Below are 229,345 nucleotides of genomic sequence, written 5' to 3' on the forward strand. Positions count from 1 at the left end.
CGAGGGGCTGCCGGAGGAGGAACTCGCCGATCTCCGCAACTGGCTGCCCACCGGACGGTGCGACCAGAAGCGGGAGGATGCGCTGGACCTTCTCCAGACCATGCGCCGCTGGGCCGCGGGCGGCGGGCGTGCGCCGGAGGCGCGTTTCCATTTCGAGCACACCGCCCTGTGGGACCGCGCCCTGCGGGACGGCGGGCGGTGCCAGACGGGGAATCCGCTGGACTGATCGCCCGCCGGGTGCCATCAACGGTTCGACGGCACTCAACCGGGACCGCGAACGCCATGGCCTTACTGAAGGACGTCGCCGGCATCCTGAGGCGCAACCGAATGTTGGGCGTTCTCGACGACGCCCGGATGCAGGAGCTGGTCGCGCTGGGCCGGGTGTCGCGGTTCAGCGAAAACCAGACCGTGTTCAGCAAGGGCGATCCCGGGGATTGCCTGTACGCCATCATGAAGGGGCAGATCGCCGTCTCGACCTCATCCGAGGACGGCAAGACGATGCTGCTCAACATCCTGAACCCCGGTGACGTGCTGGGGGAAATCGCGTTGATCGACGGCAAGGACCGCACCGCCGGGGCCACCGCGCTCCGCCCGGCGGAACTGTTCCGCATCGACCGCCCTGAATTCATCTCCTTCCTGGAACGGCATCCTTCCTTGTGCATCCGGATGATGGGCGTGCTGTGCGAACGGCTGCGCTGGGTATCGGAGAACATCGAGGATGCGGTTTTTCACGACGTGCCGCGCCGGCTGGCCCGACGTATCCTGTTGCTCGGCGACACCTATGGGCAGAAGACCCCTGCGGGCTTGCGGATCAACCAACCCGTGTCACAAGAAGCCCTGGCGGCAATGTTGGGTGTTACCCGCGAGATGGTGAACAAAAGCCTGCGTGCACTGCGCAACTCAGGCGCTATTACCTATAACAAAGGTTTTATCGTCGTCACCAATCTGTACATGCTGAAGGATATGGCGGGAGAGTCGGGTGACGTGCCGTAAGGCCACTCTGCACGTCTGGGGAGTTTTATCGTCGCAAATTTTTTCAATCGCGCTATATTGGCTGCGTGACTTAAAACACGGCTGACATTCAAGGAATACAGGGCTATGTCGGGTCAGGATTCACGGGCGTCCAACGCACCATCGCCGCTGAGCGCCATCCCGCTGGTGGCGCGCACCGTCAAGCTGTTCGGACATCCGACGCAGCTTCGCCTGGAGCCCTCCTACTGGGAAGCGTTGGACGACATCTGCCACCGGGAAGACCTGACCGTGGATGAGTTGTGCAGCGATCTCAAGGACCGCCTTGATTCTCAGTCCCGACGGTCGCGCGGGGTTGCCGTGTCGCTGGCCAACGCGGTCCGTGTGTTCATCGTCGGCTACTACCGCAAGGCGGCGACCGAGAAAGGTCACGACCGCGCCGGCCATGGCCGCGGCGACCCCTTTGTCAGCACCCCCTTCGACCTGCCTCCCGCCCAGCCGGCCAAGGAAGGCTGATTTCCTGGCGGCATCCCACCGAACCGCGCGTGTGCCGACAACGGGACGGTTTCAACCACTCGCCTGTGAGGAATCGCCGCGTCGGATTGAACGACGCAACGTCCGGCTTGCACCGCGACGGGATTTGGTGTGTTGATCGGTCCAGCGGCATAGCCATGGTCGGCTGACCGGGCCATCCGTGGGCCGCCCCTCCCGTCCACCGCGGAGCCGACCGTTCATGAGCGGGACCCAGCCGTCCGCCATCAGATCGACGTTCACCCGCTGGCTCCGGGACCGTTCCTTCCTGTCCGGCCTGACCGCCCTGCTGATCCTGATGGCGGTTCTGGGCACGGTGATGCGCCACAACTACCTGCTGTTCCATCTCTGCGCAGAGTTGTTCGCCGTCGCCGTCGCCATGACGATCTTCACGATCGCCTGGAACACGCGGGACACGAACCAATCGCCCTTCCTCGCCTTCGTCGGCCTGTCCATGCCGGGCATCGCGCTGCTGGACCTGCTGCACGCCATCGCCTTTCCCGGTATGAACGTCATCGGCGAGGCCGGCGCCAACCAATCCACCCAGCTCTGGATCGCCGCCCGCGGCCTTCAGGCCGCGGTCTTCCTGGCTGCGCCGCTGCTGACCGAGAAGCGGCTGCGCACGGGCGACGTGCTGCTGATCCAGGCCGCGGTCGTGGCCTGCACCCTGCTGTCGATCTTCACCTTCGACATCATGCCGGACAGCTTCGTTCCGGACGTCGGGTTGACCCCCTTCAAGGTGGGCGCCGAATACGCGTTCAGCGCCGCGGCGGTCGTCGCCTGCCTGCTGCTGTGCCGCAAGCGTCGGCAGTTCGAGCCCAGGGTGTTCGGCCTGACCTTCGCCGGCATCGCCCTGCTGGCCCCGCAGGAGCTGATCTTCACGCTCTACACCGATCCCCACGGGGCGATGAACGCGCTGGGGCATTTCATCAAGATCCTGTCCTTCTACCTGCTGTACCGGGCGATCATCGTCACCGCCCTGCAGAATCCCTACGATCTCGCCTTCTACCGGATGCGCCGCAGCGAGGAGGCCCTGCGCGATCATCTGAGCGGGCTCGAATCGCTGATCGCCACCCGCACCGCCGAGCTGCGCGAGAGCGAGGCGCGCTGGCGGGCGCTTCTGGAATGCTCCAACGACTGGTTCTGGGAGACCGACGAGCGCGGGCGCTTCACCGCCCTGTCGCCGCGCGCCCAGGAATCCACCGGGCGCGGCGGGGCAGAGCTTCTGGGCTTCACCCACGCCGACCTTCTGGACCGCAACCGTCCCGAGGAGGATTTCCCCGCCCTGACGGAAGCCCTGCACCGGCGGGAACCCTTCCGCCGCCTGTCCTTCCCGCTGGCCTCGCCGGGGGGGAGCGCGCGCTGGGTGATGGTCAGCGGCACGCCGCGCTATGACGGCAACGGCGCCTTCCTCGGCTACCGCGGCACCACCAGCGACATCAGCGCGCGGCGCCAGTCGGCGGAAGCGGCGCGGCAGAAGCAGACCATGGCGGCGCTCGGCAGCCTCGTCGGCGGCCTCGCCCACGAGATCAACAACCTGCTGCAACCGGTCATCAGCCTGTCCGATCTGGCGCGCGGCCGCGCCGGAGAGGATCGCAAGCTCCACACCTATCTGAACGCCATCCACGACAGCGGGGTGAAAGCCCGCACGATCATGCGCGACGTCCTTCAGTTCGCCCGTGTCGAGGTGGCCGAGTCGCCGCCGGGCAACCTGGAGGAGGCCGTGCATTCCGCCCTGGAACTCGCCGCCCCCTCGATGCCGGCGTCCATCGAGACGCGCGCGCGGCTGGAGCCCGGCCTGAACGCGGTGACCATCACCGCGACCGAACTGACCCAGGTCCTTCTCAACCTGATCCAGAACGCCCGCGATGCCATGCCGCAGGGCGGCACCCTGACCATCGGCGCCCGTTCCCTGAGCCTGAGGGAACGGGACGCATCCCGCCGCCAGCTCGGCGAGGGCGACTATGTGCGGCTGACCGTCGCCGACACCGGCACGGGTATGGACGAGGCGACGCGCCAGCGCGTGTTCGACCCCTTCTTCACCACCAAGCCGGTCGGCACCGGGACTGGGCTTGGGCTTTCGGTGGTATATGGTATCGTACGGAACGGGGGAGGCGACATCCTGGTGGAGAGCGCCCCCGGACGCGGAACGTCCTTCATCATCGACCTGCCCACCGCCCCGACCGGTGGACCGGGCCAAACGACACATGGGATGCTGGTTCATGGCGAAGGTGCTGGTCGTTGAGGATTCGGCCGCCGTGCGGCTGGCGGTCACCGAAGTGATCGAACAGGCCGGCCACGAGGTCGTCGAGGCGGAAAACGGACGCGTCGCCATCGGCCTGCTGGACGGCGGCGCGGTCTTCGACCTGATCGTCACCGATGTCTTGATGCCCGAGGCCGACGGGGTGGAGGTCATCAAGGCCGCGCGCACCCGCAACCCCGGCGGCAAGGTGCTCGCCATGTCCGGAGGGGCGCCGAACCTGCCCGCCGGTTACGCCCTGAAGATGGCCGAGATGTTCGCGGCGGACGCCGTGCTCTACAAGCCCTTCCTGAACGAAGAGCTGCGCAAGGCCGTGGCCCGCCTGCTGTCCATGGCGGGCGAGTCGGAAACCGGCTGAAAGGGAGCCGACTGAAAGGGAGCCGACGGACAGCCGGGCCGTGCCTCCGCTGTTGCTCCGGACACACGGCGGCATCCCTTCCGCTTCCCGGCAGCCATCGGTCCCCTTGACCGAAGTTATCCACAAAAAAGTGCATAAGATGGTGGATAAGGCTGTTGAACCTTCGGTTCCGCCTGCCCGCCGCGGGGGTGGCGGAAAAGGCCTCTGAAACGGCGCCGATTCGGGATGTGCCACCCCGAACGGCCAGGAACGGCGCACCCCTTGCGCCCTTCGCTACCCCTAAGATGGGCTGGTCCACCCCGCCCCGCCTCGCCACTATGACACCATGCATTGCGAAGGTGGAAAGGACGGCGCATGGCCCATTTTCTCGTGACCGGCGGCTGCGGATTCATCGGATCGCATCTGGCCGACCGGCTGATCGGCGACGGGCACCGGGTCACCATCCTGGACGACATGAGCACCGGCCGGCTGGAGAACAAACCGCTTCTGGCGAAGCTGGTGGTCGGCGACGTCGCCGACCCCGACGCGGTCCATCAGGCGATGCAGGGGGTGGACGGCGTGTTCCATCTGGCCGCGGTCGCCTCCGTTCAGCGCTCACGAGAGTTGTGGGCGGAAACCCACCGCACCAACCTGTCGGGCACCGTCACCGTCTTCGAGGCGGCGCGCAGCGCCCGCAACGGCAACCCGGTGCCGGTGGTCTACGCCTCCTCCGCCGCGGTCTATGGCGACAACACGGCCACCCCGCTGCGCGAGGACGCCGCGACGCGCCCGCTGTCCGCCTACGGCGTGGACAAGCTGGGCTGCGAGCTGCACGCCAACGTCGCCTGGGCCATCCATGGGGTGCCGACGACGGGCTTCCGCTTTTTCAACGTCTACGGGCCGCGGCAGGACCCGTCCTCCCCCTATTCCGGGGTGATCTCGATCTTCGCCCGCCGGGTGGCGCAGGGCGAGGACGTGACGATCTTCGGCGACGGCGAGCAGGTCCGCGACTTCGTGTTCGTCGGCGACGTCGTGCGCTTCCTCGTCAAGGCGATGGAGCGCCAGTCCCAGGGGGCGGAGGTCTTCAACCTGTGCACCGGCCGCCCGACCTCGCTGCTGATGCTGCTTGAGGTGTTGCAGGAGCTGTGCGCCAGCCGGGTGCGCCGTCTTCACCAGCCGGCGCGGGCGGGCGACATCCGCGTGTCCATCGGCGACCCGGCCCGGCTGCGCGCCACCTTCGGCGAAGGCTGCCGGTTCGGCCTGCTGCAGGGGCTGAGCGCGACCCTGACCGGGGAAATGCCGCGGTAAACCCGCGGGCGTCCCTCCCCTACACGTCGCGGCTTTCCAGCCTGGGCAGCCCGACGACCTTCAGGCGGCTTTCGCTGAGTTCCCCCACCTGATCGAGGATCGGCAGGGCGACCGCGGCGACATGGGCGTTGATCCGCTTCAGGTCGCGCAGGATGTCGAGCACCAGGGCGCTGGTCTCGATGCTGGCGGCGTCACCGCGGCGCACGCGGTCGAGGTGGCGGGCGGTGGCGGTGCGCTCCAGCGCCCGCACCGCGTCCTTGCCGGCAATGAGCTGCCGGGCCAGCCGCCGGTCCTCGCCGATCAGGATGCCGAGCGCCGTGCGCAGGTTCTCCACCGTGCGGCGGTGCAGCTCCTCGACCTCCCGGAAATCCTCCGGCGCGAAATGCAGATGGTGGCGGATGCGCTTGGCGGCGAGTTCCATCAGGCTCTTGTCGATGATGTCGCCGATGTGCTCCAGGTTGATGGCGAAGGCCATCAGGTCGTCGACGCGCCGTGTCTCCTCGGCATCGAGATGATGGCGGCCGAGCTTGGCGAGGTAGAGCTTGAGGGCGGTGTGCAGCCGGTCCACCCGGTCGTCGGCGCGGCTGACCTCGGCGATCGGGCGCTCGTCGTTCTGGCGCAGGGCGGTCAGGCTGCGGCACAGCATGTCCTCCACCAGATCGCCCAGCCGCAGGGTCTCGCGCACCGCACCCGCGATGGCGACGGATGGTGTCTCCAGCGCCGACTCGTCGAGATGCCGGGGCGTCGCCGCGTCCTCGCCCGCGTCCTCCGGTTGGGGCAGTAGCCCTTCGGTCAGCCGGGCGAGCGGCGTCACCAGAGGCAGAAAGAGCAACGCCAGCGCCACGTTGAAGGCGACGTGCGCGCTGACCACCGCCGTCAGCGGGGCCATGCCGGCCAGGAACGAGGCGGCCATCGGCACCAGCGGCAGGGCCAGCAGCGACCCGGTCACCCGGACCAGCAGATTGCCCAGCGGCACCCGCCGCGCCATCGCTCCGTCCGCCGACGTCGCCAACACCGCCGGCACCGCACCGCCCAGATTGGCGCCCAGGACCAGCGCCACCGCCGTCTCGGTCCCGATCACCCCCGCCCCGGCCAGCGACCCCGCCAGCATCACCGTGGCGAGGCTGGAATGCACCGCCGCGGTCAGGGCCGCCGCGACGATCAGGGCGAACAGCGGCTCGCCGCCCAGCGCCTCCAGCATCGCCTGGACCAGCGCCGACTCCCGGACCGGCAGGGTGGCCGCACCCAGCAGCTTCAGGGCGAGCAGCATCAGCCCGATGCCGACCAGGATGCGGGCCAGCGCCCGCCGGCCGCGATGCTCGCCGCCCAGCGCGTGCAGCGCCCCGCCGAGCAGCAGCAGGCTGGGCGACAGCCAGTGCAGGTCGACGGCGAGCAGCCGGGCGACGAGGCTGGTCCCGACGTCGGCGCCCAGCATCACCGCCAGCGCCATGGGGGTGGTCATGAAGCCCTGCCCGGCCATCGAGGCGGTCATCAGGGCGGTGGCCGTGCTGCTCTGCACCGCGATGGTGGCGGCGACGCCGGCCAGGAAGGCGGCCAGCCGGTTGCGCGTGCCGTAGCCGACCCAGCGGCGGACCGCCGCCCCGCCCCACCGGAAGACACCCGTCCGCACCAGCCGCAGCGCCCACAGCAGCAGCGCCACGGCGCCGAGGATGTCGATCAGGACCAGGGTGGGCGAGATGGCGGCGGTCGTGATGGCGGGCCTCCCGGCGTGTGGGCCTCAACAGCAGGACGATGGAGCGGGACGAGTCATGAAAACGTAACAATCGTAGGGCGCAACCTGATCCCCCGCGAAAGGCGTATCCCTTTTTGCCAGGACGCGGCCCTTACCCCCGCGTCACCAACCGGATGCCCAAGGCCACCGGCAGGATGCCGAGCAGGTCCCAGGGCTGCACCGTCTCGCCCAGCAGCGCCCAGCCGAACAGCATGCCCAGAGGCGGCATCAGGAAGTGATAGGCGCTGGCCTCCGTGGCGCTCGTCCGCTGCAGCAGGCGGAACCACAGCAGGTAACCGCCGATCGACACCACCAGCGCCTGATAGACCAGCGACCCGGCGAAACCGGCGGTCAGCCGGATCGACCCGGCGTCCTCCAGCAGCAACCCAAGGGGCAGCAGCGCCAGCCCCGCCGCCAGCACCTGCACCCCGGTGCCGGCGAGCAGCCCCGCCCGCGGCGCCAGCCGTTTGAACAGCAACGTCCCCACCGACAGCGCCACCAGCGCGCCGATCGCCAGGACGATGCCCAGCGGCGCGTCCGTCCCGCTGCCCAGCCGCCCGCGGACCACCAGCGCCACCCCGGCCACCCCCAGCGCCAGCCCCACCGCCTTGCGCCGGTTCATCGCCTCGCCCAGCAGCAGGGCGGCCAGCGCCGCGGTCAGCACCGGGTTGGCGCTGACGATCAGCGCCGTCAGGCCGGAGGACACGTAGGTCATGCCGCTGTAGCTCAGCCCCAGATAGAGCGCGTGGTTGAGCAAACCGAGCAGCGCCAGCAGGGCGAGGGTCCGCCCGGCCATCCCCCGATACTCGCCACGCCACGCCGCGACGGCGGCGAGCAGCGCCCCGGCCATCAGAAAGCGGAAGGCCAGCAGCAGCAGCGGCGGGCAGTCGGCCAAGCCGATCTTCCCCGCGGCGAAGGCCGAACTCCAGGCGAGGCAGAAGGGCACGACCAGGGCGAGCGGCGCCGCCCGGGGGTCGGTCAGGGGTAAGGAATGTGTGGCGGCGTGCGTCATGGCCGGTCCTCTCCCATGCGGAAGGCTGTGCGTTGGAGAGAGGATGGCGCGGGACCTTTCCATTTGGAAATTGGATGGTATCATCCATTGCATTCGAAATTTGAATGGTCGGTCCGATGCGCGAGATGGATCTGGGACTGCTGCGCACCTTCGTCTCGGTGGTGGATGCCGGCGGCTTCACGCGGGCCGGGGAGCGGGTTCACAAAACGCAATCGACGGTCAGCCAACAGATCCGCCGGCTGGAGGAGCAGGTCGGCCTGCCTCTTCTCGACCGCAACAGCCGCACCGTCGCGCTGACCGACGACGGCGAGCGGCTGCTCGGCTACGCCCGCCGGCTGCTGGCTCTGAACGACGAGGCGAACGCCGTGCTGTCCGGGCGCCCGGCGGCGGAGGTGGTGCGGCTCGGCGTGCCGGAGGATTACGCGGTGGAGCGGCTGCCCCGCCTGCTCGCCGACTTCGCGCGGGCGAACCGGCGGCTGCGGCTGGACGTCCGCTGCGACCTGTCGGTGCGGCTGCGCGCCGATGTGGAGTGCGGGGACCTCGACATCGTCCTGGTCAAGCAGGAACCCAGCCGCCCCGGCGCGCTGCGCGCGTGGCGGGAGCCGCTCTGCTGGGTCGGCCCGGCGGCGGAGGACCTGCACCGCGAGGACCCGCTGCCGCTGGTGCTCTTCCCGCAGGGCTGCGTCTACCGCAACCGCGCGGTGCATGAGCTGGAGCGCGCCGGGCGGCGCTGGCGGGTCGCCTATTCCAGCCCCAACCACGCCGGGGTGCGCGCCGCGGTGTCCGGCGGACTGGGCGTCAGCGTGCTTCCCCACAGCGCCCTGCCGCCCGGCGGCCGCTTCCTCGGCGTGGCGGACGGTCTGCCGGCCCTGCCGGAGACGGAACTGGCGCTGCTGACCGGAAGCACGGCGCGGGGTGCCGGGGTGGAAATGGTCACCGGCCTGCTGATGGAGAGCCTTCCGGAGCCGGTGTGGGCGTGACGGGGCTGCCCGGCCCGACCACTCCTCTCGCACCGTTGCGCCACATCCCCAAAGCGCCATAGAACAGCCCAGGAACCATATCCAGGTATGGCGAAGAACAGGGTTGAGGGACCAGGGGCATGGCGCGACGGAGGAGCGGAGCACCGCGGGGCGGCCGGAGAGGCCGTCCGCTGACGCTGGGCGGGCTGGTCGCCGTTCTGCTGGTGCTGGCCGCGGTCTATGCGACGGAGCGGTTCCACCTCGTCCCGCCCGGCACCTTGGATTCCATCCTGGGGGAGGAGAAGACCCAGCGCCAACGGCCCATCCCCCGCCCCGTCCCCGACGCCAGCATCGACTACGCCGCGGTCGCCGCCCAGCTCGACCGCATCCGGGTGGAGGAGGAGCGCCGCCGCGGCTATGTGCGGGATGAGTGGCCGCACTGGCTGACCATCGACTCCAAATGCCTGAACACGCGGGAGCAGGTGCTGATCCGCGATTCCGCGAAGCCGGCCAAGCTGTCGGCCAACGGTTGTTCGGTGCTGTCCGGCGTGTGGAACGACCCCTACACCGGCGAAACCTTCACCGAGCCGAAGCAGGTCGACATCGACCACCGCGTGCCGCTGGAGGAGACCTACGCCAGCGGTGGCTACGACTGGCCGCGGGAGAAGCGCGCGGCCTACGCCAACGACCTGAGCGACCCGCTGACCCTCGTCACCGTCTCGGCGGCGGCCAACCGCGCCAAGGGCTCGAAGGGACCGGAGGACTGGCTGCCGCCGCGCGAGGAGTACATCTGCGCCTATGTGGCGGGCTGGATCGCCGTGAAGGCGCGCTGGGAGCTGACCATGGACGAGCGGGAGCGCGTCACCGTCGGCAACATCCTGTCCGACTGCCGACGCACCGCCGTGGGGAACCGGCCGGCCCGCTGACCGGCCTTTCCAACAATTCCATGCGCCGGTATGCGCGGCGTCCCCTGATGTCGCTTTTGAAACCTAGCCAAAGTTGATAGAACATTCGTAAGCGGTCTTCCTGACGGAACGGCGGCGGGGTGTTGAAGGGAGCGGCCGGGCGTCATGGCGAGGGAACGCGGTCTGCGGACGACGGTGGCTCTGACCGGTGCCGTTCTGGTCCTTGGCGTCTCCGTCGTGCTGGCGGCACTGACCGGCCTGCGCTCCCGCGAGCGGATCGAGAGCGAGATCGGGCACTCGCTCGCGGAGGCCGCCCACAACATGGCCGACCGGCTGGACCGCTCCATGTGGTCGCGCGCCAGCGAGATCGGCATGCTGGCCAAGCTCGGCATCACCCCCGCCATCGACGATCCGGTCCGGCTGCGCTGGCTGCTGGAGCAGTTCCAGGAGTTCTTCCCGACCGTCTCCTGGATGGGCGTGACCGACACCAAGGGCAAGGTACTCGCCGCCACCGGCGGCCTGCTGGACGGCGTGGACATTTCCAAGCGCCCGGTCTTCCAGAACGGACAGAAATCGCAGTTCGTCGGCGACGTGCACGACGCGGTGATGCTGGCCTTCCTGCTGCCGAACCCGACCGGCGAGGCCATGAAGTTCGTGGACATCTCCACCCCCGTGCACAACGAGCGGGGCGAGGTCGTCGGCGTGCTGGCCACGCATCTGAGCTGGGAATGGACGCGCGAGATCCGCCGTTCCCTGATGGACACCATGCGGGGCCGTGCGGAGCTGGAGCTGATCGTGGTCGCGGCCGACCGCACGGTGCTGCTCGGCCCCCGCGAGCTGCTCGGCACTCCCCTCGACATCGAGGCGGTGCGCAGCGCGCAGAAGAACGAGAGCGGCTGGATCGTCGAACGCTGGCCGGACGGGGAGCGCTACCTGACCGGCTACGCCTACGGCAACGGCTATCTGAGCTATCCGGGTCTGGGCTGGAGCGTGGTGGCCCGCCAGCCTCTGGCCGTCGCCTACGCCCCGGCCACCGCCCAGATGGTCGAGACGGTGCTGGCCGGCGGCGCCATGGTGCTGCTGTTCAGCGTGCTCGGCTGGATGGCCGCCGGGCGGGTCACCCGGCCGCTGCGCCGCATCGCCCAGGCGGCGGAGCGTATCCGCAGCGGCGAACGCGGGGCGGAAATGCCGGTGCTGGCCGGCAGCGCCGAGATCACCTCGCTGTCGGCGACTCTGCGCGATCTGGTGGACGGGCTGACCCACCGCGACGCCGCCCTGGTCCGGCTGGAGGACATCGCCTATCAGGACCGGCTCACCGGCCTGCCGAACCGCCGCTATTTCGAGCAGTATGTGGAGGCCACGACCGCCGGCAACGGCTCCGCCGCCTTCCTCTACATCGATCTGGACGGCTTCAAGCCGGTGAACGACCGGCTGGGCCACGATGCGGGCGACCTCGTGCTGCGTCAGGTGGGGGAGCGGCTGGCCGCATGCTTCCGCGGCGACGACGTGGTGGCCCGGTTGGGCGGCGACGAGTTCGCCGCCGTGCTGCCGCAGCGCGCCGGCGCCGAACCGCCGGACCTCGACGGGCTGGCCCGCCGCATCATCGACGCGGTGAACGAACCCGTCAGCATCCAGGGCGAAGCGGTACGGGTCGGCTGCTCCCTGGGCATCGCGCTGTGGCCCGAGGATTCGCCCGACGTGGCGCAAGCCCTGCGCCGCGCCGATCAGGCGCTCTATCAGGCCAAGCGCGCAGGCCGCAACCGCGGCGTCCGCTGGTCGGCCGACCTGCCGCCCGCCCCCGCCGAGAGCCAGGGCATAGCCGGCGAGGCGGCGAAGAACCCGGCGTCCTAGGCCCCGCGGCCAAGCCTCCGCCAAGCGGGGAACCGCGTCCGGCGGGCATCCGGCCAGCGGTGGGTAAGGCCGTTGCACGCTGGAGCCTTGGCCCTTTTCTGCCGTTTCATGTCCATCGGAGCACGACTCGGACGGCCATGGCGGGAGATTGGAAGATGAGCCTCGACACCAAGGGACAGCGGGCCCGCATGCTGCGTCTGCTCGCCGTCGTCGAGCATTACGAGCGCAACAGCGCGGCCGGCGCGCAGCTGATGCGGGGCACGCGCTACGAACTGGCCGTGCAGGCCACCGACGTGAACGGCGACCGCTGCCTGTTTCCCGCCTGCAACTGCGCCCAGGCCGACTGCTCGCGCCAGCCGCCCGCCGGCCCGCAGCTCAGCTGGTGCGGCCCCCGCGGCGGCTGGAAAATGCGGTAACCATCCGCAAGCGATGATCAGTAGTGGGGCGGGGGCGGCTCGTCCTGCGGCGCGCGGGGCACGCCGGACTCAAGCTCCGCGATCCGGTCGCGCAGGCGGCGCATCTGCGCCGTCATGAGATCAATGGTCCGCCCCTGCTCGAACAGGACAGCGGACATCTCCTCGGCCATGCGCTCGTGATGGGCAAGGCGGGATTCCAGCTCGGTCAGGCGGCGTTCGGCGTTGGCGTCCATGGATGGCCCTGCGGTGTCGCGGAAGGGACAGAGCTTTAGAACCGCTCCGCCGGGCAAGGCAAGATCAATGAGCCGTCGATGCGGCCGGTATCGATGCAGCCGCCATCAATGCAGCCGGCCTTGGGCGATCACCCAGCGCTCGACGATCTGAAGCGCCTGCGGCACGTCCAGTTCCGGATGATGCCAGCGCAGAACCACCGTTGCCGCCTCCAGCGCATGGCGGTCGGGGCGCCCGCAATCGACCAGTTCGCGGTAGGCGCGCTCCACCACCGGGCGGCAGCCGCACACCGCCGCCTCGCAGGCGGCGAATCGCTCCGCCGGATCGTGCTCCGGCCCGCTTCTCCGCTCCGCCGCCATCAGGCCGTCTCCGGGCCTTTGCGCTGGATGCGGCGCCCGAAGATCTCCAACCGCTGCCCGATCATGTCGAAGCCGAGATGCCGGGCGATGCGGGTGACGGCGGCCTCCAGCTCGGGATCCTGGAACTCCACCACCTCGCCGGTCTCGATGTCGATCAGGTGGTGGTGGTGGTCGCCGCGCGCCTCCTCGTAGCGGGCCCGCCCGTCGCCGAAATCGTGGCGCTGGATGATCCCGATCTCCTCGAACAGCCGCATGGACCGGTAGACGGTCGCAAGGCTGATCCCGGCGTCGATCGCCGCCGCGCGGCGGTAGACCTCCTCCACATCGGGATGATCGGCGGCTTCCGACAGGACGCGGGCGATGATCCGGCGCTGGCCGGTCATCTTCAACCCCCGCTCGGCGCAGGCGCGTTCCAGCCGCGACGGCAGGGCTTCTTCGGGCGTGGTCACGGGGCCGGTCCTTTCCGATGCCTAACCCATGGACTCCAAGAGATGGAGAGGAAAGTCCGCAAGGACAACGGTCTTCGGCAAGAGCGGCCGTAAGACCTGTCTTTAGACCTGGACCAATGGCCAGCACCCTGGCCCATGGCATCGGGCGGAAAGTCATCCGGGGGCAGACGGACACATCCATTGCGCCGCCGCATCACCGCCCGATACCCCGGATGACCCGGACGGGTTCCCCCACCGGGACGCCGCAACCCACCTTCCGCCACCGCGTTTTTTGTCACAGTCGTCCGTACATGATGCAGATGCGGAAGCACAGGATAGATCGGATGAGATCAAAGTTTTCGAGACGTCGATCCAATCCCATCTTTTTTACGTAGACATTCGAAGCCGGCCCTTCATCAACATCCCCCAGGGAAGACCGAGCCCATGGACATGAGGACTCTTGTTGAGGACGACGGCGACACCATCGACATCACGTTGCAGCCTGTAGAAAATCCCAGCAAACTTGAAGAGCTTTGGACCGATCTGGAGCGGCGCGCCGACGGGTCCTTCTTCCTCGGCTGGCAGTGGATCGGCAACTGGCTGGCCTCCCTGCCCAGCGGCACACGCCCCCATGCCCTGGTGGCGCGGCGCGGCGGACAGGTCGTCGGGCTGGCGCTCCTCTGCCCGCGCACACAGTGGCGCTTCGGTCTGCTGCGCACGCGCTGCTGGCTGCTGCACGAGACGGGGGAGCGGACCTTCGACCGGCTGTTCGTGGAGTACAACGGCATCCTTGCGGACCGGAACTGCGCGGACGCGGTGCTGGCCGCCTGCTTCGACTGGCTGGGGCAGCGCCTGACCAATTGGGACGAGCTGGTGCTGGGTGGGCTGGAGCCCGAGGCGGAAGCGGCGGTGCGGCTCGCCGCGGCGCGGCAGGGCCACGCGCTGCAGGTCCGGGTGGCCGACAGCTGCCAGTGGGTCGATCTGGAGGGCGTGCGCCGGCAGGGTACCGGCTATCTCGCCAGCCTTGGCAAGAACACCCGCGCCGCGGTGCGCCGGGCCATGCGGCTCTACACGGAGCGCGGCCCGCTGACCTACCGCGTCGCCGCGACGGCGGCGGAGGCGCTGGAGGATTTCCACGCCATGGAGATTCTGCATCAGGCGAGCTGGAACGCCCGCGGCCAGTCCGGCGCCTTCTCCAACCCGGCCTTCCGCCCCTTCCACGAGCGGCTGATCGCCGACGGCGTGCCAGCGGGGACGGTGCGGCTGTGCCGGGTCAGCGCCGGCGACACGGTCATCGGCTATCTCTACAACTTCGTCCATCGCGGGCGGGTGATGAACTACCAGGGCGGCTTCGCCTACGAGGCCGACAACCGGCTGAAGCCCGGTCTGGTCGCCCATGTCCTGGCCATTGAGGACACGCTGGCCCGCGGCGAGGACTGCTACGACTTCATGTCCACCCCGGCGGGGCACAAGCCGCTGCTCTCCAACACCGAACAGCCGATGAACTGGATCGCGCTCGGCCCCGACCGGCTGAGCCGCCAGATTGACACCCGCCTGCGCCGCGTCAAGGCTGGGCTGACCGACCGGATGAGACGGCTGATCCGCAGCCCGCTTCCCCTGATGAACCGCTGACGCCGCCGGAACCGAAGCCGCAACTGCAGGGCCGCCGACCGGGCGGTTGGAGGATGCCGAGAATGAAGAACACCCCCGCCGCCGCTGAAACCGCCGCCGCCAACGCCGCCTTGGCCTGCGTGATGGGCGACATGGACATGGTGCGCCCGCTGGGGCTGGCCGGGCTGCGCTGCGCCGTGGTCACCCATCCCGGCGCCCCCGCCCTGCATTCCCGCTTCACCAGGGACGCCATCCTGTGGGACGACCCGGCGCGCAACCCGGACGGGCTGGTCGAGGTGATGATGGCCTTCGCCAAGGGCCAGCCGGAAAAGCCGATCCTCTATTATCAGGACGACACCCAGCTCCTGCTCGTCTCGCGCAACCGCGACCGGTTGGCCGAGGGGTTCCGCTTCGCCATCGCCGACGCCGAGCTGGTCGAGGATCTGGTGGACAAGGGCCGCTTCCAGGCGCTGGCCGAGCGGCTGAACCTGCCCGTCCCGGCGACCCGCCGCCTTTATCCGACCCGCGAGGCCGCCCCCGACGTGGTGGACCTGCGCTTTCCCCTGATCGTCAAGCCGCTGACCCGCCGCCGGGTGTGGGACGAGGCGGACGGCTTCGCCAAGGCCATCCAGGTCGATTCCGCCGAGGAGCTGCGCGCCGTGTGGCCGCGGCTGGCGGCGGTCGGGCTGGACCTGCTGGTCCAGGAGATGATCCCCGGCCCGGAGACCCGGATCGAGAGCTACCACGTCTATGTCGACGAGCGCGGCGGCGTGGCCGGCGAGTTCACGGGGGCCAAGATCCGCACCTACCCGCTCGCCTACGGGCACAGCACGGCCCTGACCATCACCGACGCGCCGGACGTGGCGGCGCTCGGCCGCTCGCTGACCGAACGGCTGAGCCTGCGCGGGGTCGCCAAGTTCGACTTCAAGCGCGCCCCCGACGGCGCGCTGCACCTGCTGGAGGTCAACCCGCGCTTCAACCTGTGGCACCATCTGGGGGCGGTGGCCGGGGTCAACCTGCCGGCGCTGGTCCACGCCGACCGGCTCGGCCTGCCGCGCCCGGCGGTCGGCAAGGCGCGGGCCGGGGCGCGCTGGTGCCACATCACCAAGGACCGGCTGGCCGCCAAGGACAGCGGCCTGTCGATGGCGGCTTGGCTGCCTTGGGTGCTGGGCTGCGAGGCCAAGGCCATCGCGCTCGACGACCCGATGCCCTTCCTGCACAACCAGCTCGCCCGTTTCCTGCCGTCGCGCGCGCACCACGACGCGCCCGGCGGCGCGATGAAGGCGCAGTGAGGATGCCGCGGCGATGAGGATCGGCATCCTGTCGGACATCCACGCCAACCGTGAGGCGCTGGAGGCCACGCTGGCCGACATGAGCGGCGCCGGGGTGGAGCGCGTCGTCTGCCTGGGCGACGTGGTGGGCTACAACACCGACCCGTCGCCCTGCATCAGGCTGCTGCGCGAAGCCGGGGCGGTCTGCGTCGCCGGCAACCACGACCGCGCGGTGACCCGCCAGATCCCCACCGACGGCTTCAGCGTCCGCGCCATCCGGGCCATCGCCTGGACGCGCAAGCGCCTGCCACCGGAGGACGTCGCGTGGCTGTCCGCCCTGCCGCTGAAGACCAATGTCGGAGAGCATCTCGTCGCCGTCCATGGAGCGCTTCATGTGGACCGGGGCTGCGAGCTGGTCCGGCTGAACAGCGAGGACCGGATGCGGCGCACGGCGCAGGCCCTGCTCGCCCACCCCTCCGGCGCCCGCGTTTGCGCCTATGGGCACACGCACCGGCTCGGCATCCACGAATACCGCAACGGGGAGCTGTGGGAGCACGATCCCGGTAGCGAGCTCGCCCTGCGCGGCGGTTCCTGCTACCTGCTCAACCCCGGCACGGTGGGGGAACCGCGGACGGAGGAGCGGCGGGCAACCTGGATGCTGTTCGACACCGGCCGACGGACGGTGAGCGTGCGGCGTGTCGCCTACGACGACCGCGCGGCTTTCGAGAAGACGCGCCGGGCGGGGATCGAGCCGCGGCGCCTGCTGTCCATTCCGGCGCCGCTGCGCGCCGCCCTTCAGGGTGGGCTGCGGCGGATGGGGATTTACGAGATGGTGCGGCGGGTCATCAACTCGTGATCCGCGCCTTTACTGAACCGTTGCCAACATCAGCAGCGACGCGCCGAGCGGCAACAGGGCGAGCAACAGCTTGAGCATGGGTCCGGCCATCGGGGTCTCGTAAGAGGGGGCTTCCAACGCGCGCGACTGTAGCCGGACGGGCGGCGATTTTCTGTGACAAATCCCACAACCCAGCCATCCCTTCCCGCCTCCTGAAAAATTTTCCTTTTGATCCAAACTCTCGGAAAATCCGTATCAACTCTTTGGTGCTATCGTCGGTTCCGCCGCAGGATGGGTCACCCCAAAGGGGGCCATTGGCGACCGGCGGCATCCAACGAGTCTTCGACGACACGGACCGGCGGGAGTGTGGACAATGAATTGGTTCCGAAACGCCAAGGTCGGCCTTCGGCTGATGCTGAGCTTTTCCAGCATCCTGGTGCTGATGGTCGCCCTGGCGGCCATCGCCATCTACAAGGTCAACAGCATCAACGACAGCCTTTCGACCATCAACGACGTCAACAACGTCAAGCAGCGCTACGCCATCAACTTCCGCGGCAGCGTGCATGACCGGGCGATCAGCCTGCGCGACGTCACGCTCCTGTCCGACGCCGCGGCGCTGAAGGCCGAACTCGCCACCATCGACCGGCTGGCCGCCGACTACGCGCGCTCGGCCGAGCAGATGGACCGCATGTTCGCCGTCGGCACCCACATCACCCCCAGGGAACGGGACATCCTCGCCTCCATCAAGGAAACGGAAGCCAAGACCCTGCCGCTGGCCCGCGGCGTCATCGAGGCGCGCCAGGCCGGCGACGCCGACCGCGCCGTCAAGATCCTGGTCGAGCAGGCCCGCCCCGGCTTCACCGAGTGGCTGGCCCGCATCAACGCCTTCATCGACCTCCAGGAGGCCGAGAGCCAGGCGGTGGCCAAGCACGCCCGGACGGTGTCCGAGAGCTTCCAGGTGCTGATGATCTCGCTGTGCGCGGTGACCGTCCTGCTCGGCGCCGGGCTCGCCTGGTGGTCGATCCTGACGGTGCGGCCGCTGCGCCGCCTGACCGACACCACGCTGAAGCTGGCCGAGGGCGACCTGACCATCGCGGTTCCGCAGGCGACCAGCCGCGACGAGGTCGGCGAGATCATCCGCGCCGTGCAGGTCTTCAAGGACAACATGGTCCGCGCCCGCCGCATGGAGTCGGAAAAGGAGGAGACGGAACGCCGCGCCGAGGCCGAGAAGCGCGAGGCGATGAACGGGCTGGCCGACCAGTTCGAGCGCAGCGTCGGCTCCATCGTCGAGCTGGTGTCCCACGCCGCCGCCGAGCTGGAGGGCGCCGCCCAGACGCTGAACGCCACCATGGAACGCGCCAACGATCAGGCCGGCACCGTCGCCACCGCTGCGACCCAGGCGACGGCCAACGTGGAATCGGTGGCCACCGCCTGCGGGGAACTCGCCGGGTCGGTCAGCAGCATCGGCCAGCAGGTCCGCCAGTCCGCCGACATCGCCAACCGCGCCGTCCGCAACGCCGAGGACACCCAGGCGACCGCGGAAGGTCTGGTCAGCACGTCGCAGAAGATCGGCGAGGTGGTGCAGCTCATCAACTCGATCGCCCAGCAGACCAACCTGCTGGCGCTAAACGCGACCATCGAGGCCGCCCGCGCCGGTGAGGCCGGCAAGGGCTTCGCGGTGGTGGCAAGCGAGGTGAAGAATCTCGCCAACCAGACCGCCAAGGCGACGGAGGACATCACCGCCCAGATCGCCGGGGTCCAGGACGTGACCCTGCGCACCGTGCAGTCGATCCGGGAGATCGCCCAGGTCATCGGAGAGAGCAGCCGGATCGCCGACGACATCGCCCAGGCTGTGGAACAGCAGGGCATCGCCACCCAGGAGATCGCCCGCAACGTCCAGCAGGCCTCGGCGGGCACCGCGGAGGTGTCGGGCGCCATTGTGCAGGTCAGCGGCGCCGCCTCGCAGGGCGGGACCGCGGCGGGCCGCGTGCTGGGCAGCGCGCAGGAGTTGAGCCGTTCCGCCGCGCGTCTGCGGACGGAGGTCAGCGGCTTCCTGGCGAAGGTCCGCGCGGCGTAATGAGGCGAATATTCCCTCTCCCCTCCGGGGAGAGGGTTAGGGTGAGGGGGTTGCGCGTGGCGCCACGTCCGGCACAAGCGCAACCCCCTCACCGGCCCTTCGGGCCACCCTCTCCCCGGAGGGGAGAGGGCTAAAACGGGCCCAAGACAGGAAGCACCCCGGCCTCACGCCGGATAACGGTCCTTGTACTTCACGATGACGTACAGCGCGTGGATCATACCCGGAATGTAGCCGAGCAGGGTCAGCAGCACGTTGATCCAGAACTGGGCGCCAAACCCCACCTGGAGGAAGACGCCGACGGGCGGCAGCAGAAGCGCCAGGATGATGCGTATGATGTCCATGCCGCGATAACGCTCCCGCCCCGCCCCAGGTTCCCTTTGCTCGTCGCGATCCTCAGCCCAGCAGGCCGATCTGGTCGAAGGGCAGAGGATCGAACCCGTGCTGGTACACCGCGGAGCCGGCGGCCGGCGCGAAGTTGTCGTGCGCGGCGTCGGTGAACTGCGGGTCGAAGGTGAAGGACCCCTTGTCGTAGCCGGCGGCCTGCCACTGCGCCAGCGTGCCCGTGGCGCCGTTCGCCATCACCTGCGGCCAAGCCTGGAACAGCGCCTCGTTCGGGTCGAGGTCGGCGTAGAAGTTGCCGGTGAAGGTCCCCGCCGTCTTCGGCCCGTCAAGGGCCACCGCCCGCCCATCGCCGGCGTCCACGATGTTCTGGGTGATGGTGTTGTTCGCCATCGGCGTGCCCTTCCAGCCGCCCCAGCCGACGCTCTGCTGCAGGCCGATCTGGGTTCCCAGATTGTCGGCCAGGATGTTGTCGGTGACCGTGTTGTTCCAGCCGCCGTGCAGGAAGATGCCGCCGACGTTGTCGTGGACGACGTTGCCCTTCACCGTGGTGCCGCTGGTCCAGTCGTCCAGATAGATGCCCCAGCTCACCAGCTTCGTCGGGTCGAGGAAGGTGGGGGAGACCTTGCCGTCCCAGGTCACGTTGCCGAAGGCGGTGGTGCCCGACACCTCGTTGTAGGCCACGGTGTGCCCGGCCAGATCCTGCTGGCGGTTGATCAGGTAGATGCCGCCGCCGTCGCTGGTCTCCTGGTTGGCGCCGACGATCTTGTTGTGGGTGATCGTCGCCCGGTAGGTGGCGTCGCCCGAGGCCTGGACGGAGCCGACCGCGATGGCCTTGCCCGGCGTGTCCTCGATCTGGTTGTGGGTGATGGAGACGTCGTTGCTGCCGTTCACCCACAGCGCGTCGCCGCCGTGGTCGACGGCGCTGGCGTGCTGGATCAGGTTGTCCGACACCTTGGTGAAGTTGGACCCCGCCTTGACGTAGACGGCCTCGCGCCCGGTCTCGGCGAAGTGGTTGCCGGTGACGGTGCTGTTGGCGCTGCCCTCCACCGTGATGCCGTAGCCGGTGTTGGTGACGGTGTTGTTCTTGAAGGTCAGGCCGGCGGCGTTGTTGGCATAGACCGCGTGGCCGTCCGGCGCGCCGTCGGTCAGGGTCAGCCCCTCGATCGTCACGTTCTTGGCACCGCCCAGCCCGACCAGCACGGGAAGCTGCGCCGCGACCACCTTATGCCCGGCGACCGCCCCGCCTTCCGGCCTGAACAGCACCTGGTTGGACGCCTTGTCGAAGAACCACTCCCGTGCGGTGTCGAGCTGGTCCTTGCCGTTGAACAGGTAGAAGCGGCTGCCGGCGCCGAGCGCGTCGTAGGTGCTCTGGGCCAGCGTGATGGTGTTGCTGCCGTAGTCGATGCTCTTCACCGGCACGGTCATGTTGTCGTAGCCGTGCTGGCTGAAGACGCTGACCATCAGCCCGTCCGTGCTCGAATAGGTCGGGATCGCCCCCGCCTTGAAGCCGAACTGGGTGTAGGCGTTGGCCCCGGCCTTGGTGGCGATCAGCCAGCCGCCGTCGATGGGGTGGCTGGGGTCGGCGTTGGGCGTGCGGGCCACCGTCTGCCGGTCACCGTCCATCGACAGGTCGAGCACCGCCTTGGACCCGCCGGGAAGCTGCGCGCTGTAGAGGCCGTTGCCGCGCGACACCCAGTTCTCCACCAGCGAACCGCCGTGGAAGACCGGCTTCTCGCTGCCGTAGGCGGCGAAGCGGACCCCGCTGTCCTGGCCGTCCAGCCAGAGCATGTCCTTCATGTAGTAGTCGCCGCCACGGACATAGGTCACGTCGATGTTCGGGTCGGCGCGCATGGCGTCGCGGGCGGCGGTCAGCGTCGCCTTCGGCCCGTCGGTGCCGTTGGCGTTGGGAGCGGCCAGCTTGCCCGACCAGCTGTCCTTGCCGTTGGTCGCCACGAAGATCGCCGGCCCGGTCGGGGCGGGGGACGGCGTGGGAGTCGGGGTGGGCGTGGGGGACGGCGTGGACCCGCCGGTCGCGAAGAAGCTCTTGTCGGCGTCCACCACCAGCGTGCCGTTCCACCACATCCCGGACTGGCCCTTGACCACGTCCCTCCCGTCGAGCGCGCCCTTGTCGTAGGTGACGATGCTGTCGGTGGCGGAGACGGACTTGCCGTTGATGGTGACCTTGTTGACGATCAGCGAGCGGTCCTGGCCATTCACCACGGCGTCGTTGTCGTACTGGATCTGCACCTTGTGCGCCTGATCCGGCGCCACGTTGGCGGTGAAGCTGTAGTCCTTGGCCGCGGTGCCGACCGTGCCCTCCCCCACCTTCTTGCCGTCGACCATCAGATTGAAATGCGCGTTGGTGCCGCCCGCCGCGATACCCTGCGCGTTCACCACGAAGGTCGAGGTTCCGGCGACCGGCGCCGCCGGGGCGGCGGGGAAGTCGGAGGCCGGGGTGTCCACCACCAGCGTGCCGTTCCACCACATGCCGGACTGACCCTTCACCACGTCCTTGCCGTCGAGCGCGCCCTTGTCGTAGGTGACGTTGGCGTCGGTCGGCTTGTGGGTCTTGCCGTTGATGGAGATCCCGCTGACGATCAGCGAGCGGTCCTGGCCGTTCACAAGGGCGTCGTTGTCGTATTGGATCTGCACCTTGTGCGCCTGCGCCGCGGTGACCGGCACCGTGAAGCTGTAGGCGGTCGGGCTGGTGGCGTTGACGGTTGCCTGGCCCACCTCGACGCCGTCGATCAACAGGCGGAAATGCGGCCAGATGCCTCCGGCGGACTGCCCATAGGCACTCACGACAATCTTGGCGTCGGTCTTGCCCGTGGTGGTCGAAGCCATTGGATGGTTCCCTCGCTCTTATGCTCAACGGCCGCGAGCATGGCGGGGCCGGCCGGACATTTGTGCGCCATTTTGATAACAGGCGAGGGCCGCCGGGTCCGTGCTTGTATCCGCCACCGCCTATCACGGGAGAGGCGGTTGAACGGGAGTCATACGCACCAAAGCGCAGGCTCCCCCGGATTAAAGCGAAGCCTTACGTGTTGATGGCTTATACGGAACCAAGAGGCAGAGACCCCATGAAGAAGATCGCTGTAACCGCCTTTGTCGCCCTGTCGCTCGCCGCCTGCCAGAGCGGCGGCAGCGGCATCGGGACCAAGCAGACGGTCGGCGCGCTCGGCGGCGCGGCGGCCGGCGGCGTGATCGGCTCGCAGTTCGGCGGCGGCACCGGCAAGCTGATCACCACCGGTGTGGGCACGCTGCTCGGCGCCTATCTCGGCAGCGAGCTTGGCCAGTCGCTCGACCGCGCGGACGAGGGCTACGCCCAGCGCGCCGCCACCCAGGCCTATGCGGCGCCGATGGGCTCGACCATCCAGTGGAACAACCCGGAATCGGGCAACCGCGGCACCATCACCCCGATCCGCGACGGCCGCGACAATTCCGGCAACTACTGCCGCGAGTACCAGCAGACCGTCTATGTCGGCGGCAAGGCCGAGCGGGCCAACGGCACCGCCTGCCAGCAGCCGGACGGCAGCTGGCGCATCGTGTCCTAACACCCGGCATGCCCCCTGCTCCGGCCGCCGTTCCCGCTCTCGCGCGGAAACGGCGGCCGGGGCGGGAGCCCACGTCATGACGCCGGAATCATGACACCGGAAGCGCGGTCAGCCGGATCGCCACCTGCTTGGTGTGCGGGCTGACGGCGATGATCTCCCAGGCCGCGCCGGACTCGGCGGCGTATTCCATGAAGGCGCGGTACTCGTCCTCGCGCCACGTCCGGTTCCCGATGAACTCGTCGAAGACCAGCACCGTCCCCGCCCGGAAGCGTGGCGCCAGGGCGGTCAGCACCGTCCGCGCCGACGAGTAGATGTCGCTGTCCACATTGACGAAGCGCACCGCGCCGCCGTGGGCCGCCAGGAAGGGCGGCAGCGTGTCCTCGAACCAGCCCGCGTGCAGCACCGCGTTGTCGCGCACCGGCGGCAGGCTCTTGCCCGTGCTGAGCACGCCGCGCGGCGCGTTGACCCAGCCTTCCGGCAGCCCTTCGAACGAATCGAAGCCGTGCACGGCCTGCCCGGCCACAGCGGCGATCTGGTTCAGCGAGGTGCCGCGGCGCACGCCGAACTCCAGCACCAGACCGGGCAACTCCGCCCGCTCCAGCGCGAAACGCAACAGCTCCGCCCCCACGCCGAACAGCCGCACGTCCGGGGCGAGGTGCGGGCGAATCGCCGTCACCGCCTCCACCAGCGCCAAGCGTTTCGGCTGACCGGCCAGCTTCTCGCCATACAGCGCCCCGGCGTCCGCGTCGCGGCCCAGCAGCAGCAGGTAGGCGCACAGGAAGCCCCAGTATTTGCCCGCCGCCCCCGGACAGTCCGCGGCCCGGCGCAGGCGGCGCAGCGCGTCCTCCACCCCGTTCAGGCCGAGTGCTACGGCGTGGCTGCCGAACCACGCGGCGGCATGCTCCGGATCGTCGGCCAGCCGCTCGTCGAACACGGCCAGCGCGCCCGCGGCGTCGCCGAGATGGGCGAGGCTGACCGCCCGCTCATAGAGGATGTCCGCCGACCGGTTCCCGGCGGCCAGCGCCCCCTCCGTCACCCGCAGCGCCTCTTCATAGAGGGCGTCGCGGCGGTAGACGCCGGCCAGCGCCTCAGGGAGGCCGGGGAAGGCGGGGTCGGCCAAAGCCACCCGCTCCAGCCAGCGCACCGCCTGCAGGCGATCCCCAGCGGCCAGCACGGCCTGCGCCATATGATAGAGGGTTTCCGAGTGTCCCGGATCGCGCGACAGGGCACGGCGCAGCGCGGCGGTGGCGGCCGCGGCGTCGCGCCGGCCGAGAGCGGCCATGCCGGTCAGCCGGTCGCGTTCGGCCCGGTCGTGCTCGGCCCGGTCGTGTTCGGCGGAGCCGCCGAACTCCGGCGCGGTGTCCCGCAGCAGGCGCACCGCCTGCCGGTAATGCCGCGCCGCGATCAGGCGGCGCGCCTCGGTCAGAACCTCATCCACGGGGAAAACCTGTCGGTCGGGCATGGTCGGTATGGGGCATGAGATGCCCCGCGTCGGCAGCGGGATGCAAGCGCCGCCTGCGGGCTCCGCCGGGGTGAAAAGAAAGAAATGCCCCCTTCGATATTTTTCCCTTTGACAGGGGGCCGCCTGGATTGCTATTCACCCGCTCCCGCCGGACGCTGCCGTAGCTCAGTGGTAGAGCACTCCCTTGGTAAGGGAGAGGTCGAGAGTTCAATCCTCTCTGGCAGCACCATGGGGCCGTAGCTCAGATGGGAGAGCGCCTCGTTCGCAATGAGGAGGTCAGGGGTTCGATCCCCCTCGGCTCCACCAACTTCTTCGGCGGTTGGTTGGTTGACTTGAGTAAGTTGGGTAAGGTTGAATTTAGTGCTTGCTTCGGCGGTCTTTGTTCTTTAGAAGGTCGCCTACGACGCGGGTGTAGCTCAGTTGGTTAGAGCGCCGGCCTGTCACGCCGGAGGCCGCGGGTTCAAGTCCCGTCACTCGCGCCACGTTTCTTGTGGTTAGGTTAAGCATCTCGCGGTTTGGTCCTGTAGCTCAGCGGGAGAGCACTACGTTGACATCGTAGGGGTCACTGGTTCAATCCCAGTCGGGACCACCATTGGGGGATCGTCTAGCGGTAGGACTCCAGACTCTGACTCTGGCTACCTAGGTTCGAATCCTAGTCCCCCAACCAAACTGCCTTTCTCTCTTCTCTCCCCCCGCCACACATCAGTCCCGTCATCGCGGCTCGCCGCCCCATTCCGATGCCTCTTTTTGTTGCTCGTCCGTTGACGGCAACCCGGGGTAAGGTTTCGTTAACGAAACACGGGATGCGGGGGTTGAAGCCATGCTGCGACTGGGCACGAAGGTCCGGCATCATGGGCAGGACGCCATGGTGATCGCACGGACCCTGGGTGGGCACCCATCCTATGATCTGCGGCTGGCCGACGGCAGCATCGTGAAGTACGCCCAGGAGGCGGACTGCGAGGCCACGCTGTCCGATGGCGGATTCCGGCCGGCTGCCGGCACCGGGTCGGCGGAAGGCCGCCCCGGCTGAACTCCGGGCGGGAGCACCGCGAAACAGCGCCGTTGCCGAATCCCCTCCGCCCGCGCAATATCGCGCGATGGAACGGCTGGAAGACGATGGCGGCTGCCCACGGCGGCGCTGGCGGGTGATCGAAGGTGGCGGGACGCCGGTCGAGGTGTCCGGCACGCCCCGGAATGGCGACGCGCCCCCGGACGGCGCCGCGGCGGCGGCGGCGCGGCCGGTCCCCGAAGATTACGGCCTGACCCGGGACGACTTGCGGATCTGGTACGCGCCGGGCCGTGTCGGGGTCCTGCTCGCGCTGGCGGCCACGCTGGGGATGGCGGGCCTGCAGGCCTACGACGCCGGGCGGCTGTCCGATCCCTGGATCCTGGGCGCCCTGCCCGGCCTGCTCTCGGGCACGCTGATCGGTGGCTTCGCCGGGATGGGGCTGATGGTGCTGGTGCACTGGTGCGACCCGCTGGTCGGCATGGCATGGCCGACCTACGCGCGGCTGCGCCGCTACCGCGACGCCTTGGCCGCCGCGGTCGCCGCCGAACGGAGCGTCAACGAGCGGATGCCTTGAGCGCCGGAAGGACGCCACCGTCGCTGCCACCAACGGTGGAAATGCAGGGCCTATCCCATTCGAACGATGGTGCAGCGGCGCGTCGACCCAATCTGCTTAAGAGCAGACAGGAGAAACGCAGTGAACCGATTCGACGAAAAAGTCTATCGCGTGACGAAGCGCCGCGACGGGCCGAGCCTCCCGGAACAGAAGAATCAGCTGCTCCGCCTGAAGCAGGATCTCGAACAGTTCAAGTCCCGTCAGGCGGGTGCTGCGGTCGTCGGCAGCCTGCAGGCGCGCATCCGCGAACTCGAATCCTCGATCTCCCGCGCCGAGGCGGCCCGGGTTACGGACCGCGATTCCCGCCGCCACCGCGGCGACGAGGAGGACGCCGAGTCCGGGGCCATGCCGATGGCGGACGGCACCATGCGCGCCACCTCCAGCCGCTTCCCGCCGCGCGGACGGCCCGGCCGGTCCCTCTGAACCGCAGCGAAACCATGCCTCACGGCCCGGATCACCCTCCGGGCCGTTGCCTTGTCCGGTCGCCCCATCGCCCCATCGCCCCATCGATGCCGGGTCCGGTTGATCCAGATCAGGGCGGGTCCTGGTTATAACTCATACCTTTGGCTCGGTTCCAAGACCTAAGTCTGGCGCTTTGGTCTGGACCGGACGTCCGAAGCGAGCGCGCCGTTCCGTGGCGCCGAAGCGAGACAGCCCAGGGGTACAGCCATGACCTTCTCCGTCGCCGCCACCACCGCAGCCATTGTCCCGCCGCCGATTCCCGCTCCGCCGACGCGGGCGGCGGAGACGGTGACCGGCCGCTGCGCCGGCTGCTCGGCGCGGAGCAAGGGGCTGTGTGGCGCCCTGACCGCCGGAGACCTGCCGGACCTGTCGACGACGTCGCGTCCGCTGGACTTGCTGTCGGCGACCCCGGTGGTGATGGAGGGGGAAGAGGCCGAGGCCGTCTTCACCGTCATGTCGGGCATGCTGAAGCTCTACAAGACCCTGCCGGACGGACGGCAGCAGATCACCGGCTTCGCCACCGCGGGCGACGTGATCGGGCTGGCCGTGGGCAGCGGCTACGCCTACACCGCCGAGACCGTCACCGCCTCCACCGTCTGCCGGATGTCGCGGACGGCGCTGCGCCGCCTGATGGACCGGCACCCGGCGGTTCAGGGGCGGCTGCTCGCCATGACCTCGGTCGAGCTGTCGGCGGCGCAGGACCAGATCCTGCTGCTCGGCTGCAAGACGGCGGTGGAGCGGGTGTCCAGCTTCCTCCTCGCCTTGTCGCGGCGGTCGCGGCCGCTGGCCGACGGCACGCCCAGCGTCTTCCTTCCCATGCCGAAGGTGGACATCGGCGCCTACCTCGGCCTGCGCCCCGAAACGCTGTCGCGCGTGCTGCGCAAGCTGGAAGTCGCCGGGGCGATCACCCGCCTGACCAACGACCGCATCCGCATCGAGAATCCGGCGGTGCTCGAAGCCGCCGCCTGATCCCCCGCTCCAGTCCGTTTCAGGCCCGGCCCGCCACCGGATAGCCCTCGCCGCCGAACCCCGCCGCCACGTCCTTCACGAAGGCCTGCCCGACCCGGCGGTAGCCCAGCCGGCCGAACAGGCCCGCGGCGTCGAGCTTCGGCGCGGTCGCCGCGACGACGCAGCCGCGCTCGTCCACCACCACCGACGAGCAGCCCAGCTTGCGCGCCAGCAGGTCGATGCCGTCGGCCTGCGCCGCCGAGGTCACCGCGGCGTCGAACAGCCCCACCGCGATGAAGATCGGCACCGTCAGCACGCGGATCATCCCTTCGGCGCTGACGCGGTAGCAGAACAGGCCGCGGATGTGGCCGTCGCTCATCTCGCAGGCCATCACCCCGCCGTCGCCGCCGTCCTGCAGGAACAGGGCGGCCACCTGCCGCCACTCGTCCAGCGTCATGTCACGGTGCAGGGTCTGGACGACGGGCAGCGCCTGATCGGCCTGTGTCTTGGCAAGCGGAGCGAGAATGAAGCTTCTGGGCATGGGCGGGCGATCCTTTCGCGGGCATTGTCCGCGATGCCCCGGTCCGCCGCTTTGATTTTGGTCATGCGCCGCACCGGTAGAAGAACCAAGGGAGCGATTGCGCGAAGGCGGTGTTTCCACAGGACGGCCCCACCCCCATCACCGGAGACCGGACATGAGCCCCTACCCGCCGCCCCGGCAGGAACCCGATGTGCCGATCCCCATGCCGCTGCCGCCCGACGCCCCGCCGGACGAGCCGGTGGAGGCCCCGCCGATGCCCGGCGAGCCGCAGGAACCGGTGTAGAAACCTCTCGCTTTGGACCGCGACGGCGGTCCCGGCCGCACGTGCGGCCGAAGCCCGCCGGCGAGTGAGGCGATGTGAGTCCAATGCGAACGGACGTTCGCTTTGGACTCAGGGCTTGCGGCGGTAGAGCGCCATGGCGCGTTCCAGGATGCCCGGCGACGAATAGTCGCCAAGGAACAGGTCGCCCAGCGCGCGGCGCATCCGCGCCCGGATGCGGGAGCGGATTGCGTTGCGCAGCGCCTCCTCCTGCATGTGGCAGCGGCGGCAGAGATTCTTCGGGCGGGCCTCCGGGTTGCCGGAGGGGCGGACCGGGCGCACCACCACCTGCACGTCGCGGGTCTCGGCATACTCCACCACGTCGGGCCAGGCCGCCCGCCGCCCGCGCCCGTCGCGCCAGGTCTGGTCGGCGGCGTCGTACCAGCGGCCGTCCGGCAGGCAGCGCACGACGGCGCCGCCGGGCCGCCCGCAGCAGCGGCAGCGGTTCTCCCCGCTGGCGCCCTTGCGGTGGGCCGGATCGAGGTCGGGACGGAGAATCTTTGCGCGGAGCGGTCTGGTCATGGCTTGATGCCTGCCTCGGGGCCGGGACTGCCCCTGCGGGACGTGGCTCATGACATGGATGGCCGCGGACCGCCAGTGCGAATTTGTGAAAAGTTCTCCAGAGACCGCGCCCTATGGACATGACCTCTCCCGACGTTCCCGGCACCGGCGAGCCCGCCGACCCGCATCTGGTGCACGAACTGGCCAGCGCCCACCCCGACGTGGTCACCGCCGCCGCCGCTGGCGTGGCGCGGGTGGCCCATGGCGAGGGGCTGGGTCTGGTGCCGCTCGGCCTGCCCCTGCCCAAGGGCAAGCGCGACCTGCTCGTCCCGGCGGAGCGCCGCGAGGCGGTGCTTCTGGAAATCCAGGGCACGCTCGACCGCGCGCGGCGGCGCAACGCCCTGCTCGCCCAGGGGCGCCGCGCGCTGGAAGGCTGGTCGACCAGCCTTCACCCGGCGGACGACCGCACGCGGGTCCGGGCGGTGCGCAGCGACGACCTGCCCTGGCCCGGCCTGCCCGCCCCGGTGCGGCTCCAGGTCTCGCGCGTGCTCGACGCCATGGAACTCGCCGAGTTGAGCGACGACGATCTGGCCCTGCGGCTGGAGGGCGACCCGGCGCTGACCACCGCGCTGGAGGACGCGCTGTCGCGCGCCGCCGCCCGGCTGCACCGCTACGCCGGGGAGGCGGAGGGGGCAGACGATGCCTGGACCTTCGCGTCTTTGGCCGACCGGCTGTCCCGCGCCGCCCGCAACCGCCATGGGGTGGACGAGCTGCTGGAGCGCTGGGACCGCGAGTTCGCCGTGTGGCGGCGCGAGCGGGCGGAGGCACGCGGCCGCGCCTATGTCGACCGGCATTTCGACCTTGCCCGCTTCGAGAAGCTGTTCCCGGTGGCCCGTGGGCTGGGGCGGCGGCTGGTCCTGGTGATCGGCCCGACCAACTCCGGCAAGACCCACCACGCCATCGAAGCGCTGAAGGGCGCCTGGGACGGCATCTATCTGGCTCCGCTGCGCCTGCTGGCGCTGGAGGTGATGGAGCGGCTGAACGCCGAAAGCACCCCCGCCTCCCTGCTGACCGGCGAGGAGGCGATTGCGACGCCCGGCGCCCGCCACACCGCCTCGACCATCGAGGTGATGGACCCCGACCGCCCAGTGGAGGTTGCGGTGATCGACGAAATCCAGATGCTGGCCGATCCCGACCGCGGTTGGGCCTGGACGGCGGCGCTGATGGGCGCCCCGGCGGAGACCGTCTACATCCTGGGCGCCCCGGAGGCCCGCCCGCTGGTCGAGCGGGTGGCGGCCCATCTCGGCGAGCGGTTGGAGGTGATCGAGCTGGAGCGCAAGGTGCCGCTGACCCTGATCGACCGTCGCCTGAACTGGGAGGAGGTTGAGCCCGGCGACGCGCTGATCGCCTTCTCCCGGCGAGAGATCCACACGGTGCGCGACACGCTGCGCGCCAAGGGCCTGTCGGTCGCCGCGGTCTACGGCGCGCTGGCCCCGGAGGTGCGGCGGCGGGAGGCGGCGCGCTTCCTGTCCGGCGAGGCCGACGTGGTGGTGGCGACCGACGCCATTGGCATGGGGCTGAACCTGCCCTGCCGCCGTGTGCTGTTCACCGCGCTGGAGAAGTTCGACGGGACCAGCGTCCGCCCGCTGAGCGCGACGGAGGTCAAGCAGATCGCCGGCCGCGCCGGGCGCTTCGGCAAGTTCGAGTCGGGGGAGTTCGGCGTGGTTGGGCGGGGCACGCCGCAGGCCCTGCGCACCCTGCTGGAGAAGGCGGACGGGCGGCTGCGCGCCGACGCCCCGCTGACCGTGCGGCCGACCCGCGCCATGCTGGCCCGTCTGGCCGAGCACATCGGGACGGAGGAGACGGTCCTGCTGCTCGACTGCGTCGCCGACGCCCGCACGGCGGGGTCGCCCTACCGGGTGGGCGACCTGTCGGGAATGCGGCGGCTGGCACTGATGCTGGACGAGCGGCGGCTGACCCTGCCCGCCAAGCTGGACCTGCTGCTGATCCCCGCCGACCTGGAGGACGAGGCGGAGGCCCGCATCCTCGCCGCCATCCTCGGCGCGGTCGAGGCGGGGGAGCCGTCGCCGCTCGGGCGCTTCGTCCCGGCGCGGCTCGACGGGCTGGACGGGGCGGCGCTGGAAGGGCTGTCGCGGGCCTGCGATCTTTATTACTGGGCGGCGCGCAAGTTCCCGACCCTGTTCCCGGAACGGGAGGCGGTGCGCAACCGCCGCGGCGAGATCAGCCGGCGGCTGGCCGACCTGCTCGCCACGCGCGGGGCGCGGTCCGCCGGACAGCGGCGCGAGCCGCCGCCCAAGGCCGGTTTCCGCGGCGCCCCGCGCAAGCGCTTCGGACCGCGGCGGTAGGGCGGCGGTAGAGCGGGACCTTACATCCCGCCCGGATAGTTCGGCCCGCCGCCGCCCTCCGGGACGACCCAGTTGATGTTCTGGGTGGGGTCCTTGATGTCGCAGGTCTTGCAGTGCACGCAGTTCTGCGCGTTGATCTGCAGCCGCGGGTCGCTGCCGTCCGCCGCCCGCACGATCTCGTACACGCCCGCCGGGCAGTAGCGCGTCTCCGGCGCGTCGTAGAGCGCCAGATTGACCGCGATCGGCACCGCCGCGTCCTTCAGCGTCAGGTGCGCCGGCTGGTCCTCCTCGTGGTTGGTGTTCGACAGGTACACCGATGACAGCCGGTCGAACGACACCACGCCGTCCGGCTTGGGATAGGCGATCTTCGGCATCTCCGACGCCTTCTTCAGCGTCTCGTGGTCGCCGTGCCGGTGGTGCAGCGTCCACGGCGACTTGCCCTTGGTCGCCGTCTCGTAGGCCGCGTTGGCCAGACCCGCCCACAGGCCCTTCTGGAAGCCGGGGCGGATGTTGCGCACAGCAAACAGCTCCGCCCACACCCAGGACGCCTTCAGCTTCTCCGGGTAGGCCACCGCCTCGCGCGCCGGCGCCTCGGCCGACAGCAGTTCATGCACCGCCTCGGCCGCCAGCATGCCCGACTTCATGGCGGTGTGGTTGCCCTTGATCTTGGGCACGTTCAGGAAGCCCGCCGCGTCGCCGACGATCACCCCGCCGGGGAAGGTCAGCTTGGGGATCGACTGGAACCCGCCCTCCGACAGCGCCCGCGCGCCGTAGGCGATGCGCCGCCCGCCCTCGAAGGTCGGGCGGATCGCCGGGTGGGACTTGTAGCGCTGGAACTCCTCGAAGGGCGACAGGTGCGGGTTCTCGTAGTCGAGCCCGACCACGAAGCCGACCGACACCAGATTGCCCTCCATGTGGTAGAGCCAGGAGCCGCCGTAGGTCTTGGGGTCCATCGGCCAGCCGATGGTGTGGACGATCAGGCCGGGCTGGGATTTCTCCGGCGCAACCTCCCACAGCTCCTTGATGCCGATGCCGTAGGTCTGGGGATCGGCGTCGCGGCGCAGGTCGAAGCGCTCGAACAGCGTCTTGGTCAGCGAGCCGCGGCAGCCCTCGGCGAAGATGGTCTGCTTGGCGTGCAGCTCCATGCCCGGCGTGTAGTTGGCGGTCTTCTCGCCGTCCTTGCCGATGCCCATGTCGCCGGTGGCCACACCCTTGACGGCGCCCGTGTCGTCGTAGAGCACCTCCGCCGCGGCGAAGCCGGGGTAGATCTCCACACCCAGCTCCTCGGCCTGCCCGGCCATCCAGCGGGCGAGGTTGCCGAGGCTGATGATGTAGTTGCCGTGATTGTGCATCTGCGGCGGGGCGAAGGGCGACTTCAGCGCCTTGGTCTCGGTGAGGAAGAGGAAGCGGTCCTCGCGGGCCGGGGTGGTGAGCGGCGCGCCCTTCTCCTTCCAGTCGGGGATCAGCTCGTCGAGCGCGTGCGGCTCGAACACCGCGCCGGAGAGCAGGTGGGCGCCGACCTCCGAGCCCTTCTCGACGACGCAGACCGACAATTCCTGTCCGGCCTCATTGGCGAGCTGTTTCAGGCGGATGGCCGCGCTCAGGCCCGACGGGCCGGCTCCGACGACAAGGACGTCGTACTCCATCACCTCGCGCGGATCGCGATCCATGGTCCCCATGCCTCCCGGTTGATTGAAGCGCCGGGGCCATTTCCGCAGGGTCCGGCGGCTTTCGGAACGGCGTATGCCTTTCGCACCCGCCAAAAAGGATATCTAAGCCCATGTAAGACCACAGGAGCCGTGGTAAGGTCAAACGATGATTGACCAATCCGACATCCTCGCCGCCCTGCGCTGGCACGTCGACATCGGGTGCGACGAAGTGATCGGGGACGAGCCTTTGGACTGGGCGACGCTGGCCGCCCGGCCGGCGGTGGCGCGTGCGCCGGCCGGCGCGTCGACGCTGCCGCCCGCCGCGGCGCGCCCCGCCCCGGCGACGACGCCGCGGCCGGTATTCGGGGGGCCGGCGTTCGGTGGTCCCTCCGGCGCGTCGATGTTCGGTGCGCCCGTCACGGCGGACCTGCCGCTGGGCGCCAGCGAGGCCGGGGCGAGCGCCCGCGCCCGCGCCGCCGAGGCGCGCAGCCTGGAGGAGCTGGAGGCGGCGCTGCGCGCCTTCGACGGTTGCCCGCTGAAGGCGACGGCGATGAACACGGTCTTCGCCGACGGCAACCCCGCCGCGGACATCATGCTGATCGGCGAGGCGCCGGGCGAGGACGAGGACCGGCAGGGCAAGCCCTTCGTCGGGGTCAGCGGCAAGCTGCTCGACCGCATGCTGGCCCAGGTCGGCCTCGACCGCGGCGCGGTCTACATCAGCAACATCCTGCCCTGGCGTCCGCCCGGCAACCGGTCGCCGACCCAGGCGGAGATCGCCGCCTGCCTGCCCTTCCTGGAACGGCACGTCGAGCTGATCAAGCCGAAGGTTCTCGTGCCGCTGGGCGGCACCTCCGCCAAGACCTTGCTCAACCGGGCGGAGGGCATCACCCGCCTGCGCGGCCGCTGGTTCGACTACGCCTCCCCCGGCCTGTCCGGCCCGGTGCCGGTCCTGCCGATGCTTCACCCGGCCTATCTGCTGCGCAACCCCATCGCCAAGCGCGAGGCGTGGCGCGACCTGCTGACCCTGCGCCAGCGCTTTCCGGGCTGAGCCACCGCAATCGTCGTTTTTCCCCCACCCTAACCCTCCCCCGCTGCGCAGGGGAGGGGACTGCCGCCACTCTGCGTAAGGCACCCTCCCCTGCGCAGCGGGGAAGGGCCGGGGTGGGGGCAAACACCACAGCGATGGTTAACGCCACGCATTTCCTAAAATGTCCCGCTTATTGCGCTTATTCTTGCGCGGTCATTCGAACATTCGACATCCATAGACAATCCAAACATTACTCAAGTACTTCGAAAGATCGGAGTGGTTTACCAAGTCGCCGCTATGCCGTTGCGCCAAACGGCACAGAAAGACCCATGACCTTGCGCCAAAAGGGTCTTCCCACTGGGCTAGGGCCATTTTTCCGCCTCCACTAAGTCGCTGAAAACCCTTGCGAACAGACAACCTTGACCGCTGTTGGGGAATCATCTTCTTGCGATTTCCGTCCACTGCGGTTATTCGAATATCATGTTCCGGATATTGTGCAGCGCAGCAAACACCGTCTCGCTGCGGCGGAAGGTCCTGGGAATGGCGGGGGTGGCGCTGGCGCTGTGCGCGGCACCCGACCCGACGGGCGGCTATCGCCCGGCCCAGGCCGGCCTTGTGATCCACGCGCCGGATGGACGCCCCGTCGTCCCGCCGGGATTCGATCGTGCCGAGCAGAACCTGCTTCTGGCGACGGACGCCGACGCGCGCGCCGTCCAGCTGACGGAAGAGGACGCCCGCCACTACCGGCGCATCTTCGCGCTCCAGGACCGGGGCGAATGGGAAGGCGCCGACTGGGAAATCCGCCTGCTGCAGGACCGCCGCCTGATGGGCCATGTGCTGCGCCAGCGCTATCTGCACCCCGACCGCAAGGCCAGCTACGACGAGTTGGCCAACTGGCTCCACCGCTACGGCGACCTGCCGGGGGCCGAGCGCATCCACGCCCTGGCCCAGCGCCGCGCCCCCGCCGGCCAGCAGCGCGCCCTGAAGCCGCCGCGCGGCAGCGACGGGGAGCGGCTGACCGGATCGCTGGAGCGGCTGGGCGGCCTGCGCCCCGAACCGCTGCCGGAGACCGTCTCCGACGAGGACCAGTCCGACCCGGACAAGAGCGCCGAGGCGGCCGAGGACAAGGCCAAGCTCACCGTCGCCCCGCGCAGCCGCACCGCCAGCCGCACCAACCACACCACCCCGTCCCGCGTGACCGACTTGCTGCGTGCCGGCAAGCCGGGGGCGGCGCTCGCCCTGCTCAACCAGGACGACTTCGGGCGCAGCCTCGATTCGGTGCAGTATGACCAAGCGCGGGCGCGGATCGCCGCCTCGCTCTATTATTCCGGCGACGTGACGCAGGCGCTGTCGCTGGCCTCGGCCAGCGCCGCCCGCTCCGGCCCGGCGGTGACCGAGGCGCATTGGATCGCCGGCCTTGCCGCCTGGCGGCTGAAGCAGTACGACCGCGCCGCCCGCCACTTCACCAATCTGGCCGAGGCTGGACCGCGATCGCCCTGGCTGGCCTCCGCCGCCGATTTCTGGGCCGCCCGCGCCCACGCCCGCCGGGGCCGCGAGGAGCAGGCCCGCACCCATCTGGCCGCCGCGGCGCGCTACCCGCACACCTTCTATGGGCTTCTCGCCCACCGCAAGCTGGGCGGCTCGGGCGACCTGAACTGGCGCACGCCGGAGCTGACCGGGGACCATCTGAAGGCGCTGTCCGCCCTGCCCGGTGGCACCCGCGCCATCGCCCTGATCCAGGCCGGCCAGCGCGAGGCTGCCGAGCTGGAACTGCGCCGCATCCACCCGCGCGGCGACGCGCTGGCCGAGCAGGCGCTGGTGGCGCTGGCCGACCGCGCCGGGCTGCCGGGGCTGGCGCTCCAGGTCGGCAACGCGGTGGCCGGTCCGGACGGCGCGCCCTACACGGCGGCCCTCTACCCGGTGCCGCACTGGAAGCCGCGCGACGGCTTCGCCGTGGACCGCGCGCTGGTCTTCGCGGTGATGCGGCAGGAATCGCGCTTCGACCCGAAGCTGGTCAGCTCCGCCGGGGCCACCGGCCTGATGCAGATCATGCCGGCCACCGCCCAGCATGTGCAGGAGCGCAACGCCGACATCGGCGAGGCCGACGCCGGCCGCACGGGCCTGTTCGACCCCTCCACCAACATGGAGCTTGGGCAGCGCTACATGGCGGAGCTTCTGAACAGCCAGGACATCGGCAACAACCTGTTCCTGCTGGCCGCCGCCTACAACGCCGGCCCCGGCACGCTGGCGCGCTGGCGCCGCGATCTGTCGGACATCGGTGACGACCCGCTGCTCTTCATCGAGAGCCTGCCCTACGCCGAGACGCGGAACTACGTCGAGAAGGTCGTCGCCAACTTCTGGATCTACCGGCTGCGGCTGGGGCAGGAAATCGAATCGCTGGACGCCGTTGCGGCGGGCGGCTGGCCGGTCTATATGCCGGTGGATGTCTTCCCGGCGGCCCGGTCCACCCAGGTCGCGCAACACGGCGAAGCCCCCTGACCGAAGCCCCGCCATGCCGAAGATCGACGAATCGCGCCCGTTCCTGCCCGTCAACATCGCGGTCATGACCGTGTCCGACACGCGCACGCCCGCCGACGACCGCTCGGGCGACGCGCTGGCGGAGCGGCTGGCCGGCGCCGGCCACCGGCTGGGCGCCCGCGCCATCGTGAAGGACGACGTCGCCGCCATCCGCGCCCAGGTCCAGGCCTGGATCGCCGATCCGGAGATCGACGTGGTGCTGACCACCGGCGGCACCGGCGTGACCGGCCGCGACGTGACGCCGGAGGCGGTGGAGGCCCTGTTCGACAAGGCGATCCCCGGCTTCGGGGAGCTGTTCCGTCAGCTCAGCTACGCCAAGGTCGGCACCTCGACGATCCAGAGCCGGGCGACCGGCGGCGTCGCCAACGGCACCTACATCTTCGCCCTGCCGGGTTCGCCCAGCGCCTGCCGCGACGCCTGGGACGACATCCTGGTCTTCCAGCTCGACAACCGGCACCGCCCCTGCAACCTCGTCGAACTGATGCCGCGCCTGCGCGAGCATCAGGTGTGACCGACACAGCCGGCCTGCACGGCGCCCTGACGCGGCTGCCGGCCTTCGCCGGTTTGCCGCAAGGCGCGCTGGAACCGATGCCGCGCCGCGGCGTGGCGCACGACCATGTGCGGCTGTCGGGAAAGGGCTTGGTCGCCCGCGTCCCGCGCTGGAGCCAGCTCGGGCTCGACCCCTTCGCCAATCTGGAACAGCAGGCCACCGCCTTCCGCCGCGCCGCGCCCGGCGGACACACGCCGGAGCTGGCCGCCGTCCTGCCGCCGGGGCCGGAGCTGCCCATGGGCGCGCTTGTGGTGACGGAAATCGTCGGCCGCCCGCCGCGCCTGCCGGGCGACATGCCGGCCATCGCGCGGGCGCTCGCCGCCCTGCACGCGCTGCCCCTGCCCCCGGACGGCGAGCGTGCCCCCCTGCCCGCCCCCGCCGACCCGGTGGCGGCGACCCTGGCCCAGGTGGAGCGGCAGGCGGTGTGGTTCGAGCGCGCCGGGCTGGCGCCGAACGCCCTCGCCCTGCTGGAGCGGGAACTCGACGACGCCCGCGCCTTCCGCTGCGCGGCGCCGGTCCCCATCACGCTGGTCGGCAGCGACGTCCACCCCGGCAACTTCCTGATCGACGACGCCGGCAAGGCGTGGTTCACCGATCTGGAGAAGGCCCAGTACGGCCACCCGGCCATCGACCTCGCCCACGCCAGCCTCTACACCTCCACCATGTGGGAGAGGGAGGTCGCGGCGGTGCTGGCCCCGGACGAGGTCACGGCGTTCCACGAAGCCTGGGAGGCGGCGGTGCCGCCCGCGCTGGCCGAGGCGGTGCGCTTGTGGCGCCAGCCCTTGCGCCGGCTGACCTGGCTGCGCACCTTGTCCTGGATGGCCCGCTGGCGGGTGGAAGGGTCGGCCCTGTCGCCGGACATGCCGGACTCGCTGGCGGCCCACATGGACGCCCACGCGGTCGACGTCCTCCGCCCGGAGATCATCGGGCGGGTCGCCGCCGAATGGCGGTAGCGCCGGGCGGCATCAAGACCGACCGGCGGTCGAGACATGCGATGGTTCGGGCCGCAGCGCGGTTAACCCTTGCCAGCGGTTGGTGTTAGACTGAGGAATCGAGTTTCAGGCTTTCCTGATCCGGACTCCGTAAGGCGTGCAGGTGGACGCGGCATGATGACATTCCGATTTGGGCGGACCCGGTTGGGTCGGACGGCGCTCGGTGCCTTGCTCCTTTCCACGGCGGGCCTCCTGCCGGCCGGCAACGCCGTCGCCGCGGCCCCGGCGGCGACGGAGCGCCCGTCGCTGACCTCGGCGACCGGCAGCTATCTGGCCGGGCGCTTCGCCCAGCGCCAGGACGATTGGGCCGCCGCCGCCCTGTTCATGGCGCACGCCCTGTCCGCCGACCCCGGCGACCTGACGCTGCTGCGCCGCACCTACCTGCTGAAGCTGGGCGAAGGGCAGTTCGACGCCGCCATCGACCTCGCCAAGCGGCTGCTGGAGCAGGACAACGACCCGCAGATGGCCATCGCCCTGCTGGCCTCCGACAATCTGGCCCGCGGCAAGCTGAAGGAAGCCAAGGCCATGGCCGCGCGCATGCCCAAGGAAGGCATGGCGAAATACATCGGCCCGCTGATCGACGCTTGGCTGGCCGCCGCGGAGGGCAAGACCGACGCGGCGCTGAAGGCGCTGGAGCCGCTCTCCACCGCCAGCGGCTTCGCCGCCCTGCACGACCTGCACGCCGGTCTGCTGCTGGAGCTGGGCGGGCGCAAGGACGCCGCCGCGGAGCGCTTCGCCCGCGTGCTCGACAAGGAGGCGCCGCTGCGCGTCATCCAGATCGTCGGCAGCTTCTACGAGCGCACCGGCCGCAAGGACGAGGCGCGCAAGCTCTACGAGTCCTTCCGCGCCGGCAATCCCGACAGCCTGATGGTCGAGCCGGCGCTGAAGGCGCTGGACGAGGGCAAGGCCGCCGCCCCGGTGGTGTCCGACGCCAAGCAGGGGCTGGCGGAGGCCCTGTTCGATCTGGGCAGCGCCATCCATCACGAGGGGGCGGAGGAAACCGCCCTGCTGTTCGGACGGATCGCCCTTCATCTGCGCCCCGACCTGTCCCTGGCGCGGCTGATGATCGGCGACATCATGGAGAACCGCGACCACCACGCCGACGCGCTGGTCGAGTTCCAGGCGCTGGAGAAGGACCCGGTGCTGGGCTGGACCGCCCGGCTGCGCGCCGCCGAGAGCCTCGCCCGGCTGGAGCGCACCGACGACGCCATCGCCGCCTTCTCCTCCCTGTCCGCCGAGCGTCCGGAGCGCACCGACGCGCTGATCCGGCTGGGCGACCTGTACCGCGTCGCCAAGCGCTACGGCGAGGCCGCCGACAGCTACAGCAAGGCGCTGGAACGCATCGGCACGCCGGAGGAGCGGCATTGGGCGGTGCTCTACGCCCGCGCCATGTCCTACGACAAGGTGGATCGCTGGCCGGACGCCGAACGCGACCTGCGGGCGGCGCTGGCGCTGAAGCCGGACGAGGCCTTCCTGCTGAACTATCTGGGCTACAGCTACGTCGACCGCGGGCTGAACCTGGAAGAGGCCAAGACAATGATCGAGAAGGCCGTCGCCCTGCGCCCCAAGGACGGCTACATCGTCGACAGCCTGGGCTGGGCGCTCTACCGCACCGGCGATTTCGAAGGGGCGGTGGAGAAGCTGGAGCGCGCGGTGGAACTGAAGCCGACCGACGCCACCATCAACGACCATCTGGGCGACGCCTACTGGCGCGTCGGACGCCGCAACGAGGCCCGCTTCCAGTGGACCCGCGCGCTCCGCACCGCGGAGGAGGAGCCGCAGAAGGAGGACATCCGGGCCAAGCTGGACAAGGGCCTGATCGACCCCAAGGCCGCCGAGGCCGCTCCGGCGAAGGTTCAGTAAGCCGCGCCTGCATAGGCTCTGGCGCTCGCCACACCCATGCCGCATAAAGCCCTTCTTCCCCCTGCCGGGAAGAAGGGCTTTTCGTTTCGGGGGACCCGACCATGAGCGCCATCGCCGAGGCCGCGCCGGCCAAGCTGAACCTCTATCTGCATGTGGTGGGCCGCCGGGACGACGGCTATCACGAGTTGGACAGCCTTGTCGCCTTCGCCGACGTGGCGGACCGCGTGACGGTGCAGCCGGGCGTCGCGCGGATCGCGCTGCGCGGGGTGGACCTGCCGCCGGTCGGGCCGCGGCTGGCCATCTCCGGCCCCTTCGGCCCGGCTCTGATGGGGGAGAACCCGGCGCACAACCTCGTCATCCGCGCCGCCCACGCGCTGGCCGCCCGGCTTGGACGCGAGGCCGACGCCATGATCGCGCTGGAGAAGGTGCTGCCCGTCGCCTCCGGGATCGGCGGCGGATCGGCGGACGCCGCGGCGACGCTGCGCGCCCTGGCCCGGCTGTGGGACGTGCCGGTGACCGACCGGCGGGTCTACGAGGTCGCGGCCTCGCTGGGCGCCGATGTGCCGGTCTGCGTCGCCGGGCGGAGTTGCTATTTCGGCGGCGTGGGAGAGGTGCTGGAGGAGGCGCCGGCCCTGCCGGAAACCTTTGCGGTTCTGGTCAACCCCGGCGTGCCGGTGCCGACACCCGCTGTGTTCAAGGCCCGCAAGGACACCGTCAAGAGCATCTTCTCGGCACCGACCCGCTTCACCGAGGCGCCGGCCGACGCCGCGACGCTGGCCGCGCTGCTGAAGGAGCGGCGCAACGACCTGACCGAACCGGCGCTGACCGTCGCCCCGGTGATCGCCGACGCGCTGGCGGCCCTGGAGGGCACGGACGGCTGTCTGCTGGCCCGCCTGTCGGGCAGCGGAGCGACCTGCTTCGGCCTTTATGCCGATGCGGCGGCGGCGGGCGCGGCCGCCCGGTCGATCCAGGCGGCGCAGCCGCGCTGGTGGGCGAAGTCCGCGCGGCTCCTGCCGACCCCGGCAGACGCGCCGCCGCTGCCCAAGGGACTGGTGGCGCCATCCGCGGTCACCACCGCCCCAGCGCCGCCGGTCCCCTTCCCGGACACCGGCGGCTGGGGCGTCGGCTGACCCTCATGCGGGCCGTCGCATTAAGACGCCGTTCGCCGCCACGTTGCGGTCATTACCCCCGCCCCGATAAGCATGGCTCCCCCTGTTCGATTGAAAATCCGTCGGATCGAGGGGCGCTGCACCGCTCGTCCCGCCGCCGAGGCCAGAAGTGCGTACAACGTGGCGTTCAGGGTCGCCAACACCAGGAAGGTGGCTTCCATGATCAGTATTTGTGGCAAGAGCGGCTGAGTGGAATCGACAAACTGCGGCAGAAAGGCAACGAAGAAGACGATGCTTTTGGGGTTCAGCGCCGTCACGGCATAGGTATGAAGGGCCATACGGAAGGGTGACACGGCAGGAGCCGGCTCGGTTGATGTGGCCTCGACAACCGGGGCGCGCCACAACTTGAGGCCGAGATACACGAGGTAGGCCGCCCCAATCCATTTCAATGCGGTGAAGAGCAGGGACGAGGCGGCCAGCACCACACCCAAACCCAGCATGGATGCGGTCATGGCGGTGAAGTCGCCGAGCGCAACGCCGACGACGGTGGCGAGCCCCGAACGCCGGCCCTGACCAAGCGCATAGGATACCACAAGCAGGATCGTGGGGCCCGGGATGATCAACAACACCGCGGATGCCGCGGTAAAGGCAAGCCAAGCTTCTATCGGCATCATCATCTCCCTCTGGACAGCCCACGACTGATCCACGAATCTGGCCGGCTTACAATCTCAGATTTTCCCAGGAACAGTCTGACCTCCTCATCCTCGACAACCCGCCCGGCCACAAGGTGACCGGGGGGCGCGAGGGAGTCGAGGCGCGCGGCGCCCAGATCCTCGACCCGCCGACCTACAGCCCCCACCACGATCCCATCGAGCCAGCTTTCGCCAAGCTCAAGGCTCTGCTGCGCAAGGCCGCCGAGCGGACGCGCGACGGCTTCTGGAACGCCGGCTATGCAACCGGATCGAAAAACCGCTTTAGCAACCACCGCCGCGGGTCATCGCGCCACCCAGCATGGCGCCGCCCAGCGTGCCGGCGGCCGTCGCCGCCAGCTTGCCGTCGCCACGCCCGAACTGCGAGCCGACCAGCCCGCCGACCGCGGCCCCGCCCAGCACGCCGATCAGGTCGCCATCGAGCGGCCCGCATTCCACGACCTGCGGCGCCGCGCGGACCACGCGCGGGCGCTGCTGGACGATCACCGGCGGCGGCTCCTCGATGTAGACGGGGGCCGGGGCGTAATGCACGACCGGCGGTTCCTCATAGACCACAACCGGCGGAGGGCGGCGGACGATCACCACACGCCCGTCGCCATAGCCGCCGTCGATGTAGCCATGCTCGTAATAGCGGGCACGCTCATGGCGCTCACGGTCATGGCGTTCGCGCTCATGATGGCGCTCCTGCTTGGCGCGCCAGCCATGGGCCGGAGCCCAGTCCGGCGGATCGGCGAGGACCGGGGACACCCCCGCGCCCAGGGCCGCCACACCGGCCAGCAGCGCGACGGCGAGGGATTTGGGGGTGAAGCGGATGTGCGTCATGATGGCTCCAGGGTACGTCTCACCCGAATGAACATCCGGGGCTGGAGTCTTCATCCACCCGACAGCCGTGAAGCGCGTGACAATTTTGGGGGCGCGCGAATGAGGTACCTCGCCCCACCCCTCCCCCGCGTCGCGGGGGAAGGTCAAGGAGGGGGGCAAGAGCAACCTCACCCCACCGCCGGCAGCCGATCCAGGAACTTGTCGAGCGTGATCGGGTAGTCGCGCACCCGCAGGCCCGTCGCGTTGTGGACCGCGTTGGCGACCGCCGCGCCCACACCGCACAGCCCCAGCTCGCCCACCCCCTTGGCCTTCATCGGCGAGGAGATCGGGTCGGTCTCGTCGAGGAAGATCACCTCCTGGTGCGGGATGTCGGCGTGGACCGGTACCTCGTAGCCGGCGAGGTCGTGGTTGACGAAGAAGCCCGTGCGCTTGTCGAGCGCCAGCTCCTCCATCAGCGCGGCGCCAACGCCCATGGTCATCGCGCCGATCACCTGACTGCGCGCCGACTTCGGGTTCAGGATGCGGCCCGCCGCGCAGACCGCCAGCATCCGCCGCACGCGGATCTCGCCGGTCGCCGCGTCCACCGCCGCCTCCACGTAATGGGCACCGAAGGTCGACTGCTGGTATTTCTTGTCGAGGTCGCCGTATTCGATGCCGTCCTCGGCGGACAGGCCGTTGGCGCCCGCCGCTTCGGCCAACGGAACCCTGCGGTTGCCGGCGACGACCTGCCCGTCAACGAACTGCGCGTCGGCGGAGTTGACGCCGAGCCGTTGCGCCACCGCCTCGCGCAGCTTCACGCAGGCGGCGTAGACCCCGGCGGTGGCGTTGTTGGCGCCCCATTGGCCGCCCGATCCGGCGGACACCGGGAAGCTCGAATCGCCGAGCCGCACCGCCACCTTGTCCAGCCCGACCCCCATCATCTCCGCCGCGGTCTGGGCGATGATGGTGTAGCTGCCGGTGCCGATGTCGGTCATGTCGGTCTCGACCGTGACGATCCCGCGCTGGTCCAGCCGCACCCGCGCCGCCGATTTGGTCAGCAGGTTGTTGCGGAAGGCCGCCGCCATCCCCAGCCCGACCAGCCAGCGTCCGTCGCGCACCTGCCCCGGCTTCGGGTTGCGCTTGGCCCAGCCGAAGCGCTCCGCCCCCAGGCGCAGGCATTGCACGAGCTGGCGCTGCGAGAAGGCCCGGTTGGGATCGGCGGGGTCGGTCTGGGTGTCGTTGCGGATGCGGAATTCAACCGGGTCCATGCCCAGCGTCTCCGCCATCTCGTCCATGGCGACCTCCAGCGCCATCATCCCCGACGCCTCGCCCGGCGCCCGCATGGCGTTGCCTTCGGGCAGGTCGAGCGTGGCGATGCGGTTGCCGATCAGGCGGTTCGCGCCGGCGTAGAGCAGCCGCGTCTGGTCGGTCGCCGTCTCCTCCGAGCCGCCGGGCAGGTTGCCCGACCAGCTTTCATGGGCGATGGCGGTGATCGTGCCGTCCGGCGTGGCGCCGATGCGGACGCGCTGGATGGTGGCGGGGCGGTGCGTGGTGTTGTTCATCATCAACGGCCGCGACAGCCCCACCTTGACCGGCCGCCCGGCCTCCCGCGCGCCCAGAGCCGCCAGCAGCGCGTCGGCGCGCAGGAACAGCTTCCCGCCGAAGCCGCCGCCGATGAAGGGGGAGATGACGCGCACCTTGTCCTTCGGCATCTTCAGCGTCGCCGACAGGTCGGTCACCATCCAGTCGATCATCTGGTTGGAGGTCCAGACGGTCAGCCGGTCGCCCTCCCAGGCGGCGATGGTCGCGTGCGGCTCCATCATCGCGTGGCTTTCGTCCGGCGTGGTGTAGGTCTCGTCGAGTTTCACCGGAGCCGCCGCGAAGGCGCCCGCGAAATCACCCACGACGGAATCGCCGTCCTTGGTCTTCTCCGCCTTGTCCTTGGCCGCGGCCAGATCATAGGCGCCGTCCGCGGGGGTGTAGTCGATGCGGACGAGCCCCGCCGCGGTGCGCGCCTGCTCGAAGGTTTCCGCCACCACCAGGGCGACGGCCTGCTGGTAATGCTCGATCTCCGGCCCGCCGAGCAGGGTCGCGGTGTTGCGCTTGCCCTTGTCGAGGGAGCCGGCGTTCTCCGCCGTGACGATGGCGACGACGCCGGGGGCCTTCCGCGCCGCCTCCAGATCCATGGACGCGATGCGGCCCTTGGCGATGCCCGAGCCGATGACCCAGCCATAGGCGACGTTCGGCGCCACGTCGTGCCATTCATAGGCGTAGGTGGCCTTTCCCGTCGTCTTCAGCGGTCCGTCGATGCGGTCGGTCGGCTTGCCCACCACCTTCAGCTGGTCGATCGGGTTGGTGGTCGCGGGAGTGTCGAACTTCATGTCTCACCCTTTCGCTTCGGCCAGCACCGAGGCGAGCGTCCGCTCGACCAGGGTCAGCTTGAATGCGTTGTCGTGCGTCGGCTTCGCATCGGCCAGCAGCCTAGCGGTGACCGCCTTGGCGCCGCGCGGCATCTCGGCCTCGGCGGCCTCGACGCGCCATGGCTTGTGCGCCACGCCGCCCAGCGCCACCCGGCCGCTGCCGTCGCGCTGCACCACCGCCGCGACGGAGACGAGCGCGAAGGCGTAGGACGCGCGGTCGCGCACCTTGCGGTAGACGTGGGTGCCGCCGACCGGCTTGGGCAGCGTCACCGCGGTGATGAGTTCGCCGGGAACCAGCGCCGTCTCGATGTGCGGCGTGTCGCCGGGCAGCCGGTGGAACTCTGCGATGGGGATTTTCCGCGTCGTCCCGTCGGCCCGCACCGTTTCCACCGTGGCGTCCAGCGCGCGCATGGCGACGGCCATGTCGCTGGGGTGGGTGGCGATGCAGGCGTCGCTCGATCCGACCACGGCGAGCTGCCGGCTGTAGCCGCCGATGGCGGCGCAGCCGCTGCCCGGCTGGCGTTTGTTGCAGGGCTGGTTGGTGTCGTAGAAGTAGGGGCAGCGCGTGCGCTGGAGCAGGTTGCCCGCCGTCGTCGCCTTGTTGCGCAGCTGGCCCGACGCCCCGGCGAGCAGGGCCCGCGACAGCACGCCGTAGTCGCGCCGCACCCGCGGGTCGGCGGCCAGCGCCGTGTTGCGCACCAGCGCGCCGATGCGCAGCCCACCGTCCGGCGTCGCCTCCACGGTGTCGAGCTTCAGCCCGTTGACGTCGATCAGATGGGCCGGCGTCTCGATCTCCAGCTTCATCAGGTCGAGCAGGTTGGTGCCGCCCGCGATGAATTTGGCGCCGGGCCGGCGCTCGACGGCCGCCGCCGCGGCGGCGGGGGAATCCGCCCGCTCGTAGGTGAAGGGTCTCATGCCTCCCTCCGTGCGACGTCCGAGATCGCATCGACGATGTTGGAATAGGCGCCGCAGCGACAGATGTTGCCGCTCATCCGCTCCCGGTACTCATCGACCGTAGCCTGGGGCGCGGCGTTGAGGTCGGCGGTGACGTGGCTGGGCACACCGGCCTTGATCTCGTCCAGCATCGCCACCGCCGAACAGATCTGGCCCGGCGTGCAGTAGCCGCACTGGTATCCGTCATGCTCGACGAAGGCGGCCTGCATGGGGTGCAGCTTGCCGGGCAGGCCCAGCCCCTCGATGGTGGTGACGCTGCCGCCCTCGTGCATCACGGCGAGCGACAGGCAGGAATTGATCCGCTGCCCGTCCACGATGACCGTGCAGGCGCCGCACTGGCCGTGGTCGCAGCCCTTCTTGGTGCCGGTGAGGTGCAGATGCTCGCGCAGCGCGTCGAGCAGCGTCGTCCGCGTGTCGAGTTCAAGGTCGCGGCGCTGCCCGTTCACGGTGAAGGTGACCTTGGACAGGACGGGCGACAGGGACGGTGAGTCGGCTCCGGTCGCGGGGGGTGGCATGGCGGTCTCTCCAACGGTGGCCGCCCGCGCCGGCGCCCGGAACGGCGCCGCCGTCAGCGCGGCGGTGGCGGCGGTCCCAAGCAGGAGGCCGCGCCGCGTCATGTCGAGGTCGCCGGAATGGTGCATCGGTGAAATCCTCTTCCCTTCCTGGCTGTAATCCCGGCCCCGCGGGGCGGGGCGCAGGCGTGCGGACGGCTCATCCGCTTGTGCGGATGGGGAAAAGCTAGGCCGTGCCGCTCCGGCGATTACCCGCCGGTCTGCGATAAGGCTTATGAAACGGGTCAATGGAACGCAGCGGCCTTGCGGATGGTTGAACCGGGTTTGCCCGGCGCCCCTTTGCGCCGCCGTCTTTCATCCACCCGCCTTGATCCGCTTGCGACGCACCGACATGATTGGCCCAGGCGGGAGAGTGTCGCTCCCGCGGGCAAAGGGCCGGGCAAAGGAAGGTGAGCGTTGGATCTGCGTCAGTTGCGGTATTTCATCGGCATCGTCGATGAAGGCTCCTTCACGGCCGCGGCTCAGAAGCTGAACGTCGCCCAACCGGCCCTCAGCCACAACATCCGCAATCTGGAGGCGGGCCTCGGGGTCAAGCTGCTGACCCGCGGCGTCCATGGGGTCAAGCCGACCGCCGCCGGCACCCGGCTGTACGAGCATGCGGAGATCATCCTGCGCCACGTCGCCCAGGCGACCGAGCAGGTGCGGAACTGCTCGGGCACGCCGAGCGGGCTGGTGACCGTCGGCTTCACCTCCTCGGTGGCGCTGGTGGCGGCGGTTCCCCTGGTGCAGGCGGTCCGCGCCGAACTGCCGCAGGTGTCGCTGCGGGTGGTCGAGTCCTTCAGCGGGACGATCCTGGAATGGCTGAACGACGACCGGCTGGATTTCGGCTGCATCTACGACGTGACGCGGTCGCGCACCCTGCTGGCCGAATCGCTGGTGCGCGAGGATCTCTACCTGATCGGACCGCCGGGCGGAGAGGACGGCGCCATCGCCTTCGACGAGCTGGCCGGAAAGGACCTGATCCTGCCGAGCCGCCCGCACAATCTGCGCGACCGCATCGAACGGGTGGCGCGCGAGACCTGCACGATCGTCACCGTGGCGGTGGAGATCAACGGGCTCCCCCAGATCAAGGCGCTGGTCGCCAAGGGGGTGGGCTATTCGGTCCTGCCGATCTCGGCGGTGATGGAGGAATGGCGGACGGGCCAGGTCTCCGCCCGGCTGATCGTGTCGCCGTCGCTGCGCCGCTCGGTCCATCTCTGCCGGCCCCGCGGCGCCCCGGTGACCGAGGCCGCGGCGGCGGTGCGCGAGACCTTCCTGCGGGTGGTGCGCGATCTGGTCGGCGGCGGCGACTGGCCCGGCACCCTGCTGCTGGACGAGGAAGCGGCGGCGTCCTAGCGCACGGCCGAAGACATAGGATTCACACCGTGCCGGCAGCGGACCGCCGACGCTCCGGGTACCAGGATGTGAACTTGATCGCGCCGACGAGAGCCAGCACGGTCGCGACGATGCCGAAGCGAGGCGGCAGATCGGGCCGGTAGAGCAGGACGAGGTCCGCGATCACCAGCACGAGGAACGCCAGAGCCCACACGCCCGTGATCACGTAGTTGGTGTGGATGAAGCGCGGGCTGTCCCAGAATTCGTGGGCAACCTGCTCGCGCGCGTACTGCAGCGTGAAGGGGCGCCGCAGCGCGATGGAGATTAGCACGATCAGCAGGAGCCCGGCATCGACGAGCAGCCGGACCCCCATGACGGACCCCCCCATGACGGACCGGGTCGGTCCGCCTGCCACGGCGTAGAGCGCCAACCCACCGAACAGCAGCACCGTGCCGACTTCGAGGATCTTCGGTGTCCTGCCGGGACTCATCCAGTCGCGCAGCAGCATGGTGGCTGAAACGAGGGCACCGGCGATGAGTCCCTCCACCGGTCCCACCAGTCGGTCGAGGACGGCGAAGGCGATGAAGGGCGCGAAGGCCAGGAGAATTCCCATCACGTCTCCTTTCCAGCCGAGGGGTCGGCCCATCGGAAGGCTGCGGACGCTGAAAGAGACACGCCGACGAGGCTGAACCGTCGCATCGACGACGACAAGTGGGCTGCCCGCATAGGTGGATGGGAATTACGAGTATGACTGCCCTAACCAAGTAACCTTCGTCGCCACCGTTATCCAAATCATTGGTTTTCCGGACACCACCAGCGTATCGGACGGTTCGCCAACTTCCGTGGCATGTTCCCTGTCTGGCCCTTGTCGGACTGCGCGAGTTCATCGACAGGCAGGCCAAGCTGATAGCGGCGAAGCCGGAGCCCTATATTCTGGGCGAGCACCTCGGGACCGAGTGACCACCGGCCGGCACCTGCATGCCCGGCCGACCGTTCAGCCCGCTATCTCGGAATGTGATCGATCGAGGGTCGTAGAATGAAGCGCAACAAGGCCCTACGGGAACACGCGATACCGGTTGAAGGGACCACGTCCTTTCAATGTGGCTCGGCCCACGGGGTGACCCGAATTGCGGCGCCTGCGCGCCCGGACTGGTTGCGCGGCGAAGGGGAAATGAGACGCCGCATCCGGGAGCATGACTGGAGCGCGACGCCGCTTGGCCCCCTGGAGCGGTGGCCGCTCTCGCTGCGCAATGCGCTGACCGTGGTTCTCGATCAACCTCTTCCGATGGCCCTGGCCTGGGGGCCGGATCTTCTGACGTTCCCCAACGATGCCTATCGTCCCTTGCTCGGCAACAAGCCCGACACCCTCGGCCGGCCATTTCTGGAGGTCTGGGAGGAGGTGCGCGACATCACGGAGCCTCAGATTGCTCAGGCCCTGGCTGGCAATCCACTTTCTTTTGAGAACGCCCGATTTCTGCTCCCGCGCGGGGACCAGACCGAGGAGGCATTTTTCGACTACTCGTTCAGCCCAGTACGCGACGAAACTGGCGCGGTCTCAGGCCTGATCAACACGGCCATTGAGACGACCGCGCGGGTCCTTGCCGAACGTGAACGGGCCAAGGACCTCGACGCCATGACCCGTTTGCACAAGATCGGCGCGATGTTCGTGCGTAAAGGCGACATCGCTCCGGTCCTTGCCGAGATCGTGGATGCGGCCATCGCCATCGCCGATGCCGATATGGGCAACATCCAATTGCTCGCGCCCGCGACCGGGGAGTTGCGGATTGTCGCGCATCGGGGCTTCCCGCAATGGTGGCTCGACTTCTGGGACACCGTCGCGCGCGGTCAGGGTGTTTGCGGTACGGCGCTCGAACGTGGAGAGCGCGTCATCATCGAGAACGTCGAAACGAGCCCCATCTTCATTGACACCCCCGCATTGGACATCCAACTCCGAGCCGGTGTCCGAGCGGTGCAGTCCACGCCTTTGATCAGCCGCTCGGGACAGAAAGTGGGGATGTTCTCCACGCATTATCGGACACCACGACGACCCGATGAACGGTCCCTTCAGTTGCTGGATCTGCTTGCCCGCCAGGCTGCCGACATCATCGAGCGGCAAGCCGCCGAGATCGCCCTGCGCGAGAGCGAGGAAAAATACCGCTCTCTGTTCGAATCGATGGATCAGGGTTATGCGGAGTGCGAGCTGATCCGCGATCCCGATAGTCGCGCCACCGATCTTCGGTACATCGAGTTGAATCCTGCATACGAGCGTCTGACCGGCATTCCCGTGGCTGAGGTGCTGGGCCGGACGGTGCGTGAGGTCATCCCAAATTTCGACGACTGGTGGATCGCGACATACGATCGCATCGTCCGAGACGGTCGCCCCGAGCGGGTCGAAAACCAAGTGGCCACGCTCGGCCGATGGTACGAGGCGCATGTCTACCCACGGCGCGGCCGGCGGTTCACGGTTCTTTACGAGGACATCACCGAGAGGAAAGAAGCGGCCGAGCGGATGAAGGTCCTTGTCGCGGAACTCCAGCACCGTACCCGGAACCTTCTGACGGTCGTCTCCGTCGTAGCGGAGCGCACCAAGACGGTCAGCAGCACCCTGGAAGATTTCTGGGAACGCTTGGAATTGCGCTTGGAAGCTCTGGGGCGCAGCCAGGCGCTGCTGTCGCGCAGCGGGCCAGGCGTGAACCTGAGTGACTTGGTGCGCCTGGAGTTGGCGGCGCACGGGGCGGACTCGGAAGCCGGGGTACACGCGGAGGGCCCGGAGATCTGGTTGCAACCGAACCAGGTGCAGATGCTCGGGCTGGCGTTGCATGAGTTGATGACCAACGCGCTGAAGCACGGAGCGTTGACGTCGTCCGGCGGGCGCTTGTCCATCACCTGGGGCAAGCACGACGACGAGCGGATCTGGCTGCTTTGGGAGGAGACGCCGGCGTCACCGCCGCGCTCGCCGCCGGGTCGACGCGGCTTCGGACGGGAGCTGATCGAGGAGGTCTTGCCCTACGACCTGGACGCCAAGACCCGGCTGGAGATCGGCCCGGACGGCGTTCGCTGCGCCATCGAACTGCCGCACTTCTGATCGGAGGCGCTCAGTCCTGCTCCGGGACGCCGCGCTTCGGAAGGAGGATGCGGGTCTCCTCGATCAGGTTCCGAGTTTCCAGGACGGTCGCTACGGCGCGCGAATAGGCATCGCTGAGAACCGCGGGCGAGGGGGCGGGCTGCGCCGGCCGGCCGGAGAGCGCGGCCTTGAGGCAGGCTAGAAGCTTCGTGTCGCGAAACGGCTTGCTGATGTGGTGCACCGTCGTCCAGGGTTCCGGGATGGCGCTCGCGGCAAAGCCGGTGACGAATATCATTGGCACGCAGCGCGCCCGCAACGCCTCGGCGAGCGGGTAGACGAGATCGCCGCGCAGGTCGATATCGAGCACCGCGGCCCCAAGGCCGTCGCCCTCGGACGTGAGCAGGTCGAAGCCAGCCTTCAACGTGGAAGCCGGCCCGACGGGAACGCACTCTGCCGTCTCCAGCGCGCGTGTGATCTTGCCGGCGATCAGGCCGCGGTCCTCGACCACCAGGACGCGCAGCCCCTTCAGCACAACGGCCATTCCGCTGCCTCCCTGCCGCTTCATAGATTCCCTGGACCGACATCAGCCGACAGGCACACATGATGCGGCACTGCCTTCAACAAGCGAACCGGCCAATCTGATCACTTCCGTGTCGTGCCCCCTATTGGCGTTTGTGGAAAGCCCATAGGCTGACAGCGGCGCTTAAACGCCAACAGGTCTTCCAGGCAGACGCATCCGCAACCCGCCACCGGTTTGCAGAAGCGCCCTGGCGCCTTGGCCTCATAGCGCTTCGTTATGCGATGCATGCCCCATCTGTATTGGATCGGGGCCGGTCCGGCTGTTTACCATCGCGGCCACGGACGATTGGCCCTGGCCCACAGCGGAGGCTTTGCACGATGACTTCACCTCTGGCTGGACCTCTGTCGGGACTTCTGATCGTCTCGCTGGAGCAGGCGGTGGCGGCACCGCTCTGCACGTCGCGCCTCGCCGACGCCGGGGCACGGGTGATCAAGATCGAACGGCCGGAGGGCGACTTCGCCCGCGGCTACGACGCCGTGGTCCACGGGCAGAGTTCCTATTTCGTCTGGCTCAACCGCGGCAAGGAATCCGTCGTCCTCGACATCAAGACGCCCGAGGACGCCGAGCTGCTGGAGCGGCTGATCGCCCGCGCCGACGTCTTCGTGCAGAATCTGGCGCCGGGCGCGGCGGAGCGGGCCGGATTCGGCTCGGACGCCCTGCGGAGGCGCCATCCCCGGCTGATCACCTGCGACATCTCCGGCTACGGCGACGACGGCCCCTACCGCGACATGAAGGCCTACGACCTGCTGGTGCAGAGCGAGACCGGGCTGGCCTCCATCACCGGATCGCCGGACCAGCCGGGGCGCGTCGGCGTGTCGGTGGCCGACATCGCCTGCGGCATGAACGCCTACACCGGCGTCCTCCAGGCATTGCTGGAGCGCGAGCGCAGCGGCGAGGGGTCGGCGGTGGCCGTGTCCCTGTTCGATTCGCTGGCGGAGTGGATGATGGTGCCGCTGATGCACCACGACCATGGCGGCAAGGCGCCGGGTCGGGTCGGGCTGATGCACCCGAGCATCGCCCCCTATTCCGCCTTTGCCCTGGCCGATGGCCGGCAGGTGGTGTTGTCGATCCAGAACGAGCGCGAATGGGTGGCCTTCTGCGCCGACGTTCTGCTGCGGCCGGAGTTGGCGACCGACGAGCGCTTCGCGACCAACACCCGCCGCGTCGCCAACCGCCCGGAGCTGGACGCGCTCGTCGCCGCCATCTTCCGGACCATGGACCACGCCGAGGCGGTGCGCCGCCTGAACCGCGCGCGCACCGCCTTCGGCTCGCTGAACGAGGTGGCCGACCTGTCCACCCACGCGCAGCTGCGCCGCGTGACCACCGAGACGCCGGGCGGACCGGTCGACGTGGTGGCGCCGCCGGTGCAGGTGCGCGGCCGACCCTACGCCTCCGGCGCCGTTCCGGCGCTGGGCCAGCACACCGACGCCGTCCGGCGTGAAATCTTCAAACAATAAGGGGGGAGCATGACTATGGACCATTTGCGCGACTGGATCGGCCGGTCGGAAAGCGCCGAGGACGTCGCGTCGCCGGTGGCGCTGACCGGGCTGGCGGCGATGCTCGACCATGACAACCCGCCCTGGCCGGCCGGCGAGGTGCCGCCGCTGGGGCATTGGCTGTATTTCCTGCCAAAGGCGCTGCAGCGCGACATCGCCGAGGACGGCCACCCGCACAAGGGCGGTTTCCTGCCGCCGGTGGAACTGCCCCGCCGCATGTGGGCCGGCGACACCCTGACCTTCCACCGCCCCATCCGCAGCGGCGAGGCGATCACCCGCCGCTCGACCATCGAGGAGGTCACCCCGAAGGAGGGCCGCTCGGGCCGGATGGTCTTCGTGAAGGTCCGGCACGAGATCAGCACCGCCGCCGGCGTCGCCATCACCGAGTTCCACGACATCGTCTACCGCGAGGCCGCCAAGCCCGGCGACGCCCCCGTCCCCGGCGAGCGTCCGGCCGGCGAGGCGGTGTGGCAGCGGCGCATCCAGCCCGACCCGGTCCTGCTGTTCCGCTATTCGGCCCTGACCTTCAACGGCCACCGCATCCACTACGACCGCGACTATTGCCGCGACGTCGAGGGCTATCCGGGGCTGGTCTTCCACGGTCCGCTCAGCGCCACCATGCTGATGGACCTGTTCCTGCGCGAGAATCCCGGGGCGCGGGTGACCGGCTTCCGCTTCCGGGCGAAGCGGCCGCTGTTCGACATCCATCCGCTGACCCTGTGCGGCGCTCCGACCGACACCGGCGCCACGCTGTGGGTGACCGACCACGAGGGCTTCGTCGCCATGTCCGCCGAGCTGGAGGCCGAACGGTCATGACGGCGGCGCATCGCGGCCCGGTTGGAGGAAACGTGTGATGTCCCTGCCGTATCAATCCTATCTCTTCGTCCCCGCCGACAACGCCAAGCTGCTGGAGAAGGCCCACCAGCGCGGGGCGGACGCCCTCATCCTCGACCTTGAGGACGCCGTCCTTCCCGCCGGCAAGCCGGAGGCCCGCCGCGGCCTCCCCGAGCCGATCGACCGGCTGCACGGGCTGGGCGTGCCGGTGCTGGTGCGGATCAACAGCGGCTGGCGCGACGCCGTCGCCGATCTGGAGGCCGCGGTGCGCCCCGGCGTGGCCGCCCTGGTGGTGCCCAAGGCCGAGGACGCCGGGGCGCTGCGCGTCCTCTCCGCGATGATCGCGGAGTGGGAGGCGGAGCGCGGCCTGACCCCGGGCGCCATCGGCCTCGTCGCCCTCATCGAAAGCCCGCTGGGGCTGGAGCGGCTGTCCGGGATCGCCGCCGTCCCGCGCGTGGCGGCGCTGGCGCTGGGCAGCGAGGATTTCGCCCTGACTTTGGGGGTGGAACCGACCGAGGCGCTGCTCGCCCTGCCGTGCCGCCAGATCGCGCTGGCCGCCGCCGCCCGCGGCCTCGCGGCGATCGGCCTGCCCGGCTCGCTGGCCGAGTTCCGCGACCTCGACGCCTACCGCGCCATGGTGGCGCAGGCGCGGGCCGTCGGCATGACCGGCGCGCTGTGCATCCACCCGGCCCAACTGCCCGTCGTGCGCGACGTCTTTTCCCCTTCCGCCGCCGACGTGGCCTGGGCCGGACGGGTGGTCGCGGCGTGGGACGAGGCCCAGGCGGCGGGGCGCGGCGCCGTACAGGTGGACGGGCGCATGGTCGACCGCCCGGTTGCCGAGCGGGCGAAGGCCATCCTGGCGCGCCGCGCTCCCACGGCCTGAAACGCGGCAACAATCAAAAAGCAGGGTGACGAGACATGAAGACCAGCATCGGTCAGGGCTTCGACGAGATCCGCGACGCCGTGCGCGCGCTCTGCGCCGAATTCCCCAGCGAGTACCACCGCCGCATCGACGAGGAGCGCGGCTATCCCGAGGCGTTCGTGGACGCGCTGACCAAGGCCGGCTGGATGGCCGCCCTGATCCCGGAGGAATATGGCGGCTCGGGCCTCGGCCTGACCGAAGCCTCCGTCATCATGGAGGAGATCAACCGCTCGGGCGGCAATTCCGGCGCCTGCCACGGCCAGATGTACAACATGAACACGCTGGTCCGGCACGGCTCGGAGGAGCAGCGCCGCCGCTATCTGCCGAAGATCGCGGCGGGCGAGCTGCGCCTCCAGTCGATGGGCGTCACCGAGCCGACCACCGGCACCGACACCACCCGCATCAAGACCCGGGCGGAGAAGAAGGGCGACCGCTACGTCATCAACGGGCAGAAGGTGTGGATCTCCCGAGTCCAGCATTCCGACCTGATGATCCTGCTCGCCCGCACCACGCCGCTCGATCAGGTGCGCAAGAAGTCGGAGGGCATGTCGATCTTCATCGTCGACATCAAGGAGGCGATGCAAAAGGGCATGACCGTCCAGCCCATCCGCAACATGGTCAACCATGAGACCAACGAGCTGTTCTTCGACAATCTGGAAATCCCCGCGGAGAACCTGATCGGCGAGGAGGGCCAGGGCTTCAAGTACATCCTGACCGGCCTCAACGCCGAGCGGGTGCTGATCGCGGCGGAATGCATCGGCGACGGCTACTGGTTCATCGACAAGGTCTGCGACTACACCCGCGACCGTCAGGTCTTCGGCCGCCCGATCGCCCAGAACCAGGGCGTGCAGTTCCCCATCGCCGAAAGCTTCATCGAGGTGGAGGCCGCCAACCTGATGCGCTTCGAGGCCTGCCGCCTCTACGACGCCGGGGAGCCCTGCGGCGCCCAGGCCAACATGGCGAAGTATCTCGCCGCCAAGGCCTCGTGGGAAGCGGCGAACGCCTGCCTGCAGTTCCATGGCGGCTTCGGCTTCGCCAGCGAATACGACGTAGAGCGCAAGTTCCGCGAGACCCGGTTGTATCAGGTGGCGCCCGTCTCCACCAACCTGATCCTCGCCTATGTCGCGGAGCATGTCCTGGACCTGCCGAAGTCCTACTGACTGGGCGGGTTTCCCCGGACCCAACTCCCCATCGGTGCCGGAGGTGGCCTGAAAGCCGCCTCCGGGTTTGAGCTGATCCACCGCCCGAACAGGAAAAGGCGGGTGCCGGAGCCCCAAGGCCCCGGTACCCGCCTTCTTTTTTTGGAATGCGCTCCGGTCCCGCCGCCTCAGCCGAACCAGCCGGCGACGTTTCCGGTCTGGCCGAGGATGGTGATGCGGTTGCCCCCGCCGACGTCGAGCGTGGTGTTGCCGCCCTCCACCCGCGCCGAGCGGATCACCGCGCCGAGGTCCATGCTGGCGTCATAGAGCGCCAAGCGGTCGACCCCCACCTGGAAGTCCATCACCACCGACCCGCCCGAGGCCCGCCCGAAGGCGAAGACGTCCGCGCCGGCGCCGCCCCACAGCGTGTCCGCGCCGCCGTCGGCGAACAGCACGTCGTTGCCCGCCCCGCCGTTCAGCAGGTCGTTGCCCGCCCCGCCGAACAGCGTGTCGTTGCCCTCCTCGCCGAACAGCGTGTCGTCGCCGTCGCCGCCGCTGGCCAGGTCGTCGCCCGCGCCGAGCCCGATCAGGTCGCGCCCCGCCCCGCCCAGCGCCACGTCGTTGCCCGCCCCGCCGCTGAGCGTGTCGTCGCCGTCGTCGCCGATCAGGAAGTCGTCGCCCGCCCCGCCGAACAGCAGGTCGTTGCCCGCCCCGCCGGACAGCGTGTCGTCGCCCTCCTCGCCGGTCAGCGTGTCGTCGCCCGCCTCGCCGAACAGGATGTCCTGGCCCGTCCCGCCGAACAGCGCGTCGTTGCCGACCCCGCCGCCGATCAGGTCGTTGCCCTCGCCGCCGAACAGCCAGTCGTCGCCCTCGCCGCCCATCACCACGTCGTCGCCGTCGTCGCCGTACAGCGTGTCGTTGCCGCCGGCGCTGGCGATCGTGTCGTTGCCGCCGCCGCCGTGCAGGAGGTCGTCGCCGGCCCCCAGGTACATGTACTGCTCGTGGTCGTCGCCGTAGACGATCTGCTCGCCGTCGCCGCCGACCAGCGTGGCGTTGCCGACCACCGCCGCGAACTCGACGTTGTCGAGCTGGATGGTCACCGGACCCGCCGCCGCCGTGGTGTTGAGCACCACCGCGGTCGGCGCCGTGCTGGCGACCCCGGTGCCGCCCAGCGTGTTGCCGGTCACCCTGGTCTGCACCGCCTGGCCGGCGGCCACCCCCGGCGTGCTGAAGTCGATGGCGCGCACCAGGAGCTGGGCCTGGGCGGAGAGCACCGAGAGGAAGCCGTCGCCGCCGCCGGTCAGGTTGCCGCGCGAGGCGGTGCCGGCGTCGGTGCGCGCCTCGATCGCGGCGATCAGCCCGGTCAGCCCGCTCTGCGCCTGCGCGGCGGTCTGCCGCTCGGCGCTGCCCGAGGTGGTGACGGCCACGCCGGTGGAGACGCTGACCGTCAGGGTGGTGACGGTGGACACCGCGCCGGTCTGGCGGTCGACCACCTGCTCGCGCACCACCGGCACGTCGGCCAGATCGGCGTTGGCGGTGCTGCTGTCCTCCACCCGGCCTTCACTGCTGGCCGCGATGGTCACGGTGGTGACGCGCTTGCCGTCGCCGCCGGTGGTGACCGAGCCGTTGACGGTGGCGCCGTCCACGGTGGCCGTCGGCGGCGGGGCGACCGGGGCGGGCTTCTCCACGGTGGCGGTGAGCTTCTGCGTCGTCGCGGTGAAGGGCGGCGCGGCGTTGCCCGCCGGGTCGGTCAGGCCGAGGGTCAGGGTGAGCGTGCCGTCGCCCAGGGCGGAGAGGTCCAGCCCGGTCACCCGCATGGTCGGGCCGCTCATCACGCCGCCGCCGGTGACTTGGCCGCCGCCGGCCGAGGTGATCGTCCAGGTGAAGCTGGTCCCGGCCTCGCCGCCGCTGATGGTGAAGGCGGCGCTGGACTGCTCGATGGCGTCGATGCTGTCGTCCTCGAACAGCACGGTGGCCGTCGGCGGGGTGGTGTCGACGGTCAGCGACTGCGTGCCCAGCGCCGAGGTGTTGCCGGCGGCGTCGGTGGCGGTGGCCGAGACTGGGTTGGCGCCGTTGGCGTTGAGGCTGAGCGTGCCGGTGACCGGAGTGGCGGTGGCGAGGTTGAGGCTCCAGGCGCCGCCGTTCGTGGCGGTGGTGGTGTAGGTGGCGCCGCCCACCGTGACGGTGACGGTGCTGCCGGCCTCGGCCGTGCCGGTGAGGGTGGGCGTCGTGCTGTTGGTCAGCGCCGTGGCGACGGTCGGGGCGTCGGGCAACGTGGTGTCGATGACCAACGACTGGGCGCCCGGTGCCGAGACGTTGCCCGAGGCGTCGGTGGCGGTGGCCGACACCGGGTTGGCGCCGTTCGGGTTGAGGCTGAGCGTGCCGGTCACCGGAGTGGCGGTGGCGAGGTTGAGGCTCCAGGCGCCGCCGTTCGTGGCGGTGGTGGTGTAGGTGGCGCCGCCCACCGTGACGGTGACGGTGCTGCCGGCTTCGGCCGTGCCGGTGAGGGTCGGCGTCGTGCTGTTGCTCAGCGCCGTGGCGACGGTCGGCGCATCGGGCAGCGTGGTGTCGATGGTCAGCGACTGGCTGCCGGCCGAGGAGGTGTTGCCCGCGGCGTCGGTCGCCGTAGCCGACACCGGATTGGCGCCGTTCGGGTTGAGGCTGAGCGTGCCGGTCACCGGAGTGGCGGTGGCGAGGTTGAGGCTCCAAGTCCCGTTGGTCGCGGTGGTGGTGTAGGTCGCTCCACCGATGGTGACGGTGACGGTGCTGCCGGCCTCCGCTGAGCCGGTGAGGGTCGGCGTCGTGCTGTTGCCCAGCGCGGGGCTGGTCACCGCCGGCGCGGTGGGCGCCGTCGTGTCGATGGTCAGCGACTGGGTGCCCGGCGCCGAGACGTTTCCGGCAGCGTCGGTGACCGTGGCCGTGACGGGGTTGGCGCCGTTGGCGTTCAGGTTCAGGGAGCCAGCGGTCGGCGTCGCCGTGGCGAGGTTGAGGGTCCAGGCGCCGCCGTTCGTGGCGGTGGTGGTGTAGGTGGCGCCGCCCACCGTGACGGTGACGGTGCTGCCGGCCTCGGCCGAGCCGGTGAGGGTTGGCGTGGTGCTGTTGGTCAGCGCTGCGCTGGTCACCGAGGGCGCGCTCGGCGCCGTGGTGTCGATGGTCAGCGCTTGCGTGCCGGGGGCCGAGACGTTGCCCGCCGCGTCGGTTGCCGTCGCGGAGACCGGGTTGGCGCCGTTGGCGTTCAGGTTCAGGGAGCCGGAGGTCGGCGTCGCCGTGGCGAGGTTGATGGACCAGCTGCCGTTGGTCGCCGTGGTGGTGTAGGTGGCGCCGCCCACCGTGACGGTGACGGTGCTGCCGGCCTCGGCCGTGCCGGTGAGGGTTGGCGTGGTGCTGTTGCTCAACGCCGCACTGGTCACCGCCGGAGCGTTGGGCAGTGTGGTGTCGATGGTCAGCGACTGCGTGCCGGCGGACGACGTGTTGCCCGCCGCGTCGGTGGCGGTGGCCGTAACGGGGTTGGCGCCGTTGGCGTTCAGGTTCAGGGAGCCAGCGGTCGGTGTCGCGGTGGCGAGATTGAGGCTCCAGGCCCCGTTGGTCGCCGTGGTGACGTAGGTCGCCCCACCGATGGTGACGGTCACCGTGCTGCCGGTTTCCGCCGTGCCGGTGAGGGTGGGCGTCGTGCTGTTGGTCAGCGCCGTGGCGACGGTCGGAGCGGTCGGAGCGGTGGTGTCGATGGTCAGCGTTTGCGTGCCGGGAGCCGAGGTGTTGCCCGCCGCGTCGGTCGCGGTGGCCGACACCGGGTTGGCGCCGTTGGCGTTCAGGGTCAGCGAGCCGGCGGTCGGTGTCGCCGTGGCGAGGTTCAGGCTCCAGGCGCCGCCGTTCGTGGCGGTGGTGGTGTAGGTCGCTCCACCCACCGTGACGGTCACCGTACTGCCGGCCTCCGCCGTGCCGGTGAGGGTTGGCGTGGTGCTGTTGCTCAATGCCGCACTGGTCACCGCCGGAGCGTTGGGCAGCGTGGTGTCGATGACCAACGACTGCGTGCCGGCGGACGACGTGTTGCCCGCCGCGTCGGTCGCCGTGGCCGTGACGGGGTTGGCGCCGTTGGTGTCGAGGCTCAGCGAACCGGCGGTCGGTGTCGCGGTGGCAAGGTTGAGGCTCCAGGCCCCGTTGGTCGCCGTCGTGGTGTAGGTCGCCCCACCGATGGTGACGGTCACCGTGCTGCCGGTTTCCGCCGTGCCGGTGAGGGTCGGCGTCGTGCTGTTGGTCAGCGCCGTGGCGACGGTCGGAGCGTTCGGTGCCGTGGTGTCGATGGTCAGCGTTTGCGTGCCAGGAGCCGAGGTGTTGCCCGCCGCGTCGGTCGCGGTGGCTGAGACCGGGTTGGCGCCGTTGGCGTTGAGGCTCAGCGAACCGGCGGTCGGTGTCGCCGTGGCGAGGTTCAGGCTCCAGGCGCCGCCGTTCGTGGCGGTGGTGGTGTAGGTCGCTCCACCCACCGTAACGGTCACCGTGCTGCCGGCCTCCGCCGTGCCGCCGATGATCGGTGTAGCGTTCTTGGTCAGCGCCGCGCTGGTCACCGCCGGAGCGGTGGGTGCGGTGGTGTCGATGGTCAGCGACTGTGTGCCCGGCGTGGAGACGTTGCCCGCCGCGTCGGTGGCGGTGGCCGACACTGGGTTGGCGCCGTTGGCGTTCAGAGTCAGCGACCCGGCGGTCGGTGTCGCGGTGGCAAGGTTGAGGCTCCAGGCCCCGTTGGTCGCGGTGGTGATGTAGGTCGCTCCACCCACCGTGATCGTCACCGTGCTTCCCGCCTCGGCCGTGCCGCCGATGGTCGGCGTCGTGCTGTTGCTCAGCGCCGTGGTGACGGTTGGGGCGTTGGGCGCGGTGGTGTCGATGGTCAGCGATTGCGTGCCGGGAGCCGAGACGTTGCCGGCCACGTCGGTTGCCGTCGCGGAGACGGGGTTGGAGCCGTTGGCGTTGAGGCTCAGCGAGCCGGTGACCGGAGTGGCGGTGGCGAGGTTGATCGACCAGTTTCCGTTGGTCGCCGTGGTGGTGTAGGTGGCGCCGCCCACCGTGACGGTGACGGTGCTGCCGGCCTCCGCCGTGCCGCCGATGATTGGTGTAGCGTTGTTGGTCAGCGCCGCGCTGGTCACCGCCGGGGCGTTTGGCGCCGTCGTGTCGATGGTCAGCGACTGGGTGCCCGGCGTGGAGACGTTGCCCGCGGCATCGGTGGCCGTCGCCAAGACGGCGTTGCTGCCGTTGGCGTTCAGGGTCAGCGAACCGGAGGTCGGCGTTGCCGTGGCGAGGTTGACGCTCCAGGTCCCGTTGGTCGCCGTGGTGGTGTAGGTCGCCCCACCGACGGTGACGGTGACGGTGCTGCCCGCTTCCGCCGAACCGGTGAGGATCGGGGTGGCGTTGTTGCTCAGGGTTGCGCTGGTCACCGCCGGAGCGTTGGGAGCGGTGGTGTCGATGGTCAGCGACTGGGTGCCCGGCGTGGAGACGTTGCCCGCCGCATCGGTGGCGGTGGCCGAGACGGCGTTCGTGCCGTTGGCGTTCAGGGTCAGGGAGCCGGAGGTCGGCGTCGCGGTGGCGAGGTTGACGCTCCAGGTTCCGTTGGTCGCCGTGGTGGTGTAGGTGGCGCCACCCACCGTGACGGTCACCGTGCTGCCGGCTTCCGCCGTGCCGGCGAGGGTCGGCGTCGTGCTGTTGCTCAGGGTTGCGCTGGTCACCGCCGGAGCGTTGGGCGCGGTGGTGTCGATGGTCAGCGACTGCGTGCCGGGGTTGGACGTGTTGTTGGACGCGTCGGTGGCGGTGACCGACACCACGTTCGTGCCGTTGGCGTTCAGGCTGAGGGCGCCGGAAACCGGCGTCGCCGTAGCGAGGTTGATCGACCAGTTGCCGTTGGTCGCGGTGGTGGTGTAGGTCGCGCCGCCGATGGTGACGGTCACGGTGCTGCCGGCCTCCGCCGTGCCGGCGAGGGTCGGCGTCGTGCTGTTGCTCAGCGCCGCGCTTGTGACGACCGGAACCGCGGGAGGCGTCACGTCGGCCACGTTGACCACCGCGCTGACGCCGGAGATGGTCGCGCTGCCGGTGGCGCCACCGCTGTCGGTCAGGCTGGCAATGGCCACCGTACGATTGCCCAGCGTCGCCGTCGCGCTGGTGTTCTTGTAGGTGACGCCGCCCAGAAGCGCGTTCATCTGCGCGTCGCTGCGCTCCAGGCCGGTGACGGTCACCGTCGCGACGCCGCCGACCACCGACACGGTGACGCTGGCGTTGCCGCCCGCGGTGCCAAGACCGGTCAGGGTGGCGGTGGCGCCGTTGGTCAAGGCGACGTCGGTGCCGCCGATGGTCAGGACCTCGGTGGCGTCGACCACGCCGCTGACCGTGAACACCGCGCCGCGGAAGCTCTGCCCCGCCTCCACCGTGGAAGCCGCCACCCCGCTGAACAGGCTGGTCGACGCGTCCACCCCGACGCCGAAGGTCTTGCTGCCGCCGGTCGCGGTCAGGGTCGGCACGGCGTCGACGGAGATCGTCGCGGTGGCGCTGCCCGTGCTGTAGGCGTCCGTGCTGGTGTCGGCGGTGCTGCCCGCGGTGCCGCTGGTCCGGTCCCACGCCCTGAAGGTCAGGCCGCCGGTGTCGGTGTTGGTGAAGCCCGACCCGCTCGGCACGAAGCGCACGCGGTCCGACCCGGCGAGCAGCAGCGCCGAGCCGTTGGACGAACCCGTCGGAATGTCCGTCCAGGCGCCGCTGCCGACCTTGTACTGCCAGGTGCCGTTGGTGTTGGTCACGCCGGTGACGGCGATGCCCAGCGGAACGACGGTGACGAGCGGGAACGGGCTGTCGTACTCGGCGTCGGTGGCGGTGCCGGCGGAGGCCAGCAGGGCGGTGACCGTCGTCCCGGTGTTGGCGCCGTCGGCGATGCCCTGGTCGATGGCGGTCAGGCTGCGGACGTCGTTGGACAGGATCGGGCTGTCGTTGGCGCCGGTGAAGTTGAGGGTGAGTTGCTGCTCGACGGTGCGGTTGCCGTCGGAGACGGTGAAGATGCCGGTGCCCTGCATCGGCCCGGCCGGGACGCCGTTGAGGAAGGCGGCGTCGAACACGTAGGCGTACTGGCCGGTCTGGCTGTTGACGTAGGAGGTGCCGCCCGGCCCGGTGGACCAGGTGTCGTAGGTAACGCCGTTGCTCAGCGTGACGCTGCCGTATTGGACGGGCGAGGCCTGCGATCCGGCGATGGAGAAGGTCAGCGTGTCGCCTTCCAGGTCGGTCGCGGAGAGCTGTCCGTCGATCAGCGGGAAGCTGTCGTTGGCGGCGGTGTCGACCAGGGTCGGCGGGGTGGTGGGGACGGCGAGGACCGGCGGGGCGTTGGTGTCGATGCGGTCGTTGTTCTGGCTGATCGGGGTGGTGTAGGGGGTGTTGGCGTTGCTGGCGCTGTCGACCAGGACGATGTTGACCGGGATGTCGTCGCCGGCGGCGCGGTTCCCGGTGCGCTGGCCGTCGGCGGTGACGGTGAAGGTGGCGGTGTAGGTGGTCGCGCTGACCTTGGTCAGGTTGCCGAGCGCGAAGCCGTTGACCGTGCTGCCGTTGCCCAGCGTGTAGGTGTCGCTGTCCGACGCCACGGTGATCGTCACCGTCACCGTGTCGCCGACCTTGGCCGGCTGGTTGGGGATGGTGACGTTGGTGATCGACGGCGGCGTCGTGTCCGGGGTGCTGTTGGTGACCGTCTGGTTGGTGACGGTGGCCGGTGCGTTGCTCGCGGTATCGGTCAGGTTGCCGGTGCCCGGGTTGTAGTCGAGCGTCACCGTCTGGCCCTGAGTGACCGCCGAGGCCAGGGTGAAGGTCAGCGTGGTGGTGCCCGAACCGCTGGCGTAGGTCGCGGCGCGGCTCTGGCCGGCGACCGTGACGGTCAGGCCGGCGGCGCTGGTCGCCGACATGGCTTCGGCGAAGGTGACCGTCAGCGTCGTGCCGTTCACCGCCGCCGAGGTGATGGTCGGCCGGTTCGCGTCGATGCGGTCGGCGCTCTGGCTGATCGCCGTGGTGTAGGGGGTGTTGGAGTTGCCGGCGGTGTCGGTCAGCACGATGTTGACCGGCACGTCCGAGCCCGCCGCGACGTCGGTGCCGCCACTGGTCACCGTGAAGGTCGCGGTGTAGGTCGTCGCGTCGACCTTGGTCAGGTTGCCGAGTGTGAAGCCGCCGACCGTGCTGCCGTTGCCCAGCGTGTAGGTGTCGCTGTCCGACGCCACGGTGATCGTCACCGTCACCACGTCGCCGATCTTCATCACCGTGTCCGGGATCGAGACCGCGGTGATCGACGGCGGCGTGGTGTCGGGCGCCGCCGTGTTGTTGGTGACCGACTGGTTGGTGACGCTGGCCGGTGCGTTGCTCGCAGTGTCGGTCAGGTTGCCGGTGCCCGGGTTGTAGTCGAGCGTCACCGTCTGGCCCTGAGTGACCGCCGAGGCCAGGGTGAAGGTCAGCGTGGTGGTGCCCGAACCGCTGGCGTAGGTCGCGACGCGGCTCTGGCCGGCGACCGTGACGGTCAGGCCGGCGGCACTGGTCGCCGACATGGCTTCGGCGAAGGTAACCGTCAGCGTCGTGCCGTTCACCGCCGCCGAGGCGATGGTCGGCCGGTTCGCATCGATGCGGTCGGCGCTCTGGCTGATCGCCGTGGTGTAGGGGGTGTTGGAGTTGCCGGCGGTGTCGGTCAGCACGATGTTGACCGGCACGTCCGAACCCGCCGCGACGTCGGTGCCGCCGCTGGTCACCGTGAAGGTCGCGGTGTAGGTCGTCGCATCGACCTTGATCAGGTTGCCGAGTGTGAAGCCGCCGACCGTGCTGCCGTTGCCCAGCGTGTAGGTGTCGCTGTCCGACGCCACGGTGATGGTGACGGTCACCGTGTCGCCGATCTTCATCACGGCGTCGGGGATCGAGACCGTGGTGATCGACGGCGGCGTCGTGTCGGTGGGAGCCGGCGGCAGGGAGACGTAGGTGTCCGTCCCGCTCAGCGTCAGTGTCTGATAAGGCGTGTAGATGGTCTCGACACCGGACACGAAGACGGTGCCGGCGGTGTCGGTGATGGTCACCACATCGTTGCCGGTGCCGCCGATCACGGTTTCCAGTCCCTCGACCTGGACCGTGTTGCCGCCAGCGCCGAGATAGACGACGTCGGTGCCCGCATTGCCGACGATGGATTCGACGGCGGACACCGTCATCGTGGCGCCCTGGGTTGTGCGCACCGTCACCACATCGTTGCCGGCGCTGCCGATCAGGGTTTCCAGCGCCGCCACCTGGATGGTGTTTCCACCGGCGCCGAGGACGACGACGTCGTTGCCCGCCTTGCCGACGACGGATTCGATCGCCGAAACCGAGAGGGTCATGCCGTTGTTGTCGAGCGCGACGACCAGATCGTCGCCGGTGCTGCCGATCATCGTCTCGATCAGCGACACCAGCATCGTGCTGCCGGTGGTGTTCCAGGCGATGGCGTTGCCGACAACCCCCGTCCCGTCCCGGAGCGTGACGTTGACGACGTCGTTGCCGCCGCCGCCGATCAGGGTCGTGAGGCTCGCCACCGTGATGGTGTTGCCGACGTCGAGGAGGATGGCGGTGGTTCGGCTGCCGGTTCCGCCGACGATCGTTTCGATCGACGACACGGCAAGGGTGCCGCTGCCGGTCGCCATGTCAATCGTGCCGGTCTTGACGGCCATCGCCGCGACATCGATGCCGCTGCTGCCGATGAGGGTCTCCAGGAAGGCGACGGCCATCGTGCTGCCGCCGCTGGCCAGATGGACGATATCGCCGGCAGAGGCGGACCTTCCGAGGATGATCTCGATGCCTTCCACAAGCATCGTGTTGCCGCCTGGATTGGCGCCGATGATGTCGAGGCCGCTGGTCCCGATCAGCGTCTCGATCAGGGACACCGTAATGGTGTTGCCGATGGAGCCGGCGGCGTTGAGATTGATGACGTCCTTGCCGGTGCCGCCGATCAGCGACTTCAGATACCCCACCGACATGGTGTTGCCGGTGGTGCCGGCGAGCGTGATGAGGCCGGTGCCGGTGGAGACGCCGAGGATCGTCTCGATCGATTCCACCACCATGGTGGTGCCGGTGGACGTCAACAGGACCCGGTCGTTGCCGGAGCCGCCGATCAGGGTCTCCAGAGCCTGGACCGTGATCGTGTTGCCGCCCGTGCCGGCCAGCGTGACGACATCCTTCCTGGTACTGGAGGTACCGCCGATGATGCGGTCGAGGTTGGACACGGTCAGGGTCTGACCCTGGGTGTTGAGCCGCGCGCCTTGGGTGCTGCCGTTGCCGACGATCCCCGACCAAGCCTCCGTCGAGGAGAACACATAGTCAGCGCCACCCGTGAGCGTCAGTGTTCCACCAGCAGCCATCTCATCCCTCTTGCATCGGCGTTTTTGGCTCCGCAGCCGTGGCAGCAAGAGCGTGGCAGTCTCCACAGACTGGCCACTACCTCTTAAAAGCGGGTAAATAAAGTTAATGCTTTATCGGCGTCAGCCTGCCCAAAACCCGAATCCCGTGGTGGTATCGGTCCCGCCGACCAAATCCGGCTTGGCGCGTTGGCGACACAGCACTTCAGCTTGACGGGACCGGATCGCCAGGAATTACGATCACTTGCCCATGCCGCCCCTCGCATGTCGCGCTTTAGTTGATGCGTTTTGGAGATAAGCACTTCATTCCGTAACAGCGCATTCGTAAAAACGGCTATTGATTACAAAATGCAACAATATGAATCCAAAGATTGCGTTCATGCGTTCGATCGCCCGGTCACGGCATCGTCCACCGGGGCGGGAGGTTGACAGTCGCGCGGTCAAACGAGCCTATGGACGCAGCGTGGTCTGGCGGTCCGGCCACGGCCAGCCGGGGGGACGAGGATGGATCATGCGCAGGCCACGACCAGTCTGGAGGCCCTCCTCGCGGCCAGTCCCCGTGACGGCGCCGCCTGGAGCATGCTCGGCCACCTTCTGCGCCGCGCGGGAAAACTGGACGGCGCCATCGCCTGCCACCGGCGGGGCTTGGAGGTCGCGCCGGAGAACGCGAGCATCTGGAGCAATCTGGGCAACGCCCTGGTGGAGGCCGGCCGGTCCGACGAGGCTTTGGCCGCGCATGCGGAAGCGCTGCGGCTCGAACCGCAAGCCCCGGCCTTCCTTTTCAACAGCGCCGTGGCCCTGCGCAAGGCGGGGCGCTTCAAGGACACGCTCGCGATGATCGAGCGGGCGGCGGCGGACGGGACCGCCACGCCCGAGTTGCGGTGGGAGCGGGCTCTCGCCCGGCTCCAGATCGGCGACTACGTCCACGGCTTCACCGATTACGAAGCCCGGCGCGGGCTCGCCGCCTACCATGGCCGGCCACCTTCCGAACGGGCCTGGAACGGCGGATCGCTGGACGGGCGCACCCTGTATCTGTTCACCGAGCAGGGATTCGGCGACGCCATCCTGGCGGCGCGCTACGTGCCGCTGGTCAGGGAGCGGGGCGGCCGGGTGCTGTACGACTGCCATCCGGAACTGCGCCGGGTGCTGTCGGGGCTGGGCGTCGACGCCGTCCTGCAACCGGGAGACCCGCCGCCGGCCTTCGACGTCGAGGCGTCGCAGATGAGCCTGCCGGGCCTGTTCGGCACCACGCTGGCCTCGGTCCCGCCGCCGGTGTCCTTGACCGTTCCGGACTCGTCCCGCGCGAAGGCAGCCCATCGGCTCGGCGCGCGGGAGCCGGGCACGCTGCGCGTCGGGATCGTATGGTCGGGGCGGGTGACCTTCGCCGACAATGGCCGGCGCGCCACCAGTCTCGCCCGGTTCCTGCGCTTCGCCGAGGTGCCGGGCGTGCGGCTCTACAGCCTTCAGAAGGGGCCGCCCGAGGCCGAACTCGCGGACAGCGGCGTCGCCGGTCATCTGGTGACGCCGCTCGGCCCCGACCTGGAGGATTTCGCCGACACGGCGGCGATGCTGGAACAGCTCGACCTCGTCATCATGACCGACAGTTCGGTGGCGCATCTCGCCGGGTCCCTCGGCAAGCCGGTCTGGAACCTCGTGCAGCACGTCCCCTACTGGATCTACGGCTTTTCCGGTGACCGCACGCCCTGGTACCCGACGATGCGGCTGTTCCGCCAAGGTCCCGACCAGGATTGGGAGCCGGTGTTCGCCCGGGCGGTGGACGCCCTGCGCGAGGAGGTCCGCCGCACCACCGGCCGGTGATGCGGCCGGCGGCCGGCGGCCGGCGCTCAGCGTTCCGCCGCGGCGTCCCGTTCGCGCCCGAGCCAGGAGTGCCACATGGCGCGGTAGGCGGCCTCGACCGCCGCCGCGAAGCCGCGATGATCGCTGAGCGCCGAGCGTTCCATCCGTTCCCTCATGCCGCGGCGCAGCGCGGTCAGGCGCCCGGTGTCCCCGGCCAGGGCGACGGCCGTCTCCATGTAGCCGGCCTCGTCCGTGGCGATGAACTCGGCCAGCCCGCATTGCGTCAGCAGGCTGGCACCCACCCGCGCGACGTGATGACGACCGGCGAGCGTGATCACCGGCACACCCATCCACAGCGCCTCGCAGGTGGTGGTGGTGCCGTTGTAGGGGAACGGGTCGAGGCCGATGTCGATCCGGTCGTAGGCCTGCAGGTGGTGATCGATCACATCCATCGGCGGAAGGAGGTCGACACGGCCTGGGTCCACGCCGTTGCCGGCGAATTGCCGGAGATAGCGTTCCCGCGTCGGCGCGTCGCCGAAGGCGCGGCTCTTGAGACACAGGCGGGCGGACGGCACGCGCGCCAGGATGGCCGACCAGACCCGCATCACCTCCGGCGTCACCTTGGCGGCGTTGTTGAAGGACCCGAAGGTCACGAAGCCGTTGACCAGCGCCGGCGGTTCGTCGCGCCCCGTGACGAAGCGCAACGGCTGGAAGGCGAGAAACCCCTTGGGCAGGCGGACCAGCCGCTCGGCGTGCCAGGCGTCGGTGAGGCCCGGCGGGTCGGCGACCGCGTCGGTCAGGCGGTGGTCGATGGCCGTCATCCCCGCGGTGTCGGGATAGCCCAGCCAGGCGACCTGGATCGGGGCCGGCTTGCGGGCGAACAGCAGCGGCCGGCTGTGCGCCGTGTGGCCGGCCAGATCGACCAGAATGTCGATGCGGTCGCGCTCGACCAGCGCGGCGGCGGCCGTGTCGTCCAGGGCGGTCAACGACCGCCAGCCGTCGGCCAGACTCCTCATGCGTTCGGTGATCGCGTCGTGATGGTTCGAGGTGGCGTAGCAGAACACCTCGACCGCGCCGCGGTCGTGCTCGCGCAGCAGGGGCTCGATGAAATGGGCGCAGGCGTGGGCGCGGAAGTCGGGCGAGACGTAGCCCACCCGCAGCCGGCGGCCGGGGTTGCGATCGTTGAGGAATCCCCGGTCCAGCGGCATCAGCGGGCGGGCGTGCCGCTCGTTCCAGTGCGCGTGGGCGCGGGCGATGACCTCGGGCGGCACCCAGGGCGTGTAGTGCAGGGCAAACAGCAGGTTGGAATGGAGCAGGGCCAGATCGGGGTGGCGTTCCACCCCGCTTTGGAAGACCGCGATGGCCTCGGTGATCCGTCCTTGCTCCTTCAGCGCCTCGCCGAGGTTGACGACGGGTTGCGGCAGGTCGGGCTGCGCCTGCATCGCCATCCGGTAGCAGTCCACGGCGCGGCTCGATTCCCCGAGGTCGCGGTGGACGTCGCCCATGTTGCTGTGGGCCCCGCCCATGCCGGGCCTCAGCCGCACCGCCCGGCGGTAGGCGGCGATCGCCCGCTCGGGCTGCCGCTCCGTCTTCAGGAGGTTGCCGGCGTTGAACCAGGCGTCGGCGTAATCCGGGGACAGGGACAGCGCCACGCGCACCGCCGCCAGCGCCTCCGCCGGCCGGCCGAGGTCGGCCAGCGCGCAGGAGAGGTTGCTGCGGATCGACGCGTCGTCCGGCAGCGCCGCGACGGCCCGGCGGTAGCAGGCGGCGGCCTCCTCCCATCGCCCCGTGCCGCGCAGCAGGATGGCCAGATTGTTGTTGGCGTGGGCGTGCCCGGGATCGTCGCGCAGGATCGCCCGGTAAGCGGCCTCGGCATCGGCGTGCCGGCCCGCCCGGTGATGCTCCAGGGCGGCGGCGAAGCGTTGGAGCGCCATTCCGGCCGGGTCCTCCATCAGCGCAGGCCTGCGTCGTCGAGGATGGCGAGCAGCCGGTCCGCCGCGCGGCTCCAGGGGAAGCCTTGCACCAGATGGTCGCGGGCCGACGTGGGACCGGTGTCGTCGCCGCGGATGATGGCGGTCAGGATGTCCGCCGCCGCGTCCTCGTCCGGGTCCCACCAGTCGAGCCCGTGGAACGGCGGGTAGGCCTGCCCGCTGTAGGGCAGGCGCGCGGGGCGGACGGCGGACGGGATGAGGCGGGCCACCCGGTCGTCGAGATAATCCACATAGGCCGAATGGCGCGGCGCGATCAGGCTCAACCCCATCGCCCCCGCCTTGGAGAGGGGCAGGTCCCAGCCTTCGCCATGCGACATGCTCCAGTAATGGTTGGCCGCCCGCATCAGCCCCGTCATGTCGGCGTCCGACAGGAGCTGGTTGATCAGCACCACCGGCGCCGCGTCGGCCATCCGCTTTCCGACGGCGGCTTCCGTCCGCCGGACCAGATCGCCGAGTTCCGCGCCGAACGCCGGGTTTTTTCCGTTGCCCAGCTTCAGGATGAGCACCGCGTCGTCGGCGGGCGCCGTGCCGCGCAGCCAGACCCGCAGCAGCCCGTCGATGTTCTTGCGGGGAATGAAATCCGAGACGTTGAGGAAACGATGGCGGTAGCTGGAGACCCGACGCCCGCACGGATCGACCAGGATCGGCACGGGGCCGGCGGCGGCGCCGTCCTCCGGGTCGACCCCCAAGGGGCAGACCCGCAGGCGATCCTCCGGGAAGCCCTGGGCCGCCCAGGCCACACGGGACGATTCGCTGGGCACGACGATGAGGTCGCTGTGCTCGCTCTGGCGCCGCCATGCCGGCGGTATCCGGGTTCCCTCGAACATCGTGAAGGTCACCGTGGCCAGGCCGGGCACCCGCTCGACCGCCAGCGGGATGAGGAAGTTCACCAGGGCCTTCGCGGGAACCGGCGGGCCGAGATCCTCCTCCCAGGATTCCGGACCGAAGATCCCGATCGCCTGCAGGGGCACGGTCCGCCGGCGCAGCGTCCGGATGAAGCGCTGGCAGAAACGGCCGTAGCCCGTGGCGCTTGTGAAGGCCCCCCGGATCGCCAGCCCCGATCCGGACACGGGCGCCGCCGATCCGATGGCGCGGTAGCGCGCGCAGCGCGTCAGACCGTTGGCCGCGTCGGTGGCGGTCGGGTCGAGCCGGAGCGCGCGGCCGAAAACCCCGGCGGCCTCGTCCACCCGACCGAGCCGCAGCAGCGTTTCGCCAAGCTGGACCTGAGCGACGGCGCCCTCGGGCGCGATGGCGACCGCCCGGCGCAAATCCCGGGACGCCGCCGCCATGTCACCGGCGAGCATCCGGATCAGGCCGAGATTGTGCCATTGCACGCTCGGGCCGGGATCGAGGCGCGCGGCGCGCAGCAGGAACCGGGCGGAAGCGTCCAGGTCCCCCGTTTCCTGCGACACCGTGCCCAACCGGCTGCAGACGGCTGCGGACTCCGGCTGCACCGCCGCCAGCGTTCGCAGGGCGCGCGCGGCGGCGGGCCAATCCCGGCGGTGTTGCAGGACGATGCAGAGGTTGGTCAGCGCGGCGGCGTGCCCCGGAGCGATGCGAACCGCGTCGCACAACGCCTCCCTGGCAGCGCCGTCCTGGCCGGTCGAGAACAGCGCGGCGCCGAGCAGGTTGAGCGCATCGAAACGCCCCGGCTCCACCGCCAGCACGGCCCGGCAGGCGTCGATGGCCTCCGTCAGCCGCCCGGCGCCGTACAGCCGGGACGCCGCTTCGATCCCGTCCGTCATGACACCCCCGCGGCGCGGCGGGCGACCGCGGCGGCAATCTCGGCGGCGATCCGGGCCATCACCCCGTCCCAATCGTTGCGGCGCGTCATGCGGAACAGCCGGGTCTGCGGGTACCAGGGCGTGTGGTCGGGGAGGCGCATCCAGCGCCAGTCCCCCAGCCACGGCAAGGCGAGGAACACCGGACGCCCCATGGCACCGGCGATGTGGCCGACCACGGAATCGCAGGCGACGATCAGGTCCATGCCCTCGATGATCGCGGCGGTGTCGACAAACCCCTCATCCTCACCTTTTCCATCCCGGTCCGGCAGCGACACGATTTCCAGCCGGTCGTCGGGCCGCTCCCATTGGCCGGGTCCGTCCGCCTTTTGCAGGCTGTACAGCCGCACCCCGGAAAGGTGCGACAAGCGCGCGAAGCGTTCCAGCGGAATCGAGCGGTCGGCCCCCGCGGCGCGCCACTGGATGCCCACCCGGAATTCGCCCGGCCGCCCCGCCTCGGCGATCCGCCGGCGCCAGAACGCCGCCCGCTCCGGTTCGGCCCGCAGATACGGAACGCCGCCGGGGATCGTCGCCACCGTCGTCCGGCAGCGATGGGGCAGGCTCATCAGGGGCAGGAGGCAGTCGGCCTCGGGAAGCGGCTCGCCGCGCGCCACCAGCGCGTCGATGCCCGGAACGCCGGCGAGGAGGCGTTTGAGCGGCGGCTGGCATTCGAAAATGGTGCGGGCGCCCATGGCCTTGAGCACGGCCATGTAGCGGATGAACTGCACGGTGTCGCCGAGCCCCTGCTCGAAATGGACCAGGATGGTCCTGCCGGCGAGCGGGCCGCCGTCCCACAGCGGTGTGCCGGGACGGTCGCGGTTCCATTGCCAGACGGCTTGGCGGGTGCGCCATTCGTACTCGGCCGTGCCCTCCAGGAAGTTTCCGACGGTGAGCAGGCTGACGCCGAGATTCTTGTGATGCTCGGCGGAGCCCGGCTCAAGCCGGACGGCCCGCCGGTAGCTCACGGCGGCGTCCTCCGGCCGTCCTTGCGACAGGAACGCCGCGCCCCGGTTGTTGTTGGCCGCCGCCGCGCCCGGTTCCAGCAGCACGGCCAGCTGGTAGGCGGCCTCGGCCCGTTCGGGCTCGTCCACGGCCATCAGAGCGTTGCCGAGGCTGAACGCCGCGTCCGGGTAACCGGGCCGCAACGCCACGAGACGGAGAAGCGGCGCCACCGCCTCCCCGGTCCGTCGGCATTCGATCAGCAGCGACGCCCAATGGAACAGCGTGTCGGCGTCGTCGGGCCGCAGGCGATGGGCGGCCCACAGCGCCACCGCCGCGCCGTCCCGGAGTCCCAGGCCGCGCAGCACCAGCCCCAGGACGAACCAGGCCACCGGATGCTCCGGCCGGATCGCCGCCGCCGTTCGGAAGGAACAGGCCGCCGCCTCCAGCGATCCGGCGTCGACATGACACAGGCCGGCGCCGAAGCACCGGTCGAACGCTTCGCCGAACCCGTCGAACGTCGCCTCGATCACCCACCCTCTCCATCCAATCGGTCGACCCGGCAAATGGGTTTGGAATTGCCGCGCCCGATGGTAACCCTTTGCCCGATGATTTCACGCTTAGCACGCCTCCATGATGGTCCGGGAGGGGCGACGGCACCGAGGGGAAGCATGAGCACGGCCCAGCATTTCGCGTCCCCCGCCGAAGCGCTGGGCTACGCCTTGACGCTGCATCAGAACGGCCGGCACGCCGAGTGCAGTGCGGTGTGCCGCGCGATCCTGGCGGTCAAGCCGGACCATCATGGCGCGTCCTTCCTTCTCGGCGTCGCCGCCTACACGCTCGGTCGGATCGAGGAGTCGCAGCGCCACCTCGCCGTCACCATCGCCCTGAAGCCGGATCTGGCCGACGCCTGCTTCAATCTGGCGCTTCTGCTGCGCCGCCGGGGCCGTCTTGCCGAGGCGGCGGCGCTTCAGGCTCGGGCGATCCGGCTGGCTCCCGGACAGGCCGATGCCGGGCAGAGCAATGCCGGACCGCTCACCACTCTGGGCGGAATGCTCCGCGAGCTGGGCCGGGTCGCGTCGGCCCGCGCCGTTCTTCGCCGGGCGGTCGCGCAGGCCCCGGACGACGCCGAGGCGTGGCGCGAGTCCGGCCACGCGCTGCGCGATGCGGGCGAACCGGGCGCGGCGGCCGTCGCCTACGGGCGGGCCTACCGGCTCGACCCCGGCCGCACCGAATCCCTCGGCGACCGGCTCCATGCCGCCCTCTCGCACTGTGACTGGAGCGGGTACGACGCTCTGTGCCGGGAGATCCTGGCGGTCATCGACAGCGGCCGGGGGATCGCCCTGCCGCTGCTCACCCTGCTGATCGACACGAGTGCGGCGCAGCAGGACCGCGCCGCCCGCCACTTCCACCGCGCGGTGGTGCAGCCGGCGGCTGTCCCGCAAGGCGCTGCGGTCCCCGTGGCGCCTCCCCTCGGCGCCGATGGCCGGCTCACCGTCGCCTACCTCTCCGCCGACTTCCACGAGCACGCCACCGCCTATCTGGCGGCCGAGCTGTTCGAACTGCACGACCGCGACCGCTTCCGCGTCGTCGCCTGTTCCTATGGTCCCGACGATGGCGGCCCGACGCGCCGCCGCCTGGAGGCCGCCTTCGACGCCTTCCACGACATCCGCGGCTGCGATGCGGAGCAGGCGCAGGCGATGCTCACGGCCGAGGGTGTCCACATCCTGGTCGATCTGAAGGGCTACACGCGGCACGTCCGCTTCGATTTTCTGGCGCGCCGGCTGGCGCCGGTCCAGGTCGCCTATCTCGGCTATCCCGGGACGATGGGCAGTGACGTCATGGATTATGTGATCGGCGACCGCTTCGTCACGCCGCCGGAGCATCAGCCGCACTATCGGGAGCGGCTGGTCATCATGCCGGACTCCTATCAGGTCAACGACCGGCGCCGGCCGCTGGACGCGCCCGTGCCGGACCGCGCCGCCTGCGGCCTGCCGCCGGACGGTTTCGTCTTCTGCGCGTTCAACGCGCCGTTCAAGATCACCCCGTCGCTGTTCGGGCTGTGGATGCGCGTGCTGGCGCGGGTGCCGGGGAGCGTGCTGTGGTTGCAGCAGCCCGGCCGGGACGGCACGGACAACCTGCGGCGCGAGGCAGCGCGGCGCGGGGTCGATCCCGGCCGTCTGGTCTTCGCCCCCCACAGGCCGCAGGCCGAGCATCTCGCCCGCTACCGCTTGGCCGACCTGTTCCTCGACAGCTTTCCCTACACCGGCCACACCACCGTTTCGGACGCCCTGTGGATGGGCCTGCCGGTGGTGACGCGGATGGGCGACACCTTTGCGTCGCGCGTCGCCGCCGGCCTGCTGAACGCCGCCGGCCTGCCCGAGACGGTTACCACCAGCTTCGACGGCTACGAGGCGCTGGCGGTGCGGCTGGCCGGCGATCCGGCGACGCTCGCCGGCTACCGCCGCCGCCTCGCCGCCGCGCGGGCGACGGCCCCGCTGTTCGACAGCCCCCGCTTCACCCGTCACCTGGAGCACGCCTACCGGACGATGTGGGACCGCCACGCCGCCGGCCTGCCGCCCGCGTCCTTCACGGTGCCTCCCCTGTAGCCACCAGCCGTTCCAGCGCCGCCCGCACCTCGGAGACGACGGACGTCCAGTCGCCCGGCGCCGCCTGACGGAACAGGCGCATGGTCGGATACCAGGGGGAGGTGTCGCCGCGCTCCAGCCAGCGCCAGTCGGCGATGTCCGGCAGCAGCGTCCAGACCGGCCGGCCGAGCGCCCCGGCCAGATGGGCCGGCGCCGTGCAGGAGCTGATGACGAGGTCGAGGTTTTCCATGATCGCCGCGGTGTCGGCGAAGTCGGCGATCTCCGCGCCGAGGTCGATGAAGGACGCCGGCAGCGGTCCGCAGGTCTCCAGCTCCCTCCGTCTCGCCCCCTTCTGCAGGCCGAAGACCGCCACGCCCGGAACGTCGAGCAGCGGCCGCAGGGCGGCCAGCCCTGGCGAGCGCCGGCGGTCGTCCTTGAATTCGGGGTTGCCGGCCCACACCAGCCCGACCCGCAGCCCCGTCCGCGGGCCCATGCGCGTCGCCCAGGCCGCCGCCAGCGCCGGTTCGGCGCGCAGGTAGGGGACCTCGGCCGGGACGCTCGCCAGCGTGATGCCGAGGCGGTGTGGCAGGCTGAGCAGAGCGGCGTGGGCGTCGTGCGGCGGCGGCGAGTCGGAGCGGCCGACGACTCCGTCCACGCCGGGGAGCGTGGCGAACAGGCGGATGAGACGATCGTTGCACTCGACGATCACGCGCGCACCCCGGCGGCGCAGCAGGGGTGCGTAGCGGGCGAACTGGATGCCGTCGCCGAGCCCCTGCTCGTCGTGCAGCAGGATCGTAAGGCCGTCCGGGTTTCCACCCTCCCACACCGGGGTCGTCAGGCCGCGCGGCGCGACCTGACGGTCGGCCAGACGGGTGCGCCATTCGTATTCCCGGAACCCCGCCTCCAGATCGCCGCGCAGCAGCAGACAGGTGCCCAGCAGGGTGTGCGCCTCGGCGTTGTCGGGATCGCGGTCGAGGAGGCGCCGGCATTGGGCCTCGGCGTCCCCCATGCGCCGCAGCTTGCTGAACACCAAGCCGAGGTTCAGCCGGGCCGAGGTGAAGTCCGGGTCGATCGCCACCGCCCAATGCAGCACGCGGGCCGCCGCCTCGTCCCCGCCGGTCCGCAGCGAAAGGGCAAGCCCCAGGTTGCTGAGCACGCCGGGTTCGGCGGGGGCCAGCGCCAGCGCCCGCCGTCCGACGCCGACCGCCTCGTCGTGGCGGCCCATATTCTTCAGCGCGATGCCCAGGTTGGCATGGGCGCGATGGTCGTCGGGGACGAGGCGGACCAGCTCCCGCAGCACGCTTTCCGCCTCGCCGTAGCGGTGGCGCATCAGCAGCGTGTGGGCGAGATGGAAGCGGTGGAAGGTGCCGAAGGGATCGAGGACGACGCAGCGGCGCAACGGTCCGTCCGCCTCCTCCGGCGCGTTGCGGCCGAGCCGCTCCATCGCCAGGGCATGGAACGCGTCGATGGAGGCGGGGTCGAGGACCAGGGCACGACGATGCTCCGACCCGGAGTCCGCGATCGGCTCCTCCGGGACCGGCGGGCCGGCGTCCGGCGAGAGCCAGCCGAGCGCGCGGAAATGCCCGATCCGCTCGCGGATCAGCCGGGGGAAGCCGGCGTCGATGGGGACGGGTGCCAGGGACGTCCACATGCCGGGAACCGCACCGCCGTCGAAGCGCCCGGTGGCGTAGAAGCGGTCCAGCCGCTCCCGGTTCGCCGCCGGGTCCTGATCGAAGGCCGCGATCATCTCGCGGTGCGCGAAGGCCTGCAGCTTGGCGCGGAAGCGCTCGATCCCGCCCATCCAGGTGAAGTGCCAGCCGGCGTCCGGGACGACGCGCCCATGCCCCAGCTTGGTCAGGTAGCGGGCGCGGTTGGCGCCGATCCGGCGGATCAGCTCCCACGGCGCGGCGGCCACCGACACCCAGGGATCGGGCGACTTGAGGTCGAGGAAATAGAGGAAGATGTCGAGATGGGGCGCGAACAGCGAGCGGCCGTCGTCCGGTTCCCGGCGCAGCCGTTCCATCACCCAGGGGCGGAGGATTTCGTCGGCGTCCGAGACGACGATCATGTCCGTCGGGTCGCAGCCGTCAAGCCCGCGGATGATCGCATCGCGCTGGTGGGCCTCGCGCTGCCACGCGAAGCCGCCGGGATCGTCGTCAACGACGACGTGAATGATCTTGTCGGCGTAGGCAGCGAAGCGCGCGCGGTTCTCCGCGTAATGGAGAGGCTTGGGATCGCCGGCGTGGGTGAAGGTCGCCTCGACCAGGACGAAGCGGTCGACCACCGCGTCCAGCTCGGCCAGTCGTACCTCCAGAAGGTCCAGCTCGTTGTAGAACTGGAAGCAGTCGTAGATTCGCCGCCCGCCGGGTGGCGGGGCCGCGGGCGGCGGCGTGTCCGTCAGCGTCGTGACGTAGGCGAACCAGGCGTCGAATCCGCGCAGCGTCGTCCAGACGGACGACCGGTTCTCCTCCGTGTTGTGGTCGAGCCGCAGGGACTGCTCGACGAGCGCGATCAGCGCCCGCGCCTCCGCCCGCCAGGCCTGCTCCTCCTTGGCCGGAGGGCGGGCGTTCAGGTGGGCGCCCAGCGCGTCCAGCAGGCGCTGCTGCGCGTCGGCCAGACCGGCGGTGGCGGCCGCCCCCGCCGTGGCCGCGGCGGCGGCGTCCGTCCGGGCGCCTCTCAACTCATCAAGCCACGCCAGCCAGTCCCCGGCCCGTCCGGCCCAGCTCATTTCGGTGGTGACGTGATCGACCTGTTCGCGAAGCTGGCGGGCGGTGGTCGCGCCCTCGTCGCGCCACTGCAGCAGGGCCGTCCGGGCGGTCTCGGCGAAGCGGACGGCGTGCTCCGCCGGGTCCTCGGGGACCGGGATCAGCCGGGCGAAGCCGGCCGTGGTTTCCGGCAACGCCCCCAGCGCGCTGGACACGACGAGGCAGCCGGCGGCCAGCGCCTCCATGACAGCGATGCAGGAGGTCTCGGCGAAGCGGTTGGGGTAGGCGAGGCCGGTCGCGCCGCGCAACGCCTCGGCCAGGGCACTTTGGGAGACCGCCCCCACATACTCCACCCCCTCGGTCTCGCGGCAGCGCCGGTAGAGGGCGCCGTAGGGGTCCTTGTCGGCGGGGACCTGATAGCCGTCCAGGCTGGAGAACACCTGGACGGTGGTTCCGGGGATCGCCGCCCGCAGGCGGGGAACGCTGTCGAGCAGCACGTCGAGGCCGCGGAAGGGCGTGCTGGTGTAGGCCAGGACCGGCGGCCAGGGCTTCGCCGCCCTGATGTCGGCTCCCGGCGGGAACAGGCCGGAGAAGGCGGGCGCAATGCCGTTGCGCAGGATGCGGCAAAGCCGGCGGTCGAGGCCGAAGGCCGTGAGGTAGCCGTCCATCTGCCAGCGGCTGACGAAGGCGTAGCCATCCCAGCAGGCGCGCGCCTCCGGCTCCGCGACGCATTGCGCGGCGGCTTGATCGATGGCGTGCTGCATCCACAGGATCAGCTTCTGTCCGCCGTCCAGCGCCGCGCGCAGCCGGGTCAATGCCTCCGTCGGGCAGCCGTTGAGCAGCACCACGACGTCGAAGGCGCGCATGTCCTCCCAGGACACGGTGCCAGCGGGAAGACAGCGCACCCCGCGCACCAGGCCGGGCGTCCGGGTGCCGTTGACCAGCGTGACCTCAAGCCCGGCGGCGGCCAGCGCCTCCGCGAGGTAGCACAGGGCCGATTGCGAACCGCCGAGCGGGTGCAGGCGTGGCGTGTCCGGCGTGTAGTCCCCACCCGCCGGGTCGAGGAAGGCGATCTTGACGGTCATGCTGGCTCGGGCTGGCTCGCTCGCACGTGATGGCTGGCGCTGAACAGCGGCTCACGCTGTGGATCGGTGCCCGCGTTCTGCTATCCTACCATCCAAGGCCATGGGCAAAAAGGATATGCGGCGCGTGACGGAGTCGGCAGCGGTGGATGGGGGGACCCCGCGCGTGGAGCAGAATCCGGCGCAGAATCTGGCGTTGACGTGGCAGCTTTCGGAAATCCACGGCTGGGGTCTGGTCGGCGTCCACACGGCGCTGCATCTGATCGACCGGGGGCGGCCGCCGCTCCTGCTGGAAAAGCCGTTGCTGTCCACCCTGCGCCCGGAGAACCGGGAAAAGCTGGAAAGCCTGATGGACGGCCATCGGCAGATCACCGCCATCGCCGAGCGGTCGGGCGATCGGATGCTCGGCCTCAACGACTGCACCGTCCTGCACGCGCTCGGCAACGGCTTCGTCGCGGGACCATTCTCCGCCCGGTTCCGCGGCAGCCGCAACGTCGGGGTCATCGCCTTCGAGGACACCCGGTTCGACGAGGACACGCTGCGCCGCGCGCGGAGCTACGACAAGCTCGTGGTCCATTCCGAATACAACAGGGCGCTGCTGGCCGAGCAGGGCATCACCGACGTCGGCTGCGCCTTCCAGGGCGTGGACCCGGACGAGCTGGCGCCGGTCCCGCCGGCCCGGCGCTTCGGCGACCGCTTCGTCGTCTTCTCGGGCGGGAAGGTGGAGTTCCGCAAGGGGCAGGACATCGTGCTGGCCGCCTTCCGCCGGTTCCATGAGCGCCATCCCGACGCGCTTCTGGTCACCGCGTGGCACAACCCCTGGCCGCACACCTCCGCCGACATCGCCGAGTCCCCGCTGGTGCCCTGCGCCCCCGCCGTTGGCGACAACGGCAAGCTGCGCATCGTGGAATGGGCGATGGACTGCGGCGTGCCGCCGGAGGGCTTCGTCGACATGGGCTTTCTCGGGCGCGGCCAGATCGCCGCCATCCTGGCGGACTGCCACGCCGCCCTCTTCCCCAACCGTTGCGAAGGGGCGACCAACCTCGTCGCCATGGAGGCGATGGCCTGCGGCGTGCCGGTCATCCTGTCGGCCAACACCGGTCATCTCGACCTGATCCGTGATGGCAACTGCCTGCCGCTGCGCCACCAGGGTCCCGTGACCGACTCCGCATCAGGTCAAGGGGGCCGGCGCCGCGGGTGGGGGGAATCCTCCGTCGAGGAGGCCGTCGCCCATCTCGAAACCCTCTACACCGACCGCGCCGCCGCCCGCGCCCGTGCCGACGCGGCGCGGGCCTTCCTGCGCGGCGAGCGGACGTGGCGCGCCTTCGCCGAGACCTTCGTGGCGGCGGTGGCCTAGGGATGGCACGGGATGCCACGCCCCCCGAAGGCGCCCCGTTCCACCGGCGGGCGCTGGCGAACGACCCGGCGGACCCGGTCGCGTGGCAGCACGCGGCGCACGCCGCCCGCGCGGCGGGCGACGGCCTGCGGGCGATCGCGCTGTTCGTCCGGGCCGCCCGCCTGCACGGCGACGTCGAGGCGCTCGGCCGGCAGATCGGGGAGCCCCTGAGCGTTGCCGCCAGCCAGGCCCTGGCGCGCGTGCAGGATGGGGCGGCCGACGCGGCGGCAACGCTGCTGGAGCCCTTCGCTCGCCTCGTCCCGCCACAGGGCAGCCTCGCCCGCGCGTTGGGTATCGTGCGGCTGGTCCAGGGGCGCGACGCGGAGGCCGAGCGGCTGCACGCGGACGCGGGCTCCGGGGATTGCGGGCTGGGTGTCGCCCTGCGGGGGATCGCGCGCCACAAGGCCGACACCGACGTTCTCGGCACCGTGGTGATCCCCGCGCACCGGATGGAGGACACCATCGAGCGGGCGCTGGACAGCGTCGCGGCGGCGGCCCGTGTCTACCGCGAGACGGTGAGGGACCCGCGGGCGCAGATCCATGTCTGCGTCGTCGACGACGCCTCCCCCGACGAGACGGCGTCGCGGGTCCTGCGCTGGGCGCGGGCCCACCCGGAGCAGAGCGTCGCGCTGATCGCGAACAACCGCAACCAGGGGGCGGGGCGGTCGCGCAACATCGGCGCCGCCGCGGGGCTTGGCCGGTACATCTGGTTCCTCGACGCCGACGATTACTTCTTCGAGCGGCATTTCGTGCTGACGGCGACGGCGCTGGACCACACCCCCGACGCCGGGTTCGTGCGCACCGGGATGCAGTTCGACAGCATCGACCATGAGATCACCCCCGCGTGGCGCGAGGCGTCGGAGCTGAGCTACCCGTGCAACCTCTGCGTACGGCGCGTCTGCCACGACATGATCGGCGGCTTCCCGGAGGAGGCGCCGTTCCACCCGGCCGTGGCCGACGACGTGGCCTATGGCCGGGCGCTCCACAGCCTGTTCGGCGGGGTCCGGATCGCCGAGAAGACGGTCCATTACACGATGCGGGCGGACAACGCCCTGTCGCGCCAGCGCCAGACGATGACCAGCGGCGCCAAGCCGACGGAGCAGGTCACATCCGACCCCCGCTTCGTCGCGATCGAGATCCTGACCCAGCGCCGCATCCACGCGCTGAAAGCCAGGAGAGACGCGCTTCTGCGCGACGGCGGCTGGACCGGACCGCCGTTCCTGAGGGCCGAGCCCGAGGGTCCGCTCCCGGCCCCGGCAACGGCCCCTTCGGAAACGTGGGACGCCCCGCGTGCCATTGACCTCCTCGCTGTGGCGAAGGAGGCCATCCAGGCCGGGCAGCCCGATCGCGCCGTCGCCGCGCTGACCCGCGCCGCCGCCGAGGACCCCGGCCGCACCGAAGCCTGGTTCGAGTTGGGGTTGCTCGCGCACCGGCTTCGGCGTGACCGGCTTGCGTTGACGGCCTTCCGGGCGGTGACGTGCCTTCATCCCGGCGCGGCCGCCGCGTGGTGCAATCTCGGCTCCATGCTGGTCGACACCGACGCCCCTGCCCAGGCCGCCCCCCGGCTGCGCCGCGCCCTGGCGCTCCAGCCGGGCCTCATCAATGCCCAGCACCTGCTGGGCCGCGCGAACCGGCGGCTTGGGCAGGGCCGGCAGGGCGCGCGGGAACTGGAGCGCGCGCTCCGGCTGGACCCGATGCGGCCCGATCTCAACGCGGACTGTGCGGAGGCCGCGCTGGCCCTCGGCGACAGTGCGGGCGCGGTGGAGCACGCCCGGCGGGCGCTGCGGCTCAGCCCGGGGCTGTACGGCGGCCACGCGGCGCTGGCCGCAGCCCTGGAGTCGCTCGGCCGCCCCGACGCGGCGCTGGTGGCCTGGGAATGGGCGATCCGCTGCAACCCCGGGTTCGGCGAGGCCTTCACGCGCCGCGCCCTGTCCCTGCTGACGCGGCGGTGGGGGCCGCCTCCGGCACCCGCCCCGGCGGGCGGACCGGGCCGCCGCCTCGCCTCGACCGTCCTCGGGCGCAACGGGCGTTTCGCCAACCAGCTTCTCCAATACGGCGTCCTGCGCCTCTACGCCGCCCGGCACGGCCTCACCCTGGAGGTTCCTCCCTGGCTCGGCCGCCACCTGTACGATCACGACGACCCCCTGCCCGGTCCGGCGCTGCCGCGCGTGGCGGAGGCGGAGGGCGAAGCCGCCGTGACCGCCTCCCTCCGCGGGGAGCCCGCGACCGTGTTGGCGGACCACGACGTGTCCGGCTATTTTTGCGGCGACACCACACCCCTGGCGCCGTTCAAGGAGGAGTTCCGCGCGCTGTTCACGCCGGGCCGCCACCTCCAATCCCACGCGGATGCGCTGCTCGGCCGTCTGCGCGACGCCGGGCGGACCGTCGTGGCGCTGCACCTTCGGCGCGGGGATTTCGGCTGGGGGCGGTTCTGGATCGCCCCGGCGTCCTGGTATCGGCACTGGCTGGAAACCGTCTGGTCGACGCTCGACCGGCCGCTCCTGTTCATCGCGACCGACGATCCCGCCCAACTGCGGGAGTTCGCCGCCTACCGCCCCGTCACCGCCGGCGATCTGGCCGAGCCGATCGCGGGTGCGGAGTTCTTCACCGACTTCCACGTCCTCTGCCACGCCGACCGGGTCGCCATTTCCAACAGCTCCTTCTCCTTCGTCGCCACCATGCTGAACCGCAACGCCAGTGAATTCCGTCGGCCGGACCCGGCGCGCCGGGCCCTGGTCCCCTACAACCCCTGGGCAGCCCCGGTCCTGATCTGATCGCCGCCCCCCAAACGCACGGACAACGCACGGACGCATGGTCTTCCCCACCAAAGCCACCCTGGATCGCCCCGACCCCACAGCGCTCGTCGCGGCGGGCCTCGCCCATCACGGGGCGGGCCGGCTGGCTGAAGCGGAGAGCGCGTACCGGCGGGTTCTCGCCGACCACCCCCGCCACCCCGACGCCCTGCATCTCCTGGGCGCGCTGGCGCTGCAGTGCGGCAAGCCGGCGGAGGCCGTGGAGTGGATGAGGCAGGCCATCCGCTCCGCTCCCGACAACGCGGCCTGCTTTTCCAACCTTGCCAGCGCGCTGCGGCGGCTCGGCCGGCGCGACGAGGCCGTGGCCTGCGGCCGGCGCGCCCTGGCGCTGGACGCCGGCTCCACCGACGCGCTCAACAACGTCGCGAACGTGCTGTCGGACCAGGGCCGGCACGGCGACGCCGCGACCGCGCTGCGCCGGCTGATCCGCCTCAAGCCCCAGCTGACCGACCAGCGGCTTCTGCTGGCGCAGGCGCTCATCCTGGACGGCCGCGCCGAGGCGGCGATCGAGGAGCTGATGGTGCTCCTCGGCATGGCGCCGTCGTCGGTCGCCGCCTACGCCAACCTGGGCATGGCCCACCGCCGTCTCGGCCGGGCCGAGGAGGCGGTCCGCTACTACCGCTGCGCGCTGGGCTTCGCGCCGGGCGATCCCGGCGTCCTCAACAACCTGGGCGTCACGCTTCAGGATCTCGGGCGGCTCGACGAGGCGGTGGCCTGCTTCCGGCAATCCATCGCCATGCAGCCGGACGCCGCACACACCCACCTCAACCTCGGGCTCGCGGCCCGCGACCTGATGCGGATCGACGAGATGATCGCCCTGACGCGGTCCGCGGTCCGGCTCGACCCGTCCCTGGCGGAGGCGCACACCGCGCTGAGCTTCGGGCTGCTCATCAAGGGCGAACTGGAAGAAGGGTTCGCCGAGTATGAATGGCGGTCGCGCATGGCCGACTTCCCGTCGCCCCGGCGCAACTTCGCCTCACCCCCCTGGGACGGCTCCGACCTCACCGGCCGGACCCTGCTGGTCCATGACGAGCAGGGGGTGGGCGACACCATCATGTTCGCCCGTTTCGCCCAGCAGCTTCAGGCGCGGGGTGTGCGCGTCGTCATCGAGTGCAACAGCCAGCTCGTCCGCCTGCTCTCCGCCATGCCGGGTGTCGAGGGCGTGGTCAACCGGTTCGACCCGCCGCCGCCGCACGACGTGCACGACGCCCTGGCCAGCCTGCCGCACCGGCTCGGCACCATGCTCTACACGATTCCCGCCGACACCCCTTATCTGCGCGCCGAGCCGGAACTGGTGACGACCTGGGCGGAACGCATGGGGCCGCCGCCCCGTCCAGGAATGGGGCTGCGGGTGGGTCTGGTCTGGGCTGGCAACCCCGGTTTCAAGGCCGACCAGATCCGTTCCCCGCGCCTGAAGGCGTTCCTTCCGCTGCTGGACGTGCCGGGCGTCACGGTCTTCGGCCTGCAGAAGGGAGCGGGACGGCAGGATTTGGAGACCTGCGGGCCGCTGCCGCCGTCCTTCACCGACCTCGGCGCGGAGATCGCCGACTTCGCCGACACCGCGGCGATCATGGAAAACCTCGACCTCGTCATCAGCTCCTGCACGGCGCCGGCCCATCTCGCCGGAGCGCTCGGCCGCCCGGTCTGGACGGTGCTGCCCTTCGCCCCCGACTGGCGCTGGCTGGACCAGGGGATGTGCACGCCGTGGTACCCGACCATGCGCCTGTTCCGCCAGGACCGGCGCGGCGACTGGGCGCCCGTCGTCGGCCGCGTCCGCGCCGCTCTCCAGGCCCTCGCGCGGTCCCGCCCGGACCCCATAGCGTTGGGCTTCAGGGCGTAAATTTCAGGGCGTCCAGGGTTCGAAGGGCCGGATGCGGCGGGCGGCGACGTCCGGCTCGACGAACAGGCGGGCGCGGGTGTTGAGACGGGCGGCCAGGACGCTGAAGCCGCTGGCGGCGCTGGTGCCGACCACGTCGGCGTTCATCAGCACGTGGAAGTCCTGAAGGAAGTCCAACCCTACCCACTCCTCCACGACGTCGGCCCGGGTCAGGGGATGGAACTCCGCGAAGGCGTGCCGGATCGCCGCGACGTCGTCGCTGGCCACATAGAGCACCGGCCGGTCGAGACGCGGCCACCAGTCGCGCAGCCAGTCGACGTACCAGGCGGTCTCGGTGATCGGATAATTGGACGTCACGAAGTCGCCGCGCCGGATGTGGAGTGCGACCACCGTGTTCCCCGCCGCCCGCAAACGCTCGACCGCCGGGGCGAGGTGCGGCTCCCAGACCCGGCGCGGCCTCAGCCAGGACTGGACCCGCTGCCGATATTCCTGCTTGTGCTCGAACAGGAACAGGGGCGAAAGGATGTCGCGGTCGGCGATCGGCGCCCGCTCCGCGGTGCCGGCCACCAGATCGTTGAGGGTGCGGCGGGCGAACAGCAGCGGCGGCAGCGGACCGCTCTGCGGCGGATCGTTCAGCTCGAAGAAGGCGCCGCCCACCCAGTCGGGAGTCTCCAGCACGAAGCCGTGCTTCTCGGCGTAGAGCCGGACCAGGATGTATTCCAGGACAGTGTGGGCGAAGCGGCCCCGGGTGGCCAGGGACGACGAGGTCACGCGCGGGGGCCGGTGCCCGCCGTCCGCCCCCACGGCGGCGGGGCGGATCAGCTGGAGCCCCTGATCGGCCAGGGTCGCGCGCAAGGCGGCGAGCGACTTCACGGTGAAGAACCAGCCGTTGTCCCCGCGAACCGCCGCCAGCCGGTCGCGGGCGGCCCGGGGGGCGCCGTCCCGCAGGTCGAGCGCGGCGAGCGCGGTCAGGCACTCCCCCAGATGGACCACGCCGCCAAGCGGCGTCGTGGCCAGCCGGGTGAAGAACGCCCGCCCTTCGGCCAGCCGGTCGCTGCGCAGGAAGAGGTTGCTCAGCAACTCGATGCTGAGGGACACATCGACGCCGGGGATCGGCAGGCTTTCGAACAGTTCCGCCTGGGCCTCCGCCAAGCGGCCCAGATCGCTCAGCACCGTCGCCACCCGCAAATGAGCGAGAGCGAGCCCCAGCCGCGCCGACCGCCGGTAGGCGCGCAGAGCCCGCAGGGGATCGCCATGGGCGTACAGGGCGTTGCCGAAATTGTACCAGTATTCCGGACTGGACGGGCTGAGAGCCAGAGCGCGCCGCAGGCTGGCCTGGGCCGCGGCGTCATCGCCGCGTTCAAGCAGGGTGTTGCCCAGGTTCATGTGGGCGGTCGCCAGATCGGCCTTGACCGCGATGGCGTGGACCAGGCTGTCCACCGCCTCGTCGAGTTGGCCAACGCGGCGCAGCACCACCCCCAGATCGTGATGACCCTCGGCCAAGCCGGGATCGAGGCGGGTCGCGCGTCGCAGCGCATCGATCGCCCGCGAAGCGCCGGCATCGCCCCGGGCCTGCAAGGCGTCGCCGAGATTGCGCCAAGCCTGCGGATGGCCCGGATCGAAAAGGGTCAGCCGCCGCCATTCGGCGGTGGCCTCCGCCGGATGGCCGGCCTTGTCCAGGATGATGGCCCGGTTGACGCGCGCCTCGATCCAGCCGGGATTGATCCGAAGCGCGCGCGCGATCAGGGTCGGGGCGATGGCCGGCCGGCCGCTCTGCCACTCGGCCATGCCGATCAGATACAAGGCGTTTGGCTCGGCCGGGTCGGCCTCCAGCACCCGGCGGTAGAGGACGGCCGCCTCGGGAACGCGGCCCGCGCGATGATCGGCGAAGGCAACGGCCAGGATTTCACCGATCGTGGCCATCACCCCGTCTCCCTCAATCTTCGAACCGCAACCCGGGTTATCGACACCCGTGCGGGCATGTTCAGGCGGCCGAAGGTAGCCCAGCGACACGGAACGGTCAAAACATGGTCAGTTGATCGCCACGGGCCGGCGGGGGCTTGAAGTCGGCGCAGTTGAGGGCGGCATCGCGGGCGTTGAGGCCGAGGCGCCGGCAAGCCAGCTTGAACCGCTTCGACAACAGCTCTGCCACCGGGCCGGAGCCCTTCATGCGACTGCCGAACTGGGACTGGTACAAGTTCCCCTCGCGGCACTGGCGGATCAGGCTGAGCACGCGGTCGGCGCGGTTGGGCGCGTGCTCGCGCAGCCATTCCTCGAACAGATCGGCGATTTCCAGCGGCAGGCGCAGCAGGATGTAGTTGGCCTGCGTCGCTCCGGCCTCCGCCGCCGCGGTCAGGATGGCTTCCAGCTCATGGTCGCTGAGCCCCGGGATCATCGGGCTGGCCAGCACCGCCACCGGCACGCCGGCCGCCGTCAGCTCACGCATGGCGGCGAGGCGTCGGGCGGGCGTGCTGGCCCGCGGCTCCATCCGGCGGGCGAGGTCGCGGTCGAGCGTGGTGACCGACAGCGCGACGTTGACCAGCCCCTTGGCCGCCATCGGCGCCAGGATGTCGAGGTCGCGCAGGACCAGCGCCGACTTGGTGATGATCATCACCGGCTGGTTGAAGTCGCGGCAGACCTCCAGCACGGCGCGGGTGATGCGCTGCTCCCGCTCGATGGGCTGGTAGGGATCGGTGTTGGCGCCCAGCGCCAGCGGCTGGCAACGGTAGGATTTGGCGCGAAGCTCCGCCGCCAGAAGCTCCGCCGCTCGGGCCTTGCGGAAGATCTTCGTCTCGAAATCCAGCCCCGGCGACAGGCCGAGGTAGGCGTGGGTCGGGCGGGCGAAGCAATAGATGCAGGCGTGTTCGCACCCCCGATAGGGGTTCACCGACCGTTCGAAGATCACGTCGGGCGACGTGTTCTTCGACAGGACCGAACGGGCCGTGTCGTCGAAGACCTGGGTCGGGACGGTCTCCGTCAGCGCTTCGTTCTCGCCCCAGCCATCGTCGGCCAGCACCCGCGTCTCCCGCTCGTAACGGGAGGTCAGGTTGCTGATCGCTCCCCGTCCTTTCAGGGCCTGCCGCGGAATCTCGTCCATGGGAGGAGAATAGCGGCGCGGAAATAGAACGTAAAGGGAACAATCATCCGTCTCTTGGACGCGGGAGGGAACCGATCGCCCTTGACGGCCCGCCCCGGCGCGCCTAGCTTCCCGGTCATGACGACGCGCACGCACCACTTCAGCCGCTATTATACGCTGCTCCCATAGGGCGGTGCGTTCAGTCTTGACCATATGAACCATGCCGCCGCTGACCGGCGGCATGTGCTTCGACAGATGATCCCCGGGATGCGGCCCTTCCCTTCCGGAGATCAGCACCATGGCGACCCCCGCCGCTTCCAGCCCCTTCCAGTCCGACTTCCTGCGCGTGCTCGACGAGCGCGGATTCCTGCATCAGGGCAGCGACCTGTCGGGCCTCGACGCCCTGCTGCGCCGGGGGCCGGTCGGCGCCTACATCGGCTTCGACGCCACGGCGGACAGCCTGCATGTCGGGCATCTGGTGTCGATCATGGTGCTGCGCTGGTTTCAGAAGACCGGCAACCGGCCCGTCGTGCTGATCGGCGGCGGCACAACGCGCATCGGCGACCCCAGCTTCCGCGACACCAGCCGCCCCATGCTGGACGACGCGCAGATCGCCGCCAACATGGCCGGCATCGGCCGGGCCTTCGCCCAATACCTGTCCTTCGGTGGCGAAGAGCCGAACGGCGCGGTGATGGTCGACAACGCCGATTGGCTGGACGAGCTGCGCTACATCCCGATGCTGCGCGACATCGGGCGCCATTTCACCGTCAACCGGATGCTGAGCTTTGACTCCGTCAAGCTGCGGCTCGACCGCGAGCAGCCGCTGACCTTCCTGGAGTTCAACTACATGATCCTCCAGGCCTTCGACTTCCTGGAGTTGTCGCGCCGCCACGGCTGCCGGCTGCAGATGGGCGGGTCGGACCAGTGGGGCAACATCATCAACGGGATCGAGCTGGCCCGCCGCGTCGACGGGACGGAGCTGTTCGGCCTGACCACGCCGCTGCTGACCACCGCGTCGGGCGCCAAGATGGGCAAGACGGCGGCGGGGGCGGTGTGGCTGAACGCCGACCGGCGCAGCCCGCACGATTTCTGGCAGTTCTGGCGCAACACGGAGGACGCCGACGTCGGCCGCTTCCTGCGCCTGTTCACCGAGCTGCCGCTGGACGAGATCGTCCGGCTGGAAGCGCTCCAGGGATCGGAGATCAACGAGGCCAAGAAGATCCTCGCCCATGAGGCGACGGTCCTCTGCCACGGCGCGGAAGCGGCGGCCGAGGCCGGGGAGACCGCCCGCCGGGTCTTCGAGGAGGCCGGGGCCGGCGGCGGCCTGCCGACGGTGGAGACCGCCCGCGCCAACCTTGCCGCCGGCGTCCGGCTGGCCGACCTGCTGGCCGCCGCCGGGCTCGCCGAGTCCAAAGGGGCCGCAAGACGGCTGATCCGCGACGGCGGGGCGCGGGTCAACGGCGCCCCCGTCACCGACGAGGCGGCGCTGCTGACCGCGGCGGACCTCGACGGCGAGGGACTCATCCGCCTGTCCGCCGGCCGCAAGCGCCACGCGCTGGTCCGGGTTCGGTGAGCCGAGCCGGAGCCGGGCGCCCTCAGCGGCCCCCGGCTTCGGCCACCACCTGCTTCAGGTGATGGGACGACACCGGCTTGTGCAGGATGGCGAAGCCGCTGCGCTGGGCCTCGACGATCCGTTCGGGGGCGGTGTCGCCGGTCAGGATGATGCTGGGGATCGACGCCCGGCAATGGGCGTGGATGGCGCGCAACGCCTCCGGCCCGGTCTTGCCGTGGCGCAGCCGGTAGTCGGCCAGGATGACGTCCGGGCGTCGCCCGGCCTCGTCGAGCAGGCGGATCGCCTCGTCCCCGGCGGTGGCGGCGATGACCTCGTAGCCCCAGCCCTCCAGCATGGCGCGCAGCCCCATCAGGATGATCACCTCGTCGTCGATGATGAGGACGAGCCGGCACCCGCCGCCCTCCGTCCGGCCGACCGCGGGAACCGTCGTCACGGCAGGCCGCGGCGGCTCGGCGGCGGGCACGGTGACCAGGAAGGTCGATCCGCTGCCCGGCCGTGACCGCAAGGCCACGGAATGGCCGAGCAGAGCGCACAGCCGCCGCACGATGGCGAGGCCGAGGCCCAGCCCCTTCTCGCGGTCGCGCTCCGGGTTGCCGAGCTGGGTGAACTCTTCAAAGATATCCTCCTGGCGATCCGGCGGGATGCCGGCACCGCTGTCGCACACGGCGATGTGGAAGCGGCGGCGCGACCGCCGCACGCCCAGCAGCACCCCGCCGCGCCCGGTGTAGCGCAGCGCGTTGTCCAACAGGTTGCGGACGACCCGCTCCAGCAGCATGGGGTCGCTGCGCGCGTGAAGCGTGGTCGGGACGACGCGCAGGGTCAGGCCGCGCCGCGCCGCCTCCGGCGCGTATTCGGCGGCGAGGCGCTCGAAGAGGGGCTGGATCGCCACGGTGGTGGTCACCGGCTCGACCACCCCGGCGTCGAGCTTGGAGATGTCCAGCAACCCGTCGAGCAGGCGCTTCAGCGCCTCCAGCGCCTGCTGCATGGTCTTCAGCGTGTCGTGGCCCGCCCCGCCCTGGGTCTGCTCGCCCAGAGCGGAGGTGAGGAAGAACAGCGACTGCACCGGCTGACGCAGGTCGTGGCTGGCCGCGGCGAGGAAACGCGACTTCGCCCGATTGGCCCGCTCCGCCTGGTCCTTGGCGCGGCGCAGCGCCGATTCGGTGCGCTTGCGCTCGGTGATGTCGCGCAGGATGGCCGTGAAGAAGCGGTCGCCGCCGTCGCTCCAGGCCGACAGCGACAGCTCCAGCGGCACCGCCAGCCCGTCGCGCCGCCGCCCTTCGACCTCGCGGGCGACGCCGTCGGCCAGCCGGTCCGGGCTGAGAGGCTCCGAAATGAGGCCGCCCGGAATCAGCCGGCCCACCTCCATCCCGACCGCGTCGGCCGGGCTATGGCCGAAGATGCGCTCCGCGCCGCGGTTGTAGGTGTGCACCGTGCCCTTGGCGTCCACCAGAAGGATCGCGTCGGCGGCGGTTTCCAGCAGGGAGCGGTGGCGCTCCACGGCCCGCCGGATCGCCCGTTCGTCCTCCTTGCGGCGGGTCACGTCCTGGGCGTAGACGGCCAGCCGATCGCCGGTGGCGAACAGGCGCAGGGCGTACCAGTCGCCACCGGCCCGTTTCTCGTCACCGGCCAGCCGGATTTCGAACTCCTCCGGCTCTCCCCGGTCCAGAGCGTCGCGGAAGCGCGCGGTGAAGGGCTCGGCCACGCCGGGCGGCAGCAGAGCCACGAAGACGTGCCCCACGAGGTCCCCGCCGTCGCCGAACAGGCGCGCCGCCTTCTCGTTGGCGAAGGTCACGTGGCCCTCATGGTCCAGTTCCACCACCGCGTCGGTGGAGGCGGCGAGGATCGCGGCCATGCGGTGTTCGGCGGCGTGGGCGGCGTCGCGGGCTTGCTCCCGTGCCTGAAGCTCCTGCGCCATCGAGTCGAAGGCGCGGCCCAAGGCACCGATCTCCGAGCGGTCGCCCGGCCGTCCGATCCGCGCGTTGCGGTCCCCGGCGCTCCAGCGCTCGACCACCCGCTTCAGTCGGGCCACCGGGCGCAGCACGAACAGGCGCGCGCCGATCCAGGCCGCGGTCAGGGAGAGCGCCGCCGCCAGCGCCAGCAGGAAGGCGCTCCGCTCGGCCGCGGCGGTGACCGGGCGCAGCGCCTCCGTCCGATCCAGCCCGACCGCCAGGAACAACTCGCGGACCTTCTGGTCGACCGGGGCGTAGGCCAGGATCCGCGGCTCGCCGTCCAGGCCGGGCATTTCGGCGACACCTTCGGACGGCGCGCGCAGCAGGGCCATCAGCGGTTCGGGCAGCGGCTTGCCCACCCGTTGCTCGTCGCTGCCGGGGAAGCGGCCCAGCACGGTGCCGTTGCGGTCGGCGAGCACCAGCATGGCGTTCGGCGGCAGCGGTTTTTCCGCCAGATAGTCGCGCAGCCATCCGGCGTCGAGCGAGATGGACACCACCCCCGCCATGCGGCCCGTCCCGTCGGCGTAGGGAGCGGCGAAGGGCAGCACGGGGCGCCCGTCCAGCCGCCGCACCGCATAGTCGCCGACGACGAAGCCCTGCCCATACAGCGCCATGCGGATGTGCGGCAGCGCCGCCACCATCAGGCCGTTCAGCTTGGCGTCGCTGGCGCAGCGGACCGATCCGTCGAGATCGGTCAGGGCGATGCCCTTCACCCGCGGCAGACGGTCACGCAGGCGGTTCAGGGTGGAGGAGCATTGCTGGGGGTCGATGGCGAGCCGCGGCGCCATCTCGGCCACCGTCACCAGCACGCCGCGCATGCCCTCCACGACCCGCTGCTGCTCATCCTGGATCAGGGTCAGCAGGCGGCGGGCCTCGGCCTCGGCCTGCCGCTCCCCCGCCTCGATGGCGGTCAGGCTGTTGTGGGCCAGGATGCCGATGGCCGGCAGGCTGGCGAGGAGGACGAGCAGGACAAGGCGTGTGAGAATGCTCATCGGCAGCCCGGGAAAAGCACGGCGGAAGGGAACGGCACGACCCTGCACTTCCCAAGGGACGCATGGCACCCCGGGTCCGATGCACGCCGTCGTATTCGCGGCAGCGGTGCCCCGCTACCCCGCCGGCCACATCCTTACCTTGCGTTTACCAAAAGGAGGGACCGCGCTCAACCGACTATTTCGCATACGAATTATAAAGGCGCCGGAGGAACGGGCACCCGATGCCCCGGCGCCGAGGGATTTTCCGCCCGTCCTCAGGCGGATTCGGCGATGGACTCGACGCGGCCGTCGAGCGCCATCAACAGCAGTTCCACCTCCAGACCGGGATGCCGCGCCTTGATCGCGGCGCCCAGCGCGCGGAGTTGCTCAGCGTGGGCGGCGGTTTCCTTTTCCCGGTCCGCCGCCAGATCTGTCCCCAGGAAGACGCGGTAGGCGCCGCAGTCGCGGTGGTCCATGACCATCACGCGCTTGATTTGGTGCAGTTGCCTGGCGACCGCCACATGGTCCCAGAAGGCCTCGCCCCACGCCTTCTTCCGGTCGGTCAGGGCGCCCAGCGACGCGCCGGCCAGGATCACATGGTCGTAGCGGTTGGTCAGCCCGCGCCCATCCATGTAGCGGCCGATGTCGTCGATCAGCCGGTAATCCATGCAGGAGAGCAGAAGAGCGTCCACCTCGCCGCCGGGCGGCGCGGCGCGGGCAACGCCGGAGGTCAGGGGCGCCATCAGCGCAGCCCCGGCGCCCAGCGTGGCGATCTTCAGAAAGGTCCGGCGCGAGTCGTGCCGAAGGCCACCGCAACAGGTCGAGCCGAAGTCAAGTCCGGAGCTTTGTTGGTACTGCATGAGGTCTCCACGTCGTTGAGGTTTCGTGGGGCCGAACGCCCATGGAGACCGCAGTACAGCACCGCTTCCGAGACAGCATTATTCGTGAACAAATCTTTCATGGACCAGAAGGGCACAGCATGATGACAGGACTATCTGGACAAATTGGAACGAGAACCTTCGGCCCGTCCACCGGGCGCCAAAAAGAAACGGGCCGCTTCCCAGGTGGGAAACGGCCCGTTCGGCATGGTGCTGCCGGTGTTGCGTTGCTGGTATCAGCCGCGGGTGCTGCCCGAAGCCCGGTCGCCGGTGGCGACCGTGTCGCTGGCCGGCTTTTGCGTGCCGGCGCTGGCGCTGTGGCTGGAGGAGCAATCCGCGCTGGCGACCCCCGCCGTCAGGAGGGCGGCGAGACCGAACAGAACGGCTACCGGCTTGGCTCCATGAGACATTGGATCACCTCCTTTCAAATCTGTTGAACACCGCAACAGCATGTGAGGACGATCCGACGCGAGTCAACGCCTTATACCGCCCGTACAGGGTGCGTGTCCCTCTCCCGCCCCGGGAGAGGGTGCCCGCCAAAGCGGGCGGGTGAGGGTCTCACGAGAATCAAGGCACCGATCCTCGCCTGCACCCTCACCCTTCCCACGCTTCGCGCGGGCCCCTTCCCTCTCCCGGGACGGGAGAGGGTGTGGCAAGTCCGATCACGCCGTCTCCAGCGCCTCCCGCATGGTGCGGAACAGCTCCGCCTTGTCCTCGAAGCCGATGCCCGGCAGCGCCGGCAGGCGGACCCGCCCGTCCTCGACCGCGATGCTGTCGGCGAAGCCGCAGAAGGGCTTGAACACGTCCGGGTAGGACTCGTTGCCGCCCAGATGCAGGCCGGCGGCGATGTTCAGCGACATCTGGTGGCCGCCGTGCGGCACGACGCGCCGGCTCGACCAGCCGTTCTCCGCCAGCATGTCCAGCGTGCGCATGTACTCGACGAGGCCGTAGCTGAGCGCGCAGTCGAACTGCAGCCAGTCGCGGTCCGGGCGCATGCCGCCGTGGCGGATCAGGTTGCGGGCATCCTGGTGGCTGAACAGGTTCTCGCCGGTCGCCATGGGGCGGTCATAGTGGTTCGCCAGCTCGGCCTGGAGCGCGTAGTCGAGCGGGTCGCCGGCCTCCTCGTACCAGAAGAGGTTGTAGGGCTTCAGCGCCTCGGCGTAGGCGATGGCGGTCTTCAGGTCGAAGCGGCCGTTGGCGTCCACGCAGAGGTTCCGGCCGTCGCCGACCACCTCCAGCACCGCCTCGATGCGGCGCAGGTCGTCCTCCAGCGAGGTGGCGCCGATCTTCATCTTCACGACGTTGTAGCCGCGGTCGCGGTAGCTGCGCATCTCGTTCTGGAGCGCCTCCACCCCCTTGCCGGGGTAGTAGTAGCCGCCCGCGGCGTAGACCCAGACCGACTCGTCGGCCACGCCGCCGCGGTAGCGGTCGGCGAGCAGGCGGTAGAGCGGCTTTCCGGCGATCTTCGCCACGGCGTCCCACACCGCCATGTCGATGGTGCCCATCGCGACCGAGCGTTCGCCATGGCCGCCCGGCTTCTCGTTGGTCATCAGCCGCGCCCAGATCTTGAATGGGTCGAGGTTGCCGTTCGCCTCGTCGATCAGGCTGTCGGGGGCGGCCGAGGTCAGGCGGGGGATGAAGCGCTCCCGCATCAGGCCGCCGGCGCCGTAGCGTCCGTTGGAGTTGAAGCCGTAGCCGATCACCGGCTTGCCGTCGCGCACCACGTCGGTGATGACCGCCACGGTGGAGCAGGTCATCTGGCTGAAGTCGATGTAGGCGTTGGCGATGTCGGACTTGATGCCGACGGTCTTTTCCCGGATCTCCACGATGCGCATGGCGCTGCTTCCCTTTGGCTTTTCCGATGCCCCGGGTGGCAGGATAGGGATGGACGGGACCGCCGTGCCAATGCCAGTTTCAAATCGCGTGATGCGCATCCGGCATGGGCTGACGGAATATTGTCTGGCGGAACAGCGATGGAACTGAACTGGCTTGAAGACTTCCTCGCCCTGGCGGAGTGCGGCAACTTCTCCCGCGCGGCGCAGCGGCGCAACCTGACCCAGCCGGCCTTCAGCCGCCGCATCCGCGCGTTGGAGGACTGGACCGGCACGCCGCTGTTCGACCGCAGCACCCAGCCGGTCGGGCTGACCGAGGCCGGGCGCCGCTTCCGCCCCTTCGCCGACGAGACGGTGCGCCGCCTCCTGCAAGGGCGGGAGGAGGCGCGGCTGGCCGGCGGCGCGGCGGCCACGGCGCTGCGCTTCGCGGCGACCCACGCGCTGTCGCTGACCTTCTTTCCGACTTGGCTGAGCCGTCTGGAGGGGCAGGCGCGGCTGGGTGCCATCCATCTGCTGTCCGACAGCATGCAGGCCTGCGAGCAGGTGATGACGCAGGGGCAGGCGCAGTTCCTGCTGTGCCACGCCCATGCGGCGGCCCCCTCCCGGTTGGAGGCCGGAGCCTTCCGCTCGGCCGCGGTGGGGAGCGATCGTCTGGTGCCGGTCTGCGCACCGGACGAGGCCGGCGCGCCGCGGCACCCGTTGTCGGGTGCGGCTGTGTCCGGTGGCGGGGCCGCCCTGCCCCATCTCGCCTACAGCCCGGAATCGGGCATGGGACGCATCGTCACGGCGGCGCGCGGCGGCTTTCCGGCTCCGCTGGCGCTCGATACCGTCTTCACCTCGCACCTCGCCGCGGTGCTGCGCACGCTGGCCCGCGACGGGCGCGGCGTGGCGTGGCTGCCGGACAGCCTGATCGGCGAGGATCTGGCGCAGGGACGGTTGGTGCGGGCTGGCGGGACGGGTTGGGGAATCCCGGTGGAGGTGCGGCTCTACCGCCCCCGCGCGCGCCAGAGCCCGGCGGCGGAAGCCTTCTGGGCTTTGGCGGCGGAACAGGCACCCCAAGACGGGAGGGATCGGGAATGAGCGGAGCGGACTACAGGCTCTATGGGGCCCCCGGCTGGGGGTCCGTCCTGACGGAAGCCATGCTGGTCCAGTGCGGCGTCCCTTTCGTCTTCGAGGACGTCGCGGGCTTCGACGCGCAGGGCGAGGCGCGGCAGCGGTTGCTGGCGCTGAACCCGCTGGGGCAGGTCCCCACCCTGGTCCTGCCGGATGGAACGGTGATGACGGAAAGCGCGGCCATCGCCCTGCTGCTGGCCGAACGGCACCCGGACACCGGACTGGCCCCGCCGCCGGACGCAGCGGAGCGCGCGACCTTCCTGCGGCTGCTGGTCTGGCTGGTGGCGAACGTCTACCCGACCTTCACCTACGGCGACTACCCGGAGCGCTGGGTGACGGAGGCGCCGGAGACGCTCGGCGCGGCGATGGTGGAGCAGCGCAAGACGCTGTGGCTCTGGCTGGAATCGCAACTGGGCGACGGCCCGTGGGTGCTGGGGGAGCACTTCAGCGCGCTCGACCTCTATGTCGGGGCGATGGTGCACTGGCGCCCCCGCCGCGCCTGGTTCACGGAACACTGCCCGAAGCTGTCCGGCGTAGCGGAGCGGGTGCTGGCCCTGCCGAGCCTGGAACCGGTCTGGCGCCGCAACTTCACGCCGGCGTCCTGAACCGGGAAACACCGAGGTCATACAGCACGGGGGCGACCGCTGGGCCGCCCCCGTTCAACAATCAGCACTCGTGCCTTAAGGCTCGCAGATCAACGCTCGTTGATGGCGCGATACACGATGTAGGCCGGGGTCGCGCGCAGCCAGGCGGCGAGGAACTCGCGGACGGCCTGGAGAGCGGAGGACGGGGCGCGGTCGCTGCCGATGTGGGTGTAGGTCGAGCTGTTCATGATGGTCTCCAATCGTTGGGAGGCGTTATCGGGGGCGTTGTTCGTTGAGACCAATATGCTCTGGTATACCCAATACCACACGCGCGCTTCTTGCAGGGCAGACCCCAAAAAACGCAACGCTTTCAATGCTTTAATCATCATACATTCCGCCTCGGAAACTGTTTGCTGAACGGACGCGAAATTCTTGCCGCATCGCGGCAGGCGGCGGCCTAGCCAAGGCCGCCGCACCACCCCACTTCTGGTGTCATGCCGCGCGACGACAGCCAGCCCCGCTTTCCCGCCGTCCCGTCCGACCACTGGGATGGGCGCCGTTTCTTCAACCCCCACGCCGACACGGACAAGAGCCCGCGCGAGCTGTGGCGGCTCTACAAGGCGCGCGGCCCGCGCTGGACCCCGCCGGACCCGGAGCCGCCCCGCCCTTTCCGCCCCATCACCCCGGCGCGGGGCGAGGTCGCGGTCACCTTCATCGGGCAGGCGACCTTCCTGATCCAGATCGGCGGGGCGGCCTTCCTGACCGACCCCGTCTATTCCGACCATGCCGGCCCCTTCGGGCGGCTGGGGCCGAAGCGGGTGCGCCCGCCCGCGGTGCGCATGGAGGATTTGCCGGCCATCGACGCGGTGCTGCTCAGCCACAACCACTACGACCATCTGGACGCTCCGACGCTGCGCCATCTGGCGCGGCGGCGCGGCGTGCCGCAGGTGATGACGGGGCTGGGCAACGGCCCGATGATGCGCCGGGCCGGCTTCGACGCGGTGCATGAGCTGGATTGGTGGGACAGCCTGCCCGGCCCGCACGGCACCCGGATCACCTTCGTCCCGGCACAACACTGGTCCGCCCGCACCCCCTTCGACCGGCGCAAGACCCTGTGGGGCGGTTTCGTGGTGGAGACGCCGGAGGCCGCCGTCTATTTCGCGGGCGACAGCGGCTACTGCCCGCATTTCCGGGAGATCGGACGGCGGTTCGGCGCCATCGACGTCGCCCTGCTGCCGATCGGGGCCTACGAGCCGCGCTGGTTCATGGCCGCCCAGCACATGAATCCGGCCGACGCCGTGCGGGCGCACCGCGACCTGGGGGCGCGACACAGCGTCGCCATGCATTTCGGCACCTTCCAACTGACCGCCGAGGGCATCGACGCCCCCCTCCGGGCGCTGCACCACGCCCTGGCCGAGCAGGCGGTTGATTCCAATCATTTCGCCATCCCCGGCTTCGGCGAACCCCTGCGCTTCCGCCGCCCTTCGGCCTAATGGCGAAGGGGAGGATTCACCCTGCGGCCTATGGCGCAAGCGTCATGGACGGGACCGCGCGGATCGGAGTAACGCCTTGAGGGACAGCACCCACCACACAGGCGGAGCCGGGCGTAAATGCAGTTGGAAATCAGTGCCTTCGTCAGTTCCCTCGGCAACGAATCGGACCACGGCCCCGACGCGCTGGAGCGGGTGCGGGACAGCATGCGATCCCTGGCCGACACGCTCGCCGCGCTGAACCTGGGCATCGTTTTGGAAGTGCGCGACGTGCAGCGTCTGCAGACCGTCGCCCGCATCGTCCAGGCCAACGCGCCGAACCGCTGACCGTCCCCCGGTTATCGCCCGATCATCGCCGCAGCGGGCAGGCCCGGCGGGCCAGCCGGGCGTTCAGGTCGCCGGTGTCCACCACCGGCTCGCCCTGGCTGCGCATCACGAAGCCGAAGGTGTCCATCACGCGGTCCAGGACGATCTCCTGGTCGTCCGGGCGGCGGCTGACCATCACCACGGCGTAGCCGGCGGACCGGGCCACCGCCGGTTCGCCGCGCAGGCCGCGCACGCCCCAGCCGACCAGCGCGCTCTTGCAGCGGAACAGCTCCACCGACAGGCCGGCGCCGCCGGTCGCCCCGGCCACCACATAGCCGGCGGCCACCGCCAGCGGGGCCAGCAGCCCGTCCCAGTCCAGGCAGTCCTCCCGCGACACCCACATGCCGCCGACCGAGCAGGGGGCGGCGCCGATGGCCTCGCCCAGACCGGCGCGGAAGGCGCGCAGCACCTCCACCGCGTCCGTCGCGGGCATCGGTTCGACCCGGTTGCCGTCCGGCATCAGCATCAGGCGCCCGGCCCACTCGGTGGAGGGGGGAAGCTGTTCGGTGAGGCGGGCGAGGAGGGCTTCGCGCGCCTGGGCGAAGGGAACGACCTTGGACATGGGGAACGGGGACCAGCGGCAGGTGACGGGAACCGGGGCCGGAAGGAAGCGAAAGCCGCGCCCGCTGTCAACCGGCGCGCGAGGCCTTCGCCACATTTCCGCCCCATTGTCACGGCCCTGCATCGCCGCCGCAGGCGTGGCGCGGAAAATCCCGCCGGTGGGGCGTTTTCCCCTTGCCAGCCCCCGGAAAGAGGCTTATAAGCCGGCCTCCGTTCCGGATTAGCTCAGTCGGTAGAGCAGCGGACTGTTAATCCGCGTGTCGCTGGTTCGAGTCCAGCATCCGGAGCCATACTGCGGGTGTAGCTCAGTTGGTTAGAGCGCCGGCCTGTCACGCCGGAGGCCGCGGGTTCAAGTCCCGTCACTCGCGCCACCTTCCCTCATCGGTGGCTTTTTCCTCTCCCCTCATCGCATCACGGTGACTGTGGCGGCCTCCGTCCGGCTGATCACCACCTCGTCGCCGGGCTTCACCGTTTCCAGCCCTTGCACCTCCGGCGGGACCGCAACCGTGCGCGTACGCCCCTGCGGCCCGCGCAGCGTGACCATCCGCCGGTTGAGGTCGATGGCCTCGACCACCTCCGTCACCTGGGTGGTGGTGATCGCCGACGCGCGCGGCATCTCGCCGACCGCGGCGCGGTCCGTGCTGCTCCGCTGAATGGCGCCCGGCCCGCCGCCCGGCGGCTGGGTGACGATGTTGGTCAGGCGGGCGTACTCGATCTGCACGGTGTCGCCGACCTTGATGCGGTTGAAGTTCCGCACTTCGCTTCCGGCGGTCACCGCCTCTTCCCGCCCATCCGGGAATTGCAGGATCACCGTCCGCGCCGCCTTGTCGATGCCGCGGACCTTGGCGGTGGAGCGGACGTTCTCGACCATGGACAGCCGCGGCGTCGGCTCGGCGCTCGCCGGGGCCATGGCGGCGGACGGCGGCGCGGTTTCGGACGCCGGCGCGCAGCCCGCCAGGACCGCGCCGCTCAGGAACACCGCCAGGACGGCACGGGTTTGGTGCTTCATGGGATCGCCTCCACCTCTTCTGGGACCGGCTTCCGGGCGTATGTCCGGTTCGCTTTGGTCCGGTTCGGGCGCAGGAACGGCACGGTCGCGCGGATGTTCCATATTCCGACCCTGGCCGACCCTGTTTGCGGGTGCAACTTACCGTAACTTCGCCCCTTCGACCCGTCCGATGGATGGGAGCGGTTCACCCGGACGGATCAGAATTTGAACACCGCCTCCATCCCGACGAAGTGGATCGTCTTCGCGGGGCCGGTGTCCTGAAGGAAGGAGCCGGGCTGGAACAGCGAGTAGGACAGCAGCCCCTCGACCGTGCGCCCGGCGGCGTAGGACAGCACAAGCTCCCCCTGCGTGCCGATGTAGCGGGACCGCGACCCGGCGCCGGAGCGGAGCAGGTTCCCGGACAGGTCGTAGACACCGTCCTCCAGGCTCATCCGCCAGTAGGCGATGGCCGAGGCGGACAGGCTGAACTCGTCCGACAGCGCCAGATCCACGGAGGGATGCAGGTTCATCAGGTTCAGCGGCCCGACCGGAGTCAGCTCCCCGAAATACTTCGCGCGGGGGAAGAGGGGGTTGAAGGTGCCCAGCCGCCCGTCGCCGGGATCGCGGTCGCCGCTGGCGATGTTCGCCTTCAGCCCGAGCCGCGGGCGCAGCGGGACGCTCTCCCAACGGTGGCCGGTGTCGCTGGCCACCGACCATGCAGCAATCGTCTCCCCATCGATCTGGCCCGTCTGGAGCATGGCCTCCCAGTTCCAATCCCAGCCGTCGGCCTTTCCGAACAGGCGGGTGCCCAGCGTGTGCCGCTCCTCCCGCCCCTGCCCGCCCTCGAAGGACGCCGCCCTGTTACCGTAGCCGATGTAGTAGGCGTCCAGCCCCGTACCCCAGCCCGACCCCGCGCCGTGCGTGGCGTACAGTCCCCAGGCGGAGCGCCCGCCGTCGCGCCGGTCGTCGAACAGGTCGGGCGCCGCGCGGACCGGGCGGCCGAGGAAGCCGTCCACCCGCCAGGGGCCGGATTGCACGATGCCCGTCACCGCGTCGAAGGCCCGCGGGACGTTGGCGCCGTAGCGCAGACTAATCAACCGTTCCGACCCGTAGGCGAGCATCTGGCGCCCCGCCCGCAGCGTGCCCTGCGCGTCCCCCAGCGGGACGGAGAGGTCGGCGAAGCCCTGCAGCAGGTCGGTGCGATCGACGTCCGGCGCCCCCTCCGGCCCGAGCTTGCCCGCCGAGCCGGCCATGATCAGTTGGCCGAAGACGCGCAGGGCCGAGCCGGCGCGCAGATCGGCGTAGGGCAGCAGGCGCCACAGGCCGTAGGCGTCGTTCCTCGGCTCATCCTGCCCCCAGCCGCTGTTGCGCACGGCCTCGCCGCGCAGCCGCGCCTCCAGCCCGGTGGACAGGGAGACCGTGCCGCCGGGGGTGAGCGGGATCGCCTTGAACCGCTCCCAGAAGGCGCCGCTGCCCGCCGCGGGGTCGAGGAGGTAGCGGTAGTCCTCGTCGTAGCGGCTGTTGGTCAGGGGCGGGGGCGGCGTCTTCGCAGGGGTCTCCGCAGGGGCCGGGGCGGACTGGAGCAGCAGAGCCGCGACCAGCGCCCCGCGCCACCGCCTCACGACGCCTTTCCCGCGCCGTGCTCCAGCGCCAGGAAATGCGACACCCGCGGCGGCCCGTCGCCGCGGTGGAAGGCCAGCGCCTCCTTCTGCACATCCGCGTCGGCGTGCGATACCCGGCGGTGCTGGCGCTGGTGCTCCGCCCAGGATTCCACGAAGAACCACTCCAGCACCCGTTCCGGATCGCCGGAATCCTGGCTGACGCCCCAGGCGTAGGCGCCGTCCCGCCGCCGCGCCTCCGACAGGCGGCGGAGGGCTGCGTGAAAGTCGTGCTGGTCGGCCGCGGCCACCCGGTACTCGATGGTGATCAGCACCGGGCCGCGGTCGTTGCGCACCGGCTCGGCGGTCAGCGGCTCCGGCCAGTGGTTGGACGGGGTGAGGTCGGCCTCGCCCTCCGGCAGCGGCACCGCGCGGGACAGCACTGCCACGGCCAGCAGCCCGGCGGCGCTGACCCACAGGGTGGCCGGCACGCCGATCGCATCGGCCAGAGCGCCCCAGCCGAGGCTGCCCGCCGTCAGGGCGCCGTTGAACACGGTCAGGTACAGCGCCAGCCCACGCCCGCGCACCCAGTTGGGCAGGATGGCCTGGGTGGTGGCGCTCAGCGTCGTCAGCACGGCGATCCAGGCCGCACCGGCGCCCAGCAGGACCGGCAGGGCCAGCCAGCGCGGCGGGGCCAGGGCCAGGATGCCCATGACCACGGCGGTGACCAGCGCGGCAGCCAGCATCAGGCCGTCCGCGCCCAGACGCTCGCGCAGGCGCGGCAGGACGGTCGCCCCGCCGATGGCCCCCGCCCCCACGGCGCCGAGCAGCAGGCCATAGAAGCCCGGCCCGCCGCCCAGCATCGGCCCGGCGACGATGGGCAGCAGGGCCCACAGGGCGCTGGCGCAGGCGAAGAACAGGCCGGCGCGCAGGAAGACGCGGTGCAATTCCTTGCTGGCGCGGGCGTAGCGCAACCCGGCGCGCAGGGCGCCGCCGAACTGCTCCGACAGATCGTCGCGGGCGTCGGGGGTGCGCCGCCACCACAGCAGGGCGGCGATGACGATGATGTAGGAGGAGACGTCCACCGCGTAGGTGGCGGCGGCCCCGGCGGCGGCCAGGATCGCGCCGCCCGCCGCCGGGCCGATGGCGCGGGCGATATTGATTCCAAGGCTGTTCAGCGCCACCGCGCCCTTCAGCTCGCCGCGCGGCACCAGCTCCGGCACGATGGACTGCCAGACCGGCGCCATCAGCGCCGCCCCGACCCCGCCGAGAAAGGTCAGCCCGGCGATGGAGGCGACGCTGGCGACGCCCAGCCACGCCTGGATCATCAGCGCGGCGCTGACGCAGGCGAGCAGGCACTGGATGACGATCAGCATCCGCCGCCGGTCCATGATGTCCGACAGCACCCCCGCCGGGATCGCCAGCAGGAAGATGGGCAGCGAGCCCGCCGCCTGGATCAGCGCGACGGTGGACGGCGATCCCGACAGGTCGAGAACCAGCCACGCGCTCGCCACGTCGCGCATGAAGGTGCCGACGTTGCCCAGCACGGCCGCCACCCACAGCACGGCGAACAGCCGGTTGCTCAGCGGCGCGAAGGCCCCGGCCGGCTTGGATGCGGCGGGCTTATGTCCGGGCGGCTGTGCGTCGGGGGTTGGGACGGCCTCGGCGGTCATGCGCGCCCTCCCCGGCGATGGGCGTTGCGGTGGGTCAGCACCGCCGCCGCCGCGAAGCCGCCGACGATGGCGAGATGCTCCAGGAAGGTCGCGGTCTGCCGCGCGCGGTCCAGCCCCTCATAGGTCCAGAAGGCGTGGGCGAGCAGCGTGGCGACCACCGTGAAGCCGGCGAGGATCCCGGCGCCGAGCCAGCACCAGCGCCGTGTCAGAAACAGCGCCGACCCGCCGAGCTGGGTGACGATCACCGCCACCGCGACGAGGACCGGCAGGCCGAGCCCCAGCCCCGCCGCCTCGGCCACCGCGCCGTTGAAGTCCGTCAGCTTGACCAGTCCGCTGACCAGGAAGGGCGCCGCCAGCGCGAGGCGGGCGAGCCAGGCGGTCCCCGGCCAGTCGAGCAGGGCGGCGACCGGCGCGGCGGCAGCGTCCTTCCGCGTGGAGAGGGTGTCGGCCATCGTTGCGCTCCCCCTCAAACCGCCCAGCAGCCGCAGCCGAACACGCCCCAGAAGCTGCGCGCGTCGGACGAGGGCACGTCGGCGCCCAGCGCCGCCGCGTGGTCGTGGCCGTGCACCGCGCAGCCGGAGTGGCAGCCGCACTCCGCCGCCTGCCGCTGCACCGTCCTGGGGTCGCGGTGATAGCCGCCGACCGTGGCGACCGGCGACCAGTCGGGCATCGGCTTGGGCAGCGGCGGGGCGAGCGTGTCGTAATCGCCCTCGCCATGCACCACGGCGCCGCCCAGCAGGGTCAGGACCGAGCGGATGTGGGGGATGCGGTCCTCCGGAACCGCCATGTAGTCGTCGCTGAGCAGCGCCGCGTCGGCGAGTTGCCCGGCCTCGATCCGGCCCTTCTTGCCCTGCTCGTTGGAGAACCAGGTGTTGGCCTCCGTCCACAAGCGCAGCGCCGTCTCGCGGTCCAGGCGGTTGGCCATCGGGTAGAGCGACAGCCCGCCCACCGTCTTACCGGTGACCAGCCAGGACAGCGAGACCCAGGGGTTGTAGCTGGCGACACGGGTGGCGTCCGTCCCGGCGCCCACCGGCACCCCGGCGGCCATCATCTTCGCGATGGGCGGCGTGGCCTCGGCGGCCTTGGCGCCGTAGCGCTCCACGAAATACTCGCCCTGATAGGCCATGCGGTGCTGCACGGCGATGCCGCCGCCGAGCGCGGCGATGCGGTCGATGTTGCGCTCGCTGATCGTTTCGGCGTGGTCGAAGAACCAGTTCAGCCCCTGCAACGGGATGTCGCGGTTGACCTTCTCGAAGACGTCGAGCGCCCGGCCGATGGTCTCGTCGTAGGTGGCGTGCAGCCGCCACGGCCAGCGCCGCTCGGCCAGCAGGCGAACCACCGGCTCCAGGTCCGTCTCCATGTTGGGCGGCATCTCGGGCCGGGCGACGCGGAAGTCCTCGAAGTCGGCCGCCGAATAGACCAGCATCTCCCCCGCCCCGTTCAGGCGGTAGCGGTCGTCGCCGTCGCCCGGCTTGACCTTGTCGGACCAGGTGGCGAAGTCCTGCAACTCCTCCTTCGGCTTCTGGGTGAACAGGTTGTAGGCGATGCGCAGGGTCATCTCGCCGTCGGCGTGCAGCTTCTCGATGATCGCGTAATCGTCGGGATAGTTCTGGAAGCCGCCGCCGGCGTCGATCACGCTGGTGACGCCCAGACTGTTCAGCTCCCGCATGAAATGGCGGGTGGAGTTGACCTGATACTCCTCTGGCAGCTTCGGCCCCTTGGCGAGGGTGGAGTACAGGATCATCGCGTTGGGCAGGGCGAGCAGCAGGCCGGTCGGGTTGCCCGCGGCGTCGCGCTGGATCTCGCCGCCCGGTGGGTTGGGCGTGTCCTTGCCGTATCCCACCGCCCGCAGCGCAGCGGCGTTCAGAAGCGCGCGGTCGTAGAGGTGCAGGATGAAGACCGGCGTGTCGGGGGCGGCGGCGTTCAGTTCCTCCAGCGTCGGCAGGCGCTTCTCGGCGAACTGGTGCTCGGTGAAGCCGCCGACGACGCGCACCCATTGCGGGGCCGGCGTGCGGGCCACCTGGGCGCGCAGCATCGCCATGGCGTCGGCCAGCGTCGGCACGCCGTCCCAGCGCAGCTCCATGTTGTAGTTCAGGCCGCCGCGGATGACGTGGATGTGGCTGTCGATCAGGCCGGGGATCAGGCGGCGTCCCTTGGCGTCGATCACCGCGGCGTCGGGAGATGCTGCGGTGCGCACCTCGGCCTCCCGCCCCACAGCGAGGAAGCGCCCGTCGCGGATCGCCACGGCGTCGGCCTGCGGGTTGGCGCGGTCGAGCGTCGTGATCCGGGCGTTGACGATCAGAAGGTCGGAAGACGGCATGGCGGCATTCCCAAGGCGGGTGAGCAGGGGCGAGGCGAGCAGAGTGGCGGCGGCGCTTCCGGCGATGGCGCCGCGGCGGCCAACACCGGGGCGACCGTTTCCGGTGCGGCCGGTCATGCCCGGCCCCGCGGGGGCGCGTCCACGGCGGGTGCCGGCGGGGTCGTGGCATCGGGAGCGGTGGCGCTGCCGGCCTGCGGCCCCAGGATGTGGCGCGCGCAATCGTTCTGGATGAAGGCGAGGACCGGCTGCCCGGCGATCAGCCGCTTGACCACCGGCACCGCCTGCTCGCCGACCAGCATGCCGAGCAGGCCGATCAGGGCGATGGTGGGCGGCGCCGGGGAGCGGACACCGAGCAACGCGTAGAGGACGCCGACCAGGATGCCGGCGCCGAGGGAAAGCAGGTAAGGCATCATGGCGTGCCTGTTCTTCGTCCGAATGGGCGGAAAGAGGCGGACCGGCCCCGGGAAGGGTCGGGACCGGTCCGCCGCGGCGCGGGGCATCGGGCGCCGCAAAGCAAGCGCTGCGGATCAGGCGGCGGCGCTGTGGCCGCCTTCCGACGCGCCGAACATCGTCTTGGCGTAGATGATGCCCAGGCCATAGGCGCCGCCGTACTTCTTGGCGATGCCGGTGGTCATCTCGTAGGTCTCGGTGCGCGCCCAGTCGCGCTGCAACTCCAGCATGTACTGGAGCGAGGTCATCGGGCGGACGCCGGCCTGGACCATGCGGTCCATGGCGCGCTGGTGCGCTTCGACCGAGACGTCGCCGCAGGCGTCGGCGATGACGTAGACCTCGAAGCCCTGGTCCAGCGCCGACAGGGTCGGGCCGACGATGCAGACCGAGGTCCACAGGCCGCAGAAGACCAGCCGGGTCTTGCCCAGGCCGTTCACCCGCTTGATGACGTTCGCGTCCTCCCAGGTGTTCATGGAAGTGCGGTCGGTGACCTCCGCCCCCGGGAAGGCCTCGGTGATCTCGGAGAAGATCGGGCCGGAGAAGCTCTTTTCCGCGACGGTGGTCAGGATCGTCGAGACGCCGAAGCCGGCGGCGGCGTGGGCGACCAGCGCGGTGTTGGTGCGCAGCGTCGTGGCGTCGATCGAATGGGTCGCGAAGGCCATCTGCGACTGATGATCGATCATGATCAGCGCGTGGTCCTTCGGCGATACGAGCAGCTTGCCAGGAGTCGCGGTGGCGGTGATGGTCATGTCTCTATCCCCATTGTTCTTGGCGCCGGTGCCCCAGGCGGGCCCTGCGGCGATGCCCGTGGTCCGGCGGTGCGTCGAAGCATCGGCCAGGGACAGAGGACGGCGACATTGAACTTGCGTTTGCCGGCCCTATACCTTGGTATATCAGGCCAAGGCGCCGCTCGCCGCCGGTGCCGGTCAGGGTAAAGGGACAGGGCAAAGGGACAGGATTGAGAGAAGACGTGACCCGACGGCCGGGCGAGCGACGGTGATGCGCACGAGGGATGTCCCCGGAGACCAGCGGTTTCTTCTGGCGACCCTGCCCCCGGGGGCGGGGCAGACGCGGCTGGCCGTCGTCACGGTGGTGGGGCTTCTGGTCGCGCTGGCGATCGCGGCGCCCTTCGCCCGCCTGACGCTGGACGGCACGGCGGTCCTGCTGCCCGCCTACGCCACCGCGGTCCTGCTGACCGAGCTGATGACCGCCGTCCTGCTGTTCGCTCTCTACGCCACGCAACGCTCGCCGGCCCTGCTGGCGCTGGCTGCCGGCTATCTGGTCACGGCCTTGCTGATCGTTCCCTGGGCGCTGACCTTCCCCGGCGTCTTCGCCCCGACCGGGCTGCTCGGCGCCGGTCTGCAGAGCACGGCCATCATCGCCGCCGGGCGCCGCATCGGACTGCCGCTGTTCATCCTGGCCTACGCGCTGCTGAAGGCCGTGGAGGCCGGCCCGCGCGAGGCGCACCGCCCTGCCCTGCCCGCCATCGCGGGCGGCGTGGCGCTGGCGGCGGCGCTGGCCGGGGGCCTGACGGCCTTCGCGCTGGCCAACGACGCCGTTCTTCCCCGGCTGATGGTCGACAGCATGCGGGAAACGCCGCTGTGGCGGGTCGTGCCGGTGACCGCGCTGGCGCTCTGCGCCGCCGCACTGGTCGTCCTGTGGCGGCAGCGGCGCTCCGTCCTCGACCTCTGGCTGATGGTCGTCCTGGCCGCCTGGGCCATCGAGACCTGCCTGCTCAGCTTCATCAGCGGCGGGCGCTTCAGTGCCGGCTGGTGGTCGGGGCGGCTGTTCGGGCTGGCCGCCTCCAGCGTCGTCCTGCTGATCCTGCTGGCGGAGATGACGACGCTCTACGGGCGGCTGGTCCGCTCGGTGGCGGCGGAGCGGCGGGTGCGCGACGCGCGTCTGGCCAGCCTGGAGGCGCTCTCCGCCTCCATCGCGCACGAGGTCAACCAGCCGCTGGCGAGCATGGTCACCAACGCGGGCGCCGGGCTGCGCTGGCTGGACCGCCCGTCGCCCAATCTGGTGGAGGTGCGGGCGGCGCTGAAGCGCATCTCCGACGACGGCCACCGCGCCGCGCGGGTGATCGCCTGCATCCGCGATTCCTTCCGCAAGGCGCCGCCCCAACGCAGCCGGCTGGACATCAACGGCGTGATCCGCAGCGCGCTGGACCGCACCGAAGGCGAACGCCGCCTGAACCGGATCGCCGTGCGCACCGACCTTCAGCAGAGTCTGCCGCCGGTCAACGGCAGCCCGGTGCAGCTCGAACAGGTGCTGCTGAACCTGATCGCCAACGCCGACGACGCGATGAGCGCGGTCTCCGACCGTCCGCGTGTGCTGAGCATCCGTTCGCGCCGCCGCGGGCTCGCGGACGTCCTCGTGTCGGTGGAGGACACCGGCACCGGGTTGCAGGCGACCCAGGAGGAGCGGCTGTTCGAACCCTTCTTCACCACCAAGGAGCATGGAATCGGCATGGGGCTGACCATCTGCCAGTCGATCGTGGAGGCCCATGGCGGCCGGCTGTGGGTGGCCGCCAACCAGCCCCACGGCGCCGTCTTCCGCTTCACCCTGCCCGCCGACGACGAGCCGGAGCGGCCGGCCGCCGGCACCGCTCTGGAGCGGATGCGATGACCGACCGCACCGTTTCCGACCGGTCCCCCGCAACCATGGAAACCCCCTTCGTCGCCATCATCGACGATGATCCGTCGATCCGGGAATCGCTGGTCAGCCTGCTGCGCTCGGTCGGGCTGACGGCCCTGCCCTTCGCCTCGGCGCAGGACTTTCTGCAGCATCGCTGGCCCGACGCGCCGGGCTGCTTGGTGCTGGACGTGCGGCTGCCTGGCCAGAGCGGGCTGGAGTTCCAGCGCGAGCTGACCGGGGCGGGCATCCATTTGCCGGTCGTCTTCATCACCGGCCATGGCGACATTCCCATGTCGGTGACGGCGATGAAGGCGGGCGCCGTCGAGTTCCTGGCCAAGCCCTTCCGCGACCAGGATCTGATCGACGCCGTCCACACCGGCATCGAGCGCGACCGCGACCGCCGCCGCGCCGTCGACGCCCTGTCCGATCTTCAGGAACGCTTCCGCAGCCTGACCCCGCGCGAGCGGGAGGTGATGCAGCTCGTCGCCGCCGGGCAGCTCAACAAGCAGATCGCCGCCGAGCTGCAACTCAGCGAGATCACCGTGAAGGTCCACCGTGCCAGCGTGATGCGCAAGATGCAGGCGCGGTCCCTGCCCGATCTGGTGCGCATCGCCGACAAGGTGACCCCCAACGGTGAGTCCTGACCGGTCCTTGCTTACGATCCTTTGATGAAAGCCAGCACGTCGGCGTTGAAGCGGTCCTGGTGGGTGGCCGTCAGGCCGTGCGGCGCCCCTTCGTAGACCGTCAGCGTCGCCTGCGGCGCGATCTCCACGGCGCGGCGGGCCGCCGCGTCGATGGGCACGATCTGGTCGTCGTCGCCGTGGATCAACAGCGTCGGAAGCGCCATCTTCCTCAGATCCTCGGTGAAATCGGTTTCCGAGAATTGCTGGATGCAATCGTAGGCGCCCTTGATCCCGGCCATCATGCCCTGCAGCCAGAAGGATTGCCGCAGCCCTTCCGACACCTTCGCCCCGTCGCGGTTGAAGCCGTAGAAGGGCATGGTCAGGTCCAGGAAGAACTGCGACCGGTCGTCGTAGGTGCCCTTGCGGATGCCGTCGAAGACCTCCATCGGCAGGCCGCCGGGGTTGGCGGCGGTCTTCAGCATGATCGGCGGCACCGCCCCGACCAGAACGGCCTTGGCGACCCTCCCGGTGCCGTGGCGCCCGATGTAGCGGGCGACCTCGCCGCCGCCGGTGGAATGGCCGATCATCACCGCGTCGCGCACGTCCAGCGCGTCGAGCAGTTCGGCCAGATCGTCGGCGTACTGGTCCATGTGGTTGCCGGTCCAGGTCTGGTCCGAGCGGCCATGGCTGCGCCGGTCGTGGGCGATGACCCGGTAGCCCTGCTGGCCGAAGAACAGCATCTGCCCGTCCCAGGCGTCGGCGCTGAGCGGCCATCCGTGCGAGAAGACCACCGGCTGTCCGCTGCCCCAGTCCTTGTAGAAGATGCGGGTGCCGTCCTTGGTCGAGATCGTGCTCAAAACCCCCTCCATTTTTCGGGCGCGCGAAAGATCCGCGGCGCGAGGGGAAGGCGGACACCGGCCTTCCCATGGGCAGCGCGGAACCTCGTCGGCGTCACAACAGTGCCGAAGGCGGTCCGGCCTGGAAACTATACGGAGGTATCGGTGGCCTGCCCGTGCGTATGGCAAGCCGATGAAGAGCGGGGCCGCTGAATCACGGGCGGGGAGCCGAGAACGGAAAGGCGCGCGAATCGGCGCTGCCACTGTTCGCCCAGCGGTGGAAATATTTCGTTTTTTCAATCAGTTCTGGTGCTTTTGTCGAAGATTTAGCGCCCTTTGCGTCTTCCGGATGGGCACGGCATCGTTTATCTTCGGACAGCGGTGGACAGGAAGCCTATCCATCTGGGAAATGTGCGGACGGTTTCTTGGAGGAGCGGAGCTTGCGAATGCTCGTCGCGGTGGTTGATGAACTGCGCCGGCAAAGCCGCAGCGTCATCGTACGTCTTATGCTTTTTGGACTAGCTCTGGTCTTCGTTGGCGCCTGCGCGCGCATCTGGGTTCTGTCCTCCTTCTTGGAGGGCAAGATCAACAACCTGGCCTCGTCCCAACAGCAATCGACCGCTTCCTACGTTGCCCACGACATCGACGAGAAGATCAAGGCACGGCTCGACCTCCTGCGCCGCGCCGCCGGAAGCCTGCCATTGGCAGCCCTCGACGATCCCACGGCCCTGCGCGACTGGCTGAAACGGCATCAGGACATCGCGCCTTTGTTCTCGCGCGGGCTGATGGTCGTCCGGCCCGACGGCCACGAGGTCGTCGCCGATTATCCGGAACGGCACCGGTCGCCGGATTTCGACGTCTCAAGCCGCGATTGGTTCCAGGCGGCGCTGAACTCCCGCGAACCGGTGATCGGGCGGCCCGCCCGCTCCTCTCTCGACGACGAGCCGATGGTGGTCATGGCGATGGCCGTCACCGACGCCGCCGGACGCCCGGTCGCGGTCCTGAGCGGCGCCACCGCCCTGTCGTCGCCGGGCTTCCTCAATCTGGTCCAGGGAAACCGCATCGGGCGCAGCGGCGGTTTCCTCCTGGTCTCCCCCCGCGACAGGCTGTTCGTGTCGGCCAGCGACCACGGGATGATCCTGACCGCGACCCCGCCGGAAGGGGTGAACCCGCTGCACGACCGGGCCATGGCCGGTTACCGCGGCACCGGCGTCACCGTCAACGCGGCGGGGGTGGAGGAATTGTCCGCCATCGCCGCGGTCCCGACGGCGGGCTGGTTCCTGGTCGCCCGGCTGCCCACGGCGGAGGCGTTCGAGGGGGTGCGCGACCTCCAGACCTTCATCGCCACCAACAGCCTGATGATCGCCGCCTTCGCCGTGACCGTGCTGTTCATCGGCATGCGCCGCTTCTTCCGCCCGCTGACCGAGGCGGCGCGGCGGATGCACCAGATGGCCGACGGGCATGTCGAGCTGGCGCCCCTGCCGGTCCATCGCATGGATGAGGTCGGGGAACTGGCGCAGGGCTTCAACTATCTGCTGGGCAAGCTGCGGGAGCAGGAGGCCGCCCTGCGGGCGAGCGAGGCGCGCATGGCCCACATGGCCCACCACGACGCGCTGACCGGACTGCCGAACCGCGCCATGTTCCACGACCGGCTGCAACAGGCCATCGACCGGTCGGAGCGCGGCGGCGCCCTGTTCGCCCTGCTCTACATCGACCTCGACGGTTTCAAGCCGATCAACGACACCCATGGCCACAGCCGGGGCGACGAGGTCCTGCGGGTGGTGGCGCGGCGCCTGTCCGGCCTGCTGCGCAAATCCGACCTGATCGCCCGCATCGGCGGCGACGAGTTCGCCATCATCCTGGAGGTGGAGGTGACCCCCGCCGGGGCGGAAACCGTCGCCGACAAGTGCCGGACGGCGCTGGCGGAGCCCATCCTGATCGACGGGCTGCGGCTGCCGCTCGCCCTGTCGATCGGCGTCGCGGTCTATCCGCAGGACGGGCGGGACGCCCAGCAACTCATCGTCCACGCCGATCAGGCGATGTACGCGGTCAAGAGGGGCGCCGTCCGGGTCCCGGCCCTGTAGACCCTCCCACTCAGTGGCAGCTTGAACCACCACCGGCCGGGCCGCAGCCCTTGCACCCGCCGCCGCAACCGGAGCCCTTCGGCGCGGCCCTGCCCAGCAGGCGGGCGCGCAGCCCGGCGGGCAGGATCACCCGCCACACCGTCCACGCCGCGGCCAGCGCCACCACCACGGCGACCAGAAGATCCTGCCACATGGCCGTGCCCTCCCCTTTCCTTGCAGCAGCCCCTTACAGCAACGCCAAGGCGACGCGGTAGGTGATGAAGCTCGCCCCATAGGCCAGCGTGATCATGTAGGCGAACATCACCGCCGGCCAGAACCAGCCGTTGGTCTCCCGCTTCACCACCGACAGGGTGGCGACGCATTGCGGGGCGAAGACGTACCAGGCGAGCAGCGACAGCGCGGTCGGCAGGCTCCAGGAGGCGGCCAGCGCCCCGGCCAGCGAGGATTGCAGCGCGTCGCCGCTCTCGCTCAGCGCGTAGATCGTGCCCAGCACGCCGACCGCAACCTCGCGCGCCGCGATGCCCGGCACCAGCGCCACGGCGATCTGCCAGGTGAAGCCGATGGGCGCCAGCAGCGGTTCCAGCGCGTGGCCGATCATGCCGGCGATGGAATACTGGATGGCCGGCTCGGTCGCCCCCTCCGGCGCGCCGGGGAAGCTCGCCAGGAACCACATGACGATCATCAGCGCGAAGATCGTCGTGCCGGCCCGCGCCAGGAAGACCTTGGCCCGCTCGAACAGGCCCAGCGCGATGTCGCGCGGGTTGGGCAGGCGATAGGCCGGCAGCTCCATCAGCAGCGGCTCGCGGGCGCCCTTGAACACCGTGCCCTTCAGAACGAAGGCGACGGCCAGCGCCGACAGGATGCCGGCGGCGTAGAGCGCGAACATCACCAGCCCCGGCAGCCCGACCAGCCCGCCCAGCAGCGGACGGTCCGGCACGAAGGCCGCGATCAGCAGCGTGTAGACCGGCAGCCGGGCCGAGCACGTCATCAGCGGGGCGATCATGATGGTCGCCAGCCGGTCGGCGCGGTTCTCGATGGTGCGCGCCGCCATGACGCCGGGCACCGCGCAGGCGAAGCTGGACAGCAGCGGGATGAAGGCCCGCCCATGCAGCCCCACCCCGCCCATCAGCCGGTCCAGCAGAAAGGCGGCGCGGGCGAGATAGCCGGTCGCCTCCAGCACCAGGATGAAGAAGAACAGCACGAGGATCTGCGGCAGGAAGATGACCACGCTGCCCACCCCGGCGATGATCCCGTCGGTCAGCAGGCTGCGCAGCGCGCCGTCCGGCAGGGTGGCGGCCACCCAGTCCTTGAGCCCGCTGACCGCGCCGTCGATCAGGTTCATCGGCGCCTCGGCCCAGGCGAACACCGCCTGGAACATCAGGAACAGCACGAGGAACAGGAAGGCCAGCCCGAACACCGGGTGCAGCAGCACGGCGTCCACCCGCCGGGTCGCCAGCGGAGGCAGGCCGGCGTCGGCCACGCAGCCGGCCAGTAGCCCTTCGACCTCCTGGTGGTAGGCCCGCAGGTCGCGCGAGGAGGGCTCGCTCCAGCCGCAGGGAGGAGGATTCTCCCCCGCATCGGACGCCATGGCCATGGCGCCGTCGATCTGCTCCAGAAGTGGCTGGACGCCGCCGCGGCGGATGGCGACGGTCGGCACCACCGGCACGCCGAGCGCTGCGGACAGCGCCGCCGCGTCGATGCGGCAGCCGCGCTTCTCCGCCGCGTCCATCATGTTCAGCGCCAGGATGATCGGGCGGCCCAGGCGCTTCAGTTCCACCACCAGCCGCAGGTTCAGGCGCAGGTTGGTGGCGTCGGCGACGCAGACCAGCAGGTCCGGACTGTCCTCGTGCGAGAAGCGGCCGAGCACGACGTCGCGGGTCACCTCCTCGTCGGGGGAGCGGGCGCGCAGGCTGTAGGTGCCCGGCAGGTCGATCACCTGCACCCGGCGGCCGAGCGGGCTGACGAAATGCCCGATCTTCCGTTCCACGGTGACGCCGGGGTAGTTCGCCACCTTCTGGCGGGAACCGGTGAGCGCGTTGAACAGGGCGGTCTTGCCGCAGTTCGGGTTGCCGACCAGCGCGATGCGCGGCGGCAGGGCGGAGTCCAGGACCGACATGGCCGGATGTCCTTGCAGGAGGTCGCTTTGAAGGAGGGTGGCGGCGCCGCGGGTCAGATGGCGGGCGTCAGGCGGCGGGCGCCACCAGCACGGCGCGCGCCTCGGCGCGGCGGAGCGCCAGCGTGTGCTCGTTCACGCGGATGGCGATGGGGTCGCGGCCCGGAAAGGCTTCGTGCAGGACCTCGACGTGGGAGCCTTCGACCAGCCCCATCTCGATCATGCGCCGTTCCAGCTCCCCTTCGGGAAGGGTGGTGACGACCCCCCGCTCATCGACGCCGGTCACGCGGGCGCGCTCGCCCTTCTTCAACTCGCCCAAATGCCGTCCGCCGGGGGACTGGCCCGTTTCGGGGGTGGGATGACCGCTCATGGCTGCACCTGATCGCACCGGGAGGTGGGGGGCGCGTTCCTGTCCGCCCCTCTTCGCCGCGGATGATCCTGCGAAGCGTTCGCATCCGTCCAGCCGGCTAAATGTCGCAGGAGCCTTGTAAAATGAGCGTAACGACCATATCGCGATTATGGTTTTGCGGGTGCCGGTCCCTTCGCGTCGCCCTTGGCGGCGGGAGCCGGCGCCCTGGCGGAGCGGTCGAGGTTGGCCTGCGCCGTCTTCGCCGCCGCGCTGTTCGGCGTGTTGCGAACGATCTGGCTCCAATCCTCCCGCGCGCCCGGCAGATTGCCGGCCTGCGCCTTGATTGTGGCACGCAGCAGCAGGGCGTCGGGATCGCCGGGGCGCAGTTCCAGCGCGCGGTCGATGTCGGCGACGGCCTGCCGGTCGTTGGCCAGCGCCTTGTGGGCGGCGGCGCGGTAGAGATAGGCCTCGGGCCGCCGCGGGTCCTTCTTCAGCGCCGCGTCCAGGTCGGCCACGGCGTCCCAGAAGCGCTCCGTCTCGGCCCGCGCGATGGCGCGGTCGATCAGCAGGTCCACGTCATCCGGCTGGAGCGCCAGGGCGCGGCTGTAGGCCCGCTCCGCCCGCACATTGTCACCGGCGCGCAGCCACGCCCAGCCGGCCCGCCCGAGGATCGAGGCCCCGGCCTTCGGATCGTCCTTGCCCAGCACCGGGGCCAGTTCCTCCAGCCGCGCCCCGGCGGTGGTGAAGTCGCCTTTGTGGAACAGCGCCAGCGCCTGGCACAGCCGGGCATGGTCGCCGCCGCCGCGGTTCAGCCAGGTCTGCGCGCTCTCCAGCGCTTCGGCCGGGCGCTTCTCGGCGAGCGTCAGGCAGGCCTGGAACTCCCGGTTGTGATCGACGGCGGGAGCGGAGAAGGCCGGGCCGGCGGAGAAGAGCGCCAGCGCGGCCGTGATGAGGTAAGCGTTGCGTCGGTTCATGGCGGCCTTACACTCCGCCATTGCCGCTTCCGACGCAAGGACCCCGCAAGACATGGCTTCACCCCGTCTGTTCGTCTTCGGCCTGGGCTTCACCGCCCGCGTGTTCGCCGACCGGCTGAAGGCCGAGGGCTGGCGGATCGCCGCCACCTGCCGCGGCGAGGACAAGCGCGCCGCCCTGGAGGCGCAGGGCATCGAGGCGTTCCTGTTCGACCGGGGCCGCCCACTGGAGGACGCCCGCGCCGCCCTCGCCGGCACCACCCATCTGCTCGTCAGCGTGCCGCCCGACGAGCGGGGCGACCCGGTGCTCGACCAGCACGCCATGGATCTGGCGGACCTGCGGACGCTCGACTGGGCCGGCTATCTTTCCACCACCGGGGTCTACGGCGACACCAAGGGCGAGTGGGTGGGCGAGGCGGCGTGGCTGCGCCCGACCGGCGAGCGGCAGAAACGCCGCGTCGAGGCGGAGCGCGGCTGGCTGAACCTCTACCGCCAGTACGGCGTGCCGATGCATCTCTTCCGGCTGGCCGGCATCTACGGGCCGGGGCGCAGCGCGCTGGACAACGTGCGCGACGGCACCGCCCGGCGGGTGGACAAGCCCGGACAGGTGTTCAGCCGCATCCATGTGGAGGACATCGCGGCGACGCTGCGCGCCTCGATGGACAAGCCGACGCTGGGCGCGGTCTACAACGTCGCCGACGACCTGCCCTCCCCCTCCCACGAGGTGGTGAGCTACGCCTGCGGCCTGCTGGGGGTCGAGCCGCCGCCATTGGTGCCCTTCGAGGAGGCCGGACTGTCGCCGATGGCCGCCAGCTTCTACGCCGACTGCCGCCGGGTGAAGAACGACCGCATCAAGCGCCAGCTCGGCGTGGCGCTGGCCTACCCCGACTACCGCGCCGGGCTGGACGCCCAGTTCGCGGCGGAGAGCGGGCGGTAGAGTCGCGGCGGCGCGAATCGCGCGCCCTCCCGCCCCGGCCGCATTCCCCCTACGGCGGCACCCCGCGGGGGCGTCACGGGCCTCCGGATGGGCTGGAATCGTCGTTTCCGGCGACCGCCCGACCGCGCCGAACGAATTTGGTTCGGCAAAACCGACGTTGTGGTATCATGCGCCCCCGTTCCGGCCCGCTGGATTGCGGCCGGACCGGCATGGGTACGCCTGCGAATCGCAAAAAACACGACCTGCCGAGACGACGACCAGCATGAACATCATCATCGAACGCGCCGCCCTTCTCCGGTCCCTTGGTCATGTGCAGAGCGTGGTGGAGCGCAGGAACACCATCCCCATTCTGTCCAACGTGCTGCTGCGGGCGAGCGACGGCGAGCTGTCGCTGGCCGCCACCGACATGGACCTGGAGATCGTCGAGACGGTCCCGGCCACGGTGACCCGCGCGGGCGGCACCACCGCCCCGGCCCACACGCTGTACGACATCGTGCGCAAGCTGCCCGACGGCAGCCAGGTGGAGCTGGACATCGGCGGTGACGGCACAATCCTGACGCTGCGCGCCGGCCGCTCGCAGTTCAAGCTGTCCTGCCTGCCGGTCGACGATTTCCCGCAGCTGTCCGGCGGCGACCTGCCGCACCGCTTCGACCTGACGGCGGGCGACCTGCGGGCGCTGGTCGACCGCACCCGCTTCGCCATCTCGACCGAAGAGACGCGCTACTACCTCAACGGAATCTACCTGCACGCCGCCAAGGCCAAGGCCGGCGGCGCCGAGCTGCCGGTGCTGCGCGCCGTGGCGACCGACGGCCACCGCCTGGCGCGGGTCGAGATGCCGCTGCCGGAGGGGGCCGCCGGCATCCCCGGCGTCATCGTTCCGCGCAAGACCGTAAACGAGATCCGCAAGCTGATCGACGAGGCCGCCGACCGCATCGAGCTGTCGCTGTCGGACAACAAGATCCGCTTCGCCTTCGATTCGGTGGTGGTGACCTCCAAGCTGATCGACGGCACCTTCCCGGATTACGAGCGGGTCATCCCGGTCGGCAACGACAAGACGATGGAGGTGGACGCCAAGCTGTTCGCCGCCGCCGTGGACCGCGTCGCCACCATCTCCACCGAGAAGAGCCGCGCCGTGAAGCTGTCGCTGACCCGCGGCACGCTGACCCTGTCCGCGACCAGCCCCGAGGCCGGCAGCGCGACGGAGGAGCTGGAGGTCAATTACCAGGAAGGCCCCCTGGAAATCGGCTTCAACTCTCGCTATCTGCTTGATATCACGCAGCAGATCGAGGGCGAGGGCGCGCGCTTCTCGCTGGCCGACGCCGCGTCGCCGACCATCGTGCGCGACGTCGCCGACTCCACGGCCCTTTACGTGTTGATGCCGATGCGTGTGTGACCGGTCCGGACGGATCGGCGCTTTTCGGGCCGGCGCGCTCCGGACCCCGTGTTTGACGGGGTGCGGCGGCCCGGTCCCCGCATCCCGGATCGGACGCTTTGCTCGACGCCAGACAGACTTCGCCCTATCCCGTCCCCGTGATGGACACTCCGGCCGCCTTGGCGGTGACGCGCCTGACCCTGACCCGCTTCCGCGGTTATGACAGCGCGCGCCTGGAGCCCGACCGCCGCCCGGTGGTGCTGACCGGGCCGAACGGCGCCGGCAAGACCAACCTGCTCGAAGCGGTCAGCTTCCTCGCCCCCGGACGCGGCCTGCGCGGCGCCAAGCTGTCGGAGGTCGAGCGGATCGGCGGCGGCGCCGGCAATGGCGCGGGCACCGGCTGGGCGGTCGCCGCCGTTCTGGACACCCCCACCGGCCCGGTGGAGATCGGCACCGGCCGCGAGATCGGCCCCCAGGCGGCGTCGGGCGCCGAGCGCGACCGCCGCGTCGTCCGGGTGGACGGCCACCCCGCCAAGGGCCAGACCGTGCTGGCCGAGCATGTCGCCGTCGTCTGGCTGACCCCGCAGATGGACCGGCTGTTCCTGGAGGGTTCCAGCGGGCGCCGCCGTTTCCTTGACCGCCTCGTCTTCGGCTTCGACCCCGCCCACGCCGGCCGGCTCAGCCGCTACGAGCACGCCCTGCGCGAGCGCGCCCGCCTGCTGCGCGAGGGGCATCGCGGCTGGAACGGCGACGAGGGCTGGCTGAGCGGCCTGGAGGACCAGATGGCGACCACCGGAGTCGCCGTGGCCGCCGCCCGCCGCGACGTGGTGCAGCGGTTGCGCGCCGCCTGCGGGCGGGCCGTCGGCCCCTTTCCCGGCGCCGACCTGACGGTCCAGGGCACGGTGGAGCGCTGGCTCGACGACGGTCCGGCGCTGGCCGCCGAGGACGCGCTGCGCCGCTCGCTGCGCGACAGCCGGCGGGCCGATTCGGACGGCGGCGGCGCCACGCTGGGGCCGCACAAGAGCGACCTCGCGGTGCGCCACGCCCAGAAGGACATGCCGGCGGCGCTCTGCTCCACCGGGGAGCAGAAGGCGCTGCTGATCGCCATCATGCTGGCCAACGCCCGCCTTCTGGCGGCGGAGCGCGGGGCCGCCCCGCTGCTGCTGCTGGACGAGGTGGCCGCCCATCTGGACCCCCAGCGGCGCGAGGCGCTGTTCGACGAGATCCTGGCGCTGGGCGCCCAGGCCTGGATGACCGGCACCGACGATTCGGTGTTCGGGCCGCTCGGCGGTGCCGCCAAACGCTTCCACATCGAGGATGCGACCGTGACCCCGGCCTAGCACTCGAAAATGGGCGCTCGAAAATGGGCTCAAAAGCCCAGAAAATCACCTACCGAAGTACGGTATTCCGCCGAAACCCAACGCAGTCTGCTATAGTCGAGCCATGGCACAGGAAGCACTGAAGAACGACCTCCCGCAGCAGGATTACGGCGCGGAATCGATCACCGTCTTGCGCGGGCTGGATGCCGTGCGCAAGCGTCCGGGCATGTACATCGGCGACACCGATGACGGTTCCGGACTGCACCACATGGTCTACGAGGTCGTGGACAACGCGATCGACGAGGCGCTGGCCGGCTACTGCGACGCGGTCGTGGTGCAGCTGAACGCCGACGGGTCGGTCACGGTGCGCGACAACGGCCGCGGCATCCCCACCGACATCCACTCCGAAGAGGGCGTGTCGGCGGCGGAGGTCGTGATGACCCAGCTCCACGCCGGCGGCAAGTTCAACCAGAACTCCTACAAGGTGTCGGGCGGCCTGCACGGCGTGGGCGTGTCGGTGGTGAACGCCCTGTCGGAGACGCTGGAACTGCGCATCTGGCGCAACGGCCGCGAATGGTTCATGCGCTTCCGCCACGGCGTCGCCGACGAGCGGCTGGCCGACATCGGCGCGGCCCCGATGGTCGACGACGGCAACGGCGGGCAGAAGCCGCTCTCCGGCACCGAGGTCACCTTCCTGCCGTCCAAGGACACCTTCACCAACACCGAGTTCGACTTCGCGACTTTGGAGCACCGGCTGCGCGAGCTGGCCTTCCTGAACTCCGGCGTGCGGCTGGTGCTGACCGACGCCCGCGGGGTGGAGCCGAAGGTCCAGGACCTGCATTACGAAGGCGGGCTGGAAGCCTTCGTGAACTGGCTCGACCGTTCCAAGGTGCCGCTGCACAAGCCGGCGATTTCGATCAAGGCGGAACGCCCGACCGAGCATGGCGGCGTGGTCACCGTGGAATGCTCGCTCCAGTGGAACGACAGCTACCACGAGACGACTCTCTGCTTCACCAACAACATCCCGCAGAAGGACGGCGGCACCCACCTCGCCGGCTTCCGCGCGGCGCTGACGCGGGCGATCAACAACTACGCCAACGAGTCGGGCATCGCGAAGAAGGAGAAGGTGAACCTCTCCGGCGACGACGCGCGCGAGGGGCTGACCTGCGTGCTCTCGGTGAAGGTCCCCGACCCGAAATTCTCCAGCCAGACCAAGGATAAGTTGGTCTCCTCCGAAGTCCGCCCGGTGGTCGAGGCGGTGGTGGGCGAATGCCTCGCCCAGTATTTCGAGGAGCATCCGGCGGACGCCAAGCGCGTCGTCCAGAAGGTGGTCGAGGCCGCCGCCGCCCGTGAGGCCGCCCGCAAGGCGCGCGAGCTGACCCGGCGCAAGGGTGCTCTCGACATCGCCTCCCTGCCCGGCAAGCTGGCCGACTGCCAGGAGCGCGACCCGGCGCTGTCCGAACTCTTCATCGTGGAGGGCGATTCGGCGGGCGGCTCGGCCAAGCAGGGCCGGTCGCGCCAGTTCCAGGCCATCCTGCCGCTGCGCGGCAAGATCCTGAACGTGGAGCGGGCGCGCTTCGACAAGATGCTGTCCTCGGCCGAGATCGGCACGCTGATCGCGGCGCTGGGCACCGGCATCGGGCGCGACGAGTTCAACCCGGACAAGACGCGTTACCACAAGATCATCATCATGACCGACGCGGACGTGGACGGCAGCCACATCCGCACGCTCCTGCTGACCTTCTTCTTCCGGCAGATGCCGGAACTGATCGAGCGCGGCTATCTCTACATCGCCCAGCCGCCGCTCTACCGCATCAAGCGCGGCAACGCGAAGGAGCGGTACCTGAAGGACGACCGGGCGCTTGAGGAGTATCTGATCGAGGCGGCGCTGGGCGACCTGTCCGTGCGCCCCGCCGACGGCTCCCTGCTGAACGGCGAACCGCTGCGCGAGATGGTCGAGCAGGCCCGCGGCGGCCGCCTGCACATCGAGACGCTGGCCCGCAAGGCCGGCAACCTGTCGGTGGTGGAATCGGCGGCGGTGAGCGGCGCCCTGTCGGTCGCGCTGTCGCAGGACACCGCCCAGGCGCAGCAGGCGGCCGAGACGGTGGCCGCCCGGCTGAACGCGCTGGACGTCGAAGGCGGCTGGCGCGGCGAGAGCCTGCTCCAGGGCGGTTACGCGCTGGTGCGGACGCGCCGCGGCGTGACCCACCGCCACCATCTGGACGCCGACCTGCTGAAGAGCGCCGAGGCCCGCAAGCTGGACGCCATCGCGGCGGACCTGAAGCGCGTCTACGCCGAGCCGGGCCGCGCCTTCGAGAAGCAGAAGGAAAGCCGCAGCCTGACCGGCCCTGTCGCCCTGTTCGACACGGTGATGGAGCTGGGCCGCCGCGGCGTGACGATCCAGCGCTACAAGGGCCTGGGCGAGATGAACCCCGACCAGCTCTGGGAAACCACGCTGGACCCGACCAAGCGCTCGCTGTTGCAGGTGAAGGTCAACCACGCCGATCAGGCGGAGGAGGTCTTCTCCACCCTGATGGGCGACATCGTGGAGCCGCGCCGCGAGTTCATCCAGGAGAACGCGCTCAAGGTCGCCAACCTGGACGTGTAAACAAACGGCTCTGGCCCTTAACGCAAAGCTTGAGAAACCGAACTCTATGATTGAGAAACTTTAACTCTATGATTGAGAAAGGCTGAGATCAAGCGAAGCTGGAACTTGACAGAACAGACGCAGAATGGGGCGGATCCAACCGGGTCCGCCCTTTTTCATGAAGCCCACGTTCCACACATGGAACTGGGGCTGGCGCCCTGCCCCATCAGTCCTTGAGACGCTTGCGCCGCGACGGCTCGGCGCCCCCTTTCGATGATCAAGCCGGCCAACATGACGGACTGGTGCGTCGCCAGAGCACGCGCCAAATCGACCACCATGGCAAGCGATGGATTGGAACGGCCGCTGTCAATTTCAGTAAACCGTGAGAATCGACCAGGCATGGCGAGTTTTCTCAAGAAACACTGAGAACGAAAATTTGTTCACTTAAATATGAGATCCCATCCGGATCTTATGGCCATTGTCGGCTTTGAATGACACTGGGACAAGAGGCTCAACCAGCCGCCGCTGGATGTTCAACCAACGACCGGTCATCGTAGATATCTTCAGGCCGAAAAAGTCCTTTGGCCTCGATCTGTGACCGCGCGGCTTCTACGTTGGGCAGAAACATTACTACAGCCAAGTCACGTGTCGCGCGCGAACTACAGACGTAGAAAAGGCGCCGCGTCCGCTCCAACACTGAATCCTCTCCTTTCGCTAAGTTCTCCGTGTCCCTTTCCGACAGCGGCGTGATGCCAAAGTACTTTCCATACGAAAATTGATTCTGCCCACGCCCCTCATCATCATCGATGAGCACCAACACACGATCAAATTCGGCGCCCTTCACACCTTGCTGCGTGGCAAAGGGAGACATGTCTTCAATGTAGTGACGATACCCCCACAACTCCTTTGCACCGCAAGCAAGAAAGGCCGTAACAGGCCCGCTTTCTGGATCATCGGCATCCGGCCCTCTATCAGGGTCAGCAAAATATGGGGTGTAGCGATCGTCGAGTCGAAGAAGTTCGGTGGTGATCGCATGATCGAGAATATGACGGATCGTGGTCGTCGGCGCGTCGAACAGCGCGCTCAGTTGGATCGTCGCAGCCTTGAGTTGGAGGAGCACCTCGCCCACCTCCCGGCCCGCGATGCCGTCCGCCGTGAGCAGGGGGCAGTGGGTGCGCAGCAGTGACATGACTTCAAAGTGATCGCCGACGCGAACGGCCAGGGCAAGCGGCAGGAGATAGGTCAGGAATGGCCGGAGCGGCCAAGTGCTGCCATCCTCAAGCCCATCCTTGAGGCTGGAAGGTGCCTTGTCATGCAAGGCCGCATAGAGGCCCGGGAATCCCATACGCATCGCAGCCATGCGATGAACGATGACCAGCACGCGCACGTCAGCCTCACGCGCGTCGTTCTCCCAATGTGGATCGTTGTTTTCACGGCTCAGCCATTGCCTGACTTGGGCGATCCGCTCCGACCGATGATCATCGGCGGGCAGGAGAAACAAGCGTGCACTTCCTGCAATCGACCTCTGTTGACCATCGGCTTGGGTCATTCGGCCTCGGGTCTGGACCAAGCCGTCGCCCTCTGCCCGGATCGCGTTGACGACATCAAGCACGCGGCGTGGGCACCGGAAGTTTTCCGGCTTTGTAATGTTTGCCCACCCCACCCCTGGCGGAATAGCCCCCGCGCCGGTCGTGTAAATCTTTTGCATCGGGTCGCCGAAGAAGCCCAAACAGAACTCGTGCTGGACCGTCTCGGCGACACGCCGGAGAGCCGCCACGACGGCGGGCACCGTATCCTGGCTTTCATCAACGAAGATGAACGGAAAGCGGCTGGCGACAAGGTCACGCAGAAGCTGATGCTGTTCAATCAACGCTGGTACCATGGCGATGATATCGGCATGGCCCAGGACGCCTCGGGCAAAGTCGCTGCCCGTCCCATAGGTGAACCGCGTCAACCCGCCCACGATGTCACGCTGACGGTGGTAGCGCTCGATATCGCGCTCCAACCCTGGGCGCGTCTGCTTCTGCGTGCGCGGGTTCGCCAAGCGCTTCTGCGCCTCATCGACCTTCGCGTCGATGCGCGTCAAGGCCCATGCTTGGATGTCGCGTTGAAACGAACGGACCACCGACCACAGGAAGCTATGAATGGTGGAGACATGAATGAGTGGATCATTGCCGACGTCCCCCCAAATCTCCCGCACCGCAACTTCGGTGTATGTGATGCAAGCGATCCGCTGGCCGCGCATCCGCAGGTCCTTACCGCGCGTCTTTGCTAGTGCACTGACTCATTCAGAAGGTGCAGGGAGCCGGGCGATCTTGGCGAGGATGGTGTCGGCGGGCTTGATCCAGACGAAGGGTTTGGATGCCTTGTTGTGCTCGCGGATGTAGCGGGCGATGGCGTCCTGGAGGTCGGCCACGGACTTGAAGACGCCGCGCCGAATGCGTCTGCGGGTGATGATCGAGAAGAAGCCCTCGACGGCATTGATCCAGGAGGCCGAGGTAGGCGTGAAGTGGAAGACCCAGCGCGGGTGATCAGCCAGCCATTCCAGGACCTTGGGATGCTTGTGGGTGGCGTAATTATCGACGATGGCATGGATCACCTTGCCCGCCGGGACGGCGCGCTCCACAGCGTTCAGGAACTTGATGAACTCCTTGTGGGTGTGCTTGGGCAGGCAGCGCCCGACCACCGTGCCGTCCAGCGTGTTCAGCGCGGCGAACAGCGTGGTGGTGCCGTTGCGCTTGTAGTCGTGCGTCATCGTCCCGCACTTGCCGGGCTTCAGCGGCAGGCCGGGCTGGGTGCGGTCGAGCGCCTGGATCTGGCTCTTCTCGTCGATGGACAGCACCACTGCGTGGCACGGCGGGTCCATGTAGAGCCCGACGATGTCCTCGACCTTGGCGGCAAAGGCCGGGTCGTTGGAGCGCTTGAAGGTGCGGATGCGATGGGGCTGAAGGCGATTGGCCTCCCAGATGCGCTGCACGGCGCGCAGGCTGATGCCGACCGCCTTGGCCACCGCCCGGCCGGTCCAATGCGTCACCGCGCCGGGTGGTTCCGAGCAGGTCAGCGCCAGCACCTTGGCTACCGTAGCGGTGGGCAGCGGCGCCCGCCCAGGTTTACGCGTCTTGTCGCGCAGCAGCCCGTCCACGCCCTGTTCGGCGTAGCGCACCTGCCAGCGCCAGACCGCCGGGCGGCTGACACCGGCGCGGCGCGCCACCTCCTGCACCGGTAGCCGCTCGGCCGAGAGCACGATGATGGTCGCCCGCTGCACATGCTTCTGAGGGCGGTTCCGGTCGCCGAGGATCGCGGCCAAGCGCGCGCGGTCCTCCGCTCCAACGATGATGCTGACGGTCTGGGCCATGCCGACAGAATCGCACGTCGGCCGGCCGCTGTGAATCCTATGTCTGCGTCAGTGCACTAGGTGCGCGAGGCCTTTGACCAGTGAGGTTGTCTTGCCAGAACCAGCGCCGGCCACCATGACGAAGCTCGTTTGAGGTCGCTGGTCAAGGCACGCACGCAATTCGACGTCTGCCTGGGTGTCTGGTTGTCCTATCCGGCTTGTCATGCGGTTCCGGCCTGTTCAAGGTTCTCCAGTTTCGGTGCGAGCTCGGGCACAGATTCAGCCGGGGGTGGCATGACCTGTTGCTCAAGCCAGGAAAGGCCAACTGAAATATAGTGTGGCACGTTCCACGCCGAAGGATCATGAGAGAGCAGAGCGAGCGCGAAATCCGTCTTATGAAAGCTCGATTTACTGATCTTTCTGTGCAGGCGTTCAGCCATTTCTTCCAGTGAGAGCTTAGCGGCCCCCCGGACACGAAGTTTGAGATCGGCTCGCTCCTTCGCTTGACACCAAGCAAGATTTTCCAGTGCAAACGCTTCTTCAAGCGTTCTGCCGGCAATCGCCACAGTTCGCCCCGACCAAGTCACTTCGACCCTGGTTTGGTACGTTACGCGGACCAGCGCGTCCCCATTGGCCTTCGGCAACTGGGTGCACGTTGCCTTGTCGGCTGCGAGCAACTCGACAATCGTCTTTTGGCCAGGCAGCCATTGAACCAGCGTTTGGTTGGACGTCAGCGCGCCATCGATGTGGACCATGCAGGCCGACCCGGCAGCGGAATCGTCGTCGTCCGTGGCTTCCGGCGCCTCGTCCTCGGTCTGTGAGGCATCCGCTTCCTCAGCCGACGAGGCATCGCCTTCGGCCAGCGGCGCGGCCCCCTCACCTGGGGAAGCGTTATCCTTGTTGGCTTGGGGTGGCAAGACACTGTCAATGTCGGTAACGATCAAAGTGGTGATGCCGAGGAATTCGATCAGGGGCCTGAATCGATGGCCGAACGCGCCGCCAATTTCCAAGATACTGAGGCAGGCGGACTGGAGACGGTGGGCCGCTTTGGCGATCATCTGCGGCAACAAGAGCCGCTCGACGTTGCCTTCAACGAGAATGGCGGCGTCGGCAAAAAACAAGTCGCAATGAGTAAGTTTCAAATACCGTTCAAGGAAGTCACGTGTAGGGTTGGCTGTATTTTGGTAAAAATTTGAGAGGTTGAGGACATCTGATGTCTGCAAGGCTGGACCCGATGTTCGGCGAAAATAGCGGATAGGGCGGAAACCGCGCTCGTAAAGAATATGTGGCGAATGCGTCGAAACCACAATCTGTGTGGTGTAGTGTTTGGCTTCCTCTTCCTCGAGCACGAGAATATCAAATACCTTTCGAATGAAAACCTGCTGAAGCTGTGCATGCAGATGGGCTTCTGGCTCCTCGATAAAGATTAGGTGGACTGGCGGCCGATTTTCCTCAATGTCGCGCCATCGGGTATGAAAGTCCAGAAGCTCGACGACCATATAAATCAAATTCTTAAAGCCGAGGCCGTTATAGCGGTCCGGCAGCGTCAGCGGATCGCGCCTGGGATTGACCGGTCCCAGCGCATAGTGGACCCGCGCTCCTTCATGGCTGCTCATGATCGTGGCAGGGTTCAAGGCCGTTCGGATCAGCAGGCTCGGATTGTTGAGACCTGGGTAGCCCAGCACTGCTAAGCGCTGTAATGTTGGACCAAACACTCGCCCAAGATGATCATTGAGCATGGCTTCGGAGTCTGCCAAGGCTCGCTGGGCCTCGTAATCCTCTCCCCGTTTCTCTAGATTGCGATCGTAGAACCGGCTGAGGCACCGGGACAGGTCTTCTGACCGGCTGCCGCCAGCGGAGTCCGACAAGTGACGTTGCGCGTGCAAAACATCGATCTTTACCAAGCCAGCAAGGATGTCCCTACCGGTTTGGCCTTTGTCCGGGGTCACGCGGAGTGGTGCATAGCCCGCTTTGGCGCACAAATCATCGTCGAAATGCGCGCGATCAAGAACGTAATAGCGCAACTCGAACTCTCGGCGGAACCGGTCACTTTTGCCATCGCCGAGATAATGACAGGGTATTCGTGGTGTGGGATGGTAATCGGCACCGCCATTGACGCCAGGGCGAATGTTCTCCCTGGCCCGTTCCCGGGCTTTCTGAAAATTGGTGCGCAAAGTATCTGGAGCTGTCGCTGCAAACTCTACGCGCAGACCAACGAAATTACCTTGCCAAGCAAGGTTCGGCAGAAGGTCAACAACTCTGTGCAGGTCATTCGCTTTGACGTTGAACCATATGTCGAGGGAGATGCTAGGAAGTGACGCGCCATCTACACCATCGCCGAAAGCGTTGATCGCATCCCAGCAATCGACGCTGAAATCATGAATCGAAAAGCGATCACGCGACGCCGCCGCGAAAAGTTGCAGCGCGTGTGTGGCTGATGTTTTTCCGCTGTTGTTGGCGCCAACGAAGATCGAGATATCCGATGCAAGATCGATTCTGACATCTTTCAAGCGGCGGAAATTGCGGACCCTTAGTGATTAAATGTGCATCGTCCACCCCCAATGCAACCGATTTTAGGTGGCTTTGCATGGACCTCACAATGCATAAAGCGATGCGCGTGGGGAAAATCTCGTCCGACCCTTTGCTGCCCCTCACTTAGGACTGTTGGATGAGGCCGCCCATATGGGGCTCTGCAGTCCGCATGCCGAGCGATTGTGAGCCAAGCCGCCACAGAAGTCGCGATGGATAGGTGCAAATCATCTCCGACAGGGCCTCCGTCCTCTCGCCTGAATAACCCTCCTCGACATCCTCAAGACGCTGACAATCCTACTCGGCGCGGAGCCGGCTGGCCTGGACTGGCCGGTGCCTTCGGTTCGTTCTGGATTTGATGGGCATCTCAGGCTGTGTGTCGCTCCCACTTAAGAATTTTCCCTACCTCTAATGAAATTTATGTCGACTTTTCATATTCCTTCACGGAAGGTTTTCGCCTGAAAGTTTTCTTGCAGCCGAGAACTTTCCGGAAAGGACGCAGGCGCCATGGGCGAACCCGTTGAGGACCCGCTCGGCAATGCGCACTGGGTCGGGGCCGAACGTCTGGCCACGCACTTGGACCGCATCCTTGATCGGTCCGCCCCGCACAGCGCGGAGCGGGCCGCCTCAAACGAACGCCCCAGACCATCCGCGGCTACCTGCTCAAGTACGGCCCCCGCCGGCTGGTCCGCGACCTGCTGCGCGACGACTCCGGCCGCGGCCCGAGGCCGCCACCGGAGACCGAGGGCATCGTCAAAGCGATCCTCGACCAAAAGCACCTCACCCCGGAAGGGTGTTCCCTGAATGAGGCGATGATCGTGATCAACGGCCGGTTGGAGCAAGCTGGGCTTAAGAGTGCCGATCAAAACCTGTATCAGTCCGAGCAAGATCAACGGCTTAAGTCCGTAGAGACAGGGTTTTGATCTGCGCTCTAAGCCTGTCTCGTTCAACACGGTGAAGAGCCGCGCACGGGCCCTGTCCCGCTTTGGAGTTTCAGCATCGGCGCCGCGACGGAAGCCTGACCGTCGAGCATGGGCAACCGCCACGCGCAGGTGTCAGCGTAAGTCAACGACCTCGAATGACAAGTTGGCCTGGCCATGATCTGCCATGGCTTTCCGGTCCACTCGTTCATGGGAGTGGCATTCCTTGTATGGACCAGCCGGCGTCGCACTGGCAATCTCTGGACCGGATCACCGCGCAACCTCGCCACCCCAGAAGCGTACCGATTCTGTCACGCCAAAGGGCGATTACGTGATTCCAAGATTCCAAAAAGGCGGCGTCGGGCGGTGCTGGCGGACCACCCGATCCTTGGCGGCGACAAGGACATGGAAAGGGGTGGGGGCGTCGCCACGTGACAGATCGGGAGCGTTGCGGGCGCTCCCGGTCGCCGTCGCGTGGCGTGGCGTGGCGTGGCGTGGCGTGGCGTGGCGTGGCGTGGCGTGGCGTGAGTCCAGCCAATGATTGCGCAGCCCAGTCAATCTCTGAAAGCGACAGCGTTTGAAGGTGTGCCCCGCCTTGCGCTGATTTCTCCGAAAGGGGGCCGCGCTGACGTCTCATGGCGTGGGTTTCCGAGCCGCCCCCGCAATCCGAGCCTTGATGGCTTGGTCGATGAGAGCCAGCAGTTCGTCCGTGAAGGGGGCGGAATAGGCGAACTTACCTTCCCCCTCCTTCCACTGGCCGCCAACATGGACTCCGACCACACGACCGGTCGTTAGGTCGATAAGGGGGCCTCCCGCGACGCCCCCTGTGGTGTTGATGTCCGTGACGATGCCCGGTCCCGTCAACATCTCCGTGTTTCCCAGACCCAGCATCCGTCCCGGCATCACCCGCTTGATACCCGACTCCTGGCCAAGCAAGGTTTGCACCACGGCGGTCGGCATCCTTTGATCGCGGGCCGGGTAGCCCACGACCACGGCGTACCGGTCCGTAACGGCCTGGGCAAAATCACCGTCGGCCGAGCGCAGGGACAGGGCACGTGGTGGCGGGCCCTCAGCCTCCTCGATCCTCAGGACCATCACCCGGGAATGGTACCCCGTGCCATCGAAGACGATAGCTGTCACTGGGGACCGCCGGTCCGGCGGGCAGGCGGTGCGAGCGTCTTCCGCTTCGCAGAAGTGAAGATCGTGGATACGGGGGTCGGGCGCGTTCGCCGGCGCCGCCTCCGCCTCGGGCGGTTTGGGGAGCTGGCCAAGGGCGAAGTCGACGGTCACAATCAGATCGGGTGCGATCCGGAAGGCCGTGGCCAAGTGCTGAGGGCCTTGTCCCCGGCCGAGAAACCCGGTTGCTGCGATGGACTGCGCAATAACGGCGGTGCGCCCCTCCAACAGGCTTTTCCAATTGTCCGGCAGGGCATCACGGAACTTGCCCCCATTCACCGCCAGAGCCGGACGAGCGATGGCAAAAGCAACCTGCTTGCGGTCGGCTTCGGGGAGCCGCTGCAGGTCATCGCGCGTTGCAACGGCGTATCGCAGCCGGTCGTCCTGGGCCTGCACCTGCAGGGGCATCGCCTTCTCGGCAGGCAGCAGGTCGACGAGATCGGCGCGCAGCCGGTACAGCTCCGGGTATGTCGCTCCCGAGGCAATCAATCCGGTCAGCCGGGTTATGGCCCTGATAACCTGGTCTTGTCCGTTCGTGTCCACCGCAACGCCTCCCGCGGCCTGAACCGACATGGAGGCGTGGACGGCCAGTGCCTCTGCCCACCGGCAGAACCCGGATCGGCCGAGATCGGACACCCCAACTGACCGTGAGGCCAGCTGCGGCCACGCAATGCCGCAGGCAACGAGCCGAGCGGCTTCCGATAACGTCTTCCGAGGCTCCGTCGTAAACGCCGTTTCCGCGGTGGCTGTGCGGCCCACCGCCGGTGCCCGGGGCCATTCAACGGCAGCCTGAACCATGCCGTCGCCTTCGATCACGAAACCCGCGACCTCGTTGGGCTGCCGCAGCCCCTTGCGCAGCGATGTCAGCAGCTTGCCGAGATCGACGTTCTGGTACGTGAGCGTGACTTCCCCGAGGGTGTTCGCCGGAAGGTTCAGCCGATCGGCATTCCCCAGGATGAACGTTTTGTCCGAGACGGCGACACCACCACGGCGCGAGGTGTAGTTCTGCAGCTGCCGATACAGCAGCATGTGAGCGTGGGCAACCTCGATCCCAAAGTTCTTCCCCTGGTCTGCGCCGGTGCCCCCCGCATACTCGAACGGGCCGACATAGAGGGCTTTGTCAAACCAGACCTGGAAGACCTCACGGGTGAGCAGCCAGATGATGCCACACAGCACCAGCGAGTAGAGCATCTTCACGACCATGTGCCGCGCCCTCCGCCGTCACGTCGACGTCACCAAGGCGGCGAGGCGGGCAGCGATCTGCGCCCCGATATCGCGAACAGGGGCCGGTTGGCGCTCGGCGCCATCGGCAGCCGACAGCCGCAACAGGACCGGCCGATGGTCGGAGAACCGCTTCAGGTAGTCCACCTGACTCTTCTCCTTGGCAAGGATGAAGAAGTCCTGCGGGCCATAGAGGCGGGACATGTTCGGCGACAGGAACACGTGGTCGATCAAGGAGCGCGGGCTCTTCAGGTAGGTGAGCGCGCCTTCCGCCTCGTCCTGGGCGGACAACGGGACGAAGCGCGCCTTGGTCAGGGCGCCAAAGTCCCCGGATTCCAGCTCGGCGTTGAAGTCACCGCCGATGATCCAGTCCGCATCGGCGTGGTGCTGATCGACCATATGCTGGACGGCGTGGGCCAGAATCTGCGATGCCATGCGCCGCCGCTCCCATCCCTCCTCCATGGCTTTGAGATGAACCGGGACCAGGTAGAAGTCCGGCAGGGCGCCGGACTGCTGGCGTGGCTGGAAGCGGAACAGCCCGGGATGACGGTCAAAAATCTTGCCCGGCTTTGGCTTTGCGGCTTCCGGCCCCAGGTCGAAGTCCTCGCTCCTGAGGGCGAACAACTCTTCGAGCTCCGGCGGCCACCGCTCCAGCGTCCCGTCCACGGTCGCCGGGTTCCACAGTACGGAGGTCGTCTGCTTGGAGGTCGGAGCCCTGGGCTCGCTGTGCAGACACTCGAGGCGCAGGCCAAATTTCTCCTCGATCCGCCGGACCAACGCCTCGGTCGCCTTGGGCGAGGTCTCCACCAACGCCCAGATGTCGAGCCCGAGATCGGTGATCAGCGTCGCCACCTCGTCCAGCTTCGCGCTGTACCGATTGGCGAACCACTCGATGTTCCAGAACCCGACGTCGATGTCCTGCACGGTCGCCGAATAGGTGTCAACCACCCGCTCCGCGCCGGGCCGGTTGTCGCGCACACGCCGCCCGGCGGCGCCGAAGAAGCCGGCCAGGGTGTCGGCCCCGTAGATCTCGTTCAGGACGTTGTCGATCATCGGATCGGGGCGCCGGGCGCGTCGGTTCTCCAACTCGAGCGCGATGGCCGCGATCTTGATCCCCTCATTGACAAAGCGCGACACGACGCCAGCAGAGTCCGCCAGCCCGCTGTCGTTGGCGCGCGAGGCGTGGTGCAGCGCGATCAGGCGGCCGGTGCGGTCGAACACCGGCGATCCGGAGGAGCCCGGCTCGGTGTCGGTCGTGTAGTGGATGACCGCTCCGTCGGGCCGGGCTCCGACGATGTCTGTGTCTTCCAGCGAAACACGCTTCGGCTTGCCGCCCGGGTGATGAATGAGGAAGGCCCGCTCTCCGGAGCGGATGACGAAGGCGGCGCGCTCCATCCGGCTCACCCCGCCATCGGCCGCGGGCACTTGATCAATGCCGACGAAGGTGAAGTCCAGGCCGCCGTCGTACGGGCTCGTAACGAACAGCCGGTCCGGGTTCAGGCGATACTCCCGGCCGCGCTGCGGTGGGGCATTGCGGCCCTGCTGCAGGTCGGGGGCCCCGCGCTCAAAGTCGAAGGACACGGTGGCGTTGCCGGCCACCTCGGGCGAGTTGAGCACGTGATGATTGGTCAGCAGGATGTCGGGAGCGACCAGAAAGCCGGTCCCCATCCAATCGCCGGACCGGCCCTGGGAGTCGATGCCGCTCGTCCAGATGATGCAGACACCCTTGCGCCGCTTGGCCATGATCTCCAGGAAGACGGCATCCAGGGACTCGTCCAATCCTATGATCGCTTCGGGGCTGGCGATGCCGGTTTCCGTTGGGAACAGTCGTTCCGTCCGCCAGCCGAGCGACATGCGGTCGAGGTCCGGCACGCCGGCGGCTTTCGGCGGGATCTTGGCACTGGGCTCCACGAAGAAATCGACGGACGAGGGCGTGGTCCCCTTGCCGCGGCTCCCCCGATGCCGTGGTTTCGGTCCGTCCGGCCGGTCCGGAGCATCGCTCAATCCGGCGACCTCCATGTGCAGCCGGCTGAAACCGTCCTCCAGGATGAGTGGCTTGTCCATGAATCCCCGAAGCTTTTCGGTGACACGCCACTGTTCTGGCCGGGCGGCAACGATCTCGGGGCGAATACGCTGATCGGCCAACAGCCAGCCGAGGATAGCCGACGCCAGGGCTTGCGATACGGCATCCTTGTAGGCGTTGGTTTTCAGTCGTGCTTCCTCGTCTCGCACATCCATAAAGCTGACTTCGACCAGGCAAGCCGCGGTGTCCGGGGCATGGTGCTCCGGCCCCAGGACGCCCAGCTGGTCCACTTTGACGCCACGGTCCTTCAGATCCGTTGCCCGGAGCACCCCGGCTTGGACGGCCGCCGCCAAAGCTTTGGAGGCGGCCCTCGCCTGTGTGTGATGGAAGGTCTCGGTTCCTTGGGCTTTGCCGTTGAAGCCGTTCAGGTGGATGGAGACGAAGGCATCGGCCTCGACCTCCTTCGCCACGGCGGCCCGGTCCGCGAGGCTGAGATTGCGGTCGTCGTCCCGTGTGAGATGGACGTCAAACCCTTGCCGGACGAGCAAGTCTCGCGTTCGCAAACCAAGCTCCAAGGTGACGGTCTTTTCCAGCAGGCCGGTGGGCCCCTTGGCGTTGTTGGCGCTTGAGCCGCCCACTTCGCGATTCCCACCGTGGCCCGGATCGATAACGACGATCGCCATTCCACACCTCATGCGCGAAAAATATTGAGCGCGATGACGTGACAGCATGCCACCATCCGCGGTTGCGGCAAAGTCAAACGCACGGAGATTTCGTGGGTGACTTGAAGCATTGACTCCAAAGTGGAAAATTATTATCGACTTCACCGAATACACTTGCCACAAAAGAAAACGATTTGGAACAAATGTTTGTGGATCTGGGATGCGTTAACGCTTCCCATGGTGGCTCTCTTCGGTTTCCGTTGACCTGCAATCGCGTCGAAAGCCATCTCACAGGCGATCCCCACCAAGACTGCAAGATTGCATGGTCCATTTCAGGGAACTGTTCCGCAGTTCCTTGCCCCGCTCGCCGAGCGGAAGGTGTAGGATGTGCCATTCCGTAACATTCACGTCACTCGAACGGCCATTGGACAGGTCGAGAGTGCAAGCCGTAGGCTTTGGTGGTTATTTCTTTCTCCAATATGCGGTTATGCGCAGCGATAATTAGAGGAAAAAAACAGCCTTTTATTTAACATCTGGCGGAACAGTAGTGGGTTGCTTTCTCCGTGAGAGCCATGGGTGAGAAATGACCTCGCCGCTGCATGATTGCCTGATCCGGTTCTGGCGGGCCCACGGCGTGGCGCCGACGATCGCCGGGACGGGGTTTCTCGCGGCCGGCGCGGACGGACGCACCTACGCTCTGACCTGCGCCCATGTCGCCAACTTGGCCCTGGGCCGCGGGATGACCGAGGACCGCGCACCTCAGGATGGCATGGTCACCGCCGACCTGGTCGGCCGCGGCACCACGGTCACTTTGGAGTTGGTGGCGTGGCGGCCGCCCGCGGCCGATCCAGCGGGCGCGGGACACGGACGTGGCGGACATCGCCGTGTTCCTCCTCCGGCCACCGTTCACCCCGCCGTTCCGGCCGGCCTTGCGGATCGAGCCGCCGCGCCGGGTGGTGGCCCCTGGGCAGCGGGTGGCGTTCCACAGCTTCGGCTTCATGGGGGCGCAGGACGGGGTTCCGGTGCACGGCGTCCTGACGGCGGTCGACGCCAGCGGCTGGTTCGTGGCCGACGGCGATGGCCAGTTCGAGCGCTTCATCGAGGAGGGCTTGAGCGGCGCCCCGATCTTCGCGAACGGCCGCGTGCTGGGCATGGTGGTCCAGCGGCTGGAAAAGGACGCCAAACAGGGGGCCAAACAGGGGTTGGTGATCCCCGCCTTCTCCCTGGCCCGAGCCTGGCCGCCGCTCGCCAGCCCCTATCCCGGCCTGCCGGCCTTCGATGTCGACACCGCCCACCTGTTCTTCGGCCGTGGCCGCCCCGTGGACCCGGACGCCGAGCCGACCGGCACGCTGAAGGCGTTGCTGGACCGCCTGCACACGCAGCGGCTGGTCGCGCTGCTCGGGGCGTCGGGCAGCGGCAAGTCCTCGCTCGCCAAGGCCGGGGTGGCGGAAGTCTACCGCCGGCGGGGGTGGGCTGTGGTCACCGTCCGGCCGGGCCTGACGCCCTTGCGCAACCTGGCGGAGGCCATCGCCGCCGAGGTGGAGGGCCTGGGGCCCGGCCCGGAGCGCCTGGTCGCCATGGACCGCTGGGAACGGTCCCTCGAGGCGGGCCGGCTGGCCGAGGTGGTGACGGCCGCGCGCGGGCAGGGAGCGCTCGGCCTTCTGGTCGTGGTCGATCAGTTCGAGGAGTTCTTCACCAGCGCGGCGGGCGAGGGTGCCGCTCACGCGGGCGGACCGCCGGCCGACGCCGGCGCGGCGGAGATAGACCGCCCGGGTGTGGGACATCTCGGGAAGCACTCCGGCTTCAATCGTGCTGGAGGGGCACTCCAACGATGTGCTGGCGGCGACTTTCAGCTCCGAGGGGCGCCGCATCGCCACAGTGTCGAGCGACAACACTCTCCGCCTGTGGGACGTTTTCCCGGACCTCGATGAGCTGTCCGCGCTGGTGCGCAGTCGGCTGACCCGTTGCCTGTCCATCGCCCAGCGGGAACGGTTTGGTCTGTCGGTGGAGGACCGATCCCGCCCCCGCGACCTCATCCCCGCCCCGGACGCGCAGGGCCGATGTCCCCAATGAGCCACCGTTCCCTCATCACCAGCAACTGGGAGAGCGGGCAAATTGCCGTTACCGTTGCGGTGGGTAAGGACTCTCTCGACATCATCGTCGCTGACACCGGTATCGGGATCCCGGCCGAGCGGATGTCGGAAGTCGGGATGCCCTTTACGCAATTCAATGATGCACACTCGCGACCGTATGCCGGAACTGGATTAGGGCTGCATATCGCAAAGTCTCTGGCCGAACAGCATGGGGGTTCCTTGGATGTCGACAGCCAGCCGGACGTCGGCACAACCGTAACGATCCGGCTGCCGCGAACTCGGTTGACCACAATTCGCGAGTTGCTCGCCGGGTAGGCTCATACGGACGCTGGCGTGTTGCAGGGAGGCGAGACGTGCAAGTGCTCGCCCCAGCCCCCGCCTTGCTCAGACGACGCGGACGGAGTTCGGGCGCCCAAGATCGAGCATGCGGCTGAAAACCGCGATACTGAGGCCTGCGCCTGGTCGCCGCTGCTCCGCCGCCACGCCGTCCGGGATCACCCGCCTTCGGTATCATCCTAGGGAATGCTCCCTGGGTCACAGGACTGCGCTTCCCTGTTGAGGGTGCAAAGAAAGGGCTCCCCCATGCGCACGATCAAAATCAGCAGCTCCGGCTTGCGCATCGCCCAGGTCGCACCCCTTTACGAAGCGGTGCCCCCGCGGCTGTACGGCGGAACGGAGCGGGTGGTTTCCTATCTGACCGAAGAACTGGTCCGGCAGGGGCACGACGTGACGCTGTTCGCGTCGGCGGACTCGCGCACTACGGCGCGCCTGTCCCCCTGCTGCCGACAGGCCACGCGGCTCGACTCCGCCGTCCGGGACCCGATCATCCATCACCTCCTGATGCTGGAGCATGTTCGCCAGCAACGCGACGCGTTCGACCTGATTCACTTCCACACCGACTACCTGCACATGCCCATGTTCCGGGATCGCGCCGGCCGCACGGTGACGACGCTGCACGGCCGGCTCGACTTGCCGGACCTGCAGCCGTTCTACAGGGAGTTCGACGGCATGCCGCTGGTGTCCATCTCCGATCACCAGCGCGCACCAATGCCACCGGTGCGCTGGCTCCGCACGGTGCACCACGGCATTCCCGCCGATCTGCTCCACCCCCGGTTCGCACCGGGCGGCTATCTTGCCTTCCTTGGCCGCATCGCCGCCGAAAAGCAACCGGACCACGCCATCGAAATCGCCAAGCGCGCCGGCCTGCCTCTGAAAATCGCCGCAAAGGTGGACAAGGCCGACAGTCAGTATTTCCGGGACACCGTCGAGCCGCTGCTGGATCATCCGCTCGTCGACTTCATCGGCGAGATCGGCGAAGACCGGAAGAGCGCCTTCCTTGGCAACGCGGCGGCGTTGCTGTTTCCGATCAACTGGCCCGAACCGTTCGGGCTGGTGATGATCGAAGCGATAGCGACCGGGACTCCGGTGATCGCGTACCCCTGCGGATCGGTGCCGGAGGTGATCGAGGACGGCGTCACGGGCTTCATTGCCGACGGCATCGACGCCGCGGTCGGCGCCGTGCGACGCCTGGGCGAAATCGACCGGCGCGGCGTCCGCCGCCGCTTCGAGACGCGCTTCACCGCCGCCCGCATGGCCGCGGATTATATTACCCTCTACCGCCGCCTGCTCGACGGTCATGAACCTTTGGTCGAGGTCGATGCCGCGTGACGGGGGCCTACCATCATGGGCGTGGCCGCGGTCCCGAAGGGATCGCGCCCGAAGCTCCGCCCTGACCTCCATCGGCCCACCCTATACGCGGCCTTGAGACGGGAGCACCGCCATGGACGATCGGATTTCGAACGACGAAGCCGACCCTGTGCCCGAGTTCTACATTCCGGCCACGACCTCGCTGGCGGAACTGGAACCGCGCACCCTCAAGCACGGCGACAGCTTTGCGGTGTTCGATCACTACGGAGACGTCCTGCGCTCCGACCGCAGCCCGCAGGGCCTCTTTCACCGCGACACGCGCTACCTCTCGCGGTTGGAAGTGCTCATCGACGGCAAGCGCCCGCTTCTGCTGAGTTCCACGGTCGATGACGAGAATGTGCTCATGTCCGTCGACCTTACCAACCCCGACCGCTTCGACGGGCGTCAAATCGACCTATCCCGCGACAGCATCCACCTGCTGCGCAGCAAGTTCCTGTGGATGGGCCACAGCTACGAGCGCTTCGCCTTCCGGAACTTCGACACCAAAGCGCACGAGATGACCGTGGAGATCCGCTTTGCCGCCGACTTTGCCGACCTGTTCGAGGCGCGCGGGCAGCGGCGCGCGAAGCGCGGCAGAAGCCACCAGCCTGTCGTCGGTGCGGGGCGCGTGGTTCTGGCCTATGATGGACTGGACAACGAAAAACGGGTCACCACCGTGCGGTTCGACCCGGAACCGGAATTTCTGACCGGCACCGCCGCACGCTTCCGCATCGCGTTGGCGCCGGGGCAGCGCAACGTGGTGCTGATGGCGGTCACCTGTGCGGCGCAGCCGGCGCACGCCTTCAGCGGCGAACGCTATTTCTTCCGCCTGCGCCAGGCGCGCCGGGCGGTGCGAGCGGCAAAGCGGCGGACCGCCTCGGTTACGACGGCCAACGCCTTGCTCAACGAGGCGCTGGAACGCGCCCAGGCCGACCTCGCCATGCTGATGACCGACACCGACGAGGGTCCCTACCCTTACGCCGGCATCCCATGGTTCAGCACCATGTTCGGGCGCGACGCCATCATCACCGCCCACATGATGCTGTGGGCCGATCCGACGGTTGCCCGTGGCGTGCTCATGGCGCTCGCCGCGCGGCAGGCGACCGCCGAGGATCCCCTTCGCGATGCCGAGCCCGGCAAGATTCTGCACGAAACCCGCGGCGGCGAGATGGCCAACCTGCGCGAGGTGCCCTTCGGCCTGTATTACGGCGGCGTCGATTCCACGCCGCTGTTCGTGATGCTGGCCGGCGCCTATTTCGAGCGCACCTTGGATTTGCCGACGATCCGCGCGCTGTGGCCGCACATCGAGGCGGCGGTGACCTGGATCGACGCCTACGGCGACCGCGACGGCGACGGCTTCGTCGAATACGGCCGCAGGACGGAAGAAGGGCTCGCCAACCAGGGATGGAAGGACAGCCACGATTCGATCTTCCACGCCGACGGCACGCTGGCGCAAGCCCCGATCGCGCTGTGCGAGGTGCAGGGCTACGTCTACGCCGCCAAGCGGGCGGCCGCGCGGTTGGCGCGGGCGATGGACATGGGCCCGAGGGCGGATGCCCTCGACGATCAGGCGGCCGAACTGGCCTTCGCCTTCAACCAAGCCTTCTGGTGCGACGACATCGGCACCTACGCGCTCGCGCTGGACGGGCAAAAGCGCCCATGCCGGGTCCGCAGTTCCAACGCCGGGCACACGCTGTTCAGCGGCATCGCCGACCCGCACAAAGCAGCGCAGGTTGTGGCCACCCTGATGAGCGGCGATTCCTTTTCCGGCTGGGGGATCCGCACCATTCCCCAGGGCGAGAGCCGCTACAACCCCATGTCCTACCACAACGGCTCCATCTGGCCGCACGACAACGGGCTGATCGCGCTGGGATTGGCGCGCTATGGGTTTAAGGAACCGGTCCTGCGCCTGTTCGGCGGCCTGTTCGACGCGAGCCTGTACATGGAACTGCGCCGGCTTCCGGAACTGTTCTGCGGTTTTTCGCGGCGGCCGGGCAAGGGCCCGACCCTCTATCCCGTCGCCTGTGCGCCGCAGGCCTGGGCCAGCGCCACGCTGTTCGCCCTGCTGCAGGCGTCGCTCGGCATCGCGTTCGATCCGGCAGGCGGGGAAATCCGCTTCGACAACCCGCGTCTGCCGTTGTTCCTTGATGCCGTGCAGTTGAGTGGCGTGTCGCTCGGCCCGGCCTGCGCGGACGTGTCGTTCTGCCGGCACGGCGCGCAGGTTGCGGTTTCCGTGATCAAGCGGACCGGAAACCTCCGGATCATCACCGTCATCTGAAGGGCCGGGGGAACGGTCGACGATCAGCTCTTGACGCTGGTGTTCGGGTTCCGCTTGTCCTCGGGCGTGATCGGCCCCTTGCGGCCCTTCGACCCGCCGTTCCATTCCTGCGCCTGGCGGATGTGATCACCGCCGTCCCGGTCGTTCGGCCGGCTCTTGCTGCCGCTGACGGCCTTGCGACGGAGATGGTCGTCGTCTTCGGTCATGGCTGTCTCCTCTCAAAGTCTGTTCAAGATCCGTCTGCGTCTCACACCTCGACCCGGTCGAGCAGGTCGTCAATGGTGACGCCCGGCAGTGTCGTGGCGAGGGCGATCTCTTCGACGCGGCGAAAGCGGCCGTGCGTCTTGCGGTAGTCGATGATGGCGGCGGCCTGCTCTTCGCCGATGCCCGGGATCGACAGCAACTGCTCCTTGCTCGCGCGGTTGAGGTCGACTTTCAACATCCTGTTCATGGCTCCCTCGCAACACATCAACGCGCCACCTCCGTCGGCGGTGTCGGCGAGGCCCGGCCGGCATCCTCGTCGAGGACCGTCCCACGGTCGATTTCCACCAGCGTCACCGCGGCTTCCACAATGGCGTTGCGCTCCGCGCGCGGAAAGGTCCACAGGGCGCGCAGTTCCGTGGGAAGCTGCTGGATGACATCGTCGATTTCGCCCGGCGAGACATGGCGGGCGAGCAGCGCGAAGACGCACCGTGTCGCCAGATTGGGATCGATCTCCTCGTGGCCGGGAGCCCGGTCGCGCACGCCGTCCAGGAATTCCTGGACGGTCCGCACCCGCGTGGGGTTGGCCGCGGGTTTCCAGCTGTTGAAATAGAGGCCGCAGACGAGCATCGGCAGCTGTGCCGCGAGCTGTGCCGCCTCATCGACCGTCAGCCGGTCGCGCAGTTCGTGGAGAACGGCCCGCAGGGACGCATAGGCGGTGTCCTTGCTCGCGGCCTGCATGTCCTCGCGGAGTTCGTTGAGCCAGATGTCGGCTTCCTGCACCGTCCGGTTGATGGCGGCTGGTCTGTCCATTTTTGTCCTCCGTATCGGTTGTCGCGTTCTTTGCGCCTTTGGCGGGCCAAAGCGGATCGCAATCCGCTTCAGTGCGCGTAGGTGCCGACCAGTTCGGCTTCGCCCAGCAGGTGTTTGCCGGCCTCCTTGCGCACCTCGTTGACCGTCGCTTTAGGCCCGAGGCCGAGCGCGTCCACGTCCAACGCCATAAGGCGGAAGCGGTAATGATGCGCGGCGTGCCCGCGGGGGGATTGGGGCCGTCGTAATGCGCGTGGCCATAATCGTTGATCCCGTGCCCCAGGCTTTCGGTCTTGGCGCCCGCGGTGACGCCCTCGGGCAGGCGGTCGCGCTCGGCGGCTACGTTGTAGACGGCCCAATGATGGAAAACGCCGCGTGGCGCATCGGGGTCGTCAACAATCAGGGCATAGCTGCGGGTGCCGGCGGGGGCATCCCTCCATTCCAGCGGTGGCGAGATGTTGCCGCCATCCGCCGTGTGCCTTGACGGGATCGTCTGCCCGTTCGGGAAGGCCGGGCTGTATAGAGCGAACGGCATGCTATCGATCCCTCGTGTTTTCGCCGCGCGATGCGTCTCGTTCCTGCGGCTGATCTGGAACCTCACTGCGGACAGCCTGCCGTTGCTGGAGTCCGGAGGGGGCCTTCACCTCGGCGGAGGCACCCGGTGCCTCACGCAGCCATTCTCGCTTCACGCAAACGCCCATCGGATGCTCCCGAACGTGCCTGTCGACGGAGATCCTCCGGCCCACCGTGGGGTGGTGAGCCGGAGGTCCGCGGTCGAGCTTTCCGCGGGTGGAAGGGCCTTCAGCGGCGGTGTGCAGATCATGCTTCGGAGGCGACCGTCACCCTCGACGGCGCGGCAGGGGGTTCGAGGAACGCCGAGATTGACGCCGCTGGACGAGGTCGCTGCACACCCGCTCTCCCGCATTCACGCCACGAAGTATCGTGCCGCATCGCCGGCTGGCCATCCGGCGTGTGCCTGAGGGAGATCCCTTACCGACGGCCTCAGTGATGCTGCACGACAGGCGCTTCCACGAGAGCGACCAATCCACGCAGTTCGGATAACGGGCAGCCGTCGTGCGGCTCAGCGCGTTACCGAGCCATCCATGCTCGATTCCTTGCACATGCCGGTGCCGGTGAACGCAGGACGCGATGATGCGGATTGGCGGATGCGGGCGCACACGGCTCAACGTTGATTCGTCCGGCGGCCAGCGTATCGATGAGCAGGGTCGCGCAGACCCGAAAGATCCGCTTCCTGATCGGCAGCTCGGCATGCAATGCCGCAACCGCATCCGGCACCTCCAACAGGCGCGACTCAAAACCATTTATTCTGCCCTCATTCTTTCAGGACACTACAGACTTCTTGGCTCCTCTTGCTATTGGGGCAGGAACTATTTCGGCAGTGGAAAGTTAATGAAGCGACCATCTCCCGCCTCGTGGTCGTCCACCGTACACGAGGGAACTCGCCATGATCTCAGCGTCATCGTCACAGGAGCCTCTAGGGTTTCTCCGCGGCGGGGGAGAGCTTGGCGCGCTGATGCGCGCAAAGGACTGGTCGACCCATCCGCTTGGACCACCCGAGACCTGGACCCAGAGCATCAAGACCGCCGTCAGCCTTTGCCTGAACTCCCGTTTCCCGATCCTGCTCTGGCTTGGCCCCGAGCTCCGCATCGTCTACAACAACGCCTACATCCCGTTCCTCGGCGAGACGAAGCATCCGGCCATGCTCGGCGCCCCCGGGCGCGAGGCTTGGAGCGAGATCTGGCCGGCCATCGGCCCGATGCACGACGAGGTCCGGGCCGGGCGAGCAACCTGGGTCGAAGACCTCCAGTTCTTCTTCGCCCGGCGGCTGCCGCTCGAAGAAGTCTATGTCACCTTCAGCTACAGCCCGATCCTGGCGGAGGATGCCCGCACGCTCGAAGGGGTCTTCTGTGTCTGCACGGAGACCACCGAGAGGGTGCTCGGCGAGCGGCGGCTCTCGACCCTGCGCGACCTCGGCCTGCGGGTGTCCGAGCAACGCACGGTCGACGCCGCCTGTCGGAAGGCCGTCGAGGTTCTGGACGCCAACCCCTTGGACATCCCGTTCGCGGCCATCTATCTCCTGGATGAGGATGGCGCAACCGCCCGCCGGACCGCGGGGGCGCGGCTGTCCGATGATCCATCGACGTTCCCTACGGTTTTTCCACTCTCCGAACATGCCGCGCACCAGCCCTGGCCGTTGGCCGCGGTCGCACGGACGCAAAAGGCCGTGGAGGTGCGCAACCTCCCGAGCCGCGGCGGCATATTCACCGCCCCCCTATGGCCCGACCTCGTCCAAACCGCCCTCATCCTTCCCTTGGAGATGCAGAGCCAATCGGCCTTGGCGGGGTTCTTCATTGTCGGGATCAGCCCACGGCGCGTTCTGGACGCGGATTACCGCAGCTTTCTCGACTTGGTGGCGGGGCACATCGCGGGAGGTGTTGCGGATGCACGGGCTTTCGAAAGCGAACGCCGGCGCGCGGAGGCGCTTGCGGACATCGATCGGGCCAAAACGATATTCTTTTCCAACGTCAGCCACGAGTTCCGCACGCCGCTCACCCTGATGATAAGCCCCCTCGAGGAGTTGCTGGCCAAGCCCGAAGGCGAGTTGCCGGAGGACGGCCGGGTTCTGGTGACGATGGCCCATCGCAACAGCCTGCGCCTGCTCAAGCTCGTGAACATGCTGCTCGACTTCTCCCGCATCGAAGCGGGCCGGGCGCAGGCGGCCTACGAACCGACGGACCTTTCGCGCTTCACCGCGGAACTGGCGTCGAACTTCGGCTCGCTCTGCGAACGCGCCGGCTTGCGGTTCGACATCGCCTGCCCGCCGCTTCCGCAACCGGTCTATGTGGACCGGGACATGTGGGAGAAGATCGTCCTCAACCTGCTCTCCAACGCCATCAAGTATACCTTCGAAGGCGGGATCACCGTGCGCATGGCCGCGACGACCGACGGCGTCGCGCTGCGGGTCAGCGACACCGGAATCGGCATTCCGACCGCGGACTTGCCACAGATCTTCAAGCGCTTCCACCGCATCGAGGGCCAGAAAGGCCGCTCGTTCGAGGGCAGCGGCATCGGCCTGGCGCTCGTGCAGGAACTGGTCCATCTGCATTGCGGCATAATTACGGCCGAGAGCAAGGTCGGCCGGGGCACGACGTTCACGGTTGGCCTGCCGTTCGGGACAGGCTCCCTGCCGGCGGAGCGGGTCGGGGTTCCACACTCCCAGTTCCTCACCTCCGCGCGAGCGGCCGCCTACGTCGAGGAGGCGCTGCGATGGCTGCCCAGCGATGACCGCGCAGACAAGATGCCGCGCCTTCCGGGTGAGGTGGCGGGTGCAGCGCGTTCCAAGAAACGCGCAAGGATTCTGCTGGCTGACGACAACGCCGACATGCGGGACTACCTGATCCGCCTGCTGTCAGCGCACTGGGACGTCACGGCGGTCCCGGATGGCCAGGAGGCGCTGGCGGCGGCGCGGCAGCGCAGGCCCGACCTCGTACTGTCGGACGTGATGATGCCCTGCCTGAGCGGAGTCGACCTGGTAACCGCTCTACGGCGGGAACCGAAGCTCGCGGACGTGCCGATCATTCTTCTGTCCGCACGCGCCGGCGAGGCGGCACAGGTGGAGGGGCTCGCCGCCGGAGCCGACGACTATGTCATCAAGCCGTTTGCCGCCCGCGAACTGCTGGCCCGGGTGAATTCCGCCCTTGCCCTGTCACGGCAGCGCCACGACGCGGCCGACCGCGTGCGCCGAAGCGAAGCGCAGCTGAGGGCGGCCGTCGATCTCGTCGGCATGACGCTTTATTCCTGGGACCCGACGACGGACGCCTTGGATTGGGATGCGCGCCTCAAGGCCATGTGGGGCCTGCCTCCCGAGGCCCACGTGGACGTGGACATCTTTCTGGGGGCGATTCACCCGGACGACCGACCGCGCGTCGAAGCGGCCATTGCGCACTGCCGCGATCCCCGGGGCGACGGCGTCTATGCCATCGCCTATCGCGTCATCGGAATCGAGGACGGGGTTGAGCGGTGGATCTCCACGCACGGCCAAACCGTCTTCGACGCGGGGCGACCCATCGGATTCATCGGGGCCGCGCTCGACATCACCGCGCACAAGCGGGCGGAAGATGACCTGCGTGAGAGCGAAGAGCGCTTCCAGCAATTCGCCGCGCACTCCACCAGCGTGCTCTGGATGGTCGATGTCAGGACCATGCGCATGGAATACCTCAGTCCCGCCTACGAGCAAGTCTGGGGAGAGCCGCCGGACGCGATGCTGCAGGACTGGCGTCCCCACTGGCTCGGGACCGTGCACCCGGAGGATCGGGAGCTTGCAAGCGGCGCGATGGACCGTGTCCTGCGGGGCGAGACTGTCGACCAGGAGTACCGCATCGTCCGGGGCAACGGCTCGGTGCGCTGGATTCGCGACACCTTCTTCGCCATCCGCGGCACGGGCGGCCGGATACGGCGCGTTGCCGGTATCGCCCAGGACATCACGAACCACAGCGGCTCGCTGATCTACGTGATCAATGCCGAGGAAGCGTCTCAGCGAGAGTTGCTCCTCCTGCTGCGAGGCGTTGGGTATGACGTGAAGGCTTTCACGTCCGCGCGTGCCTTCCTCGAGATCGCGCCGGCGCTGATACCCGGCTGCGTGCTGCTCGACATCAGGGCGCCGGAGACGGGCGGCCTGGCGATCCCGAGGGAACTCCGGGCGCGGCGGATCCACCTCCCCGTGATCGTCATGGGCAGCTGCGATGGAAACATCAGGTTGGCGGTGCGGGCCATGAAGGCGGGCGCGGTGGATTTCTTGGAAGTGCCTTACGAGCGTGAGGCGCTGCTGGCCGCGGTGGCGTCTGCCTTGGCCGACATCCGGGACACGGCGGAACGCAGCAGCGTTGCGGAAGTCGCGCGGGCACGCATTGCGGACATGTCCACCCGTGAGCGGGCGGTGCTGGAGGGGCTGCTTGCCGGCGGTACGAACAAGACCATGGCCAGGGATCTTGGGATCAGCCCACGCACGGTGGAGAACCACCGGGCCCACGTGATGGAACGGCTCGGCGCACGTACCCTGCCCGAGGCCGTGCTCATGGCCGCGGCGGCAGGCCTGCGCCCCCCGCTCCGGACACAGGGCGAAACGCAGGAGGAGTAGGGGCACGCCGTAGGGATGTGCCGGATTGCTGCGCCCCGGCCCCATCGTGATATTGCACATCGTCTTGCAGTTGGTGGCGCAACCACGTTCCGACTGCAACGTCTCGACAGCTCGATCGGTCTCGATAGGCACGAGGAGCCGCCTTCATGCATGTTTCCAGCCAGCTTCGCCACGACCAGCCCACGAGGCATCGCCATAACCCTGGCGATGTTCTGAGCTCGCTGGCGATGACCACGCGCTACGGCCGCGGGCAGGAGATCTATACCCAGGATCACCCGGCCGAGCACTGGTACCGCGTCGTTTCCGGCGCGGCGCGGCGCTTTACCGTTCAGGTCAACGGACGGCGGCAAATCGTGGACTTCCTGCTGCCCGGCGATTTTTTCGGCCTTGCATCCCGGAACGTGCATCTCTTCGCCGTCGAGGCGATCGTGGAGGGCACGATCGTGGCCGCCTACCCACGCGAGCGCGCCGAGGCCCTTGCCGACGCCAACCCCCATCTCGGACGGGAAATCCGTACCGTGACGGCTGCGGAAATTGCCCGCCTGCAGACGAGGATTCTCATCCTTGGGCGTATCGGCTCGCTGGGAAAGGTCAGTGCCTTCCTCCTCGAGATGGCGGAGCGCCTGTCCAGCAGGACCCAGGCCAGCAAAGCCGGGGAAGGGATTCTCCTGCCGATGTCGCGCTACGACATCGCCGATTATCTCACCCTGTCGGTCGAGACGGTGAGCCGCGCCTTGACCAGCCTCAAGCAACGCGGCGCCATCAGGCTCGTGGGCACCCGCCGTGTCAAAATCATCCATTACGACGCCCTCGAGGACAGCGACGAATAGACGGGGGAACCGTGCGCGCCCCCTGAACGACGACGGTGCCGCGCCGCAGCTCAGGTCTTCACCGCGCGTCGCGCCCGCTGCACCCGCATCCATCGCACGACGAAAGGACCGGGCAACGCGTAGTAGATCAGCAGAAGCATGTACATGCCCACGCTGAGGTACGGGGCCACGTACGCAAGCCCGAAGGCAACCCCGTAGAACAGCGGCACCAATTCCCAATGCCACCCGAGCGCGTGCAGCCGGTGGGGATCGGCACGCGCGTCCACCAACCCCGCGCTCAGCGCGTGCTGCCAGATCGCGCTGAAGAAGATCCCCGCACCGGCGAGCGCGGCGCTGTAGATAAGCGCGGCCAGCCGGAGTTCCGATTCACTGGCGCGGGCGTATTCCGCGAGCAGCGCCGTGGTGAATGGCAGCACCGCCACGCAGAGCAGGAGCAGGAGGTTGCAGACCAGCAGGACGTGATCGCTGCGGCGGATATGATGGAACATCGTGTGATGGTTGGCCCAGACCACCCCGACCTGCAGAAAGCTCAGGACGTACGCCACATAGACCGGCCATTGCTTCAGCAGCGCGGCAGCTAGAGGTTCTCCATGCAGCGTGGCCTCGCGCGGCACGCGGATGTCGAGCACCAACAGCGTGATGATGATGGCGAACACGCCATCGCTGAATCCCTCCAGACGCGCCGGTGATGGCGTTTCTTCGAACGGTGGGATCCCGTCCGAATGGAAGCTGGAAGCTGCGGTGCGACGCTGATCCATGGTGGGCTACGCCTCGAAACGGCAGCCAGCACTGTAAGGCAACGGGGCGGCGACGGCGTTGACGCCTGTCAAGGCGCCGCGGTTTCGCATGCCGCATCATACGAAACGCTGGCGAAACGCCGGCTGCTCCATGAGGAGGCCGGCTGCTCCACGAGGAGGATGAAATGTCCGAAGCGCTGCACGTCGTCTGCCCCCACTGCGACACGACCAACCGGGTACCGCGTGCGCGGCTGGGCGCTGGCGGAAAATGCGGCGCCTGCCATCGGCCGCTGTTCGAGGGGCATCCCCTGCCCCTGAACGACCCGAGCCGCTTCGCCAAGCACGCCGAGGGGAGCGACATCCCGCTCCTGATCGACTTCTGGGCCGCCTGGTGCGGTCCGTGCCGCATGATGGCGCCGATCGTCGAGCAGGCGGCGCAACGGCTTGAGCCGCATGTCCGGCTGGCAAAAGTCGATACCGAGGCCGCACCGGATGTCGCCGCGCGTTTCGCGGTGCGAAGCATTCCAACGCTTGCGCTGGTCCTGCACGGCAGGGAAATCGCCCGGACCGCCGGTGTCATGCCTCTGCCCCAACTCATCGCGTGGACGCAGCAACACGCCGGAATAACGGCGGACTAGACCGGCGCCGGCCTTTCCTGCAGAAAGATCCAGCCAAGAGGCGGTCAGGCCGTACGTCGTGAAATGGACTCTCGCCGGACAAGACGAGGTTTTCGCCCAGCCGGTATCATACGCCAAGCTGTCGGACGCCCTCGACTGTGCCTGCACGGTTCTGTACCAACATCCCACCGACACTTGGATCGAAGACGACACCGGAAGCCCGATTGCGCTGGACTTCAGGATCAAACAGCATTGCACGTCTAGGGGATACTCCTGAGGACGCACCGCAGCTCGGAAACACGGGGAGTAATTTGACGAATGTCATGGCGCAGGAGGTCTGCCCCGCTACACTTGAGCCATAACGCGTCATTGCGTTTCCTCCTGGATACTTACGGCACCCCCCCGCGAGTGGCCGTCTTCTTTTCCGCTCCACCCACCCGTCTTCACAGAGATCCAACAAAGGATCATCGCGCCCTCCACGAACACATCGTGGCGATATCGTCACGCGTGCCCACACGACCATACGGGGTGAGCGGCGCGAGGCGGCTTGGGACTCCGCGGCAGCAAGGCGCCGGTAGTTTGCGGTGCCGACGCCCGGGCGGATCGAACGCCATCCTCAAGCACCACCGCGCTCCGGATCGGCATCGGCGCCATCCATCGGCGCCGCGCTCACGCGTACAGCAACCAGGAGCGCCCGGCGGACCTCCTCCGGTTGAGCGTTGATCGCCGTGCACAGCAGTTTCATCTGCCGCCGCACGCCGTAGAGTTGGTCGAGCAGCGAGAGCACCAGCGGCAGGGCGTCATCGTCAATCGCCAGCTCACGCAACTCCGCAACCAGGCGCGTGCGTGCAACATCGATCTCATGAAAGACATAAGCACCCGGCCGCCCTTCCGGCCGGACCCAGCGGTTGTCGATCCATCGATCGAGGTCCGCCGCATCGAGGTCGGCGAAGGACCGTTGCAACTCATTTAGTGTCATCATCACGGTGTCATCCCCAGTTTGCGGCGCGGATCGAACGGATGCTTGGGCGCCCAGCTCCGCAGGAAGTCCTTGAGCTCAGCATCGTCAGCACCGGGCCCGACCTCGACCTTCAATGTGACGTACTGATCGCCAGCCGGCCGGCCACCGCGCCCTGCCGGGACTCCCTTGCCGCGCAAGCGCAGCACCCGACCGGTGTCCGAGCCCGCGGGCACCGTCATCGTCACCGGCCCGGTCCGCGTGGGTATGGTGATGGAGCCGCCCAGCACCGCCTCCGAAAGCGTCACGGGCACCTCGACGTGAAGGTCGTTGCCGACGCGTTTGAAGAGCGGATGGGATGTGACGCGGACCTCGATCAGCGCATCGCCCGGCGGGCCGCCGCCCAGACCGGGATCACCCTGCCCCTTGAGCCGCAGCACCTTGCCATCCTCGATTCCGGGAGGGATCGCAACGTCGAGCGTCTTTCCGTCCGGCAGCTGCAGTCGTTGCGTCGTCCCATTGATCGCGTCGAGGAGGTCCACCGTCAGCAGATAGCGGCGGTCGGCACCGCGCAGCCGGATCTCCGGCCCGGCACCGCCATCGGTGGCCCTGGTGCGAAACCGGCCACCGAAGAGGTTCGCGAACAGATCGCTGAAATCGTCGGTTTGCTCCTCATCACCGCCGTAGTATTTGCTGCCGTTCCGCCCCTCGGCGAAGTCACGGTAATAGGAGTAGTCGGGCCGTTGCTCTGCGCCCGAGGCATCGATCTCGCCGCGGTCATAGCGGCCGCGCTTGTCCGGATCGGAGAGAAGCTCGTAGGCCGATGACACCGCCTTGAAGCGCTCCTCTGCCTGGCTGTTGCCAGGGTTCAGGTCAGGATGGAATTTCTTGGCGAGTTTGCGGTAGGCGCGACGGATGCCGTCGTCGCTCGCGTCCCGCTTCACCCCGAGCACCTCATAGGGGTCTTCCACGACGATGCCTCCAGCAACAGGAACGGATTGGCAAGCAATTTGTTTAAATGACTCTCAAAGAGAAAAGTGCATTAATCTGATAATTCTGGAGATCATATATACAAAACCCTATACGAATGCAAATATACAAAACCATAACTCCCATACACTAAAAATAAAATGACATCCGTCAATTTGATATCCGTCAACGCCATACCGCACAGATTGATGCATCCTTTCTTCCAGCGCGACGACTCCTTGGCCGCCAGCGCTGCAGGCAAAACCCGATTGGGGACATAGACCATGGCCCTCCAGAAGCTCGACAAGGCGGAATGGCACAGCTTTCTCGATTACCTATCGAAAGGCCTCGTTGGCAAACACACCGAGATTGAGGTCACATCCCTCGCTCTTGGCCAGCAGATCGAGGCGAAGTGGCTGCCTCTGCTTGGGATCGTTTACGATCACAAGGACGATGTCATCGAAATCGCCCTGGGAGGCGTCGATCACATGGTGAACCGGCCACGGGAGCTGTACGTCGATCTCGCCGTGGGCAACCTGGCGAGTCTGGAAATCGTTGATGCCGACGACAACCGGCAGATCATCACGCTGCGCGATCCGCTGATGCTGCCGCCCCCATCGGAAGCCCGCCCGAGCGCCCAACAGGGCCAGGAGCGGTCACGGTGACGAAAACAGCTCCATCGAAAACTGGGATGGCTGCAAAGGCGGACTGGGAGGCTGCATTGCGGGGCGACCGTGCCGCATTCCAAGCGATCGTGACCCCGACACGATCCGGGACAAACTTGGCGGCGTCTATGCGCCTGCCGAGGAACTTGCCGATGTGCCGGATGTGCCGCGCCTATATCGCGCATGAGGACGTGGCCACCACCGCGCTGGTCGCCGGGGTCCTCTCCTACGTCGGCGCTGCGGCTGCGGCGCTCGGGGTCGTCGCCTCGGGAGGAACGTTGGCTCTGGCCCTCGCGGCCGCCGCCGCAGGCGGGGCGGCCGGGGGCGGCGTCGGCGCCTTGATCAGTCGTGCTCTCGGAGCGGAGCGGGCCAGGGAACTCGAAACGCTGATGGCTGTCGGCGGCCTCGTCCTGTGGGTCCGCGTCCGCGCGCCCGAGCAAGAGGAGAAGGCTCAGCGCATCCTGCGCGAGCACGGTGCCGAAGCCGTTCGTGTGCATGAAATCGAGATCGACAAACGTCTCGAGGATCTTCCCTTGGCTTCGCTGCGTCCAGACCCGTGGCTCAGCGACGAACCGCTTGCAAGGCCATAGGTCGAAGCAGGGATCGTTCCGACTTGCAAAAATCAAGGAATCAAAAATCAAGGAATGTTGACGCCCGTCAACGCGGCCGTCAGCCACCGCAACATAATCGATGCCATGCATGCAACGCCGCGGAGACCATTGCCGTCTGCTCCAGCGAGGTGACACATGTCTCAAGTTTTATCCCCGGGGACTTCGGCTCCCGATTTCACGCTCCATGTCACGCCCGATCAATGCTTGTCGCTTTCTGAATTTCGTGGCAGGCCGGTGATCCTTGCCTTCTACCCTGCCGATTGGAGCCCAGTCTGTGGCGACCAGATGGTGCTGTACAACCAGGTCCGTCCCGAGTTCCTGAATCATGGAGCCGAGGTGCTGGGCGTTTCCGTCGACGGCGCGTGGTGCCATCAGGCGTTCGCAAAGGCTCGCAACCTGCACTTCCCGCTGCTTGCCGATTTCGAACCCAAAGGTGGCGTCTCGAAGTCCTATGGGGCCTATCGGGAAGGGGACGGGGTCAGCGAACGCGCGTTGTTTGTGATCGACAAGAATGGAGTCATCTTCTGGAGCTACCGCTCGCCGCTCGCCGTCAACCCCGGTGCCGACGGCATCCTCAATGCGCTGGAGCGGTTGCCCAGTTAGTTCGGATTCACGTTAGGGGCGATATGCCGTTCATGCCGAACGGACCATCGCTTCGGGAGAGCAGCCATGGCGGTGTTGAAAGTGCCGGTCACTTCGAGTGACCACATCCAGGGAGACGCTCACGCCCCGGTTACCCTGGTCGAATACGGCGATTACGAGTGTCCGTACTGCGGGGCCGCGCACACTCACGTCCAACTCGTGCAGAAGCACTACGGCAGTCAGCTCCGGTTCGTGTTCCGGCACTTCCCGCTGACGGAAGTCCACCCCAATGCCCAAAGCGCGGCGGAGAGTGCGGAGTTCGCAGGGGTGCATGGGCGGTTCTGGGAGATGCACGACCTCCTCTTCGAGAACCAGGAGCGCTTGAGCATTCAGCTTCTGTTCGCCGCGGTGCGGTCGTTGGGGCTGTCCGAAGCCGAGCTCCGCGACGCACTGGCCGAAGGGACATACATGTCCAAGGTCCGCGACGACTTCCTCGGCGGCGTGCGCAGCGGGGTGAACGGCACCCCGGCCTTCTTCATAAACGATCGGCGACACGATGGCCCGTTCGACTTCCCCCATCTCGTCGCAGCCATCGACACGCAGCTTTAGGCTGTCGGGCCCGGGAGAAGCACCATGCCCATCAAAGACATCCTCGTGCATGTCGGCTCTTCGCCCGCGTGCGCCGATCGTCTCGCCCTCGCCGCCAATCTCGCGCGCCGGTACGACGCCTACCTGATCGGTGCCGGCGCGCCGGAGTCGCCCACCGCCGAGGACCGCTTCCGGACCATGCTGCGGAGCGCCGGGGTGGTGGGCGAGTGGCGAGGCATCATCGGGCTTCCCGAATCGTTCGTCGCCCGTCAGGCGCGCGGCGCCGACCTTGTCATCCTCGGGCAGCACGATCCCGATGAGCCCACGGGCCTGGACGCGCCGGAGGACGTCATCCTCGCCTGAGGCCGCCCCGTGCTGGTCGTGCCGCATGCGAAACTCTTTGAGCAGGTCGGCGCGGCCGTGCTGATCGGCTGGAACGGCAGCCGCGAGGCGACGCGCGCCGTTCACGACGCCCTGCCGCTGATGGAGATGGCGGCGGCGGTGACCGTCCTCTCCGTCAATCCGGAGCCCGGCGATGAGTGGGGGACGGACGACGTGGTCCAGCATCTTGCGCGGCACGGCCTCATCGTCCGGGCGGAGACGTTCCAGCCGGAGGCACTGGCCGATGCCGATGCCCTGCGGTCCCGCGCCGTCCACATCGGAGCCGACCTCATCGTTATGGGCGCCTACGGTCGATCGCGCCTGCGCGAAATGATCCTCGGCGGGATGACGCAGGATGTCCTCGAGAACGTGACCGTGCCGGTCCTGATGGCTCACTGACCCGTACCCCTGCTTGGCCGATGCAACACGGAGGCCGCCATGCCCAGCGCATACACCATGCCCAGCCGATCGAGTGCCCGAGCCGCCGCGCTGGCACCGCCCGCCCATGTGCACGCCGTCGGCCTTGCACTGTCCGCCTGTCTGCTGCTGTCGCACCCAGCTGTGGCGCAGCAGCGCGAGGTGCCTCCCACCTTCGCCGAGCTCGCCACCGCCAAGCTGCCCACCGTCGTCACCATCATCGCCTCCAGCGGCGCTCCCCCGGTACGCCAGACGGCGCAGTCCGAGCAGCCGGACATCGGCCCCGGCATGGGACCGTTCTCCACGCTGCCGGATTCGCCGCTGCGCGACTTTCTGGAAAATCTGATGCGCCGGCAGGCACCGCACCGGGGTGAAGGCCCGGACGCCGCGCCGCGCGGCCGGCCTGCCAGGGCGCTGGGCTCCGGCTTCGTCATCGACCCGAACGGTTACGTCGTCACCAACAACCACGTTGTCGAGAATGCCGACAAGGTGGAGGTCACGCTGTCCGACAAGCAGACCTTGCCCGCCAAGATCGTCGGCACCGATCAGAAGACCGACCTCGCCCTGCTCAAGGTCGACCCCAAACAGCCGCTGCCCAGCGTGCAGTGGGGCGACAGCGACCGATCGCGGATCGGCGACTGGGTACTGGCCATCGGCAACCCCTTCGGTGTCGGCGGCACCGTGACCGCCGGCATTATCTCGGCCCGCGGCCGCGACATCGGTGCGGGTCCCTACGACGACTTCCTGCAGACCGACGCCGCCATCAACCAGGGCAACTCCGGCGGCCCGATGTTCAGCCTCCAGGGCGAGGTGATCGGCGTGAACACAGCCATCTTCAGCCAAAGCGGCGGCAACGTCGGCATCGGCTTCGCCATTCCGTCGGACTTGGCAAAGCCCGTCATCGCCGCGCTGCGCGACAAAGGGCGGGTGACGCGCGGCTACCTCGGCGTCATGATCCAGCCCGTGGAACAGGATGTCGCCGATGCTCTCGGCCTTAAGGACCGCTCGGGCGCGCTGGTCGCCGACGTGACCAAGGACAGCCCCGCCGCCCAGGCCGGCATCCAACCGGGTGACGTCATCACCGAATACGCCGGAAAATCCGTGTCCGAGCCGCACGCCCTGACCGGGATGGTGGCGCAGACCAAACCGGGCGACACCGTCCCGATCGCGGTGCTGCGTGACGGCCGTGTGATCCCGCTGAACGTCCATGTCCTGGAACTGCAACCGACCCGGCAGGCCGAGGCACAGCCGCAGAACCCCGGCGAGGGCAAGTTGGGTTTGGCGCTGGCGCCGGTGACCCCGGAACTGCGCAAGGAGTTCGGGCTCGACCCTGACGCCCAAGGCGCGGTGGTGGTCGATGTGGCACCGAACAGCCCGGCCGCCCGTGTCGGCCTGCAACCCGGCGACGTCATCACCCGCGTCGGTCCGGCCCCGGTGACCGGTCCCGCCGATGTGGCCAAGGCTGTGGAGGAGGCGCGCAAAGCCAAGAAGGACCACGTGCTCGTCCAGCGTCGGCGTGAGGATGGCGCCCTGTTCGTGCCACTGCCGGTCGGCAGTTGACCAGGAAGGGAGATCCAGACCATGCGGACACCGATTCTGCCATTACCGATTCTGCCGTTGCTGTGCGCAACCGTCCTGATGACCGCGAGCGCATGCGCCCAGCATGAAGACCGTCGATACGCCGCGGCCGAACCCATGCCCGCGGCACCCACGTTGGTCGGCCTCGTCGTCCTGTCGGAGGATGGGACCCGCCGCGTGGGGGTCGTCCACGATGTGGTCGTCGGCACCGACAGCCAACCGGTCGAGATCGTCGTGGCGAGCGGTCATCCGGCGGTTCCCAAGGCTCATCTCGTTGCCGTGAGCCCGGCGAACACGCGCTATGCGCCGGAACAGGCCGCGGTCATTCTCGTCGACCTGACGCCGGAGCAGTTCGCCGCCCTTCCCCCCAGGACGGTCGAGGATCGCATGATCTCCATGCGGCTCCCCGGACCGACAAACTGGTCGGGCGTGACGTCACCTCGGTAAGGAGTAAGGAGCTGCCATGCTGGAGGCGAACACGACGGCCCGGCCGGGCGATTCGAAGGGCTTCCGGCGGATGTTCGCGCCGGGCCGGTTGACGCTCGGCGTCTTCTTTCCCATCGAGGCCTTCCAGCGCGACGAGCCGACCATGCGCGACCAGGAACGCCTGGCCCAGCGGGCCGAGGAATTGGGCTTCGCCGCGCTCTGGGTGCGGGACGTGCCGTTGCGCGACCCGTCGTTCGGCGACATCGGGCAGGTCTACGATCCCTGGGTCTATCTGGGATGGATCGCGGCGCAGACGCGCGACATCGCGCTCGCCACCGGTTCCATCATCCTGCCCCTGCGCCACCCGTTGCACACGGCGAAGGCGGCCGCTTCGGTGGATCGGCTTTCCGGCGGCCGCCTCGTGCTCGGGGTCGCGTCCGGCGACCGACCGATCGAATTCCCGGCGTTCGGCGTCGACGTGGACAAGCGGGGCGTCCTCTTCCGCGAGAACCTCGCCGTTCTGCGCAGCGTGCTCACCCAGAACTTTCCCCGCATCCAGTCCTCCTATGGCGTGATGCAGGGGACCGTTGATCTCGTGCCGAAGCCGGTCGGCGCGCTGCCGATCCTGATCACCGGCACCAGCCGGCAGAGCCTGGAATGGATCGCCGGGCATGCCGACGGCTGGATCACCTACCCGCGATCCCTCGCGCAACAGGCGGAGCACGCCGCGCACTGGCACGCCGCCGTAGCGGCCGCGAGGCCGGGCGTCTTCACCCCCTTCGTGCAATCGCTCTACATCGACCTGACCACGGAGCCGGATCACCCTGCCCAGCCGATTCACCTGGGATTCCGCGGCGGCCGGAACGTCCTGCTCCAATTCCTCGACGCATTGCGCCGGGCGGGCGTAAACCATGTCATTCTCAATGTGAAATATGGCACGCGCGACGCGGCAGAGGTGATCGACGAGATCGGCCGGAACGTGCTCCCACATCTCAATGCCGCCCCGTGAGCATTGATCGAGAGGGTCATGCCGATGGCACCATCCGGTGCAATCGGCATGGCAGCAAGGCCGTTTGATCGCTTCCATCAAACGTCTTTGATGCCACATCAGAAGGCCGAAAAGACGGAAGGCGCATTCCCAATCCTCAGTCTGAGGATCTTTCCCATTGGGATTGCGATCGGGATTGCGATCGGGATTGCGATCGGGATTGATCGTCTTGAAGGTGTTGGCGAGAGCCATGCCAAGTCTACCGGCGATGGGGGAAGCCGGACTTCGGTTTCATCGCTGCAGCCGAGATCGAGCGGGGCCGCGTGGTCAGGCCATCCAGGACGGAGCGCAGTTGGATCTCTTCATCGCTGCGCTCGAAGTCATGAATGCGCTCTTGCAGTCCTTTGGTGATCGGCAGGTCGAATGGCCCGATTATGTCGCAACCATTCGCCTCCACTGTAGCCTGATCACGCAAGAGAAGGCTGCAATCTCGCAGCATTGCGAAAGAAACGTTCGTACTTGGCCACTCCCATCGCTGACTTTCACCTCCGGTCTGGCTTATCAACCGACGTACTTGAATTCCGGAAGCTTCTTGAGTTCATCCTTCGACGCTCCCGGCAGTGTAATCTTCTTGCCAGTTTCGTCCAACTGCAGGTCGTTGAACGGGATGGCCACCATGTGGGCGCCGATGCCGAGGAAGCCACCGACCTCGAGCACCGCGAAGAGCACCTTGTCCCGTCCGATGATGATGTCGTCGAGTGAACCGATCTTCTCGTTCTTGTCGTTCAGGACGGACGTGCCCGTCAGCTTGCTCGCGCGGTAGCCCGCCGCGACGGCCTTCACATCGACGACGACCAACGTGACGGCCTGCGACAGCGCCGGCCAGGGGGTTTGGACGGCCAGGACGGCGGCGCCCAGCGCCGCGCCCGTCAGGATGCTTAGGAATGACTTCATTGTCTCGCTCTCCCGAATTCGTATGAGTATGGGGCGATACGGCCGACGGCCGTCAGGCGGCCCGCTGCATGGTTTGGTTCCGCGCCTCGCCCATGAGCGCGGCCTGGATCTTCTCCTCCTGCTCTTTGGGCAGGGAGGTGCGCAGAACCTTGCCGCCGTAGCGGCTGATCTCGGGCAGGACCTTGTCCAGCCTCGCCTCACGGACGAGGATAAACAGCGCCGAGGTGCCGGGTTCGAAGGCTTCGCCGAGTTCACGCATGAAACCGTCATCGATGCCGATGTCGGTGATCGGCGCCCGACCGCGCAAACGGCGAGCCTCCGAAGAGTGATGGGAGTTGGGAACGCTGCGCCATGGCTGTCCTCCTTGATGTTTCATGTTTCTTTGAAATGATGACTTCAAAGATCCGAACAAATAAATTCCACATAGAACATAAAAGAATGCTGACAGGCCAACGCTTTTACGGCATCTCCTCCTTATAATGTCTCGCAATTAGGACGGATCCGGCAAACCGGCACTTGAACTTGTCCGAAAAATTCTTTGAGGTCATTTTCCTTTTCGGCGACTCCTCAACCTGAAAGCGCCAGCCGTGCCGCTCAGCGAAGGACACGGCGCTGTCCAGATCCGGAAAGGAGACCTGGATGTGGGCGAAGGGGTCGGCGCTCCCGGTCCACCCCATGACCGGATGCGGAAACGGCGGGTCGGTCGGCTCGAACTCCAGAACCCACTGCTTGCGACCGGGGCCCGATTGCGTGACGGAGGGCGACGGCCGGTGGATGTAGGCCATCGGCACGGCGGTCGTCGCCGGCAACGACACGCCCGGCATGGTCGGCGGCTTTCGCCAAAGGTTGTGATCGCGTGGGTGCGGCAGCCTGAAAGCCATGCCCTGCCTCCGCCTTTTGCAGCCGGTCCTTGCGCTTGCTAGACAGTGTCGAAGATCGTGTCGAAGCGCGTCACGTCGTAAAACTTGGTCGAGGGTTGATCGTCCATGAGGTGCGCAATCCGTTGCCAAAGCTTCAGGACATCGGGCATGGCCGCCTCGGCGCTCCACACCGAGTCATGGATGGCGACGACCACGACCTCGTCGTCGTCCCCCTGAAGGGTGAACCAGTGCTTCAGACCCTTCAGGGCATGAATGTCGGCCGCCATCCCGTCCCGCAGCCGGAACCATTCGTCCCTGGTTCCCAGCTTCAAACGGAACCGCGTCATCCGGGCGTACATCGCGTCACTCCGCAGCGTTTCGAGACGGCTGCTCGGTCGCCCCATCGCCATGCTGCGGCGGTTCGATGAGCAGACCCAGCTCCGTGGCGGTGACCCGGACCGTATCGCCGTCGCGGACTTTGCCGCGCAGGATCATCTCCGCGAGCGGATTCTGCAGTTCGCGCTGGATCACCCGCTTCAAGGGCCGGGCGCCGTACACTGGATCGTAGCCGGCGTCGGCCAGCCAGCGCTTCGCCGCGTCGTCCACCTCCAGCACGAGCTTGCGGTCGTCGAGCAGGCGTTGGAGCCGCCGGAACTGGATGTCGACGATGCCGCTCATGTCCTCGCGCGAGAGGCGGCGGAAGATCAGGATCTCGTCGAGCCGGTTCAGGAACTCGGGCCGGAACGCCGCCCGCACCGCCTCCATCACCTCGGCGCGCACCGTGTCAACGTCCTGGTCCTCCCCCAAGGTCGCGAGATACTCGCTGCCGAGGTTGGAGGTCATCACGATCAGCGTGTTGCGGAAGTCGACCGTGCGGCCCTGCCCATCGGTCAGGCGCCCGTCGTCGAGCACCTGGAGCAGCACGTTGAAGACATCCGGGTGCGCCTTCTCCACCTCGTCGAACAGGATCACCTGATAGGGCCGGCGCCGCACCGCCTCGGTCAGGCTGCCTCCCTCTTCGTAGCCGACGTAGCCCGGAGGGGCGCCGATCAGGCGGGCCACGGAGTGCTTCTCCATGAACTCCGACATGTCGATGCGCACCATCGCGTGCTCGTCGTCGAAGAGGAATTCGGCCAGTGCCTTGGTCAGCTCGGTCTTGCCCACGCCGGTGGGTCCGAGGAACAGGAAGGATCCCATCGGCCGGTTTGGATCCTGAAGCCCGGCGCGGGCGCGGCGCACCGCGTTCGAGACCGCGACGATGGCTTCGTCCTGGCCGATGACACGCTGCCTCAGCGCGCCTTCCATGTGCAGCAGCTTCTCGCGCTCGCCCTCCAGCATCTTGTCGACCGGGATCCCGGTCCAGCGGGACACGACGGCGGCGATGTGCTCGGCGGTGACCGCCTCCTCGAGCATCCGCTGGTCGCCTTGTGCCTCGGCTTCCTTCAGCTGCCTTTCGAGATCGGGGAGGATGCCGTAGGCGAGTTCGCCCGCGCGGGTCCAGTCGCCGCGCCGCTGCGCCTGCTCCAGTTCGATGCGGGCTTGGTCGAGCCGCTCCTTCAGCGTGCGCGCGCCGGCGAGCTTCTCCTTCTCGGCCCGCCACGTCGCCGTGAGTTCGGCGGATTTCTGCTCGAGTTCGCTGAGCTCCTTCTCCAGCCTCTGCAGGCGCTCCCGCGAGGCCGGATCGCTCTCCTTCTTGAGCGCTTCGCGCTCGATCTTCATCTGCACGATGCGGCGATCGAGTTCGTCGATCTCCTCAGGCTTGGAATCGACCGCCATACGAAGCCGCGAGGCCGCTTCGTCCATCAGGTCGATGGCCTTGTCGGGGAGGAAACGGTCGGTGATGTAGCGATGCGACAGCGTCGCCGCGGCGACGATGGCGCTGTCCGTGATGCGCACGCCGTGGTGAACTTCGTACTTCTCCTTGATCCCGCGCAGGATGGAGATGGTGTCCTCCACCGTCGGCTCGCCGACAAGGACGGGCTGGAAGCGCCGGGCCAGGGCGGCGTCCTTCTCGATGTGCTTGCGGTATTCCTCCAGCGTGGTGGCGCCGACGCAATGCAGTTCGCCGCGGGCAAGCGCCGGCTTCAGCATGTTGGAGGCGTCCATCGCCCCCTCCGCCCCGCCCGCTCCCACCAGCGTGTGCAGTTCGTCGATGAAGAGGATGACTCCTTCCCGGCCCGAGGTGACTTCCGACAGGACCGCCTTCAGCCGCTCCTCGAATTCGCCGCGGTACTTGGCCCCGGCCAGCAGCGAGCCGAGGTCGAGCGCCAGCAGCTTCTTGTCCTTCAGGCTTTCAGGCACGTCGCCCTTGACGATGCGCTGCGCCAGGCCTTCGACGATGGCGGTCTTGCCGACGCCCGGCTCGCCGATCAGCACGGGGTTGTTCTTGGTGCGGCGCGCGAGAACCTGGATCGTACGGCGGATCTCCTCGTCGCGGCCGATGACGGGGTCAAGCTTGCCATCGCGCGCCACGGCCGTGAGGTCGCGCGTGTACTTCTTCAGCGCGTCGTAACCTTCCTCGGCCGACGCCGTATCGGCGGTGCGGCCCTTGCGGATGTCCTCGATAGCCTTGTTGAGGCCCTGGGCGTTGACACCCGCCGAGGCCAGCGCCTTCGCGGCCGGCATGCCCGCAGCGGCGGCCATCGCCAGCAGCAGCCGCTCCACGGTGACGAAGCTGTCGCCCGCCTTCTGCGCCAGCTGCTCGGCGGCCTCGAAGACGCGCGCCAACTCCGGCGCCATGTAGACCTGCCCGGCGCCGGCCCCTTCGACGCGTGGCAGCGTGTCGAGCGCGGCGTCGACCGCTGAAAGCGCTGCCTTAGGGTCGCCTCCGGCCGCGCGGATGAGGTTCGCGCAAAGCCCTTCCGAATCTTCCAGCAACACCTTGAGCAGGTGCTCCGGCGTCAGGCGCTGATGGCCGCGGCTCACCGCGAGCGTTTGTGCCGACTGGAGGAAACCCTTCGCTCGATCCGTGTATTTTTCGAGGTCCATGGCTGCGGTGCTCCTTTCCCGTGGCACTCAGCCGCGCTGCCGATTCTGGTCGTCCACTTCCTCAAACTCGGCGTCGACGACGCCTTCATTCCCGCCACCGGCCCCGCCACCGGACGAACCGGACGGACTGGCGTTGGCGGCGGCAGCCTGCTCCGCTGCGCTGCGCGTGCCGGTGTCGGCGGCACGGTGGATCGTCTCGCCGAAGCGCGTGAGCGCCTGCGAGAGCGTATCGATCCGCTGCCGGATGCGGTCGATGTCGTCGCCACCGACCGCCTCGCGCAGGGCGTTCAGGGCGTCTTCCACGGGCTTGCGCTCCGTCTCGCTCACCCGGGTGCCGTGCTCCTGCAACTGCTTTTCGGCCGTGTACATCGCGGCGTCCGCCTGGTTGCGGGCATCGACCAACTCGCGCCGTTTCCGGTCCTCCTCGGCGTGCGCCTCGGCATCCTTGACCATCCTCTGGATGTCGGCCTCCGACAGACCGCCCGAGGCCTGGATGCGGATCTGCTGCTCCTTGCCGGTGGCCTTGTCCTTCGCCGTGACGCTGACGATGCCGTTGGCGTCGATGTCGAAGGTCACCTCGATCTGCGGCACGCCGCGCGGGGCCGGCGGGATGCCGACGAGGTCGAACTGACCGAGCAGCTTGTTGTCCGCCGCCATCTCGCGCTCGCCCTGGAAGACGCGGATGGTCACCGCGGTCTGGTTGTCCTCGGCGGTCGAAAAGACCTGGCTCTTTTTCGTCGGGATGGTCGTGTTGCGGTCGATGAGCTTCGTCATCACGCCGCCCAGCGTTTCGAGGCCGAGCGACAGCGGCGTCACGTCGAGCAGCAGGACGTCCTTTACCTCGCCCTGGAGCACGCCCGCCTGGATGGCGGCGCCGATGGCGACGACTTCGTCCGGGTTGACGCCCTTGTGCGGCTCCTTGCCGAAGAAGTCTTTGACGACCTCCTGCACCTTCGGCATGCGGGTCATGCCGCCGACCAGAATCACCTCGGCAATGTCCGCGGCCTTGAGGCCTGCGTCCTTGAGCGCCGCCTTGCAGGGCTCGATGGTGCGCTGCACGAGGTCGTCAACCAGGGCTTCCAGCTTGGCGCGGGTGAGCTTGACGTTGAGGTGCTTGGGCCCATGCTGATCGGCGGTGATGAAGGGCAGGTTGACGTCGGTCTGCACCGTCGAACTGAGCTCGATCTTCGCCTTCTCCGCGGCTTCCTTGAGGCGCTGGAGCGCCAACCGATCGCTGCGCAGGTCGATTCCCTGCTCCTTTTTGAACTCGTCGGCCAGATAGTCGATGATGCGTTTGTCGAAATCCTCGCCGCCGAGGAACGTATCGCCGTTGGTGGCCCTGACCTCGAAGACGCCCTCGCCGATGTCGAGAATGGAAATGTCGAAGGTACCGCCGCCCAGATCGTACACCGCCACCTTGCCCTGGCCCTTCTTCTCGAGGCCGTAGGTCAGCGCGGCGGCGGTCGGTTCGTTGATGATGCGCAGCACCTCGAGCCCGGCGATCCGACCGGCGTCCTTGGTCGCTTGGCGTTGACTGTCGTTGAAGTAGGCGGGCACCGTGATGACCGCCTGGGTTGCCTTCTCGCCGAGATAGGCTTCCGCGGTCTCCTTCATCTTCGTCAGGATGAGCGCGCTGATCTGGCTCGGGCTGTATTTCTTGCCCTGCGCCTCGACCCAGGCGTCGCCGTTGTCGCCCCGCACGATCTTATAGGGGACGAGGGCCTTGTCCTTTTCCGTGATCGGGTCGTCGTAGCGGCGGCCGATCAGGCGCTTGATCGCGAAGATGGTGTTCTCGGGGTTGGTGACCGCCTGCCGCTTCGCCGGCGTGCCGACGAGGATTTCGCCTTCCCTGGCAAACGCCACGATGGACGGCGTGGTCCGCATCCCCTCGGCGTTCTCGATGACCTTGGCTTGGCCGCCCTCCATGACGGCGACGCACGAGTTCGTGGTGCCGAGATCGATTCCGATAACTTTGGCCATGTCGCCCTCCGGCGTGTTCCGTCCCGGTTGTCAGAAATCCATGCCGCCCATACCACCCATGCCGCCGCCCGGCATGGCGGGCATCGGCTCCTTCTTCTCCGGCCTTTCGGCGACCATCGCCTCGGCGGTGATCAACAGCCCCGCCACCGACGCAGCGTCCTGCAAGGCACTGCGCACCACCTTCGTGGGGTCGATGATGCCCGCCTTGACGAGGTCGCAGTATTTCCCGGCCTGCGCGTCGTAGCCGAAGTTCGGGTCCTTCTGGTCGAGCAGCTTGCCGATGACGATGGAGCCGTCGGTGCCGGCATTCTCGGCGATCTGGCGCACCGGCGCCTGCAAGGCGCGCCGGACGATGTCGAGCCCCATCCTCTGCTCGTCGTTCTCCGGCTTCAGCCCGTCCAACACCCTTGTGGCGTAGAGCAGCGCCACACCGCCACCCGCCACGATGCCCTCTTCGACCGCGGCTTTGGTGGCGTGCATGGCATCGTCGACGCGATCCCGGCGCTCCTTCACCTCGACTTCGGTGACGCCGCCGACGCGGATCACCGCCACACCGCCGGCCAGCTTGGCCAAACGTTCCTGAAGCTTTTCGCGGTCGTAGTCCGAGGTGGTTTCCTCGATCTGCGTGCGGATCTGCTGCACACGGGCCTGGATCTCCTCCTTCCGACCGGCGCCATCGACGATCGTCGTGCTCTCGCGGTCGACCCGCACGCGGCGGGCGCGGCCCAGCACGTCCAGCGTGATGTTTTCCAGCTTGATGCCGAGGTCTTCGCTGATCAGCTGGCCGCCGGTGACGGTGGCGATGTCCTCGAGCATGGCTTTGCGCCGGTCGCCGAAGCCAGGCGCCTTCACCGCCGCAACCTTCAGCCCGCCGCGCAGCCGGTTCACCACCAGCGTGGCGAGCGCTTCACCCTCGACGTCTTCGGCGATGATCAACAACGGCCGACCGCTCTGCACCACCGCCTCGAGAACGGGAAGCAGCGGCTGGAGGCTCGCGAGCTTCTTCTCATAGATCAGGATGTACAGATCCTCGAATTCGACGATCATCTTCTCCGCGTTCGTGATGAAGTACGGGCTGGTGTAGCCGCGGTCGAACTGCATGCCCTCGACGACGTCCAGTTCGGTGTCGAGGGACTTGGCCTCCTCGACAGTGATCACGCCTTCGTTGCCGACCTTCTCCATGGCCCGGGCGATCATCTCGCCGATCTCACGGTCGCCATTCGCCGAGATCGTGCCGACCTGGGCGATCTCGTCGGAGGTGGCGATCTTCCGCGATCGCCTGCGGACATCGTCGATGGCCGTGTTCACGGCCACATCGATGCCGCGCTTCAGGTCCATCGGGTTGATGCCGGCGGCGACGGCCTTGACGCCCTCGCGCACGATGGCCTGCGCCAGCACGGTCGCGGTGGTGGTGCCGTCGCCGGCCACATCGTTGGTCTTCGAGGCCACTTCGCGCACCATCTGGGCGCCCATGTTCTCGAACCTGTCGGCGAGTTCGATCTCCTTGGCGACGGTGACGCCGTCCTTGCTGATGCGCGGGGCGCCGAACGACTTCTCGATGACGACGTTGCGCCCCTTCGGGCCCAACGTCACCTTGACCGCATTCGCCAGGATGTCGACGCCGCGCAGCATCTTCTCACGCGCATCGGTGCTGAACCGAACGTCCTTCGCAGCCATGGCATCATCCTCCGTTACGCGCCTCGTTCGATCACGCCCAAGATGTCGGACTCCTTGAGGATCAGCCGGTCCTCGCCCTCGATGCGCACCTCCGTGCTCGACCATTTGCCGAACAGCACCCGGTCGCCGACCTTGACGTCGAGGGGTTGCACCCTGCCGGCCTCGTCCCGAGCACCCGGGCCGACGGCCAGCACCTCTCCCTCGTCCGGCTTCTCCTTGGCGGTGTCGGGGATGATGATGCCACCTGAGGTCTTTTCCTCCGCCGCGACGCACTTGAGCAGGACACGGTCGTGCAGCGGTCTGAAGCCCGTCATGCTTCCCTCCAATCAGGTGCGTTGATCGGATGGCGCGGTGCCGCCCCGGCGACACCGACCAGCGCGGGGCGCAACAGACGCTCATGCTGGGCGTAGCCGGGTTGCAGGACCTGCGCCACGGTGCCAGCCGGCAGCCCGCTGTTCCCCACTTCGAACATCGCTTGATGGCGATGGGGATCAAACAGCTCGCCGGGGGCCGGATCGATTCGGAGGATGCCGTGCTTCTCAAAGGCGTCGAGCAGCGCCTTCTCGGTCGCCACGAGGCCGGCCATGAGGTTCTGGACCCACATTTCGGCCGCGGCGAACTCCATCGGCACGCTCTCGATGGCGCGGCGGAGGTTATCGGCCGACGGCAGCAAGTCCCGCGCGAACCCCGAGGCGGCGAATCGCACGGCCTCCTCACGGTCCCGCTCGGCCCGGCGCCGCATGTTTTCCTGCTCCGCCAGCGCGCGCAGAAGTCGGTCCTTGAGGTGGGACACCTCGCCTTCGCCCGACGGGACGGCATCATCGCCGCCTCCAGCGTTGCCGTCGCTATTTTTGCCGGTGTCTTCGGCTTCGGGACTGGCCCCCCGTTCGCCACGAACGGGAGTCCAGGCCGGCGGATCGCTCGCGGGGAAGGACTCGGCGGACGCCTCGTCGACACGGTCCACGGGGGGCTCGTCTGGCATGGGATCGGTGCGTCTCGGGTCAGGGTTCATGGGTGCGCCGCCTTGGCCGGGTATGGAATGGGGCCGGGTATGGAATGGGTAGGGATCGGACCTCTCTCAGGCTCTCTCAGGCTCCCTGTGGCACCGCTCCCCGCGGCTCGTTCCGGTGTCCTCTGAGCCGGAACGCCAACACGATCAGAACACCGCCGAAGACGAGCGCGTAGGCGCCGAGCCACCACGTCATGACCACCGCGCCCTCGATCGGCGCCACGAAGAGCAGGATGCCCCAGACGATGGACACCAAGCCGCCGAAGCCCAGCCACCACTTGCCGTGCGACGTCCGCAGGCGGATGGCGGCGGCGATCATCATCACGCCCGAAACGACCGCCCAGGCGCCGCTGAGCCAGACGAAGGCGAGGATGGTGGCGGTCGGCGCGACGACGGCGACCACCCCAGCCGCGAGGTCGATCACCCCTTCGAGGATAAAGGGCCACCATCGCTCGCGGCGGGTCGCCGCGCGCACGCCGGCGACGATGGCGAAGACGCCATCGAACAGCATGTAGGCGGCGAAAAGCAGAACGAGGGAAGCGATCGTGACGCCCGGAAGCAGCAGCGCGATCAGGCCGAACAGGACAGCGCACACGCCGCGCAACGCCATCACCCACCAGTTCCGGGCCAGCATGGCGTTCATTGCCCCGGACTTCGCGAATTCGGAATTGGGCAAGGCATTGTCTGCGCTGAAAGTCGTGCCCATCGCAGCCTCCTTTCACGGACTGATGACGATCCGGTTCTCAACCTTGGTGACGCCGGGCGCCGCCCAGGCGGCCCGTTCGGCCTCCTGCCGTTCCGCCCAGGACCGGACGGTGCCCTTCAGGACGATCTCGCTGCCGTTGGCCTCGACGGTGATGCGGTTCGCGTCGACCTCGGCGCTGCGCCGGAACGCCTGCTCGATCTTCTGCTTGATCTCGGAGGGGGCGACCTGGGGCTTCAGGGTGATCAGGTTGGTGACGCCCTTGACCCCGCGCACTTGGCGGACCGCCTTCTCGGCGCTCTCGCGCTGATAGTTCCATTCGACCGTGCCTTCCAGCGTCACCCAGGCGGACTTGACGATGACCTTGATGCTTTCCCAGGACAGCGGCAGCCAGCTCTTGATCGCCGCGACGGCGTCGCGCGCGATCTCGGGATCCGGCCGCTCCTCGCCGCTGGGAATGCGCACCTCGAGATCGTTCGCCACCCCAACGACGCCGGACACGCGCTTCACCGCCTTCTCGGCTTCGAACTTCTCGAGGTAGCTGCGGACGAAACCGGTCAGCGTGACGACACCGTTCTTCACCGCCACCCCGATGTCCGTCGGATCGAGGGCCGGGGTCCAGCGGATTTCGAATTCCACATCCCGCTTGACGTCGCTGTCGCTCCTCATGCTCTCCTCCGCCATCTGCTTTATTCGGCTGCTTAATTCGGCCCATTGGGGGTGAAAGGGTCGCCACGGTTCGCGCGAACCAGCCCCGACACAGTCAAAGGCTCCCGTTTCAACGATCGATTGGGCACATGCGAGGCTGATTATGCCTCTGCATCATTTTGCCGCCTTGACGGTCATCAACTTTCTGTCATTCGCCATCGACTGTCCGGACAAGTTTCTTAGTCTTGGGCTGGATCCCTACATGAAGTGTTTTGGAACGCCCATGCACTCAACACCTTGAGTGCAGAGTGGCGAAGGCCCGTGAATCGCGGCAGCCCGCTTCGCCATCAACGTCGTCATTCACAACGACGTTGACCGGTCCAGGTCACTCGAATCCCGATGCAGGGGCGATGTCCGGAAGCAGAAACGGGGGGATCGATGTTCTCCACCGGCTCGGAATCGCTGCGCGACGCAAGAACGCCATCGATGCATTGAAGGTGATTTCGTGTGGCGGTCCTGGATGTCCCATGCCGACCGTGGGGGCATGAGGTCCGTTCGCCGGAATGGATTGAGGGCGACCATCACGATGTCGCAGGGGTCTCCTTTGTCGCGTGCCAAGCGAACCAGGAAAGCCGGAGGTAAATTGCCAATATAGCCGCCATACCAGCAATAGACCGTCTCGACTTGCACGGATCGAAGTTTGCTGGAAGGAAAGCAGATGCGATAAGGACGGGAATACTGATGTACGGTTGCGTTACGATGACGCAGCGCCCCTTGACGACATCGACGAGGCTCACGAATACGGTCGGCTTTCGGTAACGGTCCCAAGGATCGAACCGTCAATGTGCCATCAGGATCGGAACGGTCATGGTCGACAAGATTTCCTGCGTCATCCCGCCGAGGATCACCTCGCGCATCCACGAGTGTCCGTAGGCGCCCATGACTATGAGATCGGCTCCGAGGTCGGCCGTACGGGACAACACCGCTTCGGACGGGGTGAGGTCGATCAGCGACTGCGTTTCGGCCTTGGCGTTCAGGCCATGACGGACGAGATGCTGCACCACGTCGTCGGTGCCCCAGTCCTCGTCGGGGTCCGGATCGACGGACAGGACGGTCACCCCCGCCGCCATGGTCAGAAGCGGCAGCGTGTCGTGCAGGGCGCGCATGGACTCCCGGCCGCCGTTCCAGGCAATCAGAACGGTGACGCCAACCCGCTCAAAGTGACCGGCGCAGGGCACCATCAGCACGGGACGGCCGCAGGCGAGGATCACATCCTCCGGGGAATCCAGGACCATGCCCAGATCGGAGGCGTACTGCCCGAGCACGACGAGATCAGCGGCGCGGGCATGGCAGGTGACGAAAGACGCCAGCGACTCCTCTGTCCCCGTCGTCGGACGCCACTCGCCCGCCAAGTTCTCCCCTTGCAGCGTCGTCCGGAAAATCCCTTCCGCGGTGGTGTCCCCCAAGCCCACACCGATCATGTGCGCCCCGTACCGGCGCGCAAGATCGGCGGCGAGGTGGAGGCGGCCATCGCTGACCGGAGCAGGGTCGACATGGATGAGAATGTCTTTGATGGACATGGACCCTCTCTCGACCTGGAAATGCGCCCCTCAGCTCACCGGAGGTCCGCTCGGCGCGCCGAGCCTCGGCGTGGCGGTCATCCGGCGTCGGCAGCGGATTATGGCGCAGTGCAACCGTTGCGCGTTGATGGCCTTCAACAATTTCGCGATTGTAGAAGAAAAACCGGCCGATGTTGACGGCCGTCAAGGACAGGCTGCCGTACCTGTGCATGCTGAAAACGACGCCGGCAGTCATGTTCCGGGTGCCGGCTCACCGACAAGCCGGGAGGCCGCGATGATCAAGGTGGCGATGGTCCGTCTTGACGGAACGGTCGGCGACGATGTCCGCCTCACCGCTGCCGAAGACATGGCCAAACTCTTCGACGCTTGCATCGTCGGTCTGTTCCTCAACATCCTGACGCCCCTGCCGACCGTGGAAGGTGCCGATGCCGAGTTCTGGGCTCGGTTGATGCAACAGGCACAGAAGGCCGGTGACACGACGGAAGCGATGCTCCGGCACCGTCTGGCCGAGGTGAACGGACCGGCCGAGTTGCGCCGGTTCGATCTCTTCGCCGGCGATGTCGCGACGGTCGCCACCCGGGAGGCGCGCACGGCCGATGCTTTCGTGACCCTGCGCTTGGGCGCGGCCGATTCTTCCGGGCCAACCGAAGGCCTGGACGAAGGCGTTCTCTTCGGTTCCGGGCGGCACCTGTTCGTGGCCACGGGCCAGAAGCCGTTTCACAACGGCTTCGATCACGCCATCGTCGCCTGGAACGGCAGCCGGGAAGCCACGCGCACCATGGCCGAGGCCTTGCCGTATCTGCACGAGTCGCGGGCTGTGACCGTCATCGTCGTCGACCGGGAGCCGCCCGGCCAGAACGCCACGGCCGGAGCCGACGCCGTCGCCTACCTCAAGCACCACGGCATCGAAGCCCAGTTGCATCGCGCCGCAGACCTCGGCGGCGTCTCGGCGGCCCTGATCCAGGAAGCGGGAAGACTGGGGGCGGACCTCATAGTCATGGGCGGCTACGGCCACTCGCGTCTGCGCGAGTGGCTGCTTGGCGGCACCACCTACCGTCTCCTGCGCGATGCCCCGGCGCCGCTGGTGATCGCCCATTAAAGCGAACCTCCGTTCGCTTTAGATTCACATCGCCTCACTTGCCGGCTCTCAGCGGATGCCGATGGCATCCGCCCGCCTCTCGCGGGAACGATGTTCCCGCGAGAGGCGGGCTTCGGCCGCACGTGCGGCCGGGACCGCAGTCGCGGTCCAAAGCGGATTGCAATCCACTTTAGCGGGCGCGGTCGTCCACCGCGCCGGCGTGCTCGCCCTTGCCGAGCGCGGCTTGGACGTAGAGCTTGCGGACCAACACGAAGAGGACCACCGTCAGCGGCGAGGCCAGCAGCAAGCCCAGGGCCCCGAAGGCCAGCCCCATGGCGACGATGGCGAACAGGGTGAGCGCGGGCGGGATGGAGATCAGTTTCCGCGCGACCAGGGGCGTTACCACATTGCTCTCGATCTGCTGGACGAGAACGTACAGCCCCAGAACATAGAGCGTCGTGCCCAGCCCCGAGGACGAGGCGACCAGCAGGGCCGGAATCGCCGAAGCGATCGGCCCCACGAGGGGAACGAACTCCGCCAGTCCGGCGAGCAGGCCAAACGCAAGCGCCGATGGGACGCCGAGAAGCCAGAGGCCGAGCGTGGTCAGGATCCCGATGGTCGCCATCGCGATCACCTGCCCCTTGAGCCACTGGCCCAGCGCGTATCCTGCGCCGTCAAGGGCTTCCCGTGTCCGAAGTTCGGCATCGCGCGGGACGAGGGCGACCACGCCGTCGCGGTAGAGCCCCGGCTGCGCGGCAAGGTAGACGCTGCCGGCCACGACCAGCAGAAAGTTGCCAAGGGCGCCGAGCGTCGTCATCACGACGGACGTGACGTTGCTGACGACGCCCTCAGACAGCGTGCGGACGTCCAGGTCCTGGATTTGCCGGAGCAGCCCCCGTCCCCAGGCGTGGTCCTGCAGGCGCTTCCGCACCTTGTCCCAGGCCTCCGGAAGGATCCCCGTCAACTGGTCGACCTGGGCGGACACCTCCCGGCCGAAAAGCCAGACGCTCCCGCCGATCGCGACGACCAGGATCAGGATGGCGAGAGCCAGCGCCCACCCCGAGGACAGGTGAAGCCGTTGTCCGATCCAGTCGGCGAGCCCGCGCAGGAGAACCGCCAGCAGGACAGCCGCGAACGCCAGGAGAAGGACATCGACGATCCGCAGCAGGAAAAGGGAAAATCCTGCGAAGAGAATTGTAACGAGCATCCGGTAGGCATACGGCCCAATGTCCAGGCGCATATCCCTCTCCCCGAAGCGGCGGACTAAGATCATTCACCCGGGAACCGCGATGCCGGTTCGGAATCGCCGGCATCGGCTTCGCTTTCCCGGGGATCCTGCTCGCGCACCATCCAGTACACCCCGCCCAGCGCCAGCACGGCGATGGCCAGCCCCATCAAAGTGGCCGGTTCGGTCTTCGTGGCATCGATGATGATGAACTTGCGCACCAACGCCAGAAGCGCGATCAGCACAACGGTCCGGACTTGGATGACGCTCTGCCGGCGTTCCAGGATGCCCAGCAGGGAGTGTTTGAACTCCAGCGCGATGAGCACCGTCATGATCATGCCGAAGACGTTCTGGAAGACCGCTTGGTTGGCCGGATCCACAGCGTCAAGGAGGACCAACAGGACGATCCGCACCGTGAGGTGCCAGAGGGCGGCGGCGATGATGACGGCGATGAGAAACGTCAGGATCAGGCAGACGATCTGCTCGAACCGCTGGTAGAACGTCAAGGCGTCCCAGGCGCGTCGCGTTTTCCCGAAGATTTCCGAGGATGCCACCATGGACTCCCATGTCTACGGATGCGACGAGGTTGAACGGACGAACGTGCGCCGGAGCCGGGGCACCGGGTTACGCAGCGTCGTCGATGTGCAGCGGCGCTCGGACGACGCCGCAGCCGGCCCGCATGACGGCAGCGTCTCGAAAGCGGGTCGTTCGGCCTCCCTTCGATCCATCCGGTACCCCACCCGGTGCGTCCTCACGCGGTTGATCGCCGGGATCGGGCGCGCACTCCGCGTCCAACCGGCGAAGCCATGCCTGCTTCACGCAAATGTCCATGGGGAAACTCCTCGACGAAATCTCTTCGAAATCTCTTCGACCCGGGCCGCAGCAGAACGGTTGCGCCATCTTAGTCGTGCGACAGGCAGTATCATGGATCGCGCCAGAGGCGACCATCCGGCGCCTTCCTAAGGGGAATCCCGCAGAGGTTCCGCCTCTTGTCCACAGCGCGCGTCCAGGCCTGCCGATCGAAAGAGATTCCCGGCTCACCTTGGGATGACGAGCCGGGAACCAGCGGTCGAGTGCGTCCCGCTGGAGTGTTGGTGCACGGAGGCGAGCCGGACCGGTTGGCGGGGTCGAACGCGCCGTGTAGAAGAGGACAGCGCGATAGGTGTCAGCTAAACAACGCCGCCATTATCAACCAAACACAGTAAGATAACCTTGAGCCCGGAGCGCCTGCCGGGCTTGCTGGTGTTCCCAGAACGATATCCGGCCGGGAATCGGATCCCTCAGGCTGATCGGCCAGTAACGGTCCGCCGCGTCGTCAAACACCCAAACCTGACTCATGTCCCGCTTGTCGTAGCGGACGATCGGCTTCTCCCGGCGGACCTGCCAGTGCTTCAGGATGGGGTCGTGGTAGACGAGATTGAACAGCTGGATGGTCTGTCCACCGACGGCCGGGGTGCGGAACGGCAGGAAATCCAGCAGCAACGGATCGTCGTTGGCTGGAGGCTCCCGCCGCCGATGGAGCGGGAGAGCGGCGATGGCCTCTTCCCACACGGCCAGCGGGGGACGCAGAAGCTGGCGATGCTCGCTGGCGTGGTAGATGCCGACGATCTGCAGCGCCAGCCACCACTCGAACTCCGACTGGGTGATCCGCGCCCGGCCTTCGGCGTCATATTCACCGCGCTGCCGGGGATCGGAGAAGGTGGTGCCGGACAGCAGGTGCACCTCACCCATCAGGCGCCCGATGAGCCGCTCGATGTGGCCGCCGACATGCGGCACCTTGACGGGCCGCGGCACCGTTTCGATCCCGTGTCGCCGGCATCCCAGAGAAAGCCTCGGGCCTTGAACTCCCGCGCGTTGTCGAGATGCATCGCCTTCGGAACCCCGGACACCGGCCAAGGTGCCGTGATGTTGCGCGCCGCGAGCCAGGCTGCCTTTGTCCGGATGCCCTGTTCGAGGGCGTAGGCGACGCTGCATTCGCAGGGCGCGCGCAGTGTGACGTGGAAGCCGAAGACCATCCGGGTCCGGATGTCGATGGCCAGGGTCAGCCACGGCCGGCCGATGGGCTGACGATGAATGTCGTCGAGAACGATGACGTCAGCCAGCGTATGGTCGATCTGAATCACGTCGAGCGGATGCTCGACCTCATAGCGGCAGGTGTGAGGGCTAATCTTGTCGCGGGCGGCCTTGGGACCTTCGCGCCGCCTGAGGACGAGGTCAGCCGGCAGGCGATCGACGCGCCGCTGGACTGTCGTTGCCATGACCTCCTTCAGCCCGACTTTCCGCAGCCGACGATTGACCTCCCGCACCAGCTCGGAGACTGGCGGCTTTTCGCGGGTCAGGTAGGTGTCCTCGATGGCCGCATCGATGATGTCCGATTTCTGGGTGTTCAGTCGTGACCGGCCCTTGGTCCAGCCGCGGCGAAGTTCCAGGACGGATTCGGGCTTCGGATCATCCGAATAACGGCGCAGCAGCTTAGAGTGCCGATCAAAACCTGTATCAGTCCGAGCAAGATCAACGGCTTAAGTCCGTAGAGACAGGGTTTTGATCTGCGCTCTTATACAAGGTCACCGCGCTGATGCCGAGTTGCGCAGCCTCCCGCTCAACGTTCCCGCTCAACGTCTAAGCGAGTGCGTTGTGTCTGCGCCGCCAAGCGGGTCACGGCATCAAGACGAGCGCGCAGCAGAGCCGCTTCCGCGTCCGACTGGTCTAAAAACCGCAGCCGTCCTCCGGAGCGATCGGTCGACATTGGCGCACGCTCCGGTTAACCTTATTCAGGTCAGGCTCGTGCTTCAGTTTGCGTTATTGGTGTGCGGTTAACAATATTGCTATCCAGCTAAGTATTTGGATTTTTTGAATTTTCGAGTTAGTCTTATTGAGATGACCGACACCGGCCCGCCGCTCCGGAGGCCGCCATGCCCGCCGTTCCCCCGCCGATCGCCATCCCCTTCGCGCTGCTGCCGCACCTCAGCGCGGCCGACGTCGCCCGCCTACGCGCCGCCTTCGCGGCTCGGGCCATGGCCGCATCGACCCGGCGGGCGCTGCTCGGCGACGCCCGGCTGTTCGTCCGCTGGTGCGCCCAGGCCGGGCACCGCGCCCTACCGGCCGGCCCGACGACCCGGAGGCGCGGCCCGGCGAGGGCATCATCTGCATCCGCCGCTCCAAGACTGACCCGGAAGGCGAGGGCGCCGAGGTTTGGCTGTCGGCCGAGGCTATGGTCGCGCTCGCCGCGTGGCGGGTGGTGGCGCCCCGTTGGCCGGATTCGGTCACCGGCGCGCCGACGCGGGAGGGGGTGTTCGTCTTCGGCCATCTGCGGCGCGGCGGCCCGGGCGAGCGGATGAGCCCGGCGGCAGTGCGGCGAGTCGTCGTCCGACGCACCGGCGCGGCCGACCCGCTGGCCGTCGGCTTCAGCGGTCATTCCTTGCGCGTCGGCGCCGCCCAGGATCTGCTCGCCGCCGGCGTCGACCTAGCCGGCCTCATGCAGGCCGGGCGCTGGGCCTCGCCGCAGATGCCGGCGCGCTACACCGAGCGCTTGCGGGCGGTGCGCGGGGCGGTCGCGCGGATTCGACGGTCCCGGCAGCGGGGCGACCACGGCCAAGACCCACTGTGATCGCCACCATCGACGAAGTCGCCATCAGCACGATGAAGCAGGACAGGTCGCAGGATTTGGTTGGTCCGTGCCTGGGCCGACCGAGCAAACGCCTTCGGACGTCGCCAACCAAGAGGCCTCCTGTTCGGTCCCCATCGTTGGACGGGGATGCTCCACTTCGGCTTTTGGCGGATAGTGTTGAAAAACTCCCTGACGAGTACTTCGCAGCCGTTTTGACGCAATAATGATCCACTTTGCCGGCCTTCAGAGCGATATCGCTGCGTGGCACCCCTATAGAGCGACGGAAAATTTCTCGCTCCGGCAGGCTCGAGAGTTTTTCAACACTATCGGCGCAAAGCGGACCATCAGGGGCTTCGAACTTGGTGCCCTCTTTCACCACACGGCGAACGGCTGGGTGAAGCTGCTGGTCCGAAGGCCTACGGCTGTCGCCGCGGCGTGCCCCGTTACAGCGCTGTCGGGATTTCGACCGGGACGGGGCAAGCCCCTCTACCCGCACAGCCCCAGCAGGCAAGATGATGACCCTGAACATGCGTGTTGGCAAGGGAGTGGCTTCTCGCGGCAGGTTCCCCTTTCGCAACACCCATACTGGCAATTGTCGGTGCGAATCGGCCTCAGACGTGGCAGGGACGGGCCTCCCCTACTCGTTCTACACTGTGGGACAGGTTGCCGCGGTTCGTTGGCACCCAGGAAGGCACCCGAGCCCGACCAGGGTGGCACGCACCGCCTCGTCGAGCGGGGTGTGGGGCTCAGCCCCAAGCTCAGCCGTCAGCCGGGCGTTGTTCAACTTGACGGGCGTCTCCCAGAGGTAACGCATCTCCACCAATTCCCGAAACAGCGGGACGAATGGGGAGGCTGCGGTCATCAGGAGCCATGGAAGCCGACGGACGGGGAGATCAGGCTCGCCAACCACGCGCCTGATCGCTTCCAAGACCCGTGTTCCGTCTTCGTCCCAATGCCCTCCCATGTGGAAGGTGGCGAATGCATCCCGCGCCTCACGTTCAGCCAAACGCACCATTGTCTCCGCAACGTCAGGGAGGTAGGCCCACTGATGTCCGACGCCCGCTTTGCCCGGATAAGTAAGAGAGCGGAGTCGGCGTCCGGGTTTCACAAGCCCTTGCGAGAACCAGCTGTTTCCCGCCCCTGGGCCGAAGAAATCGCCGGCGCGCACGATCAGAACTCGAACGTCCCCTTTGTCCGAGGCCATCCGGAGGCGCCGTTCCATCTCGACGCGAATGGCGCCCTTGCGGGTGAGCGGGGTCTGGGGAGAGGACTCATCCAGCAGCGGGAACGCGTCGGGCCCATAGTTGTAGACCGTGCCCGGAAGGAGGATGCGGGCGCCACTCGCGCGTGCCGCGGCAATCGCATTGGCCAGCATCGGAAGCACCAGCTTGCCCCAGTTCCGGTAGGCTGGGGGGTTTACCGCGTGCACGATGAGCGAGGCTCCCTGCGCCGCGTGCGCCACGGCTGAGGCCGACATGGCATCGCCGCGAATCCACTCCAGGCCGCCTTGCGCGCCGGCTTTGCCGGGGTCGCGGGCAAGCGCGCGGACGGTCCATCCACCGTTGCGCAGACGCCGCGCGACGTGCCCACCGATGCCCCCCGTCGCGCCGAGGACCAAGGCTGTCCGATGTGTCATATCCAACTCCTGCCGCTGCGTGTTGCGGCAGGTTGCTCCGTGGTGCTTCTCAACGGAATTGTGGAAAGTCGTGCAGTAGCTATACTGAAATACATGAGCCAGGAGCCCGCTTGGGACCTATACCGGACCTTCCTCGCCGTCCTGCGGGAGGGATCGCTGTCGGCTGCCGCGCGGTCGCTTGGCCTCACCCAGCCTACGGTGTCGCGTCACATCGAGGCGCTCGAAAACACCGTAGGACTGAGGCTCTTCGTCCGGTCGCAATGGGGACTGACACCGACCGAGGCGGCGTTGGAGCTTGCGCCCTACGCCGAGACGATCGCCTCCACCGCGGCCGCGATGCTCCGGGTCGCTTCGGGGCATGGTGCCGTCGTCGGCGGAACGGTGCGGATCAGTGCCAGCGAGGTTGTCGGGGTAGAAGTCCTGCCTCCGATCTTGACGGCATTGCGGGAACGACATACTCATCTAACGATTGAACTCGTGCTCTCGAATACGGTTGAGGACCTGCTCCGTCGAGATGCCGACATCGCTGTGCGAATGGTCGAGCCCGCCCAGGAGGCACTGGTTGCCAAGCATGTAGGAATGATCGCGCTTGGATTTCACGCGCATCGTCGATACTTGGACCGGCGGGGCATGCCCGCCACGTTGGGCGACTTGGTCCAACACGACGTGATCGGCTTCGACAGGGATACACCAGCGATCCGGACGATGCTCAAGCGGGTCCGCGGCGTGGACCGATCCGCCTTCGCGCTGCGGGCCGACAGCGACCTTGCCCAGCTTGCCATGCTCCGGGCCGGCTTTGGCATCGGCGTCTGCCAAATCCCGGTTGCTGCACGCGATCCCGACCTCGTCCGGGTGCTCGCCGATGCGTTCGTGCTGAACCTTCCGACCTGGGTGGTGATGCACGAAGATCTTCGGTCGAGCCCCCGGTGCCGCGCCGTGTTCGACGCGCTCGTTGACGGATTGGCAGCCCACTCGAAAGCAGGAGCGTCCAGCGCGCATGGCGAACCTGGGACCCGGCCCGAGATGCCACCGGACAGACCGGAGTGGTAGGGAAGACGTTGTCTTACACCGGTCTGCACGGGATTGCGGCGCCTTTTCCAAAACAGTGACCACGCTAGCTGGCGGCTCCCCTTTCGCCACCAAGCTGGTCCCTGTTTCGCGGGGCCATCCCAGGCGAGCGGTCGGCGCTTGTCGCGCCCCGGTTGCTGTGGTCATAGTCGTTGCAGACTGACTGTTTAGAGAGAACGGAGATGCCCCAGAAATCGTGCCTCAGAGCCGGAGCGGCGCTGATCGCTTTATATGCAACGACGCTGATAGCTGGAGGGCCTGCTGCTGCGCAGTATCCGTCGTCGCCCGACGGTTTCAAGCTCGATATGAACTGGAACGAGCTCGCGCCCAAAGTCGTAAAGCTCAACGTTTCGAGCCTCGGCGTGGGCGATCACGGCTACATTTATACATACTCACTGGGCCTATGCCGTGACGAGCAAAACCTTCATGTTTCTCGCCTCGCCCCGTTAGAGACGTCTCGGTCTACGTATAGTGAATACTTCAAGGTAACACGACTGGCCGGTGGAGATGTAGATATTGAAACTACCGATAGTCAAGGCGATGTTCTGAAGGGAAGCAAGCTACAAGAGCGTCTGCTCAGCATGACCTTGATTCAGCTGTGCACGAAGCTCAAAGAAAGTCACTGGCCGACGGAGTCAACCGAATCAATGACGTTCAGGGTGCGGTCCGTCAATGGCGGCGCGTCCTTGAGTGCTCTCTTCGCTCTAGGCTCAGATAAGCCTGCAAAGCAGGCGGACGCCGGATTGCCGAGCCAGCCCGAACCGGACTCGGCCAGTACGCCGACGCCTTCGTCGCCCACATGGCTCGTATTGGAAGAAAAGTCGCCCCTGGACGACAGCACGAACGCGACCCTTATGCTGGGTGCTGTGGCGCCTGATGGGTCGGCGGCCAGCCGGGGAACGCTCTTCATTCGTTGCCGCGACCGCAAACTGGACGTACTGATCACGGCTGGAGGACATCTCCTATTCGGCGACAACGACAAGATATCGGTTACCTACCGGTACGACGACGAGCCCGCTAAGTCAGGCAGTTGGAACGAGTCGACCAACAGTAAGGCGATATTCTACCCAGGCAAGGAGAGCGATTTTATCGCCCGCCTTCTCAAGGCCAAAAAGTTCTTCATCCGCATCCAGCCACGCCGAAGTGCGTATATCGACTTTACGTTCAACGTCGGCGGGCTCGCGGAGCATAGTGCCGCTCTCTCGAAGTCTTGCAAGGGCGTTCTCACCACTGCGCCAGCCGGTGGGACGGGTTCGCCGAGCCCAGCCAACGACAAGCCCGCCAAAAACCCGAAGACTTGATGCTCCGCTTGCAGCGACACTTTCATACCGTCTTGCAGAATCACTGACATATGTACGGTGGGCGCGAGGCATCGATCAGATGTGCGGCCCGGAAAAGGCTATGTGTCAGCCTTTCTGCACGGCGGTATGACGCGCTTCCGCTCTTGATCCGGACCAATTCGCCAACAGTGTCCGGGTCAAGAACCGACCAGCCACAGAAATGGCGCACGTTCCCTCTTGCCGCGTCGGGCCCGGTTCTGTTCGGCCTTACTTCCGTAGGTGTCCGAATGATGGGCGCGCACGGCCCACGCTGATGTTCGCATCCGACTGTTGTTTCAGCTCCAGACATTGGAGGCAAGCATGTGCCACAGCAGTGATCGTTGGAGCTTCTGGTCTCATCGGCAGCAGAAGACGGGGCCGGTGAATCGGAGTACGACACCGGCACCGACCGAGGAGGATGCCCGGAAGCCCGCCGTGGAACCGCGTGAGGACGAGCGAACCCGGCGCGAGAAAGAGTTGGAACGCCTGCTCTAATCGGGAAGCTTCTGAATCGCACTGCTCTGCTGCTCGGCTGCGTTGGCGATCTCCCGCTTGAGTTTGGCGGTGATGGCATGAACAAAGCTTGATCGGTCAGCGACGCTGTGGACAAAGGCGCCGGAGCCGCCAATGACCCGTTGTGCGAAATACGCCCCGAGCCAGGGAACCTCGTCGAGGATGACCAAGCCGTTGATGGTGACACCCTCAGCAACGACGCGGTCGCGCGCGACCTCTGGGAGCGTGCCAACGTTGTTGTAGCCGTTGCTGACAACGTCGATGACACGGCGGGGCGCCGGTATGACGTTGGGAAAGAGCGTCGCGCAGTTCAACAGCGCCGCACCGATGCCGGTGCTGCCGGCACGGTCACGCCGCGGCACGGCGTCGATCGCCGCCGCGAACGCTTCGCCGCTGCTGGCGTCAGCGATCACCGTCCATGGGACGAACACCTTCAGGGCCGTGGGATCCGACCATAGCACCAGGGTCACCGCAATTCGACCGCGATAGCCACCACGGATCAACTCCACCACGGTCCGATCTCGGAATGCGGCCGCATGTCCATCGAGTTCGAATTCAAACATGGCCTGGTCGATGCTTGCTGATCCGTCAACGGCGAGCACGAGTTCCAGATCGACGGCGGGCTGGGCCGCAAGGGCGCTGCCACAGGAGAGGATGGTCGCGGCAACTGCAGCAGCAACTCCGGTCGGCACCGACATGACTGGCCTCCACCCAGTTATGTGGAGCGGCCCGAAACGTCTGCGACTGCCTGAAGCAACCCATCGCCGTTACGCGGTCGTCCAAACGAGTGTCCCCTTTCACCACACCGGGAAGGGTATCCGTTGGCAGCAAGTGCCGCTCCTTGAGGCTGCCGAGCAAGCTTCACGCTGCCCACCAGAGCCCATCAGGCGGCTTGGTCACGCTGGTATCGCCGTACGGCTTCCAGGTCCCACGCGGAACCCCGCAGGGTTGCCCGATGCTCCGGAGTGAGATCACCGGTAAACACTGGGTATTTACCCCACTGCCGTCAACCAAGAGGTGCCTCAAGACGGCTCACCGACATTCCAGATGGCCGCGCCCGAGCAACCGCCTCGGCTTCGCACTGTTACCTTTATCGCTGGGTGCGCTTACCAACCGAGGGACCGATGGGCGACGAGATGACCCCCGACGAATTTCTGCCCCCGGACGCCAGGGCACGCTTTGATCGCATTCGTGCAACGGCCCGAGAGGTCTTCGGCGACGACTACAAGGCTCGTTATTTCCTGGTGCGACCGCACCCGCAGCTCGAAAGTCGCCGACCCATGGCCCTCCTCCTCACCGAGGGTGACGAAGGCGTCAGGCGTGTCCAGGACATCCTGCGGAGTCATCGCACTGCTGCCAAGGGGTAAGGATGTCCGGCTGCGTTCCCTTGTGCGACGTTAGCGACGACTTCTGACCAGGGAAGAAACGCGCCCGAGAGACGAAGCGGATGGAGTCTGCTGAAAGAGACCCTGTCTACCGCCCAACTGTTCCATCCACGGACGCAATCCGCCCGCAACGCGGAGAGGGACGACAGGGTTATCACAGGAAGGCCAGCGACCAGAGGCGGTCTCCGCGGCGCGGGGGGTGGGTTGCCGGGCAGCGCATGAGGGCAGGATGACACGGCCGAACGCGCTTGGATCTGCGCGCCGTTCTGGACGCGGAGGAACGCGCCGGGCTCCTCATCGCACAGCGTTGCGCCATGAGAAAAATGCTCTGACGGCGGCTCGCCGTGCGCCGCTCCGGGGTTTATGGAGAGCGCATGCGCGATTGAGGCAGCCAACAATCCGTCATCCGAATGCTTGGATTGGCTGTAATTTTATTGCCTCGCTGCGTTGCACACTCCGCGTATCTGGTATTTGGTATGCCAGTGTAGAGTCGTCTCCATCAGACATGAAGGAGATGCACCATGGCCTACACCACCGCTTCGCACACCGATCACGACGGTCTTCTGTCGGGCATCGTCAAGGGCGTTCGTGAGTTCGTGAGCGCATGGTTCGAGACATCCGCCGCCTACACCGTCTATCGTGAGCTGTCGGCCTTGAGCAGGGCCGAGCTGGCCGCGCGTGACCTGCGCCGCGAGGACATCGGCCGCGTCGCCATGGACCTGCCGACGCTGATGCGCGAATAACCTGCGCGCGGTCTTCTCCAAGCCGGGAGAGCGCCGAACGCGTGATGGGTCAGGAGAGCGCCTTTTGCAGCTCCTCCTTGCTCATGCGGGACCGGCCGGGCAGGTTCCGCTCCTTTGCCTTCTCGTAGAGGGCCGCGCGGGTCGCGTTTTCGTCGGCATGGTGCCGGAACGGCGCTGGCTTCCGGGCAACATCGTCCGGCTGCTTTGAGAACTGCCTGCCCTTTTTCGTGTCGGCGCGCTTCTTGTCGCTGGTGCGCCGGTAGTCCGCTTTGGACAGGTGTTCGCGGGCCTGCCGGGGGAGGTAACGTTCCCCCGTTTCCCCGCTCGGCTTGCCGGAGCCCGTGCCCCACTCCTCGTCGGTCCACTGGCTCAGGCTGTTGGCCGCGCTTTTGGGCCCCGCGTAGCCGCCGCCGCACCGCTTGTATTCCTGAACGGCCATCTGAGCCTTGCGGGCGGACCACTGGCCGGGCTCGCCGCCCTTGCCGCCTTTCAAGATGCTTGCCTTCACCGTCTCCCACAAACGGGGGTCGGTGCGCTCGGCGCGCGATGCCATGTCGCCCTCCTGCCTGTGACTCACGTCCACAAACAGGCCGACGGAGCGATGGTGCCGCGCCGAGGAGCGTTTCCGCCCCCCGGACGCGGCGCGATCAGCCGCGCGCCGCCAGCTCCTCGTGGGTGATGCGCTGAAGCCCGCCCTCGGTGCCGACGACATAGACCTCGTCGGCGTTGCGGATGGTCGCCAGGCGGTGGGCGATGACCAGGGTGGTCCGCCCCTCGGCCAGCTCCATCAGCGACTTCTGGATCTCCCGCTCGGTCTGGGTGTCGAGCGCGGAAGTCGCCTCGTCGAGGATCAGGATCGGCGGGTTCTTCAGGAACATGCGGGCGATGGTCAGGCGCTGCTTCTGCCCGCCGGACAGCTTCACGCCACGCTCCCCGATGACGGTGTCCAACCCCTCCGGCAGGGAGGCGATCAGCCCGTCGAGATGGGCCCGCCGCGCCGCCTCCATGATCTCCGCGTCGCCGGCGCCGAGACGGCCGTAGGCGATGTTCTCGCGGATCGTGCCGCCGAACAGGAACACGTCCTGCTGGACGATGCCGATCTGCCGGCGCAGCGAGGCCAGCGTCATGGCGCGGATGTCCAGGCCGTCGATGGTGATGCGCCCGGCCATGACCTCGTAGAAGCGCGGCAGCAGCGAGCAGATCGTCGTCTTGCCGGCACCCGACGGCCCGACGAAGGCGACGGTGGAGCCGGCCTTGATCGACAGGTCGATGCCCTTCAGCACCGGGCGCGCCGGGTCGTAGCCGAAGGACACGCCCTCGTAGCGGATGTCGCCCTTCAGCGCCGGGGCCGCCACGGCGCCGGGCGCGTCGGCGATGTCCGGCTGGGTGTCGAGCAGCTGGGTGTAGCGGCGGAAGCCGGCGATGCCGCGGGGGTAGGTCTCGATGACCGCGTTGATCTTCTCGATCGGGCGGAAGAAGGTGTTGACCAGCAGCAGGAAGGCGAAGAACCCGCCCTGGGTCAGCTCGCCCACCAGCACGAAATGGGCGCCGGTCAGCATGACGACGATCAGGATCAGCCGCATGCTCATGTAGCTGAGCGTCGTCGAGGCCGCCATGATCTTGTAGGCGGCGAGCTTGGTGGTGCGGTAGCGGTCGTTGTCCTCGGCAAACAGCTTGCGCTCGTGGTCCTCGTTGGTGAAGGCCTGGACCACGCGCATGCCACCGACATTCTCCTCGATGCGGACGTTGAAGTCGCCGACGCGGGAATAGAGCGACTGCCAGTTCTTCGTCATCCGCCCGCCGTAGCGGCTGGTCACGAAGGCGATCACCGGAACGATGGCCGCGGTGATCAGCGCCAGCGGCAGATGCACCACCGCCATGAGTGTGAAGGCGCCGACGAAGGTCATGACCGCGATCAGCAGGTCCTCGGGACCGTGGTGCGCCACCTCGCCGATCTCGTCCAGGTCGCGGGTGACCCGCCCGACGAGATGGCCCGTCTTGTTGTTGTCGTAGAAGCTGAAGGAGAGCTTCTGCAGATGGTCGAAGCTCTTGCGGCGCATCTCCGTCTCGATGTTCACGCCGAGCATGTGGCCCCAGTAGGTCACGATGGCCATCAGGCCGCCGTTCGCCATGTAGATCGCCAGCAGCGCCACCGTGGCGGCGACGATCAGCGGCCAGTCCTGGGTCGGCAGAAGCTGGTCCACGAAGGCGCGCACGGCCATCGGGAACCCCAACTCCAGCAGGCCCGACAGGACGGCGCAGACGATGTCGAGGACCAGCAGGCCGGTGAAGGGGCGGTAGTAGGAGAGGAAGCGGCGAAGCATGGCTCTTCTCATTGCGGAACGGCAGAGGGGTGAACGGCAAAAGGGTGAGCGGAACGGTTCACGGAGTGCGGGCGTTGGACCGGCCGAGCAGCCAGACCAGATAGGGGCCGGCGAGCAGCGCGGCAAAAAGACCAAGGGGCAATTGATAGGGGAAAGCGACGGTGCGGGCCAGCCAGTCCGACACCACCATCAGCCCGGCGCCGATCAGCACGGCCCCGATCCCCTGCTGGAGCGGGCGGCCCAGCCCGGCCAGCCGGGCGAGATGCGGCGCGATCAGGCCAATGAAGCTCAGCGGCCCGACGAACAGCGCCGCCGCTGCGGTCAGCAGCCCGGCCAGCAGCACCAGCAGGACGCGGCAGCGCCGCACCGGCAACCCGACGGCCTGCGCCGTCACGTCCCCCAGCGGCAGAATTTCCAGCCACTTGGCGGTCAGCGGCAGGGTTGCCAGCAGAAGCACCGCCACACCGATACAGAACCAGGCGTCGCCCGGACCGGCCTCGTTGGTCGAGCCGCTCAGCCAACGCAGCAGGGCGAAGGCCTGCGGCGTGCCGGTGGCGATGACCGCGGTCAGCACGGCGCTGCACAGGGCGCTCATGGCGATGCCCGCGAGCAGGAGCCGCTCCGGCCCGAAGCCAGCGCGCAGCGACAGGGCCAGCATGGCGGCCAGCGTCAGCACCGCCCCCGCCGCCGACGCGGCGAGCTGCACGCCGAAGCCGGGGGCCGCGACGAGGAACAGCGCGGCGGTCAGCCCGACGCCGGCCCCGGTGCCGACGCCGAGGATTTCCGGGCTGGCCAGCGGGTTGGCGGTCACCCGCTGCAACAGCATTCCGGCGGCGGCCAGCATCGCCCCTGCGGCCGCGGCGACCGCCACGCGGGGGCCGCGCCAGCCCAGCAGCGTGTCGAGCAGCGGGCCGGTGGACAGCGTCCAGCCGCCCGGCCCGTAGCCGACTGTGAGCGCGAGGCCCACGGCGACGGCGCCGAGGACGGCGAACAGGGCGATCAGCCGGTAAGGGTGCAGGCTGCGGCGCGACGGCGCGGGACGGCTGTTCAGCGACGGCCATTCGAACATGCGCAGGCGCGGCAGCAGCCACAGCAACAGCGGGCCGCCGAGCAGCGCCGTCGCCGCCCCGGTCGGCACCCGCTCCCCGTCCACCCCGGCCAGAAGCTGCACCAGCCCGTCGGTCAGCCAGAGCAGGAGCGCGCCGATCAGCGGGGCGGCAACCAGCCTCTGGCCCTGGGTCCGCGCGCCGCTGAGATGGGCCAGCGCCGGGGCGGCCAGACCGACGAAGCCGATCACCCCGACCTCCGCCGTCACGCTGGCCGCCAGCCAGACCGCGACCCCGATGACGCCGAAGCGCGTGGCGTTGAGGGCGACGCCCAGGCTGCGGGCGCTGGCGTCGTCCAGCCCGAGGATGGCCAGCGGGCGCATCAGCAAGACGGCGGCGCCGACGCCGATCAGCAGCCGGACGGCGATGGTCAGCGTCGGCCCCCAGCTCTGCTGGGCCAGCGCCCCGCCACCCCAGAGGAAAATGGAGAAGAGATACTCCCCGTTGGCGAGGATCAGCGCGGCACTGCCCATCGTCGCGGTCAGGGCGACCATCATGCCGGCCAGCACGACGGCCACCGGCTCCAGCCCGCGCCGCCACGTCATGGCGAGGATCAGCCCGACCGCCGCCAGTCCGCCGGCCAACGCCACCCCCTCCCGCGCGTGATCCATCAGCGCCGGGGCGTAGAGCATTCCCAGCGTTAGGGCGAGCTGGGCGCCCGCCGACACGCCGAGCGTGGAGGGCTCGGCCAGCGGGTTGCGCAGCACGCGCTGGAGCAGCAGCCCCGACAGGCCGAGCGCCGCCCCGGCGACCAGCGCCACCGCGATGCGCGGCAGCACGCTGTGATAGAGGATGACGCCGTCCAGCCACGCGGCGTCCGGCGGCAAGGGCATGGATGGCGCCGCGGCATGCCCGGCGACCTGCCAAGCGGACAGCGCGGCGGCGGCCAGCGCCAGCCCGCTCCACAGCAGGATGCGGTTGACGGCCATGCGCTCAGCCATGGCGGACGGACTCCGGCCGCAGCAGGGCGGCGGTGACGAGGCGGGCGAAGCGCAGCGCCGCCGGAAGCCCGCCGAAATGGTTGACCGGCTCGATCACGCTCACGCGCTTTTCCCGAACCATCGGTAGGGCCTGCCACAGGGCGCTGTCGTCCAGCCCCCGCACCACGTCGGAGGGCAGCGGCGGAACGACGGCGGTGATGGCGTCCGGCATCCGCGCCAGCGCCTCGATCCCCAGCGGCGCCGCGGCGCTGTAGCTCGATTGCGAGGCCCAGGCGTTGCGCAGCCCCAACCGCTGGAGAACCGCGCCGAACATGCTGTCGTCGCCGAAGGCGCGGACATGGCGGGCGTCGCCGAAGTTGATCGCCAGCACCGGGCGGCGGACGGTGCCGCTCAGGGAGTCGCCCAGCCGGGCGATCTCCGCGTCGGCCCCGGCGACGAAGGCGCGGGCCTCCGCCTCCCGACCCAGCGCCCGGCCGAGGGTCAGCGCCGCTTCGGCGGCGAGCGTGTAGGGCGGCACGCCCGGCTGGTAGATCGGCAGCGACAGGGTTTCCGCCACCCGCTCCAGGCTGGCCCGCTGCCCCTCATAGTAGTTGGAGGTGAGGATGAGGTCCGGCTTGGCCAGCGTCAGCGCCTCGTAATTGGGCGTGCCGCGCAGGCCGAGGTCGATCACCGACTCCGGAACCTCCGGCTCGACGACGGTCTTGCGGAACTGGATCAGCTCGGTCGCGGCGACCGGCACGATGCCCAGCGCCAGCGCCGTCTCCAGCCCCGCCCAGTCGATGGCGGCGACCCGCCGCCCGGACGCGGCGTGCCCGAGGCGGGGCAGCAGCACCGCTCCGGCGGCGAGGCCCAGCGCGTGGCGGCGGGTGATCGTCGCCCGCCCCGTCACAGCACGCAACCGATCGGCTTGCCGGTCACCGGGTGCGGGACGGTCGTCATGGCGAGGTGGTAGATGGCCCCCAGCGTCTCGCCGGTCATGATGGCGTCGGGCGTGCCCTGGGCGATCAGCGCGCCGTTGCGCATCGCCAGGATCTCGTCGCAGACGCTGGCCGCCATGTTGATGTCGTGGAGAACGATGACCGCGCCGATGCCGCGCGCCCGGCTCAGCCGGCGCACCAGCCCCAGCAATTCCACCTGACTGGCGATGTCCAGCGCCGAGGTCGGCTCGTCGAGCAGCAGGCAGCGCGTGTCCTGGGCCAGCATCATCGCCAGCCAGACGCGCTGCCGCTCGCCGCCCGACAGGCTGTCGACCAGCCGGTCGGCGAAGGCATCGAGGTGGGTTTCGGCGATGGCCTCCGCCACCTTGGCGGCGTCCTCCGCCCCGAAGCGGCCGAGCGCGCCGTGCCAGGGAAAGCGGCCGAGCGCCACCAGCTCCCGCACCGTCATACCCTCGGCGGGCGGGGTGAATTGCGGCATGTAGGCGACGGTGCGCGCGAAGTCGCGGTCGCCGATCCGCGCGAGGTCCGTTCCCAGGCAGCGGATGGTCCCGCCGCCCGGCGGCTGCTGGCGGGCGAGCAGGCGGATCAGCGTGCTCTTGCCCGACCCGTTGGGGCCGACCAGCCCATAGATCCGCCCCTGCTCCAGCCGGAGCGACAGTCCCGACAGGATCGCCCGTCCGGCAACGGAGAAGCTCACGCCTGCGAGGTCGTAGAGGGGTTGGGTCTGGTCCGGGCTCATCGGTCTTCACCTCTATATCCCTCTCTATATCCCTCGCCCCTCCGGGGAGAGGGAGGGGACCCGCGCCGCAGGCGTGGGGAGGGTGAGGGGGATGTCCGTAGCGGCACGTTCGGCAAAAGCGCAACCCCCTCACCCTAACCCTCTCCCCAGAGGGGAGAGGGGATTCAAGTCACCACGTCATGTTGACGGTCAGCAGAGCGGTCCGCCCCTCGGCGTAGCCGCAGGAGAACTGGGTCTGGCAGCTCGCCACATACTCCTTGTCGAACAGGTTGGTGACGGCGAGATTCACGCCCCAGGCGGCGGGCTTGTAGCCGATCCGCGCGTCGAAGACGGTGGCGGCGGGGACCTTCAGCGTGTTCTCGTTGTCGGCCCAGGACGAGCCGACGTAGCGCACGCCGCCGCCCACCGACACGCCGTCCAGCGCCCTCTCCCGGAAGGTGTAGTCGAGGAAGGCCGAGCCCTGGACCTGCGGCACGATGTAGGGGGTCTTGCCGATCAGCGCCGGGTTGGCGTCCTTCTTGATGTCGAGGTCGAGCGCGGTGAAGGAGGCGACCGCCTTCAGGTTCGGCGTGATGTTGGCCTTGGCCTCAAGCTCGATGCCGCGCGAATTGACCTCGCCCAGCTGCGTCTCGGCGTTGAAGGGGCCGGTCACCACGTTGGTGCGCGTCAGGTCGAACAGGGCCGCGGTGAAGATAGCGTCCATCCACGCCGGGCGGTACTTGACGCCGACCTCGACCTGCTGGCCGGTTTCCGGCTTGAACACGCCGGCCACCGCCGACGATCCCAGAACCGGGTTGAAGAAGGTCGAGGCGCTGACATAGGGCGTCACGCCGTTGGCGAACTCGTAGGCCAGACCGGCGCGCCCGCTGAACTTCCCGTCCTTGCCGTCGTAGGCGGGCGTGCCGTCGGCGTCGGTGGAGGCGATGTCGTAGCGCCCGTTCAGCGTCACCAGGAAGCCCTGGCCGAAGCGCATCTGGTCCTGGAGGTAGACGCCGAGCTGCCCCATCGTCAGCTCCTGGTCGATGTAGGAGAAGCGCGGACCCTGCGCGGCGCCGTAGACCGGGTTGGTGGCGCTGATCGGCGTGGCCGAGCCGGACGCCTGCACCTGATCCATCTTGAAATACTTGTAGTCGACGCCGACCAGCGCCGTGTGGGCGATCGGCCCGGTCTGCCACTTGGATTCGAGCTGGTTGTCGATCAGGAAGGTGTTGACCTTGGTCGTGTGCTCGAAATTGATGCGCGACAGCCGATTGTCCGGGTCGGTCGGCACCGCCGAGAAGCCGTTGTAGCCGAAGGGATAGACCGTCACCTCGTGAACCCGGCTGTAGCCGTAGCGGGCGTTCTGGCGGAAGGTCAGGTCGTTGTCGAAGCGGTGCTCGAACTCGTAGCCGATGGAGGCCTGACGGCGCCGGTAGGTGTCGATGTCCGGTTCGGTGAAGTTGGCCTTGCGGTCGATGCGCCCGAAGGAGGCCGGCTTCACCGTGCCGACGTAGGGCAGAAAGGCGCCGCCGTTGTGCGTCTCGTCGATGTCGGTGTAGTTGCTCAGCACCGTCAGCGTGCTGCGGTCGTTCGGCGACCACTTGACGCTCGGCGAGATGGTGCCGCGGAAGCCGTCGGCGAAGTCGGTGTAGCTGTCGCCGCCGGCGATGCGCCCGGTCAGCCGGTAGCTCAGCGTCGGGTCGATGGCGCCGCCGACGTCCAGCCCGAGATGGGCGGTGCCGTGCTGGTTGATCCCAGCCTCGACCGAGCGCACCGGCGTGTCGCCGGGCCGCCTGGAGACGTAATTCACCAGACCGCCGGGGTTACTGCCGCCATAGAGGACGGAGGAGGCGCCGCGCAGCACCTCGATCCGCTCCAGCGTGTAGCTGTCCACGAACTGGCCGCCGAAGCCGTAGCTGTAGAGCTGGAGCCCGTCCTGGTAGATGCCGGTCTGCGTCGCCTGGAAGCCGCGGATGAAGATCCAGTTGGTGTCGCTGTCCGGGCCGAAGGGCTGGCTGAAGACGCCGGGGGTGTAGCGCAACGCCTCGTCCACCTTCTGCGCGCCGCGGTCGTCCATCTCCTCGCGCCCGATCACCGAGACGGACTGCGGAACCGCCTCCAGCGGGATGTCGGTCTTGGACCCCGTGGCCGAGCGGCCGGGCACGTAGCCCCGGACCGGGCTGGTCGCAGTGTCGGCGGACCGGTCGCCCTCCACGGTCACCGGCGCAAGAACCGCCGGGGCGGTCGCGTCCTGCGCCTGGGCCAGCGCCGGCACCAGCAGGGCGGCGAGCGCCGTGCCGTTCAAAAGGAAGCGGGTCAGTCGCTTGTTGGAAATATCACTCATCGCAATCGGCCTCGGACTGTATGCGGCATCCGCGAAACGCCTTCGGACCGGCGGGTCCCGAAGCGCCTTCGTTGTTGCGAATGATTAGCATGTGCATGAAGCGGCGCGATTGAACGGTCTTTGGACGGGTTGGACGATCTTCCGGCATTCGTCGCATTGGGCGATGCGGGCTCAGCCGGTGTGGTTGCGCAGCCACGCGGCGGGCGTGGTACCGACGATCTGACGGAAGACGCGCGTCAGGTGCGCCTGATCGGAGAAACCCGCCGTCACCGCGGCGGAGGCCAGCGTCATGTCCGATCCGGTCAGCAGGCTCTTGGCCCGTTCGACGCGGACCCGCATCTGCCATTTGTGGGGCGGCAGACCGGTCGATGCCTTGAAGGCGGTGCAGAAGTGGGTGGTGGACAGGCCGGTCAGCTCGGCCAGTTCCTGCAGGCGGATGGGACGGCCGCAATGCTCCTCGATGTAGTCGGTGACGCGCTTCAACTGGCGCGGCGGCAGTTGCCCCCGTTTGCGTTCGGCGATGGGCTCCGCCTGCGCGAGGCCGACGAACAGCGCGGCCATCAGGCTCTCGCCATAGAGGTCGTGCAGGTTCCCCGACGTCCGGCATTCCGCCGCGATCAGGCGGGCCAACGCGAACAGACGGTCATCAGCGAAATTCAGCCGCGGCCGCTCCATGCCCCGGACGTCCAGCCCGTCGACGAAGCGGCCCCCCAGCACGGACATGTCGAAATGGAGATCGAGATGGGTGAGACGGCGGACATTCACCGTGCGCGACCACACCCGCAGGCCGGCGGGCACATAGCTCAGCGGCTCGCGCCGGCTGAGCCGGCCACCCTCGCCGCGCCCGGGCGAGGCGGTGACGTGCAGCCCGCCCTCCCCCACCTGATCGAGGACCACCACCAGCCGCGGGGCTTCGGACACATACTCGCCCTGGCCGTTCTGGTCGCAGGCGACGTTCCAGATGTCGGCGATCATCCCGTTCCAGGCGCGCCACTGAAGGTCCCCGAGAATGGTGAACCCTTCCGTGCTGCTTTGCATTCTGGGATGGAACGGCATGGATCGGCCTCCCAGCCACCGGATTGAACAGACCCCCGGAATTCTCCCCCGAGCCGGCAGACCTATAGGGCAATATGCAATTGCGAACAAGTCGCATTCTTATTTGGTGCCGTGCCATGCGGGCGAGGGGTGTGGGTGGGTGGGCGAGTGGGCGGCCCGCCCGGCAGGCCCCACAAAGTGTTGGGTTAGGGTGACGACCCACATGCCCTTCGGCGTCGAGTTGCTCAAAGAAGCATGCCCGGCAGGGAGAGAAGAGTGCCAAGACGTGCGGTTGTGAGCGCGCGTGTGGGGTACGGTTATGACTCTCACCGGTCCCTGGTGCGGCTCCGAGCCATCACCCCTCGAACACCACTCAGCGATGCTGACGCCTGTCTGCGTGTCCGCTGTCTTCTCGAGACTGTTGCCTCCGACGGCCTATCTTAAAGGGGCCGATTTAGAGGCGGGCTGAATGGACCGCCCCTGCAACATCCGCAGAACCTCCCGCCCGAACACACCCAGCCGCCACTCCTGTGGCGTATCCCCAGGGACGATTAGATCATGATCATGGTGTAGACTTGGAACCCACTCGGCATCGTGCGCAGGTAAGCGGCCTGATTCCGGGTCAGCCTTCAACAGCCATGTGATCTGCTCAACCGACAGGAACTGCCTGATTCGCATTTCGTCGAGGACGCAAATGAAGGCGGCCTGAACAACATCGCCTTCCAACGTCGGTGGGGCTGTGTTCCAGTTCGCGTCTACCCACAGACGCTGTCCGTGCTGCGTAAACCCGACGTTCCACGCACGGTTGTCGATTTCAATACGTGTCGAGAACGCCGACCGGCCAGTCGACGAGATGATGCGTGGTACATCTTTTCTGGCGATAGGAAAAAGCGGCTTTTTCTTCCTTTTCTTGTACTCATTTGGAATCGCCGCACCGTCAAGCAGAAGGCGTGCAAACTTGTCGAGTAGCACAGGAAGATAGCTCGGGAGCAGTGTAGCCATGGCTCGCTCGTTATCGTGTTTGTGCGCTTTGCGTTGCATTCAGCAGATACAAAAGTCGCGCTTCATCAATATTCGTGGGCTTACCGTACTTCGCCCGACGTGCCGCGGCTGTATCGAGCTTGGTCGCGCCAGGAGCGTCGCCGACAACAAGAAAATCGGTGTCCCTTCGCACGGTCTTGTGAAACGTTCCACCGCTTGCCTCGATCGCCTCGATCGCCTGTTCGCGGCTCATGCACGCGAGTTCTCCGGTGATGGCAAACGCCAGCCCCGCCGAGCAGCCCACGTCGTTTCCCGGCAGATCGTCAATCGACTGAATCAGCGGAGGAGGAGGCACGTAGTTGGTCGGTTCGAGGTGTGGGACCGCTGTGGGAACGGAGCAGCGGAAATGGATTGTTTGGAATAAGCGGCTCGTGATCTCGGCGTCTGCGAATGCGTTGTGGAAGCGGCCACGGGCGCTAACGTCGATACCGAAATGAGCTGCCGCGGAGTCCAGGTTCGTCGACCCGGTGCCGATCGCCGCGAACAGTTGCATCGTGCATATCTGCTCGGCAGGAGTCCACAGCAGACCCAACTGCACGAACTCATGACACAGAAATCCAACATCGAAGCTGACGTTGTGTCCGACAATCACCGCGTCACCGAGAAAGCCACGGATCTCATCTGCGGCTGTCACAAACTCCGGCTGGTGACGGAGAACGTGATCTGCCAAGCCGTGAACGCGCAAGGCATGTGGGTTCGACTTCCGGCCAGGGTTGAATATGAGGTTCAGCGCCCGCCCGGTTGGCGCGTCATCCACGATTTCGATAGCGGCAAAACTGATCACCCTGTCGCCGGACCTAGGCGACAGACCGGTAGTTTCGCAGTCTATGACGACGTAACGTTTCGACAAATTCTTCGATGCCACCGATGACCGGCGATCTGGTTTTATCCGCTTCAACCAAGCCGGCATTTGCAATCCCGCGCCCTTAGCTCTTATATGCGCAGACCCAGGTCTCGCCACCTGGGCGAGTATAGACCGATAACCTTAGCAGAGATAGCTCAAAGTCAGAACTCTTGGCGGCGGCATGGTTCTCTATGGTAACGATGACGATTTCAGAAATGGCGCTTTGAAGGCATCTAGCGGCTATTGTCCTCGTGTCCAGTCGGCCTGATCAACTCGCGCTTGGCAGGTCATACGGGGGCACCGCCGCCTCACGACAAGCGGCAAGCACCACCCCGCGCAGCCAGCGGTGGGCCGGGTCGGCGTCATGCCGGGGGTGCCACATCTGCGTCACCACGACCTCATCCAAGACGATGGCCAGGGCGATGGGGAGCGGCAGGATGCGCACCCCAGCCACGCCCGCGGCGAGTTGGCGCTCGGACACCAGGGCGGTCAGGTCGGAGGCGCGGACGATTGCCAGGGCCGCCGGGAAACTCGGCACCACCGCCACCACCTTGCGGGCGAGGCCGAGGGCAGCCAACGCCTCGTCCATCCGGTCCCGCACCAGCCCGCGCCGCGAGGTCAGCACATGCCCGCAGGCGGCGTACTGTTCCGGCGTCACCGTCTCCAGCCGGGTCAGCGGGTGGTCCTCCCGCACGGCGGCGACCAGCCGGTCGCGGAGCAGGCTCTGCACCTTCAGCTCCGGCGTGGTTTCCGAATGCACGCCGATGTCGAGGTCGATCAGCCCGTCGCGCAACGCCTGCGCGTCGCGGTTCCCTCGCGGCGCGAAGCGCAGAAGGACGCCGGGCGCCTCGGCGGCGACTCGGCCGACCAGCCGGGCGGCGTAGACCTCGATGAAGCTCTCGCTGGCGCGCAGGGTGAAGCCGCGCTCCAGCCGGGCGATGTCGATGGCCTCCGCCGGACGCAGCACCGCGCGGACCTCCTCGGCGAGGCCGGGCACCCGCTCCCGCAACTGGACGGCCCGCGGCGTCGGGACGAGGCCGCGCCCGGCCCGGACGAGCAGCGGGTCCCCGGTGACCGCGCGCAGCCGCGCCAGGGTGCGGCTCATCGCGGACTCGCTGAGGCCGAGCTGGCGCGCCGCTTTGACGACGCTGCCCTCCGCCAGCAGCGCGTCGAGCGCGAGGAGCAGGTTGAGATCGGGATCGGCCATGGAGCCCGAGGCTAACACATGGCGTTCCATGCAGGAATAACCTGCACAGGCGGCGTCTTCCGCCATGCCACGCGGAGGGCAAAATTGATCCAACCCCTGTTGGAGACGCCGATGCCCCGTTCCACCCTCGCCCGAACTCCTGATTCCCCGCATCCGGACGGGCTGCCCATGCCCCGCCGCGCCGTGGCCGGCGCGTCCGTCATCGCCGCGATCGTGCTCGTCGTGCTCGACGGCGCCATCGCCAACATCGCCCTGCCGACCGTCGCCGGCACGCTCGGGGTTCCGCCCGCCGACACCGTCTGGATCATTACCGCCTATCAACTGGCCCTGGTGATCGCGCTCCTGCCCGTCGGCGCCCTCGGCGAGAGTCTCGGGCACCGCCGGGTGTTCACCGGCGGGGTGCTGCTGTTCACCGCGGCCTCCGCCGGCTGCGCCCTGGCGCCGACGCTGCCCTGGCTGATCGCCGCGCGTTTCGTGCAGGGGCTCGGCGGGGCGGCGGTGATGGCGCTGGGTGTCGCGCTGCTGCGCTTCGTCTATCCGCAGCGGCTGCTCGGCGCCGCCATCGGCTGGAACGCCCTGGCCATCGCGCTCGCCTCGGCGGCGGGACCGACGATCGGGTCGGGCATCCTCGCCGTCGCCCCCTGGCCCGTCCTGTTCGCGGTCAACATCCCGGTCGGCCTCGTGGTTCTGGCGACCGCCCGCGCGCTGCCCGCCGTCGCGGGAACCAAGCGCCGCCTCGATCCGGTCAGCGTCGCCCTCAACGCCGGATTCTTCGCCGCCCTGGTGATGGGGGCCGAGACCGTCGCGGCGCAGCCCCTGCGCGGCGGCGCGCTGCTGCTGGCCGCGGCGCTCTGCCTTGCCGGGCTGGTCCGTCGCGAAAAGCAACGCGAAGCGCCGCTGGTGCCGCTCGATCTGCTGCGGGTGCGCTCCTTCCGCCTGTCGGTGGTCGCCTCCGTCCTCTGCTTCACCGGCCAGATGGCCGCCGCCGTGGCCCTGCCCTTCTACCTGCAGCACGGGCTCGGCCAGGACATCGTCACGGCGGGGCTGTTCCTGGTGCCGTGGCCGCTGGCGACCGCCGTCGCCGCCCCCATCGCGGGCCGGCTGTCCGACCGGGTGGGGACGGGCTGGCTGTGCGCCGTGGGCGGCCTGCTCCTCGCCGCCGGCCTCGCCCTGGCGGCGGTCTGGCCGCTCGGGCAGGACGCGCGGCCGCTGCTGGCCTTCATGGTGATGTGCGGTTTCGGCTTCGGGCTGTTCCAGACGCCCAACAACCGCAACATGCTGCTGACCGTGCCCAAGACGCGCAGCGGCGCCGCCGGAGGGATGCAGGGCACCGCGCGTCTGGTCGGGCAGACCGCCGGCGCGGTGCTCATGACCGTGCTGTTCTCGCTGCTGTCCGGTCCGGAGACGGCGCCGCGCCTCGGCCTCGCCCTGGCCGCCGCCCTCACCCTGGCGGGCGGCCTGACCAGCCTGCTGCGCGTTCCCCCGCGCGGCGCGGCGGAGGCCGTGGAGGCCGTTGAGGCGCCGGCCCCTGGCCGGTGAGCCCGGCCCCGGGGGATCGTCAGCCGCGCCGCGCGGCCTCGATCGCCGCGACGTCGATCTTCGTCATGCCCATCATCGCCGCGAAGGCGCGTCCGGCTTCGTCGCCGCCGGCCGCCAGCGCCTCGGTCAGGACGCGCGGCGTGATCTGCCAGGAGACGCCCCAGCGGTCCTTGCACCAGCCACAGGCGCTTTCCTGCCCGCCGTTGCCGACGATGGCGTTCCAGTAGCGGTCGGTCTCCTCCTGATCGTTGGTGGCGATCTGGAACGAGAAGGCTTCGGTGTGTTTGAACGTCGGCCCGCCGTTGAGGCCGAGGCAGGGAATGCCGGCGACCGTGAACTGCACCGTCAGCACGCCGCCCGCCTTGCCGGACGGGTAGTCGCCGGGCGCGCGGTGAACGGCGCCCACCGCACTGTCGGGAAAGACCGTGGCGTAGAAGCGGGCCGCGGCCTCCGCGTCCTTGTCGTACCAGAGGCAGATGGTGTTTTTGGCGGTCGTCATGGCGTGTCCCTTCCCTGTCGGTGCGTTGCCGATGCGCGTGAGGATACGCCCCCGCCCTTGTTGACGGGAAGGTTGCAATCCCTTTCGCAGAGGTGGCGCATGAGCGACCCGAAGAAGCCGGACGACACCGCCGTCCATCCCCCGCGCAGCTACGACCCCGACAGCCAAAAGCCGGCCAGCGACCGCCCCAATGATCGGGACGAGGCCGCGCCCGGCACGCCGGGGACCGGCGAGGACATCGACCCCAGGACCGGCGAGACCTTCACCGAGGGCATCGGCGGCGCCTGACCGCCCTTACCGCCCAGGCATTATCGTCCCGCGGCTAAAGCCTGCATGGTCACGCGGGCGGCGCTGGCGATGTGCTCGTCGTAGAGCTGGCGTGTGCGCACCGTGTCGCGGGCGGTCATCGCCTCGAAGATCTCGCGGATTTCGCGGATCGTGTTGGGCAGCCGCCCCGGCTCGGCCAGCGACACCCCGCGCAGCAGCTGGATGCGGTTGTGCAGCGCCTTGAGGATCTGCGCCATCGTCGGGTTGCCGCAGCCGGCGATCAGCGTGTCGTAGAACATGGTCTTCGCCGTGCGGATGCGCGACGGCACGCCTTCCGCCGCCGCCGCCTCGAAGGCCGCCATGGCGTCGGCGAGGATGGCCCACTGCTCCGGGTTGGCCTGGGCGATGAACTCCGCCGCCGCCAGGCTCTCCAGCGCCCCGCGCACCTGATAGATCTGCCGGACATCCTCCGCCGTCAGGGTCACCACCTCCAACCCGCGCTGGGGCACGTTGTGGACCAGCCCCTCCGCCTCCAGCTGGCGCAGAGCCTCCCGCAGGATCGGGCGGCTGACCTGCAACGTCTCGCACAGCTCGCGTTCGACCAGCCGGTCGCCGGGGGAATAGCGCCCGTCGGCGATGGCCGCGCGCAACAGGTCGATCACCTGCTGACGCAGGGGAGCGGCGACGCGGACAATATTTATCGGCAAATTTGACATAAAATTTCTCTTCTTGTCAGACAGTATGACGATCTGCTTGCGCCACACTACCACCTTCGATTAGCATACGTATCAACGACGATCCAAGGCGGCGGCCCAGAGGGCCAAACGCCACACCCACCACACCATACCATCACCTCGCACACAGGAGGCAGGCGTGCAGCGGAGTGCACAAGCGAGCGCCGTTTCAAAAAGCGCCGGCGAGCCTGAGGCCGCGTCCGACCCCAACCGGCAGAGGCGCCGCGAGCGGCTGCTTCAAATCGGCACGCTGGTCCTGCTGCTCGCCGTCTGGGAATTCGCGGCGCGCGACGCGAACAAGCTGCTGGTCGCGGTGCCCAGCGACATCGCCATCGCAACCTGGGAGCTGCTGCTGAACGGCGAGCTGCTCTCGGCGACGCTGGACAGCATGTCGACCTTCGTCCTGGGCTTCGTCATCGCCTCGGTCATCGGCATCGTGGTCGGCTTCGCGATGGGCACGAACCGCACGGTGGAGGTGATCCTCGATCCCTACATCAACGCGCTCTACGCCATGCCGCTGGTGGCGCTGATCCCCATCCTGATGCTGTGGGTGGGCATCGGCTTCCTGGCCAAGATCACGATCATCATCCTGTTCGCGGTCTTCCCGGTGATCATCAACACGGTCACCGGCGTGAAGAACGTCGACCGGCACTATCTGGACATCGGCAAGGCCTTCATGGCCTCGCGGTTCATGGTCTACCGCCAGATCATCGCACCCTACGCCCTGCCCTACGTGGCGAGCGGCCTGCGCATCGCGCTCGGCCGCGGCATCATCGCGATGATCGTGGCGGAGTTCCTGACCTCCATCTCCGGCCTCGGCGGCCTGATCATCAACTACACCAACGCGTTCGAGACGGCCAAGGCCTTCGCCCCGGTCCTGGTGGTGGCCCTGCTCGCCAACGCGCTGACCGTTCTCGTTCAAAAGGTCGAAGAGCGCTTCGGCCGCTGGCGCCGCCGCTGACCGGCCCGCCACCTCCCGCACCACACGCGCCCCACACCACACCGGATTGAGGAAGGAAGAGGGATCATGAGCATGATGTCCCGTTCGCTGAAGGCCGCCCTGCTGGCGGGTGCCTTCTCCGTGGCGATGAGCACCGCCGCGCTCGCCGCCGACGCGCTGAAGATCGGCATGCCGGCCAAGATGTTCCTGAACCTCGTCGAGTTCGTCGCGCAGGACCAGGGCTTCTACGAGAAGAACGGCCTGACGGTGGAACTGGTGCACATCGCCGACAGCTCCATCCCCGTGCGCTCGCTGATCGCCGGGGAACTGGACATCAGCCAGGCCGGCATGTCGGAGACGCTGGCGGCGGCCGACAAGGGCGGCACGCTGAAGACCATCGGCGGCGTCCACACCGGCCTGCACTACGCCTTCTACGCCAACGCCGCGTCGGGCGTGAAGGACGTCACCGACCTGCCGGGCAAGAAGGTCGGCATCTCCTCCCCCGGCTCGCTGCCGCACGTCGTCATCACCGCCCTGATGCGCCAGGCCGGCATGAGCGAGGAGCAGATCAAGTCGGTCCAGTGGGTCTCGCTGAAGGGCTCCTCGGCCCGCATCAACGGCATCCTGACCGGCACCATCGACGCGACCGTCTCCAACTACGACCCGAAGGCCGCGCACGACAAGAACGCCAAGGTGCTGTTCGTCGTCTCCAAGAAGCTGCCCAACTACGTGATGACCCCTTGGGACGTCAACGACCAGACCATCGCCAAGAAGCGCGACGTGCTGAAGCGCTTCGTCAAGGCGGAGCTGGAGGCGACCCGCTGGATCTTCGACAACGAGAAGGGCGCGCTGGACGTCGCGAAAAAGCACTTCGACTACAACGACGAGCAGCTCGCCGAATTCTACGAGTTCTACAAGATCGGCGGCATCTGGAACCCGAACGGCACCGTCACCGCCGATCAGGCCAAGTACATGCAGGAGCTGAACGTCGAAGGCGGCCTGCAGAAGGCCGTCCACCCGGCCGAGAAGGTGCTGGACACCAGCATCGTCCAGGAGGTGCTGGCGGAGATCGGCACCTACAAGCAGCCGTAATCCTCCCGTCGGGGCCGGCGTCGCACCGCCGGCCCCCTCCCCCGCTTCGCTCCATTCCGCCCGCCGTCCCGCTTCAAGACCCGGTGCCGTCCCATGCCCAAGCTGTCCGTCCGCAACCTGACCAAGCGTTTCCCGGTGTCCGGAGGGCCGTCGATGACGGCGCTCGACGGCGTCGACCTGGACGTGGAGGAGGGTGAGTTCATCGCCTTCGTCGGGCCCAGCGGCTGCGGCAAGACCACGCTGCTGCGCATCATCCAGGGATTGGAGACAGCGACCAGCGGCGAGATCCGCATCGACGGCAAGCCGGTCACCGGCCCCGGCCACGACCGCGGCTTCGTCTTCCAGCAATACGGCCTGCTGCCCTGGCTGACCGCCGCCCAGAACATCGGCTTCGCGCTGGAGGCCAAGGGCATCCCCGCCGCCCGCCACGGCGAGACGACGGAGCGCGTGCTCGCCACCGTCGGGCTGAAGGGCTTCGGCGACCGCTTCCCGCACCAGCTCTCCGGCGGCATGCAGCAGCGCGTCGGCATCGCCCGCGCCCTGGCGATCGAGCCGGAGATCATGCTGCTGGACGAGCCGTTCGGCGCGCTCGACGCGCTGACCCGCGAGATTTTGCAGAACGAGATGCTCGGCCTGACCGAGCGCATGGGCAAGACGATCCTCTTCGTCACCCACAGCGTGGACGAGGCCGTCTGCCTCGCCGACCGGGTGGTGGTCATGTCGCCCCGCCCCGGCCGCATCCGCGAGATCGTGCCCATCGACATCCCGCGCCCGCGCGCCAGCCTGGGCGAGGCGCTGCGCGACACGCCGGAATACGTCGCCAAGCGGCACCAGCTGTGGACCCAGCTGATGGATCTGGTCTGAGCGCCCCCCTTCTCCGGAACCCAGGAGGTCCCATCGTGTCAGTCGTTCCTGACGATCACGAGTGGCAGTACAACCCCCGCCATTCCGTTCCCGACTTCGCGCGCCACGCCGAGCGCGCCGCCGCGCTGAGCCGCGCCGCTCGGGAACGGAACGCCGGACGTTACGACATCGCCTATGGCGACACCCCGCTCTCCACGCTCGACGTGTTTCCGGCGGCCGCGCCCGGCGCCCCGCTGCACGTCTTCCTGCACGGCGGCTATTGGCGCGGGCGCGACAAGGCCGACTACAGCTATGTCGCCGACGCGCTGGTGCCGCGCGGCGTCACGACCGTGGTCATGAATTACGACCTGTGCCCGGCGGCGACCCTGCCGGAGATCGCGCGGCGCACCCGCGAGGGGCTGCGCTGGATTCACCGCAACGCCGCCTCGCTTGGCGGCGATCCCGACCGCCTCACCGTGTCGGGCCATTCCGCCGGGGCTCATCTGATCGCCATGGCGCTGGCCGAGGACGCCGGGGCCGGGGCGGACCGGCTGGAGGATGGCGCCATCAAGGCCGCCGTTCTGATCAGCGGCATCTACGAGCTGGCGCCGGTGCTGGACATCACCGTCAACGAGACCATCGGGCTGCGCCCGGAGATGGTCGACGGGGTCAGCCCGATGCGCCACCCGCCCTCCACCGCCACGGCCCTGACGGTCGTCGTCGGCTCGGCGGAGACTCCCGCCTGGATCGCCCAGTCGCGCGACTTCGCCACGCTGTGCCAGTGCCGCGGCTCACGCTGCACCTATCACACGCTGGCCGGGGAGGATCACTTCTCGATCATGGCACGGATGGAAAGGCCGGACGACACGCTGTCGCGGCTGGTGCTCGACGCCGCGGGAGTAAAAGAATGATCGTCATCGATGAAAACGCCGCCCGCCGTCTGGTGTCCCCCGCCGACGCCATCGACGCCATGGACATGGCCTTCCGCGAAGTCTCCCGCGGGCAGGCGCGCAACTTCCCGGTGGTCCGCGAACGGCTGCTGCCTGGGCCGGACGTCTACGGCATCAAGGCCGGCGGCGACCTCGCCATCGGGCTGCTCGGGCTGAAGATCGGCGGCTACTGGACGGGCAACCGCGCCCGCGGCCTGACCAACCACCAGTCCACCACCGTGCTGACCGACCCGGAGACCGGCTGCCCGACGGCGCTGGTCAGCTCCAACCACCTGACCGGGCTGCGCACCGCCGCCGCCTGCGCCATCGGCATCCGCGAACTGGCCCGGCCCGACGCGCGGGTGCTCGCCCTGATCGGCACCGGCGGGCAGGCGGCGCACCATCTGGAGGCGGCGTTGCTGGTGCGCGGCTTCGAGCGCATCCTGGTGGCCAACCGCGACCGCGCGCGGGCCGAGGAACTGGCGGCCTCCTTCGCCGGGCGGCTGCCCGTCGAGGTCGTGGACGCCGAGACCGCGGCGCGCAACGCCGACGTGCTCATCACCCTGACCACGGCGCGCGAGCCGGTGGTCCGGGCCGGCTGGGTCCGCCCCGGCACGCACATCTGCGCCATGGGCGCCGACACCGCCGGCAAGCAGGAGCTGGACCCGGCGATCCTGCTCGGCGCCGCCGTCTGGGTGGACGACTGGGCGCAGGCCTCGGCACTCGGCGAATGCCAGCACGCGCTGGCGCACGGCCTGACCCGCGAGTCCATCCGCGGCACGCTGTGCGACGTGCTGGAGGGCAAGGCGCCCCGCCGCGCCAGCGCGGACGAGATCACCGTCTTCGATTCCACCGGCATGGGCATCCAGGATCTGGCGATCGCCGCCTGGGCCGTCCGCGCCGCCAACGCTGCCGCCGACACCGCCGCCGGAACCGACACCGGCTTACCCATCCACCGCATCGATTTAGCGCGCTGACCCTCAAGAGGGCGCGACCGAGGCCGACATGCAGTTGAAGAATGTGCGCATCGCCGGGAAGATTCTCGGCATCGTCGTGGTGCTGGGCGCCGTTTCGGTGTCCACCGCCCTGGTCAGCGGCTACGGCCTCGCCACGCTCGGCGGAGAGCTGAACCGGGTCGAGGAGGCGGGGCGCGAGGCGACGCAGGGCGCCCGTCTGAACCGCTATCTGGTCGAGCTGAGCCGCGCCGAGTACCAGATGGGCGCCAACCCGGCCAGTGTCGCCACCATCGAGGCGGTCGTCGCCGACCGCAAGGCCGGGGTCCGCGCCCATCTGGAGCACGCCCGCTCCGCCGCCGACGCGCAGCAGCGTCCGCTGCTGGACGGCATCGAGACGCAGTACGCCGCCTATGTCAGCAGCCTGGACGCCACGGTGGCGGCGGCGAAGAAGCACGCCGACATGGGCATCACCTACGCCCGGCGCGAGGTGCTGAACAACGTGTCCGGCAGCCAGGAGCAGGTGGAGGCGCTGATCCGCGCCGTCCAGGACTACAACGGCCTCACCGTCGCCAAGACGGCGCGGATCTCCGAGGAGGCGGAAGCGCTGGCCGACCGGACCACGTGGCTGATCGCCGCGGTCGCCCTGCTCGGCATCCTCGCCAGCGGGCTGATCGGGCGCTGGCTGTCGGCGCGCGGCATCGTCACCCCCATCGTCGAGGCGGTGTCCTGCCTGCGCCGTCTGTCCGGCGGCGACCTGACGGTGGTCATCAGCGGCTCCGACCGCCGCGACGAGGTCGGCGACATCGCGCGGGCGCTCGCCGTCTTCAAGGACAACGCGCTCGACCGCCAGCGCATCCAGGCGGAGCAGGAGGCCGAGGCCCGGCACAAGCTCGACCGCGCCGAGGCGGTTGGCGCGACGATCCTGCGCTTCGACCGCGAGGTCGGCGAGGCCCTGCACGTCATGAAGGACGCCGCCGCCGCGCTGGAGGCCACCGCCAACTCCCTGTCCGCCGGAGCGGAACAGGCGTCGGAGCGGATGACCGTCGTCGGCGCCGCCGCCGAGCAGACCGCCGCCAACGTCCAGACGGTCGCCGCCGCGACGGAGGAGATGACCTCCACCGTGCAGGAGGTGTCGCGCCAGATGAACGAGGCGCGCGGCTTCGCCGACGAGGCGTCGCGGCAGGCCCAGCAGGCCCAGGAGCGGGTCGGCGCCCTGACCGAATCCGGCCAGCGCATCAACGAGGTGATCGACCTCATCCAGGGGATCGCCAGCCAGACCAACCTGCTGGCGCTGAACGCCACCATCGAAGCCGCCCGCGCGGGCGAGGCCGGCAAGGGCTTCGCCGTGGTGGCGAGCGAGGTCAAGCAGCTCGCCAACCAGACGGCGCAGGCGACCGACGAGATCCGCAGCCAGGTCGGCTCCATGCAGGAGACCATCGGCGGCGCCGTGTCGGCCATCCAGACCATCGCCACGGTGATCTTCCGCCTGAACGAGATGGCAACCGCCGTCGCCGCCGCGGTCGAGCAGCAGGGCGCGGCCACCGCCGAGATCGGCCGCAACGCCGTCCAGGCGGCGCAGGGCACGGCGGAGGTGACGGGAACCATCGGCACGCTGCGCGTCGCCTCGGAATCGACGGCCGCCGGCTCGGCCCAGGTCCTGCAATCCGCCCGCGAGGTGGCCGGCCGCGCCGTGGCCCTCAAGGGCAGCGTCGACGCCTTCATCGCCGAGGTGAAGACGGCCTGATCCCTCCCCCAATCCATCGGCCATAACCAATCGGCCCTGATCAATGGGCCATGATCAATGGGCCATGATCAATGGGTTGAGCGCCGCGCCGGCAACCGCCAGAATGCGGCGGGCGAGACGACCGGCGGCCTCCGCCGGTTTCTCTCTTGCGTGCATTATCGCAGGACCGGTTGGGAGAGGATCACGATGACGGTTGACGGCGCGGCTCGGACCATGAGCTTTGGATCACTCTACCGCCATGGGATGGCCCGGGTCGCCGCCTGCACCACGCCCTGCACCATCGCCGACCCGATGGCGAACGCCGCCGCGGTGCTGGACAGCGTGCGGGAGTGCGACGACCAGGCGGTCGCCGTCGCGCTGTTTCCCGAGCTGGCGCTGTCCGGCTACGCCATCGACGACCTGTTCCTTCAGGACTGCCTGCTCGACGCCGTGGAGAAGGCCGTCGCCCATCTGGTGGAGCAGTCGCGCGACCTGATGCCGCTGATCCTCGTCGGCGCGCCGCTGCGCCACGCCGGTCGCGTCTACAACACGGCGGTCGCCGTGCATCGCGGCCGGCTGCTCGGCGTGGTGCCCAAGGTCCATCTTCCCAATTACCGGGAATTCTACGAGCGCCGCCATTTCGCCTCCGGCGCCGGCACCGAGGGCGGGACGATCCGCATCGGCGCCCGAGACGGCGCCCAAGACGGCGCCCTCGACGCCCCCTTCGGCCCCGACCTGCTGTTCCAGGCGGACGACCTCGACGGTCTGGTCGTCCACGCCGAGGTCTGCGAGGATCTCTGGGTCGCCGTCCCGCCCAGCTCCGAGGCGGCGCTGGCCGGGGCGACGGTGCTGGCGAACCTGTCGGCCAGCAACATCACCATCGGCAAGGCGGAGACCCGCCGCCTGCTCTGCAAGTCGCAATCGGCGCGTTGCATCGCCGCCTATCTCTACTCCTCCGCCGGCGCCGGGGAATCGACCACCGATCTGGCCTGGGACGGGCAGGCGTCGATCTTCGAAAACGGCGAGACGCTGGTCGAGACCGAGCGCTTCCCCAAGGGCGCCCAGATGGCCGTCGCCGACGTCGACCTCGACGTGCTGCGCCAGGAGCGGCTGCGCATGGGCACCTTCGACGACAACCGCCGCTCGCACGGGACGGCCTTCCGGCGGGTCGCCTTCCGCGTCGATCCGCCCGGCGGGGACCTCGGGCTGCGCCGCAACGTGCCCCGCTTCCCCTTCGTCCCGGCGGCGCGGGAGCGTCTGGAGCTCGACTGCTACGAGGCCTACAACATCCAGGTCGCCGGGCTGGTCCAGCGGTTGCGGGCCACGGGCATGCCGCGCATCGTGATCGGCGTGTCGGGCGGGTTGGATTCCACCCACGCCCTGATCGTCGCCGCCCGCGCCATGGACCTGCTCGACCGGCCGCGCACCGACATCCTCGCCTTCACGATGCCGGGCTTCGGCACCAGCGACAAGACCAAGGGCAACGCCCTGCGCCTGATGAGCGCGCTCGGCGTGTCGCACCACGAACTCGACATCCGTCCCGCCGCCAACCAGATGCTCAAGGACATGGACCACCCCTTCGCCCGTGGCGAGGCGGTGTACGATGTGACCTTCGAGAACGTCCAGGCGGGTCTGCGCACCGACTACCTGTTCCGCCTCGCCAACCAGCGGGGCGGCATCGTGCTGGGCACCGGCGACCTGTCGGAGCTGGCGCTGGGCTGGTGCACCTACGGCGTCGGCGACCAGATGGCCCATTACAACGTCAATTCCGGCGTCCCGAAATCGCTGATCCAGCATCTGATCCGCTGGGTCATCGGCTCCCGCCAGTTCCAGGACGAGGTTCTGGACACGCTGGGCGACATCCTGTCCACCGAGATTTCGCCCGAACTGGTCCCCGCCGGCAGCGACCGCGCCCTGCAGAGTTCGGAGGCCGTCGTGGGTCCCTACGAGCTTCAGGACTTTCATCTGTTCCACACGCTGCGCTATGGCCTGCGCCCGTCGAAGATCGCCTTCCTCGCCCTGCACGCTTGGTCCGATCCGGCGCGTGGCGACTGGCCGGCGGGCTATCCGGTGGAGAAGCGCAGCGCCTACACGCTGGCCGAAATCCATTCCTGGCTGCGCGTCTTCATCCAGCGCTTCTTCGGCTTCAGCCAGTTCAAGCGCTCGGCCATGCCCAACGGGCCGAAGGTGACCGCGGGCGGCTCGCTGTCGCCGCGCGGCGACTGGCGCGCCCCGTCCGACGGCAACGCCCGCATCTGGCTGGAGGAGCTGGAGCGCGAGGTGCCGAAGGAGTAGCCGCCCTACCCCGCGTCGCCGGTCCGTTCGTTCATCACCAATCGCCCGGCCGGCCAGGAGCGGACCAGCCCGGCGGCGCGCAGTTCCGGCAGGGCGCGGGCCACAGCATCGTGCGACAGGCCCGTCGCCTCGACCAGCGCTGGCCCGGATTTCGCCCCGTCCGCCAGGGCGCGCAGCACCGCCGCGGTCGGCGTTCCGGCCCGGACGAGCGCCGCCTCGCTGCGGGCGGGCCGGTTTGCCCGGCCGGCAGCGACCAGCGCGGCGATGGCGCGGAGTTGCCCCAGCCGGTGCATCGCCTCGGGTCTGCGGTCCTCGCGCAGCGCCAGCGCCGTGTGGCAGCGGGTAACCTCCCGGGCCAGGGCAGCGAGGTCGGCGGGGCGATCCTGCACGAGGCACAGCGCCGCCTCCTCGGCCAGCGTGTCCAGGTCCGCGTCGGCCTCGTCCCAGCGGTCGGCGGCGACGGCGTTCCGGATGTCGTCGGCCAGGGCCCGATACGCCTCCCCGCTCATGGACAGCCCTCCGTCTTCAGCTCCGACCAGCGTTGCGGTTCCCAGCGCGCCGCGACGCAGCCGGGCTCCGGCGCGTCGATGGGAAGCGACAGCCGGCGGATGCGCGAACTCTGCGCCGGGTCGGCGCGCGGCTGGAAGAACAGCGCGACCCCGCAATCGGTGATGCGCTTGTCCTCCTTCCCATCGGCGTCGCAGACACGGTTGAAGCGGTGCGAGAAGGACATGCTGTTCGCCACCACCACCCGGCACGACCCGGCGCGGGAGGACTCGTCGCCGGCCTGGGCCTGCCACCGCTCCTCCGTCAGGCCGGCGTCCATCACCGGGGTGACGATCCAGTCCAGCAGCTTGGCCCGGCACAGCCACGCCGCCGGCTGCTCGCGCCCCAGATCCTCGCAGATCATCACCGCCAGCCGGCCCATGTTGGGCAACTCGACGATGGTGACGCCGTCCCCCGGCGCGATGAACTCCTTCGCCGCGTCGAGCAACCGCCCGTCCGGGCCGCGCACGTCGTAGGAGCGGCACTGGTCGGCGTCGAGGTCCCAGCAGTGCAGCTTCGTCTGGCGGAAAATCTCGGCCCCCGTCCGGTCGAGCAGAACCGCCGTGCTGCGCGGCTTACCGCCCTCCTCACCATCCTGCCGGACCCCGACGAGAACGTAGCGGATCGGGCCGTCCACCGCGTGACGCCGCACCGCCGCCTGGATGGCGCCGAGCGTCGCGGGACCGGCGGTCACCTCGGGAAACACGATGACGGTCGCCCCTTCGGCGGCCAGCGCGTCGATGGCCGACGCCGCGCGGGCACCGAGAGCGCCGGGAACCGCGGCGTACCAGTCCGCGCCATCCTTGGAAAAGGTCCGCAGGGCGAGGTCGTCCTCGGCGAGGGCGAGCGGGACGACGCCGACGACGGGTGTCCAATCGGGATCGCTGGGGCACTGGTCGGCGACCTCGGCGACGCGTCGGAAGGCCAGCGCGACGGGCCGTTCGCCGTCCTCACCGTGGGGGCACTCCGCCGCGAGGGTCGGCGGCAGCAGAAGCAGGGTGTGGAACAGGTCGGCCACGTCGAAGGACTCGCGCAGGGGCGTGACCTCCCGGATGTTCACCGAGCGGTCGAACAAACCGGGCCGCAGGATGATCTGGCCGTCGGCAACGTCGCTGTTGAAGCGCCCGTGCCGCTTGTACCATTGCCGCGCCCGCAGATGACCATCGGACAGTGCGCGTCGCGACAGGTGGCGCGAGGCCAGCGGCGCGAACCATTGATCGATGGCCTGGGCCGCCAGCACACACCGCTCCAGCGGCGCCACCTCGTCGGACGAGCCGACCCAAGTCTTGAGCATGTCGGCGCCGTCGTAAGCCTCCAACAGCGCCATCAGCCGGCGCAGCACACCGCCCGCATCGTCCGGTGCGAATTCCAGGCGCAGCGCGGCGCGTTCGGTCTCCTTCAGGTCTCGATCCAGTTGGTGCCGCAGCGCAACGAACAGATCAGCCAGATGCATGCCTTCAACCACGCAAAGCGACGGGATGGAGCGGGTGCTATCGACATCCCCTCTCCCCTCTGGGGAGAGGGTTAGGGTGAGGGGGTTGCGCTTGTGCCGGACATACCGCCATGCGCATCCCCCTCACCGGCCCTCCGGGCCACCCTCTCCCCGGAGGGGAGAGGGCTAAGTCACCTGAGGCTAAGTCACCTCAAGCACCCACGCCCATCCTGTTGAACAGCATAGCGGCGGCTTGGTTTCGCGGTTACGTTGTCAGGTAATGGCGCGCCGGACCTCCGCACGCCCCGACGCCGGCACGGCGACGCGCCCATGCAGCCACGCCGGAAGCGCCAGGCTGGCGACCGCCAGGACCGTGATTCCCGTCTTGCCCAAGGCGCCCACCGGCCGCACCGCCTCGTCGATCAGCACGATCCCGTAGGCGAGCACGACGTGGTACGCGTAGACCTGCAGCGAATGGCCGCCGAGATAGCGCAGGAAGCGCAACAGGAAGAGCCGTTGCAGGGCTTGCCCCGCCCAGCGCGCGGCGGGGGACGCCGCCTCGACGCCGGCCGACAGCAGCCACGTCACCAGGAAGGCCAGCGCCGCGAAATTCACCAGGAAGATCAGGCTGAACTCGGTGCGGTCGTGCAGGCTCCAGAAGCGCGCCGCCATGTCCTCCGGCACGAGGTCGAAGGTGAAGGCCAGCCGCCACGCCATGAAGGCGAGCACGACATAGAACGCGACCCGGGCGAGCAGCGTGCGGTCCGGGGCCAACCAGGGGCGCAGGTCGATCCGCTCCGCCGCCATCAGCGTGCCGATCACCAGCCCGGTGACGAACACGATCTGCCACGCCAGCGGGTTGAAGTGCCCGCGCAGGGCAAAATCCGGGATGACCGAGCCGGCCAGCGCCTCCAGCGAGGCGGCCAGCGGCAGATGCAGGCCGAACTGCACCGCCGCCCACAGGGCGAAGCTCCCGGCGATGACCTCCCCGCCCTTGCCCGCGAGGGTCAGGCGGATCAGCAGCGGTGACGCGGCGAGGTACAGCATGTATTGCGGCAGGATGTCCATCAGCGCCGGCTGGTGCAGCAGGAGCAGGACCGCCGGCAGGGCCGGGCCGAGCGCGCTGCCCAGTTGCGACTCCCAGCCGCTGCGCGCGCCGGGGATCAGCAGCGCCATCGCGACGACGGCCGCGAAGACGGCCAATGTGTACAGGTAAAGCTGCCAGACGCGGGCGCGCAGGCGCTTCCCGGCCTCTTCGTCCCGCCCGGCGGCGTAGAGGCGGCCGTAATAGAGCCCGACGATCAGCCCGGAGATGAGGATGAAGCCCTGCGCGTCTTCGACGAAGGCGAGTTGGTTGTGATTGACCAGGGCAACCGGATTTCCCCCGTCGAACCAGATGTGGTTCACCAGCATGAACACGAGGAAATAGCCGCGCAGGCCATCCAGAAGATGGTGCCTGGTCATAACACGTCCCCCACCTATTCGTCCGTATTCCGAATACAGACGAGCCCGGCAAAGCATCCCTTTTGACGAGGAACGAAATGGGGTTAGCCGCCCCCTCGCTTAGCGATGCATTAACCATGATCGCCTGACCATGGCTCTCAGACAGCGTGCCTCGACGAGGCGAACCAGGGGAGCGTGGCTCATGACGGGACGGGTGCTTGGCGGACTGATGGCCGCTTGGGTGTTGTGGAGCGGTGCCGCCGCCGCGTCGGCGCTGTGCCCGATCCCGCCCGGCGCGGATTCCGCCGCCACCGGACTGGTGCACAGCCGGGCCGCCCTGGCCGCCGGGCACCCGCTGACGGTCGTCGCGATGGGGTCGTCCAGCACGGAAGGCGTCGGGGCCACCACCATCACCGCCACCTACCCCGCCCAGCTCGACGCCATTCTGGAGCAGCGTCACGCCACCTCGGCCATCCAGGTCCTGAACAAGGGCATCGGCGGCGAGACGGCGGGGGCCAACCTCGTCCGCTTCGACAAGGACGTGCTGGCCGCCAAGCCGGACCTCGTGGTCTGGCAGGTCGGGACCAACGACAGCTTCCAGAAGGTGCCGCTCGACGCCTTCGCCGCCACCGTTCGCGACGGCATCGCCCGCATCCGCAAGACCGGCGCCGACGTCATCCTGATGAACCCGCAGTCCTTCCCCGGCGAGGCCAAGGTCGAGTCCTACCCCGCCTACGCGTCCACCGTGGTGGCGCTCGGCCGCGAACTCGACGTGCCGGTGCTCGACCGCTACCGCATCATGGCGTGGTGGCTGGAAAGCCGTCACTTCGTTGCCGATCAGGTGCTGAGCACCGATGGCCTGCACCTGAAGGACCTCAGCTACCGCTGTCTGGCGGAGTTCGTCGCCGACATGATCGACACCCCGCGGGTGGTGAGCGAGAAGACCGCGGCGCGCTGAGCCCCCATCATTCGTTCCCAGGAAAGGGTGCCGGTGGTCATGCCAACGGCACCCTTTTGCTATCAGACGACCAGTTGAGCCCCCAGGAACTGCCGGAGCTCCGGGGTGCGGGGGTTGCCGAAGACCTCCTCGGGCGGGCCGATCTCGTGCACGCGGCCCTGGTGCATGAAGACGACCCGGTCGCAGACCTCGCGGGCGAAGCGCATCTCGTGGGTCACCATCATCAGCGTCATGCCGTCGGCGGCCAGTTCCTTCACCACCGCCAGCACCTCGTTCACCAATTCCGGGTCGAGGGCGGACGTGATCTCGTCGCACAGCAGGGCCATCGGCTGCATCGACAGCGCCCGCGCGATGGCGACGCGCTGCTGCTGCCCGCCAGACAGCTGGTCGGGGTAGGCGTCGAACTTGTGGCCCAACCCGACCCGCTCCAGCATGCGGCGGGCCATCGCCTCCGCCTCGCGCGCCGGCGTCTTCTTGACGACCATCTGCGACAGCATGACGTTGCGCCCCGCCGACAGGTGCGGGAACAGGTTGAACTGCTGGAAGATCATGCCGACCTTCAACCGCAGCGCCTTCAGGTGGAGGTCGTCGTTGATGAGCTGGGCGCCGGCCACCATGATCGAGCCGTCGTCGATCATCTCCAGCCCGTTGACGCAGCGCAGAAGCGTGCTCTTGCCCGAACCGCTCTTGCCGATGATGGCGACGACCTCGCCGCGCTCGACGTCCAGGTTGATCCCCTTCAGGACTTCGACGTCGCCGAAGCGCTTCTTCACCTCAGTGATTGCGATGAGCGACATTGAGCTTCCTTTCCAGAATCTGGCTGCTCTTGGACAGGGGCCAGCACAGCGCGAAGTAGATCAGGGCGACCAGCCCGTAGACGGTGAAGGGTTCGAAGGTCGCGTTGGTGACCACCGTGCCGGCCTTGGACAGCTCCACGAAGCCGATGATCGAGGTCAGCGCCGTGCCCTTCACCACCTGCACCGAGAAACCGACGGTGGGCGGGACGGCGACGCGAACCGCCTGGGGCAGGATCACGTAGCGCATCTGCTGGACGTAGCCCATGCCGAGGCTGGCCGACGCCTCCCACTGGCCGCGGGCGACCGATTCCACGCAGCCGCGCCAAATCTCCACGAGGAAGGCCGCCGTCCACAGGACCAGCGCCAGCCCGGCGGCCAGCCAGGCCGGCACGTCGATGCCGAACAGGCCGAGCCCGAAGAAGGCGAGGAAGAGCTGCATCAGCAGCGGCGTGCCCTGGAACAGCTCGACATAGCCCTGGACGAACATCCGTCCGGCCCGCGCCTTGCCGATGCGCAGGTAGAGCAGCGCCATCCCCAAGAGGCCGCCGCCGATGAAGGAGACCAGCGAGAGAACCACCGTCCAGCGCGCCGCCAACAGCAGGTTGCGCAGGATGTCCCACAGGGTGAAGGTCATCATCGCGCGGCCCTCCGCGGGAACAGCATTTTCCCGACGCCGCGCAGCGCCTGCCGCAGGGCCAGCGCCAGCAGCAGATAGAGGCCGGTGGTCAGGAAATAACTCTCGAAGGCGCGGAAGGTCCGCGACTGGATGAAGTTGGCGGCGAAGGTGATGTCCTCAGCCGCGATCTGCGACACCACCGCCGAGCCGAGCATGACGATGACGATCTGCGACGACAGCGCCGGCCAGATCCGTTGCAGGGACGGGATCAGGACGACGTGGCGGAAGGTCTCGAACCGCGTCATGGCGAGGCTGGCCCCGGCCTCGAATTGGCCACGCGGGGTGGCCTCGATGCCGGCGCGGATGATCTCGCCGCTGTAGGCGCCGAGGTTGATGACCATCGCCAGAACCGCCGCCTGGAACTCGGTCATCTGCACGCCGAGCGACGGCAGGCCGAAGAAGATGAAGAAGAGCTGGATCAGGAAGGGCGTGTTGCGGATCAGTTCGACATAGGCGACGACCGGCGGCCGCAGCCAGCGCGGCCCGAGCGACCGCGTCCAGGCGCAGGCGATGCCAAGCGCCACCCCAAACAGCGTGCCGATCAGGGTCAGTTCGACCGTCGTCACCAGCCCCTTCAGGATGACGGGCCAGTATTCGGCGATCCACGAATAATCGAAGCGGTAGGTCATGCGGCCCTCCGGTCAGCCCCCCGTACGCCGGGCCGCCGTGGGGGCCGAAGCCACCCGCGGCGCCCCGGCCTCATCGTCTTCAGAGGTCCTTCGGCAGGTCGGCGGACAGCCACTTCTGCGCGATGGCGTTCAGCGAGCCGTCGGCCTTGGCCGCCGCCAGGATGCCGTTCAGCTTCTCCAGCAGGGCCGGCTGCTCCTTGCTCAGGCCGATGTAGCAGGGGGAGTTCTTGATGAGGAACTTCAGCTCCGGCCGCTTCGGCGGGTTGCGGGCGAGGATCGCCGCCGCCACGACGTTGCCGGTCGCCACCACCTCGACCTGACCGGACAGGAAGGCGGAGATGGTGCCGTTGTTGTCCTCGTAGCGCTTGATGACCGCGTCGGCCGGGGCGATCTTGGTCAGCTCCAGATCCTCGATGGCGCCGCGGGTCACGCCGACGGTCTTGCCGGCCAGATCCTCCGGCTTCGCGGCGGTGACGCCGGCCGGGGCGAAGACGCCGTTGAAGAAGGGCGCGTAGGCGTCGGTGAAGTCGATGACCTTCTCGCGCTCGGCGTTCTTGCCGAGGCTGGAGATCACCAGATCGACCTTGTTGGTCTGCAGGAAGGGGATGCGGTTGGCGCTGGTCACCGGCACCAGTTCCACCTTCACGCCCATCTTGGCGCCGATCAGCTTCGCCACGTCGATGTCGTAGCCGAGCGGGGCCATGTCCGGGCCGACCGAGCCGAAGGGCGGGAAGTCCTGCGGGACGGCGACGCGCAGCGTGCCGCGCTTCGTGATGTCCTGCAGGGCGTCGGCGCGCGCGGCGGGGGCCTGGGCGATGGAAAGGCCGGCGACGGCGGCGACGGCCAGGGCGAGCAGGGTCCTGCGCTTCATGTCTCTAACTCCTCCGGTTCTGGATGGAATGGGTTGCTTGAAAGGGTTCAGGCGGGGGCGCCGGGCGAGAGGATCTCGCGCAGGCCGGCCAGGGGATCGGGGGCGGCGGCGAGGTCGAGGCCGTCCTCGACGCGCCGGATGTGCTCGTCCATCAGCCGCGCCGCCCCGGCGTAGTCGCCGGCGGCCAGCAGCGTCACGATGCCGGCGTGGTCGTCGCTGGACGCCGCGGCGTCCTGGTCGGACTGGTAGAGCATCGAGACCAGCGTCGTGCGCGCGGTCAGGTCGCGCAGGATGTCGGTCAGGAAGGCGTTGCCGAAGGCGTGGGCGAGGTGGATGTGGAAGTCGCCGAGCAGGCAAGTGCGCGACCCGACATGGCCGGTGTGCAGCGCCTCGCGCTCCTCCTCGACATGGGCGCGCAGGTGGGCGACGGCGTCCCCCGGAAGCGTGTGCAGATCGCGCAGCATCCCGGTCTCGATGACCCGCCGCGCCTGGAAGGCGGCCCGCGCCTCCGTCGCCGAGGGCTCCACGACGAACCAGCCGCGCCGGGCGCTGACATGGACGATGCCGCGCGTCTCCAGCCGCATCATCGCTTCCCGCACGCGGGTGCGGGACATGCCGTAGACCTCGGCCAGCTTCGCCTCGCCCAGCCGGGTGCCGGGCCGCAGCCGGCCGCCCAGGATGGCGGAGATCACGCTGTCTTCGATGCTGTCGGGAAGCTGGGTCATCAGGCTGCCGCACCAATCTTGTATACAAGACTGTTGAGCAAGCGGCGTGCCAACCGGAACGGCGCGGAAACGCTGGAGCCCGACCCTTGGCGCGATCAAAAATTGGGCATGACGCCGACCTGATTAAGCCTTATGCACTTTTCTGCGGCATCGCTTCGTTGCGCTTGCCCCGGATGGCGGAGGATGGCGGCGGAGAAGGCGGAACCAACGCCTGCCATCTTCAGTTGGGCTGAGGGACTCTCCCGCTTCGCAAAGAGGACCGTTCCCATGGCTCGTGCAGCCACCCATTCCCTTGCCATCGTCACCGGTGCGTCCACCGGCATCGGCCTCGAACTCGCCAAGCAATGCGCCCGGAATGGCTTCGACCTCCTGATCGCCGCCGACGATCCGGCCATCGAGGAGGCCGCCAGGGAACTCCGCTCCCTCGGTGTGCTGGTCGAAACGGTGCAGGCGGACCTCGCCACCCTCGACGGCGTCGACAAACTCTGCGCGGCGGTGAAAGGCCGGCCGGTCGACGCCCTGCTCGCCAACGCCGGCCACGGGCTGGGCCACGGCTTCCTCGACCAGGATTTCCAGGAGGCCCGCCACGTCATCGACACCAACATCACCGGTACGCTGTACCTGATCCAGACGATCGGCCGCGGCATGCGCGACCGCAAACAGGGCCGCATCCTGATCACCGGCTCGATCGCCGGCTTCATGCCCGGCACCTATCAGGCGGTCTACAACGGCACCAAGGCCTTCATCGACTCCTTCTCCTTCGCGCTGCGCCACGAGATCAAGGACTCCGGCGTGACCGTCACCTGCCTGATGCCCGGCGCCACCGACACCGAGTTCTTCGAGCGCGCCGGCATGGAGGACACCAAGATCGGCCAGGGCAAGAAGGACGACCCGGCGATGGTCGCCAAGGTCGGCTTCGACGCGATGATGCGCGGCGACGGCGACGTGGTGGCCGGCTGGAAGAACAAGCTGCAGACCGCCATGGCCGCCGTGACGCCCTCCGGCGTGCTGGCCGAGCAGCACCGCAAGCAGGCCGAGCCCGGCTCCGGCCACCACTGACGCAAGGCACACCTGCCCCCTTCCCACCCCCCTCCGGAGGAGCCCCGCATGAAAGCCCTGGTCTGGCACGGCACCGCTGACGTCCGTTACGACACCGTCCCCGACCCGGAGATCGAGCAGCCCCGCGACGCCATCGTCAAGGTCACGTCCTGCGCCATCTGCGGTTCGGATCTGCACCTCTACGACCACTTCATGCCCGGCATGGAGAAGGGCGACATCCTGGGTCACGAGTTCATGGGCGAGGTCGTCGACGTCGGGGCCGAGGCCAAGAGCGCCCTGAAGGTCGGCGACCGTGTCGTCGTTCCCTTCACCATCTGGTGCGGCGAGTGCGACCAGTGCCGCCGCGGCAACTATTCGGTCTGCGAGCGCTCCAACCGCAACAAGGCGATGGCCGACAAGCTGTTCGGCCACACCACGGCCGGGCTGTTCGGCTACACCCACCTGACCGGCGGCTATCCCGGCGGGCAGGCGGAGTATGTGCGAGTCCCCTTCGCCGACCGCACCCATGTGAAGATCCCGGACGGGCTGACCGACGAGCAGGTGCTGTTCCTCGGCGACATCTTCCCCACCGGCTGGCAGGCGGCGGCGCAGTGCGACATCCAGCCGACCGACACGGTGGCGATCTGGGGCTGCGGCCCGGTCGGGCAGATGACGATCCGCAGCGCCATCCTGCTGGGCGCCAAGCAGGTCATCGCCATCGACCGCGTGCCCGAGCGCCTGTCCATGGCCAAGGCCGGCGGCGCCATCACCATCAACTTCGAGGAGGAAAGCGTCGTCGAGCGGCTGAACGAGCTGACCGGCGGCAAGGGTCCGGAAAAATGCATCGACGCCGTCGGCATGGAGGCGCACGCCACCGCCACGCTCGATTCCATGTACGACCGCGCCAAGCAGGCGCTGGCCCTGGAATCCGACCGCGCGCATGTGCTGCGCGAGATGATGTATGTCTGCCGCCCCGCCGGCACGCTGTCGATCCCCGGCGTCTATGGCGGGCTGATCGACAAGGTCCCCTTCGGCATGTCGATGAACAAGGGCCTGACCTGGCGCATGGGCCAGACCCACGTCAACCGCTGGACCGACGACCTGCTGCGCCGCATCCAGGAGGGCCAGATCGACCCGTCCTTCGTCATCACCCACACCGTGGGTCTGGCCGACGGGCCGGGCATGTACGAGACCTTCCGCGACAAGCGGGACGGCTGCATCAAGGTCGTTCTCAAGCCGTAACAGGGAGGCGCACCATGGCGCATTACCGCAGGAATTCGTCCGCCGACCGGATGGCGCGCGGCCTGGGCTGGTTCAGCATCGGGCTGGGCGTGGCCCAACTGGTGACCGCCCGGCGCCTCGCCCGCTGGATGGGAATGGAGGAGCAGGCCGGGCTGATCCGTGCCTACGGCGCGCGCGAGATGGCGACCGGCGTCGGTCTGCTGGCGATGGGCGACGCCCGCCCCTGGATGTGGGGGCGGGTTGCCGGAGACGCGCTGGACCTCGCGACTTTGGCGTCGGCGCATCACGACGGCAACCCGCACCGGGAGAACGTCGCCACGGCGCTGGGCGCGGTGGCGGCGATGACGGCGCTCGACGTGCTGTGCACGGCGATGCTGCACCGGGAGGAGGCGACGGCCTGGACGCCGCCCCGCGACTACAGCGACCGCAGTGGTCTGCCGCGCCCGCCCGCCGCCATGCGCGGCACCGCCAAGGACGCCCCGATCCCCACCGACATGCGGACCCCGACCATCCTGCGCTTCGAACCCGCGGGGGCGAATTAGCATGAATAACCCTCTCCCCTCGGGGGAGAGGGTGGCCCGAAGGGCCGGTGAGGGGGTTGCGCGTGACGTGCGTCCGGCAAAAGCGCAACCCCCTCACCCTAAACCCTCTCCCCGGAGGGGAGAGGGGACAACATCCCCTCAACAGCACCCCGCCTTGCCGGCGCCGTAACGGGCCTGCAGACGGTTGTCGAGGAACTCGGTGTAGGTCATCGCCGGCTGGTCGGGGTGCCGGGTCCGCATGTGCTCCAGATAGGTGTCGTAATCCGGCACTCCGATCATGAGCTTGGCCGTCTGCTCGAAGTAACCGCGGAATCGGCTGAGGTTGCTTTTCAAGCCGCTCATCCGTCGTCCTTTTCCAATAGACCGTTCCCTCACTCCCGAAGGGGTGAGGGAACGGTGTGCCCCAACTCAATCCCCGGCCCGCGCGGTGGCGCCGCCCGTCGGGATTTCCCGCGTGGTCGGGCGGTCGCTGCGCAGCGCCTTCAGGCAGGACAGGACGCCGAAGACCAGCACCGCCAGCACCACCAGAACGAACAGCGAGGCGAGCGCCGCGTCCAGGTAATCGTTGAAGATCACCTGCCGCATCTGCTCCATCGAGGTCGCCGGGGCGAGCAGCCGGCCCTCGTTGGCGGCGGTGCTGAACCGCTCGGCGTGGGCGAGGAAGCCGATCGCCGGGTTGCTGTGGAAGACCTTCTGCACGCCCGCGGTCAGGGTGCAGATCAGCAGCCACGCCGCCGGCACCATGGTCACCCAGGCGTAACGCTCCCGCTTCATCCGGAACAGCACCACCGTCGCCAGGATCAGCGCGATCCCCGCCAGCATCTGGTTGGAGATGCCGAACAGCGGCCAGAACGTGTTGATGCCGCCCAGCGGATCGACCACCCCCTGATAGAGGATGTAGCCCCAGGCGGCGACGCACAGGCCGGTGGCGATCAGGTTGCCGGCCCAGGACGCCGTGCGCTGCAGCGGCTTGAAGAAGACGCCCAGCAGATCCTGGAGCATGAACCGCCCGGCGCGGGTGCCGGCGTCGACGGCGGTCAGGATGAACAGCGCCTCGAACAGGATGGCGAAATGGTACCAGAAGGCCATCATGCCCTTGCCGCCGAACAGCTCGGAGAAGATCTGCGCCATGCCGACCGCCAGGGTCGGCGCGCCGCCGGCCCGCGACAGGATGCTCACCTCGCCGACGTCCTGCGCCGTCTGGGTGATCATCTCCGGCGTGATGACGAAACCCCAGTTGTTGATGACCTGGGCCGCCGACTCCGCCGTGGTGCCGAGCAGCGCGGGCGGGCTGTTCATGGCGAAATAGATGCCCGGCTCGATGCAGGAGGCGGCGACCAGCGCCATGACGGCGACGAAGGACTCGGTCAGCATGCCGCCGTAGCCGATGAAGCGGGTGTGGAGTTCGTTCTCCACCATCTTCGGCGTGGTGCCGGAGGAGATCAGGGCGTGGAAGCCCGACACCGCGCCGCAGGCGATGGTGATGAACAGGAACGGGAACAGGCTGCCCGACCACACCGGGCCGGTGCCGTCGATGAAGCGGGTGACGCTGGGCATCTTCATCGGCGGCGCGACGAGCAGGATGCACAGCGCCAGCATCACGATGGTGCCGACCTTGAGGAAGGTCGACAGGTAGTCGCGCGGGGCCAGCAGCAGCCACACCGGCAGCACCGACGCCACGAAGCCGTAGCCGATCAGGATCCAGGTGATCTGCACGCCGGTCAGCGTGAAGACCGGCGCCCACGTCTCGCTCTGCGCCACCTGCCCGCCGAGCAGGATCGCCGCGATCAGCAGGAAGAAGCCGATGATGGAGATCTCGCCGATCCGGCCGGGGCGCAGGAAGCGCATGTAGATGCCCATGAACAGGGCGATCGGCACGGTGGCGGCGACCGTGAAGAAGCCCCACGGGCTGTTGGTCAGCGCCTTGACCACGACCAGGGCCAGCACCGCCAGGATGATGACCATGATCATGAAGGTGCCGAACAGGGCGATGACGCCGGGGATGTCCCCCAGCTCGGCCTTGATCAGCTCACCCAGCGACCGCCCGTCGCGGCGCATCGAGACGAACAGGATCATGAAGTCCTGCACCGCCCCGGCGACCACCACGCCGGCCAGAATCCACAGCATGCCCGGCAGATAGCCCATCTGGGCCGCCAGCACCGGGCCGACCAGCGGGCCGGCGCCGGCGATGGCCGCGAAATGGTGGCCGAACAGGACGTACTGGTTGGTCGGGACGTAGTCCAACCCGTCGTTGTGGCGCATCGCCGGAGTCGGGCGCGCCGGGTCCAGCCGCATGACGCGGGTGGCGATGAACAGGCTGTAGTAGCGGTACGACACTAGGTAAGTACAGACGGCGGCAACGACCAGCCAGAGGGCGTTGATGGTCTCGCCGCGCGCCAGCGCGACGGTGCCGAGCGCGAAGGCGCCCAGCACGGCGAGGACCAGCCACGGCGCGTGATTGAGGATGCGGGGCATGCGTACTCCTCCCAAACGATTCGCAATCGTTGAAAAGCACGATGAACCTGATGAAAACGATGGAGAATCATCCTCTCATCACGCCCGAACGGGAAGAGCAAACTCGCCGGTCGCGACAAAATGGGTCAAAAATAAGGCGTACCCTCAATTTGGGCGGGCTGCCCACCGCCCTCGGACGATCAGGGCGCCATGGACGACTCCGGCGCCCAGGCTGGTGTGGCCGCTAAACATGACGAGGCCGAGTCCCCAACCCTGCCACGACACGAGGAGGCCCAGCGCCCCCAGCAGGGAAACGGCCCCGCCGACGCGCAAGGCGAGCGTCGCGGGGCCCGGCAGGGACCGTCCGAACAGGTCGTGCTGCGGACGGTCCATCGCGACGGCCAGGGCGGCGAACCCGGTCAGGCACAGGATGAAGGACGACAGGTGGATCATGCTCATCCCTCGCGCAGAACGGCGCCACCGGCCGGCTTATTAACGGATTCGCGGGCCGGCTTGCGGGCCGGCCGCGTCTTGGGTTGGTGGCGGAGCGTGCGGACCGCCAGGACGGCGTGGAGCGCCGCCAGCGCCCAGCACATCAGGTCCATGCCGATGAACACCCAATCGCCTTCGGCCAAGCTGCGCCACAGCGGCCGCTGCGTGGTCGCGGCGTTGAGCACGGGCAGCAGCGCCAGCAGCGCCGCGGCCAGCCACAGCTGCTCGACCCAGGCCTTCTTCGCCGGGCGCAGCACGCCGTGCAGCAGCGTCAGCGTCCAGACGATGAAGAAGCTGTGGATCTCCCAGTTGGCGCGATCCGCCAGGGACTCCGGCAGCAGGCGGTTCGCCCACAGGAAGGCCGCCATGGCAACCGACAGGCCGGCGATGCTGGCGATGTTCAGCCGCTCCACGACGTGGAAGCCGACATGGGGCCGGGCCGGATCGGGCAGCTTCTGCCGCCGCTTCACCGTCCACATCACCAGACCGGTGCCCACCATGGCGGTACCGGCGAGGCTGACGAGGAAATACAGCCAGCGCGTCACCGAGTCGCTGAAGCGTCCCAGATGCAGGGCGTAGAGCACGCCGCGGGTCTCCGCCGCCGGCCCCACCCCTTCATGGACGGCCAGCAGTTTGCCGGTGGTCCCTTCGAATTCCAGATACTGCGGGCTCATCGAGACGCGCCCGCCGTCGCCACGCGCCACCGCCACCCGCGCCGCCGCGTCGCCGGGATGGGTGGCGGTGACCCGCCCGACGCCGTCGCGGCCCCAGCGCTCCTGGGCGTGGCGCACCATGTCCTCGATCGAGGCGAGCGGCGCCTTTTCGCCGCTGGGCTTGCCCGGCTGGATGAAGGCGCTGAGTTCGGCGTTGAACTGCTGGCGCTCCGCCGCGGTCTTGATCCCCGCCTGCTGGCCCCAGGGCATGTAGAGCGCCATCAGCGTCACCAGCCCGGTGTAGGTGATCATGGCGTGGAAGGGCAGCCCGAACACCGACAGCGCGTTGTGCGCGTCGAGCCAGGAGCGCTGCCCCTTGCCCCAGCGGAAGGTGAAGAAATCGACGAAGATCTTCTTGTGGGTGATGACCCCGCTGACGATGGCCACCAGCATGAACATGGCCGCGATTCCCGCGATCCAGCGCCCCCACACCACCGGCATGTAATGGAACTGGAAATGGAAGCGGTAGAAGAAGTCGCCGCCCAGCGTCGCGCGCGACGACACCGTCTGACCCGTCGCCGGGTCGAAATTGCCCTCGCCGAAACCGCGCTGGCCGGGGGCCGCCCCGGCGGTGCGCCAGAAGGCGTAGACGCTGTTGTTGCGGGCGTCCGGCAGGCGCAGGCTCCATTGCGGGCTGCCCGGCACCAGGGCGACGAGTTCGTCGGCCACCCGCTGGGCCACCTGGGCCTGATCCGGCACCCCGCTCTGCACCGGCAGTTCGGGGCGCATCCATTGCGACAGCTCGTCCTTGAAGTAGGACACCGTCCCGGTGAGGAACATCGCGTAGAGCACCCAGCCGAGAAGCAGCCCGACCCACGTGTGCAGGTCGGACATGCTCTGGCGAAGGCCGCGGCCGTCGGGGCGCGCTTGCTGGTCCGTCGTCACGCTCGGCTCCCCATCACCAGACCGACCACGCCGCCAGCAACAGCGGCGCGGCCACGACAAGAAGGCCCGCCCAGGCGCGCAGCGCGCTGCGGACCGCGAAGACCCAGATCACGGCGGCGGCATAGACGAGGAAACTCGCCATCTCGCCGGTGAGCACCGCCTGCGGCGTGCTCATGGGAAGCGCCAGCACCGCCACGCTGGCGAGTGCGGCCAGCGCATAGCCGCCGAACAGGGCGGCGGCTATGCGCGAGACGAGCGGGCCAACAGAGCGGACCCGTCCGGCCACGGAGGTCATTTGTTGGGCGTCGCCGCCGGGCCGGCGGGGACCGGCGCCAGACCCTCGGGGTGGACATAGGTCACCGTGGTGACGTAGCTGACGCCGTCGTATTTCTCGGCCCCGTTGGTGCCCTGGCGCTCGCCGGGGGTGCGCTCGTTCAGGCTGACTTCGGCCACGTAGGTGCCCTTCCACGGCAGGTCGAAGGTGACCAGACCCTGCTCGTCGCTGTGCTCCTCCTTGGCCCAGCCGGACTGGGTGACCAGCATCACCTTGGTCTTGGCCTTGGGCTGACCCTGGAAGACCAGCTTGAACTGGCCGGGCTTGCCGGTGGGCACCAGATCCAGCGTCAGCTTCGGCGCCTGCTCGGCGAAGCCGGTGATCAGGCGCGCGGCGGGGTGGAACCAGTTGGTGGTCTCCTTGTCGCCCTGCTTCCACGTGTAGAGCGGGTAGAGCGTGTCCTCGGCGACGATGCTCTCGCCGTTGGCGGCCTTGAAGGGCAGCGCGAAGCCGTCGGCGGTCTTGGCGGCCTCGGCCTTCTGCTCGCCCTTGGCGGAGAGGAGGGTGCCGGCCGGCTTGCCGAACTTGTCGAGCAGGCCGGGCGAGACCTCGCGCAGATTCTCGCCGAACTCCCCGAAGCGGATCGTGGCGTTGCCCTGGTCGGGCTGCTCGATCCAGATCTGGTGGGCTTGGGCGGGCATGGTGGCGGGCATGGCGAAGCCCAGCGCGGCGATGAGAGCGAGCGACAGTTTGTTCATGGTGAAATCCAGGAAGATCGAGAGGTTCAGAAGTCGACGGTGGCGGACAACAGCACCGTCCGCGGCGAACCGACGGTCACGTAGGTGCCGGTGGTCAGCCAGTACTCCTTGTCGAAGAGGTTCTCGACGCTGGCGCGCAGCACGACCGGCTTGCCCGACACGTCGGTGGTGTACCGGGCACCGATGTCGAAGCGGGTCCAGCCGTCGAAACGCAGCGTGTTGGCGTTGGTCAGGTAGGAGCCGGAGGTGTGGATCACGCGTCCGTTGAGGGCGAGGCCCTCGACCCACGGGGTGTCCCAATCCAGGCTGGCGGAGAAGCTCTTGTCCGGCACGCCGGCGGCGTCGTTGCCCTCTTCCGAGGCGACGGCGGTCTTCGTCAGCTCCGGCTTCAGGAAGGTCGCGCTGGCCATGGCGCGCAGGCCGGGCAGGATCTCGCCGTAGGCGGACAGCTCCAGGCCGCGGTTGCGCTGCTCGCCGTCATAGGCCAGCTCGTTGGACGTGGTGCGGATCGAGCTGGGGCGGGTGATCTGGAACACCGCGGCCGTGGTCGTGATGGTCCCCCAGTCGACCTTGACGCCGCCCTCGAGCTGCTTCGACTTGTAGGGTTCGAGAACCGCGCCGGTGTTGGCGTAGCCGGCGCCGACGATGGTGCCGCGCGACAGGCCCTCGGCGTAGTTGCCGTAGACCGCGACGTTCTCCAGCGGCTTGACGACCAGACCGGCGAGCGGCGTCGTGGCGCTGGCGTTGTAGTTGCTGGTCTGCGCGCCGGTCGTCGTGCTGAAGCCTTTCACCTTCACCGTCTGGTCGCGCACGCCGAGCGTCAGCAGGACACGGTCGTTGACGAAGGACAGCGTGTCGGCGATGGCGATGCTGCTCAGCGTCGTCTCGGCCGACTTGCGCGGGTCGGTGCGCGGCGCGGTGATGACGGGCAGCGGCGCCGGGTTGTAGATGTTCGACGGGGCCGAGCCGGCGGCCTGGATGTAGGCGTTGCCCTCCTCCCGCTGGAACCCGGTGTAGCCGATGTTGACCTGATGGCGGACGGGACCCGTCTCGAAGCGCAGGCGCGCGCCGGCCGTGCCACTGACCGTCTCGCTGTAGGAGTCGTAGTAGGAGTTGCGGACCGTGAAGTTGCCGAGCGCGTTCACGGCGGGGTTGGACTGCGGGAACACCTGATCGTTGGTGCCGTCGCGGTAGCCGATGCCGGCGTAGGCGGTCAGCCACTCCGTGACGTCGAACTCGATGTTCGAGGCGATGGTCTTGTCCTTCTGGACCAGCGTCGTGCCCGGGTACCAGTTGCTCCGCGCGTCGGGCGGCGACGGGATCGCCGTCGTCGTGGGGAGGATGCTAATCTGCGGGCGGAAATTGTCGGTGTCGTCGCGCTGGATGATGCCGTCGAGCGACCAGCGCAGCCGCTCGCCCCGGTAATCCACGGCCAGCGAGCCGAGGCCGGTCTTGACGTCTCCGTCCTCGATCGAGGCCTCGCCGCCGCGCAGCAGCCCGTTGAAGCGCACGCCCCAGGCGTTGTTCTCGCCGAAGCGGCGCCCGGTGTCGACATGGACGCCGAAGTTGGCGTCGCTCTGGTACAGCCCGGTCACGCGGGTCAGCGGCTGATCGCCGGCGCGCTTGCTGAGAATGTTGATGCCGCCGCCGATGCTGCCATTGGGGGCGATGCCGTTGATCAGCGCGCCCGGCCCCTTCAGCAGCTCGATCCGCTCGATGATCTGCGACGGCACGCGGTTGGAGGACACCAGCCCGTACATGCCGTTGAAGCCGACGTCACCGGACGGAACGGCGAAGCCGCGGATCTGAAAGGTGTCGTCGAAGCCGTTGCCGCCGGTGGTCGTGCGCACCGACGAATCGTTGATCAGCGTGTCCGCCGCCGTGCGCGCCTGCTGGTTCTCGATCAGTTCGGAGGTGTAGTTCGTCGTGCTGAACGGCGTGTCCAGCGTGTTCTTCGTGCCCAGCAGGCCCAGGGTCCCGCCGCGCGCCACCTGACCGCCGGCGTAGGGCGGCGGCGGCTCGCCCGGCAGCGCGCCGGCGTTGGCCGACACCTGGACGGAGGGCAGCACTGTCGCCCCGGCCGGGGCGTTCACGACCGGCGAAGACCCTTGCGCGACGAGGCCGTACCCCGAGGAGGTGCCCGCGAGCTGATAACCGCTGCCGTCCAGCAGGCGGCGCAAGCCGTCCTCGACCGTCGTCGTTCCGCGCAGCCCCTGGGAGGTCTTGCCCCGGACCTGCGCCGGGTCCACGGCGATGCTCACCCCGGCCTGGGCGGCGAAGCTGCGCAGCGCGGTGTCCAGCGGTCCCGCCGGCACGTTGGCGTCGATCGTGCGCGCCGCCGTCTGGGCCTGCGCGGCCGGCGCGAAGGAAAGGCCGCCCACGAGGACGGCGCTGGCAAAGCAAACGGCCATGGCGACCGGGCGCAGACCCGGTGCGAAGACATCATGCGCGGCGCCGCGGCGGCGGGCGGTCAGGCGCAGAGAGCCCTTGCCGCAAGATTGAGGCATTGTGCCTGTTCCTCTACCAAAAGGTGTATATGTGGCGCAGCGTTAGCGACCGGCACCCTGTCCGTTTCAAAAAAGCCGAACGTCTGCGCTGATCGCCTGAATGCGAATGATTTTCATTCTAAGCATCAGCCGACGGATCGCGCAAGGGGGCAACGTCACCGTTCCGGTGATCGTTTATGTCTTTATGTCCGTGATTTTCTTACGGGAATTCTGGATGCTTCAAGTCCCTTCCCCCCACAGGGGAGAGGGTTATGAAGCCCCCGGCAGGCTTCAGGCGCTGCCCCGTACCAGCAATTCGAACCCCACGTCCTGGGTGCGGTTCTCCACCTCGCCGCCCTGCATCCGCCGCAGCAGGAGGTTGGCGGATTCCGTGCCGATCTTGCGGCTGGCGATGGCGATGGTGGTCAGGCCCGGCGTCAGTTGCCCGGCGATGTCGTAATTGCCGAACCCGGTGATCGCCAGATCCTTCGGCACCGAGATCCCCAGGCCGCTGCAGGCCAGCAGGGCGCCGGAGGCCAGCACGTCGCTGACGAACACCACGGCGTCGGTGTCGGGATGCTGCTCCCGGACCAGCTTCAGCAGCTCCACGCCGGTCGCCATCACCATCGGCCCGCTGGCGACGGTGACGACGCGCGGCGTCACGCCCGGGAAATGACGTTCATGGGCGTCCTGGAAGCCCTTCAGACGCTCCTTGGCGCGGTGGTCGCCCGGCTTCATGACGCCCGTGAAGGCCAGCCGGCGGTAGCCGCGCCCCACCAGATGGTCGACCACGCTCATCAGGGCGGCGTGGTTGGAGAAGCCGACCAGCATGTCGACGGGGCGGTTCGTCCAACTCCAGCTTTCGACCACCGGAACCCCGGTGCGCTTCAGGAGGGCCGTGGTTTCCTGGGTGTGGCGGGTGCCGATGATGAAGAAGCCGTCGGGGCGCCGCCCGCTGAAGCTGCGGACCAGCGACTCCTCCCGCCCCGCCATGTAGTCGGTGTGGCCGAGGAAGACCTGATAGCCCTCCGGCAGCAGGACGTCGGTCAGGCCCTGGATGGTTTCCGCGAAGATCGAGGCGGAGATGGTCGGGATGATCGCCGCCACCGTCATGCTGCGGTTGGAGGCGAGGTGGCTCGCCGCCAGGTTCTGCACGTAGCGGGTTTCGCGCACCGCCTCCTCGATGCGGGCGAGCGTGTCCGGGCCGACGCTGCGCGGATCGCGGAGCGCGCGCGAGACCGTCTGCGTGGAGACCCCGGCGGCCTGCGCCACATCGGCCATCGTCACCGCGCGGGTCGCGGAGCGCCGCCGTGACTCCGCCTTCCTGAGCGAAAGCTGTCCTTCGTCCGTCACCTGGGATGACCTCTTATCCTGCCTCCGCCGGCCCGCCTTCGGGCACCGACCGGCCGCCTTCTTGTGCATGGCCGCGCCCGCCGTTGCAAGCCGGGCGCGGCCCGTTTCCACAATCCATAGCGCATTTCATGTTAGCGGTCACGTGAACGCTAACGCGATCGCACGCTGAAGATGCTTGATTGCCCCAACCAATCATGTTACCGGTCACGTTAGCGGTCACTCGGAACGGATACGAAGGTGGACGATCCGGGAGATGCTGGGAGGGACACCGCGGCGGCCCGATGGCCGCACGGCGGGCAAGCAACAAAGACAAGCAACGAAGCAGGCAAGACATGAGCGTTCTTGCGGACAGCGTCGCCTGGATCACCGGCGGCGGCAGCGGAATCGGGGAGGCCGGCGCACGGGCGCTGGCGCAGGGCGGCGCCACCGTCGTCCTGTCCGGACGGCGCGAAGACGCGCTCGACCGCGTGGCGGAGTCCATCCGCAACGCCGGCGGCACGGCCGAGACCGCGGTCCTCGACGTGGCCGACGAGGCGGCGGTGCGGCGCGTGGCGGCGGCGATCCTCGACCGCCACGGGCGGATCGACACGCTGGTCGCCAGCGCCGGGATGAACCTGCCCAACCGCAGCTTCCGCGATCTCGGGACGGAGGGCTGGCGGCGGCTGGTCGACGTCAACCTCAACGGCACCATGCACGCCATCCAGGCGGCGCTGCCCGCCATGCGGGAGCGCCGGTCCGGCACCGTCATCATCGTGTCCTCCTGGGTCGGGCGGCACGCGCTCGTCCTCGGCGGACCCGGCTACAACGCGACGAAGCAGGCGCTGGTGACTCTGAGCCACAGCCTGAACATGGAGGAATGGCGCAACGGCCTGCGCTCCTGCGTGGTCATGCCGGGCGAGGTGGCGACCGACCTGCTGGGCCAGCGCCCCTCCCCGCCCCCGGCGGCGGAGATGGCGCGCCTGCTCCAGCCCGACGATCTGGGCCGCACCATCCGCTTCGTGGCCGAGATGCCGCCCCACGTCTGCGTCAACGAAATCCTCATCAGCCCCGTCTGGAACCGCGCCTTCTTCACCGAAGCCCCGGCGACCAACGGCTGACCGAATCCAACCTTCCGCCCCATCCTTCCGCCATGGCCGGCGGACCCACGGCAACAAGACCCGGACATCATGGACAAGAAACGCAACATCCTCAGCGGTTACCGTGTGCTCGACTGCTCCATCGCCATGGCCGGCCCGCTGGCGGCGCAGCGCCTGGGCGACCTCGGCGCCGACGTGGTGAAGGTGGAGCCGGTGACCGGCGAGTGGCAGCGCCACACCGCGGCGGGCGGCATCACCGGCAACAAGGTGAACGTCTCCTTCCTGTCGCTGAACCGGAACAAGCGCTCGCTCGCCGTCGACCTGAAGAACACCGAGGGCAAGGCCCTGCTGATGGAGCTGGTCAAGACCGCCGACGTGTTCCTCCAGAACTACCGGCCCGGCGTCGCCAAGCGGCTGGGCGTGGACTATGAATCGCTCTCCGCGGTCAACCCCCGCCTGATCTACCTGTCGATCTCCGGCTATGGCGAGACCGGCCCCTACGTCCAGCGTCCGGGCCAGGACCTGCTGTTGCAGGGCATGTCCGGCGCCATGCTGTCGGCGGGCCGCGAGGGCGAGGCCCCGACCCCTGCCGGCCAGTATCTGGTGGACGCGATCACCGGCTACACCGCCTTCGAAGGCGTGCTGGCCGCCCTGCTCCACCGCGAGCGCACCGGCGAGGGCCAGCTTGTCCAGGTCAACATGCTGGACGCCATCACGACGATCCAGATGCAGGAGCTGTCGGTCTTCACGGTCGGCGGCAAGCCGCAGACCCGCTCCGCCGAGCCGCACGCCCACGTCTACATCCGCGCCCCCTACGGCGCCTTCGCCACCAGCGACGGCTTCATCATCGTGGCTTTCCCGCCGCTGAAGCTGCTGGGCGAGCTGATCGGCGAACCGTCCTTCCTCGACATGGAGGACGAGACCGACAGCTGGTCGCGCCGCGACGAGATCTTCGCCAAGACCCGCGACCGGCTGACCGCGAAGACGTCCGCGGAGTGGCTGGAGCTGTTCAACGCCGCCGGGGTCTGGGCCGGGCCGGTCTACGGCTACGCCGACCTCGTGAACGACCCGCAGATCAAGCACAACGGCACCTTCGTCGAGTACGACCACCCGACCGAGGGCCGCGTCAAGACGCCGGGCTTCCCGATCAAGTTCTCCAAGACCCCGTCGGAGGTCGAGCGCGGCGCCCCCCTGACCGGCGAGCACACCCGTGAGGTGCTGGAAGCCGCCGGCTTCGCCGCCGAGGCCATCGACCGTCTGCTGGCCGCCGGCGTCGTCGCCGCCACCGAGCCGGAGGCGGAGGAAGAGGAGGTTCGGGCATGCGCTACCGCGCGCTGACCTGGGACCACCCGCGCGGCTACAACGCCTTGGCGGCAGCCGCCGCCGGGCTGGACGAGGAACGCGACGGGCTTGCCATCGACTGGGACAAGCAGCCGCTCGAAGGCTTCGAGGCCCATCCGATCAGCGACCTTTGCGCCCGCTACGACCTGATCGTGCTCGATCACCCCCATGTCGGGGAGGCCGTGGCGGAACGCGGCCTGATTCCGCTGGAGGACCTGTTCACCGCCGCGGACATCGCCGGCTGGCAGCGCGACAGCATCGGGCCGAGCCTCGCCAGCTACCGCTTCGCGGACCGGCACTGGGCGCTGCCGCTCGACGCGGCGACGCAGGTCATGGCCTGCCGCGCCGACCTTCTGGACGAGCCGATCCCGGTCACCTGGGCGGAGGTGGCGAGCCTGTCCGAACGGGCGCCGGTCGCCCTGTCGCTGGCCGGGCCGCACGCCTGCCTGACCTTCCTGTCCATGGCCACGGCCTTCGGCGATCCGCCCGCGGTGGCCGATCCCGACCGGCTGGTCTCGGCCGAGGTCGGGGAACGGGTGCTCGACCTCATGGCGACGCTGGCCGGGCGGATGCCGGCGGCGGTGCGCGGGCTGAACCCCATC

General features: G+C 68.5%; 188 protein-coding genes, 7 tRNA genes and 3 pseudogenes (2 of these 198 running past the window's edge). 96 read left to right on the forward strand and 102 right to left on the reverse strand.

The annotated features are described in order from the left end of the window. The 5 genes from Sp245p_RS18465 to Sp245p_RS18485 all read left to right on the forward strand — a co-directional run. Positions 1 to 993, forward strand: the 3' portion of a protein-coding gene (locus tag Sp245p_RS18465) for a cyclic nucleotide-binding domain-containing protein (RefSeq protein ID WP_165359984.1). Its footprint begins 2,520 nt before the window's first position; 993 of the gene's 3,513 nt are visible here — the last part of the coding sequence; its start codon lies beyond the left edge, outside the window; the stop codon is at positions 991 to 993. Between the two features lie 105 nt (positions 994 to 1,098). Then, complete coding sequence (locus Sp245p_RS18470) at positions 1,099 to 1,485, forward strand: ribbon-helix-helix domain-containing protein (RefSeq protein ID WP_014197665.1); 387 nt, start codon at positions 1,099 to 1,101, stop codon at positions 1,483 to 1,485. Positions 1,486 to 1,702: 217 nt separating this feature from the next. After that, entirely contained in the window at positions 1,703 to 3,745 is a 2,043-nt protein-coding gene (locus Sp245p_RS18475; protein ID WP_109138743.1) for an MASE3 domain-containing protein, read from the forward strand. Next, complete coding sequence (locus Sp245p_RS18480) at positions 3,723 to 4,118, forward strand: response regulator (RefSeq protein WP_041812332.1); 396 nt, start codon at positions 3,723 to 3,725, stop codon at positions 4,116 to 4,118. Before Sp245p_RS18475 ends, Sp245p_RS18480 begins: the two co-directional genes overlap by 23 nt. 354 nt (positions 4,119 to 4,472) lie before the next feature. Beyond that, positions 4,473 to 5,405, forward strand: coding sequence for an NAD-dependent epimerase/dehydratase family protein (locus Sp245p_RS18485; RefSeq protein WP_014197670.1), 933 nt, complete (start codon positions 4,473 to 4,475; stop codon positions 5,403 to 5,405). A gap of 19 nt (positions 5,406 to 5,424) precedes the next feature. On the opposite strand, the gene Sp245p_RS18490 is transcribed toward Sp245p_RS18485, so the two are convergent. Then, positions 5,425 to 7,065 carry a Na/Pi cotransporter family protein gene (locus Sp245p_RS18490; protein WP_246119793.1) on the reverse strand — a complete coding sequence of 547 codons (1,641 nt, stop codon included), beginning with the start codon at positions 7,063 to 7,065 and terminating at the stop codon, positions 5,425 to 5,427. A gap of 184 nt (positions 7,066 to 7,249) precedes the next feature. Beyond that, entirely contained in the window at positions 7,250 to 8,149 is a 900-nt protein-coding gene (locus Sp245p_RS18495) for a DMT family transporter (protein ID WP_109138745.1), read from the reverse strand. A 104-nt stretch (positions 8,150 to 8,253) separates the two neighbouring features. Here Sp245p_RS18495 and Sp245p_RS18500 point away from each other — a divergent pair, with 104 nt between their 5' ends. From Sp245p_RS18500 to Sp245p_RS18515, 4 genes are all read left to right on the forward strand, one after another. Continuing rightward, the gene (locus Sp245p_RS18500; RefSeq protein WP_014197671.1) at positions 8,254 to 9,129 is read left to right on the forward strand and encodes a LysR substrate-binding domain-containing protein; all 876 of its coding nucleotides are present in this window, start codon (positions 8,254 to 8,256) and stop codon (positions 9,127 to 9,129) included. Positions 9,130 to 9,248: 119 nt separating this feature from the next. Further along, the gene (locus tag Sp245p_RS18505; RefSeq protein WP_014197672.1) at positions 9,249 to 10,034 is read left to right on the forward strand and encodes an HNH endonuclease family protein; all 786 of its coding nucleotides are present in this window, start codon (positions 9,249 to 9,251) and stop codon (positions 10,032 to 10,034) included. 144 nt (positions 10,035 to 10,178) lie between these two features. Continuing rightward, positions 10,179 to 11,864: a GGDEF domain-containing protein gene (locus Sp245p_RS18510; RefSeq protein ID WP_014197673.1), complete on the forward strand. Its 1,686-nt coding sequence runs from the start codon at positions 10,179 to 10,181 to the stop codon at positions 11,862 to 11,864. 155 nt (positions 11,865 to 12,019) lie between these two features. Next, on the forward strand, positions 12,020 to 12,280 hold the full coding sequence (locus Sp245p_RS18515; protein WP_014197674.1) for a hypothetical protein: 261 nt from the start codon (positions 12,020 to 12,022) through the stop codon (positions 12,278 to 12,280). 17 nt (positions 12,281 to 12,297) lie between these two features. Here the strand turns inward: Sp245p_RS18515 and Sp245p_RS18520 are convergent, their stop codons facing one another. The 3 genes from Sp245p_RS18520 to Sp245p_RS18530 all read right to left on the reverse strand — a co-directional run bounded on the left by Sp245p_RS18520 (position 12,298) and on the right by Sp245p_RS18530 (position 13,319). Next, on the reverse strand, positions 12,298 to 12,513 hold the full coding sequence (locus Sp245p_RS18520) for a SlyX family protein (RefSeq protein ID WP_014197675.1): 216 nt from the start codon (positions 12,511 to 12,513) through the stop codon (positions 12,298 to 12,300). Positions 12,514 to 12,618: 105 nt separating this feature from the next. Next, entirely contained in the window at positions 12,619 to 12,870 is a 252-nt protein-coding gene (locus tag Sp245p_RS18525) for a hypothetical protein (RefSeq protein WP_014197676.1), read from the reverse strand. Beyond that, the gene (locus Sp245p_RS18530) at positions 12,870 to 13,319 is read right to left on the reverse strand and encodes a Fur family transcriptional regulator (RefSeq protein ID WP_014197677.1); all 450 of its coding nucleotides are present in this window, start codon (positions 13,317 to 13,319) and stop codon (positions 12,870 to 12,872) included. The genes Sp245p_RS18525 and Sp245p_RS18530 overlap by 1 nt, the downstream gene beginning before the upstream one ends. Before the next feature lie 423 nt (positions 13,320 to 13,742). Here Sp245p_RS18530 and Sp245p_RS18535 point away from each other — a divergent pair, with 423 nt between their 5' ends. From Sp245p_RS18535 to Sp245p_RS18550, 4 genes are all read left to right on the forward strand, one after another. Further along, positions 13,743 to 14,930, forward strand: a complete 1,188-nt coding sequence (locus Sp245p_RS18535) for a GNAT family N-acetyltransferase (RefSeq protein WP_014197679.1) — start codon at positions 13,743 to 13,745, stop codon at positions 14,928 to 14,930. Between the two features lie 62 nt (positions 14,931 to 14,992). Then, a complete protein-coding gene (locus Sp245p_RS18540) occupies positions 14,993 to 16,201 on the forward strand; it encodes a carboxylate--amine ligase (RefSeq protein ID WP_014197680.1) in 1,209 nt (402 codons plus the stop codon). 13 nt (positions 16,202 to 16,214) lie between these two features. Further along, complete coding sequence (locus Sp245p_RS18545; protein WP_014197681.1) at positions 16,215 to 17,036, forward strand: metallophosphoesterase family protein; 822 nt, start codon at positions 16,215 to 16,217, stop codon at positions 17,034 to 17,036. Between the two features lie 352 nt (positions 17,037 to 17,388). After that, positions 17,389 to 19,092: a methyl-accepting chemotaxis protein gene (locus Sp245p_RS18550; RefSeq protein WP_014197683.1), complete on the forward strand. Its 1,704-nt coding sequence runs from the start codon at positions 17,389 to 17,391 to the stop codon at positions 19,090 to 19,092. 164 nt (positions 19,093 to 19,256) lie between these two features. Here Sp245p_RS18550 and Sp245p_RS18555 read toward each other — a convergent pair whose 3' ends face one another. Both Sp245p_RS18555 and Sp245p_RS35810 read right to left on the reverse strand, forming a co-directional pair. Further along, positions 19,257 to 19,433 (reverse strand): YqaE/Pmp3 family membrane protein, encoded by a 177-nt coding sequence (locus Sp245p_RS18555; protein ID WP_014197684.1) that lies wholly within the window; start codon positions 19,431 to 19,433, stop codon positions 19,257 to 19,259. Between the two features lie 52 nt (positions 19,434 to 19,485). Beyond that, on the reverse strand, positions 19,486 to 22,278 hold the full coding sequence (locus tag Sp245p_RS35810; protein WP_014197685.1) for a carbohydrate-binding domain-containing protein: 2,793 nt from the start codon (positions 22,276 to 22,278) through the stop codon (positions 19,486 to 19,488). A gap of 236 nt (positions 22,279 to 22,514) precedes the next feature. On the opposite strand from Sp245p_RS35810, the gene Sp245p_RS18565 reads away from it, so the two are divergent. Beyond that, complete coding sequence (locus Sp245p_RS18565) at positions 22,515 to 22,988, forward strand: RT0821/Lpp0805 family surface protein (protein ID WP_014197686.1); 474 nt, start codon at positions 22,515 to 22,517, stop codon at positions 22,986 to 22,988. 88 nt (positions 22,989 to 23,076) lie between these two features. Here Sp245p_RS18565 and Sp245p_RS18570 read toward each other — a convergent pair whose 3' ends face one another. Then, entirely contained in the window at positions 23,077 to 24,426 is a 1,350-nt protein-coding gene (locus Sp245p_RS18570) for a class I SAM-dependent methyltransferase (RefSeq protein ID WP_244439466.1), read from the reverse strand. Positions 24,427 to 24,604: 178 nt separating this feature from the next. On the opposite strand from Sp245p_RS18570, the gene Sp245p_RS18575 reads away from it, so the two are divergent. From Sp245p_RS18575 to Sp245p_RS18615, 9 genes are all read left to right on the forward strand, one after another. Further along, a tRNA-Thr gene (locus Sp245p_RS18575) sits at positions 24,605 to 24,679 on the forward strand. Between the two features lies 1 nt (position 24,680). Continuing rightward, positions 24,681 to 24,756, forward strand: a tRNA-Ala gene (locus tag Sp245p_RS18580). Between the two features lie 99 nt (positions 24,757 to 24,855). After that, positions 24,856 to 24,932 (forward strand) — tRNA-Asp (locus Sp245p_RS18585). Between the two features lie 35 nt (positions 24,933 to 24,967). Beyond that, positions 24,968 to 25,042, forward strand: a tRNA-Val gene (locus Sp245p_RS18590). 1 nt (position 25,043) lies between these two features. Continuing rightward, positions 25,044 to 25,117 (forward strand) — tRNA-Gln (locus Sp245p_RS18595). Positions 25,118 to 25,270: 153 nt separating this feature from the next. After that, complete coding sequence (locus tag Sp245p_RS18600; RefSeq protein WP_014197690.1) at positions 25,271 to 25,480, forward strand: hypothetical protein; 210 nt, start codon at positions 25,271 to 25,273, stop codon at positions 25,478 to 25,480. 67 nt (positions 25,481 to 25,547) lie between these two features. After that, positions 25,548 to 26,033: a hypothetical protein gene (locus tag Sp245p_RS35815; protein ID WP_246119794.1), complete on the forward strand. Its 486-nt coding sequence runs from the start codon at positions 25,548 to 25,550 to the stop codon at positions 26,031 to 26,033. A gap of 120 nt (positions 26,034 to 26,153) precedes the next feature. Next, positions 26,154 to 26,495 (forward strand): hypothetical protein, encoded by a 342-nt coding sequence (locus tag Sp245p_RS18610; protein WP_014197693.1) that lies wholly within the window; start codon positions 26,154 to 26,156, stop codon positions 26,493 to 26,495. Positions 26,496 to 26,741: 246 nt separating this feature from the next. After that, complete coding sequence (locus Sp245p_RS18615; RefSeq protein ID WP_014197694.1) at positions 26,742 to 27,503, forward strand: Crp/Fnr family transcriptional regulator; 762 nt, start codon at positions 26,742 to 26,744, stop codon at positions 27,501 to 27,503. 19 nt (positions 27,504 to 27,522) lie between these two features. Here Sp245p_RS18615 and Sp245p_RS18620 read toward each other — a convergent pair whose 3' ends face one another. After that, positions 27,523 to 28,023, reverse strand: coding sequence for a hypothetical protein (locus Sp245p_RS18620; RefSeq protein WP_014197695.1), 501 nt, complete (start codon positions 28,021 to 28,023; stop codon positions 27,523 to 27,525). Between the two features lie 154 nt (positions 28,024 to 28,177). Here Sp245p_RS18620 and Sp245p_RS36295 point away from each other — a divergent pair, with 154 nt between their 5' ends. Next, positions 28,178 to 28,306 carry a hypothetical protein gene (locus Sp245p_RS36295; protein ID WP_014197696.1) on the forward strand — a complete coding sequence of 43 codons (129 nt, stop codon included), beginning with the start codon at positions 28,178 to 28,180 and terminating at the stop codon, positions 28,304 to 28,306. Positions 28,307 to 28,414: 108 nt separating this feature from the next. Here Sp245p_RS36295 and Sp245p_RS18625 read toward each other — a convergent pair whose 3' ends face one another. Then, on the reverse strand, positions 28,415 to 28,864 hold the full coding sequence (locus Sp245p_RS18625) for a hypothetical protein (protein ID WP_051140500.1): 450 nt from the start codon (positions 28,862 to 28,864) through the stop codon (positions 28,415 to 28,417). A 113-nt stretch (positions 28,865 to 28,977) separates the two neighbouring features. On the opposite strand from Sp245p_RS18625, the gene Sp245p_RS18630 reads away from it, so the two are divergent. Further along, complete coding sequence (locus Sp245p_RS18630; protein WP_014197698.1) at positions 28,978 to 31,209, forward strand: helicase-related protein; 2,232 nt, start codon at positions 28,978 to 28,980, stop codon at positions 31,207 to 31,209. 20 nt (positions 31,210 to 31,229) lie between these two features. Here the strand turns inward: Sp245p_RS18630 and Sp245p_RS18635 are convergent, their stop codons facing one another. Further along, on the reverse strand, positions 31,230 to 32,879 hold the full coding sequence (locus Sp245p_RS18635) for an electron transfer flavoprotein-ubiquinone oxidoreductase (protein WP_014197699.1): 1,650 nt from the start codon (positions 32,877 to 32,879) through the stop codon (positions 31,230 to 31,232). Between the two features lie 145 nt (positions 32,880 to 33,024). Here Sp245p_RS18635 and Sp245p_RS18640 point away from each other — a divergent pair, with 145 nt between their 5' ends. The 6 genes from Sp245p_RS18640 to Sp245p_RS18665 all read left to right on the forward strand — a co-directional run bounded on the left by Sp245p_RS18640 (position 33,025) and on the right by Sp245p_RS18665 (position 40,958). Further along, positions 33,025 to 33,906, forward strand: coding sequence for a uracil-DNA glycosylase (locus Sp245p_RS18640; protein WP_014197700.1), 882 nt, complete (start codon positions 33,025 to 33,027; stop codon positions 33,904 to 33,906). A 519-nt stretch (positions 33,907 to 34,425) separates the two neighbouring features. Further along, positions 34,426 to 36,384 (forward strand): lytic transglycosylase domain-containing protein, encoded by a 1,959-nt coding sequence (locus Sp245p_RS18645; protein WP_014197701.1) that lies wholly within the window; start codon positions 34,426 to 34,428, stop codon positions 36,382 to 36,384. 13 nt (positions 36,385 to 36,397) lie between these two features. Further along, entirely contained in the window at positions 36,398 to 36,934 is a 537-nt protein-coding gene (gene moaB / locus Sp245p_RS18650; protein WP_014197702.1) for a molybdenum cofactor biosynthesis protein B, read from the forward strand. Continuing rightward, positions 36,931 to 37,926 (forward strand): phosphotransferase, encoded by a 996-nt coding sequence (locus Sp245p_RS18655; protein WP_014197703.1) that lies wholly within the window; start codon positions 36,931 to 36,933, stop codon positions 37,924 to 37,926. The genes moaB and Sp245p_RS18655 overlap by 4 nt, the downstream gene beginning before the upstream one ends. A gap of 207 nt (positions 37,927 to 38,133) precedes the next feature. After that, a complete protein-coding gene (locus Sp245p_RS18660) occupies positions 38,134 to 39,828 on the forward strand; it encodes a tetratricopeptide repeat protein (RefSeq protein WP_244948020.1) in 1,695 nt (564 codons plus the stop codon). 101 nt (positions 39,829 to 39,929) lie between these two features. Beyond that, positions 39,930 to 40,958: a 4-(cytidine 5'-diphospho)-2-C-methyl-D-erythritol kinase gene (locus Sp245p_RS18665; RefSeq protein ID WP_014197704.1), complete on the forward strand. Its 1,029-nt coding sequence runs from the start codon at positions 39,930 to 39,932 to the stop codon at positions 40,956 to 40,958. 20 nt (positions 40,959 to 40,978) lie between these two features. Here Sp245p_RS18665 and Sp245p_RS18670 read toward each other — a convergent pair whose 3' ends face one another. Beyond that, positions 40,979 to 41,608: a LysE family translocator gene (locus tag Sp245p_RS18670; protein ID WP_014197705.1), complete on the reverse strand. Its 630-nt coding sequence runs from the start codon at positions 41,606 to 41,608 to the stop codon at positions 40,979 to 40,981. Between the two features lie 71 nt (positions 41,609 to 41,679). On the opposite strand from Sp245p_RS18670, the pseudogene Sp245p_RS18675 reads away from it, so the two are divergent. Continuing rightward, positions 41,680 to 41,883 (forward strand): annotated as a pseudogene (locus tag Sp245p_RS18675) (transposase); the annotation flags it as partial. A 28-nt stretch (positions 41,884 to 41,911) separates the two neighbouring features. Here the strand turns inward: Sp245p_RS18675 and Sp245p_RS18680 are convergent. From Sp245p_RS18680 to paoA, 4 genes are all read right to left on the reverse strand, one after another. Continuing rightward, positions 41,912 to 42,469, reverse strand: a complete 558-nt coding sequence (locus Sp245p_RS18680; protein ID WP_014197707.1) for a glycine zipper 2TM domain-containing protein — start codon at positions 42,467 to 42,469, stop codon at positions 41,912 to 41,914. Positions 42,470 to 42,636: 167 nt separating this feature from the next. Then, positions 42,637 to 44,829, reverse strand: coding sequence for an aldehyde oxidoreductase molybdenum-binding subunit PaoC (gene paoC, locus Sp245p_RS18685; protein ID WP_109138749.1), 2,193 nt, complete (start codon positions 44,827 to 44,829; stop codon positions 42,637 to 42,639). A 3-nt stretch (positions 44,830 to 44,832) separates the two neighbouring features. After that, the gene (locus tag Sp245p_RS18690; protein WP_014197709.1) at positions 44,833 to 45,783 is read right to left on the reverse strand and encodes an FAD binding domain-containing protein; all 951 of its coding nucleotides are present in this window, start codon (positions 45,781 to 45,783) and stop codon (positions 44,833 to 44,835) included. Next, positions 45,780 to 46,463 carry an aldehyde dehydrogenase iron-sulfur subunit PaoA gene (gene paoA / locus Sp245p_RS18695; RefSeq protein ID WP_014197710.1) on the reverse strand — a complete coding sequence of 228 codons (684 nt, stop codon included), beginning with the start codon at positions 46,461 to 46,463 and terminating at the stop codon, positions 45,780 to 45,782. The genes Sp245p_RS18690 and paoA overlap by 4 nt, the downstream gene beginning before the upstream one ends. Before the next feature lie 327 nt (positions 46,464 to 46,790). Between paoA and Sp245p_RS18700 the strand changes: the two genes are divergently transcribed. Continuing rightward, complete coding sequence (locus tag Sp245p_RS18700) at positions 46,791 to 47,729, forward strand: LysR family transcriptional regulator (RefSeq protein ID WP_014197711.1); 939 nt, start codon at positions 46,791 to 46,793, stop codon at positions 47,727 to 47,729. Between the two features lie 22 nt (positions 47,730 to 47,751). Here Sp245p_RS18700 and Sp245p_RS18705 read toward each other — a convergent pair whose 3' ends face one another. Further along, positions 47,752 to 48,321 carry a DUF3159 domain-containing protein gene (locus Sp245p_RS18705; RefSeq protein ID WP_014197712.1) on the reverse strand — a complete coding sequence of 190 codons (570 nt, stop codon included), beginning with the start codon at positions 48,319 to 48,321 and terminating at the stop codon, positions 47,752 to 47,754. Between the two features lie 423 nt (positions 48,322 to 48,744). Between Sp245p_RS18705 and Sp245p_RS18710 the strand changes: the two genes are divergently transcribed. Further along, complete coding sequence (locus Sp245p_RS18710) at positions 48,745 to 50,793, forward strand: PAS domain-containing sensor histidine kinase (protein WP_109138750.1); 2,049 nt, start codon at positions 48,745 to 48,747, stop codon at positions 50,791 to 50,793. A 10-nt stretch (positions 50,794 to 50,803) separates the two neighbouring features. Here Sp245p_RS18710 and Sp245p_RS18715 read toward each other — a convergent pair whose 3' ends face one another. Next, positions 50,804 to 51,313 (reverse strand): response regulator, encoded by a 510-nt coding sequence (locus Sp245p_RS18715; RefSeq protein ID WP_014197714.1) that lies wholly within the window; start codon positions 51,311 to 51,313, stop codon positions 50,804 to 50,806. Positions 51,314 to 51,669: 356 nt separating this feature from the next. Here Sp245p_RS18715 and Sp245p_RS18720 point away from each other — a divergent pair, with 356 nt between their 5' ends. From Sp245p_RS18720 to Sp245p_RS18735, 4 genes are read left to right on the forward strand one after another with little or no spacing between them, the layout of a single operon-like run. Next, positions 51,670 to 52,809 (forward strand): CaiB/BaiF CoA transferase family protein, encoded by a 1,140-nt coding sequence (locus Sp245p_RS18720; protein WP_014197715.1) that lies wholly within the window; start codon positions 51,670 to 51,672, stop codon positions 52,807 to 52,809. Positions 52,810 to 52,824: 15 nt separating this feature from the next. Next, positions 52,825 to 53,664: an HTD2 family dehydratase gene (locus tag Sp245p_RS18725; protein WP_014197716.1), complete on the forward strand. Its 840-nt coding sequence runs from the start codon at positions 52,825 to 52,827 to the stop codon at positions 53,662 to 53,664. A 37-nt stretch (positions 53,665 to 53,701) separates the two neighbouring features. After that, on the forward strand, positions 53,702 to 54,565 hold the full coding sequence (locus Sp245p_RS18730) for an HpcH/HpaI aldolase/citrate lyase family protein (protein ID WP_014197717.1): 864 nt from the start codon (positions 53,702 to 53,704) through the stop codon (positions 54,563 to 54,565). Between the two features lie 35 nt (positions 54,566 to 54,600). Then, positions 54,601 to 55,764, forward strand: a complete 1,164-nt coding sequence (locus Sp245p_RS18735; RefSeq protein WP_014197718.1) for an acyl-CoA dehydrogenase family protein — start codon at positions 54,601 to 54,603, stop codon at positions 55,762 to 55,764. A 167-nt stretch (positions 55,765 to 55,931) separates the two neighbouring features. Here Sp245p_RS18735 and Sp245p_RS18740 read toward each other — a convergent pair whose 3' ends face one another. Then, positions 55,932 to 66,110: an Ig-like domain-containing protein gene (locus Sp245p_RS18740; protein ID WP_109138751.1), complete on the reverse strand. Its 10,179-nt coding sequence runs from the start codon at positions 66,108 to 66,110 to the stop codon at positions 55,932 to 55,934. 501 nt (positions 66,111 to 66,611) lie between these two features. Between Sp245p_RS18740 and Sp245p_RS18745 the strand changes: the two genes are divergently transcribed. Next, positions 66,612 to 67,925 carry a tetratricopeptide repeat protein gene (locus tag Sp245p_RS18745; protein WP_014197723.1) on the forward strand — a complete coding sequence of 438 codons (1,314 nt, stop codon included), beginning with the start codon at positions 66,612 to 66,614 and terminating at the stop codon, positions 67,923 to 67,925. A 26-nt stretch (positions 67,926 to 67,951) separates the two neighbouring features. Here the strand turns inward: Sp245p_RS18745 and Sp245p_RS18750 are convergent, their stop codons facing one another. From Sp245p_RS18750 to Sp245p_RS18760, 3 genes are read right to left on the reverse strand one after another with little or no spacing between them, the layout of a single operon-like run. After that, on the reverse strand, positions 67,952 to 69,838 hold the full coding sequence (locus tag Sp245p_RS18750) for an O-linked N-acetylglucosamine transferase, SPINDLY family protein (protein ID WP_244439467.1): 1,887 nt from the start codon (positions 69,836 to 69,838) through the stop codon (positions 67,952 to 67,954). Between the two features lie 17 nt (positions 69,839 to 69,855). Further along, positions 69,856 to 71,640 (reverse strand): glycosyltransferase, encoded by a 1,785-nt coding sequence (locus Sp245p_RS18755; RefSeq protein ID WP_109138752.1) that lies wholly within the window; start codon positions 71,638 to 71,640, stop codon positions 69,856 to 69,858. Beyond that, positions 71,637 to 73,148, reverse strand: a complete 1,512-nt coding sequence (locus Sp245p_RS18760; protein ID WP_165359985.1) for a tetratricopeptide repeat protein — start codon at positions 73,146 to 73,148, stop codon at positions 71,637 to 71,639. Before Sp245p_RS18760 ends, Sp245p_RS18755 begins: the two co-directional genes overlap by 4 nt. Positions 73,149 to 73,286: 138 nt before the next feature. Between Sp245p_RS18760 and Sp245p_RS18765 the strand changes: the two genes are divergently transcribed. After that, positions 73,287 to 75,224, forward strand: a complete 1,938-nt coding sequence (locus Sp245p_RS18765; protein WP_014197727.1) for an O-linked N-acetylglucosamine transferase, SPINDLY family protein — start codon at positions 73,287 to 73,289, stop codon at positions 75,222 to 75,224. On the opposite strand, the gene Sp245p_RS18770 is transcribed toward Sp245p_RS18765, so the two are convergent. Continuing rightward, positions 75,205 to 78,993 carry a tetratricopeptide repeat protein gene (locus Sp245p_RS18770; protein WP_109138754.1) on the reverse strand — a complete coding sequence of 1,263 codons (3,789 nt, stop codon included), beginning with the start codon at positions 78,991 to 78,993 and terminating at the stop codon, positions 75,205 to 75,207. The genes Sp245p_RS18765 and Sp245p_RS18770 overlap by 20 nt on opposite strands. 115 nt (positions 78,994 to 79,108) lie before the next feature. Between Sp245p_RS18770 and Sp245p_RS18775 the strand changes: the two genes are divergently transcribed. From Sp245p_RS18775 to Sp245p_RS18785, 3 genes are read left to right on the forward strand one after another with little or no spacing between them, the layout of a single operon-like run. Then, complete coding sequence (locus Sp245p_RS18775; RefSeq protein WP_014197731.1) at positions 79,109 to 80,347, forward strand: glycosyltransferase family 4 protein; 1,239 nt, start codon at positions 79,109 to 79,111, stop codon at positions 80,345 to 80,347. A 2-nt stretch (positions 80,348 to 80,349) separates the two neighbouring features. Continuing rightward, complete coding sequence (locus Sp245p_RS18780) at positions 80,350 to 83,160, forward strand: glycosyltransferase (protein WP_014197732.1); 2,811 nt, start codon at positions 80,350 to 80,352, stop codon at positions 83,158 to 83,160. Between the two features lie 37 nt (positions 83,161 to 83,197). Next, positions 83,198 to 85,039, forward strand: a complete 1,842-nt coding sequence (locus Sp245p_RS18785; RefSeq protein WP_109138755.1) for a tetratricopeptide repeat protein — start codon at positions 83,198 to 83,200, stop codon at positions 85,037 to 85,039. 3 nt (positions 85,040 to 85,042) lie between these two features. Here Sp245p_RS18785 and Sp245p_RS18790 read toward each other — a convergent pair whose 3' ends face one another. Together Sp245p_RS18790 and Sp245p_RS18795 are read right to left on the reverse strand one after the other, a co-directional pair. Beyond that, positions 85,043 to 86,959 (reverse strand): tetratricopeptide repeat protein, encoded by a 1,917-nt coding sequence (locus tag Sp245p_RS18790; protein WP_014197735.1) that lies wholly within the window; start codon positions 86,957 to 86,959, stop codon positions 85,043 to 85,045. Between the two features lie 97 nt (positions 86,960 to 87,056). After that, a complete protein-coding gene (locus Sp245p_RS18795) occupies positions 87,057 to 88,133 on the reverse strand; it encodes a PA0069 family radical SAM protein (protein WP_014197736.1) in 1,077 nt (358 codons plus the stop codon). Positions 88,134 to 88,410: 277 nt separating this feature from the next. Between Sp245p_RS18795 and tyrS the strand changes: the two genes are divergently transcribed. Beyond that, positions 88,411 to 89,685, forward strand: a complete 1,275-nt coding sequence (gene tyrS / locus Sp245p_RS18800; RefSeq protein ID WP_014197738.1) for a tyrosine--tRNA ligase — start codon at positions 88,411 to 88,413, stop codon at positions 89,683 to 89,685. Between the two features lie 22 nt (positions 89,686 to 89,707). Here tyrS and Sp245p_RS18805 read toward each other — a convergent pair whose 3' ends face one another. From Sp245p_RS18805 to Sp245p_RS18825, 4 genes are all read right to left on the reverse strand, one after another. Continuing rightward, complete coding sequence (locus Sp245p_RS18805) at positions 89,708 to 92,626, reverse strand: PAS domain S-box protein (RefSeq protein WP_109138756.1); 2,919 nt, start codon at positions 92,624 to 92,626, stop codon at positions 89,708 to 89,710. A 254-nt stretch (positions 92,627 to 92,880) separates the two neighbouring features. Further along, complete coding sequence (locus Sp245p_RS18810) at positions 92,881 to 93,465, reverse strand: carbonic anhydrase (protein ID WP_014197740.1); 585 nt, start codon at positions 93,463 to 93,465, stop codon at positions 92,881 to 92,883. 254 nt (positions 93,466 to 93,719) lie between these two features. Further along, positions 93,720 to 93,893: a hypothetical protein gene (locus Sp245p_RS34995; RefSeq protein ID WP_155903579.1), complete on the reverse strand. Its 174-nt coding sequence runs from the start codon at positions 93,891 to 93,893 to the stop codon at positions 93,720 to 93,722. Positions 93,894 to 94,145: 252 nt separating this feature from the next. Beyond that, positions 94,146 to 95,318, reverse strand: a complete 1,173-nt coding sequence (locus Sp245p_RS18825; RefSeq protein ID WP_014197742.1) for a mandelate racemase/muconate lactonizing enzyme family protein — start codon at positions 95,316 to 95,318, stop codon at positions 94,146 to 94,148. A gap of 138 nt (positions 95,319 to 95,456) precedes the next feature. Between Sp245p_RS18825 and Sp245p_RS18830 the strand changes: the two genes are divergently transcribed. Both Sp245p_RS18830 and Sp245p_RS18835 read left to right on the forward strand, forming a co-directional pair. Continuing rightward, entirely contained in the window at positions 95,457 to 96,395 is a 939-nt protein-coding gene (locus Sp245p_RS18830; RefSeq protein WP_014197743.1) for a LysR family transcriptional regulator, read from the forward strand. Beyond that, positions 96,392 to 97,033, forward strand: coding sequence for a glutathione S-transferase family protein (locus Sp245p_RS18835; RefSeq protein WP_014197744.1), 642 nt, complete (start codon positions 96,392 to 96,394; stop codon positions 97,031 to 97,033). Before Sp245p_RS18830 ends, Sp245p_RS18835 begins: the two co-directional genes overlap by 4 nt. Before the next feature lie 89 nt (positions 97,034 to 97,122). Here Sp245p_RS18835 and Sp245p_RS35000 read toward each other — a convergent pair whose 3' ends face one another. Further along, on the reverse strand, positions 97,123 to 97,260 hold the full coding sequence (locus Sp245p_RS35000) for a hypothetical protein (protein WP_014197745.1): 138 nt from the start codon (positions 97,258 to 97,260) through the stop codon (positions 97,123 to 97,125). A gap of 246 nt (positions 97,261 to 97,506) precedes the next feature. On the opposite strand from Sp245p_RS35000, the gene Sp245p_RS18840 reads away from it, so the two are divergent. Beyond that, on the forward strand, positions 97,507 to 98,505 hold the full coding sequence (locus Sp245p_RS18840; RefSeq protein ID WP_014197747.1) for an MBL fold metallo-hydrolase: 999 nt from the start codon (positions 97,507 to 97,509) through the stop codon (positions 98,503 to 98,505). Positions 98,506 to 98,622: 117 nt separating this feature from the next. After that, positions 98,623 to 98,829: a hypothetical protein gene (locus Sp245p_RS18845; RefSeq protein ID WP_014197748.1), complete on the forward strand. Its 207-nt coding sequence runs from the start codon at positions 98,623 to 98,625 to the stop codon at positions 98,827 to 98,829. A gap of 22 nt (positions 98,830 to 98,851) precedes the next feature. On the opposite strand, the gene Sp245p_RS18850 is transcribed toward Sp245p_RS18845, so the two are convergent. After that, a complete protein-coding gene (locus Sp245p_RS18850) occupies positions 98,852 to 99,430 on the reverse strand; it encodes a hypothetical protein (protein WP_014197749.1) in 579 nt (192 codons plus the stop codon). Between the two features lie 213 nt (positions 99,431 to 99,643). Here Sp245p_RS18850 and Sp245p_RS18855 point away from each other — a divergent pair. Together Sp245p_RS18855 and Sp245p_RS18860 are read left to right on the forward strand one after the other, a co-directional pair. Next, positions 99,644 to 99,719 (forward strand) — tRNA-Asn (locus tag Sp245p_RS18855). Between the two features lie 4 nt (positions 99,720 to 99,723). Next, positions 99,724 to 99,800: transfer RNA gene (locus Sp245p_RS18860), tRNA-Asp, on the forward strand. Between the two features lie 32 nt (positions 99,801 to 99,832). Here Sp245p_RS18860 and Sp245p_RS18865 read toward each other — a convergent pair. The 7 genes from Sp245p_RS18865 to Sp245p_RS18895 all read right to left on the reverse strand — a co-directional run bounded on the left by Sp245p_RS18865 (position 99,833) and on the right by Sp245p_RS18895 (position 107,207). Beyond that, complete coding sequence (locus Sp245p_RS18865) at positions 99,833 to 100,438, reverse strand: hypothetical protein (protein ID WP_014197750.1); 606 nt, start codon at positions 100,436 to 100,438, stop codon at positions 99,833 to 99,835. A gap of 197 nt (positions 100,439 to 100,635) precedes the next feature. Continuing rightward, entirely contained in the window at positions 100,636 to 102,039 is a 1,404-nt protein-coding gene (locus Sp245p_RS18870) for an alginate export family protein (RefSeq protein ID WP_014197752.1), read from the reverse strand. Beyond that, a complete protein-coding gene (locus Sp245p_RS18875) occupies positions 102,036 to 103,688 on the reverse strand; it encodes an MFS transporter (protein ID WP_109138757.1) in 1,653 nt (550 codons plus the stop codon). Before Sp245p_RS18875 ends, Sp245p_RS18870 begins: the two co-directional genes overlap by 4 nt. Then, the gene (locus Sp245p_RS18880; protein ID WP_014197754.1) at positions 103,685 to 104,140 is read right to left on the reverse strand and encodes a DoxX family protein; all 456 of its coding nucleotides are present in this window, start codon (positions 104,138 to 104,140) and stop codon (positions 103,685 to 103,687) included. The genes Sp245p_RS18875 and Sp245p_RS18880 overlap by 4 nt, the downstream gene beginning before the upstream one ends. Positions 104,141 to 104,154: 14 nt before the next feature. Continuing rightward, positions 104,155 to 106,125 carry an amidohydrolase gene (locus tag Sp245p_RS18885; protein WP_109138758.1) on the reverse strand — a complete coding sequence of 657 codons (1,971 nt, stop codon included), beginning with the start codon at positions 106,123 to 106,125 and terminating at the stop codon, positions 104,155 to 104,157. Then, a complete protein-coding gene (locus Sp245p_RS18890) occupies positions 106,122 to 106,421 on the reverse strand; it encodes a XapX domain-containing protein (RefSeq protein ID WP_014197757.1) in 300 nt (99 codons plus the stop codon). Before Sp245p_RS18890 ends, Sp245p_RS18885 begins: the two co-directional genes overlap by 4 nt. Before the next feature lie 114 nt (positions 106,422 to 106,535). Further along, a complete protein-coding gene (locus Sp245p_RS18895; protein WP_014197758.1) occupies positions 106,536 to 107,207 on the reverse strand; it encodes a hydrolase in 672 nt (223 codons plus the stop codon). 250 nt (positions 107,208 to 107,457) lie between these two features. Between Sp245p_RS18895 and Sp245p_RS18900 the strand changes: the two genes are divergently transcribed. Then, positions 107,458 to 109,086 carry a sensor histidine kinase gene (locus tag Sp245p_RS18900; RefSeq protein WP_109138759.1) on the forward strand — a complete coding sequence of 543 codons (1,629 nt, stop codon included), beginning with the start codon at positions 107,458 to 107,460 and terminating at the stop codon, positions 109,084 to 109,086. Continuing rightward, complete coding sequence (locus Sp245p_RS18905; RefSeq protein WP_014197760.1) at positions 109,083 to 109,739, forward strand: response regulator transcription factor; 657 nt, start codon at positions 109,083 to 109,085, stop codon at positions 109,737 to 109,739. The genes Sp245p_RS18900 and Sp245p_RS18905 overlap by 4 nt, the downstream gene beginning before the upstream one ends. Before the next feature lie 11 nt (positions 109,740 to 109,750). Here the strand turns inward: Sp245p_RS18905 and Sp245p_RS18910 are convergent, their stop codons facing one another. Further along, positions 109,751 to 110,575 (reverse strand): alpha/beta fold hydrolase, encoded by an 825-nt coding sequence (locus Sp245p_RS18910; RefSeq protein ID WP_014197761.1) that lies wholly within the window; start codon positions 110,573 to 110,575, stop codon positions 109,751 to 109,753. Positions 110,576 to 111,060: 485 nt separating this feature from the next. On the opposite strand from Sp245p_RS18910, the gene Sp245p_RS18915 reads away from it, so the two are divergent. Beyond that, entirely contained in the window at positions 111,061 to 112,638 is a 1,578-nt protein-coding gene (locus Sp245p_RS18915) for a bifunctional diguanylate cyclase/phosphodiesterase (RefSeq protein WP_052584421.1), read from the forward strand. Between the two features lie 10 nt (positions 112,639 to 112,648). On the opposite strand, the gene Sp245p_RS18920 is transcribed toward Sp245p_RS18915, so the two are convergent. From Sp245p_RS18920 to Sp245p_RS18935, 4 genes are all read right to left on the reverse strand, one after another. Further along, on the reverse strand, positions 112,649 to 112,831 hold the full coding sequence (locus Sp245p_RS18920) for a hypothetical protein (protein WP_014197763.1): 183 nt from the start codon (positions 112,829 to 112,831) through the stop codon (positions 112,649 to 112,651). A 33-nt stretch (positions 112,832 to 112,864) separates the two neighbouring features. Continuing rightward, positions 112,865 to 114,754 (reverse strand): ferrous iron transporter B, encoded by a 1,890-nt coding sequence (gene feoB / locus Sp245p_RS18925; protein ID WP_014197764.1) that lies wholly within the window; start codon positions 114,752 to 114,754, stop codon positions 112,865 to 112,867. A 67-nt stretch (positions 114,755 to 114,821) separates the two neighbouring features. After that, the gene (locus Sp245p_RS18930) at positions 114,822 to 115,121 is read right to left on the reverse strand and encodes a FeoA family protein (RefSeq protein WP_051658377.1); all 300 of its coding nucleotides are present in this window, start codon (positions 115,119 to 115,121) and stop codon (positions 114,822 to 114,824) included. A 146-nt stretch (positions 115,122 to 115,267) separates the two neighbouring features. Continuing rightward, positions 115,268 to 116,074 (reverse strand): tetratricopeptide repeat protein, encoded by an 807-nt coding sequence (locus Sp245p_RS18935; RefSeq protein ID WP_109138760.1) that lies wholly within the window; start codon positions 116,072 to 116,074, stop codon positions 115,268 to 115,270. Between the two features lie 52 nt (positions 116,075 to 116,126). Between Sp245p_RS18935 and Sp245p_RS18940 the strand changes: the two genes are divergently transcribed. From Sp245p_RS18940 to gyrB, 4 genes are all read left to right on the forward strand, one after another. After that, on the forward strand, positions 116,127 to 117,008 hold the full coding sequence (locus tag Sp245p_RS18940; protein ID WP_014197766.1) for an SDR family oxidoreductase: 882 nt from the start codon (positions 116,127 to 116,129) through the stop codon (positions 117,006 to 117,008). A 262-nt stretch (positions 117,009 to 117,270) separates the two neighbouring features. Then, positions 117,271 to 118,401: a DNA polymerase III subunit beta gene (gene dnaN, locus Sp245p_RS18945; RefSeq protein ID WP_014197767.1), complete on the forward strand. Its 1,131-nt coding sequence runs from the start codon at positions 117,271 to 117,273 to the stop codon at positions 118,399 to 118,401. Between the two features lie 140 nt (positions 118,402 to 118,541). Beyond that, complete coding sequence (gene recF / locus Sp245p_RS18950) at positions 118,542 to 119,720, forward strand: DNA replication/repair protein RecF (RefSeq protein WP_014197768.1); 1,179 nt, start codon at positions 118,542 to 118,544, stop codon at positions 119,718 to 119,720. A 103-nt stretch (positions 119,721 to 119,823) separates the two neighbouring features. After that, positions 119,824 to 122,307, forward strand: a complete 2,484-nt coding sequence (gene gyrB / locus Sp245p_RS18955; protein ID WP_014197769.1) for a DNA topoisomerase (ATP-hydrolyzing) subunit B — start codon at positions 119,824 to 119,826, stop codon at positions 122,305 to 122,307. 490 nt (positions 122,308 to 122,797) lie between these two features. On the opposite strand, the gene Sp245p_RS18960 is transcribed toward gyrB, so the two are convergent. From Sp245p_RS18960 to Sp245p_RS18985, 5 genes are all read right to left on the reverse strand, one after another. Beyond that, on the reverse strand, positions 122,798 to 124,531 hold the full coding sequence (locus Sp245p_RS18960; protein ID WP_052584378.1) for a UvrD-helicase domain-containing protein: 1,734 nt from the start codon (positions 124,529 to 124,531) through the stop codon (positions 122,798 to 122,800). Positions 124,532 to 124,570: 39 nt separating this feature from the next. Then, positions 124,571 to 125,641 (reverse strand): IS630-like element ISAzba6 family transposase, encoded by a 1,071-nt coding sequence (locus Sp245p_RS18965; RefSeq protein WP_014198268.1) that lies wholly within the window; start codon positions 125,639 to 125,641, stop codon positions 124,571 to 124,573. 200 nt (positions 125,642 to 125,841) lie between these two features. Further along, entirely contained in the window at positions 125,842 to 128,130 is a 2,289-nt protein-coding gene (locus Sp245p_RS18970; protein ID WP_014197773.1) for an AAA family ATPase, read from the reverse strand. Between the two features lie 1,572 nt (positions 128,131 to 129,702). Beyond that, positions 129,703 to 131,448 carry a trypsin-like peptidase domain-containing protein gene (locus Sp245p_RS18980; RefSeq protein ID WP_014197782.1) on the reverse strand — a complete coding sequence of 582 codons (1,746 nt, stop codon included), beginning with the start codon at positions 131,446 to 131,448 and terminating at the stop codon, positions 129,703 to 129,705. A gap of 18 nt (positions 131,449 to 131,466) precedes the next feature. After that, positions 131,467 to 134,172 (reverse strand): N-acetylmuramoyl-L-alanine amidase, encoded by a 2,706-nt coding sequence (locus tag Sp245p_RS18985; RefSeq protein ID WP_014197783.1) that lies wholly within the window; start codon positions 134,170 to 134,172, stop codon positions 131,467 to 131,469. A gap of 743 nt (positions 134,173 to 134,915) precedes the next feature. On the opposite strand from Sp245p_RS18985, the gene Sp245p_RS18990 reads away from it, so the two are divergent. The 5 genes from Sp245p_RS18990 (at position 134,916) to Sp245p_RS19005 (ending at position 140,208) form a co-directional block, all read left to right on the forward strand. Further along, positions 134,916 to 136,082 carry an nSTAND1 domain-containing NTPase gene (locus Sp245p_RS18990; RefSeq protein WP_129557196.1) on the forward strand — a complete coding sequence of 389 codons (1,167 nt, stop codon included), beginning with the start codon at positions 134,916 to 134,918 and terminating at the stop codon, positions 136,080 to 136,082. Next, positions 135,985 to 136,224, forward strand: a complete 240-nt coding sequence (locus Sp245p_RS36435; protein WP_338084157.1) for a WD40 repeat domain-containing protein — start codon at positions 135,985 to 135,987, stop codon at positions 136,222 to 136,224. Before Sp245p_RS18990 ends, Sp245p_RS36435 begins: the two co-directional genes overlap by 98 nt. Continuing rightward, entirely contained in the window at positions 136,221 to 136,559 is a 339-nt protein-coding gene (locus Sp245p_RS18995; RefSeq protein ID WP_158310412.1) for an ATP-binding protein, read from the forward strand. Before Sp245p_RS36435 ends, Sp245p_RS18995 begins: the two co-directional genes overlap by 4 nt. A 297-nt stretch (positions 136,560 to 136,856) precedes the next feature. Next, positions 136,857 to 137,912 (forward strand): glycosyltransferase family 4 protein, encoded by a 1,056-nt coding sequence (locus tag Sp245p_RS19000; protein WP_041812719.1) that lies wholly within the window; start codon positions 136,857 to 136,859, stop codon positions 137,910 to 137,912. Positions 137,913 to 138,024: 112 nt separating this feature from the next. Further along, positions 138,025 to 140,208, forward strand: a complete 2,184-nt coding sequence (locus Sp245p_RS19005; RefSeq protein WP_014197790.1) for an amylo-alpha-1,6-glucosidase — start codon at positions 138,025 to 138,027, stop codon at positions 140,206 to 140,208. Positions 140,209 to 140,231: 23 nt separating this feature from the next. Here Sp245p_RS19005 and Sp245p_RS19010 read toward each other — a convergent pair whose 3' ends face one another. From Sp245p_RS19010 to Sp245p_RS36545, 4 genes and pseudogenes are all read right to left on the reverse strand, one after another. Continuing rightward, on the reverse strand, positions 140,232 to 140,414 hold the full coding sequence (locus tag Sp245p_RS19010) for a hypothetical protein (protein WP_014197791.1): 183 nt from the start codon (positions 140,412 to 140,414) through the stop codon (positions 140,232 to 140,234). A 41-nt stretch (positions 140,415 to 140,455) separates the two neighbouring features. Next, positions 140,456 to 140,650: a ComEA family DNA-binding protein gene (locus Sp245p_RS19015; protein ID WP_052584379.1), complete on the reverse strand. Its 195-nt coding sequence runs from the start codon at positions 140,648 to 140,650 to the stop codon at positions 140,456 to 140,458. Positions 140,651 to 140,676: 26 nt separating this feature from the next. Beyond that, positions 140,677 to 141,222, reverse strand: a complete 546-nt coding sequence (locus tag Sp245p_RS19020) for a DUF2267 domain-containing protein (RefSeq protein WP_014197793.1) — start codon at positions 141,220 to 141,222, stop codon at positions 140,677 to 140,679. A 68-nt stretch (positions 141,223 to 141,290) separates the two neighbouring features. After that, a pseudogene (locus Sp245p_RS36545) lies at positions 141,291 to 141,754 on the reverse strand (YbhB/YbcL family Raf kinase inhibitor-like protein). 999 nt (positions 141,755 to 142,753) lie between these two features. Between Sp245p_RS36545 and Sp245p_RS19030 the strand changes: the two are divergent. Both Sp245p_RS19030 and Sp245p_RS19035 read left to right on the forward strand, forming a co-directional pair. Beyond that, complete coding sequence (locus Sp245p_RS19030; RefSeq protein WP_165359986.1) at positions 142,754 to 146,377, forward strand: response regulator; 3,624 nt, start codon at positions 142,754 to 142,756, stop codon at positions 146,375 to 146,377. 146 nt (positions 146,378 to 146,523) lie between these two features. Next, positions 146,524 to 147,207 (forward strand): helix-turn-helix domain-containing protein, encoded by a 684-nt coding sequence (locus Sp245p_RS19035; protein WP_014197799.1) that lies wholly within the window; start codon positions 146,524 to 146,526, stop codon positions 147,205 to 147,207. A gap of 50 nt (positions 147,208 to 147,257) precedes the next feature. Here the strand turns inward: Sp245p_RS19035 and Sp245p_RS19040 are convergent, their stop codons facing one another. Next, complete coding sequence (locus Sp245p_RS19040) at positions 147,258 to 147,965, reverse strand: TMEM175 family protein (RefSeq protein WP_014197800.1); 708 nt, start codon at positions 147,963 to 147,965, stop codon at positions 147,258 to 147,260. Between the two features lie 164 nt (positions 147,966 to 148,129). Between Sp245p_RS19040 and trxC the strand changes: the two genes are divergently transcribed. Next, positions 148,130 to 148,582 carry a thioredoxin TrxC gene (trxC, locus tag Sp245p_RS19045; protein ID WP_040133939.1) on the forward strand — a complete coding sequence of 151 codons (453 nt, stop codon included), beginning with the start codon at positions 148,130 to 148,132 and terminating at the stop codon, positions 148,580 to 148,582. Positions 148,583 to 149,177: 595 nt separating this feature from the next. Here trxC and Sp245p_RS19050 read toward each other — a convergent pair. Next, positions 149,178 to 149,543 (reverse strand): hypothetical protein, encoded by a 366-nt coding sequence (locus Sp245p_RS19050; RefSeq protein ID WP_063958391.1) that lies wholly within the window; start codon positions 149,541 to 149,543, stop codon positions 149,178 to 149,180. Beyond that, a complete protein-coding gene (locus tag Sp245p_RS19055; protein WP_014197805.1) occupies positions 149,543 to 150,490 on the reverse strand; it encodes a DnaJ C-terminal domain-containing protein in 948 nt (315 codons plus the stop codon). The genes Sp245p_RS19050 and Sp245p_RS19055 overlap by 1 nt, the downstream gene beginning before the upstream one ends. Before the next feature lie 282 nt (positions 150,491 to 150,772). Here Sp245p_RS19055 and Sp245p_RS19060 point away from each other — a divergent pair, with 282 nt between their 5' ends. The 9 genes from Sp245p_RS19060 to Sp245p_RS19095 all read left to right on the forward strand — a co-directional run bounded on the left by Sp245p_RS19060 (position 150,773) and on the right by Sp245p_RS19095 (position 156,745). Further along, positions 150,773 to 151,153 carry a DUF5335 domain-containing protein gene (locus Sp245p_RS19060; protein WP_014197807.1) on the forward strand — a complete coding sequence of 127 codons (381 nt, stop codon included), beginning with the start codon at positions 150,773 to 150,775 and terminating at the stop codon, positions 151,151 to 151,153. 128 nt (positions 151,154 to 151,281) lie between these two features. Beyond that, positions 151,282 to 151,743: a hypothetical protein gene (locus Sp245p_RS35005; protein WP_158310414.1), complete on the forward strand. Its 462-nt coding sequence runs from the start codon at positions 151,282 to 151,284 to the stop codon at positions 151,741 to 151,743. 156 nt (positions 151,744 to 151,899) lie between these two features. Next, the gene (locus Sp245p_RS19070) at positions 151,900 to 152,367 is read left to right on the forward strand and encodes a redoxin domain-containing protein (protein ID WP_041812345.1); all 468 of its coding nucleotides are present in this window, start codon (positions 151,900 to 151,902) and stop codon (positions 152,365 to 152,367) included. A gap of 66 nt (positions 152,368 to 152,433) precedes the next feature. Then, positions 152,434 to 152,955 (forward strand): DsbA family protein, encoded by a 522-nt coding sequence (locus Sp245p_RS19075; protein WP_014197811.1) that lies wholly within the window; start codon positions 152,434 to 152,436, stop codon positions 152,953 to 152,955. 24 nt (positions 152,956 to 152,979) lie between these two features. Beyond that, on the forward strand, positions 152,980 to 153,297 hold the full coding sequence (locus Sp245p_RS35820; protein ID WP_014197812.1) for a universal stress protein: 318 nt from the start codon (positions 152,980 to 152,982) through the stop codon (positions 153,295 to 153,297). A gap of 9 nt (positions 153,298 to 153,306) precedes the next feature. Then, a complete protein-coding gene (locus Sp245p_RS35825; protein WP_014197813.1) occupies positions 153,307 to 153,714 on the forward strand; it encodes a universal stress protein in 408 nt (135 codons plus the stop codon). Positions 153,715 to 153,753: 39 nt separating this feature from the next. Continuing rightward, positions 153,754 to 155,292, forward strand: a complete 1,539-nt coding sequence (locus Sp245p_RS19085; protein WP_014197814.1) for a DegQ family serine endoprotease — start codon at positions 153,754 to 153,756, stop codon at positions 155,290 to 155,292. 21 nt (positions 155,293 to 155,313) lie between these two features. Further along, a complete protein-coding gene (locus tag Sp245p_RS19090; RefSeq protein WP_014197815.1) occupies positions 155,314 to 155,757 on the forward strand; it encodes a hypothetical protein in 444 nt (147 codons plus the stop codon). A gap of 16 nt (positions 155,758 to 155,773) precedes the next feature. Next, positions 155,774 to 156,745: an LLM class oxidoreductase gene (locus Sp245p_RS19095; protein WP_014197816.1), complete on the forward strand. Its 972-nt coding sequence runs from the start codon at positions 155,774 to 155,776 to the stop codon at positions 156,743 to 156,745. A gap of 96 nt (positions 156,746 to 156,841) precedes the next feature. Here Sp245p_RS19095 and Sp245p_RS19100 read toward each other — a convergent pair. The 13 genes and pseudogenes from Sp245p_RS19100 to Sp245p_RS19160 form a co-directional block, all read right to left on the reverse strand. Then, positions 156,842 to 157,257 (reverse strand): annotated as a pseudogene (locus tag Sp245p_RS19100) (DUF1931 family protein); the annotation flags it as partial. A gap of 28 nt (positions 157,258 to 157,285) precedes the next feature. Then, a complete protein-coding gene (locus tag Sp245p_RS19105; protein WP_014197817.1) occupies positions 157,286 to 157,678 on the reverse strand; it encodes a PRC-barrel domain-containing protein in 393 nt (130 codons plus the stop codon). A gap of 52 nt (positions 157,679 to 157,730) precedes the next feature. Next, positions 157,731 to 157,985 (reverse strand): DUF1269 domain-containing protein, encoded by a 255-nt coding sequence (locus Sp245p_RS19110; RefSeq protein WP_014197818.1) that lies wholly within the window; start codon positions 157,983 to 157,985, stop codon positions 157,731 to 157,733. A 151-nt stretch (positions 157,986 to 158,136) separates the two neighbouring features. After that, the gene (locus Sp245p_RS19115; RefSeq protein ID WP_014197819.1) at positions 158,137 to 158,559 is read right to left on the reverse strand and encodes an NADH dehydrogenase ubiquinone Fe-S protein 4; all 423 of its coding nucleotides are present in this window, start codon (positions 158,557 to 158,559) and stop codon (positions 158,137 to 158,139) included. Positions 158,560 to 158,597: 38 nt separating this feature from the next. Beyond that, entirely contained in the window at positions 158,598 to 158,897 is a 300-nt protein-coding gene (locus Sp245p_RS19120) for a hypothetical protein (protein ID WP_014197820.1), read from the reverse strand. Positions 158,898 to 158,901: 4 nt separating this feature from the next. Beyond that, a complete protein-coding gene (gene clpB, locus Sp245p_RS19125; protein ID WP_014197821.1) occupies positions 158,902 to 161,526 on the reverse strand; it encodes an ATP-dependent chaperone ClpB in 2,625 nt (874 codons plus the stop codon). A gap of 27 nt (positions 161,527 to 161,553) precedes the next feature. After that, positions 161,554 to 163,506: a molecular chaperone DnaK gene (dnaK, locus tag Sp245p_RS19130; RefSeq protein ID WP_109138764.1), complete on the reverse strand. Its 1,953-nt coding sequence runs from the start codon at positions 163,504 to 163,506 to the stop codon at positions 161,554 to 161,556. Between the two features lie 30 nt (positions 163,507 to 163,536). Continuing rightward, positions 163,537 to 165,183 (reverse strand): chaperonin GroEL, encoded by a 1,647-nt coding sequence (groL, locus tag Sp245p_RS19135; protein WP_014197822.1) that lies wholly within the window; start codon positions 165,181 to 165,183, stop codon positions 163,537 to 163,539. Positions 165,184 to 165,197: 14 nt separating this feature from the next. Then, on the reverse strand, positions 165,198 to 165,497 hold the full coding sequence (locus Sp245p_RS19140; protein ID WP_014197823.1) for a co-chaperone GroES: 300 nt from the start codon (positions 165,495 to 165,497) through the stop codon (positions 165,198 to 165,200). After that, positions 165,494 to 166,147 carry a nucleotide exchange factor GrpE gene (locus Sp245p_RS19145; protein WP_211101794.1) on the reverse strand — a complete coding sequence of 218 codons (654 nt, stop codon included), beginning with the start codon at positions 166,145 to 166,147 and terminating at the stop codon, positions 165,494 to 165,496. Before Sp245p_RS19145 ends, Sp245p_RS19140 begins: the two co-directional genes overlap by 4 nt. A 124-nt stretch (positions 166,148 to 166,271) precedes the next feature. Further along, positions 166,272 to 166,898: an HdeD family acid-resistance protein gene (locus tag Sp245p_RS19150; protein WP_041812347.1), complete on the reverse strand. Its 627-nt coding sequence runs from the start codon at positions 166,896 to 166,898 to the stop codon at positions 166,272 to 166,274. A gap of 12 nt (positions 166,899 to 166,910) precedes the next feature. Then, positions 166,911 to 167,564, reverse strand: a complete 654-nt coding sequence (locus Sp245p_RS19155; RefSeq protein WP_014197826.1) for a BON domain-containing protein — start codon at positions 167,562 to 167,564, stop codon at positions 166,911 to 166,913. Positions 167,565 to 168,382: 818 nt separating this feature from the next. Then, the gene (locus Sp245p_RS19160; RefSeq protein WP_014197831.1) at positions 168,383 to 169,123 is read right to left on the reverse strand and encodes a universal stress protein; all 741 of its coding nucleotides are present in this window, start codon (positions 169,121 to 169,123) and stop codon (positions 168,383 to 168,385) included. Between Sp245p_RS19160 and Sp245p_RS19165 the strand changes: the two genes are divergently transcribed. Next, the gene (locus tag Sp245p_RS19165; protein WP_211101793.1) at positions 169,116 to 170,222 is read left to right on the forward strand and encodes a universal stress protein; all 1,107 of its coding nucleotides are present in this window, start codon (positions 169,116 to 169,118) and stop codon (positions 170,220 to 170,222) included. The genes Sp245p_RS19160 and Sp245p_RS19165 overlap by 8 nt on opposite strands. 169 nt (positions 170,223 to 170,391) lie before the next feature. Here the strand turns inward: Sp245p_RS19165 and Sp245p_RS19170 are convergent, their stop codons facing one another. From Sp245p_RS19170 to Sp245p_RS35010, 4 genes are all read right to left on the reverse strand, one after another. After that, a complete protein-coding gene (locus Sp245p_RS19170) occupies positions 170,392 to 171,441 on the reverse strand; it encodes an AI-2E family transporter (protein ID WP_014197835.1) in 1,050 nt (349 codons plus the stop codon). Positions 171,442 to 171,470: 29 nt separating this feature from the next. Further along, positions 171,471 to 171,983, reverse strand: coding sequence for a phosphate-starvation-inducible PsiE family protein (locus Sp245p_RS19175; protein ID WP_014197836.1), 513 nt, complete (start codon positions 171,981 to 171,983; stop codon positions 171,471 to 171,473). Positions 171,984 to 172,614: 631 nt separating this feature from the next. Then, a complete protein-coding gene (locus tag Sp245p_RS19180) occupies positions 172,615 to 173,220 on the reverse strand; it encodes a Mu transposase C-terminal domain-containing protein (RefSeq protein WP_014197838.1) in 606 nt (201 codons plus the stop codon). Beyond that, positions 173,157 to 173,684: an integrase, catalytic region (fragment) gene (locus Sp245p_RS35010; RefSeq protein ID WP_014197839.1), complete on the reverse strand. Its 528-nt coding sequence runs from the start codon at positions 173,682 to 173,684 to the stop codon at positions 173,157 to 173,159. The genes Sp245p_RS19180 and Sp245p_RS35010 overlap by 64 nt, the downstream gene beginning before the upstream one ends. Positions 173,685 to 174,496: 812 nt before the next feature. On the opposite strand from Sp245p_RS35010, the gene Sp245p_RS19190 reads away from it, so the two are divergent. Beyond that, the gene (locus tag Sp245p_RS19190; RefSeq protein WP_014197841.1) at positions 174,497 to 175,033 is read left to right on the forward strand and encodes a tyrosine-type recombinase/integrase; all 537 of its coding nucleotides are present in this window, start codon (positions 174,497 to 174,499) and stop codon (positions 175,031 to 175,033) included. 646 nt (positions 175,034 to 175,679) lie between these two features. Here Sp245p_RS19190 and Sp245p_RS19195 read toward each other — a convergent pair. Then, positions 175,680 to 176,669 (reverse strand): NAD-dependent epimerase/dehydratase family protein, encoded by a 990-nt coding sequence (locus tag Sp245p_RS19195; RefSeq protein ID WP_014197842.1) that lies wholly within the window; start codon positions 176,667 to 176,669, stop codon positions 175,680 to 175,682. Between the two features lie 93 nt (positions 176,670 to 176,762). Between Sp245p_RS19195 and Sp245p_RS19200 the strand changes: the two genes are divergently transcribed. Then, complete coding sequence (locus Sp245p_RS19200; RefSeq protein WP_014197843.1) at positions 176,763 to 177,719, forward strand: LysR family transcriptional regulator; 957 nt, start codon at positions 176,763 to 176,765, stop codon at positions 177,717 to 177,719. Positions 177,720 to 177,919: 200 nt separating this feature from the next. Further along, positions 177,920 to 179,038: a hypothetical protein gene (locus tag Sp245p_RS19205; RefSeq protein WP_109138766.1), complete on the forward strand. Its 1,119-nt coding sequence runs from the start codon at positions 177,920 to 177,922 to the stop codon at positions 179,036 to 179,038. A gap of 509 nt (positions 179,039 to 179,547) precedes the next feature. Here Sp245p_RS19205 and Sp245p_RS19210 read toward each other — a convergent pair. Next, a complete protein-coding gene (locus Sp245p_RS19210) occupies positions 179,548 to 180,267 on the reverse strand; it encodes a DUF1194 domain-containing protein (protein ID WP_014197847.1) in 720 nt (239 codons plus the stop codon). 426 nt (positions 180,268 to 180,693) lie between these two features. Here Sp245p_RS19210 and Sp245p_RS19215 point away from each other — a divergent pair, with 426 nt between their 5' ends. Both Sp245p_RS19215 and Sp245p_RS19220 read left to right on the forward strand, forming a co-directional pair. Next, entirely contained in the window at positions 180,694 to 180,936 is a 243-nt protein-coding gene (locus Sp245p_RS19215) for an MbcA/ParS/Xre antitoxin family protein (protein ID WP_014197848.1), read from the forward strand. 539 nt (positions 180,937 to 181,475) lie between these two features. Then, positions 181,476 to 181,697 carry a hypothetical protein gene (locus Sp245p_RS19220; RefSeq protein WP_014197850.1) on the forward strand — a complete coding sequence of 74 codons (222 nt, stop codon included), beginning with the start codon at positions 181,476 to 181,478 and terminating at the stop codon, positions 181,695 to 181,697. Between the two features lie 49 nt (positions 181,698 to 181,746). Here Sp245p_RS19220 and Sp245p_RS19225 read toward each other — a convergent pair whose 3' ends face one another. The 10 genes from Sp245p_RS19225 to Sp245p_RS19270 form a co-directional block, all read right to left on the reverse strand. Continuing rightward, a complete protein-coding gene (locus Sp245p_RS19225; protein WP_014197851.1) occupies positions 181,747 to 182,250 on the reverse strand; it encodes a hypothetical protein in 504 nt (167 codons plus the stop codon). Between the two features lie 94 nt (positions 182,251 to 182,344). Continuing rightward, on the reverse strand, positions 182,345 to 184,021 hold the full coding sequence (locus Sp245p_RS19230) for an ABC transporter ATP-binding protein (protein ID WP_014197852.1): 1,677 nt from the start codon (positions 184,019 to 184,021) through the stop codon (positions 182,345 to 182,347). Between the two features lie 58 nt (positions 184,022 to 184,079). After that, positions 184,080 to 186,068, reverse strand: a complete 1,989-nt coding sequence (fhuB, locus tag Sp245p_RS19235; RefSeq protein ID WP_109138767.1) for a Fe(3+)-hydroxamate ABC transporter permease FhuB — start codon at positions 186,066 to 186,068, stop codon at positions 184,080 to 184,082. Then, positions 186,061 to 186,957, reverse strand: a complete 897-nt coding sequence (locus Sp245p_RS19240) for an iron-siderophore ABC transporter substrate-binding protein (RefSeq protein ID WP_014197854.1) — start codon at positions 186,955 to 186,957, stop codon at positions 186,061 to 186,063. Before Sp245p_RS19240 ends, fhuB begins: the two co-directional genes overlap by 8 nt. Further along, positions 186,954 to 187,745 (reverse strand): ABC transporter ATP-binding protein, encoded by a 792-nt coding sequence (locus tag Sp245p_RS19245; RefSeq protein ID WP_014197855.1) that lies wholly within the window; start codon positions 187,743 to 187,745, stop codon positions 186,954 to 186,956. Before Sp245p_RS19245 ends, Sp245p_RS19240 begins: the two co-directional genes overlap by 4 nt. 169 nt (positions 187,746 to 187,914) lie before the next feature. Beyond that, positions 187,915 to 190,068 (reverse strand): TonB-dependent siderophore receptor, encoded by a 2,154-nt coding sequence (locus Sp245p_RS19250; protein WP_041812355.1) that lies wholly within the window; start codon positions 190,066 to 190,068, stop codon positions 187,915 to 187,917. Between the two features lie 171 nt (positions 190,069 to 190,239). Continuing rightward, positions 190,240 to 191,124: a helix-turn-helix domain-containing protein gene (locus Sp245p_RS19255; RefSeq protein WP_014197857.1), complete on the reverse strand. Its 885-nt coding sequence runs from the start codon at positions 191,122 to 191,124 to the stop codon at positions 190,240 to 190,242. A 414-nt stretch (positions 191,125 to 191,538) separates the two neighbouring features. After that, positions 191,539 to 192,105 carry a hypothetical protein gene (locus Sp245p_RS19260; protein ID WP_129557198.1) on the reverse strand — a complete coding sequence of 189 codons (567 nt, stop codon included), beginning with the start codon at positions 192,103 to 192,105 and terminating at the stop codon, positions 191,539 to 191,541. Between the two features lie 10 nt (positions 192,106 to 192,115). Next, entirely contained in the window at positions 192,116 to 193,054 is a 939-nt protein-coding gene (locus Sp245p_RS19265; RefSeq protein WP_109138769.1) for an exonuclease domain-containing protein, read from the reverse strand. Positions 193,055 to 193,256: 202 nt separating this feature from the next. Then, positions 193,257 to 194,195, reverse strand: a complete 939-nt coding sequence (locus Sp245p_RS19270) for a LysR family transcriptional regulator (RefSeq protein WP_014197861.1) — start codon at positions 194,193 to 194,195, stop codon at positions 193,257 to 193,259. A gap of 111 nt (positions 194,196 to 194,306) precedes the next feature. On the opposite strand from Sp245p_RS19270, the gene Sp245p_RS19275 reads away from it, so the two are divergent. Further along, a complete protein-coding gene (locus tag Sp245p_RS19275; protein ID WP_109138770.1) occupies positions 194,307 to 195,734 on the forward strand; it encodes an MFS transporter in 1,428 nt (475 codons plus the stop codon). A gap of 19 nt (positions 195,735 to 195,753) precedes the next feature. Here the strand turns inward: Sp245p_RS19275 and Sp245p_RS19280 are convergent, their stop codons facing one another. Then, entirely contained in the window at positions 195,754 to 196,233 is a 480-nt protein-coding gene (locus tag Sp245p_RS19280; RefSeq protein WP_014197864.1) for a VOC family protein, read from the reverse strand. Positions 196,234 to 196,332: 99 nt separating this feature from the next. On the opposite strand from Sp245p_RS19280, the gene Sp245p_RS19285 reads away from it, so the two are divergent. Then, on the forward strand, positions 196,333 to 196,521 hold the full coding sequence (locus tag Sp245p_RS19285) for a hypothetical protein (RefSeq protein WP_014197865.1): 189 nt from the start codon (positions 196,333 to 196,335) through the stop codon (positions 196,519 to 196,521). A 20-nt stretch (positions 196,522 to 196,541) separates the two neighbouring features. Here the strand turns inward: Sp245p_RS19285 and Sp245p_RS19290 are convergent, their stop codons facing one another. Further along, positions 196,542 to 197,216 carry a GntR family transcriptional regulator gene (locus tag Sp245p_RS19290; protein WP_041812357.1) on the reverse strand — a complete coding sequence of 225 codons (675 nt, stop codon included), beginning with the start codon at positions 197,214 to 197,216 and terminating at the stop codon, positions 196,542 to 196,544. Positions 197,217 to 197,373: 157 nt separating this feature from the next. Here Sp245p_RS19290 and Sp245p_RS19295 point away from each other — a divergent pair, with 157 nt between their 5' ends. The 7 genes from Sp245p_RS19295 (at position 197,374) to Sp245p_RS19325 (ending at position 206,012) form a co-directional block, all read left to right on the forward strand. After that, complete coding sequence (locus Sp245p_RS19295) at positions 197,374 to 198,195, forward strand: ABC transporter permease (protein WP_014197867.1); 822 nt, start codon at positions 197,374 to 197,376, stop codon at positions 198,193 to 198,195. Positions 198,196 to 198,261: 66 nt separating this feature from the next. After that, positions 198,262 to 199,266, forward strand: a complete 1,005-nt coding sequence (locus Sp245p_RS19300) for an ABC transporter substrate-binding protein (protein WP_014197868.1) — start codon at positions 198,262 to 198,264, stop codon at positions 199,264 to 199,266. Positions 199,267 to 199,359: 93 nt separating this feature from the next. Beyond that, entirely contained in the window at positions 199,360 to 200,130 is a 771-nt protein-coding gene (locus Sp245p_RS19305) for an ABC transporter ATP-binding protein (RefSeq protein WP_014197869.1), read from the forward strand. Between the two features lie 35 nt (positions 200,131 to 200,165). Beyond that, a complete protein-coding gene (locus tag Sp245p_RS19310; protein ID WP_014197870.1) occupies positions 200,166 to 201,020 on the forward strand; it encodes an alpha/beta hydrolase in 855 nt (284 codons plus the stop codon). Then, positions 201,017 to 202,015 carry an ornithine cyclodeaminase family protein gene (locus Sp245p_RS19315; RefSeq protein WP_014197871.1) on the forward strand — a complete coding sequence of 333 codons (999 nt, stop codon included), beginning with the start codon at positions 201,017 to 201,019 and terminating at the stop codon, positions 202,013 to 202,015. Before Sp245p_RS19310 ends, Sp245p_RS19315 begins: the two co-directional genes overlap by 4 nt. A gap of 28 nt (positions 202,016 to 202,043) precedes the next feature. After that, positions 202,044 to 203,738, forward strand: coding sequence for a methyl-accepting chemotaxis protein (locus Sp245p_RS36300; RefSeq protein ID WP_014197872.1), 1,695 nt, complete (start codon positions 202,044 to 202,046; stop codon positions 203,736 to 203,738). A 213-nt stretch (positions 203,739 to 203,951) separates the two neighbouring features. Further along, positions 203,952 to 206,012, forward strand: coding sequence for an NAD(+) synthase (locus tag Sp245p_RS19325; RefSeq protein WP_041812749.1), 2,061 nt, complete (start codon positions 203,952 to 203,954; stop codon positions 206,010 to 206,012). Positions 206,013 to 206,017: 5 nt separating this feature from the next. On the opposite strand, the gene Sp245p_RS19330 is transcribed toward Sp245p_RS19325, so the two are convergent. The 3 genes from Sp245p_RS19330 to Sp245p_RS19340 all read right to left on the reverse strand — a co-directional run bounded on the left by Sp245p_RS19330 (position 206,018) and on the right by Sp245p_RS19340 (position 209,454). Next, entirely contained in the window at positions 206,018 to 206,521 is a 504-nt protein-coding gene (locus Sp245p_RS19330) for a hypothetical protein (RefSeq protein ID WP_014197874.1), read from the reverse strand. Beyond that, positions 206,518 to 208,011, reverse strand: coding sequence for a nitrilase-related carbon-nitrogen hydrolase (locus tag Sp245p_RS19335; RefSeq protein WP_014197875.1), 1,494 nt, complete (start codon positions 208,009 to 208,011; stop codon positions 206,518 to 206,520). The genes Sp245p_RS19330 and Sp245p_RS19335 overlap by 4 nt, the downstream gene beginning before the upstream one ends. Positions 208,012 to 208,263: 252 nt before the next feature. Next, positions 208,264 to 209,454 carry an OpgC family protein gene (locus Sp245p_RS19340; RefSeq protein WP_014197876.1) on the reverse strand — a complete coding sequence of 397 codons (1,191 nt, stop codon included), beginning with the start codon at positions 209,452 to 209,454 and terminating at the stop codon, positions 208,264 to 208,266. A gap of 181 nt (positions 209,455 to 209,635) precedes the next feature. Between Sp245p_RS19340 and Sp245p_RS19345 the strand changes: the two genes are divergently transcribed. Further along, complete coding sequence (locus tag Sp245p_RS19345; RefSeq protein ID WP_014197878.1) at positions 209,636 to 210,391, forward strand: SGNH/GDSL hydrolase family protein; 756 nt, start codon at positions 209,636 to 209,638, stop codon at positions 210,389 to 210,391. Positions 210,392 to 210,453: 62 nt separating this feature from the next. On the opposite strand, the gene Sp245p_RS19350 is transcribed toward Sp245p_RS19345, so the two are convergent. The 5 genes from Sp245p_RS19350 to Sp245p_RS19370 form a co-directional block, all read right to left on the reverse strand. Beyond that, positions 210,454 to 211,188 (reverse strand): amino acid ABC transporter ATP-binding protein, encoded by a 735-nt coding sequence (locus Sp245p_RS19350; RefSeq protein WP_014197879.1) that lies wholly within the window; start codon positions 211,186 to 211,188, stop codon positions 210,454 to 210,456. Next, entirely contained in the window at positions 211,166 to 211,825 is a 660-nt protein-coding gene (locus Sp245p_RS19355) for an amino acid ABC transporter permease (protein WP_014197880.1), read from the reverse strand. The genes Sp245p_RS19350 and Sp245p_RS19355 overlap by 23 nt, the downstream gene beginning before the upstream one ends. Continuing rightward, positions 211,822 to 212,493 (reverse strand): amino acid ABC transporter permease, encoded by a 672-nt coding sequence (locus tag Sp245p_RS19360; protein ID WP_014197881.1) that lies wholly within the window; start codon positions 212,491 to 212,493, stop codon positions 211,822 to 211,824. Before Sp245p_RS19360 ends, Sp245p_RS19355 begins: the two co-directional genes overlap by 4 nt. A 79-nt stretch (positions 212,494 to 212,572) precedes the next feature. After that, positions 212,573 to 213,364, reverse strand: a complete 792-nt coding sequence (locus Sp245p_RS19365; protein WP_014197882.1) for a transporter substrate-binding domain-containing protein — start codon at positions 213,362 to 213,364, stop codon at positions 212,573 to 212,575. Between the two features lie 47 nt (positions 213,365 to 213,411). Beyond that, positions 213,412 to 214,089: a GntR family transcriptional regulator gene (locus Sp245p_RS19370; RefSeq protein WP_014197883.1), complete on the reverse strand. Its 678-nt coding sequence runs from the start codon at positions 214,087 to 214,089 to the stop codon at positions 213,412 to 213,414. A 267-nt stretch (positions 214,090 to 214,356) separates the two neighbouring features. On the opposite strand from Sp245p_RS19370, the gene Sp245p_RS19375 reads away from it, so the two are divergent. The 3 genes from Sp245p_RS19375 to Sp245p_RS19385 are packed head-to-tail and all read left to right on the forward strand — an operon-like array spanning position 214,357 to position 216,911. Continuing rightward, a complete protein-coding gene (locus Sp245p_RS19375; RefSeq protein ID WP_040134629.1) occupies positions 214,357 to 215,148 on the forward strand; it encodes an SDR family NAD(P)-dependent oxidoreductase in 792 nt (263 codons plus the stop codon). 48 nt (positions 215,149 to 215,196) lie between these two features. Beyond that, positions 215,197 to 216,369, forward strand: a complete 1,173-nt coding sequence (locus Sp245p_RS19380) for a zinc-dependent alcohol dehydrogenase (RefSeq protein ID WP_014197886.1) — start codon at positions 215,197 to 215,199, stop codon at positions 216,367 to 216,369. A 14-nt stretch (positions 216,370 to 216,383) separates the two neighbouring features. After that, entirely contained in the window at positions 216,384 to 216,911 is a 528-nt protein-coding gene (locus Sp245p_RS19385) for a hypothetical protein (RefSeq protein WP_014197887.1), read from the forward strand. A gap of 138 nt (positions 216,912 to 217,049) precedes the next feature. On the opposite strand, the gene Sp245p_RS19390 is transcribed toward Sp245p_RS19385, so the two are convergent. The 8 genes from Sp245p_RS19390 to Sp245p_RS19425 form a co-directional block, all read right to left on the reverse strand. After that, entirely contained in the window at positions 217,050 to 217,253 is a 204-nt protein-coding gene (locus tag Sp245p_RS19390; RefSeq protein ID WP_014197888.1) for a YbdD/YjiX family protein, read from the reverse strand. A gap of 66 nt (positions 217,254 to 217,319) precedes the next feature. After that, positions 217,320 to 219,386 (reverse strand): carbon starvation CstA family protein, encoded by a 2,067-nt coding sequence (locus Sp245p_RS19395; RefSeq protein WP_014197889.1) that lies wholly within the window; start codon positions 219,384 to 219,386, stop codon positions 217,320 to 217,322. Between the two features lie 144 nt (positions 219,387 to 219,530). Beyond that, positions 219,531 to 219,818 carry a DUF3325 domain-containing protein gene (locus Sp245p_RS19400; protein ID WP_041812360.1) on the reverse strand — a complete coding sequence of 96 codons (288 nt, stop codon included), beginning with the start codon at positions 219,816 to 219,818 and terminating at the stop codon, positions 219,531 to 219,533. 2 nt (positions 219,819 to 219,820) lie between these two features. Continuing rightward, entirely contained in the window at positions 219,821 to 221,404 is a 1,584-nt protein-coding gene (locus Sp245p_RS19405) for a PepSY-associated TM helix domain-containing protein (protein WP_109138879.1), read from the reverse strand. A gap of 64 nt (positions 221,405 to 221,468) precedes the next feature. After that, positions 221,469 to 221,750: a DUF3649 domain-containing protein gene (locus Sp245p_RS19410; protein ID WP_014197892.1), complete on the reverse strand. Its 282-nt coding sequence runs from the start codon at positions 221,748 to 221,750 to the stop codon at positions 221,469 to 221,471. Next, positions 221,747 to 222,487 (reverse strand): cobalt ABC transporter substrate-binding protein, encoded by a 741-nt coding sequence (locus Sp245p_RS19415; protein WP_014197893.1) that lies wholly within the window; start codon positions 222,485 to 222,487, stop codon positions 221,747 to 221,749. Before Sp245p_RS19415 ends, Sp245p_RS19410 begins: the two co-directional genes overlap by 4 nt. Positions 222,488 to 222,513: 26 nt before the next feature. Beyond that, positions 222,514 to 224,994 carry a TonB-dependent receptor gene (locus tag Sp245p_RS19420; protein WP_246119795.1) on the reverse strand — a complete coding sequence of 827 codons (2,481 nt, stop codon included), beginning with the start codon at positions 224,992 to 224,994 and terminating at the stop codon, positions 222,514 to 222,516. Positions 224,995 to 225,264: 270 nt separating this feature from the next. Next, positions 225,265 to 226,326, reverse strand: coding sequence for a LacI family DNA-binding transcriptional regulator (locus tag Sp245p_RS19425; protein ID WP_014197896.1), 1,062 nt, complete (start codon positions 226,324 to 226,326; stop codon positions 225,265 to 225,267). Positions 226,327 to 226,658: 332 nt separating this feature from the next. Here Sp245p_RS19425 and Sp245p_RS19430 point away from each other — a divergent pair, with 332 nt between their 5' ends. From Sp245p_RS19430 to Sp245p_RS19440, 3 genes are all read left to right on the forward strand, one after another. Next, positions 226,659 to 227,423, forward strand: coding sequence for an SDR family oxidoreductase (locus tag Sp245p_RS19430; protein WP_109138773.1), 765 nt, complete (start codon positions 226,659 to 226,661; stop codon positions 227,421 to 227,423). Positions 227,424 to 227,492: 69 nt separating this feature from the next. Further along, the gene (locus Sp245p_RS19435) at positions 227,493 to 228,740 is read left to right on the forward strand and encodes a CaiB/BaiF CoA transferase family protein (protein ID WP_014197898.1); all 1,248 of its coding nucleotides are present in this window, start codon (positions 227,493 to 227,495) and stop codon (positions 228,738 to 228,740) included. After that, positions 228,722 to 229,345, forward strand: the 5' portion of a protein-coding gene (locus Sp245p_RS19440; RefSeq protein ID WP_014197899.1) for an ABC transporter substrate-binding protein. The gene runs 528 nt beyond the window's last position; the window shows 624 of its 1,152 coding nt (coding positions 1-624); it begins with the start codon at positions 228,722 to 228,724; the stop codon falls past the right edge of the window. The genes Sp245p_RS19435 and Sp245p_RS19440 overlap by 19 nt, the downstream gene beginning before the upstream one ends.

Source organism: Azospirillum baldaniorum (assembly GCF_003119195.2).
Classification (GTDB): domain Bacteria; phylum Pseudomonadota; class Alphaproteobacteria; order Azospirillales; family Azospirillaceae; genus Azospirillum; species Azospirillum baldaniorum.

Bases quoted from the DNA above. Each gene is read 5' to 3' on its own strand.
- Sp245p_RS18540 (WP_014197680.1), top strand. From the start codon at position 14,993: ATGAAGAACACCCCCGCCGCCGCTGAAACCGCCGCCGCCAACGCCGCC.
- Sp245p_RS18845 (WP_014197748.1), top strand. From the start codon at position 98,623: ATGCAGTTGGAAATCAGTGCCTTCGTCAGTTCCCTCGGCAACGAATCG.
- Sp245p_RS35010 (WP_014197839.1), bottom strand. From the start codon at position 173,684: ATGGCAACGACAGTCCAGCGGCGCGTCGATCGCCTGCCGGCTGACCTC.
- Sp245p_RS18930 (WP_051658377.1), bottom strand. From the start codon at position 115,121: ATGAGCGGTCATCCCACCCCCGAAACGGGCCAGTCCCCCGGCGGACGG.
- tyrS (WP_014197738.1), top strand. From the start codon at position 88,411: ATGGCGACCCCCGCCGCTTCCAGCCCCTTCCAGTCCGACTTCCTGCGC.
- Sp245p_RS19075 (WP_014197811.1), top strand. From the start codon at position 152,434: ATGGCGGTGTTGAAAGTGCCGGTCACTTCGAGTGACCACATCCAGGGA.
- Sp245p_RS19370 (WP_014197883.1), bottom strand. From the start codon at position 214,089: ATGACCCAGCTTCCCGACAGCATCGAAGACAGCGTGATCTCCGCCATC.
- Sp245p_RS19365 (WP_014197882.1), bottom strand. From the start codon at position 213,364: ATGAAGCGCAGGACCCTGCTCGCCCTGGCCGTCGCCGCCGTCGCCGGC.
- Sp245p_RS18770 (WP_109138754.1), bottom strand. From the start codon at position 78,993: ATGACCGTCAAGATCGCCTTCCTCGACCCGGCGGGTGGGGACTACACG.
- Sp245p_RS19170 (WP_014197835.1), bottom strand. From the start codon at position 171,441: ATGCGCCTGGACATTGGGCCGTATGCCTACCGGATGCTCGTTACAATT.
- Sp245p_RS18775 (WP_014197731.1), top strand. From the start codon at position 79,109: ATGCGGCGCGTGACGGAGTCGGCAGCGGTGGATGGGGGGACCCCGCGC.
- Sp245p_RS19395 (WP_014197889.1), bottom strand. From the start codon at position 219,386: ATGCCCCGCATCCTCAATCACGCGCCGTGGCTGGTCCTCGCCGTGCTG.
- Sp245p_RS19020 (WP_014197793.1), bottom strand. From the start codon at position 141,222: ATGGACAGACCAGCCGCCATCAACCGGACGGTGCAGGAAGCCGACATC.
- Sp245p_RS18635 (WP_014197699.1), bottom strand. From the start codon at position 32,879: ATGGATCGCGATCCGCGCGAGGTGATGGAGTACGACGTCCTTGTCGTC.
- Sp245p_RS18920 (WP_014197763.1), bottom strand. From the start codon at position 112,831: ATGTGGCAGGATCTTCTGGTCGCCGTGGTGGTGGCGCTGGCCGCGGCG.
- Sp245p_RS35005 (WP_158310414.1), top strand. From the start codon at position 151,282: ATGCGCCTGCCGAGGAACTTGCCGATGTGCCGGATGTGCCGCGCCTAT.
- Sp245p_RS18515 (WP_014197674.1), top strand. From the start codon at position 12,020: ATGAGCCTCGACACCAAGGGACAGCGGGCCCGCATGCTGCGTCTGCTC.
- Sp245p_RS19375 (WP_040134629.1), top strand. From the start codon at position 214,357: ATGGCTCGTGCAGCCACCCATTCCCTTGCCATCGTCACCGGTGCGTCC.
- Sp245p_RS19250 (WP_041812355.1), bottom strand. From the start codon at position 190,068: ATGAGTGATATTTCCAACAAGCGACTGACCCGCTTCCTTTTGAACGGC.
- Sp245p_RS18525 (WP_014197676.1), bottom strand. From the start codon at position 12,870: ATGGCGGCGGAGCGGAGAAGCGGGCCGGAGCACGATCCGGCGGAGCGA.
- Sp245p_RS18825 (WP_014197742.1), bottom strand. From the start codon at position 95,318: ATGCGCATCGTGGAGATCCGGGAAAAGACCGTCGGCATCAAGTCCGAC.
- Sp245p_RS18940 (WP_014197766.1), top strand. From the start codon at position 116,127: ATGGCTTCACCCCGTCTGTTCGTCTTCGGCCTGGGCTTCACCGCCCGC.
- Sp245p_RS18690 (WP_014197709.1), bottom strand. From the start codon at position 45,783: ATGAGACCCTTCACCTACGAGCGGGCGGATTCCCCCGCCGCCGCGGCG.
- Sp245p_RS18890 (WP_014197757.1), bottom strand. From the start codon at position 106,421: ATGATGCCTTACCTGCTTTCCCTCGGCGCCGGCATCCTGGTCGGCGTC.
- Sp245p_RS36300 (WP_014197872.1), top strand. From the start codon at position 202,044: ATGCAGTTGAAGAATGTGCGCATCGCCGGGAAGATTCTCGGCATCGTC.
- Sp245p_RS18785 (WP_109138755.1), top strand. From the start codon at position 83,198: ATGGTCTTCCCCACCAAAGCCACCCTGGATCGCCCCGACCCCACAGCG.
- Sp245p_RS19410 (WP_014197892.1), bottom strand. From the start codon at position 221,750: ATGACCTCCGTGGCCGGACGGGTCCGCTCTGTTGGCCCGCTCGTCTCG.
- Sp245p_RS35810 (WP_014197685.1), bottom strand. From the start codon at position 22,278: ATGGCTTCGACCACCACGGGCAAGACCGACGCCAAGATTGTCGTGAGT.
- Sp245p_RS19265 (WP_109138769.1), bottom strand. From the start codon at position 193,054: ATGCCGGCTTGGTTGAAGCGGATAAAACCAGATCGCCGGTCATCGGTG.
- Sp245p_RS18865 (WP_014197750.1), bottom strand. From the start codon at position 100,438: ATGAAGCACCAAACCCGTGCCGTCCTGGCGGTGTTCCTGAGCGGCGCG.
- Sp245p_RS19035 (WP_014197799.1), top strand. From the start codon at position 146,524: ATGCATGTTTCCAGCCAGCTTCGCCACGACCAGCCCACGAGGCATCGC.
- Sp245p_RS19070 (WP_041812345.1), top strand. From the start codon at position 151,900: ATGTCTCAAGTTTTATCCCCGGGGACTTCGGCTCCCGATTTCACGCTC.
- Sp245p_RS19245 (WP_014197855.1), bottom strand. From the start codon at position 187,745: ATGAGCCCGGACCAGACCCAACCCCTCTACGACCTCGCAGGCGTGAGC.
- Sp245p_RS19385 (WP_014197887.1), top strand. From the start codon at position 216,384: ATGGCGCATTACCGCAGGAATTCGTCCGCCGACCGGATGGCGCGCGGC.
- Sp245p_RS19175 (WP_014197836.1), bottom strand. From the start codon at position 171,983: ATGGTGGCATCCTCGGAAATCTTCGGGAAAACGCGACGCGCCTGGGAC.
- Sp245p_RS18765 (WP_014197727.1), top strand. From the start codon at position 73,287: ATGAGCACGGCCCAGCATTTCGCGTCCCCCGCCGAAGCGCTGGGCTAC.
- Sp245p_RS19150 (WP_041812347.1), bottom strand. From the start codon at position 166,898: ATGGGCACGACTTTCAGCGCAGACAATGCCTTGCCCAATTCCGAATTC.
- Sp245p_RS18600 (WP_014197690.1), top strand. From the start codon at position 25,271: ATGCTGCGACTGGGCACGAAGGTCCGGCATCATGGGCAGGACGCCATG.
- Sp245p_RS18470 (WP_014197665.1), top strand. From the start codon at position 1,099: ATGTCGGGTCAGGATTCACGGGCGTCCAACGCACCATCGCCGCTGAGC.
- Sp245p_RS19205 (WP_109138766.1), top strand. From the start codon at position 177,920: ATGCCCCAGAAATCGTGCCTCAGAGCCGGAGCGGCGCTGATCGCTTTA.
- Sp245p_RS18830 (WP_014197743.1), top strand. From the start codon at position 95,457: ATGGAACTGAACTGGCTTGAAGACTTCCTCGCCCTGGCGGAGTGCGGC.
- Sp245p_RS18750 (WP_244439467.1), bottom strand. From the start codon at position 69,838: ATGGCGCTCCAACGCTTCGCCGCCGCCCTGGAGCATCACCGGGCGGGC.
- Sp245p_RS35815 (WP_246119794.1), top strand. From the start codon at position 25,548: ATGGAACGGCTGGAAGACGATGGCGGCTGCCCACGGCGGCGCTGGCGG.
- Sp245p_RS18740 (WP_109138751.1), bottom strand. From the start codon at position 66,110: ATGGCTGCTGGTGGAACACTGACGCTCACGGGTGGCGCTGACTATGTG.
- Sp245p_RS19270 (WP_014197861.1), bottom strand. From the start codon at position 194,195: ATGGCCGATCCCGATCTCAACCTGCTCCTCGCGCTCGACGCGCTGCTG.
- paoA (WP_014197710.1), bottom strand. From the start codon at position 46,463: ATGCACCATTCCGGCGACCTCGACATGACGCGGCGCGGCCTCCTGCTT.
- Sp245p_RS18485 (WP_014197670.1), top strand. From the start codon at position 4,473: ATGGCCCATTTTCTCGTGACCGGCGGCTGCGGATTCATCGGATCGCAT.
- Sp245p_RS19015 (WP_052584379.1), bottom strand. From the start codon at position 140,650: ATGTTGAAAGTCGACCTCAACCGCGCGAGCAAGGAGCAGTTGCTGTCG.
- Sp245p_RS18810 (WP_014197740.1), bottom strand. From the start codon at position 93,465: ATGCAGTACCAACAAAGCTCCGGACTTGACTTCGGCTCGACCTGTTGC.
- Sp245p_RS18640 (WP_014197700.1), top strand. From the start codon at position 33,025: ATGATTGACCAATCCGACATCCTCGCCGCCCTGCGCTGGCACGTCGAC.
- Sp245p_RS19085 (WP_014197814.1), top strand. From the start codon at position 153,754: ATGCCCAGCGCATACACCATGCCCAGCCGATCGAGTGCCCGAGCCGCC.
- Sp245p_RS19400 (WP_041812360.1), bottom strand. From the start codon at position 219,818: ATGATCCACCTGTCGTCCTTCATCCTGTGCCTGACCGGGTTCGCCGCC.
- recF (WP_014197768.1), top strand. From the start codon at position 118,542: ATGGACACTCCGGCCGCCTTGGCGGTGACGCGCCTGACCCTGACCCGC.
- Sp245p_RS19325 (WP_041812749.1), top strand. From the start codon at position 203,952: ATGAGCTTTGGATCACTCTACCGCCATGGGATGGCCCGGGTCGCCGCC.
- Sp245p_RS18790 (WP_014197735.1), bottom strand. From the start codon at position 86,959: ATGGCCACGATCGGTGAAATCCTGGCCGTTGCCTTCGCCGATCATCGC.
- Sp245p_RS18965 (WP_014198268.1), bottom strand. From the start codon at position 125,641: ATGGCCCAGACCGTCAGCATCATCGTTGGAGCGGAGGACCGCGCGCGC.
- Sp245p_RS18480 (WP_041812332.1), top strand. From the start codon at position 3,723: ATGGCGAAGGTGCTGGTCGTTGAGGATTCGGCCGCCGTGCGGCTGGCG.
- Sp245p_RS19280 (WP_014197864.1), bottom strand. From the start codon at position 196,233: ATGACGACCGCCAAAAACACCATCTGCCTCTGGTACGACAAGGACGCG.
- Sp245p_RS19390 (WP_014197888.1), bottom strand. From the start codon at position 217,253: ATGAGCGGCTTGAAAAGCAACCTCAGCCGATTCCGCGGTTACTTCGAG.
- Sp245p_RS18705 (WP_014197712.1), bottom strand. From the start codon at position 48,321: ATGGGAATTCTCCTGGCCTTCGCGCCCTTCATCGCCTTCGCCGTCCTC.
- Sp245p_RS19040 (WP_014197800.1), bottom strand. From the start codon at position 147,965: ATGGATCAGCGTCGCACCGCAGCTTCCAGCTTCCATTCGGACGGGATC.
- Sp245p_RS19215 (WP_014197848.1), top strand. From the start codon at position 180,694: ATGGGCGACGAGATGACCCCCGACGAATTTCTGCCCCCGGACGCCAGG.
- Sp245p_RS19300 (WP_014197868.1), top strand. From the start codon at position 198,262: ATGAGCATGATGTCCCGTTCGCTGAAGGCCGCCCTGCTGGCGGGTGCC.
- Sp245p_RS35820 (WP_014197812.1), top strand. From the start codon at position 152,980: ATGCCCATCAAAGACATCCTCGTGCATGTCGGCTCTTCGCCCGCGTGC.
- Sp245p_RS35000 (WP_014197745.1), bottom strand. From the start codon at position 97,260: ATGAACAGCTCGACCTACACCCACATCGGCAGCGACCGCGCCCCGTCC.
- Sp245p_RS18725 (WP_014197716.1), top strand. From the start codon at position 52,825: ATGGACCATTTGCGCGACTGGATCGGCCGGTCGGAAAGCGCCGAGGAC.
- Sp245p_RS36295 (WP_014197696.1), top strand. From the start codon at position 28,178: ATGAGCCCCTACCCGCCGCCCCGGCAGGAACCCGATGTGCCGATCCCC.
- Sp245p_RS18495 (WP_109138745.1), bottom strand. From the start codon at position 8,149: ATGACGCACGCCGCCACACATTCCTTACCCCTGACCGACCCCCGGGCG.
- Sp245p_RS19220 (WP_014197850.1), top strand. From the start codon at position 181,476: ATGGCCTACACCACCGCTTCGCACACCGATCACGACGGTCTTCTGTCG.
- Sp245p_RS18720 (WP_014197715.1), top strand. From the start codon at position 51,670: ATGACTTCACCTCTGGCTGGACCTCTGTCGGGACTTCTGATCGTCTCG.
- Sp245p_RS18780 (WP_014197732.1), top strand. From the start codon at position 80,350: ATGGCACGGGATGCCACGCCCCCCGAAGGCGCCCCGTTCCACCGGCGG.
- Sp245p_RS18710 (WP_109138750.1), top strand. From the start codon at position 48,745: ATGAAGCGCAACAAGGCCCTACGGGAACACGCGATACCGGTTGAAGGG.
- Sp245p_RS19335 (WP_014197875.1), bottom strand. From the start codon at position 208,011: ATGCATCTGGCTGATCTGTTCGTTGCGCTGCGGCACCAACTGGATCGA.
- Sp245p_RS18670 (WP_014197705.1), bottom strand. From the start codon at position 41,608: ATGCCGATAGAAGCTTGGCTTGCCTTTACCGCGGCATCCGCGGTGTTG.
- Sp245p_RS19210 (WP_014197847.1), bottom strand. From the start codon at position 180,267: ATGTCGGTGCCGACCGGAGTTGCTGCTGCAGTTGCCGCGACCATCCTC.
- Sp245p_RS18630 (WP_014197698.1), top strand. From the start codon at position 28,978: ATGGACATGACCTCTCCCGACGTTCCCGGCACCGGCGAGCCCGCCGAC.
- Sp245p_RS18745 (WP_014197723.1), top strand. From the start codon at position 66,612: ATGGATCATGCGCAGGCCACGACCAGTCTGGAGGCCCTCCTCGCGGCC.
- Sp245p_RS18500 (WP_014197671.1), top strand. From the start codon at position 8,254: ATGGTCGGTCCGATGCGCGAGATGGATCTGGGACTGCTGCGCACCTTC.
- Sp245p_RS18645 (WP_014197701.1), top strand. From the start codon at position 34,426: ATGGCGGGGGTGGCGCTGGCGCTGTGCGCGGCACCCGACCCGACGGGC.
- Sp245p_RS19050 (WP_063958391.1), bottom strand. From the start codon at position 149,543: ATGATGACACTAAATGAGTTGCAACGGTCCTTCGCCGACCTCGATGCG.
- Sp245p_RS19275 (WP_109138770.1), top strand. From the start codon at position 194,307: ATGCCCCGTTCCACCCTCGCCCGAACTCCTGATTCCCCGCATCCGGAC.
- dnaN (WP_014197767.1), top strand. From the start codon at position 117,271: ATGAACATCATCATCGAACGCGCCGCCCTTCTCCGGTCCCTTGGTCAT.
- gyrB (WP_014197769.1), top strand. From the start codon at position 119,824: ATGGCACAGGAAGCACTGAAGAACGACCTCCCGCAGCAGGATTACGGC.
- Sp245p_RS19285 (WP_014197865.1), top strand. From the start codon at position 196,333: ATGAGCGACCCGAAGAAGCCGGACGACACCGCCGTCCATCCCCCGCGC.
- Sp245p_RS18960 (WP_052584378.1), bottom strand. From the start codon at position 124,531: ATGCGCGGCCAGCGGATCGCTTGCATCACATACACCGAAGTTGCGGTG.
- Sp245p_RS19105 (WP_014197817.1), bottom strand. From the start codon at position 157,678: ATGAAGTCATTCCTAAGCATCCTGACGGGCGCGGCGCTGGGCGCCGCC.
- Sp245p_RS18935 (WP_109138760.1), bottom strand. From the start codon at position 116,074: ATGAACCGACGCAACGCTTACCTCATCACGGCCGCGCTGGCGCTCTTC.
- Sp245p_RS19195 (WP_014197842.1), bottom strand. From the start codon at position 176,669: ATGACACATCGGACAGCCTTGGTCCTCGGCGCGACGGGGGGCATCGGT.
- Sp245p_RS18545 (WP_014197681.1), top strand. From the start codon at position 16,215: ATGAGGATCGGCATCCTGTCGGACATCCACGCCAACCGTGAGGCGCTG.
- Sp245p_RS19360 (WP_014197881.1), bottom strand. From the start codon at position 212,493: ATGACCTACCGCTTCGATTATTCGTGGATCGCCGAATACTGGCCCGTC.
- Sp245p_RS19380 (WP_014197886.1), top strand. From the start codon at position 215,197: ATGAAAGCCCTGGTCTGGCACGGCACCGCTGACGTCCGTTACGACACC.
- Sp245p_RS19430 (WP_109138773.1), top strand. From the start codon at position 226,659: ATGAGCGTTCTTGCGGACAGCGTCGCCTGGATCACCGGCGGCGGCAGC.
- Sp245p_RS18995 (WP_158310412.1), top strand. From the start codon at position 136,221: ATGAGCCACCGTTCCCTCATCACCAGCAACTGGGAGAGCGGGCAAATT.
- fhuB (WP_109138767.1), bottom strand. From the start codon at position 186,068: ATGGCTGAGCGCATGGCCGTCAACCGCATCCTGCTGTGGAGCGGGCTG.
- Sp245p_RS19120 (WP_014197820.1), bottom strand. From the start codon at position 158,897: ATGTACGCCCGGATGACGCGGTTCCGTTTGAAGCTGGGAACCAGGGAC.
- Sp245p_RS19405 (WP_109138879.1), bottom strand. From the start codon at position 221,404: ATGTCCGACCTGCACACGTGGGTCGGGCTGCTTCTCGGCTGGGTGCTC.
- groL (WP_014197822.1), bottom strand. From the start codon at position 165,183: ATGGCTGCGAAGGACGTTCGGTTCAGCACCGATGCGCGTGAGAAGATG.
- Sp245p_RS18880 (WP_014197754.1), bottom strand. From the start codon at position 104,140: ATGGCCGACACCCTCTCCACGCGGAAGGACGCTGCCGCCGCGCCGGTC.
- Sp245p_RS18730 (WP_014197717.1), top strand. From the start codon at position 53,702: ATGTCCCTGCCGTATCAATCCTATCTCTTCGTCCCCGCCGACAACGCC.
- Sp245p_RS19355 (WP_014197880.1), bottom strand. From the start codon at position 211,825: ATGATGACCTTCACCCTGTGGGACATCCTGCGCAACCTGCTGTTGGCG.
- Sp245p_RS18475 (WP_109138743.1), top strand. From the start codon at position 1,703: ATGAGCGGGACCCAGCCGTCCGCCATCAGATCGACGTTCACCCGCTGG.
- Sp245p_RS18900 (WP_109138759.1), top strand. From the start codon at position 107,458: ATGCGCACGAGGGATGTCCCCGGAGACCAGCGGTTTCTTCTGGCGACC.
- Sp245p_RS18615 (WP_014197694.1), top strand. From the start codon at position 26,742: ATGACCTTCTCCGTCGCCGCCACCACCGCAGCCATTGTCCCGCCGCCG.
- Sp245p_RS18875 (WP_109138757.1), bottom strand. From the start codon at position 103,688: ATGACCGCCGAGGCCGTCCCAACCCCCGACGCACAGCCGCCCGGACAT.
- Sp245p_RS18565 (WP_014197686.1), top strand. From the start codon at position 22,515: ATGAAGAAGATCGCTGTAACCGCCTTTGTCGCCCTGTCGCTCGCCGCC.
- Sp245p_RS18620 (WP_014197695.1), bottom strand. From the start codon at position 28,023: ATGCCCAGAAGCTTCATTCTCGCTCCGCTTGCCAAGACACAGGCCGAT.
- Sp245p_RS19090 (WP_014197815.1), top strand. From the start codon at position 155,314: ATGCGGACACCGATTCTGCCATTACCGATTCTGCCGTTGCTGTGCGCA.
- Sp245p_RS18850 (WP_014197749.1), bottom strand. From the start codon at position 99,430: ATGTCCAAGGTCGTTCCCTTCGCCCAGGCGCGCGAAGCCCTCCTCGCC.
- Sp245p_RS18795 (WP_014197736.1), bottom strand. From the start codon at position 88,133: ATGGACGAGATTCCGCGGCAGGCCCTGAAAGGACGGGGAGCGATCAGC.
- Sp245p_RS19255 (WP_014197857.1), bottom strand. From the start codon at position 191,124: ATGCCGTTCCATCCCAGAATGCAAAGCAGCACGGAAGGGTTCACCATT.
- Sp245p_RS19290 (WP_041812357.1), bottom strand. From the start codon at position 197,216: ATGTCAAATTTGCCGATAAATATTGTCCGCGTCGCCGCTCCCCTGCGT.
- Sp245p_RS19225 (WP_014197851.1), bottom strand. From the start codon at position 182,250: ATGGCATCGCGCGCCGAGCGCACCGACCCCCGTTTGTGGGAGACGGTG.
- Sp245p_RS19005 (WP_014197790.1), top strand. From the start codon at position 138,025: ATGGACGATCGGATTTCGAACGACGAAGCCGACCCTGTGCCCGAGTTC.
- Sp245p_RS19140 (WP_014197823.1), bottom strand. From the start codon at position 165,497: ATGACGGGCTTCAGACCGCTGCACGACCGTGTCCTGCTCAAGTGCGTC.
- paoC (WP_109138749.1), bottom strand. From the start codon at position 44,829: ATGAAGTTCGACACTCCCGCGACCACCAACCCGATCGACCAGCTGAAG.
- Sp245p_RS18665 (WP_014197704.1), top strand. From the start codon at position 39,930: ATGAGCGCCATCGCCGAGGCCGCGCCGGCCAAGCTGAACCTCTATCTG.
- Sp245p_RS18990 (WP_129557196.1), top strand. From the start codon at position 134,916: ATGGCATGGTCACCGCCGACCTGGTCGGCCGCGGCACCACGGTCACTT.
- Sp245p_RS19200 (WP_014197843.1), top strand. From the start codon at position 176,763: ATGAGCCAGGAGCCCGCTTGGGACCTATACCGGACCTTCCTCGCCGTC.
- Sp245p_RS18755 (WP_109138752.1), bottom strand. From the start codon at position 71,640: ATGACGGACGGGATCGAAGCGGCGTCCCGGCTGTACGGCGCCGGGCGG.
- Sp245p_RS19420 (WP_246119795.1), bottom strand. From the start codon at position 224,994: ATGCCTCAATCTTGCGGCAAGGGCTCTCTGCGCCTGACCGCCCGCCGC.
- Sp245p_RS18805 (WP_109138756.1), bottom strand. From the start codon at position 92,626: ATGAGCATTCTCACACGCCTTGTCCTGCTCGTCCTCCTCGCCAGCCTG.
- Sp245p_RS18510 (WP_014197673.1), top strand. From the start codon at position 10,179: ATGGCGAGGGAACGCGGTCTGCGGACGACGGTGGCTCTGACCGGTGCC.
- moaB (WP_014197702.1), top strand. From the start codon at position 36,398: ATGCCGAAGATCGACGAATCGCGCCCGTTCCTGCCCGTCAACATCGCG.
- Sp245p_RS18680 (WP_014197707.1), bottom strand. From the start codon at position 42,469: ATGACGCACATCCGCTTCACCCCCAAATCCCTCGCCGTCGCGCTGCTG.
- Sp245p_RS19415 (WP_014197893.1), bottom strand. From the start codon at position 222,487: ATGAACAAACTGTCGCTCGCTCTCATCGCCGCGCTGGGCTTCGCCATG.
- Sp245p_RS18520 (WP_014197675.1), bottom strand. From the start codon at position 12,513: ATGGACGCCAACGCCGAACGCCGCCTGACCGAGCTGGAATCCCGCCTT.
- Sp245p_RS18625 (WP_051140500.1), bottom strand. From the start codon at position 28,864: ATGACCAGACCGCTCCGCGCAAAGATTCTCCGTCCCGACCTCGATCCG.
- Sp245p_RS19315 (WP_014197871.1), top strand. From the start codon at position 201,017: ATGATCGTCATCGATGAAAACGCCGCCCGCCGTCTGGTGTCCCCCGCC.
- Sp245p_RS18550 (WP_014197683.1), top strand. From the start codon at position 17,389: ATGAATTGGTTCCGAAACGCCAAGGTCGGCCTTCGGCTGATGCTGAGC.
- Sp245p_RS19030 (WP_165359986.1), top strand. From the start codon at position 142,754: ATGCGCGCAAAGGACTGGTCGACCCATCCGCTTGGACCACCCGAGACC.
- Sp245p_RS18895 (WP_014197758.1), bottom strand. From the start codon at position 107,207: ATGACCATCACCGCCACCGCGACTCCTGGCAAGCTGCTCGTATCGCCG.
- Sp245p_RS18735 (WP_014197718.1), top strand. From the start codon at position 54,601: ATGAAGACCAGCATCGGTCAGGGCTTCGACGAGATCCGCGACGCCGTG.
- Sp245p_RS19340 (WP_014197876.1), bottom strand. From the start codon at position 209,454: ATGACCAGGCACCATCTTCTGGATGGCCTGCGCGGCTATTTCCTCGTG.
- dnaK (WP_109138764.1), bottom strand. From the start codon at position 163,506: ATGGCCAAAGTTATCGGAATCGATCTCGGCACCACGAACTCGTGCGTC.
- Sp245p_RS19330 (WP_014197874.1), bottom strand. From the start codon at position 206,521: ATGAGCGGGGAGGCGTATCGGGCCCTGGCCGACGACATCCGGAACGCC.
- Sp245p_RS19435 (WP_014197898.1), top strand. From the start codon at position 227,493: ATGGACAAGAAACGCAACATCCTCAGCGGTTACCGTGTGCTCGACTGC.
- Sp245p_RS18885 (WP_109138758.1), bottom strand. From the start codon at position 106,125: ATGACCGGCCGCACCGGAAACGGTCGCCCCGGTGTTGGCCGCCGCGGC.
- Sp245p_RS18505 (WP_014197672.1), top strand. From the start codon at position 9,249: ATGGCGCGACGGAGGAGCGGAGCACCGCGGGGCGGCCGGAGAGGCCGT.
- Sp245p_RS18915 (WP_052584421.1), top strand. From the start codon at position 111,061: ATGCTTTTTGGACTAGCTCTGGTCTTCGTTGGCGCCTGCGCGCGCATC.
- feoB (WP_014197764.1), bottom strand. From the start codon at position 114,754: ATGTCGGTCCTGGACTCCGCCCTGCCGCCGCGCATCGCGCTGGTCGGC.
- Sp245p_RS19165 (WP_211101793.1), top strand. From the start codon at position 169,116: ATGGACATGGACCCTCTCTCGACCTGGAAATGCGCCCCTCAGCTCACC.
- Sp245p_RS18905 (WP_014197760.1), top strand. From the start codon at position 109,083: ATGACCGACCGCACCGTTTCCGACCGGTCCCCCGCAACCATGGAAACC.
- Sp245p_RS19155 (WP_014197826.1), bottom strand. From the start codon at position 167,564: ATGAGGAGCGACAGCGACGTCAAGCGGGATGTGGAATTCGAAATCCGC.
- clpB (WP_014197821.1), bottom strand. From the start codon at position 161,526: ATGGACCTCGAAAAATACACGGATCGAGCGAAGGGTTTCCTCCAGTCG.
- Sp245p_RS18535 (WP_014197679.1), top strand. From the start codon at position 13,743: ATGGACATGAGGACTCTTGTTGAGGACGACGGCGACACCATCGACATC.
- Sp245p_RS19260 (WP_129557198.1), bottom strand. From the start codon at position 192,105: ATGGCTACACTGCTCCCGAGCTATCTTCCTGTGCTACTCGACAAGTTT.
- Sp245p_RS18980 (WP_014197782.1), bottom strand. From the start codon at position 131,448: ATGGTCGTGAAGATGCTCTACTCGCTGGTGCTGTGTGGCATCATCTGG.
- Sp245p_RS18985 (WP_014197783.1), bottom strand. From the start codon at position 134,172: ATGGCGATCGTCGTTATCGATCCGGGCCACGGTGGGAATCGCGAAGTG.
- Sp245p_RS19060 (WP_014197807.1), top strand. From the start codon at position 150,773: ATGGCCCTCCAGAAGCTCGACAAGGCGGAATGGCACAGCTTTCTCGAT.
- trxC (WP_040133939.1), top strand. From the start codon at position 148,130: ATGTCCGAAGCGCTGCACGTCGTCTGCCCCCACTGCGACACGACCAAC.
- Sp245p_RS19095 (WP_014197816.1), top strand. From the start codon at position 155,774: ATGCTGGAGGCGAACACGACGGCCCGGCCGGGCGATTCGAAGGGCTTC.
- Sp245p_RS18555 (WP_014197684.1), bottom strand. From the start codon at position 19,433: ATGGACATCATACGCATCATCCTGGCGCTTCTGCTGCCGCCCGTCGGC.
- Sp245p_RS19305 (WP_014197869.1), top strand. From the start codon at position 199,360: ATGCCCAAGCTGTCCGTCCGCAACCTGACCAAGCGTTTCCCGGTGTCC.
- Sp245p_RS19010 (WP_014197791.1), bottom strand. From the start codon at position 140,414: ATGACCGAAGACGACGACCATCTCCGTCGCAAGGCCGTCAGCGGCAGC.
- Sp245p_RS19350 (WP_014197879.1), bottom strand. From the start codon at position 211,188: ATGTCGCTCATCGCAATCACTGAGGTGAAGAAGCGCTTCGGCGACGTC.
- Sp245p_RS19230 (WP_014197852.1), bottom strand. From the start codon at position 184,021: ATGCTTCGCCGCTTCCTCTCCTACTACCGCCCCTTCACCGGCCTGCTG.
- Sp245p_RS19345 (WP_014197878.1), top strand. From the start codon at position 209,636: ATGACGGGACGGGTGCTTGGCGGACTGATGGCCGCTTGGGTGTTGTGG.
- Sp245p_RS18715 (WP_014197714.1), bottom strand. From the start codon at position 51,313: ATGGCCGTTGTGCTGAAGGGGCTGCGCGTCCTGGTGGTCGAGGACCGC.
- Sp245p_RS18835 (WP_014197744.1), top strand. From the start codon at position 96,392: ATGAGCGGAGCGGACTACAGGCTCTATGGGGCCCCCGGCTGGGGGTCC.
- Sp245p_RS18840 (WP_014197747.1), top strand. From the start codon at position 97,507: ATGCCGCGCGACGACAGCCAGCCCCGCTTTCCCGCCGTCCCGTCCGAC.
- Sp245p_RS19160 (WP_014197831.1), bottom strand. From the start codon at position 169,123: ATGTCCATCAAAGACATTCTCATCCATGTCGACCCTGCTCCGGTCAGC.
- Sp245p_RS34995 (WP_155903579.1), bottom strand. From the start codon at position 93,893: ATGTCTCATGGAGCCAAGCCGGTAGCCGTTCTGTTCGGTCTCGCCGCC.
- Sp245p_RS19115 (WP_014197819.1), bottom strand. From the start codon at position 158,559: ATGGCTTTCAGGCTGCCGCACCCACGCGATCACAACCTTTGGCGAAAG.